The sequence below is a fragment of the Mycobacterium sp. NTMscope_Eco_3 genome (assembly GCF_976985685.1).
In genome coordinates, this window is sequence record NZ_CDRJYZ010000001.1 from 2,977,082 (window position 1) to 3,207,767 (window position 230,686).

The window sequence follows — 230,686 nt, forward strand, 5'->3', positions numbered from 1 at the left end:
GACCTCAGAACGGTTTCGCCGTGAATCCCCATCGCAACAAAGCCGACTCGCGGCGGGCTTGACGGCTCAGCCGGGGATCACGCGTGCCAGTCAGCGCGTTCGGTTCGCCGCGCGCGCCGAACATCCAGTACGCCTGCAGGTAGGGCACCGGTGTCGAATGACCGCAGTGCATGCCTTGCAGACCCGCTGCGGCAAGCTCTTTCGACAGTTCCGCGATGGTGAACGCCGCCGCCTCGCTCGCAATGGCATCTTGGCGCAGGACGGCGGGCGAGGCGGGGTCGGCGATCTCCAGCATCTTGGGGGCGGCCGCCTTGTCCCGGAGGCGCTGAAAATCGGAAATCCATATTGCGGCCCCGCTGCGGCGTTGGATGGCAGCGATCTGCCCAAGGGCGCCGCGCAGCGTGTCGACATCCGGTAGCTGATGCAGTGTCCACATGCACGAGACGGCGTCCCACGGACCGGTTGAAACCCGTTCCGGCAACGCCGTGATGTCCTCCAGGCGCAGTTCGACACGTTCTCCGAGGCCTTCGGCGTCGAACAGCTCCCGCGCCGTGGACAGCATGTTGGGGGCGAGATCGACGGCGGTGGCCCGGATGTCGGGCCGTCGGCGCAGGACGGCACTGAGCGCACGGCCGGAGCCGACGCCGAGATCCAGCAAGTGGCCTCCGGGTGGCAGCAGCGCGTCAAGCGCGCGCGCACACAAGTCGTACACCGCGCACATGCCGGGGTTGGATGCACCACCAGAGTGGAACTGTGCGACGGACTCCGGACCGTCCACCACCATCGGCTCAGGAACGCGCTCCCGCCCCGGCGGATGCGACCGCTCACGCAAAACGATCCCAGGCATTCGCCATAGCGGCCGAATTCTCTTCACCCTCAACCTTTCATGGGTCCGCGTGATCGATTTCTCGTCAGGCTCTGGCGGCAGTCAGATACCCGGCCGAAGTGTCGTAGATGATTATTAACCTGTCTGCGCAGTCTGCACTGGCGTCCCGTTGAATTTCGCTGCGTCGAAACGGACGTCCTGGAATACTTGTCCGGTCAGCGGGGGCCGGAAAGCTTTCGGCCTGCGCGGTCGTTCGACCGGCGTAGGCAACAGCATTATCCGCAGGAGGTAGGCGTGGTTCAGGCCCTTGCACGTGACGGAATCGAATGCTTGCCCCTGCCGCCGGTGAACCCGATGCCTTACCGTCAGCGCCTCGCGGCGGTGCGGGAATTCAGCACGGGGACCGAACGGCTGCGTGACGCCGGCGGGCGGGTGACGTCGTTCAAGTTAGGGCCGCGATGGCTGATGCCCCCGATGGTGTTGGCGACGTCTCCGGAGGCCATCCGCGACATCCTCAGTACCAAAGACGATTCCGTGGACAAGACCACCCCGGTATTCGACCAAGTACGCCGCGTCATCGGCGCCAGCCTCACCGATCTTCCCTTCGAGCAATGGAAGCCACGCCGGCGCACCCTACAGCCGGTGTTCACCAAGCAGCGTGTGAGCGAGTTCGGCGGTCACATGGAGCAGGCGGCGCAATCGGTGAGCGAAGGCTGGCATGAGGACGCCCTGATCGATTTGGACGCCGAATGCCGCACGATCACGTTGCGCGCGCTGGGCCGATCGGTGCTCGGACTCGACCTGGAACAACGGGCCGACGAGGTCGTCGAGCCATTGCGGATCGCGTTGGCCTACGCGGTCAGGCGCGCGACGCGCCCGCTACGCGCGCCGCGCTGGTTGCCCACGCCGGCGCGTCGGCGCGCGCGAGCGGCAAGCGCCAAACTTCACGCCCTGACGCAGGAGATCCTGCGGGACTGCCGCGCCGACCCGACGCGAGTCGCACCCTTGGTCCATGCGCTCCTCGCCGCCGAGGATCCAGAGACCGGAAAACGGTTGTCTGATGAGGAGATTTGCGACGAGCTGGTGATGTTCCTCTTCGCCGGCCACGACACCACGACGACGGCATTGACGTATGCGCTGTGGTCTCTGGGACACCACGCCGATTGCCAGGACCGGGTGGCTGCAGAAGTCACGGCCCTGCCGGATCGGCCGCTGACGTCCGACGACATTCCGCAGCTTGGCTACACGGTGCAGGTGATACGGGAATCGTTGCGCCTGTGCCCCCCGGCGCCCACGGGGACACGCATGGCCTGCCGAGACGTCGAGGTGGGCGGCTACCGGGTGCCAAAGGGCACCATGCTCATTGTCGGGAGAATGGCGGTACAACGCGACCCCCTGCTTTGGGACGATCCGCTTCGCTTCGACCCGGATCGGTTCAGCCCGGAGAGCTTCAAAGCTCTCGATCGGTGGCAGTACGTGCCATTCGGCGGCGGACCGCGCTCGTGCATTGGCGACCATTTCGCCATGCTCGAAGTCACGCTCGCGTTGGCGACACTCATCCGCGGAGTCGAAATTCGCTCACTCGATGACGAATTTCCGCTCGCGTTGCACTTCACCATGATTGCCGGCGGTCCGATCCGTGCTCGCGTTCGTCCGCGCCGCTAACCCAGCTAACAGTCGTGGGTCGTAACTTCCGACGGCTGAGTCAGCAGACCGTCCGGAGGATCCATCCGGCGGCGCCGCGTTCCCTCGTCGAGACGCCTCTCGGTACCGATTCCACGCGACCCTGATCACACTCGGGCGTTAACGTGAGCGAATCATTGCTAGAGGCGCTATGCAATGCCAAACGCCGCGCACCGGATACCGCTACGGTTAGGGCAATGTCGGGCACCCTGGACCACCTGGTCACCGCTGCCGCTGCCGAGTTGATGGCGGCCACCGCGGCTGACTCTGCCGCGATCAGCCAACGCGTGCTCGGCAACCTGGTTCGCGACCTGGGTGTGGACTTCAGCTTTCTGCGACACAACGATCACTCCATCCGCGCGACCGTCCTCATCGCCGAATTCCCGCCGCGTAACGCCGACCCCGACCCGATCGGCCTGGTGTATTTCGCCGATGCCGACTCCATCTTCGCGCGGACCGAACACCTCAAGGTGCCCGAAGTGGTCCGCCCCGAACCGGAGAACGCCGACTATCAGCACCGTATCGAAGAGGGCACTGGAGCTCCCGCCGTCTCCCTGGCTGCCGTTCCGCTGCTGTCCGGCGACGTCACCACCGGCACGATGGCCTTCGGCAAGCTCGGAGACCGTGAATGGTTACCAGAAGAACTCAATGCGCTACAGGCGATCGCCGCGCTTTTCGCGCAGCTGCAGGCCCGCGTCGTCGCCGAGCAGCAGATCCACTACCTCGCTGAGCACGATGAACTCACCGGGCTGCTGAACCGCAGGGCGCTCATCGCGCACCTCGACAACCGGCTGGCGAAAGGACAGCCGGGCCCGGTTTCGGTCATATTCCTCGCCATTGACCGCTTCAAGGTCATCAATAGTCGCCTCGGCCAAGACGCCGGCGATCGATTTATCGAGGCGTTCGCCGCGTTACTTCGTGAGGCCACCCAGGTTCCATCAGTCATCGCCCGCTTCGGCGGCGACGAGTTTGGCGTCGTGCCATCCGCGGCCATGGATGTCGAGGCGGCTGAAACGTTCGCACACTCATTGCACGGTCGGGTTCGCCAACAAATACCCATCGACGGTGAGATGCTCAGTCGCACCGTAAGTATCGGCGTCGCCGCAGGCCTACCGGGGGACGAGACCACGTCAGACCTGCTACGGCGGGTCGACCAGGCCACCCGGTCGGCGAAGGCTTCCGGCGGCAACAACGTCGCAACGTTCCGACCGGAGATGTCTACGACAGACATGATCCGCAACGACATTGAGCTGCATCTGGAAGGGATGATCGAGGGCGGTGGTGGCGCGTTGGTGCTCCATTATCTCCCGGAGTTCGACATGCGTACCGGCGAGATCCTCGGCACTGAGGCGTTAATTCGTTGGCAACACCCAACTCTGGGTTTGTTGATGCCTGATTCGTTTATCCAGGTCGTGGAGTCGATCAACCTTGGTGCCAAACTCGGCCGCCTGGTAATGCGCTCTGCATGTGCGCAATTCGGACTCTGGCGGTCACACGGTGTCGGGGAGGGCACGGTGCTGCGGGTCAACGTATCTCCCGTACAGCTCGTCACGGCCGGCATCGTCGACACCGTCGCGGCCACCCTCGACGAGTTCGGGCTTGATCCCAGCACCGTGTGTCTGGAGATCACCGAAAGCGTTGTGGTCCAAGATATCGATGCAACACGTCAGACGTTGTTCGCGTTGAAGGACGTTGGAGTACAGATCGCCATCGATGACTTCGGCACCGGCTACAGTGTATTGACATATCTGAAGTCTCTTCCCGTCGATTCGCTCAAGATCGACAAGGGTTTTGTCCAGAGCCTCGATACCAACGCCGGCGATCTGGCGATCGTGCGCTCGACGATGGCCCTGGCTGACGCATTCGGGCTCGATGTCGTGGCCGAAGGGGTGGAAACCGTGGCCGCCGCCGAGAGGTTGCTCAGCCTGGGCTGCCATCGCGCACAAGGCTTTCTGCTGTCGCGGCCCCTCGACAGCGCGGCAATGGAGTCGCTGCTGGCCAAACGCGTCATACCGATGAACTTCTCCAGCACGCGGTTTTCCGGAACGGGAAACGCGGTTTAGACCCGCCGAACGCCCAACGCGGGCAGACGGTCGGTCGCTCAGGCGCGACGTTGGAACAGGTAGTAATTCGCCGGGGTTTTCTTATCGTCGAGTTCCTGCTCGTCGCCCGTGAACAACAGCGTCCAGCCGGCGGCGAAGCGCCGTTCGATCTCGGCGTGATCAATGCCCGGCACGCCGAACCGGCCCCCGGGAGGGAATGCGGCAATGAACAGCCGTGCGTCGGGTGCCGCCACTGCGGTGACTTCCCGGACGTACGCCTCACGGTCGCCGCCACTCATGTTGTGGATGCAAGCGTTGTCGACGATCAACTGGAAGCCCGTTCCGATCCCGGACTGACTCAGCTGCGTCACATCGGCACGGGCAAAATTGACCGAGACATCGGCGTTGCGCGCCTTCGCCCGCGCCTTTTCAAGAGGTTTCGCGACGTAATCGACCCCTGTGACCTCCCAGCCCTGCTGGGCGAGGTAGATGGCGCAATCTCCGGTGCCACATCCCACGTCGAGAGCCTGGCCCTTGGGAAGCGCAGGTGTGTCACCGGTTCCCTCGACCAGATCCCGCAGAGGCTGCCCGATCGGATGGCCCTCCCACGGCGTGAAGCCGACCCGGTAGAAGAACCGAAATCGCGTGTGCCGAGAAGCCATAGCCGCAATGATGGCATTCGCGGCAACCGGCCCGTCTCCGACCCCCGATCCGCATCATCGCGCTGGGCGCCGTGCGCGCCGGCGACCTCGACATCGCGCGTCGCGGGCCCGGTTCTCGTCGACCTCGGCGGGCATAGCCGCGGCGGCTCGCGAAGTACCTCGACGTAACGCTCAGTCGCGCAACGTCATCGCGAGCAAATTTGCGGTCTGGATGTTCGTCATCGTGGCCGCTATGCGCGCGGAGCTCATTGTGCGACACCGCCTTCCCGGTTTCACCGTGGACGCGGCGACGTCACGCTTGGGCTCAGCGATGGGCACGACACGACCCTAGAACACTTCGCAGCCAACCGGGACCGCGTTGTCAAGACGTCAGTTCTTCCAATGCCGAAAAGCGGCTGAGGATTTCGGCGTTCTCGGCGCACATCAGCTTGAATTGCCCCGGCTCGGCATGGGTGGAAAGGGTGCGCCGATCCCACCACATCACTTTGGTTCGGTAGTTTTCGTTCGGATAGGCCGCTGCCGGAACGCGCGCGGCCACGACGCCCCCGGAGGATTGCCACTGCTCCAGCACATGGGCCGCCGCGGTAGCCATCACGAATTGAGCACCCAGCAGCGTCATCGTCGGCAGGGCCGTGCGGGCCAAAACTCGGGAAAGCGACTGATTGCCATATTCGCGGGAATTGGCCCAAGCGCTTTTCACCTCCACAACACCAAACGGAAGCCGGTTGGCGATCATATGGCGCAACAGGGAAAGGCCCGGGCTGCCTTTCCACTCCACCAGAGCGTGCGAGTCCTCCGGCGAGCGCAAGGGCCCCACGACGCGCGTGCCCCCGACCACGCGCCCCTGCGGGTCAAGCGCGGCGAAGAACAGCGCCGTGTCCGCACCGTCCTGGATGGCGTCCACGTCGAGCACCCAATCCAGCCCGTGCCTGCGATAGCTGTGCAGCGCGCCTTCCAGGTATTGGTTCCACAGTGCGGGCTCGGCCCTCGGTGTGGAGGCGACGACCCAACATCCCGTCGCGTCATCGCGCCAGCCGGACACACTGTCCGACCGCGGGGCATCAAACACTCTTGCTTCGAGCTGAGCCGCTTCCATGGGTTTGCCTCCACTATTAACCGTGCGATCCGCACTATTTCTTGAACGCGTCTTGAATCGCTTTCTCAATTCGACTCGCGACAAATAACCAAGGAGATTGTGGCATAAGTAGCTAATGGCAGCCGCGCAGCGCGGGTGAAAGTTTCAACGCGCGCTTGCTCAGCGGCGCAGGGGATTTGACGAAAACGTCAGCTACCGTTCAGTAACCGGCGACGGCGGGCCGATTTATGGTTAACGCCGGCGTGCGGCTAGAGCACCCGAAATGCGACGCACAGCGACTCCAAGAACTGACAACGGATGTTGCCTATTTCGACAGCTGCGCGCAGTACGGTGGCGGTATGCCCGACGAACCGACCACTGAAGGCGCCGCCGACGCCGGATACGACGACGCCGGTGTGCCTGCGTTCGAGTCCGTGCGCGACAAGATCGAGGCGAGGTACGCGACGGCACAAGGCTCCGCCGAACTCGATGCGGAGTCACCCGAGGGGCGCTCGGTCGAGGACGAGTACGACGAACGCCGGCGCGCCGCGGCCGAGCGGCTGGCCCAGATCCGCGAGTCGATGCGACGGGACGGCGACGCGTGAGGAACGCCGGGGCCTGCGCGGCCGTTGAGGGATTTGCCAGATGCCTTGCCCGACAACGCTATCGGCCGCTATCGCGAAAGCGGGCTCAGGCGGTGGCTTTGCGGCGCCGGGTCGATCGGCGCGCGGGAGCGCTGGCCGGCGGTGCGCTGCGCCCGATGACCTCGGCGAGGAACTTCCCGGTGTAGCTCTCGGGCACCGCCGCGACGTCCTCCGGAGTGCCTTCCGCGACAACGGTTCCGCCCTCGGCGCCGCCTTCCGGGCCCATGTCGACGATCCAGTCCGAGGTCTTGATGACGTCCAGGTTGTGTTCGATGACGATGACCGTATTGCCCTTGTCGACAAGGCCATTGATGACCTTGAGCAGCTTGCGGATGTCGTCGAAATGCAGTCCCGTGGTGGGCTCGTCGAGGATGTAGATGGTGCGTCCGGTGGAGCGCTTCTGCAGTTCGGCGGCCAGTTTGACGCGCTGCGCCTCGCCGCCGGACAGCGTCGGCGCCGGCTGGCCGAGCCGCACATAACCGAGGCCGACGTCGACCAGGGTGCGCAGATAGCGGTGGATGCCGGTGATCGGCTCGAAGAATTCGGCCGCCTCCTCGATGGACATGTCCAGCACCTCGGAAATGGTCTTGCCCTTGTAATGCACCTCGAGGGTTTCCCGGTTGTACCGGGCGCCATGACACACCTCGCACGGGACGTACACGTCCGGCAAAAAGTTCATCTCGATCTTGATGGTGCCGTCACCGGTGCACGCTTCGCAGCGGCCGCCCTTGACGTTGAACGAGAACCGCCCCGGTTGGTAGCCACGGACTTTGGCCTCGGTGGTGGCGGCGAACAGGGTGCGGATCTTGTCGAACACGCCGGTGTAGGTGGCCGGATTCGACCGCGGCGTGCGCCCGATCGGCGACTGGTCCACCCGCACCAGCTTGTCCAGGTGGTCAAGTCCGGTGACCCGGGTGTGACGCCCGGGAACCTGCCGGGCGCCGTTGAGCCGGTTGGCCAGCACCGCCGCGAGGATGTCGTTGACCAGAGTCGACTTGCCGGACCCGGACACGCCGGTCACCGACGTGAGCACCCCGAGCGGGAACGAGACGTCGATGCCGCGCAGGTTGTGCTCGCGGGCGCCGACGACGGTGAGCTGACGGCGCCGGTCGACGGGACGCCGGATCGCCGGCATCTCGATGCTTTCCTTGCCCGACAGGTAGGCGCCCGTGATCGAGTCCTTGTTGGCCAGCAGCTCGCTGTAGGGGCCGCTGTGCACAATCTGGCCGCCGTGCTCGCCGGCCCGCGGGCCGATGTCCACGATCCAGTCGGCGTGCGCGATGGTGTCCTCGTCGTGCTCGACGACAATCAGAGTGTTGCCCAAACCCCTTAGGCGAGTGAGGGTTTCGATGAGGCGACGGTTGTCGCGCTGATGCAGCCCGATGGACGGCTCATCGAGCACGTAGAGCACGCCCACCAGACCGGACCCGATCTGGGTGGCCAGCCGAATGCGTTGCGCCTCACCGCCGGACAGCGTGGCCGCCGCGCGGGACAGCGACAGATATTCCAGCCCGACGTCGAGCAAAAAGCCCAGCCGCGACTGGATTTCCTTGAGCACCTGCCCGGCGATCGCCTGCTCGCGCGGCCCCAGGGTGAGGGTGTTGAGGAAGTCGGCGCAATCGGAGATCGACAGCTCACAGACCTCGGCGATGGACTTCTTGCCGCGATTCCCCGCGCTCAACGACACGGCCAGGATCTCCGGCTTGAGCCGGGTGCCCTCGCAGACCGGGCACGGCACGTCGCGCATGAAGCCCTCGTAGCGTTCCTTCATCTGCTCGGATTCGGTCTGCGCCATCTTGCGCTGCAAAAACGCCAGCACGCCCTCGAAATCGGCGTAATACGACCGGGTTCGGCCGTACCGGTTGCGGTACCGCACGTGCACCTGATGGTCGGAGCCCTCGAGGATCGCCTTGCGGGCCTTGGCCGGCAGCTTGCGCCACGGGGTGTCGACGTCGAAGCCCAGCTCGTCACCGAGCCCGGCCATCATCCGGGTGAAGTACTCCCCCGTGTGGCCCGTCGACCACGGCGCCACCGCGCCCTCGGCCAGGGTGCGCTCGGGGTCGGGCACCACCAGGTCGGGGTCGACCTCCTTGCGGATGCCCAGGCCGCTGCACTCGGGGCAGGCGCCGTACGGCGAGTTGAACGAGAACGACCGCGGCTCCAGGTCGTCGACGGCCAGCGCGTGGCCGTTGGGGCAGGCCAGCTTCTCGGAGAACCGCTGCTCGCGATTGTGGGCGTCGTGCTCGTGATCGACGAACTCGAGCACCACGATGCCGTCGGCCAGGTTCAGCGCGGTTTCCACCGAGTCGGTGAGCCGCTGCTTCGCGCTGGCCTTCACGGTGAGGCGGTCCACCACCACCTCGATGTCGTGCTTCTCCTGCTTCTTCAGCTTCGGCGGATCGGTCAGCGGATGCACGACGCCGTCGACCCGGACCCGGCTGTAGCCCTGGGCGTTGAGCTTCTCGAAGAGGTCGGCGAACTCGCCCTTGCGGGTGCGCACCACCGGGGCGAGCACCTGGAACCGGGTGCCCTCCGGCATCGCCAGCACCTGGTCCACGATTTGCTGCGGGGTCTGGCGGGCGATCCGCTCACCACACACCGGGCAGTGCGGGGTGCCCGCGCGCGCGTACAGCAACCGCAGGTAGTCGTAGACCTCGGTGATGGTGCCGACCGTCGACCTCGGGTTGCGGTTGGTCGACTTCTGGTCGATGGACACCGCCGGGGACAGGCCCTCGATGAAGTCCACGTCCGGCTTGTCCATCTGCCCGAGGAACTGGCGGGCGTAGGCCGACAGCGACTCCACGTAGCGCCGCTGCCCCTCGGCGAAAATCGTGTCGAAGGCCAGCGACGACTTGCCCGAACCCGACAGCCCGGTGAAGACGATCAGCGCGTCGCGGGGCAGGTCGAGGTCGACGCCGCGCAGGTTGTGCTCGCGGGCGCCCTTGATGATCAGACGGTCAGCCAACGCTGCCCCTCTCAGGAACTATCGGCAACTTTCCGTAGCCGCAAAGCCGATCCGGATCGGAATTGCGCACGGCGCATTCCATGCTATGTGTCCATACCGACAAGCAGCGTGTGACCAGTAACGTGGCCGCTATGACTGCCCAGGACGGCCCCACTGACAAGCTCGTCGACAACTACACGGGACACGTCGACCCTGGTACCGCGGCCCGCCGGACCCTACCCGGCGCCACGATCATAAAGGCGTCGGTGGGCCCCATGGACAACAATGCTTATCTGGTGACGTGTTCCGCCACCGGCGAAACACTGCTCATCGACGCCGCCAACGATGCCGACGACCTGATCGGCCTCATCCGGCAGAACGCGCCGAAGGTGTCGTTGATCGTGACCAGCCATCAGCACTTCGACCACTGGCAGGCGCTGGACGCCGTGGCGAAGGCGACCGGCGCGCCGACCGCCGCCAATGAAATTGACGCCGAGGCGCTGCCGGTCAAGCCGGATCGTTTGCTGGCGGGCGGTGACACGGTGCGGATCGGCCAGCTGAACTTCGACGTCATCCACCTGCGGGGCCACACCCCCGGATCGATCGCGCTGGCCCTCGACGGACCCGCGACCGGCGGGGTCACGCAGTTGTTCACCGGCGACTGCCTGTTCCCGGGCGGTGTCGGCAAGACTTGGCAGCCCGGCGATTTCGAGCAGCTGCTCGACGACGTCACCACCCGGGTGTTCGACGTGTATGACGACTCGACCGTCATCTACCCCGGCCACGGCGACGACACGGTGTTGGGCGCCGAGCGCCCCCACCTGAGCGAATGGCGGGCGCGGGGCTGGTAGCCGCCGGCAGGCCGGGCTGTTACGTCGTGGTGTGCACGATCAGGACGTCGGTCTTGGCCCGCCGCGACACGTTGGCCGGCACCGATCCCAGCAGCCGGCCGGCGATGGTGCTCAGACCGACGTTGCCGACCACGAGCAGGTCGGCGTGCTCTTCCTCGGCGAGGTGCACCAGCGCGTCGACCGGCGCCCCCACGATCGGGCGCTCGTCGATGTTTTGCGCACCGGCCGCCTGGGCGCGGTCCTTGGCGTCGCGCAGAATCGCGTAAATCGGCGCGGTGCCCGAAACCTTGTAGCTTTCGTCCCGGAGGGCGTCGGCGGCCCGGGCGTCCTCATGTTGGGGCAAGTACGCCGAGGCCACGATCAGCTTGGCGTCCGGCCCGGCGATCTGCGCCGCCTTCTCCACTGCGCGCATCGACGAGTCCGAGCCATCGGTTCCTACCACCACAGTCCGATAGGCGCCCATTTACCCTCCCAGTTTCGGTTGGTCAGCCAACCCAAGACAGTATCGCGTTTGCTCGATGCAGAGGAGATAGATGAACGACACGGTGTGGCGTGGCGCACCCGCGATTTGCGGCGTCTGGCTGCGCCAACGGACAATATCGACAATGACGAAACAATCGCATGCTCGGGGCGATAACGGAAAGCATTGCATGACGCCGCTTTTCGTGAATACGGGCGCGAACTGCGATTGCGGCGGGTGCTGTTTGTGACCGGCCCGACCGGCCGCGCCCTACAGTAACAATCATCATGTCCATGCCCACCCTCGAGCCGATTTTCGAGCCGCGCGCCGGGGATGTTGTCGACAAACCCGTCGCCGAGCGCCCCCGCGGCAGGTTGCTCGACCCGTGGGCGATCGCCCTGTTCGCCACCGCCGTCAGCGCCGCCTGGGCCTGCCGGCCGTCGCTGTGGTTCGACGAGGGGGCCACGATCTCGGCCGCGGCGAGCCGGACGCTGCCCGAGCTGTGGCGGCTGCTGGGCCACATCGACGCCGTGCATGGGCTGTATTACCTGGTGATGCACGGTTGGTTCGCGCTGTTTCCGCCCACCGAGTTCTTCTCGCGGCTGCCCAGCGCGCTGGCGGTGGGCGCCGCCGCCGGCGGCGTCACGGTGTTCACCAAGCGGTTCGCGACGCGGTCGACGGCGGTGTGCGCCGGCGTCGTCTTCGCCATCCTGCCCCGCACGACGTGGGCCGGCATGGAGGCGCGTTCGTATGGCTTCGTGGCGGCCGCGTCGGTGTGGCTGACGGTGTTGTTCGTGGCCGCCGTCCGGCGCAACAGGCCGCACCGGTGGATTTGCTACGCGCTGGGATTGATGCTGTCGATCCTGCTGAACGTCAACCTGGTGTTGCTGGTGCCGGTGTACGGCGCGATCCTGCCCCTGCTGCTCCCCGCGGGGGCCCGCAGGTCCCCGGTCTTGTGGTGGGCCGGCAGTTCGGCCGTCGCGGTCGGGGCCATGGTTCCGTTCGCGCTGTTCGCTCATGGCCAGGTGTGGCAGGTCGGCTGGATCTACCCGGTGAGCTGGCATTACGGCTTCGACATCATCCTGCGGCAGTACTTCGACCACAGCGTCGCTGTTGCCGTGCTGAGCGCGGTGCTGATCGTCGCGGCGGCGCTGTCCCGGCTGGCCGGTGCGCCGGCCCCGGCCGGCGACCCGCGCCGCTTGCTGATGCTCTGCGCGGCGTGGATGGTCATTCCGACCGCGCTCATCGTCATCTATTCGGCCGTCAGCGAACCGATCTACTACCCGCGCTATCTGATCTTCACCGCGCCCGCGATGGCCATCGTCCTGGCCGTCTGCATCGCCACGCTGGCGCGCCGGTCCTGGCTCATAATCGCCGCGGTGCTGCTGTTCGCCATCGCCGCGGTGCCGAATTACCTGTTCGTCCAGCGCTGGCCGTACGCCAAGGAGGGCTGGGACTACAGCCAGGTCGCCGACCTGATCGCCTCACACGCCGCCCCCGGCGACTGCCTGATGGTGGACAACACCGTGCCGTGGCGGCCCGGCCCGATCCGGGCGCTGCTGGCCACCCGGCCAGCGGCCTTCCGGTCGCTGATCGACGTCGAGCGCGGTGTGTACGGCCCGAAGGTCGGCTCGCTGTGGGACGGCCACGTCGCCGTATGGCTGACCACGGCCAAAATCAACAAATGCTCGACCATCTGGACCATTACCAACAAAGACGCGTCGCTGCCCGATCACCAATCGGGACATTCGCTGCCGCCCGGAAGCGCATTCGGGCGCGCCCCGGCGTACCGATTCCCGGGCTACCTCGGCTTCCACATTGTCGAGCGCTGGCAATTCCACTACTCGCAGGTGGTCAAGTCCACGCGGTGATCGCCGAGCGGCTCAGCCCACGCTGACGACCGGCCGCGCCTGGCGCGTGGCGCGGGTCGCGGCGTACGACACCGCCACACCGGCGGCGCTCAACGCGGTGAAGACCGTGAACAGCAGGTGGGCCGCCATCGCCTCGCCGCCGGTGGCGGTGTTGACGACGACGCCGGCCAGCCCGGCGCCGATCGCCGCGGAGGTCAGCTGGACGGTGTTGATCGCCGCCGAGGCGGCGCCGCCCTCCGCGGGATCGTCGACGCTGGCCATCGCGCGGGCCGACAGGTGCGGCCAGGCCATCCCGATCCCGACGCCGGCGACCAGCAGGGCCACCGCCCACAGCGCGGCGGTCCAGGCGGACCCGTCGCCGTGCCGGGCCACCGCCCCCAGCGCCAGGCCGGACGCCGCCACCAGCGGCGCCACCATGACCACCCGCCCGATCGTCCGGGGGTTTTCCAGCGAGGCGCTGACGATTTCGCTGACCGTCCACCCGAGGGCGAGCGCGGCGCCCAGGAATCCGGCCGCGATCGGCGTCAGATGGGCCAACCGCTGCCCGAACAGCGGCACGTACGTGTTCACCATCGCCGCGCCCATCAGGACGCCCATGGTCAGATAGATCCACTTCAACGGCCCGGGAGAGAACACGCTGGGCGGCAGGATGGCCGCGTGCATGCGCCAGTCGACGATCACGAACAGGACGACAAGCAGGATGCCGGCCGCGAGCAGCCCGTACGTCGCGACGGTGTTGCGCGGAATCTGCGCGGCGCTGACGGCGAGTGCGGCCACACCGATGATCAGCAGCGACCACACGGGCACCTTCATCCGCGGGATGCCGTTCGTCGGGTCGACGCGGGCCAGCGCGACGGGCACCAGCATCGCCATCAGGACGGTCAGGATGGCCATCGCGACAAAGGCCCACCGCCAGATGCCGAGCTGTGCGAACAGGCCGCCCGTCGTCGGGCCCACCACGGTCGCCACGCCCCACATCGCCGACACCAGCGCGGAGCCCCGGGTCCACAGCCAGCGGGGCAGCGCGGAGTTGATCACCGCATAGCCCAGGCCCGCCAGCAGCCCCCCGGCCACCCCCTGCATCGCCCGCCCAGCAATCAAAACATGCATGGTGGGCGCGGCGGCACAAACCAGGCTGGCGATGCCGAACACGGCGAGTCCGAACAAATACGACGACCGCGCCCCGACGCGCAGCAGCATCGGATTGACCATCGTCGCCGCGACCACCGACCCGACCAGGTACAGCGTCGTCACCCACGCGTAGAGCCGACTTCCGCCGATCTCGGCGATGGTGTTGGGCAACAAGCTGGTGGTCAGGAACTCGTTGGTGGCGTAAAGCGCTACCCCGCCGGCCAACAGGATTGACGTCCTCAGATACCTGGCGCCCAGCAGCTCTCGCCAGCCGCCGGTGATAGTCGCCGCGTCGGTCACCCCTCTACCGTATGGGGTGCGGCGGGGATACCGGCCGGAGATCGGTTGCCAGCAAACTCATTTCAGGCCGGCGGCGTCCATCCCGCGCAGTTCCTTCTTGAGGTCGGCGATCTCGTCCCGGAACCGGGCGGCCAGCTCGAACTGCAGGTCGCGGGCGGCGGCCATCATCTGCGCGGTCAGGTCCTTGATCAGGTCGGCCAGCTCGGCGCGGGGCATGCTCGCGGTGTCGCGCCCCTCGAACACCCCGGCGCTGACCGCGCGGCCCGGCTCGCCCTGTGCGCGCCGACCGCGGGACGCATTGCGCCCTGACCCGCCGATCTCCACCGTTTCGCTGTCATCCGCCTCGCGATAGACCTGGTCGAGGATGTCGGCGATCTTCTTGCGCAGCGGTTGCGGGTCGATCCCGTGGGCCTCGTTGTAGGCGACCTGCTTCGCCCGGCGCCGTTCGGTCTCGTCGATCGCCTCCTTCATCGAGTCGGTGATCGTGTCGGCGTACATGTGCACTTCGCCGGAGACGTTGCGGGCGGCGCGGCCGATGGTTTGGATCAGGCTGCGCGCCGACCGCAGGAACCCCTCTTTGTCGGCATCCAGGATGGCGACGAGCGACACCTCGGGCAGGTCCAGGCCCTCGCGCAGCAGGTTGATACCGACCAGCACGTCGTACTCGCCGAGCCGCAGCTGGCGCAGCAGCTCCACCCGGCGCAGCGTGTCGACCTCCGAGTGCAGATAGCGCACCCGGATCCCCATCTCGAGCAGGTAGTCGGTGAGGTCCTCGGCCATCTTCTTGGTGAGCGTCGTGACCAGCACGCGCTGGTCGGCGTCGGTGCGCTTGCGGATCTCGCCGATCAGGTCGTCGATCTGCCCCTTGGTCGGCTTGACCACCACCTTCGGGTCCACCAGGCCGGTGGGCCGGATGACCTGCTCGACGAACTCGCCACCGGACTGGCTGAGCTCGTAGGGGCCCGGGGTGGCCGACAGATACACCGTCTGCCCGATGCGGTCGGCGAACTCCTCCCACGTCAGCGGGCGGTTATCGCACGCCGACGGCAACCGGAACCCGTATTCGACCAGGTTGCGCTTGCGCGACATGTCGCCCTCGTACATGCCGCCGATCTGCGGCACGGTGACGTGCGACTCGTCGATGACCATCAGGAAATCTTCCGGGAAGTAGTCGAGCAGGGTCGCCGGCGGCGAGCCCGCCCCCCGGCCGTCGATGTGGCGCGAGTAGTTCTCGATGCCCGAGCAGAACCCGACCTGGCGCATCATTTCGATGTCGTAGTTGGTGCGCATCCTCAGGCGCTGCGCCTCGAGCAGCTTGCCCTGGCCCTCCAGCTCGGCCAGCCGGGCGGCCAGTTCCTCCTCGATCGTCGAGATGGCGTGGGCCATCCGCTCGGGACCGGCCACGTAGTGGGTGGCCGGGAAGATGCGCAGCGAGTCGACCTGGCGGATCACGTCGCCCGTCAGCGGGTGCAGGTAATACAGCGCCTCGATCTCGTCGCCGAAGAACTCGATGCGCACCGCCAGCTCTTCGTAGGACGGGATGATCTCCACCGTGTCACCGCGCACCCGGAAAGACCCGCGGGTGAAGGACAGGTCGTTGCGGGTGTACTGGACGTCGACCAGCAGCCGCAGCAGCCCGTCCCGGGGCACCTCGTTGCCGACCCGCAGCTCCACCGAGCGGTCCAGGTACGACTGCGGTGTGCCCAGGCCGTAGATGCACGACACCGACGCCACCACGACCACGTCGCGCCGCGACAGCAGCGACGACGTCGCGGAGTGCCTCAACCGCTCCACGTCGTCGTTGATCGAGCTGTCCTTCTCGATGTAGGTGTCGGTCTGCGCGATGTACGCCTCGGGCTGGTAGTAGTCGTAGTACGACACGAAGTACTCAACGGCGTTGTGCGGCAACATCTCCCGCAACTCATTGGCCAGCTGGGCGGCCAGCGTCTTGTTGGGCGCCATCACCAGGGTCGGCCGCTGCAGCCGCTCGATGAGCCAGGCGGTGGTGGCCGACTTCCCGGTGCCGGTGGCGCCGAGCAGCACCACGTCGCGCTCCCCCGCCCTGATCCGGCGCTCCAGCTCGTCGATGGCCGCCGGCTGGTCCCCCGCAGGATCGTGCGGGCTGACCACTTCGAAGCGGCCGCCGACGCGCACCAACCCCGCCACGGCCTCTTCCGCCGGGCGATATTCCGAATGAGCGACTACTGGATGTTCCGTGGCAAATGCCATGCCACCAGGGTAGAGGCGCTCACCGACAAGTGCGTTGGAGCTGGTCTTTACGAGCCGGCGCGCTCATAGGGGATTCCCGTACAGGCGCGGTTCCGTGACGGGGCGACCTTGATCTTGGCAATGCTCCCCAGACAAGGTTCCTGGTGGTGGCGTGTATCGATACTCGTCGCGGATGTCCGACGGGCGCACAGGTAGATCTTGTTCGAGAGGAAAGCCGTCCCACACGATTCCGTCCGATTCCCCCGGCCGACGGAAAGAACCCCATGGCTGGCCCTCTTCCAGATCCAGGAGATAGTAGTAACGCGCCGCCTCCTCGACATCCGGCCAAGGGCCAGGGTCGATGATCGACTCCCTGGTGTCGCGCACGAGCCCCCAAATTCTGTCCGATGGCGGCGCCGCGTACACGAGGTACATCGTTGGTCCGTCGGTCCACGCATGTGAGACCAGGAACGGCTTGCTTCCTCGTCTGTTCTCATCTTCGATGTGGCGCAATAGGTTCCGCAGCACTCGTGCTGCGAATTCGCTATGCACGTCGGAAGTTTCAGTTGATGGGCACATTGGTGTTCCAGCCCCATCCCTTTTTGGTCTCCGCATCGTAGTAACCGCGTCGGAGAACGACGCGGTTGCCGTCTAAATCGGTGGCCTCGGCGACCACCTCATTGACGGGGTACGTCCCCGGTGGCGGTGGTGCTTGCTTGAACGTGTGGTTGTCGACGGCTTGGATTTTGGGTTTTCGGTCCAGCCCGGGTGGATTCGGTTCCGGCGGGAAGGTGTCGCGGATCCCGGCCATGGCCGCGCTGACTTTGCCGGCGACCTGTTGATCCAGGGCGACCACTTGCGCAGCACGTTGGCGAATATCACCGGCGTATGTTTCCGCCTGAGCTTGCCGGGCGGCGCGCTGCGCAATCGAACCGGCAGTCGAACGATCGGTGACCGACATGTCTTCGCGCACATCGAACCCCGCCCTAAAGGCGTCCTCGACGACATATCGAACTCGCGAGCGTGCCGCGGACAAGTCGGAGGCCCCGCCTCGGGCGGCTTTTGCCGCGAGTTGCAGTTGGTCGACAACCGCGCTTGTTTTCTGCATGTCGGCGTGCGTCGTGGTGTGCAACGCATCAGCGGCGCGACCTTGCCAATCAACGGATAGGCCATCACGCCAGACTTGATTGGCCACCGTGTAATTGCGTGCCCCCACGGCCTCCCAGTAATCGGCTGCGTCGGTCAGGTGTTGGGTCGGCCAGGACAGCACCTGCGAGAGGATGGGAGAGCCCCCGACTGCTGTCATGGGCTACACGACAATCGCCGAATGGGTCACTGCGGTCATCTCGTCAGCCGCGTCAGCTTCGTTGAGGGTGTAGCGGCCGTCGGCTTCGGTGACACGAGTTGCGTGGGTCTGCACCCGACCGGCCAGCGCAGCCGTGAATGCCATGACGTCGGCATGGGCGATGTTGACGGCGGCCGCGCTGGCCTGGCACGACAATCCCGGCGCAACCGGAGCGATCGAAGCCTGTAGTTCGCCCGCCGACGCCTCCCACCGGGAGGCCATCGCCTGCAGCCCGGCCGTGTCCACGCGTACTACCTGCATGGGCGCAAGTTTATTTGGAATGCGTCGCCGCGAAAGTCACTCAGCGCTGCGATGCGCCCGCCCACATCCGTCACATGGGTACCAGGAGGGAACGACGAGGCGGTTCCCGAACCTGCTAGCGCATCCGCTAGCGGATGTGAAAGTCACCTATTGGTCCCTGGAGGCTGACCACTCCGCGCGGCCGTCCCCGGCTATCCCGCGGGACGCGTCCACGTCCGGGTGACCGGATCGCATTGCAACAGGTAGCCGTCGCTGGAGGTGCTCATGGCGAACACCGAGGTGCCCGGCCGGTCGCACGAGCTGCCGGCCGCGTGCACGCCCATCGTGATGGGGGCCTTGGCCCAGCTGCTGCCCTCGCACACGATCTGCTCGTTGTTGGTCGGGTCGTAGGCGACCTTGCCGACGTCGGCGCACAACCCGCCGAGCACGGGCGGCGCCGGGGCGGGCGCGGTGGCCGAGGTGTTGATGACCTGGGTGGGGTCGCCCAACGTCACCCCGGCCGGCGCGGCGCCCGCCCGGGTGGCCACCACGGGCACCCGGACCACGGCCCCCTGAGCACCGCACTCGTTGCTGAGTACGGTCTCGGTCTCCGTGCCGCGCAGCGTGCCGTCGGCCTGCGGCGCCAGTGACCAGGCGACGGTTTCCTGCTGGGTGGCCGGGACGTGCCCGTTCGGCTGGGCGCAGCCCACCCGCAGCTGCTCGGGCGCCCCCTGCCAGTAACCACCCACGTAGCGCAGGGTGTCGGCCTGGCCGCCGCCGGCGGTGTTGGCCAGTTGGTGGGTGGCATCGTCGAGCTGGGTCCCGGTCGCCGCGCATCCGTTGGTCGTACAGGCCGACCGGAACGCCCACCAATCGGTGGTGGCCCCGCCGTGGCGGATGCCGATGCCGTTGGTGGTCCGCTTGGTCTGGTCGTAGTCCAGCCGGTACGTCCCATTCAGCGCCGGTCCCCCGGCGGTAGGTGCGGCACTCGCAACGGGGACCGACGGTTTGGACGCGAGGGTGGGGTGGGGCGGCGGCGCGGCGGGCTCGACGGAGTACAGGATCGACCAGGTCGCCGCGACGGCGACGAGCACCGCGCACACCAGCGCCGCGGCCCACCGGGTTTTCGACGAAAAGCGGTGGTTCAAGGCCGCCAGGGCGCCACCGGGTCCGCGCCGGCGGTGCGGTGTCAACGGAACGGCGCGCGGCGGGCGGCGGCCCGCTTCGGAGAACTGCTCGCTGACGGTGGTGGCGAATTCGCGGCAGCGCGCGAACCTGTCCTCGGGCCGTTTGGCCAGCGCCTTCGAGAACACGTCGTCGAGCCCCGCCAGGTCCGGCCGAAAATCGCTGAGCCGAGGAGGGGCCTCGTGCAGGTGCTGGCTGATCACCGCGATCGGGTTGGAATGCTGGAACGGCGGGGCGCCGGTGAGCAGGTGGAAAGCCGTTGCCGCCAAAGCATATTGGTCGGCCCGCCCGTCGATAGGCGCACCCGCAAGCTGCTCGGGCGCGGCGTAGGCCACCGTTCCCACCGCGACATTGGTCTCGGTGATGCCGCTCACGTCACCCAGGTGACGCGCGACACCGAAGTCCGCCAACAGGATTCGGCGCTCCCCATCCTCAGGATGGGTGAGCAGGATGTTGGCGGGCTTGACGTCGCGGTGCAGCAGGCCACGGTCATGCGCGTAGTCCAGCGCGCCCGCGACCGCGTGCACGATGGCGCCCACCTCGTGAATCGGCATGCCTTCGGGGTGGCTCTCTTTGACCAACCGCGACGCATCGGTGCCCTCGACATAGTCCATAGAAATCCACAGATGCCCGTTGAATGCGCCGCGGTCGTGGACGCCGACGATGTGCGGATGCCACAGCGTCGCCGCGAGATCGGCTTCCCGGTTGAACCTTTCGCGGAACTCGGGATCGGCCGTCACCGCCTCGGCGAGAACCTTGATCACGTCGCGGCGCGGCAGCCGCGGATGCAACGCCAGGTAGACCTCGGCCATGCCGCCGGCGCCCAGCTGCCGCAAGATCGTGTAGCCGGCGAAGGACGCGCCGTTTCCCACCGCAAGGCGCGGCGCACTGGACTCGCTGCGCGGTTGTGCCGCTTCGGGTTCCGCGTTCGGCGCGGAACTTACCGGTGGTATCCGGCGAAACAGCTGCCCGATCGGCATGGCGGGCAGCGAGTGAAAACCCGCGCGCAGGGCCTCACGGGCCTGGCGCGGGTTGCCCAGCAGTCGTCGCCCGGTGCCGATGCGCCGGGTCGTTCGCTTGTGCTCATCCATTAATCGCTTGGCCCCCTCGTTCGAATAATGCCGCACGCCAGTGGGCGATTCGACTCAGCCGACTATGAAAGCGCTATGAATCGCCGAGCCGAAACAAAGGGAAGTCACAGCCGGATCTCATCGAAGCATGGCCGGCGCGGCCCGATACTTGAGTGGTGACTCGACCCGCCCCGCCCCTCCTGACGATTCGGCACGACGGGTCCCAACGATCCTTCGCGGCCGGACACGAAGTGGTCGTCGGACGCGACGTGCAGGCCGACGTGCGGATCGCCGATCCGCGAATCTCGCGCGCGCATCTGATCCTGCGTTTCGACCAAGGCCGCTGGCTGGCAATCGATAACGGCTCCCTGAACGGGACCTATCTCAACGGTTACCGGATGCCGGTCATCGACATCCACGACGGCCAGAGCATCCACGTCGGGAACCCGCGGGGCCCGCACCTGACCTTCGCGATCGGGCCCCGCCAGGGCCACGCCGGCCGCCCGGCCCGCACCCGGCCCCGCCACGATTCCGGCCCGCCGACACTGGCGTGGTCAGCGCCGGGCGCGCAACCGAACGCGCCGCATCGGCCGCCGCCGGGCCGGGGCGGTCCACCCGAGCCGCCGACCGTCGTCCACTCCGTTTCACCCGCAACGGAATTCACGGTGATCGACGCCAAGACTGCCGACGTGTCGAACCTGGCGACGCGTTTTGTGAGATTGCTCTCCCCGCGCGCGTCGTCCGCCGCGGGCACCACCGGCGCAATGACCATCGGGCGTGCCCCCGAAAACGACATCGTCGTCCCCGACGTGTTGGCGTCGCGTCAGCACGCGACCTTGGTCCCCACGCCGCTGGGCACCGAGATCCGGGACAACAGCGTCAACGGCACGTTCGTCAACGGCACCCGGGTCGGGTCGGCGATCCTGTCCGACGACGACGTCGTCACCATCGGCAACGTCGACCTGGTCTTTCGCGCCGGCACGCTCACCCCACACAGCGAGGCCGCGACACGCACCGGCGGCCTCGAGGTGCGCAACGTCAAGTACGTCGTCGACAACGGAAAACAACTGCTCGACGACATCTCGCTGATCGCCCGTCCCGGAACACTGACGGCCGTGATCGGCGGGTCGGGCGCCGGAAAGAGCACCCTGGCCAGGCTCATCGCCGGCTACACCACCCCGAGCTCGGGCTCAGTTACGTTCGAGGGACACAACATTCACGCCGAGTACGCGTCCCTGCGCAGCAGGATCGGCATGGTGCCCCAAGACGACGTGGTGCATCGCCAGCTGACCGTCAACCAGGCGCTGGGCTACGCCGCCGAGCTGCGGCTGCCGCCCGACACGGGCAAAGCGGACCGCGCCAAGGTCGTCGCCCAGGTGCTCGACGAGCTCGACCTGACCAAGCACGCCGACACCCGCGTGGACAAGCTCTCCGGCGGGCAGCGCAAACGCGCGTCGGTGGCGCTCGAGCTGCTGACCGGGCCGTCACTGCTGATCCTCGACGAGCCCACCTCGGGCCTGGACCCCGCGCTCGACCTGCAGGTCATGACGATGCTGCGCCAGTTGGCCGACGCCGGCCGCGTCGTGCTGGTGGTCACGCACTCGCTGTCCTACCTGGACGTCTGCGACCAGGTGTTGCTGATGGCCCCCGGCGGTAAGACGGCCTACCGCGGCTCGCCCGAGCAGATCGGCGACGCGATGGGGACCACCAACTGGGCCAAGATCTTCACCCAGGTCGGTGCGGACCCGGACGAGGCGAACCGTCGCTTTGTGGAACGGAGCGAGGCCCAAAAGCGCGTGCCGGACAAGGCCGATGAGCCCAGCGGCCTCGGCGAGCCGGTGCACACCAGCGTGCGACGCCAGATCTCGACCATCGCCCGACGGCAATTTCGCCTCGTCGTCGCCGACCGCGCCTACTTCGTCTTCCTGGCGCTGCTGCCGTTCATCCTGGGTTCGCTGTCATTGACCGTCCCGGGCAGCAACGGATTTCGTGCGCCCGGGCCGAACGCGGGAACGCCCGACGAGGCCGCGCAGATACTCGCCCTGTTGATGCCGGCCGCGGCATTCATGGGCACCGCGTTGACGATTCGCGACCTGGTCGGCGAGCGGGCCATCTTTCAGCGGGAGCAGGCGGTCGGCCTGTCGACCACCGCCTACCTGCTCGCCAAGAGCGCGGTGTTCTGCGCGTTCGCCATCCTGCAGTCGGCGATCGTCACGGCGATCGTGGTGGCCGGCAAGGGCGCACCCACGCGCGGCGCGGTTCTGTTCGGCCACTCCACGCTCGGGGCCACCGTCGAACTGTTTACCACCGTCGCCGCGACGTGCGTCGCGTCGGCCATCCTGGGACTGGCCATCTCGTCGCTGGTGCGCTCCAGCGAGCAGATCATGCCGCTGTTCGTGGTGACCGTGATGGCGCAGCTGGTGCTGTGCGGCGGCATGGTGCCCGTGACCGGCCGGCTCGGCCTGAACCAGCTGTCCTGGGCGATGCCGGCGCGCTGGGGCTATGCCGCCGCCTCGTCGACGGTGGACCTGCGGCACCTGGTGCCCGATTCGCTGCTGTCGCAGGACAGGTTCTGGCAGCACACGCCGAAGAGCTGGCTGCTCGACATGGGCATGCTGGCCGCGCTGTCGCTGCTGTATGCCGGCTTTGTGCGGTGGAAGATCCGGTTGCGCCGGTAGGGTGACATCATTCAGGAGGAAAAGCGACATTCATCCACCGAAACACGAAACGTTCGACCTGGCGGGCCGCACCAACACCGATCCCAAGGGCATTGTGCGGGCCGTGGACGAGTATGCGGTGCGCCCGTGGGGTCTCTATGTCGCGCGTCCCACCCCCGGCCGCGCCCAGTTCCACTACCTCGAGTCGTGGCTGCTGCCGTCCTTGGGCTTGCGCGCCACGGTCTTTCACTTCAATCCCGGCCATGAACGCGACCACGACTACTACCTGGATGTGGGCGAATACACGCCGGGCCCCGAGGTATGGCGTTCCGAGGATCATTACCTCGACATCGAGGTACGCACCGGTGCCCGCGCGGAACTGGCCGATGTCGACGAGTTGCTCGACGCGGTGCGCCACGGCCTGCTAACCCCCGAGGTCGCGGAGCTGGCGGTGCAACGCGCCGTGGCCGCGGTGGATGGATTGGCCCGCAACGGCTATGACCTGTCGCGGTGGCTGGCCGGCGGCGGCATGGAACTGACCTGGCTCAGCTCAACGGGAGTTTGAGAAACGGTGTGGTCGTGGGTTGGGCGGAGCCCTGCCCCGGTTCGGCCGTCACCGCGAGCACGGTGCTGTGCCCTAGGTTGGGCACGATGGCGGTGGTGGACGGCTTGACGGTGTCGGCACCCATGGTGCCCGCCGGGCGCGGCCCGTTCTGGTCGATCAGCCACATCTCGTAGACGCTGTCGGGCAGGGGCGGCGCGACGTTGTTCAGCACGACCACCGCCGCGTTGCGTTGCCGGGAGAACACCACGGTAGCGGTGCCACCGGCCGGCAGTTCGGCGGTGGCGGTGTGGACGTCCGGCGCGGCGAAGACGGCCTCCGCCGTCGATGTCGTCGGCGTCGGGCGGAGCGCCACGGTGACGCCGGTAGCGATCACCGCGGCGACCACGGCCGCGGCGGCCGCCAATGCCGCTGTGCGCCAACGTATCCGGCCGGAGCGACGGGGTTCGACGGCCGCCAGCACTTTGGCGCGCAGCCTCGGGTGCGGATCCAGTTCGGTGTGCGCCGACACGACCGCCATCGTCTCGCGAACCGCCCGCACTTCGGCGTGAAATTCCTCGGCGACCGACGGCGGCGCGGCCGCGACGCGTCGCTCGATATCCGCGCGTTCGGCGTCGGAGACGGCGTCGAGCGCGTACGCGGCGGCCAGCTCGAGCAGGGTGAAATCGGATGGGTCGGTCATGGCACATCCAAACAACGACGGAGTTTGCGCAAGGCATCCCGCATCCGCGATTTGATCGTCGACGGGTTCTGCGCAAGACGCTCGGAAACCTGAGCGTAGGTCAGGCCCTGGTAGTAGGCCAATTCGACGCATTGACGCTGGGCGTCGGTCAACCCCTGCAGGCATTCGACGACCCGGTCGCGCTCGTCGCGGGCCATCGCGGCGTCGGCGACGACGTCGCGATCGCGCTCGACATCCGCGGCGCCGTAGCGTGATTCGCGATCCGTCGCCGCTTGTTCGGCACGGACCCGGTCGACGGCCCGCCGGTGCGCCAGCGACAGGATCCACGCCACCGCGCTCCCGGCCGCCGGATCGTAGGCCCGGGCGTTGCGCCACAACTGCAGGTAGATCTCCTGGGTCGTCTCCTCGCTGTATCCGGGATCGCGAAGGACCCGGAACACCAGCCCGAAGACCCGGGCGCGCGTCTGGTCGTAGAGTTGCGCGAACGCATCGGTGTCCCGGTCGGCCACCCGGCGCAGCAACGTATCGAGCTCGCCGCTGACGCGCGCCGAACTACCCATGGCGCGATAGCGTAACGAGTCCCGCGGCGCCGCGCGCACTCGCGCCGTTCGAGCGGCTGCGAGGACCTCCATAACTGGTATTCGGGGCCGCCCCGGCCGCGGACGTTGCGAGAAATCGCACCGCGGCCGCCGGGCGGCCCGCACTTGTTGTGCGCCCCAATTTCCGTCCACCGCCCCGTCGTTTCCGAATGACTGCGGTCCGGCCGAAATACGGCGGCACAAGGCCGCCCATGACGAAGGAGTCGAACGCAATGACGAACGCTCGCGCAAGGACGGTCGCGGCCACGGGGCTGGCAGCGACCGCACTGTTAGTCGGCTTGTCAGGATGTTCCAGCAACAAGTCGGCGTCTGGGCCGACAACCAGCAGCATGACCAGCAGCATGACCGCGCCTTCCACAACGTCGGGCGCCGCCGACCCCGCCGCTGACCTGGTCGGCCCGGGTTGCGGGGACTACGCGAAGCAGAACCCCACCGGCCCGGGCTCGGTGGCGGGGATGGCGCAGGACCCGGTCGCCACCGCGGCGTCGAACAATCCGATGCTCACCACGTTGACGTCGGCCCTGTCGGGCAAGCTCAACCCCGACGTGAACCTCGTCGACACCCTCAACAACGGCCAGTACACGGTCTTCGCGCCGACCAACGCCGCCTTCGACAAACTTCCCGCGGCGACGCTGGACAAGCTGAAGACCGACGCGCCGATGCTCAAGAGCATCCTGACCTATCACGTCGTGCAGGGACAGACGAGCCCGAACAAGATCGGCGGCAGTCACGCGACGCTGCAGGGCGCCACCGTGAACGTGACCGGCCAGGGCAATGGCCTCAAGGTCAACGACGCCGGTCTGGTGTGCGGAGGGGTGCACACCGCCAACGCGACGGTGTACATGATCGACACCGTGCTGATGCCGCCGGCCCAGTAGGTCCTTCGGCGCATCGGCCTTCGCGCGCCTGCCGTGGGCGCACGAGACTCGATGCGATCCATGACCGGGCCGGCTGCGAATAGCAGTCATGTTGACTCTCGCGCTGATCGGCTTCGTCGGAGGCTTGATCACCGGCGTGTCACCGTGCATTCTGCCGGTGCTGCCGGTGATCTTCTTCTCGGGCGCGCAAGGCTCCGGCGGCGACGCGACCGAACATTCACGCTCGCAACGGCTACGGCCCTACCGGGTGATCGTCGGCCTCGTGCTCAGCTTCAGCCTGGTCACCCTGATCGGGTCGACGCTGCTCTGGCTGCTGGGCCTGCCGCAGGACGCCATCCGGTGGGCGGCGCTGGCGGCCCTGGTCGCGATCGGGTTGGGCCTGATCTTCCCCAGGTTCGAACAACTCCTGGAGCGCCCCTTCGCGCGCATCCCGCAGAAGCAAATCGGCGGGCGCGGCAACGGTTTCGGTGTCGGCCTGGCATTGGGCGTGCTCTACGTCCCCTGCGCCGGTCCCGTGCTGGCCGCGATCGTGGTCGCCGGGGCGACCGCCTCGATCGGAACGGGCACGGTCGTGCTCACCTGCGCGTTCGCCATCGGTGCCGCGCTGCCGCTGCTGATCTTCGCGCTGGCGGGCCGGCAAGTGGCGCAACGGGTGGCGGCCTTCCGGCGCCGGCAGCGCGGGATCCGCATCGCCGCAGGCATAGTCACGATCGGGCTCTCGGCGGCGCTCGTGTTCAATGTGCCCGCGCTGCTGCAGCAGGCGATCCCCGACTACACCGGCGCGCTGCAGGACAAACTCGCCGGCGATCAGCGGGTCCGGGAAAAGCTCAACCTGGGCGGCATCGTCAACGATCAGAACGCGCAGCTGTCCCGCTGCAGCAATGGCGCCCCGGAGCTCGAAAACTGCGGCCCGGCACCCGATCTCAAAGGCATCGCCGGCTGGCTGAACACCCCCGCCGGCACCCCGATCGAGCTGAAATCGCTGCGCGGCAAGGTCGTGTTGATCGACTTCTGGGCGTACTCGTGCATCAACTGCCAGCGCGCGATCCCGCACGTCGTCGGCTGGTACAACGCCTATCACGGCGACGACTTCGAAGTCATCGGGGTGCACACCCCCGAGTACGCGTTCGAAAAGGTACCCGGCAATGTCGCCAAGGGCGCCGCCGGCCTCGGCATCAAATACCCGATCGCGCTCGACAACGGCTACTCCACCTGGACCAACTACCGCAATCGGTACTGGCCCGCGGAATACCTGATCGACGCGGACGGCACGGTGCGCCACATCAAGTTCGGCGAGGGCGACTACCACGTCACCGAGCGGCTGATCCGGCAATTGATCTCCCTCGCGGACCCCCGGGCCGCGCTGCCCCCGCCAGTGGACGCCGCCGACACCACCCCGCGGCACCAGACGACCCCCGAGACGTACTTCGCCGTCGGCAAGGTCGTCAACTATGGCGGCAGCGGCCAATACGACGAGGGCTCAGCAACATTCGACTATCCCCCGGCCCTCGCGGCCGACAGCTTCGCGCTGCGAGGGCCGTGGACGCTCGACTACCAGGGCGCGACCGCCGACAGCGACCAGTCCAGCATCAAACTCAACTACCACGCCACCAACGTCTACCTGGTCGTCGGCGGAACCGGGACCGTCACGGTGACGCGCGATGGCCGCTCCACCCCGCTGCCGATCAGCGGGCCGCCGACGTCACACCAGATCGTCGCCGGCGACCATCCCGACACCGGCACCCTCGAGGTGCGTCCCGGCAAAGGGCTGCAGGTGTATTCGTTCACCTACGGTTGATCGCCACCAATCGCGCCGCTGGGCAATCCAACAGCGCCGCGGCTCCGAATCCCCGGTAACGACGGCCGAAGGTGGCCGTCGACGAACCGGAGGGACCAACGCGATGAAACTGGACAAAAAAGCAATGGCGGCAACGGGGCTTGCCGCGGTGACCATGATGGGTTTCGCGATCACAACGTCCCCGCTGGCCGCGGCCGCCGACCTGGTCGGACCGGGATGCGGAGACTACGCGAGCGCACACCCCGACGGCCCCGCCTCGGTGCAGGGCATGTCGCAGGTGCCCGTCGCGGTGGCGGCCTCCAACAACCCGATGCTCACGACGCTGACTTCCGCGGTGTCCGGCCAGCTCAACCCGCAGGTCAATCTCGTCGACACCCTCAACAACGGTCAGTACACGGTGTTCGCGCCGACCGACGACGCGTTCAACAAGCTGCCGGCCTCGACGGTCGACCAGCTGAAAACCGACTCCGCGATGCTGAACAAGATTTTGACCTACCACGTCGTGCAGGGCCAGCTGAGCCCCGCGAAGGTGATCGGCAGTCACCGCACCCTGCAGGGTGCCGACCTGGCCGTCAACGGTCAGGGAAACAACTTGACCGTCAACAACGCCGGCGTGGTCTGCGGCGGGGTGCCGACCGCCAACGCGACGGTGTACATGATCGACACCGTTTTGATGCCACCGGCGTAGCGCGGCCGGGGCTACCCTGGCGCCATGATCGCGAGGCCGGCGCGCACTGGGTATGCCCCGAGATGGTGGTTCAGATCGGATTCAGCGAGTGGACGCGCGATGGCAAGCTGCGGCATCCGCGCTACCTCGGTGCGCGCCGACAAGGAACCCGGCGAAGTCGTGCGGGAGACGCACTGATGGCTGCTGAACCCGGTTTCATCCAGCAGGATTTCCGGGCCGACCGGTTGACCATTCGAGATCGCCCCAAACAGCCTGCCGGACAACCGGATTCGTGGGCGAACATGTCGAGGCACGTCCGCTCCCCGGCGGGCCCACTGCGGCGCGTGGCGAAGCTCGGTGCCTGAACTGCCCGACGTGGAAGGGTTCCGGCGGCAACTGGCCGCCGGGTTGCCGCGGCGGCGGATCCGGCACGTGCAGGTGCACGATCCGGGGATCTTGCGTAACACCACCGCAAAAGCGTTCGCGCGCAGGCTGACCGGTCACCGATTCGCCGGTCCACGCCGGCACGGCAAGTGGCTCGTGCTGCCCACGGACGGCCCGGCACTGCTGATCCACAGCGGCATGACCGGCCGCCCCTACTATGCCGCGAGCGGGGCCACCCGCGACCCCTACGAGCGGCTCGTGCTGGAGCTGGACAGCGGCGAACTGCGCTACGCCGACCTCCGCAAGTTGCGCGGGATATGGCTGGCCGACGATGCCGACGACATCACCCACGTCACGGGCCCGCAGGGTCCCGACGCGCTGGGCCTCGGGTTGCGCGAATTCCGCGCGGTGCTGAACTCCCGATCCGCACGCTCGCGCCAGCTCAAACCCACGCTGATGGACCAATCGGTGATCGCCGGCCTCGGCAACCTGCTGGTCGACGAGATCTGCTCGCGGGCCAGGATTCGGCCCACCGTGGCCGTCGCGGAATTGGGTGACGACGACGCGAAGACCTTGCATGCCGCGATGACGCGGGTGCTGCGCACCGCCGTGCGGCATGGCCGGGTGCCGGGTTTGCCACGCTGGCTCACCAGGGTGCGTGACGAACCCGACCCGCGCTGCCCGCGCTGCGGCACGCCGCTCGAGCGTGCCCGGGTGGGCGGCCGGGCGACGCTGTGGTGTCCGCGCTGCCAGCCTTGACGCACTCCAGCGCAAACCATCTGGTTCGCAAATCACGCTGGTTGTAATGTCACCGGCTATGAGCTGCAAAGGCCGCAGGATCCTGCCGATCGCCGCGGTGACGCTGATCGCCGCCGGCGCCCAGCTGAACCCGGCGACGGCGAGGGCGGATCTGCACAACATCACCTATCGCGCCAGGATCGACGGCGTCACGACGGGAAGTCAGGCCACGTTCGTGATCAACGGCGGCCAGACGAACACCGCTGGGCTGAGCTCGATGCCCGGCAACGCGTTCGAAGCCGACACGGTGTTGCCCGACCCGCAGCAGGCCGGCATGCGCATCGTGCTGCACTTCCCGTACTCGGCGAACGTGCACTGCGAGATCGACGTGGACGACAACGTTTTCGTCCAGGCTGACCAAATGGTCAGGCCGGTGGCCGGGAACGCCGATCCCAACAACGGTGCGCTGCAGTGCGGGGCGCCGCTGCCCTAGCTAAGGGCGCCAGCCCGTCGAGTCGGCCCACTCCCAGGCCCGCCGGTAGGCGCCGAGGAACCAGCGCTCCTTGCTGTCGGCGTATATCGCAGTGTCACCGCCGGCGAGCTGTTCGGCCGCGCGCTTGACGCTCAGGTACTCGGCGCGCGCGTCGGGGTCGGCCCTCAGCCAATCGACGAACAGCAGCGCGAACTGCTGATTGGGATGGCCGGCCACCCGGATATGCACGTTGGTAATCCGGCCCGGGTCGGCTGATTTGTGAAAGCGCTTGTGCCACAGCCCTGGAGCATCACTGTGGTCGTACCTCAGGTCGGTGCTGCGGGCGGTGTCCTTGGGAACATCCTCGCCGATGTCCCCGACGCGCGGGTAACCGGCAGATAGCAACGGTTCGACGAGTTCGTCGGCGACATCCAATGATTCGACCGTGATCTGGATGTCGATGACGTCCTTGGCCGGAAAATCCGGCACGGCCGTCGAACCGATGTGGTCGACGCGCAGCGCCCGGTGCCCGCAGGTCGTCTTGAGGCGGTTGAGGATTCGTTGCGCCTGATCCGGCCAGGTCGGGTCGGGCGGCACCAAACGGGCCGGCGCCCGGGCGATCTGGCGCGTGCTCAGGTTGTGGGCGAACGGCACGATGCGGTTGTCCCACACCTCCTGCGCCCGGCGCGCCAAGTCTTCCGGGCTGCCGGAGTTGTCCAACCAGATGTCGGCCACAGCGCGGCGCTGGTCGTCGCCGGCCTGCGCGGCGATCCTGGCGCGGGCATCGTCTTCGGCCATGCCGCGTTGCTCGACCAGCCGCCGCAGCCGCAGCTCGACGTCTGCGTACACGATGACCACGAGCGGGAACAGCGGCGCCATCCCGGACTCGACGAGCAGCGGAATGTCCTCGACGACAACCGAATCCTCGGCCACCGACGCGATGATCTCCGCGCGGCGCATCCCCACCAGGGGGTGGACGATCCCATTCAGCGTCTGGCGCGCCTCGTCGTCACGAAAAGCCTTGGCGGCCAACGCCGGACGATCGAGCGCTCCGTCCGGCAGCAGGATGTCGTCACCGAACGCTTCGACGAGCGCCGCCAGCCCTTCGGTGCCCGGCTGGACCACCTCACGTGCGATGACGTCGCCGTCGACGATGACGGCGCCGCACCGTTCGAACGTGGACGACAGCGCCGACTTGCCGGCGCCGATGCCGCCGGTCAACCCGATACGCAGCATGGCGTCCTCAGGAAGGGGTCACGCGTTGCCGGCGAGTTTCTCCCGCAGCGCGGCCAATTGGGCATCGCTGGCCAGCGATCCGCCCGCCTTCTCCGGGGGCGCACCGTTGCCCGGCGACTGCTCGCCGCCGGCGTGCCCGGCCGCCTCGGCCGCGGCGAACTTCTCCATCTGCGCGGTGTGCATCTTGTGCCGGCGCTCGGCCTCGGCGTAGCGGGCCTCCCACTCGGTGCGCTGCTTGTCGAATCCCTCGAGCCATTCGTTGGTTTCGGAGTCGAAGCCCTCGGGGAAGATGTAGTTGCCCTGCTCGTCGTAGCTGTCGGCCATGCCGTACTTCGCCGGGTCGAACTCGTCGGTGTAGTCCTCGTTGGCCTGCTTGAGCGACAGCGAGATCCGGCGCCGCTCCAGGTCGATGTCGATGACCTTGACCATCGCGTCGTCGCCGACGGCAACCACCTGGTCGGGGACCTCGACGTGGCGCTCGGCCAGCTCGGAGATGTGCACCAGACCTTCGATGCCCTCCTCGACGCGGACGAACGCGCCGAACGGAACCAGCTTGGTGACCTTGCCGGGCACGATCTGGCCGATGGCGTGGGTGCGGGCGAAGTGACGCCACGGGTCTTCCTGAGTCGCCTTGAGCGACAACGAAACCCGCTCGCGGTCCATGTCGACGTCCAGCACCTCGACGGTGACCTCGTCGCCGACCTGGACCACCTCGGACGGGTGGTCGATGTGCTTCCAACTCAGCTCGGAGACGTGCACCAGACCGTCCACACCGCCGAGGTCGACGAACGCGCCGAAGTTGACGATGGAGGAGACGACACCCTTGCGGATGGCGCCCTTCTGCAGCTGGTTGAGGAACTCGCTGCGCACCTCGGACTGCGTCTGCTCGAGCCACGCCCGGCGCGACAGCACCACGTTGTTGCGGTTCTTGTCGAGTTCGATGATCTTGGCCTCGATCTCCTTGCCGATGTACGGCTGCAGATCGCGCACGCGGCGCATCTCGACCAGCGAGGCGGGCAGGAAGCCGCGCAGCCCGATGTCGAGGATCAGGCCACCCTTGACCACCTCGATGACGGTGCCCTTGACGGCCTCGTCCTTCTCCTTGAGCGCCTCGATGGTGCCCCAGGCGCGCTCGTACTGCGCGCGCTTCTTGGACAGGATCAGGCGGCCCTCTTTGTCCTCCTTGGTGAGGACCAGCGCTTCAACCTCGTCTCCCACGGAAACGACCTCGTTGGGGTCGACGTCGTGCTTGATCGAGAGCTCGCGGGCGGGGATGACCCCTTCGGTCTTGTAGCCGATGTCGAGGAGCACCTCGTCCCGGTCCACTTTGACGATCGTGCCTTCGACGATGTCGCCATCGTTGAAGTACTTGATCGTTTTGTCTATTGCGGCGAGAAAGTCCTCGCTGGAGCCAATGTCGTTGACGGCTACTTGCGGCGAGGTGACGGCGGGACTCGGCATATTGTTGGGGTGCTCCGGACAGGTTTGGTCGTAGGGACAATTGGGATTTACCCATCGAGGCTACTCGACTGTGCACACGCTGGCCAAACCCAGTCCCGGCGCTTCACCCGGTTCGGTGGGCCACCCGGTTGGTGAAGGCGCCGTGGTAGCTCATCGGCACGTGGAACGGCAGCCAGGCCTCCGCGATCGGGCCGTCCGCCACGCGGGCCGCGTCGACCACCATTAACCTGCTGCGATGCTGCGATTCGTGGTATCCGACCGTGAGTAACCAGCCGTCGTCCTCGGCCGTTCCGCCGGGGCGCGGCACAAACGTCGGCTCCACCAGCACGTCGCCGGGCGGGCAATAGGTCTGAACCGCGCCGGTGCGTTGATTGATGCGCGCGATCCCCTGGCCCTCGAACTTCGCGGGGTCCTGGACGGTCACGTAGGACACGTCGTGCCGCGTCGTGGAACGCCGCTGGTCGATTTGGGGGAATTCGCACCCGAAATCGGCCAACGGTTCGCCGGACACCCGCCCCGACGGGGTGATCCGGAACCGCGTCAGCACCACGGCGTCGTCGATGGCCCCGTAGTTGTCGAGCTGGGCGATGTCCGACCGGATGTGTGCGGTGTATTTCTTCATGCCGGCATACGTCTGGGGCACGAACCGCGGCAGCTCGACGACGACGTCGTCGCCGTCGTCATAAGCGTTGGTGAAATGCCAGTGATAGAACGGGTCGGTCTCGGCCACCCGGACCCGGCCCCCGTCGCGCGGCGCGAGAACGAAGTACGACGGCGTGTGCGGCTTGAAACGTATGGAGTCCCAATAGGATTGGTGGCCGGCCAGCGCCCACGGGTTGATGCGCAGCGGCGATACGACGAAGATCGCGTAGCGCCGGGTCAACGCCATGTCGTGCACCACGCCCATCCCGGGCAGCGGCACCGCGCGCAGGTAGCGGGTCACGCCGTTGGCGCCGGTCTGATAGAGCCGCAGGCGCATCCGCGGCACCGCCTCGCCCGCCAACTCCCGCAGCCGGCGCCACCGCTCGCGACCGCCGGCCCCGCGCAGCACGTGGCGCAGGTCGATCCGCGGAAAGTACGGGTCGAACCCGAAGTTGATTTTGGTGTTGGTGGCCGGGTCGTAGGTGTAGTGCGCCGAATAGGCCCGGACCGCACCCTTGAGCGCCCCGCCGAGGTTTGACGGCCCGATGGTGTCCAGGGTGTCGAGATCGAGTTCGTGCGGCGGTCCGCCCTCCCAGAGCGCCAGCAGCTGGTTTCGGTTGACCATGACGCTGGTGTTGGCGGTGTTGGCGGGAAGCCGCAGCGCGTTCGCCAACGTGCCGCCGTCGCGCTGGTAGGCGAAGCCGCGGTCCACCAGGCGTCCGGCCGCCGTCGACCTCAGGTAGTGCTTGGTGCGGACGAAGCGGTTGCGGAAACGCACCCCCGATCCGTCGAGGACGAACGCGCTGACCATCCCGTCGGCGTCGAAAATGCTCTCGACCTGCTGCGATCCGAGAGTCCAGCGGCCCGAGCCGTTCCGGTACAGGGTGCCGACCAGGCCGTCGGGGATCGTTCCGGTGATTTCGGTGACGTCGACATCGGTTTCGCCGACGATGTTTTCCCAGTAGCGCGAAGGAGCTTGAACCTCTGCCAGAACCATAAAAGACAGTCTGTCTATTATGATTGGGCGTTGTCAATGGTCTTGATGTCATCCGCGTTGAACGGCAGGGCCGCCCCGCCGTCCCAGCACAGTGCGGTGAGGTGTTCGACGAGCGCCTCCCGCGGCATGGTTCCCGTCCGGCACCACCATTCCGCGGCCGCAACCGCCGACCCGACGATGGCCCGCGACCAAGGCGCCGCCGCCATGCGCGCGTCCTCGGAGCCGGACGACGACGCCAGCATCCATTCGACGGCGCCGGCCAGCTGCTCGAAGACACTGGTCGACGGGTCGCCGGTCAGGGCCCGGTAAAGGTTCGGCTCGGCTTGCATCCACGCGCTGATCACGTCGAAAAACAACGCCATCCGCTCCCGAAGGTCGGTGGAACCGGCTGCGCGAGTGGTGATTTCGGCGAGCAGCCGCTGCGAGGTGCGTTTGCTCAGCTCGGCCAGCAGCGCGTCACGGCCGGGGTACACGGCGTAGACCGCCGACCGGACGAACCCGGCCTCGCCCGCGATGTCGACCAGTCCGGCCGACGGGCCCTTGGCACGGATCACCCGCTCGGCGGCGTCGAGGAGCTCCGAGCGCCGCTCGCCGGGATCCACCCGCGAGCCCGCCGGGCGACCTCGACTGCGCTTTGCCGCGGGCATGGACGGTGGCCTGTCAGTGCGCCGCAGCGTCCCAGCTGCGCCCGTAGCCGACCGAAACCTCGAGTGGGACGTCCAGCGGGTAGGCGCCGCCCATCTTGTCGCGCGCCAGGGCTTCGAGCTGCTCTCGTTCCCCCGGCGCGACCTCGAACAACAGCTCGTCGTGCACCTGCAGCAAGATCCGGGAGGACAGCCCGGCGTCCTTGATCGCCTGGTCGGTCTCGATCATCGCCACCTTGATGATGTCGGCCGCGCTGCCCTGGATGGGCGCGTTGAGCGCCGCCCGCTCGGCGGCCTCGCGCACCTGGCGGTTACTGCTGTCGAGTTCGGGCAGATAGCGGCGGCGGCCGAACACCGTCGAGGTGTAGCCATCCTTGCGGGCCTGTTCCACGACGTCCATCAGGTAGTCGCGGACCCCGCCGAACCGGGCGAAGTACTGCTCCATCTGGTCTTTGGCCTCTTCGGTGGAGATCTTGAGCTGGGCGGACAGCCCGTAGGCGCTCAGTCCGTAAGCCAGCCCGTAGGACATGGCCTTGACCCGGCGGCGCAGTTCGGCGGTGACCTCCTCGATCGGCACGCCGAAGGCGCGTGAGGCGACGAACGAGTGCAGGTCCTCCCCGGTGTTGAAGGCCTCGATGAGCCCCGCGTCCTTGGACAGGTGGGCCATGATCCGCATCTCGATTTGGCTGTAGTCGGCGGTCATCAGCTCGCCGTAGCCGTCGCCGACCACGAACGCGTCGCGGATCCGCCGGCCGGCCTCGGTGCGGATCGGGATGTTCTGCAGGTTCGGCTCGGTCGACGACAACCTGCCCGTCGCGGCGATGGTCTGATTGAACGTGGTGTGGATGCGCCCGTCGGAGGCCACGGAATTCAGCAGCCCGTCGACGGTGACCTTGAGCCTGGTGGCGTCGCGGTGGGCCAGCAGGTGCTGCAGGAACGGGTGACCGGTCTTGTCGAACAGCGATTGCAGCGCGTCCGCGTCGGTGGTGTAGCCAGTCTTGGTGCGCTTGGTCTTCGGCATCTCCAGCTCGTCGAAGAGCACCGCCTGCAACTGTTTTGGCGAGCCCAGGTTGATCTGCTTGCCGATGACCGCGTACGCCGCTTCGGCCGCGTCGCGGATCAGGTGAGCGAAGTCGCTCTGCAGCTCGGTCAGCAACTCCAAATCGACTGCGATGCCGGCGTTTTCCATCCCCGCCAGCACCCGCTGCACCGGCAGCTCCATGCCGCTGAGCAACGAGGTGGAGTTGATGCGGGCCAGCTCCTCGTCGAGCGCGTCGGCCAGATCCAGCACCGCCACGGCACGCAAAAGCAGTGTCTGTACCGCCTGGTCGTCGGTGCCGTCGGTGTCATCCAGTAGCGAAAGCTGTTGCTGTTCAGGGTTTTCGGCCCGCAACTCGCGCCGCAGATAGCGCAGCGACAGGTCGTCGAGGGAAAAGCTGCGCTGCCCGGGGCGCACCAGATAGGCCGCCAGCGCGGTGTCGGAGGTGACGCCGGCCAGCGCCCAGCCCCGCCCGGCCAGGTCGTGCATCGCCAGCTTGGCTTCGTGCAGCGCCTTGGGCGGGCCGGGGTCGGCCAGCCAGGACGCCAGCGCCGCTTCGTCTTCGGGGTCCAGCGTCGCGGTGTCGATGTAGCGGCCCTCGCCGTCGGCGGACACGATGGCCAGCGCGGTAGCGTCGGCGTCGTACGCCAGGTGGGTGCCGACGACGGCCAGCCCGAAGCGCTTCCCCGAGCTGTGCTCGGCCAACCACACCGCCAGCTCACCCGCTTCCAGCGCGCCGCCACGCACGTCGAAGCCCTCGTCGACCTCGGGCTCCACCGCGGCCAGGGTTTCGAACAGCCGGTCCCGCAGCACCCGGAACTCCAGGTCGTCGAAGAGCCGGTGGATCTGGTCGCGGTCCCACGGTTGCAGCCGCAGCGTGTCGGGCGTCTGGGCCAGCGGCACGTCTTTGACCAGATCGGTGAGCTCGCGATTGCGGATCACACTGGCCAGATGTTCGCGCAGCGCGTCGCCCACCTTGCCGCGCACCGAATCGACGTTGTCGACCAGCGCCTGCAGCGACCCGTACTCGCCGATCCATTTGGAGGCGGTCTTCTCCCCCACGCCGGGGACGCCGGGCAGGTTGTCGCTGGGGTCGCCGCGCAGCGCGGCGAAGTCGGGGTACTGGGTGGGCGTCAGCCCGTACTTTTCGACCACGGCATCCGGGGTGAAGCGGGTCAATTCGCTGACCCCCTTGCGGGGATAGAGCACCGTCACGTTCTCGCTGACCAGCTGCAGGGAATCGCGGTCGCCGGTGACCACCAGCACGCGATAGCCCTCGTTTTCGGCCTGGGTGGCCAGCGTGGCGATCAGGTCGTCGGCCTCGAATCCCGGCTCGGCGAGCACCGTGATGCCCAGGGCCGCCAGGACCTCCTTGGTGATGTCGATCTGGCCATGGAACTCGTCGGGCGTCGCCGACCGATTGGCCTTGTACTCCGGGTAGCGCTCGGAGCGGAAGGTCTGCCGCGACACGTCGAAGGCCGCGGCGATGTGGGTGGGGGCTTCGTCGCGCAGCAGGTTGATCAGCATGGCGGTGAAGCCGTAGACCGCGTTGGTGGTCAGCCCGCCGCGGGTCTTGAAGTTCTCGGCGGGCAGCGCATAGAACGCCCGAAACGCCAGGGAATTGCCGTCCAGCAGCATGAGCGTCGGCCTGGTTTGTTCCTCGCTGGCCTTCGTAGCGGTTTTCGTGGCGGGCACGGCTTTCACTTTAGGCACCCGGTGCGACGAGTTACGCGTCCCGACCGTGCCGCCCGCAGAACTGCAACACGTTTCAGTTTTATGCGTGGGCTGGGTACGCTGGCCCGGTGCCAGAAGTCATCCGACAAGAACCGGCGGTGGATGGATGGTTCGCCACCGACTCGACTAGCGAAGAAGCCGGTGTCCCGCATCTGATCGGCAGCAAGTGCCCCGAGTGCGGCACCTACGTCTTCCCGCCGCGGGAGAACAACTGCCCCAATCCGGGTTGCACCGGCGACGCGCTGGAATCGGTCGCGCTGTCGACGCGGGGAAAGCTGTGGAGCTACACCGAGAATCGGTACGCGCCGCCGCCGCCCTACCCGTCGCCGGACCCGTTTGAGCCGTTCGCCGTCGCCGCCGTGGAGCTGGCGAAGGAGGGCCTGATCGTGCTGGGCAAGGTCGTCGAGGGCACGCTGGCCGCCGACTTGAAGGTCGGCATGGAGATGGAACTGACCACCATGCCGCTCTACACCGACGACGACGGCGTGCAGCGCATCGTGCACGCGTGGAAGGTGGCGTGACGATGAGCGCTCCAGAACCGCTGTACATCTTGGGCGCCGGGATGCATCCCTGGGGCAAGTGGGGCAACGACTTCACCGAATACGGGGTGGCCGCGGCCCGGGCCGCGCTGAACGAAGCGGGCCTGGACTGGCGTCAGATCCAGTTGGTGGCGGGCGCGGACACCATCCGCAACGGCTACCCCGGGTTCGTCGCGGGTGCGACGTTCGCGCAGAAGCTCGGGTGGAACGGCGTGCCGGTCAGCTCGAGCTATGCCGCGTGCGCCAGCGGCTCGCAGGCGCTGCAGAGCGCCCGGGCCCAGATCCTGGCCGGCTTTTGCGACGTTGCCCTCGTCATCGGCGCCGACACCACGCCGAAGGGCTTTTTCGCCCCGGTCGGCGGTGAGCGCAAAAACGACCCCGACTGGCAGCGGTTCCACCTGATCGGCGCCACCAACCCGGTGTACTTCGCGCTGCTGGCGCGGCGGCGGATGGACCTCTACGGCGCCACGCTCGAGGATTTCGCCCAGGTCAAGGTCAAGAACTCGCGGCATGGCCTGCAGAACCCGAACGCCCGGTACCGCAAGGAGGTGTCGGTCGAGGACGTGCTGGCCAGCGCGGTGGTGGCCGACCCGTTGCGGCTGCTGGACATCTGCGCCACCTCCGACGGCGCGGCCGCGCTGATCGTGGCCAGCGCGAAGTTCGCCCGCGAACATCTCGGCTCGCTGGCCGGCGTGCCCTCGGTGCGGGCGGTCAGCACGGTCACCCCGAACTATCCGCAGCACCTGCCCGAATTGCCGGACATCGCAACGGATTCCACCGCCGCGGTGCCCGCACCCGATCGCGCGTTCAAGGACCATATCCTCGACGCGGCCTACGCCGAGGCGGGCATCGGGCCCGAGGACGTGAGCCTGGCCGAGGTCTACGACCTGTCCACCGCGCTGGAGCTCGACTGGTACGAACACCTGGGCCTGTGCCCCAAGGGCGAAGCCGAGGCGCTGCTGCGCAGCGGCGCGACCACCATCGGCGGCCGGGTTCCCGTCAACGCGTCCGGCGGGCTGGCGTGCTTCGGCGAGGCCATCCCCGCGCAGGCGATCGCTCAGGTCTGCGAGCTGACGTGGCAACTGCGCGGCCAGGCCACCGGTCGACAGGTGGAAAACGCCACCGTCGGGATCACCGCCAACCAGGGGCTGTTCGGGCACGGTTCGTCGGTGATCGTCGCCCGCTAGGGATTACGGCGGCTTCGGCTGTGAAGCCACGGCTTTCGGTGTGCGGCCACGGCGCCCGCGCTCGGCGTGTCGTCGCCGTGGGTTCCCAGTCAAAGCCGTGGCTTCACACTCGAATCCCTGAGCTCACACTCGACTCCGTGAGCTCACACTCGGCCGCCGAAGTTAGGCATCCTTGGGCGGATCCAGGGTCTCCAGAACCACTTCGGCGACCCGCTTCATCGTCGTCCGCCGGTCCATGGCGGCCCGCTGAATCCACTTGAACGCCTCGGGCTCAGTCATGCCCTGCTCGGTCTGCAGCAGACCCTTGGCGCGTTCCACCAGCTTGCGGGTCTCCAGCCGATCGGACAGCGTCGCCACCTCGCGCTCCAGCTCCGCGATCTCGCCGAACCGGCTGACGGCCAATTCGATGGCCGGGATCAGGTCGCTGATGGTAAACGGCTTCACCAGGTAGGCCATCGCCCCGGCGTCCCGGGCACGCTCGACCAAGTCGCGCTGACTGAACGCGGTCAACACGACGATCGGGGCGATGCGCTTGCTGGCTATCTCCGAGGCAGCGTCGATGCCGTCGCGGCGCGGCATCTTCACGTCCATGATCACCAGGTCCGGCTGATGGCGCTCGGCCAACTCGACGGCCTCCTGGCCGTCGCCGGCCTCCCCGACGATCTCGTAACCCTCCTCTCGGAGCATCTCCGCGAGATCCAGTCGGATGAGCGCTTCGTCTTCAGCGATCAGGACCCGGCGCGGCACAGCGGCGTCGGTGTCGGTCGTGGGGCCTGTCATGACGGACATTGTGTCGCGAACGCCTCAGACCAGCGTGCGCGGGGGCGGTGTGACAGCTGAGGACACCAAATCCTCTATGGTGGGAGGCTGCCTCTAAGGTAAGAGGCCGGCAAGCCCTCGTATCCCAACTGGCAGAGGAAACGGATTCAAAACCCGTCCAGTGTGAGTTCGAATCTCACCGAGGGCACCAGCAGCGCGGTCGGCAGCATCATCGGCGCCGCCCGGCATTCCGGTACTGCAGTGGCGCGTCCGCCGGACGAAACCGGTTCACGGTTTTCAATTCGACCGTAATACCTTCCAAAGGTATGGATTATCCCGTTTTTATAAACCGCGCGAGTTTATGACCTTTTGTGTCGCAGCCGCAATATGCCGCTTAAAAGATCACTTGAATTCATAAATTGGCGCTTCGTCGGCGGGATTCGACACGCGTGGCGACGCCACCCGGCTGATCGCCCGGGACGCCGCGCGAGCGCGAACGGCTCAGTCGCCGAATGACCGCGTGACGCACACCTGGCCCGAAGCCGAAACCTCCGGCCCCGCGGTGTAATTGCCGATGGAATCGCCGGCCACCCGTAGCAGCCAACTCGGATCACTACAGGCCATACTGCAGCCATCCATGAGCACGGCGGCAAGGGCAATGAGCGACGCAAGAACGATTCTTCTGAGAACCGCCATCAGGCACCCCTTAGTCGAGGCGAACACGCGTCACACAGAGCGTCCAACACGTGTTGAATAACCGAACCAAATGACTCGTAAACCCGACAAAAACCCGATAACAAGATGGTTATCAGATCCGGAAACTTACGGGGGCGAAAACGGTGATATTCATTAGACAGCCGACAAATACCCTGCTCAGCGGTTAGGCTTGCTGCGTGGCGGCCAAGGATTGTGGTGGCCCACCGCGATGGCCAGACGGCTCGTCGAAGCGCCCGGACTGTGTAGCCGCGGCGCGGGCCCAGTCGCGCGCCCGCAACCAGCACTACGCCGACAGCGCCGCGCGCCAATACCGGGTGCTCGCGATCGCCGCGTGGCTGGCCGTGCTGGTCTGCGTCGACTTCGTCGCTTTGCAGTTGATCACCGGAGTCTGGACCTGGCAGATCATCTCGATCAACGCCCTCGCCGCGATGATCTTCGCCGCGGTGCCATGGCTGCACCGCTTCGGTGCCCTCGTCGCGCCGCTGACCTTCATCGGCGCCGCCTACATCACCGTCTTCGTCAGCTGCTGGGACGCCGGCACGGGGACGGGCTCGCAGTTTTTCTTCTTGGTGGGCGCGTGCCTGGTGGTGCTGTTGCTGGGCATCGAACACACCGTGCTGGCGGCCGGCCTCACGGCGGTCGGGGCCGGGCTGGTGATCGCGCTGGAGTTCCTGGTCCCCCGCGACACCGGATTACAGCCGGCGTGGGCGCAGTCCATGACCTTCGTCGTCACCATCGTCTCGGCCTGCGTGATGGTGTTCGTGGCGGTGTGGTTCGCCCTGCGCGACACCCAGCGCGCCGAGGCGGTGATGGAGGCCGAGTACGAGCGCTCGGAAGCGCTGCTGGCCAACATGTTGCCGGGCAGCATCGCCGAGCGGCTCAAGAGCTCGTCGCGCAGCGTCATCGCCGACAAGTACGACGAGGTCTCCGTTCTGTTCGCCGACATCGTCGGGTTCACCGAACGCGCCAGCACCACCACCCCGGCCGACCTGGTGCGGTTTTTGAACCGGCTGTACGGCGCCTTCGACGAACTGGTCGACAAACACGGCCTCGAGAAGATCAAAGTCAGCGGCGATTCCTACATGGTGGTCAGCGGGGTCCCGCGGGCCCGGCCGGATCACGCCTTCGCCCTTGCCGATTTCGCACTCGACATGGCCAATGTCGCTGCCGCACTGAAGGATCCGCACGGCGACGCGGTCGCGCTGCGGATGGGCATGGCCTGCGGACCCGTGGTCGCGGGCGTCGTGGGCTCGCGCCGATTCTTTTACGACGTGTGGGGCGACGCGGTCAATGTCGCGTCGCGGATGGAGTCCACCGATTCGGTCGGACGCATCCAGGTGCCCGAGGCGATGTACGAAAGGCTCAAAAACGAGTTCGTCCTGCAGGAGCGGGGCCGCATCGAAGTCAAGGGCAAGGGCGTTATGCGCACCTGGTATCTCATCGGGCGCAAGGCAGCCGAAGAGCCGACCGACCTGCGCATCGGGCGATCGCACACCGCCCACGTCTGATCAAAGTCCCTGTACGGTCCCTGTACCACGGCCCGCGTTTGTGCCAGACTGCGGCCATGACTATCTCCCCTGACTCTCCTGGAACCCACCCCGTTCCAAGCTTGTTGCCGCATTTGTGGAAATCCGCTCTGCTGTCGGGAATTCTGTCGATCGTCCTCGGTGTCCTGGTGCTGGCGTGGCCGGGAATTTCCATCCTGGTCGCCGCCGTCGCCTTCGGCGTGTATCTGCTCATCACCGGTATCGCGCAGGTCATCTTCGCGTTCTCGCTGCACGTCTCGGCGGGGAGCCGGGTCCTGTTGTTCATCAGCGGGGCCGCGTCGCTGATCCTGGCGCTGCTCGCGTTCCGCCACTTCGGTCAGGGATACGCAATTCTGCTGTTGGCCATCTGGATTGGCATCGGGTTCATCTTCCGCGGTGTCGCCACGACGATTTCGGCCGTCAGCGACCCGCACCTGCCCGGCCGGGGCTGGAACATCTTCCTCGGCGTGCTCAGCCTGCTCGCTGGCATCGTGGTCGTGGCGTCACCGTTCGAATCGATTGTCACCCTGGCGATCGTGGTCGGCGCGTGGTTCGTCGTCATCGGGATCTTCGAGGTCATTTCGTCCTTCGGCATCCGCAAGGCGTCCAACACCCTCGGCGGCTGACGCGGGCGCCGGTGGCGCAGGCGCCGACCTATCTACTACACTCTGTCGTAGCCGTTGATCGGGCCTCCGCAGTCGGGAGATGACAGATGAATGTCGTCGATATTTCGCGGTGGCAGTTCGGTATTGTTACCGTCTACCACTTCATCTTTGTGCCGCTCACGATCGGTTTAGCCCCGCTGATCGCCATCATGCAAACGGTGTGGGTGGCCACCGGCAACACCGCGTGGTACCGACTGACCAAGTTCTTCGGCAAGCTGTTTTTGATCAACTTCGCCATCGGTGTGGCGACCGGCATCGTCCAGGAATTTCAGTTCGGGATGAACTGGAGCGAGTACTCGCGGTTCGTCGGCGACATCTTCGGTGCGCCGCTGGCGATGGAAGGGCTGTTCGCCTTCTTCTTCGAATCCACGTTCATCGGCCTGTGGATCTTCGGCTGGAGCCGGTTGCCGAAGCTGCTCCACCTGGCCTGCATCTGGATCGTCGCGATCGGTGTCAACGCCTCGGCGTTCTTCATCATCGCGGCGAACTCGTTCATGCAACACCCGGTCGGCGCGCACTACAACCCGGTGACGCGACGCGCCGAGCTGGACAGCATTTTCGCCCTGCTGTCCAACAACACTGCGCAAGCGGCGTTTTCGCACACCGTGGCCGGAGCGCTGCTGACCGCCGGTACCTTCGTCGCCGCCGTCAGCACATGGTGGATGGTGCGCTCCCGCACGACGGGATCCACCACCGAGGCCGCGGAAACCGAGGCCCGCACCATGTTTCGCCCCGCGGCAATGCTGGGGTGTGGGGTGGTGCTGCTCGCGGCGGTCGGCCTGTTCTTCACCGGTGATCGCCAGGGCAAGCTGATGTTCGTCCAGCAGCCGATGAAGATGGCGTCGGCGGAGGGGTTGTGCCACACCCAAACCGACCCCGACTTCTCGGTGCTGACCATCGGCACCCACAACAACTGCGGCAGCGTCACGGAAGTGATCAAGGTGCATTACGTGCTGCCGTTTTTGGCCGAAGGCAAGCTCAGCGGCGTGACGCTGCAAGGGGTGAACGAGCTGCAGCAGCAGTACCAGCACCGCTTCGGACCCGACGACTACCGGCCGAATCTGTTCGTCACTTACTGGTCCTTCCGATTGATGATCGGATTCCTGGTGTTCCCCGTGGCGTTCGCCCTGGCCGTGCTGTGGCTGACCCGGGCCGGGCGAACCCCCAAGGGCCGCTGGGTTTCCTGTTTCGCACTGCTCACCATTCCCACGCCGTTCCTGGCCAACATCTCGGGATGGGTGTTCACCGAGATGGGTCGCCAGCCATGGGTGGTGGCCCCGAACCCGTCGGGTGACCCGTTGGTCCGGATGACCGTCCGCGAAGGTGTGTCGAACCACGTGCCGGGCATGGTCATCACGTCGCTGGTGACCTTCACCCTCGTCTACGCGGTGCTGGCGGTCCTCTGGTTCTTCCTGCTCAAGCGCTACACCGTCGAAGGGCCACTGGAACACGACGCGGAACCCGCTCCCCCGCACGCGCCCAGCGCTGACGAGGTGGCGCCCCTGTCGTTCGCCTACTAGAGGCGTGCCGGGGCTTATCGACGCCGAAAGGAGCTGATCGCAGTGGGACTGCAAGAAGTGTGGTTCGGCATCATCGGGATGCTGTTCCTGGGGTTCTTCATCCTCGAGGGCTTCGACTTCGGCGTCGGCATGTTGATGGAGCCGTTCGCGCGCGTCGGCATCGGCGAAGCCGAACCGTTGCGTCGCACGGCACTCAACACGATCGGGCCCGTGTGGGACGGCAACGAAGTGTGGCTGATCGTCGGTGGCGCGGCCATGTTCGCCGCCTTTCCCGGTTGGTACGCCACCGTGTTCTCCACGCTGTATCTGCCGCTGCTGGCGATCCTGTTCGGCATGATCGTGCGTGCCGTGGCGATCGAGTGGCGCGGCAAGATCGACGACACAAAGTGGCGCGGCTGGGCCGATTTCGGCATCGCCGCCGGCTCGTGGCTGCCGGCCGTCCTGTGGGGTGTCGCGTTCGCCGTGCTGGTCCGCGGGCTCCCGGTGGACGCCGCGGGCCACATTCACCTTTCGATCGCCGACGTGCTGAACGCCTATACGGTGTTGGGCGGCCTCGCGACGGCCGGTCTGTTCCTGCTGTACGGCGCGGTGTTCGTCGCGCTGAAGACATCCGGCGCGATCCGTGAGGACGCGTACCGGTTCGGGGTGTGGCTCTCGCTGCCGGTGACCGGACTGGTTGCGGGCTTTGGGCTTTGGACGCAGCTGGCGTACGGCAAGGACTGGACCTGGCTGGTGCTGGCCGTCGCCGTGGTCGCGCAACTGGCCGCGGTGCTGCTGGTGTGGCGGCGCGCCTCCGACGGCTGGGCGTTCACCTGCATCGCGCTGGTGGTCGCGGCCGTGGTGATCCTGCTGTTCGGCTCGCTGTATCCGAACCTGGTGCCCTCGACACTGAACAAGCAGTGGAGCCTCACCATCTACAACGCCTCTTCGACCCACTACACGCTCAAGGTCATGACGTGGGTGACGGCGTTCATGGCGCCGCTGACGGTGGTGTACCAAGCGTGGACGTACTGGGTTTTCCGGCAACGGATCTCGGCCGAGCGGATACCGGCGCCCATCGGTCTGGCAAGGCGCCCGTCCTGAGCGGTAACGACCGCGCGAGCCGGGCGCCGCTAGACCCGAGACTGTGGCGGGCATCGACGGCGCTGCGCCGCTACCTGCTCGCCGCGGTGGGCTGTGGGGTGCTGATCTCCGCCTGCGCGATCGGCTCGGCGATCGTGTTGGCGCGCATCGTCGCACGCGTCGTCGACGATCCCCCCGCGCGCGGCCTGCACGCCTGGTGGGGGCCGCTGTCAATCCTGTTGGCGCTGTGGGCAATTCGCGCGGTGACACATTGGTTTCAGGCCCGGCTGGGGCAGCGGGGAGCCAGCGCCGTCATCGCCGACCTGTCCGGCCAGGTGCTCGATGCGGTGACCGCCAGGCAGCCCGGCGCACTCGCGGCGCAACGCGACGCCGCCGCCGTGGTGGTCACCCGCGGCCTGGACGGCCTGCGTCCCTACCTCACCGGATACCTGCCGACGCTGCTGCTCGCCGCGATCCTGACGCCGGCCACCGTCGCCGTCATCGCGGCCTACGACGTGAAATCGACGGCGATCGTGGCGATCACGCTGCCGCTGATACCCATCTTCATGGTGCTGATCGGGCTGGCGACCCGGGACCGGTCGGCGGCGGCGTTGGCCGCCATGACCACCCTGCAGGCCCGACTGCTGGACCTGATCGCCGGCATCCCCACCCTGCGGGCGCTGGGACGCGGCGCGGGCCCCGAACAGCGCATCGCCGAACTCGCTGCCGCGCACCGCCGCTCGGCCATGGCGACGCTGCGGATCGCGTTCCTCTCGGCACTGGTGCTCGAATTGTTGGCCACCCTGGGGGTGGCGCTGATCGCCGTCGGCATCGGCCTTCGCCTGGCATTCGGCGAGATGACGCTGACCACGGGCTTGACGGTGCTGTTGCTGGCACCGGACGTGTACTGGCCACTGCGCCGCATCGGCGTGGAATTCCATGCCGCGCAAGACGGAAGGACCGCCGCCGGCGAGGCGTTCACCCTCATCGGCGAGCAGACCCCGTCCACGGCCGGGACCCAGACGGTCGCCGCGCGCGGCGCGCGGATCCGCCTCGAACATCTCACCGTCGCCGGCCGCGACGGGCAGGCACCGCACGATCTGAACGCGCTGATCGAACCCGGCACCGTGACCGTGCTGACCGGGCGAAACGGCGCCGGCAAAAGCACCACACTGCAGGCGATCGCCGGCATCACCGCGCCCTCGTCGGGCCGGGTCACCGTCGCGGGGATCGATGTCGCCGATCTGGAGCCGGCCCGATGGTGGGGACAGCTGTCCTGGCTGCCGCAACGCCCGATGCTGGTGCCCGGCACCGTCGACGACAACCTGATGCTGCTCGGCGAACTCGAAGACCTCGAAAACGCTTGCGCGGTATCGGGATTCGATGCGGTGTTGGCGGAGCTGCCCGCGGGGCGCGACACCCTGCTGGGGCGCGGCGGCGTCGGGCTGTCCCTAGGGCAGCGGCAGCGGCTGGGACTCGCGCGGGCGCTCGGATCGGCGGCCGCCGTGCTGTTGCTCGACGAGCCGACCGCGCACCTGGACGCACACACCGAGCAACGCGTCTTGCGGGCCATCGTGGAACGGGCCCGCGCCGGTGCGACCGTGATCGTGGTCGGCCACCGAGAGCCGGTGCTTGCCATCGGTGATCAGGTCGTCGAGGTGACCGCCGACCGTGGGGTGCGCTATGCCCCAGTCTGATTCGACGACGAGCCGCGCCGAACCCCTACTGGCCGCGGCGGCACTGTTGCGGCCCCGGCTGCCGCGGGTGCTGGCGGCGATCGCGCTCGGGGTGCTGTCGCTGGGCAGCGCGCTGGCGCTGGCCGGCATCGCGGCGTGGCTGATCACCCGCGCCTGGCAGATGCCGCCGGTGCTCGACCTCTCGATCGCCGCGGTCGCGGTCCGCATGTTCGCCATCTCGCGGGCCGTGCTGCACTACTGCGAGCGCCTGGTCACCCACGACACGGCCCTGCGCGCGGCCGGCACCGCCCGGGTGCAGGTCTATCGACGGCTGGCGCGCGGACCCGCCGCGGCCGCCGTCCGGCTGCACAGCGGTGAGCTGGTGGCCCGGGTGGGCGCCGACGTCGACGAGCTGGCCAACGTGTTGGTGCGCGCCCTGGTGCCGATCGGGGTCGCGGGGGTGCTGGCGCTCGCGGCCACCGCGGTCGTCGCCGCCATCTCGCCGGCGGCCGCCGCCGTCCTCGCCGTCTGCCTGCTGATCGCCGGTTTCGTCGCGCCCCGCCTCGCCGGCCGGGCGGCCGCGACCCAGGAAGACATCGCACGGCACCATCATTCCGAGCGCGACACCGCGGCGATGATCGCTCTCGAACATGCGCCCGAGCTTCGCGTCGCCGGCCTGCTACCCGGCGTCATCGCCGAATCACAACGCCGGCAACGTGCGTCGGGCGATGCCCTGGACGCCGCCGCCAAACCGGCCGCCATTGCCGAGGCGATGCCCACCGCGGCCGTCGGGGCCAGCATGCTGGGCGCGGTGGTGGCCGGGATCGGGCTGGCGCACGCGGTCGCGCCCACCACGCTGGCCGTGCTGATGTTGCTGCCGTTGTCCGCCTTCGAGGCGATGACGCCGCTGCCGGCGGCGGCCGTGCAGCTGACGCGGTCACGGATCGCCGCGCGCCGATTGCTCGAGTTGGCGGCCGAGGCCCCGCGTGAGGCGGTCGAAACCACAAACGCAGCACCGAGGCCAGTCGGCGCCGGCCGGTTGTCCGCCGACGTGCGTTCCGGTCACGGTGCGGCAGGCTCGATCCGCGTCGCTCTGGACTTGCCCCCGGGCGCGCGGCTGGCCGTGACCGGCGCCAGCGGGTCGGGGAAGACGACGCTGCTGATGACGCTCGCCGGGTTGCTGCCGCCGCGCGATGGGCAGGTGCTGCTCGACGGCGTCGCCTTGACTCAGTTCGATGAAGTCGACTTGCGGTGCGCCATCGGCTTTTTCGCCGAGGACGCCCACATTTTCGCCACCACGATCCGGGACAACCTGCTGGTCGCCCGCGGCGACTGCCGAGACGACGAACTCACCGCGGCCCTGGGCGCCGTCGGGCTAGGCGCGTGGCTCGCCGGCCTGCCCGACGGCTTGGCCACGGTGTTGATCGGTGGCGCGCAAGCCCTTTCGGCGGGCCAGCGCAGGCGACTACTGCTGGCCAGGGCGGTCCTCTCGCCCGCGCGGATCGTGTTGCTCGACGAGCCCACCGAGCACCTCGACGTCACCGACGCCGAGCAGGTCCTGCGCGACCTGTTGGCCCCGGATTCCCGGCTGCTGTCCCCCGAGCGCACCGTGGTGGTGGCCACTCACCACCTGGCCAAGGGAATCGGCTGCGACGAACTGCGCGTCGGTCACAAAGCCTGAGCGCCAGGAGCTACCGCGTGTCCGCCCGGGGAGCGGTCAGCTGGCCGGGCGCTGCCGATAGGCGTCCGGGTGCTCCTCATACCAGCGGTTCTCGAGCTTGCGGACCCGCCCGCGTTCGACCTTGAGCCACACCAACCCGACCGTCATCGCCGCGACCGCTATCACGGCGCCGATCACACTGCGGCCTTCGTGACCCGTGCCGAGGGCGACGAGACACCGAAAGACGGCGATCACGCCCACGAGCATGAACAGGTACCCCGGCCAACTCATCACGTCGATCAGCGACTCACCGGCATGCGGCCTCGTCGTCCTCGCATGGTCGATGGGGTCGCGAAACGTGTCACCCATGACAATTCCCTTTCCCCGTAGTTTCACCAGGGGGGCGTCCGGACAGTGCGTCGATCATGCGACCACGCACATGCGGAAGCCGACCATGTCTATGCCTTCAACGGTAGTCACCGTGGGTGAGAATGTTCTGTCTAGTAACTGGACAGCCGCTGCCAATCGGGCTGTCCCCCACCGCCGGCGGCGGGTTAGAGGTGTCGCCGGCGCGGCATGAACTCCAGCGACAACAGCACGAACAGCAGCGGGACGATCTGTGTCAGGGAGATCAGCGCGTACCGGCGCGTGTCGAGCGCGTGCCACTTGCGCACGTACCGGTACAGCGACTCCAGCGCGATCAGCGGGTCGAGGATGTGGGTCAGCCGGTACAAGACGCGCTGGGTCCAGCCGCGGTTCTTGTCGTCGAATATCTCGGGGAATGCGGCGAACGCGAGCGAAACCCGCTGTGCCCCATTGTCTTTACCGGCCATGATCATGTCGACGCTGAGCCGCTCGTCGAGTCCGTTGGGGGCACCGCGGCGCCGCCACGGGACGTCGAGGGTGATGTCGCTACCGCCGCCGGCCGTGGCGTATCGGTGAAATGCCTGCACCTTGCCCGCGGCGTCCCTGGCGATGATCAGCTGTATCCCGGGGAAACGGCCTTCCAACACGCCGTCGAGATTCATGTGGAATCCGCGGTCGGCATGCGCCCCTTTGGACGATTCCCGCACCACCTCGGTCAGCTCGGTCAGCAGCGCGTCGTCGAGCCCCTGCTCCGCCACGATTTCGGTTGTGACGCCGCAGTTATGGGTGCGCTTCACGGCCTGACGCAGGTTGCGGAACTTTCGGCCCACCATGTCGAAGCCCGACACGTCGACCACCACGTCGCGCCCAATCGGTATGGGCCACAACGTTTGTCCCAATGTCGCCGAGTCGCTCCAGAGTTTGAGCCGCCGCTCGCCACACCCCACCACCGCGATCCGCCATCCGTGGGCATGACAGGTGGCGGCGAAATCGGCCACCAGTTCCGGGAAGTGCGTCTCGTCACCGATGGGGTCGCCGCTGACCACGGCGATTCCCATTCGCGTCCGGTAGGCCAGCGCCGCGGAGCCGTCGGCGGTGAAGTGGTAGCTCTTGCCGGTCTGCATGGTGAACGGCGCCAACGCGTCATCGCTGGTCGCGTTGATCAATTCCCACACACGCGGCAGGTCGGCGGGCCGCGGGTGCGAGGTCATCGGCCACATCAACACCATGCCCGAGCTGGCGATCACGACGTCGCCGAGCAGGTCGAAGGACAACACGTGCAGGCCCAGCCCCGCCAGCACGAAAAGCGCGGCCGCGATGGCGTGCATCGTCGTCACCGGGCGGCCCAGGAACACGCCGCGCGCGATCCATGCCACAGCGATCAGCACCGTCACCGACCAGGCCAACCGATCCGCGAACTGCCAGTTGGGTTGGCTGTGGTGGCGAGCGAGTATCTCGATGAGCCAGCACGTCGCGCAGAGCAGGGCCAGGGCACCGATCAGGCGGGCCGCCAGTGAATCGGCCGAAACGACAACGCGTTCGCGCGCGCGAGGTCTTGCCGTGACGTCCACGACCGGCCCGTTCACACTCACCTCCCGATGCGCTGACAACAGCTGGGCGGCGTGTCCGCCGCCTCTGCACCGAATACCCGGCTAGGTCAAAGTTACGCCCGATCAAGGCCCTACCGGGAGAGATTCGGGCGGATATCCTGCGGCTATTGGGTAACGGTTTATCGGCGAGAAGACGGAAAGTACTTCAGCACGCCCTCTTGCACCACGGTGGCGAGTGGCTGCCCGGACCGGTCGAAGAAATGCCCGGCGCCCAGGCCGCGCGAATCCGCCGCCACGGGCGACGACGTCGAGTACAACACCCAGTTGTTGAAGTTGACCTGCCGGTGAAACCAAATGGAATGATTGGCCGACGCGGCGAAAATGCGGTCGAATCCCCAGGAAAGACCGTGCGTGGTGATGACCGAGTCCAACACCGTGGTGTCCGAGGAATACACCATTGTCGCCGTGTGCAATACCGGGTCCTCGGGAACCTCTCCCAGCGCCTTGACCCAGACCCGGTTGTGGGGCAGCCGATCCCCCTTCGACCGCATCACCCAGGCGGGGTCGTTGGTGTAGCGCCATTCGATGGGCTGCAGGGCGTTGACGAAGTGCGGGACGGTGTCTTCGTAACCGCGCAGCAGTTCGCCGATCGTGGGCTGGGTGTGCGGTTCGGCCACCTGGGGTGGATCGATTCCGTGCTCGAGGCCTCGGCCGCCGGACATGAAGGAGATCATCGCCGAGCACAGCAACGTGCCGTCTTGCATCGCGTCGACGCGCCGGTTGGCGAACCGCCGCTCGTCGCGCAGCCGGGTCACGCGGTATTCGATGTCCTTGCCGGTGTCGCCACCGTTGATGAAGTGCACCGATAGCGCGCCCGGGGGCAGGTCGTCGCGAATCAGGCTGCGGCTGGCCGCGACGAACGATTGCGACATGAGCTGACCGCCGAACGTGCGCATCGGGTTCTTGCTGGGGTGCGAGCCGATGAATAGGTCATCGGAGACACGGTGAAGGTCGAGTGTCGCCAGCAGCTCCTGGAAATCAGAATCGGTGCTGATGGCGGCCTCTCCTTCGGTCCGGGCGTTAAACGTCGTCCTCCCCGATCCGGTGCACATGGATCAGGTTGGTGGACCCTACTGTGCCAGGTGGCGCGCCGGCGACGATGACCACCAGGTCGCCGCGCTTGTAGCGGCCGAGTTCGAGCAGCGACTTGTCGACCTGGCGGATCATGCCGTCGGTGGAGGTCATCATCGGGACGATGAACGTCTCGGTGCCCCAGGTCATGGCCAGCTGGCTGCGCACCTCGGGCCAGGCGGTGAAGGCCAACAGCGGCAGCGGGGTGTGCAGGCGCGCGAGCCGCTTGACCGTGTCGCCGGACTGGGTGAAGGCGACCAGGGCCTTGGCGTCGAGCCGCTCGCCGATGTCGCGGGCCGCATAGGAGATCACGCCCCGTTTGGTGCGCGGGACGTGGGTCAGCGGCGGGGCGGCCGTGGAATTGTCCTCGACCGCGCAGATGATGCGCGACATGGTCCGTACGGCCGCCATCGGATACTTGCCCACCGACGTCTCCCCGGACAGCATCACCGCATCCGCGCCGTCGAGGACGGCGTTGGCGACGTCGGACGCCTCCGCGCGGGTCGGCCGTGAGTTCTCGATCATGGAATCGAGCATCTGGGTGGCCACGATGACCGGCTTCGCGTTCTCGCGGGCCATCTGGATGGCCCGCTTCTGCACCAGCGGAACCTCTTCCAAGGGCAGCTCGACGCCGAGGTCGCCGCGGGCCACCATGATGGCGTCGAAGGCCAGCACGATGGCTTCCAGATTGTCGACGGCTTCGGGCTTTTCCAGCTTGGCGATCACCGGAACCCGCCGGCCGACCCGGTCCATCACCTCGTGCACCAACTCGACGTCGGCCGGCGAACGCACGAAGGACAGCGCGACTAGGTCGACACCGAGGTCCAGCGCGAAGGTGAGGTCCTCGATGTCCTTCTCCGACAAGGCCGGTGCGGACACGTTCATGCCCGGCAGCGAGATGCCCTTGTTGTTGCTGACCGGGCCGCCCTCGACGACGGTGCAGATGACGTCGTCGCCCTCGATGCCGTCGACCACCAGGCAGACCTTGCCGTCGTCGACCAGAACCCGGTCACCGACGGCGGCGTCCTCCGCCAGCCTTTTGTACGTGGTCGACACCCGGTCGTGGCTGCCGTCGCAGTCCGCGACGGTGATCCGGACCGTCTCACCGTCGGCCCAGTAGGTGGGGCCGGTGGCGAAGCGTCCCAGCCTGATCTTGGGGCCCTGCAGGTCGGCGAGCACACCGACGGCGCGGCCGGTCGCGTCGGAGGCGACCCGGACCCGTTCGTAGGCGGCTTTGTGATCGGCGTAATCGCCGTGGCTGAAGTTCAACCGGGCGACGTCCATTCCGGCCTCAACCAGCGCCAAGATCAACTCGTCCGAATTGGTCGCAGGCCCAAGGGTGCAGACGATCTTTCCGCGTCTACTCACGCCGACCCAGCATAGTCGCGTGTATCCCCAACGGCCCGCACATAACGGCGCCGCGCAGTGTGCTCTTACCCACCAAGAACGCTCGGAATCAACGGGAAGGCGGGCAAGTTACGCGCAACCGTCCAGACGACCGTCGCGGCCACGACGGTCAGCAACGCCGTCCGCGGCAGCGGCGAAGCGCCGCGTGCGCGGCGAACCAGCAGCCACGCGGCCAGCATCGGGATTCCGGCCAGCACAAAAACGTTGTCGTGGATGGCGGCCGCCAGGTCGCCGTGCACCACGTCATACGTCATGCGCAGCCCGCCGCAAAACGGGCAATTCCAGCCGGTGAGCCACTTGAACGGACACGGCGGATAGATCGAAGCGGGATTGTGCGGGTCGGCCAGCGCGACGTAGCCGAGCGCGCCGCCCAGCGCGAGGCCGGTCGCCGCCCCGGCATAGCCGAGAGGAGCACGCAGGCCGTGCGAGCCGGCATGCGCGGGTGGAAGGGCTGACCTCGCGTTGGTCACAGTGCTTCCAGCATGCCAGATTCGCGGCGCCCCGGCGCTTGGATCCGGCGCGCCGGTAGTGAGCGGGTAGTCAGCGGCCCGACAGTCGGTTCCGCAGTCGCGAGCCCCATCGCCGCCGGGCTTCTGGTTGATCCGAAACCTTTTCGGCGACGGGCTCTTCCGTAGCGGGTTCTGCGCTTTGGGCTTCCGGTTCTTCGGATTCGGAATCCTCTGCGTCGGCTTCGGCTTCCGGTTCTTCGGCTTCCGCCTCGTCAGCTTCCGCCTCGTCGGCCTCTTCGGCTTCCGGTTCCTCGGCTTCCGCGTCGGCTTCCGCCTCGTCGGCCTCTTCGGCTTGCGGCTCTTCGACTTCCGGTTCCTCGGCTTCCGCGTCGGCTTCCGGCTCGTCGAACTCGAGCTCTTCGGCCTCGGATTCCTCCGCCTCGGCCTCGTCGGCTACCGCCTCGGCCTCCGATTCATCCGCGTGCTCTTCGGCTTGCGGCTCTTCGACTTCCGGTTCCTCGGCTTCCGCCTCGTCGGATTCCGCCTCGTCGAGCTCGAGCTCTTCGGCCTCTGATTCCTCCGCCTCGGCCTCGTCGGCTACCGCCTCGGCCTCCGGCTCGTCGGATTCCGCCTCGTCGCCGCCCGTGTCGGCGACTTCCGCGGTCCCCACCACAGATTCGGTCGGCACGTCGTCGTCGGCAGCACCCGCGGCACCAGCCGCACCCCCCGCGGCCGCCGTCGCCGCCACGGTCGCCGGCTCCAGTTCCGGCTCGGCGTATTCCTCGTCAACGTATTGGTTTCCGCCCAGGCTCTCGGGATCTTCGCGGCCCCTGGGCGCCGCCATCAGGTACACCACCGCCCCGATGAACACGAAAGTCGATGTGAACGAATTGATCCGGATGCCGGCGATGTGGGTGGCGGTGTCGTCGCGCAGCAGCTCCACACAGAAGCGTCCCACGCAATAACCGGCCACATACAGCGCGAACAACCGGCCGTGGCCCAGCGTGAATCGTCGATCCGCATAGAGCAGAACGACGAAAATCAGTAGGTTCCAGAGCAATTCGTAGAGGAACGTCGGCTGCACGACCAGTGCCACCTGGCCCGTGGAGATCCCGTCCAGCGAATGCGGGTCGATATAACCCGAGGGGTCCCGGCGATAGAAGATCTCCAGCCCCCACGGCAGTGTGGTCTCGCGGCCGTAGAGTTCCTGGTTGAAGTAGTTACCGAGCCGACCGATGGCCTGCGCCAGGATGATTCCCGGCGCGATCGCGTCGGCGAAGGCCGGCAGCGGAATGCCGTGCCGGCGGCACCCGATCCAAGCGCCCACGGCGCCGAGCGCCACCGCGCCCCAGATGCCCAAGCCGCCGTCCCAGATCCGTACGGCCGCGCCGAGTCCGGCTCCGCCCGGGCCCCAATAGGTGCGCCAGTCGGTGGCCAGATGGTAGAGCCGACCACCGATCAGCCCGAACGGCACCGTCCACAGCGCGATGTCGTAGATCACGCCGCGCTCGCCGCCGCGCGCCTCCCAGCGCCGGTCGCCGATCAGCAGGGCGGCCACAATGCCGGCGATGATGAACAGCGCGTAGGCCCGAATGGGCAGCGGCCCAACGTGCCAGACGCCCTGCGCGGGACTCGGAAAATAGGCGAGCAACGTCGTCACGACGCGACCGCCCTGTGGCGTACACCGGCGGCGAGTTCCTCAGTGAGTGCGCGCAATGCGGTCAAACCCCCGTCTCCGAGCGCCGACACCAGCGCGGAACCGACAATGACACCGTCGGCGTAGCCGCCGATCTGCGCGGCTTGCTCTCGCGACCGCACTCCCAGCCCGACACCGACCGGGATGTCCGATATCTCCTTGACTCTGCCCACCAACTCGGGCGCGGCATTGGATACCACGTCGCGCGCTCCCGTCACACCCATCGTCGATGCCGCGTAGACGAATCCGCGGGACGCCTCGACCGTCATCGCCAAGCGCTGCGGCGTCGAGGAGGGCGCCACCAGAAATATCCGGTCCAGTCGATGCTCCTCGGACGCCGCCAGCCACTGCCCGGCTTCGTCGGGAATCAAATCCGGGGTGATCAGGCCGTAACCGCCGGCCGATGCCAGGTCACGGGCGAAGGCGTCAATTCCGTAGCGCAACACGGGGTTCCAGTAGGTCATCACGACGGCGTGGCCACCGGCGGCGCTGATCGCCTCGACCGCCGCCAGGGTGTCGCGCACGCGCACTCCCCCGTGCAGCGCGGCCTCGGTGGCCTTGGCGATGGTCGGGCCGTCCATGCCGGGATCCGAATAGGGCACCCCGACTTCGACGATGTCGCAACCCGATTCGACCAAGGCGATCATCCCGTCCACCGAGGTCCGCACATCCGGGTACCCGGTGGGCAGATAGCCGATCAGCGCCGCGCGGCCGCCTTCGCGGCACGCCTCGAAGACCGGCCCGAGCCGGCTCGCTTCGCTCTGCTTGACGGTCATCGGTCGCTGGATCCCAACAGCCCGAACCACTGCGCGGCCGTCTCGACGTCCTTGTCCCCGCGCCCCGACAGGTTCACCACGATGATCGCGGCGTTCCCCAATTCGGGCGCCACCTTCAGGGCCCCGGCCACGGCGTGCGCGGATTCGATGGCGGGGATGATCCCTTCGGTGCGGCACAGGGCGCGGAACGCCTCCATCGCCTCGGAATCGGTGATGGGCCGGTACTCGGCGCGTCCACTCTCGCGCAGCCACGCATGTTCTGGGCCCACTCCCGGGTAATCGAGACCCGCTGAGATGGAATGGGATTCGATGGTCTGACCGTCCTCGTCCTGCAGCAGGTAGGAGAACGACCCCTGAAACGCCCCGGGGGAACCGCCGCTGAAGGTTGCGGCGTGCCTTCCGGTTTCGACACCGTCGCCGGCCGCCTCGAATCCGATCAGCCGCACGCCGGGATCGTCGATGAACGGGTGGAAGATGCCGATCGCGTTCGATCCGCCACCGATGCAGGCCACCACCGCGTCGGGCAGCCGGCCCGCCTGCGCCTGAATCTGGGCGCGCGCCTCGAGGCCGATGATGCGCTGGAAATCGCGGACCATGGCGGGAAAGGGATGGGGTCCGGCCGCGGTGCCGAAGCAGTAGAAGGTGTTGTCGGCATTGGTAACCCAATCCCGGAACGCCTCATTGATGGCGTCTTTGAGCGTCCTCGAACCGCTCTGGACCGAGACGACCGTGGCTCCCAGCAGTCGCATCCGTGCCACGTTGAGCGCCTGGCGCTCGGTGTCCACTGCGCCCATGTAGATCACGCATTCCAGGCCGAGCAGGGCGCAGGCGGTGGCCGTCGCCACGCCGTGCTGACCGGCCCCGGTCTCGGCGATCACCCGCTTCTTGCCCATGCGCTGAGCGAGCAGCGCCTGACCGAGCACGTTGTTGATCTTGTGAGAACCGGTGTGGTTCAGGTCTTCTCGCTTGAGGAAGATGCGGGCGCCGGCCTGCTCGGACAGGCGAGGCGCCTCATACAGCGGCGACGGCCGCCCGGCATAGTGCGCCTGCAGGTAATCCAGCGTGTCCAGGAAGTCCTGGTTGACGCGTTCCTTCTCGTAGGCCGCGGTGACCTCTTCGATGACGGCCATCAACGCCTCGGCGACGTAGCGGCCGCCGTACACGCCGAAATGGCCACCCGCATCGGGTTCGTGACGGGTGGGTTCGGCGATGGCTGCGCTCGGAAGCGGAAGGTCCGGGCGGGACAGGTCCACCATCACCAAGGCTCTACGCGGGGATGGCTCATGGGGTTCAACGTTACAGCGCAGGGGCTCTTCAGTGACGCAGCGACTAGCGAGACGGTTTCGGACAGGACGGATGGGTGCCCGCGGTCACCAGGTCGGCGACCGCGGCGCGTGGGTCACCGCTTTTGACCAGACCTTCGCCGACCAACACGGCGTCGGCGCCCGCGCCGGCATACGCCAGCAGGTCTCCGGTGCCGCGCACACCGGATTCGGCGATCCTGATCACGTTGCTGGGCAGCCCGGGAGCGATGCGCGCGAAGCAATCCCGGTCCACCGCCAGCGTGGCCAGATCGCGGGCGTTGACGCCGATTACGTTGGCCCCGGCCTTGAGCGCCCGGTCGGCTTCCTCTTCGGTGTGCACCTCGACGAGCGCCGTCATGCCCAGCGATTCGGTGCGGTCCAGCATCGACACCAGTGCGGACTGCTCCAGCGCGGCGACGATGAGCAACAACATGTCGGCGCCGTGCGCCCGCGCTTCGTGGATCTGATAGGGCTGCACGACAAAGTCTTTGCGCAAAATCGGTATCGAGACCGCCGCCCGAACCGCGTCGAGATCGTCGAGCGAACCGTGGAAGCGGCGCTCCTCGGTCAAGACGCTGATGATGCGCGCGCCGCCGTCTTCGTACGCCCTGGCCAGTTTGGCCGGATCGGCAATGGTCGCCAGGGATCCCGCCGACGGGCTGGCGCGCTTGACTTCTGCGATGACGCCGATTCCGGGCTCGCGCAGGGCGGCCATCACGTCTCGCGGCGGTGGCGCGGCCGCGGCGGCGGCTTTGATCTCGGACAGGCTGATGAGGGCTTCGCGCGCGGCAACGTCGGCCCGGACTCCTTCGAGGATGGAGTCAAGCACGGTTGCCGGACTCATGCCTGTCGTTTCCCTTCGCCCTGTCGCCCCGCTGTCATCGCACGGCCACTCGGTTGTCCCCAGCCGATCGCGACGACGTCAATGAAGGGTAGCGGCCCGCGGCTCGCGGCCCGTCACCGACCCTCGGTGTCAGACCCGCTCGGCCGATCGGTTGGGTCGCGCCCCTCGTCAAGCGCGTCCCAGATCATCCGCTCCGACATTTCCGGCGTCTGTCGCTCCTCCAGCATCGCCCCGTCGGCGTCTTTGCGTCGCGCAATCGAGCGGCGCGTCGCCGGCGTCGTGTACTTCGTCGAGCTGGAGCGGGCGGGCCCGGAGTCCGACGCCGATCGCATCAGCAGGACGGCCGCGATCAGGGCGCACGCCGCGGCGGCCACCGTGACCCCGGCGCCCCAGTACCGCCGCTCGCTTCCGACCAGGGACATCACCGAGACGTGCGCCAGCTCGGCGCCGCGCACCGCCACGTCGGGTAGCGCCCACAGGCTGATTCCCAGGTAGCCGACCGCCAGGCTGGCCAGCGCCAGCAGCCCGGCCAGCGCGCGCAGCAGCCAGCCGCGCACGGCGATGACCGCAACGGCCGCGGCCAGCATCAGCATCGCCAGCGGCAGCAGCGCCGTCGACCACGTCCCGCCGGACAGCGTCACCTCCTTGGGCGGCCCCAGCCCGTCGAACGACCGGATCACGACCCAGGGCAGGCGCGAGGCCACCCACAGCGCGCCCGCGGCCACCACGAGCGTCGCCTGGGAGATCCGGATCATCCACCGGCCGTCCAGCCGGCGCCGCTCGGCGCGGGCCTCAGTCATCGCGGCTCGCACCCGGCTCGGTCAGCGTCTCGGCGGCGGCGATCGCGCTGAGCACCGCGCGCGCCTTGTTGGTCGCCTCGGTGTACTCGTAGGGGCCGTTGGAGTCCGCCACCACCCCGCCCCCGGACTGCACGTAGGCGGTGCCGGCGCGCATCAGGGCGGTGCGGATGGCGATCGCGAAGTCGGCGTTGCCGGCGAAGTCCAGGTAGCCGACCACGCCGCCGTACAGGCCGCGGCGCGTCTTTTCGACCTCTTCGATCAGCTCCATGGCCCGCACCTTCGGCGCGCCCGACAGTGTGCCGGCCGGGAAGCAGGCCGTCACCGCATCCAGGGCGGTCCGGCCCTCGCCGAGCAGGCCGGTCACCGTCGACACCAGGTGCATGACGTGGCTATAGCGTTCGATGTGGCTGTAGTCCTCGACGCGGACGGTGCCCGGCGCGCACACGCGGCCGAGGTCGTTGCGGCCCAGATCGACCAGCATCAAGTGCTCGGCGCGTTCCTTCTCGTCGGCCAACAGCTCCTTCTCCAGCAGCTGATCCTCCTCGTCGGTCTCCCCGCGCCAGCGGGTTCCGGCGATCGGATGGGTGGTCGCGACGCCGTCGGCGACGGTGACGAGCGCCTCCGGGCTGGACCCGACGATCGAAAAGTCCGTTCCCCCAGTGTCATTCGGCACGTGCAGCAAATACATGTACGGGCTCGGGTTGGTCACCCGCAGCATCCGGTACACGTCGATCGGATCGACGTCGGTGTCCATTTCGAACCGCTGCGAGGGCACCACCTGAAAGGCTTCACCCGCGGCGATCTGCTCGACGAGGTAGTCGACGATCTTCCCGTATTCCTCGACGCTGCGCTGCGCGCGGTAGCGCGGTTCCGGCCGGTCGAACGTGGCGACGGTCGACGACAGCGGCTGGCCCAGCGCCGCGGTCATCACGTCCAGCCGGGCGACCGCGTCGTCGTAGGCCTCGTCGACCCGCTCGTCGGTCCCGTTCCAGTTCACCGCGTTGGCGATCAGCGTGATGGTGCCCTCGTGGTGATCGACCGCCGCCACATCGGTGGCCAGCAGCAACAGCATGTCCGGCAGGCCCAGGTCGTCGACCGCCAGCTCGGGCAGCCGCTCCAGGCGCCGCACCAGGTCGTAGGCGAAGAAACCCACCATGCCGCCCGACAGCGGCGGCAGACCCGCGAGCGGCTCGGTGGCCAGCAGTTCGAGGGTGGCCCGCAGGGCCTGCAGCGGGTCGCCCCCGGTCGGCGCGTCCTGCGGCACCACGCCCAGCCAGATGGCCTCGCCGTCGCGCACGGTCAGCGCCGAGGGCGCGCCCGCCCCGATGAACGACCACCGCGACCAGGAACGGCCGTGCTCGGCGGACTCCAGCAGAAACGTGCCCGGGCGGTTGGCGGCGAGTTTGCGGTACGCCGACAGCGGCGTCTCGCTGTCGGCCAACACCTTGCGGGTCACCGGGACCACCCGGTGCTCGGCGGCGAGCTGGCGGAAGTCCTCTCGTGAGGTCGTCGCGGCGAGGTGGGCGTGCACCGCCCCATCCTCCCAGACGGGCTCGGCCGGCTCGCGAGCGTAACGTGGCTGCGATGATCGGCGACTCAAATTGGCAGCAGCGTTACGCTCGCGGAATGAAACCTGGTGAGACGGTCGCCGACTTCGAACTGCCCGACCAGACCGGCACGCCGCGCAAGCTCAGCGAACTGCTGTCGAGCGGGCCCGTCGTCCTGTTCTTCTACCCGGCCGCCATGACGCCCGGCTGCACCAAGGAAGCGTGCCACTTCCGCGACCTGGCCTCCGAATTCGCCGCGGTCGGGGCCAACCGGGTGGGTATCAGCGCCGACCCCGTGCAAAAACAGGCCAAGTTCGCCGACCTGCGGAAGTTCGACTACCCGCTGCTGTCGGACACCGACGGCACCGTCGCCGCGCAGTTCGGCGTCAAGCGCGGCCTGCTGGGCAAGCTGATGCCCGTCAAGCGCACCACGTTCGTCATCGACACCGACCGCACGGTCCTCGAGGTGATCTCCAGCGAGTTCAACATGGACACCCACGCGGACAAGGCACTCGCGACGCTGCGCGCCCGGGCCTAGCCGACCCTCACGGGCTGATCGCCAGGAAGACGTAGGCGGCCAGCAGCACCAGGTGCACCTCGCCCTGCAGCCGGGTGGCCCGCCCGGGCACGACGGTCAGCACGCTGATCACGACGGTCAGCGCGAGCAGCACCAGCTGGATGGGGCCGAGGCCGAGCACCAGCGGCCCCTTGAGCCAGATCGACGCCAGCGCGATCGTCGGGATGGTCAGCCCGATGCTGGCCATCGCCGAGCCGTAAGCCAGGTTCAGGCTGGTCTGGATGCGGCCCTTGCGCGCCGCCCGGGCCGCCGCGAGCGTCTCCGGCAGCAGCACCAGCGCCGCGATGATCACACCCACGAACGACTGCGGCAAGCCCGCCACCGTCACCGCGTGCTCGACGGCCGGCGACTCCTCCTCGGCCAGGCCCACCACCGCCACCAGCGCGCAGAGCAGCAGCGCCAGGCTGCTCAGCGCCTGCCGCCTGCTGGGTGGATCCGCGTGACTCTCGTCCTCGAATACGCGCTTTTGGCCCCTCTGCGCGATCGGCAGGAAGAAGTTGCGGTGCCGCACGGTCTGGGTGAACACGAACAGCAGGTACACCAAGAGCGTGGCGATCGCGGCGAAGGTGAGCTGGCTGGGGGTGAACTCCCTGGCCGGGTTGCTGGTGGTGAAGGCGGGCAGGACGAGGCTCAGCGTGGCCACCGTGGTGACCGTGGCCAGCGCGGCGCCGGCGCCTTCGGCGTTGAACAGCGTCACGCCGTAGCGCCGCGAGCCGAGCAGCAGCGACAAACCGGCGATCCCGTTGGTGGTGATCATCAGCGCGGCGAACGCGGTGTCCCTGGCCAGCGTCGCGGCCTCGTTGCCGCCGGACATCATCAGGGTGACGATGAGGGCCACCTCGATGATGGTGACGGCGGCCGCGAGCACCAGCGACCCGAACGGTTCGCCGACCCGGTGTGCGACGACCTCCGCGTGATGCACCGCGGCGACCACGGCGCCGACGAGAAACAGCGCGGCGACCCCGACCAGTACGGGTCCCAGCGTCTCGCCCCAGATCAAGGCCAGCACGACGACGGCAAGCACCGGAACAACCACGTTCCAGGACAAGACGTCCCGGGACAACCATTTCGACATTGCCTGCCATTCTTGTCGAAGTCATGCGCCGGCGCCCGCCGAAAGTGACTGTGGACACATCGGCGGGTGCGCGTCAGTCGGTTAGCGCTCCGGTTGCAGCAGCGAGTCGGCGTCGAAGCAGCTGTGATCGCCGGTGTGGCAGGCGCCGCCGACCTGGTCGACCGTCAACAGCACGGTGTCCCCGTCACAGTCCAATCGCACCGAATGGACGTATTGGGTGTGGCCGGAGGTCGCGCCCTTCACCCACTGTTCGCGCCGCGACCGCGAATAGTACGTCGCCTCACGGGTTTCCAGGGTGCGGGCCAGGGCCGCGTCGTCCATCCAGGCGACCATCAGCACGTCGCCGCTGCCGCGCTCCTGCACGACGGCGGCGATCAGGCCGTCGGCGTTGCGCTTCAGGCGCGCGGCGATCTGCGGGTCGAGCGTCATCGGACGGTGATCCCCTCTTTGGCCATGGCGGCCTTCACCTGACCGATGGTCAGCTCCCGGAAGTGGAAAACGCTGGCCGCCAACACCGCATCGGCCCCGGCCGCGATCGCGGGCGCGAAGTGTTCGGCCGCCCCGGCGCCGCCGCTGGCGATGACGGGCACGGTCACCGCCGAGCGCACCGCCTGCAGCATCTCCAGGTCGAACCCCGCCTTGGTGCCGTCGGCGTCCATCGAGTTCAACAAAATCTCACCCACCCCCAGATCGGCTCCGCGAGAGGCCCATTCGACGGCGTCGAGCCCGGTGCCGCGCCGCCCGCCGTGGGTGGTGACCTCCCAGCCCGACGGGGTGGGTACCGCACCCGGTGGCACGGTGCGGGCGTCGACGGAGAGCACGATGCATTGGGATCCGAACTGCCGTGCCATCTCGCCCAGCAGTTCGGGCCGGGCGATCGCGGCGGTGTTGATCGAGACCTTGTCCGCCCCGGCACGCAGCAACACGTCGACGTCGGCCACGGTGCGCACCCCGCCGCCGACGGTCAGCGGGATGAAGACCTGTTCGGCCGTGCGCCGCACCACGTCCAGCATCGTGGACCTTCCCGACGACGACGCGGTCACGTCGAGAAAGGTGAGCTCGTCGGCGCCTTCGGCGTCATAGGCGGCCGCGAGTTCCACGGGATCGCCTGCGTCCCGGAGGTTTTCGAAATTGACCCCCTTGACCACCCGTCCGCCGTCGACGTCCAGGCACGGGATCACCCGGACCGCGAGGCCGCTGTGGTTCGCGTGCATGTCAGTAGTCCTCCGGTCGGCCGGTGCTGCGCAACAGGTCGAGGATCTCGGCGTGCGCGGCGGGGCCCGCCGCCACCGCGGAATCCGACGCGGGACTCCACGGCTCGCCGGCCAAGTCGGTGACGACGCCGCCGGCGGCCCGCACCAACGCGACCCCGGCGGCGTGGTCCCACACGTGCCCACCGAAACTGATTGCCGCACCGAGGATTCCGTCGGCGACATACGCGAGGTCGAGCCCGGTGGACCCGTGCATGCGCAACCGCGACGAGACCCGGCTCAGATTCTCCAGCACCGCGATCCGGTAGCGGCCCGGGAACCGGCCGCGGGCGTCCGCGCTGAACGATCCCGCGCCGACAAGGGCGTCGGCCAGGTCGATCGCCGTCAGCGGCGGCTGCGGGGCCCCGTTCTTCCGCAGCGGTCCACCCGACACCGCGGTGTAGCGCTGGTCCATGAACGGCAGCCAGGTCAGTCCGGCGACCGGGTCGCCGTGGTGCAGCAGGCCGAGCAGGATCCCGGCCATCGGCGATCCGGCCGCATAGTTGAAGGTGCCGTCGACGGGATCGAGCACCCACACCCAGGGTGAGTCGACCGCCGAACCGCCGAATTCCTCGCCGTGGACGCCGATCCCGGTGGCCTCGACCAGCGCGGCGACCACCTGACGCTCGATCGCGAGGTCCACGTCGGTGGCGAAGTCGTTGCCCTTCTTGCGCACCGCGGAGTCGGCACGGTGCCCGGCGAGGAAGGGTTCCGCAGCGTCGTCGAGGATTGCCGATGCCGTCTCGACCAACGCGTCCAAGTCCATGCCGTCGTTACTCTCCGACCGAGGCCAGCGCCTGCGGCAGCGTGAATCGCCCGGCGTAGAGGGCCTTACCGACGATGGCGCCCTCGACGCCGCGCCCGGTCAGGGTCGCGATTGCGCGCAGGTCGTCCAGGCTGGACACCCCGCCCGACGCGATCACCGGGACGTCGGTGCGGTCGGCGACGGCCGCCAGCAGCTCCAGGTTGGGCCCGCCCAGCGTCCCGTCCTTGGTGACGTCGGTGACCACGAATCGCGAACAGCCTTCGCGGTCAAGGCGTTCCAGCACCTCCCACAGGTCGCCGCCATCGGTTTCCCAGCCGCGCCCCCGCAGCCGGTGCGACCCGGCCGGATGGCTCTTGTCGATCTGGACGTCGAGCCCCACGGCGACCTTGTCGCCGTGCTCGCTGATCGCCCGGGCGCACCACTGCGGGTTCTCCAGCGCCGCCGTGCCCAGGTTCACCCGGGCGCAGCCGGTGGCCAGGGCCGCCGCCAGCGAGTCGTCGTCGCGGATCCCGCCGGACAACTCCACCTGCACGTCGAGCTTGCCGACCACCTCGGCGAGCAGTTCGCGGTTGGAACCGCGCCCGAAGGCCGCGTCCAGATCGACCAGATGGATCCATTCGGCGCCGTCGCGTTGCCAGGCCAGCGCGGCGTCCAGCGCCGAGCCGTATTCGGTTTCACTGCCCGCCTTGCCCTGCACCAGGCGCACGGCACGGCCGTCGACCACGTCGACCGCGGGCAACAAGATCAACACGCTTTCTCCTTTGCACCGAGACTGCAGTGAGCTACGGGTTCTCTCGGCGTTTGTGTCGTGGAATACAGTTTCGCGGAAGCGATCACAGTGCTTCCACCCAATTGCTCAACACGGCCGCGCCGGCGTCGCCGCTTTTCTCCGGGTGAAACTGGGTGGCCGACAACGGTCCTTCCTCGACCGCGGCCAGGAACGGCCCCTCGTGGGTGGCCCAGGTCAGCACCGCCTCGGGCGACCCCTCCCACTGCTGGGCGGCGTAGGAGTGCACGAAGTAGAACCGGGTCTCGGCGTCGAGCCCCTTGAACAGGACGCTGCCGGGCCCGGTATTCACGACGTTCCAACCCATGTGCGGGATCACCGGCGCCTGCAGCCGCGTCACGTATCCCGGCCACTGCCCGCATCCTTGGGTCTCCACGCTGAATTCGACGCCGCGGGCGAACAGGATCTGCATCCCGACGCACACGCCCAGCACCGGGCGCCCGGCGGCGACCCGATCGGCGATGATGCGGTCCCCGTTGATCGTGCGCAGCCCCGTCATGCAGGCCTCGTAGGCGCCGACGCCGGGCACCACCAGTCCGTCGGCGGCGGCCGCGGCGTCGGCGTCGGCGGTCACCTCGACCGACGCACCGACCCGCTCGAGCGCGCGCTGAGCCGACCGCAGGTTGCCCGATCCGTAATCGAGGACAACGACCGATTTCTTTGTCACAGAACACCTTTGGTGGACGGCACGCCCGACACCCGCGGATCTGGCTCGACCGCCTGGCGCAACGCGCGGGCCACCGCCTTGTACTCCGCCTCGGTGATGTGGTGCGGGTCGCGCCCATACAGGACGCGCACGTGCAGCGCGATGCGCGCGTTGGCGGCCAGCGACTCGAACACGTGCCGGTTGATGACGGTGTGGTAGGGCACCGAGTTGCCGGCAATCGTGGTGTGCTGCAGGTGATCCGGCTCCCCGCTGTGCACACAGTAGGGCCGGCCGGACACGTCGACCGCCGCGTGGGCCAGCGTCTCGTCCATCGGGATGAAGGCGTCCCCGAACCGGCGGATGCCCCGCTTGTCACCCAGGGCCTGGCCGAGCGCCTGGCCCAGGGCGATGGCGGTGTCCTCGATGGTGTGATGACCCTCGATCTCGACGTCGCCCCTGGTGCGCACGGTCAGGTCGAAGCTGGCGTGACTGCCCAGCGCCGTGAGCATGTGGTCGTAGAACGGCACCCCTGTGTCGACGTCGACCTGGCCGGTGCCGTCGAGGTCGAGTTCGATGACGATGTCGGACTCCTTGGTGCGGCGCTCGATGCGCGCACGGCGGGCGGCTTGTCCGGTGTGGACGGTGGTCATGGCGCTCCTACGTTGACGGGGGCCAGTTCGGTGGCGGCGATCTGGGCGCTGGCCCGCAGGAAGGCGTCGTTCTCCTCGGCCAGGCCGGTGGTGGCGCGCAGGTAGCCGGGGATGCCGACGTCGCGGATCAGGACGCCGGCATCCAGATAGCGCTGCCAGGTGGCCGGCGCGTCGGCGAACTCCCCGAACAGCACGAAGTTGGCGTCGCTGGGAATCACCCGAAAACCCAGGCGGGTCAGCTCCGCCCCGACGCGCTCCCGTTCGGCGATCAGCGCCGCGACGCTGCCCAGCGTGTCGTCGGCGTGCCGCAGCGCGGCCCGCGCGGCAGCTTGCGTGACCGACGACAGGTGATACGGTAGCCGCACCAGCAGCATCGCGTCGATCACCGCCGGCGTGGCAACCAGGTAGCCGAGCCGGCCTCCCGCGAAGGCGAACGCCTTGCTCATGGTGCGCGAGACGATGAGCTTGGTCGGATACTCCCCCACCAACGCCACCGCGCTGGGCTCCGACGAGAATTCGCCGTAGGCCTCGTCGACGATCAGGATGCCCGGCACCACGTCGAGCAGCCGCCGCAGATCCGGCAGCGAAACACTCTGCCCGGACGGGTTGTTCGGGCTGGCGACGAACACCACGTCGGGCCGGCGCTCGGTGATGGCGGCCACCGCGGCCTCGACGTCGAGGCCGAAGTCGTCGGCACGGGCGGCCTGCAACCATTCGGTGCGGGTGCCGTCGGCGATGATCGGGTGCATCGAGTAGGAGGGAACGAACCCGATCGCCGTGCGCCCCGGGCCGCCGAACGCCTGCAGCAGTTGCTGCAGAATCTCGTTGGAACCGTTTGCCGCCCAGAGGTTTTCGACGCCGAGCTGAACCCCGGTCTGGGCGCTCAGGTACGCGGCCAGGTCGGTCCGCAGGGCGACCGCGTCGCGGTCGGGATAGCGGTGCAGGTCGGCGGCGGCGTCGGCGACCGAGCGCACCACGTCGTCCACCAGCGCCCTGCTGGGCGGGTGCGGGTTCTCGTTGGTGTTCAACCGCACCGGGACCGCCAATTGCGGTGCGCCATAAGGCGATTTACCGCGCAGGTCGTCGCGCAGCGGCAGGTCGTCCAGCGTGGGTTGCTGCGGCCCGGTCATCGCTCGAACCTCCGCCGTACCGCCTCGCCGTGCGCCGGCAGGTCCTCGGCCTCGGCGAGTGTGATCACGTGCCCGGACACGTCTTTGAGCGCGGCCTCGGTGTAGTCGACGACGTGGATGCCGCGCAGGAAGGTCTGCACGGACAGTCCGCTGGAATGCCGGGCGCAGCCCGCGGTCGGCAGGACGTGATTGGATCCCGCACAGTAGTCGCCGAGGCTCACCGGCGAGTACGGGCCGACGAAAATGGCTCCCGCCGAACGTATTTGCCCGACCACGCCGGCCGCGGCGGCGGTCTGGATCTCCAGGTGTTCGGCGGCGTAGGCGTTGACGACCTTGACGCCGGCGTCTATGTCGTCGACCAGGATGATCGCCGATTGACGCCCGCCCAGCGCGGCGGCCACCCGCTCGCGGTGCACGGTCGTCCGCAACTGGGCGGCCAGTTCCTTGTCGGTGGCGGCGGCCAGGTCTTCGCTGGGGGTCACCAGCACGCTGCCGGCCATTTCGTCGTGTTCGGCCTGGCTGATCATGTCGGCGGCCACATGCGCGGGGTCGGCGGTGTTATCGGCCAGAATCGCGATCTCCGTCGGCCCGGCCTCGGCGTCGATGCCGACCCGCGAACGGCACAGCCGCTTGGCGGCGGTGACGTAGATGTTGCCGGGCCCGGTGATCATGTCGACAGGCGCCAGCTCCGCACCGTCGAGGTCGGTGCCGCCGTAGGCCAGCAGCGCCACCGCCTGGGCGCCGCCGACGGCCCACACCTCGTCGACCCCCAGCAGCCGGGCCGCGGCGAGGATCGTCGGGTGCGGCAGTCCGTCGAACTGGGCCTGCGGCGGGCTGGCCACCACCAGCGAGGCGACGCCGGCGGCCTGCGCCGGCACCACGTTCATCACCACGCTGGACGGGTACACGGCGTTGCCGCCGGGCACGTACAGGCCCACCCGCTCGACCGGTACCCACCGTTCGGTCACGGTCGCGCCGGGGCCGAGTGTCGTCGTGACGTCGGTGCGGCGCTGGTCGGCGTGCACCGCGCGGGTGCGTTCGATCATCACGCGCAGGGCTTCGGCGACCGCCGCGTCCAGTTCGGCGAGGGCCTTGTCGAGCGCCGCCGCGGGCACCCGGACGGCCGGGGGCCGCACCCCGTCGAAGGAGGCCCCGAAATCCAGGGCGGCCTCGGCGCCCCGCTCCGCGACGGCCTGCACGATCGGGCGCACGGTGGGCAGCACCGCCTCCACGTCGGCGCCGCCACGCGGCAGCGCCGACCGCAATCGGGCGGCCGTCAATTCCGCGCCCCGCAGGTCGATACGGGCCATCGGCGACGGCTGGGTGGTGCTCACGGTGTCCATTGTCCCAGAGGAACTCAAATCAATATCCGACCGGTAGTGTGCCGCTACAGAGGCCATACCCCGCGCTGAAAAGAAGAGCCAACCCAGGGAGCCCCCATGTCCGCCAAGGATCACCCCAACCACGCCCCCGGCGTCCCGATGGTCTTCCCGCCCTGGTTCGAGCGCCTTCAGATCAAGTACTTCAACCGGGCGGTCAGGCCGATCGTGCGCTACCTGCCCGGGACCGCGACGATCAAGCATCGTGGTCGCACCTCCGGCACGCCCTACGAGACCATCGTGACCACCTACCGCAAGGGCAACACGCTGGCGATCGCGCTGGGCCATGGCAAGACGAACTGGGTGAAGAACGTGCTGGCCGCCGGCGAGGCGGACGTGCAGTTGAGCCGCAGCCACACGCTGCACCTCATCAACCCGCGGATCCTGCCCGCCGGCTCCGACGGCGCCGGGCTGCCCGCGTTGGCGCGCCTGCAGCTGCGCGTGATCGGCGTTTTCGTCGCCGACATCGCCTGAGATCGGGCGCGCCGACTTTGAGTGTGCGCCGACGGCTTTCAGTGTTAACCCACGGCGGCGACACGCCGACGATTCACGCGCAACACCGCGCTACATATCCAGGCCGATGTCGAGCACCCGCACCGAATGCGTCAGCGCGCCGACGGCGAGGTAGTCCACGCCGGTCCCGGCGTAGGCGGCGGCGTTCTCCAGGCTCAGGCCGCCGGACGACTCGAGCAGCACCGCGGGCGCGCGCGCATCCCGGCGTTGCACCGCCATCTGCGTCTGCCACACCGGGAAATTGTCCAGCAAGACCAGCTCGGGTTTTTCGGGCAGCACCTCGTCGAGCTGCTCCAGTGAATCCACTTCCACCTCGCACGGCAGATCCGGTGCCGCGTCGCGCACCGCGCGCAGCGCGTCGACCACCGAACCCGCGGCCACCACGTGGTTGTCCTTGATCAGCGCGGCGTCGCCGAGCCCGAGGCGGTGGTTGACGCCCCCGCCGACGCGGACCGCATACTTCTGCAACACCCGCAGGCCCGGCAGGGTTTTGCGGGTATCGCGCACCTTGGCCTTGGTGCCGTGCACGGCGGCCACCCAGTGCGCGGTCGTGGTGGCGATCCCCGACAGGTGGCAGATCAGGTTCAGCATCGTCCGCTCCGCGGTCAGCAGCCCGCGGGTTTCCGCCCGCACCGTGAGCACGGGCTGGCCCGCCTGCAGGTGGGCGCCGTCCTCGACGCGGTCGACGACCTCGTAGCCGCGCGTGCCGAGCACCTCGTCGAGCACCAGCAGCGCGATGTCGATGCCGGCGATCACGCCGGGCTGCCGGGGCACCATGGACGCGGTGGCCACGGCCTCGGCGGGCACCGTCGCCAGCGTGGTGACGTCGGGTCCGTAGCGCAGGTCCTCGACCAGGCCGCGCCGGATGGTTTCGCGCGCGGCGGTGAGTTCACAGTCGGACATCGAGGTCATACGACCGCCGCCAACGCCTCCACCAGCACCGAGTGCTGGTCGTCGGCCAGTCGCAGCACGTTGCTGCGCGCCTGCTCGGCCACGGTCTGCGGGTGTTCCTCGCGGTGGTGGCAGCCCCGGCTCTCGGTGCGGGCCAGGGCCGCGGCCGTCACCGCGCGGGCGGCGACGGCCAGCGCCACATCCTCGAAATCCCGACGACCCGCCACGGCGCGCACCTGGGCCCGCGACAGCGTGGTGGACAGCCGGCTCAGCCCGGCGGCGTCGCGCACCACCGACGCGTCGCGGCCCATCGCGCGCTGCAGCTCGGCGCGCTCGGGCGCGGTGTGCACGACGGGCTCGGGTGCGACCGCCCGGACGGGCCCGGCCGCCGCGGCGTGCGCGGCCGCCGCCTTGCCGGCCCGGCCGCCCACCACCAGACCTTCCAACAGGCTGTTGGACGCCAGCCGGTTGGCGCCGTGCAGGCCGGTACGGGCGACCTCGCCCGCGGCGAACAGCCCCGGCAGCTCGGTTTGGCCGCACACGTCGGTGACGATCCCCCCGCAGCTGTAATGCGCCCCGGGCACAACGGGAATGGGTTGACGGACGGGGTCGATGCCGGCGGCCCGGCAGGCGGCCGTCACCGTCGGGAACCGGTTCGCGAAGTCCCCGATGTGGCGGGCGTCGAGGAAAACGCACGGGTCACCGGTGGCCTTCATCCGCGCGTCGATGGCGGCGGCGACGACATCGCGGGGGGCAAGGTCGCCCATCGGATGAACCCCGGCCGTCACCGAATCCCCTTGCCGGTCAATCAGTCTCGCGCCCTCGCCGCGGATGGCCTCGGTGACCAGCGGACGCCGCCCGCCGGCGGCCGTGGGTGCGTAGAGCATCGTGGGGTGGAACTGGATGAACTCGAGATCGCTGACCGCGACGCCGGCCCACAGGCCCAAGGCGATTCCGTCGCCGGTGGATCCCTCCGGGTTGGTGGTCGCGCCGTACAGGTGTCCGAGGCCGCCGCTGGCGATGATCACCGAGGGCGCGCTGACGATTCCGTATCCCTGCGGGTTGCCCACCAGGACGCCGGTCACGGCCGCCCCGTCGTGCAGCACGCGCAGGGCCACGTGCCCGGTGCGGATGTCCAGCGTGCGCGCGGCGTGGTCGAGTGCGCGCTGCACCTCGGCGCCGGTGGCGTCGCCCCCGGCGTGCACGATGCGCCGCCGCGAGTGCCCGCCCTCGCGCGTCAGTGCCCACTGGCCGGGGGCGGATTCATCGAATCGCGCTCCGTCGCCGACCAATTCGGAGACGGCCGCATACCCGTCGGCGACGATCGAGTAGACCGCCTGGGGATCGCACAGGCCCGCCCCGGCGACCACGGTGTCGGCGACGTGCGCCTCGACCGAGTCGTCGTTGTCGGGCAGGACGACCGCGATGCCGCCCTGTGCGTAATGGGTCGCCGTCGCGCCGCGCGCCTGATCGGCCTTGCTCAGCACGACGAAGCTGCGGCCGGCGCGATGGGCGGCCAGCGCGGCGGCCAATCCGGCGACGCCGGTGCCGATTACGACGACGTCGGCGCTATGAGTCCACTGGGGACGGGCGGTCATTCGCCACCGCCCGGCTGCCCGATCTCGATCATTCGCTGCACGCTGCGCCGGCCGGCCGCGGCGATGTCGGGGTCGACGTCGACTTCGTCGGCGCCCTCGACGAGGCAGCGCAGCAGGGCCGCCGGGGTGATCATCTTCATGAACTTGCAGGAGGCGCGGTCGTTGACGGCGCGGAAGTCGACGTGCGGCGCGGCCCGCCGCAGCTGATACAGCATGCCAACCTCGGTGGCGACCAACACTTTTCGCGCGTCGGTCTGATTCGCGGCGTCGAGCATGCCGCCGGTGGATAAGATCTTCACCCGATCCGGGGGGAAGGCGCCCTCGCCGGCGAGGTACAGCGCCGAAGTGGCGCAACCACATTCGGGATGCACGAAGAGTTCGGCGTCGGGGTTCGCGCGGGCCTGGTCGCCCAGTTCGTCGCCGTTGATCCCGGCGTGCACGTGGCATTCGCCGGCCCACACGTGCAGGTTCTTGCGGCCGGTGATCCGGCGCACGTGGGCGCCGAGGAATTGATCCGGGCAGAACAGCACCTCGCGGTCCGGGTCGATGGACTCGACCACCTCGACCGCGTTGGACGACGTGCAGCAGATGTCGGTGAGCGCCTTGACCGCCGCCGTGGTATTGACGTAGGAGACGACGACCGCGCCGGGGTGCTCGTCCTTCCAGGCGCGCAGCTCGTCGGCGGTGATGGAATCGGCCAGCGAGCAGCCGGCGCGCTGATCCGGGATGAGCACCGTTTTGTCGGGGCTGAGCATCTTGGCCGTCTCGGCCATGAAGTGCACACCGCAGAACACGATGGTGTCCTCGGCCGCCTCGGCGGCGATCCGCGACAGCGCCAGCGAGTCGCCCACATGGTCGGCGACGTCCTGGATCTCGGGCAGCTGGTAGTTGTGCGCGAGCACGGTGGCGCCGCGCAATTTCGCCAGTCGGCGAATCTCTGCGGCCCACTGCGCGTCAGCGACCACGCCGGCGTAGCCGGTGGGTGAATCCGTGATGTCGGCAACCATGTCTTCGGCGAGCGTGTCCATGCGATTGATCACCGTCATGGGGGCTCCTTTCAGCCAGGAGGTTTTCGACTTATAATCGAAAACATGGCCCATCGTAGCACCGCCCACGAAGTGCTCGCGGTCGTGTTCCAGGTTCGGGAAGTCACCGAAGAGGTTGCGCGGGGGCGCACAACAGCGAAACCGCAGCTTAACGTGCTGTTATGGCAGCGCGCCAAGGATCCGCAGCGCGGCGCGTGGTCGCTGCCCGGCGGGCAGGTGCGCAACGACGAGGACATGATCACCTCGGTCCGCCGCCAACTCGCCGAGAAGGTCGACCTCAAGGAGCTGGCGCATCTGGAACAGCTCGCGGTGTTCTCCGACCCGCACCGGGTGCCGGGCGCCCGGGTGATCGCGTCCACCTTCCTGGGCCTGGTGCCCTCCCCCGCCAGCCCGGAACTACCGCCGGACACCCGCTGGCACCCGGTGAACCGCCTGCCGCCGATGGCCTTCGACCACGCCCCGATGGTGGACCACGCCCGCACCCGGCTGAACGCCAAACTGTCCTACACCAACATCGGATTCGCCTTGGCGCCAAGGGAATTCGCGCTCTCCACGCTGCGCGACATCTACGGAGCGGCGCTGGGATATCAGGTCGACGCGACGAACCTGCAGCGGGTGCTGGCGCGGCGCGGCGTCATCACCGCGACCGGCACCATCGCGCAATCCGGCCGCAGCGGCGGACGCCCGGCCGCGCTGTACCGGTTCACCGACGCGGCGTTGCGGGTCACCGATGAATTCGCCGCGCTCAGGCCGCCCGGGCTGCCCGGCTAGGCTGACACAAACGCGTCGTTCGGGCGACGCGCATTTCGGTCGGCGCCCCTGACGGGTCTGACCTGCCCGCGGTGACGAGAAGTCGCTCACAACGCGGCGATGACGTTTTGGCCACCTGCTGTTCGTGCGCGAGAATGCCGGGTGGCCACGAAGGGAGCCTCAATGGCTGAGCTCGGCAACCTGGCAGGCACGCATGGCGCGGAATGGATCGCCCGGCCGCCCCACGAGGAACTGCAGCGCAAGGTGCGTCCGCTGCTGCCCTCGGACGACCCGTTCTACCAGCCGCCGCTGGGTTTCCAGCACGCCGAGCCCGGGACGGTGCTGCGCTCGCGCGATGTCGAGCTGGCATTCCTCGGCCTGATCCCGCAGCCCATCAAGGCCGTCCAGCTGCTCTACCGGACCATGGACATGAACGGCGACCCCGAGGCGACCGCGACGACGGTGATCGTCCCGGCCGACCTCGCTCCGGGGCGGCCCTGCCCGGTGCTGTCGTACCAGTGCGCGATCGACGCCGTGTCCTCGCGCTGTTTCCCGTCCTATGCGCTGCGGCGTCGGGCGAAGGCGTTCGGGGCGATCGGCCAGTTCGAGCTTTTCCTGATCGCCGCCGCCGTCGCCGAGGGCTGGGCCGTCTCGGTGCCCGACCACGAGGGCCTGCGCGGCCTGTGGGGGGCGCCGTTTGAGCCCGGCTACCGCGTCCTGGACGGGATCCGGGCCGCGCTGAGCTCGGGGCGTCTCGGGCTGTCCAACTCGGCCCCGATCGGGCTGTGGGGTTATTCCGGGGGCGGCCTGGCCAGCGCGTGGGCCGCCGAAGTGTGCGCTGAATACGCGCCCGAACTCGACATCGTGGGTGCGGTGCTGGGCTCGCCCGTCGGGGACCTGGGCAACACCTTCCGCCGGCTCAACGGCAGCTTCCTGTCGGGCTTGCCCGCGCTGGTGGTGGCCGCGCTCGCGCACATCTATCCCGACCTGGACCGGGTGATCAGGGAGCACACCAACCAGGAGGGGCGCGCCCTGCTCGACTCGCTGGAGAAGATGACGACCGTCGGGGCCGTCGTGCGCATGGCCGGCAAGAACATGGGCGACTACCTCGACGAGCCGCTCGAAAAAATCCTGTCCACCCCGGAAGTCACGTACGTCTTCGACCACATCAAGCTGGGCGCCGCGGTCCCGACGCCCCCGGTGTTGATCGTGCAGGCCGTGCACGACTACCTGATCGACGTGCACGACATCGACGTGCTGGCCGACGCGTATTCGGCGGGCGGCGCGCGGGTCACCTACCACCGCGACGCGTTCAACGAGCACATGATGCTGCACCCGCTGTCGGCGCCGATGACGTTGCGCTGGCTGACGGATCGCTTCGAGGGCCGCCCGCTGACCGAGCACCTGGTGCGGACCACCTGGCCGACGATGTTCAACCCGATGACCTACGTCGGCATGGCCCGGCTGCTCAAGATCGCGGCCAAGGTGGTCACGGGCCGCAGGATTCGCCGCCGCCCGCTATGACACGGTCGCTTCCGCCGCGCCGCCCCCTGCCACCGGCAGCGCATCGGACGGCTTAGCCGCCGGCGGAAGCGCGCCCAGGTCGTCACGGGCGTCCGCGGCCACCCGCACGGCGTACACCAGCGCGGCGACGCCGACCGGCCACAACAGGCTCACCGCGATCTGCAACGGACGGTCGGAGAAGAACACCGGCGGCGCCTGGGTGACGTACGCGACGGACGGGCTCTTGCCCAGCGGTACCGCATCGAAGTCCAGGGCGCCGTAGCCGAGCCGCACCAGCGCGGCCCCGACGGCCGCCGCGACGGCAGCGGCGGTCAGCAAGCCGAGCGACAGGGCGACGACCATGCCCGGGCCGCGGTGCTGTTGCCACTGCCACGCCCACACCGAAGCGACCACCGCCAGCGCGGTCAACAGGCCCAGCATCAGCGCGGGTGCGACGAAGAAATGCTCGGACTCATTGCCCAGATAGTCGTGAACCCGCTCACCCGAGCGGGTGAGTGCCACCACGGCGCGGATCGGCGGCGCGATCCACGCCCACAGCGCACCGATGAGCAGACCGGTCGCCGCCGAGCCCCCGCCGACGAGCAGGAACGCGCGCGCCCGTGCCCGGCGGGGCACCGACGCGGGGTCGGTGGCATCCGGGGCATCCGTCTTGGCGTGCTCGCTCACCGTTGCGTCTCCAGGTCGGCGGAGTCGACCTCACCGTGCCGCGAGCAGCGCGCCCGCCAACCGTCGGGCCGAACCTGCACCACCATCCGGCGCCCGCATGCCGCGCAGAACCGGGGCGGCTCAAGACCCAACTGGGCCGCTGTCGGCACGGCGGTGCCCCCTAATTCCCCGGTGTAGACGTTGTAGACGCCGGCGCTGACCGCAGCGCCCAGATCGCCAACCACAAGTGTCCAACCTAGCCGCGGCGTGTCGGCTTACAAACTGGCGTTGAGGCCCTTGAGGGGCATCTGCAGGTCGCCGAGCAATTCCAGGTCGGCCTCGGCCGGACGGCCCAGCGTGGTCAGGTAGTTGCCGACGATGACGGCGTTGATGCCGCCCAGGATGCCCTGCTTGGCGCCGAGGTCGCCCAGGGTGATCTCGCGGCCGCCGGCGAAGCGCAGCATGACGCGCGGCAGCGCCAGCCGGAATGCGCCGACGGACTTCAACGCCTCGCTGGCCGGCAGCACCTCCAGGTCGCCGAACGGCGTGCCGGGCCGCGGGTTGAAGAAGTTCAGCGGGACCTCGTCGGGTTCGAGTTCGGCGAGTTCGGCGGCGAATTCGGCGCGCTGCTCGAGGGTTTCGCCCATGCCGAGGATTCCGCCGCAGCACACCTCCATGCCGGCGTCGCGCACCATCGACAGCGTCTCCCAGCGCTCCTCCCAGGAGTGGGTGGTCACGACGTTGGTGAAGTACGAGCGCGCGGTCTCGAGGTTGTGGTTGTAGCGGTGCACACCCATGGCCGAGAGCTGTTCCACCTGCTCGGCCGTCAGCATCCCCAGCGAGCAGGCGATGTTGATCTCGACCTCGTTGCGGATCGCCTCGATGCCGGCCGCGACCTGGGCCATCAACCGCTCGTCGGGCCCGCGGACGGCGGCGACGATGCAGAACTCGGTGGCGCCGGACTTGGCGGTCTGCTTGGCCGCCTCCACCAGGCTGGGGATGTCCAGCCGGGCGCTGCGCACCGGCGATTCGAACAGCCCCGACTGGGCGCAGAAGTGACAGTCCTCGGGGCAGCCGCCGGTCTTGAGGCTGATGATGCCCTCGACCTCGACCTCGGGGCCGCACCAGCGCATCCGGACCTCGTGGGCCAGCGCCAGCAGTTCGTCGAGCCGGTCGTCGGGCAGTTGCAGCACCCGCAGGACCTGGTCGCGGCTCAAGCCCTGGCCATCCTCGAGCACCTGTTGGCGGGCCACCGCCAGGATGTCCTCGTCGTTGCCTGTTTCGGCCGTCGGTCGCGTAGCCGCTTGAGTCACCAAGTACTCCCTTGCCTCTTTCTCGTGCCCGCGCGTGGGGACACATCTGCCCCGTGCCGGTGGCAGCCTGAATGAAAAGGTGTTCAAAGTAGGGTAACGGCCGAAGAACTCGGCCTACCCCTGGGTATACGACCATGGTGACCCCGCACGTCGAATACTTGGCGCACCACTATCTGCTGTTGGCCGCGCCGGCGTTTCTGCCTGCGGTGATCGTCGTCGCCGTGGTCTTGTACATCGCGCTGCGCGACCGCCGGGAAGGCCGCGACACCACGGCGGCCACCACAGACGCGGCGAAACACGACACGCCCGATCAAGAACGTGATTGACGGGCGCCGGATCTGGGCATTAAACAATCAATCACGAAACCTACTTGACAGTAATAAGCGGTTGACTTCTATCGGATCCTCCGGGGCGGCCCGGCGCGGTTGGGAGGCACGACGATGCGGTCGGATGAACTGACGATTGTTGCTGAGGCACCGGCGCGCGGTGCGGGGTTGGACCAGGTGATCGGGCTCTCGATCGCCGCCGTGGTGATCACGTTGCTGATGCTGTGGGTCGGCCACGCCCACCGCACGCATCGCATCACATGGCTGGCCCGGGTCGCGGACAAGGTGGGCGAGAAGTTCCACCGGCCGAGTTGGGTCGCCCTGCCGGTGCTGGTGTTCACCACGTCGATCATCTGCGCGTTGTTCGGGTTCATCTGGGACGTCAGCTGGCATATCGGCAACGGCCGCGACCCCGGCCCGCTGGCCAACCCGGCGCACTACTTCATCATCATCGGATTGTTCGGGATCTTCCTGGGCGGGATGACGGCGGTCGTCCTGCCGTTCGACAAGCCCGGCCCGGCGGCCGTGCGCATCACCCGTAACTGGCAGGCCCCGGTCGGCGGGGTGCTGATGGCCGGCTGCGGGCTGTACGCGCTGATCGGGTTCCCGCTGGACGACATCTGGCACCGCATCTTCGGCCAGGACGTAACCCTTTGGGGCCCAACGCATTTGATGATGATCGGCGGCGCCTGCTTTTCGCTGTTCGCGGTGTTGATGCTGGAGCGCGAGGGCGAGGCCCAGCTGGGTGCCGACGTGCTGCACGGCGCGTTCATCACGTTCCTGCGCTACCTGTCGTTCGGCGGCATGTTCATCGGCTTGTCGGTCTATCAGATCGAATACGACTTCGGCGTCGAGCAATTCCGCCTCGTCCTACAGCCCATGATGATCGCCGCCGCGGCGGCGCTGGCGGCGGTCGCCGCCCGCATCACCATGGGGCGGGGGGCGGCCCTGATCGCGGCCGTCTTCGCGATTGCCCTGCGCGGCGGCGTGGCATTGCTGGTCGGGCCGATCCTGGGGGCCCCGATCAACTGGTTCCCCCTGTACCTCGGCCCCGCGCTCGCGGTCGAGTTGATCGCCCTGACCCCGCTGCTCAAGCGCCCCATCGCGTTTGGGGCCGTCGCGGGCCTCGGTGTGGGCACCGTCGGGCTGTGGCTGGAATCGCTGTGGATCGGCGCGGTGTACCACTACCCGTGGCCGGCCAGCATGTGGGGCGAGGCCCTGGCCATGGCGGTGCCGGTCGCGGTGCTGATGGGAATGTGCGGCGCGCTGTTCGGCATGGTGCTCACCGGTCAGCGCCTCCCGGGCCGCGCCGCCGGCATCTCGGTCGTGGTCGTCACGGTGCTGGTGATCGGCGGCGCGGTGGCCAACGGCCTGCATATCGTGGTGCCGCGCCAGAACAACGCCGCCATCACGCTGACCGAGCTGCCCGCCGCCCCCGGGCATCGCATGGTGTCGGCCGACATCCAACTCGCACCGGCCGACATGGTCAGCCAGCATCCGGAGTGGGTGACGATCCTGTCCTGGCAGGGCCGGATGGAGAACAACCGCGGTCTACAGATCGACGAGCTCGAGAAGGTGGGTCCCGGCCATTACCGGTCGACGCAACCGCTTCCGGTGTGGGGCACGTGGAAGACGCTGCTGCGGGTTCAGGACGGCTACACGATGACCGCGGTGCCGATCTACGAACCGGCCGACGAGGCGATCCCGGCGCCCGAGGTTCCGGCGTTGTCGGCGATGAACCGCCCGTTCGTGCAGGAGATCACGATCCTGCAGCGCGAACGCGACCAGAACGCGCCGGTGTGGCTGTTCACCGCCGGCTCGATCGTGGTGCTGTTCATGACGCTGATGGTGATCGCCGGCCTGACGTGGGGCGCCGGGCGGCTCGGCAACGCCGTCACCGAGCCGGAACCCGCCGAGGACAAGCAGCCGGTCCCCCGGGCGGCGTAAGGCGATGACGATTCGCGGCACTCTCCTCGCGGCGTGGGTGGCGGCGCTGGTCTGCGGCCTGGTCGGCTGCGGCGGTTCCACCGACAAGTCGCCGGCGGCGCCCCTGGTCATCGACGTCACGATCGCCAACGGGCAGGTGACCCCGACCAACGCCACGCTGCAGGCCAAGGTGCGCCAGCAGATCACCCTGCACGTGACCAGCGATGCCACCGACGAGCTGCACGTGCATTCGACGCCCGATCACAAGTTCCAGGTCGCGGCGGCGCCCCACCAGACGTTCGAGTTCGCGGTCGACGTGCCCGGCAACGTCGCGGTGGAACTGCACCATCTGGACCGCACTATCGCCACCATCCAAGTGCAGCCGTGACCTCCGCCCCCGCGGCGGTGGTGCTCGCGCATGGTCTCGGCGGCTCGGGTGACCTTCCGGTGCCGTACGCCTACGCAATGGTCGGGGCGGCATGGGCGCTGACGTTCACCTTTGCCCTGGTCGCGTTCGCGTGGCGACAGCCGCGGTTTGACCCACTCAAGCCGGGCCGGGCCTTGCCGGCGGCGCTGACGACGTTCGTCGACGCCCGGGCGAGCCGCGCGACGGCCGCGGCGCTGGCGCTGGCGTTCGCGCTGTGGGCGGTGGCGGCCGGGATATGGGGTCCCGACTCGGAGTCCAACGCCCTGCTCGGCGCGTTCTACGTGCTGCTGTGGGTCGGGTTGGTGACGCTGTCGTTGGCCGTCGGGCCGGTGTGGCGGGTGATTTCGCCCATGCGCACGATCTACCTGCTGCTGCGGCGCGTCACGCCGCAGCGGCTCGGACGTCCGCGGCTGTCCTACCCGGAAGGCTGGGGCTACCGGCCCGCCGCGGTGGGCCTGTTCGCCTTCGTCTGGATGGAGCTGGCCAGCCCGAATTCGGCGTCGCTGCCCTGGATCAGGACATGGATCGGATGCTACGCGGTGCTGATGCTCGTCGGGGCCTGGCTGTGCGGGCAGCGCTGGCTGGCGCGCGCCGACCCCTTCGGCGTGTACAGCATGGCCTTCTCCCGGCTCTCACCGTTTCGCCGCAATCGCGAGACCGGCAGAGTCGTCGTCGGGAACCCGCTCGACCATCTGCCGTCGCTGCCGGTGCGCCCGGGCGTCGTGGTGCTGCTGGCGGTGCTGCTCGGGTCCACGGCGTTCGACAGCTTCTCGTCGTCGCCGACCTGGCGCGGCTTCGCCGATCGGCTCACGCGCGACTTCGGGGTGTCCCCCACGGTGGCATCGTCGGCGCTGCGCACCATCGGACTGATCGTCTTCATTTCCGTTGTGGCGGTGACGTTTTCGCTGGCCGCGCGCGCCACGGGCGGCGTGGACCGCGAGCGGCGCCGCGAATTGCCCGGCCAAATGGCGCATTCGCTGATCCCGATCGTGGTGGGCTACATCTTCGCGCACTACCTGTCGTATTTGGTGGAGCGCGGACAGCAGGCGGTGTTCGCGCTGGCCGACCCGTTCGGCCGAGGCTGGAACCTGTTCGGCCTGGCGCACTTACACGTGGCCTACGTGTTGTCCATGCACCCGCCGGTGCTGGCCGCGATCAAGGTGACCTGCGTGGTCACCGGGCACATCGTCGCGGTGATCGCCGCCCACGACAAAGCCCTGCGGCTGCTGCCCGCCGGCCATCAGCTCACCGGGCAGTTGACCATGATGCTGGTGATGGTCGGCTACACGTTCACCGGTTTGTATCTTCTCTTCGGTGGGTAGGCGTTGCGGCGTGCGCTTCAACGTAACGCGATCCCTGACCGAACTCGTTTGATGTCGCGGCGCTCGACCGAGCCGGTCCCCCCGGACGAGCAGAACCCGGCCCGAAAGACGTGGCGACGCCCGCGAACGCTGTCCCGATTCAGCATTCAGTCCAAAGTGATGCTGATGCTGCTGGTGTCCAGCCTGGCGTCGCTGGGAGTGATCGGAACGGTCGAGTACGTCGCGGCCCGCAACGCGCTGTTGCCCGCGGCTACCGACCGGATGACCCAGATGCGGGCGGCGCAGAAGCGGGCCATCGAGACGCTGTTCTCGGATCTGTCGGATTCGCTGGTCGTCTACAGCCGCGGAACCACCGCACTCGACGCGGTGCACGAGTTCACCGCCGGCTTCGACCAGCTGGCCACCGCCCCCGTGGACCCCGGGCAGCAACGCGCGCTGGTGGACTTCTACAACGAGAGGCTGATCAAACCGATCGAGCGCGACACCGGCAAGAAGCTTGCCCTCGACGCGGTGTTGCCCAGCAACAATTCACAGAGATACCTGCAGGCGCACTACACCGTGGCGGCGAGTCGGTCCTCGAATCAGACGGGCGGCCCACCCGACGACGCCGGCGACGGCAGCGCCTGGTCGGCCGCCAATGCGCGCTTCAACGACTACTTTCGCGAGATCGCGACCCGATTCGAGTACCGCGATGCGCTGCTGCTGGACACCCGCGGCAACGTGGTTTACAGCGTGCGGAAATCCGCGTCCCTCGGTACCAACGTCCGCACCGGCCCGTACCGCCAATCCAACCTGCGTGACGCCTATGAGAAGGCGATGGCCGCCAACTCGGTGAACTTCGTGTGGATCACCGACTTTGCGCCATATCAGCCCCAACTCGGTCAGCCCATCGCATGGTTGACGGCACCGATCGGTCCACCCGGCAGCGCGGCCGGAGTGCTGGCGCTGCCCCTGCCGATCTCCAAGGTGAATCGGATCATGACCGCCGACAAGCAGTGGAAATCCGCCGGCATGGGCGACACCGGCGAAACCTATCTCGCCGGTCCGGACAACCTCATGCGCTCCGATTCACGGTTATTCCTCGAGGACCCTCAGCGCTACAAAACCGAGGCGCTGGCGGCCGGAACCCGGCCCGACACCGTCGACACGGCGATCAGATGGGGCGGCACGACGCTCGTCCAACCCGTGGCCACCGCGGCCGTGCGCGCCGCGGAACGCGGGGAGACCGGAACCCTCACTGACACCAGCTATCTGGGCCGCCGGGAACTCGCGGCCTACGCCCCACTGTCCGTGCCGAATTCCGACCTGCACTGGTCGATCGTCGCGACCAGGGAAACCGCCGAGGCCAACGCCCGGATCATGTCGCTCACCCAGACGCTCGTGATCACCACCACCGCAATGGTTTTCGTGATCTGTGTGGCGGCGCTGCTGGTCGCGCAGATCTTCGTGCGGCCCATCCGCAGGTTGCAGGCCGGCGCCCAGGAGATCGGCGCCGGCAACTACGACGTCGCGATCCCGGTCACCTCCCGCGATGAAATCGGTGAACTCACTGCCGCTTTCAACGAAATGAGCCGCAAACTTCAGATCAAGGAAGGGCTGCTGGGCGAACAGCGCAAGGAAAACGACCGGCTGCTCGGGTCGTTAATGCCCGAGTCGGTTGCGCAGCGTTACCGCGAGGGTGAACAGACGATCGCCCAGGAGCACCAGGACGTCACCGTCATCTTCGCCGACCTCGTCGGCCTCGACGAGATCTCGGGCAAGCTTTCCGGCCGCGAATTGGTGGGCATCGTCGACGAGCTGATCCGGGAACTCGACTCAGCGGCCGAAAACCTTGGTATCGAGCCGATTCGCACACTGCACAACGGCTACCTCGCCAGCTGCGGGCTGAACTTCCCCCGCCTGGACAGCGTGCACCGCACCGTCGAATTCGCCGTCGAGATGAAAGACATCATCGCGCGCTTCAACGCCCGGACGGGCTACCACCTGGCCCTGCGGGCCGGCATCAACACGGGAAACGTCATCAGCGGCCTGGTCGGACGCTCCAGCATCGTCTACGACATGTGGGGTGCGGCCGTCAATCTGGCTTATCAAACACGCAGCAGCACAACGCAAACGGGAATCTACGTCACCTCGAAGGTGTACGAGGTGATGCACGACATCCATCAATTCACGCCGGCGGGCACCGTCACCGTCGGCGGCGTCGAGCAGCAGATCTGGAAGTTGTCGGAAAGATAGGGGCAGGGCCGTGGCATCCATGGACTCGTCGCTGTACTGGGCCGCCGGTGTGGTCGTCGGCCTGCCGCTGCTGCTGATCGCCCTCACCGAATGGCATCAGAGCCTGGTCCGCAAGAACAGCCCCCTGGCCCGGCCCGCATTCCTGTTGCGCAGTTACCTGATCCCGCTGGGCGCCCTGCTGGTGCTGCTGGTCAACGTGGCGGGAATGCCGGCACAGTTCACGTCGGTTCGGGTTCTCGCGACGGCGTTCGGCTTCGTGGTGTTGGTGCTGCTGCTGTCCGGGCTCAACGCGACCGTGTTCGAGGGCGCGCCGCAAGGGACGTGGCGCCAGCGGATCCCGGGCATCTTCCTCGACGTGACCCGATTCCTGCTGATCGGGGTCGGGCTGGCGGTCATTTTCTCCTACGTGTGGGGCGTTCGCGTCGGCGGCCTTTTCACCGCGCTGGGTGTGACCTCGGTGGTCATCGGGCTGATGCTGCAGAATTCCGTCGGCCAGATCGTGTCGGGGCTGTTCATGTTGTTCGAACAGCCCTTCCGGATCGGCGACTGGCTGGACACCCCCGCGGCCCGCGGCCGGATCGTGGAGGCGAACTGGCGATCCGTTCACATCCAGACCGGCCGCGGGTTACAGATCACCCCGAACTCGGTGCTGGCCACCACCTCGTTCACCAACCTCAGCCGCCCACCCGGCGGCCACCAATTGGCAATCACCACAACGTTTTCCGAGGTTGACCCGCCCGACCGGGTATGCGCGCTGCTGGAGCGGGTGGCCAATGCGCTGCCGCAGCGCAGGCCCAACGCGGTGGCGTCTGCGGCGCCCGTCGGGGCCGCCGAGTATCTCCTCACCGTCGGATTGAAATCGCCCGCCGACGATTCCGCCGCGCAGGCGACGTTTCTGCGTTGGCTCTGGTACGCCGCGCGGCGCGAGGGCCTGCGCCTCGATGGCGCCGAAGACGACATCTCGACGGCCGAGCACATCGAGAAGGCCCTGCGGACGGTGGTGGCACCGGCGCTGCGGTTGAGCCAACCGGATCAGCAGGCCTTGGTATCGCACGCCAGGATCGTTCGCTACGGGGCGAACGAGGTCGTCGAGCACGCCGGTCGGGTTCCCGACAGGATGACGTTCTTGCTCGCGGGCGGCGTGCGGTTGACCGCGACCGCCAAGGACGGAACGGCGGTCGCGGTCGGCGGCCTCGACGAGGGTTCGTTCCTGGGGGTGACCGCGCTGACCCGGCAACCCAACCTGGCCGACGCGCAGGCGATCGAAGAGGTCACCGCGCTGGAGATCGATCGCGACCACCTCGTCGAATTGGTGACGGGCAAGCCGTTGCTGCTGCAAGACCTGGGTCGCACCATCGACAAGCGACGCGCCAGGGTGCACGAGGCCATGGCGCAGGAGGGCGTGCTCGCCGTCGGCTAGCCGATCAGGTGCTCGACCTTCTTGTTGCCGTCCCAGCGGCGCAACCCCGCGAAGCTGCCCTCGATCTGGGCGGGCCGGCCCGCGATGCGCAACGCGCGCCCGAGCTGGGCGCCGCCCACCCGGCGGGCCATGGTGACATGCGCGGTCCACTGATCGGGCAGGCTGTTGGGCATCGGGCCGGGCACCAGATGCGGGGCGCACAACCGGTGCACCCGGGCGTGCAGGGCCAACAGCTCGCCGGTCGGCACCACGAGCCGCGCGAAAACGGCGCTGCCGCGGCCGAACAACACCGGCGCGCCGATGAGGCAGCGCAGCGGCAGCTGGTCGCTCACCGGGTGCAGCAACGCGTCGACGTCGACGGCGATGCCCTCAGCGACCGCCAGCGTCACGTGCGGGCGGCTGGCCGGCGCCTGGCTGGGAATTCCCGCCGCCGCCAACGCCTCCCAGATGTTGCGGATCGCGGCCTCGGTGTCGCGGTCGAAGATCAGCTCGATGGAGTGGACCATCAGCCGACCAGTGCGGTGACCCAGTCGCGGTCGAATGCGCCGGCGCACAGCGCCGCGAAGCCGGCGGCGTCCATCGACGCCGCCCCGGCGGGCAGCGCGGCGCGCACCGCGGCCAGCCGGGCCAGCGCGGACCGATTGGACGTCTCCACCACCCCCGGCCGCGCAGGCCAGGCGCCGATCACCAGCCCGGCACACGAAAGCCCCTGCGCAGCAAGTGATTCCAGCGTCAGGGCGGTGTGGTTGAGGGTGCCCAGCGACGGGCTGACCACCACCAGCACCGCGGCACCCAGCGCGACGGCGAGATCGCGTGCGGTGACACCGTTTTCGCCGAGCTCGACCAGCAGTCCCCCGGCGCCCTCGACCAGCGTCAGCCGCCCCGGCCGGTCCAACTCCCCGATGAGCGCCAGTAGCTGCTCGCGGGTGGGTAACGGCGTCCCGGCCTGCTCGGCGGCGGCCACCGGCGCCAGCGGTTGCGGATACCGGGCGAACCCGGCCAGCTCGGTCACCCCGGACAGCCGGCCCACCTCCGCGAGGTCGTCGTCGCCGCAGTCGGTGCCGGTCTGGACCGGCTTGCACACCGCCACGTCGATGCCGGCCTGGCGGGCGTGGCATGCCAGCGCCGCGGTGACGACCGTCTTGCCGACCCCGGTGTCGGTGCCGGTGACGACCAGGACCGTCACCGGTGTGCCCTAGCCAAGTCCGGCGAGCACATCGGTGAGCACCCGGCGCGCGACCTCCAGCTCGTCGGCATCCAGCGACGCGCGCGCGGTCAGCCGTAGCCGCGAGGTGCCGGCGGGCACGGTCGGCGGCCGGAAGCACCCGACGCGCACCCCCGCGTCCAGGCAGGCGGTCGCGGCGGCCACCGCCACGTCCGGGTCGCCCAGGATCACCGACACCACCGCCGATTGCGGTCGCTCGCGCACCCCGCAGACCTCGGCCAGGATGCCGGCGTGGCGCAGCACCGCGTCCGCACGCCACGGTTCGGCCCGCAGCACCCGCAGCGCGGCGCGCGCCGCCCCCGCCGCCGCCGGGGCCAGGCCGGTGTCGAAGATGAACGTGCGCGCCGCGTCGATCAGATGGGCGCGCACCGACGCCGGCCCGAGCACCGCGCCACCCTGGCTGCCCAGCGCCTTGGACAGCGTGGTGGTCATGACCACGTCCGGCGCCCCGGCCAGCCCGACCTCGTGCAGCAGCCCGCGCCCGCCGCCGCGCACCCCGAGGCCGTGCGCCTCGTCGACGATGAGCAGGGCGCGGTGCCGGCGGCAGACCTCATGCAGTTCGCGGAGCGGCGCCAGGGCGCCGTCGGTGCTGAACACCGATTCGGTGAGGACGACCGCGCGTTCCTCGTCGCGCGCGCGCAGCGCGGCCTCCACAGCGCCGACGTCGCGATGCGGCGTCACGGCCACCCGCGCCCGCGACAGCCGGCAGGCGTCGACCAGCGAGGCGTGCGAAAACTCGTCGGACACCAGCAGCGAGCCCCGGCCGGACAGGCCGACGACCGCCCCCAGGTTGGCCGCGTAGCCGGAGGAGAACAGCAAGCCCGCGGCCGCTCCGACGTAGTCGGCGAGCTCGGACTCGAATTCCTCGTGCAGTTCGGTGTCGCCGGTGACCAGGCGGGACCCGGTCGCGCCGGCGCCCCACATGCGCAGCGCGGCGACCCCACCGTCGATCACGTCGGGGTGTTGGGACAGCCCCAGATAGTCGTTGGAGGCCAGGTCCAGCTCGGTGGCCACGGCGGGGCGCGGCCGCAGCGCGCGGCGCAGCCCGGCCGCGCGGCGCTGCTGTTCCACCACCTCCAGCCAGGCCAGCGGGGAGACGTCGATCGGTGCCTGCGGGGAGGCGTTCATAGGGGCTCAGCCTAGTGGCGATCGCCAGCGCGGCGGAGCCGGGCGCAGCGGGTCGCCGCCATCGACGTCAGTGGCGATCGCCAGCGCGGCGGAGCCGGGCGCAGCGGGTCGCCACTGCTAGCCGACGAGTTGTGCGACCTGCACCATCGCCGAGGTGATCCGGGAGATCTCGTCGGGCGTGCAGATGTAGGGCGGCATCGCGTAGACCAGGTTGCGAAACGGGCGCAGCCAGACGCCGTGGTCCAGCGCCGCCGGGGTGGCGACGGCCAGGTCGACGGGCCGCGCGCATTCGATGACGCCGATGGCCCCGCACACCCGGACGTCGGTCACGCCGGGCAGCGCGCGGGCGGCTTCGAGCCCGGCGGCCAGCCCGGCGCCGATCTCGGCGACCCGCGCGCGCCAGTCCTGGCCGAGCAGCACCTCGACGCTGGCCACCGACACCACGCACGCCAGCGCGTTGGCCATGAACGTGGGCCCATGCATCAGCGCGCCGGCCTCGCCGGAGCTGATGGTGTGCGCGATCTCGGTGGTGCACAGCGTGGCCGCCAGGCTCAGGTATCCGCCGGTCAGCGCCTTGCCGACGCACATGATGTCGGGGCTGACGCCGGCGTGGTCGGCGGCGAAGAGCTCGCCGGTGCGGCCGAAGCCGGTGGCGATCTCGTCGAAGATCAGCAGCACGTCGTGGCGGCGGCAGATTTCGCGCAGGTCACGCAGGTACCGGGGGTCGTGGAAGCGCATGCCGCCCGCGCCCTGCACGACGGGCTCGACGATGACCGCGGCCAGTTCGTCGGCGTGCCGGGCCAGTTTCGCCTCGAACGCCGCGCTGTAGGCGGCGTCGTAGTCGCGGGGCACCTGCGGGGCGAACACCTGGGCGGCCAGGATGTCGGTCCACAGCGAATGCATGCCGCCGTCGGGGTCGCAGACGCTCATCGGGGTGAAGGTGTCGCCGTGGTAGCCGCCGCGCCAGGTCATCAGCCGGTGCTTGCCGGGCCGGTGGAGGCTGCGCCAGTACTGCAGCGCCATCTTCACCGCCACCTCCACCGACACGGACCCGGAGTCGCTGAAGAACACCGTGTCCAGGCCGGCGGGGGTGATCTCGACGAGCAGCTGGGCCAGTCGGGCCGCGGGTTCGTGGGTCAGCCCGCCGAACATGACGTGGTTCATCGCGCCGAGCTGGGCGGACAGGGCCGCGTCCAGCACCGGGTGGCCGTGCCCGTGGATCGCGGTCCACCAGGAGCTCATGGCGTCGAGCGCCTCGACGCGCTCGCCGTCGCGGATCAGGGTCAGCCGGGCGCCGCGGGCTCCGACGGCGACGACGGGTGCGACGGATTCGGCGCCGATGGTGCTGTACGGGTGCCACAGGTGCGCGGCGTCGATCGCGCTGATCTGCTCGGGCGTCAGCCCGGCCTTGGCCGCGGGCATAGTGATCGAGGGTAAAGCAGCCGATTCGCGCAAACCCGGGCCGTCGGGAAGCATGAGACATCATGGCCACGCCGCACCAGCCCGACAGCGCAGGGCCCCCACCCGTCCCGGTCGACTACGACGCGGAAGCCCCCGCGGCGCCCCGGGTGATTCGGGTGCGGCTGGCGGCGTGGGACGTCGTCTGCACCGTCACCCTGCTGGTCCTGCTCGCCGTGCTGGCCGCGGCGACGCCGTGGCCGTCGCGCCTTTTCGGCTTCCTGACAAACGTCTGCGCGGACGAGACCTGCGGGCCGGTGCCCTTTGGGCTGGACCTGTACATCCACCCGGTGGTGTGGGGCGGGATCGGCGCGGCCCTCACCGCCGCGGTGATCGGCCCGGTCGTGTCCATCCTGAAGGGCTGGTACATGTCGTTCTGGCCGGTGCTGGCCCTGGCGTTGATCTTGGTCAGCTCGGCGGCCGGAACGTTGCTGACGCTGTTCAGCGAACGCTATTGGCTGTGATCGGGCCGCCGTCGCCACCCCGTGACGGCACCGCCACGCCGTAGCCGGCTGAGACCGAAATCACAACTGCGCATACGAGATTGGGCCGCGCCAGTCACCGTCCGGTCACGGTACGACAAATAATCCCCTGGGGGCCTGGCGGCTAACACCTTCTGTTGTCAAAGTGGCTGTTGTGACTGATGTGAATACGGCGGTCTGACGAGCCGGTTCACTTCGCAAGTGCCATGGACGGCACGGCCCCAGCGTGGGGGCCGTCGCTTGGTTCATGAACCGGGGGCGGACGCGCGAGGTCACCGCGTCGAGGCCCCACGAGCGCCTGAGAGGCCGGGAAAATGAAACGCATCTACGCCTTCGCGATCGGTTTGGCCCTGTTCGGGGCGCCGATGGTGGTTCCCACCGTCGCGACCGCCGACCCGGGCGCCAGATCGATGGACTATCAGCAGGCCACCGACGTGGTGGTCGCCCGCGGCCTGTCGCAACGCGGCGTGCCGTTCTCCTGGGCCGGCGGCGGCATCAACGGCCCCACCCGCGGCACCGGTACCGGCATCAACACCGTCGGATTCGACGCCTCGGGGCTGATGCAGTACGCCTACGCCGGCGCCGGCGTCAAGCTGCCGCGCTCCTCCGGGGCGATCTACCGGGTCGGCCAGAAGATCCTGCCGCAGCAGGCCCGCAAGGGTGACCTGATCTTCTACGGCCCCGAGGGCACGCAGAGCGTCGCGATGTACCTGGGCAACAACCAGATGCTCGAGGTCGGTGACGTCGTGCAGGTCTCGCCGGTGCGCGCCAATGGCATGACCCCCTACATGGTCCGCATCCTCGGGGCCTCCGCGCCGACGCCACAGGCCCCGGCGCAGCAGCTGCCCACCCAGCAGACACCGCTCCAGCAGGCGCCCACCCAACAGGCCCCGCTCCAGCAGGCGCCGACCCAACAGGCCCCCCTGCAGCAGGCGCCGGTACAGCAGTCGCCGTTCACGCAAGCGCCGCAGCAGCAACTGCCGACCCAGCAGGCGCCGCTGCAACAGGTCCCGACGCAACAGGCCCCGCTCCAGCAGGCGCCGACCCAACAGGCCCCGCTGCAGCAGGTCCCGACGCAACAGGCGCCGGCCCAGCAGGTGCCCACCCAGCGCGCCCCGCTGCAGCTCGCACCGGCGCAGCAGGCGCCGCTGCAGCAGGCACCCGTACAGCAGTTGCCCGCCCAGCAGGCCCCGTTGCAGCCGGCCGGCGCCGGTCTGACCCGGTAATTCCCACGGTCGTTCGCTGCCTTCGGGCGCCCGCCACCTGCTCCCCCGCCGCGCGCGGTCGGGAACGGGTGGCGGGTTTTGGGTAAATTAGCGATCGATCATGCAGACCCCGACACGTTCTTCCGCACCGGTCGCCGCCACCGATCCGGGCGCTGAGGGGGCGCGCACGGCGGGATCGTGGGGATCGCAGGGGTTCTATCGCCACGACCTCGACGGCTTGCGCGGCATCGCGATCGCGCTGGTGGCCGTCTTCCACGTCTGGTTCGGCCGGGTCTCCGGCGGCGTCGACGTGTTCCTGGCGCTGTCCGGATTCTTCTTCGGCGGCAAGGTGATTCGCGCCGCATTGAACCCGGCGGTGACCTTGTCGCCGGTGGCCGAGGTGATCCGGCTCGTGCGTCGCCTGGTTCCGGCCCTCGTCGTCGTGCTGGCCGGATGCGCGGTGCTCACCATCCTGGTTCAGCCGGAAACCCGCTGGGAGACCTTCGCCGACCAAAGCCTCGCCAGCCTCGGCTACTACCAGAACTGGGAGTTGGCCAACACCGCGTCCGACTACCTGCGGGCGGGCGAGGCCGTCAGCCCCCTGCAGCACATCTGGTCGATGTCGGTGCAGGGCCAGTTCTACGTCAGCTTCCTGGTACTGATCGCCGGCCTGGCCTACCTGTTCCGGCGCGCGCCCGGCGCCCGGTTGCGGACCCTGTTCCTGGTGGTGCTGAGCGCGCTGACGGTGGCCTCGTTCGTCTACGCGATCGTCGCGCACCAGGAGAACCAGACGGCCGCCTATTACGACAGCTTCGCCCGCGGCTGGGAGTTGCTGCTGGGCGCCCTGGTTGGAGCGCTGGTGACCCGCATCCGCTGGCCCATGTGGTTGCGCACGGTGCTGGCCACGGTCGCGCTGGGCGCGGTGCTGTCGTGCGGGGCGCTGATCGACGGCGTGCGGGAGTTCCCGGGCCCGTGGGCCCTGGTGCCCGTCGGCGCCGCCATGCTGCTGATCCTCGTCGGGGCCGGCGTGACGGGCGAGGGCCGGTTGCCGCTGCCCAACCGGCTGCTGGCGACGCGCCCGCTGGTCGAGCTGGGCGCCATGGCGTATTCGCTCTACCTCTGGCATTGGCCGCTGCTGATCTTCTGGCTGTCCTACAGCGGCCACAAGCACGCCACGTTCCTCGAGGGCGCGGTGTTGCTGCTGGTGTCCGGGGTGCTGGCGTATCTGACCAACCGGCTCGTCGAGGACCCGCTGCGCTACCGCGCGTCCTCGAAACCGGCGCCCCGTCCGGCCGTGACGACGACCCGCTGGCTGGCCCGCGTCCGGCGGCCGACGCTGGTGCTGGGATCGGCGGTCGTGCTGCTGGGCGTGACGCTGACGGCGACGTCGTTCACGTGGCGCCAGCACGTCACGGTGTTGCGGTCGGCGGGCAAGGAGCTCAGCGTCCTCAACCCGCAGGACTATCCCGGCGCGCGGGCCCTGACCGAACACGTGCGCGTGCCGGCGTTGCCGATGCGGCCCACGGTCTTGGAGGTCAAACAGGACCTGCCCGCCTCGACCAAGGACGGGTGCATCAGCGACTTCGTCAACCCGGCGGTGGTCAACTGCACCTACGGCGATGCGACCGCCGAGCGCACGATCGCGCTGGCGGGCGGTTCGCACGCCGAGCACTGGCTGCCCGCGCTGGACATGCTGGGCAAGCTGCATCACTTCAAGGTCGTGACCTACCTCAAGATGGGCTGCCCGCTGTCGACCGAGCAGGTCCCGCTGATCATGGGCAACAACGCCCCCTACCCACAGTGCCGCGAGTGGGTGCAGGAGACGATGACCAAGCTGGTCACCGACCGGCCCGACTACGTGTTCACCACGACGACCCGGCCGTGGAACATCAAGTCCGGCGACGTGATGCCGGCCACCTATGTCGGGATCTGGCAAACGTTGTCCGACAACAACATTCCCATCCTCGGGATGCGCGACACCCCGTGGCTGGTGAAGAACGGCCAGCCGTTCGACCCGGCGGACTGCCTGGCCAAACGGGGCGCCACCGCGCAGTCCTGCGCGATCAAGCGGTCCGATTTGCTCTCCGACCGCAATCAGACCCTCGACTTCGTCACCCAGTTCCCGCTGCTCAAGGTGCTCGACATGTCGGATGCGATCTGCCGCGCCGACGTCTGCCGACCCGTCGAGGGCAACATCCTCGTCTATCACGGCGCCCATCACCTGTCCCCCACGTACATGCGGACCATGGCGCCGGAACTGGGCCGCCAGATCGCCGACAACACCGGGTGGTGGTGAGCCGCCTCGCGGACAGCCGTACGTTCGTGAGCACCCCGCGGCGCGGATAAGGTCGAAACGTGTCCACCAACAATTCCGCTTCAGAACCAGGCGGTCACCAACAACCCAAACTCGCCACCGTCTGGCCGGGAAACCCGTATCCGCTCGGGGCGTCCTACGACGGCGCCGGGACCAACTTCTCCCTGTTCTCCGAAATCGCCGAGAAGGTCGAACTGTGCCTGATCGACCACGGGGGCGGCGAGTCGCGAATTCCCTTGGAGGAGGTGGACGGATACGTCTGGCACGCCTATCTGCCGAACATCAACCCGGGCCAGCGCTACGGGTTTCGCGTCTACGGCCCCTTCGACCCGGCGGCCGGTCACCGCTGCGACCCCAGCAAGTTGTTGCTCGACCCGTACGGCAAGGCCTTTCACGGCGATTTCACGTTCGGCCAGGCGCTGTTCTCCTACGACATGAAGGCCGTCGACGGCGACGACGCCGACGGGGCCGACCCGGGAACTCCCCCCATGGTCGACTCGCTGGGCCACACCATGACCAGCGTGGTCAGCAACCCCTTCTTCGACTGGGGATCCGACCGCGCCCCGCTGACCCCGTACCACGAAACCGTCATCTACGAGGCGCATGTCAAGGGCATGACCCAGAACCACCCCAGCGTCCCCGAGGAGCTGCGGGGCACCTACGCCGGCCTGGCCCACCCGGCGATCATCGACCATCTCAAGTCGCTCAGCGTCACCGCCATCGAGCTGATGCCGGTCCACCAGTTCATGCACGACTCGCGACTGCTGGACCTCGGATTGCGAAACTACTGGGGCTACAACACCTTCGGGTTCTTCGCCCCGCACAACCAATACGCCGCCAACCGCAACTCCAGCGTCGCCGAGTTCAAGTCCATGGTGCGCAGCTTCCACGAGGCGGGCATCGAGGTGATCCTCGACGTGGTCTACAACCACACCGCCGAGGGCAACCACCTGGGCCCGACCATCAACTTCCGCGGCATCGACAACGCCGCGTACTACCGGCTCGTCGACAACGACCTGCGGCTGTACAAGGACTACACCGGCACCGGCAACAGCCTCAACCCGCGCCACCCGCACGTGCTGCAACTGATCATGGACTCGCTGCGCTACTGGGTGTCCGAGATGCACGTCGACGGCTTCCGCTTCGACCTGGCCGCCACCCTGGCCCGCGAACTGCACGACGTCGACCGGTTGAGCGCGTTCTTCGATCTGGTGCAGCAGGATCCGATCGTCAGCCAGGTCAAACTGATCGCCGAGCCGTGGGATGTCGGCGAGGGCGGCTACCAAGTCGGAAACTTCCCGGGTTTGTGGACCGAGTGGAACGGGAAGTATCGCGATACTGTGCGCGATTACTGGCGGGGCGAGCCCGCAACCCTGGGTGAGTTCGCCTCCCGGCTGACCGGGTCGTCGGACCTGTACGAGGCGACCGGCCGGCGCCCCAGCGCCAGCATCAACTTCGTCACCGCACACGACGGCTTCACGCTCAACGACCTGGTGTCCTACAACGAAAAACACAACATGGCCAACGGGGAGGACAACCGGGACGGGGAAAGCCACAACCGCTCGTGGAACTGCGGCGTCGAAGGCCCCACCGACGATCCCGACATCACCGAGCTGCGCTACCGCCAGATGCGCAACTTCTGGGCGACGCTGATGGTCAGCCAGGGCACGCCGATGATCGCCCACGGCGACGAGTTCGGCCGCACCCAGAACGGCAACAACAACGTGTACTGCCAGGATTCCGAAATCTCTTGGATGGACTGGTCTTTGGTCGACAAGAATTCCGACCTGCTAACATTCGCACGCAGGGTGAGCGCCTTGCGCAAGCACCATCCGGTGTTCCGCCGGCGCCGGTTCTTCGAGGGCGAACCGATCCGAAGCGGCGACGAGGTGCGCGACATCGCCTGGCTGAATCCGAGTAGCCGCGAGATGACGCGCGAGGACTGGGGCGAGAGTTTTCACAAGTGCGTGGCCGTCTTTCTCAACGGTGACGCCATCACCGCTCCGAACGCCCGCGGGGAGCGGGTGATCGATGACTCATTCCTGTTGTGCTTCAACGCCGGCGAGGATCCGGTGGAGTTCTCGATGCCCCCCGACGACTACGCGAAAGAGTGGACCGTGGAACTGGACACCAACGAACCGACGGGCCTCAAAGAGGGGGCCGACCACGTGGTGACCGCCCAAGAGAAGGTGTCGCTGCCCTCACGCTCGCTGCTCATCTTGCGTAAGACGCTGTGACGCATGGATTTACCCATCCTTTCCACCTATCGGCTGCAGCTGCGTGGTGAATCGAGCGGGTCCGCGTTCACCTTCGCCGACGCGGAAAACCTGCTGGACTACCTCGACGACCTCGGGGTGACGCACCTGTACCTGTCCCCGATCATGACCGCGACCACCGGGTCGAGCCACGGCTACGACGTCACCGACCCCACGACCGTGTCCCCCGAGCTGGGCGGCCGTGACGGCCTGGCCCGGCTGTCGGCGGCGGCCCGCGCGCGTGGCCTCGGCCTGGTCGTCGACATCGTGCCCAACCACGTCGGAATCGACCAGCCCCGGCAGAACCCGTGGTGGTGGGACGTCCTGCAGAACGGCCGTTCTTCGCCCTACGCAACGTTTTTCGACATCGACTGGGACCTCGACCAGGACGGCCGCATCGTTCTGCCGGTGCTGGGCTCCGACGACGACGCCGCCGACCTGACCGTCGACGGGGACCTGTTGCGGCTCGGCGATCTCGCGCTACCGATCGCGCCCGGCACCGCCGGGGGCACCGGCCCCGAGGTGCACGATCGCCAGCACTACCGGCTGGTGGGCTGGCGCAACGGCGTGTGCGGCTACCGCCGGTTCTTCTCGATCACCTCGCTGGCGGGGCTGCGCCAGGAAGACCGCGCGGTCTTCGACGCCACCCACGCCGAAGTCGGTCGCTGGTTCGCCGAGGGGCTCGTCGACGGGGTGCGCATCGATCACCCCGACGGTCTGTCCGATCCGTGCGGATACCTGGCGTGGTTGCGCGCGTTGGTCGGCCCGCAGGCCTGGATCGTGATCGAAAAGATCCTGGCCGTCGACGAGGCCCTCGAGCCCACGCTGCCGGTCGGCGGCACCACGGGTTACGACGTGCTGCGCGAAATCGGCGGCGTCTTCCTGGATCCGCAGGGCGCCCCGGCGCTGACCGCCCTGGTGGAGTCCTCCGGCGTGGACTATGACGCGTTGCCGGACATGCTCGCCGACCTCAAGATCCGTTCGGCCACCGACACATTGGCCAGCGAACTGGGCCGGCTGCGCCGCAGCATCGTGGCCGCCGCCGGCGTCGATCACCCGCTGCTGCCCCAGGCGGTGGCCGCGCTGCTCACCCACCTCGGGGTCTACCGCAGCGACTACCCCGGACTGGTCGCGCTGCTGCCCACCGCCCTGGCCGAAACCGAAGCGGCTGCACCGGAATTGGGGCCGGCCCTGCAGGTGCTGGCCGCGGCGCTGGCCCGCGGTGGTGAGCCGGCCACCCGGCTGCAGCAGCTGTGCGGGGCCGTCACCGCCAAGTCGGTCGAGGACTGCCTGTTCTACCGCGACGCCCGGCTGGTTTCGCTGAACGAGGTGGGCGGCGAGCCGCACCGCTTCGGGGTCGGCGCGGCGGAGTTTCACCACAGCGCCGCCACCCGCGCGCGGTTGTGGCCGCAGACCATGACGACGCTGACCACCCATGACACCAAACGCGGTGAGGACGTGCGCGCCCGGATCGGGGTGCTGTCCCAGGTGCCGTCGCTGTGGGCCGAGTTCGTCGCCCGGTGGGAGAACCACGCCCCCTCCCCCGACCCCGCGACCGGACAGTTCCTGTGGCAGAACATCTTCGGCGTGTGGCCGGTGGGCGGTCCCGAAAAGGGAAAGGCCACCGAAGAGCTTCGTGGCCGGCTGCACGGCTACGCGGAGAAGGCCATCCGCGAGGCGGCCTGGCACACCTCGTGGAACGACCCGGACACCGCCTTCGAGGACGCGATACACCGCTGGCTGGACACGGTGCTCGACGGCCCCGTGGCCGGCCAGCTGACCGAGCTTGTCGCGCAACTCAATCCGCACGCCGCCAGCGACGCGCTGGGGCAGAAGCTGCTGGCGCTGACCGTGCCCGGGATACCGGACGTCTACCAGGGCACCGAGCTGTGGGACGACAGCCTGGTCGATCCGGACAATCGCCGCCCCGTCGATTACGCGGCCCGGCGCGCCGCCCTGCAGGCGTTGCAGCACCCGAAGATCCGGGTCGTCACCACCGCGCTTCGCGTGCGCCGCGCCCACCCCGACAGCTTCCTGCACGGTGGCTACGAGCCGGTGCTGGCCAACGGCGACGCCGGCGATCACGTGCTGGCCTTCCGCCGGGGCTCAAATGGCGGAGACATCGTGGTCGCGGTGACCCGCTGGACCGTGCGACTGGCCGAAACCGGCTGGGGCAACACCGTGTTGCCGCTGCCGGAGGGCACCTGGAAGGACACGCTCACCGGGGCCGTCGCGGACGGGCCTACCTCGGCGGCCCAACTGTTCGCCGAGCTGCCGGTCGTGCTGCTGGAGCGACACCATGACTGATTTCCAGGTCTGGGCGCCCAAGCCCGAGGTGGTTCGGCTCGACGTCGACGGCCGGGTGCACGCGATGACGCGCTCCGCGGACGGCTGGTGGCATGCGAGCGTGGACGCCGCGCCGGATGCCCGCTACGGATACCTGCTCGACGACGACCCCACCGTGCTGCCCGACCCGCGCTCCCCGCGCCAGCCCGAGGGCGTGCACGCCCGCTCGCAGCTGTGGGATCCGGCCGCCGCGGCGTGGACCGACACCGGGTGGGCCGGCCGGTCGGTCGAAGGCGCGGTGATCTACGAGCTACACCTGGGCACGTTCACCGGGCCGGGGACCCTCGACGCCGCCGTCGAGAAGCTGGACTATCTGGTGGATCTCGGCGTCGACTTCGTCGAGCTGATGCCGGTGAATTCCTTTGCGGGCAGCCATGGTTGGGGTTACGACGGGGTGCTGTGGTACAGCGTGCACGAGCCGTACGGCGGCCCCGACGCCCTGGTGCGCTTCGTCGACGCCTGCCACGCGAAGGGTTTAGGCGTGCTGATCGACGCGGTGTTCAACCACCTGGGCCCCTCGGGCAACTACCTGCCGCGGTTCGGGCCATATCTGTCCTCGGCGAGCAACCCGTGGGGTGAGGGCATCAACATCGCCGACGCCGACTCCGACGAGGTCCGCCGCTACATCATCGGTTGCGCGCTGCGCTGGATGCGAGATTTTCACGCCGACGGCCTGCGGCTGGACGCCGTCCACGCGCTGGTGGACACCACCGCCATCCATATCCTCGAGGAGCTTGCCACCGAAACCGATTGGCTGGCACAGCAGTTGGGGCGTCCCCTGTCGCTGATCGCCGAGAGTGACCTCAACGACCCGCGTCTGATCACCCCGCGCGATCGCGGCGGCTACGGCCTGACGGCGCAATGGGCCGACGACATTCACCACGCGATTCACACCGCGGTGTCCGGCGAGCGCCAGGGCTACTACGGCGACTTCGGCAGCCTGGCCACCCTGGCGCAGACGCTGCGCCACGGTTTCTTTCACGCCGCGACGTATTCGTCGTTCCGGCGTCGCCGCCATGGCCGTCCGCTGGACACGACCCAGAAGTCCGGCATCCCGGCCACCCGGCTGGTCGCCTACACCTGCACCCACGACCAGGTCGGCAACCGCGCCCTGGGGGATCGCCCCTCGCAGAACCTGACCGGCGGCCAGCTGGCCATCAAGGCCGCCCTGGCACTCGGGACCCCGTACACCGCAATGCTTTTTATGGGCGAGGAATACGCGGCCTCCACCCCGTTCCAGTTCTTCAGCTCCCATCCCGAACCGGAGCTGGCCCGGGCGACCGCCGAAGGACGCAAGGCCGAGTTCGCCGAGCACGGCTGGGACGCCGACGAGATCCCCGACCCGCAGGACCCCGAGACGTTCGCGCGCTCCAAGCTGAACTGGGACGAGGTCGACACGGGCGAGCACGCCCGGCTGCGCGGGCTGTATCGCGACCTGATCGCGTTGCGGCGCACCGACCCGGACCTGGCCGACCCCTGGCTGGAGCACCTCACGGTCGACTACGACCAGGACCACGGCTGGATCGCCGTGTCGCGCGGGCGGTTGCGCATCGTGTGCAACCTGGGCGTCGAGTCGGTGCGGGTTCCGGTCGGCGGCGACGTCGTGCTGGCCTGGGAGGAGCCGGCCGTCGAAGCCGACGGCGCTGTGCTGCAAGGCCATTCGTTCGTCATCTTCGCGGTGCCCGACGGGGCTGTGGATAACTGAGTGGCGGCCGCGCGGCGTCGCCCCCGATGATGCGGCCATGAGTCATTCTGAATTCGGTCACAAGCTGCGGCGGATTTGCTCGCACAATCCGGCCCGTCGCGGCACCCACGCTCGGCGCACCGTGCGCCGCGATACGCCGCCCAACCCCACCATCGAGCTGTTGTGGACCGGCCCCGGGCCTGGCGACGACGACTGCGCCTGACCCGGCCGGCTACACGCTTGACCGGCCGGTCGGACGCACGGCCTGGGCGATCGCGTCGGCGAGTGGATCGATCTCCTCGGGCGCCAGGTCCGAGATCGTGAGCCGGATGCCCGCCGGCGACTGCATGCGGAACCGGGCGCCGGGCGCCGCCGCCCAGCCCGCGCCGAGCAGCCGCGAGATCGCGACCGCCTCGTCGGGAACCGGAACCCACACGTTGAGCCCGGAACGTCCGTGCGCGTCCAGACCGCGCTCGGCCAGGGCGTCGCACAGCCGCGACCGGCGGTCGGCGTAGCGCCGCTCCGCGCCCGCGACCAGCTCGGACGCCGCGTCGTCGGACCACAGGCCCACGGCCAGCCGCTGCAAAAGGTGGCTCACCCAGCCCGGCCCGAGCCGCAGGCGGCCATGCACGCGCTCGATGGTCCGGCGGTCACCGGCCAGGACGGCCACGCGCAGGTCGGGGCCGTAGGCCTTGGACGCCGAGCGGACGAACGCCCAGTGGGTGGTGCAGCCGGCCAGGGCATGCAGCGGTACGCCGGCGATGCCCGCGCAGTGATCGTCCTCGACCAGCAGCAGCTCGTCGGCCCGTGGGGCCAACACCTGACGCAGGCTCTCGGCCCGATCCGCCGACAGCGCGGCGCCGGTCGGGTTCTGCGCGCGGACGGTCAGCACCAGCGCGCGCACCCCGCGCCCCAGCGCCCGGGCCAGGTCGGCGGCCAGCGGCCCGTCGTCGTCCACCCGCACCGGCTCGGCCGAAAGCCCCAGGGCGGCAAGGAGATCGAGCAGGTTGGCCCACCCCGGGTCCTCGATGGCGACCCGATCGCCGGGACGCAGATGCGCGGTGAGTGCGCGTTCGATGCCATCCAGCGCGCCGCTGGTCACCGCCAGGTGCTCGGCGGGCACCCCGTCCGCGGACAGCGCGCGGCGGGCGAACTCCTCGAGCGCCGGCGCGATGGCCGGCTCGCCGTAGAGCACCGGCGCCGCGGGCGACGGTGCGGAAGGGGCGGCGCCCGCGATGGGCAACAGGGCTGGGTTCGGGTTGCCGGTCGACAGGTCGCGCACGCCCCTGGGCACGTCGAGCCCGAGCAGCGAACGCGGGGTGGTCGCCGGCCGGTGTCGCACCCGGGTGCCCCGGCGGCCGGCGGTCTCGACCGCCCCACGATCGCGCAGCAGGCGGTAGGCCGCGGCGGCGGTGTTGGCGTTCACGCCGAGCTGCGTGGCCAGCTCGCGGACCGGGGGCAGAGCGTCGCCCGGCGCCAGGGACCCTGCCGAGATCGCCGCTTCGATGCTGGCGGCTATGGCATCCGCGCCGCTTCCGGTTATGCTGTTTTGTACTGGCACGCAATTGATTATGTACTAGAACAAATGTGAGGGCAATTCCGTGGAAACCGCATACTCACCCACGCCACGCACCACCCCGACCCGCTATCGGGAGCGCGCCCGCTACGACCGTCGCACCGTCCACGACATCCTCGACGAGGCGCTGATCTGCCACCTGGGCTACCTGAGCGCCGGCCGCCCGGTGGTCTTGCCGACCACGCATGCCCGACTCGATGAGACGCTCTACCTGCACGGTTCGACCGGCGGCGGCCCGTTGCTCGCGGCGAAGGCGGCCGGGGCATCGGGCGCCGGCCTACCCGTGTGCGTCACCGCCACTTTGGTCGACGGGCTGGTGCTGGCGCGCTCCGCGATGCACCACTCGGTGAACTTCCGCTCGGTGGTGGTGGTGGGCGATGCGCGCGTGGTCGACGACCCGGCGGAGAAGTCGCGGGCGCTCGGCTGCCTGCTCGATCACATCGCGCCCGGGCGCGCCGCCGACTGCCGGGCCCCCGACGCGCGCGAGCTCGCCGCGACCGGGGTGCTCGCGCTCGACCTCGTCGAGGTGTCGGCCAAGGTGCGCAGCGGCCCCCCGGTCGACGATCCGCGGGACCTTCCGCTGCCCCACTGGGCCGGGGTGGTACCGCTGAGCCTGGCTGCCGGGACGCCGGTGCCGGCCGACGACCTCGCTCCCGGCACTCCGGCGCCGTCCTACCTGGGCGGGCGGCGACGCTGACTCACGCCGCCGATTGCCGGTCGCGTGCCCGCCGGGCGTTGTCCCACCAGGTCCCGACGAGCATCACGGCGCCCGCCCAGGCCAGGCCCAGCATCCAGCCCGAGAGCACGTCGCTGACGTAGTGGACACCCAGATACACCCGCGAGAACCCGATCCAAAACACCGACCCGATCGCGATCGCCCACACCGCCACGCGCCCGGTCCACCCGCGGACCAGCCAGCGGGTCAGCAGCCACGCGGAGATGACCATCATCGCGGCGGTGCCGGTCGCGTGTCCGGAGGGAAACGAATACCCGTCCGCGTCGACGAGGGCGAAAGGCAGGGGCGGGCGGTTTCGCCCCACCAACGCCTTGGCTGTGAAGAGCACCAGCGGCACCCCGGCGCCACACACCAGCGCGAGCACCACCGGCCGCCACGACCGACACCGCCACCCGGCGACGAGGGAAATCGGGAGCGCGAGCGCAGCCAGGAAAAGCGGGCCACCCGCGTGAGTGATCACCCGCAGCACGGTGGTCAGCCACAGGTCACGGTGGACCGCGAGCCACCGGGTCACCGGGTGGTCGATCACCGCGATGCCGTCGCCCTCGAGCACGTCGTCGAGCACTTCGGTGAAGCCGACCGCCAGCATCACGACGACGGCCAGCCCGAGCAGCAAGGCGACGCCGGCGATCTCGCTCACGGGCAACCGGCGGGCCAGTGCCCGCCCCCTGTCGCCGATCCGGTCGCGCGCCCACGCCAACGTCTCGCCGATCACGGCGGCGCCCGAGACCCGGTCCCACCACCGTCGCAACAGGCGTCCGCGCCGGGCGACCCAGATGGCCGCCCACAGCAGCAGCACGAGCGAAACGATGGTGGCGGCGCTGACCAGCCCGAAACCGGAGGCACCCGGTCCGTACGGCTCGTGCATCTATCGCGGCCCCGGTTAGAGCAGCAGGTAGCGGTAGGCGGGCGACCCGGGTTTCAGGGTTTCGACGTGCAACTCCGTCGCGCGCATCCGGGACAGCAGGCCGTCCAGGTCGGCCGACGATCCCAGCTGGATGCCAACCAGCGCCTCGCCGGTCTCCCGGTTGTTGCGCTTGACGTACTCGAAGAGCGTGATGTCGTCGTTGGGTCCGAGTACCTCGTCGAGGAACCGGCGCAGCGCGCCGGGCTCCTGGGGGAAGTCGACCAAAAAGTAGTGCTTGAGGCCGAGGTGGACCAGCGAGCGCTCCAGCACTTCGCCGTAGCGCGAGACGTCGTTGTTGCCGCCGGAGATCAGGCACACCACCGTCGACCCGGGCTCGATATCGGCGTCCAGCAATCCCGTCACCGACAGCGCGCCCGCGGGTTCGGCGATGATGCCCTCGTTCTGGTAGAGGTCGAGCATCGCGGTGCACACCGCCCCCTCGTCGACCGCGGTGATCGACACCATGTCGCCGGCGGCCGCCAGCGCGGCGTAGGTCAGGTCTCCGGCCCGCCGCACCGCGGCGCCGTCGACGAACTGGTCGACGTGGTCGAGCGTCACCGGCTCGCCCGCGGACAGGGCGGCCATCATCGCCGCGGCACCGGCCGGCTCGACGCCGAGCACCGACGTGTTCTCGGTCCGCTCGGCGAGGTAGCTGGTGATGCCGGCGATGCAGCCGCCGCCGCCCACCGGGACCACCACCAGATCCGGCTCGGTCTCGAGTTGATCGAGCAGTTCGACGGCGATGGTGCCTTGGCCCGCGATGGTGCGCAGGTCGTCATACGGCGGTACCAAGGTGGCGCCGGTGCTTTCCACGTCGGCCAGCGCGGCTTCGGCGGCAAGGTCGTAGGTCGTGCCGCCGACGATCAGGTCGATGAACTCCCCGCCGTGGTAGCGGATCCGGTCGCGCTTTTGCATGGGCGTCTTGGCGGGCACGTAGACGCGGCCGTGCACCTGCAACATCCGGCACGCGTAGGCGAAGCCCTGGGCGTGGTTGCCCGCCGACGAGCACACCACACCCGCGGCCAGCTCCGTCTCCGACAACTGGACCAGCAGGTTGTAGGCGCCGCGCAGCTTGTAGGACCGGACGATCTGCAGGTCCTCGCGCTTGAGATAGACCTGCGCGCCGGTGATGGCCGACAACCGGTCGCTGAACTGCAACGGGGTCGGCGTCACGACGGCCGCGATCCGCTTGGCCGCGGTGTCGATGTCAGCCCCGGAAACGAGACGCGACGACGCGACGCTCGGGGGACGGCTCAATTCAGCGGACACTGATTAATGGTGCCATGCCAGCTGGCCAACTCCGGAATTCAGCCGACCGGGGTCAGCACGAACACCGGGATCTGGCGGTCGGTCTTGGTCTGATACTCGGCGTAGTCCGGCCAGGCCTCGACGGCCCGCTCCCACCATGTGGCCTTCTCGTCGCCGAAGACCTCCCGGGCGTCGTAGTCGCGGGTGACCGAGCCATCCTGCAACTCCACCCGGGGGTTCTTCTTGATGTTGTGGTACCAGACCGGGTTTTTCGGCGCCCCGCCGAGCGAGGCGACGACGGCGTACTGGCCGTCGTGCTCGACCCGCATCAGGGGTGTCTTGCGGAGTTTGCCGGTCTTGGCGCCGACCGTGGTCAGCAGGATGATCGGCTTGCCCTTCATGTCGGCGGCCTCGGCTCCCCCCGACTCGGCGTACTTGTCGGCTTGCTCGCGGGACCAATCCCAGGGCGACGGCTCGTACTCTCCGGAAAGCGGCATGTGACCAAGTTTAAGCGCGGCGCGCGGGGCGCCTTTGCCACATCGGTCGCGCCGGCGGGAGCGCCGCGCGGTGGTTTCGCGCTAGTGCGGCTGCTCGGGTTGGGGCGCGGCGAACGGACGAAGGCGGCGCCGCGTCTGGTGGTCGTCCGCCCCGGACTCGCCGTCGGCGTGCCTGCCCCGGGTGTAATCGCCCTGCCACGGCACCCGCTCGCCGGCGGGGCCGTCGGCCGCCTCCTGCTCGCGTCCCAGCGCGCCGCGTGAGCCCAGGAAGAACTCGTGCTTGCGGTGCAGTTCTTCGTCGGACTCGATGGGCCTGAGCTCGGGCACGAACTCTTCCAGCTCGGCCCGGCGCTGCGGAACGATCATGCAGATCGGCTCGTCGACCTCGAACCGCACCGGCATGAATTCTCGGGTGAATTTCCAGTTCATGCTGAAACTCGAACTGGACCAGTCGGTTTCGACGATTCCTTCCAACGCGGAGATGGCGTCCTTCGGATGATTCGCGGGCCCGCGCACCAACAGGTTGTAGCCCGGCGGGGTGCGAAACAGCATCGGCAGATGCCAGGTCAAGATGCCGTAGCCGAAGTGGCTGGAGGGCAGGAACTGGCCGCTCTCGCGGGTGTCGGGCGCGATCATCAGGCTGGTGCGGTCGTCCCCGCCCATCCACGTCGCGGTGAACGCGTTGCGGTTGCGCACTTCCCAGCCGCTCTGATTGGCGATGAGCATCGGCAGGCACCGGTGGGGCCAGCCCTGACGCATCTCCGACATCCACGTCCGCCCGATCGGCGCGGGGGTGATCTGCGGCGCGATCTCGTGGGTGATGTACCCGATCAGCGGGCGGGCCTGCCCGGCGGACTTCTCACTCATCAGATCCTCGCTTCACCGATAGGGCCCACGCACTATCGCGACCAAACGTTAACGGTCCGTGAACCGCGGCGCCGCGCGAAAACTTCGACTATCGCGTTCTGGCCAGCTCCGCGATGGTGTTGACGCGCCGGACCGCGGTGGCGATCTCGTCGGCGAACTCGCGCCGGCGTCGGGCGATGTCCGGCTCCGCGACGCCGTCGACCAACTCGCGATGCCGGGCCAAGCGCAGCGCCGTCTTGAACAACTCCATCGACCGCGATTCGGCGCTGGCGATCCTGCGCTGCAGCTCCCACTGCTTGCCGACCTCGAGGCACTCGGCGAGAAACGCGTCCTCGTCGAACGATTCGTCGTCGTAGGCGGCGAGCCGGTCGGCGACGATGTGGTAGGCGTCGAGGAAGGGGCGCAGCACGAGGTGCGCCAGTAGGACGTCGGCCTTTTCCAGCAGGCCGCGCACGTCGGCCGCGCGGGCCGCCTTGCGGGTGTCTTCCACCCGCCCGATCAGGCGCACCTCGTCGGCGAGTTCCTTCTCGAACTGCGCCCGCGCCGAGAACAGAAACTCGAATTTCAGCAGCTCGCGCAGGCGCAGCGCCTCATCGCGCACAGCCGTCGGCTGAACCAGGCCCTCCACCGAGCCCTCGGCGTCTTCGACGGCGGCCAGCAGCGCGGTCTCGGCGATCGCGCGGTCGACGACGATGTGAATGGCCGCGTTGCGGTAGAACGCCGCCACCAGGTGCTGCTCGGCCCCGATACCCCAGACCGGTTCGGTGCCGGCGTCGTACACGCTGACGACGCCGGAGGCGACCAACTGGTGCAGGGTCCAGCGGATGGTCGAGCGATTCGTCAGGTCGGCGGCCCCGGCCACCGTCCAGTTGCGCGCCGCGATATAGCTCGCCAGCGGCCGCACGGTCGCCAGCACCTCACTGATGGACAGTGAGCGGTCGGCGCCCAGCAGCGCGAGGCTCACCACCGCGGTCGGGGTGACCGGCGTGGCGCGGTTGATCCGGTGCTCGACGTCCAGCGCGATGCGTTCGATCTCGGTGCTGGCGCCGGACTCCTCTGCGCGCAGCTCCTCGAGGCGCTTGCGCAGCGGCAGCGGTTCACCGAAGTCGAGGTAGGCGCGGCCGAGCCGCTCACCCTGCTGGCGCGCCAACCGGATCAGGAAGCGAAAATCTTCGGGCCGCTTCGTCGCGCCGTAGGCCTCGGTGGTCATGGCCTCCACCTCGTGCAGCTGGTCGTACACGATCGACGTCGGCACCAAATACACCTCGGGACCGTCGATTTCGTCGACCGCGTCGGCGATGTAGCGCAAAATCCCGAACACCGGCGGCCGCAGCTTGCCCGTCCTGGTCCGGCCGCCCTCGATGGACCACGTCATGTTGGCGTGGTCTTGCACCAGCTGCGCGGCGTACGCGCGCAAGACGAAGCGGTAGACGGGAATGTCTTTCGTCTGGCGCCGGATGAAGATCGTCCCGGTGCGCTTGGCCCAGGCGCCCATCGGGAAGAAGTTCAGGTTGGCGCCGCCGAACGTGAGCGCCGGCGAGAGCCGGTTGGCCTGGATCACCTCGGGCAACAACAGCCCGTCCAGATACGAGCGATGCGAAAAGGCAAACGCCAGAGTGGCTTTGCGGTCCAGCTTGCGCAGCTGGGCGATCTGATCCTCGTCGACCAGCACGTCGTAGGCCCGCATCAGCCAGCAACTGAAGCTGCGCCAGGCGCGCACCGCCCGCTCGTCCAGCGAGGGCGCCATCTCCCGCAGGTAGGACGCGGCCTCGGCGCGCACGGCGGGAAGATCGCGGCCGAGGTCGTCGGCCAGCTTGCTCAGCCGCTCGTCATACCATGGGGCGCCCAGCAATTGGGCGACCTCGGCGGGGTCGGTCGCCAGCGGTGTCGTCGACTCCTCGATGAACCCGGTGCGCTGCAACAACTTTCGCATGCCGACGCGGCCGAGCTCCCGGGCGCTGCCCGCCGGCCCGCCGATCATGCCGGCACCGTTGCGGCGTCGGAGGGCTCGTGCACCTCCGGGTGCGGGTCACGGGCGTAGAGCTGTTCGATCTCGTCGGCGTACTTCGTCATGATGGGCTTGCGCTTGAGCTTCATCGTCAGCGTGATCTCGTCGCCACCGGGCTCCCACAGCGTCGGCAGGATGCGGAACCGCTTGATCTGTTCCACCCGCGACAGTTTCGCGTTGCCCGCCGCCACCCCGGCGGCGATCTGGGCGACGACCTCCGGGTCGGCCGCCAGCGCGGCGGGTGACGCGTCGGGCAGTCCGTGTTGGGCGGCATACGGGCCAACAGAGTCGGCGTCGAAGACCATCAGCGCGGTGTTGTAGGGCCGCCCGTCGCCGATGGTGATCATCACCCCGACCATCGGGCACGCGGCCAGGATGGCGTTCTCGATGTTGGCCGGCGACATGTTCTTTCCGGCCGCGTTGATGATCAATTCCTTCTTCCGGTCCACCACCCGCAGATAGCCCTGCGCGTCGGCCTCGAGAATGTCGCCGGTGTGCAGCCACCCGTCGGCGTCGATGGCCTCGGCCGTCTTCGCCGGTTCCTTGCGGTAGCCCTTCATCACCAGCGGGCCGCGCACCAGAAACTCGCCGTCGTCGGCGATCTTGCCCTCCAGCCCGGGGAGCAGCTTGCCGACGGAGCCCAGCCGCGTGTCCTTCGGATGCGCCACGCTGGCAGCGCAACTCAGCTCCGACATGCCCCAGACCTCGCAGATCGGGATCCCGATCCCGGCAAAAAACGCCAGCGTCTCCCGCGGGATGGGCGCCGCTCCCGATACCGCCCAACGCAGTTCGCCGAAGCCCAGCCGCTCGCGCAGCTTCGACAACACCAGCTCGTCGGCCTTGGCCCATTCGGCGGCCAGCTCGTCCGGCATCGCCGCACCGGCCACCAGGACGTCGGCGCGCCGGGCGGCCACCGACATCGCCCACTGCAGCGCCTGGCGCCTGACGTCGTCCGTCTCGCTGGCGATGGTGAATTCGATTCCCGCCTTGAGCTTTTCCCATATCCGCGGCACCGCCGCCCAGACGGTGGGCCGCACGTCGGCCAGCGCGGCGGCGATGGCGCGCGGGTCGTCGACCACGGTGACCTGGGCCCCGAACACCTCCAGGGAATACAGGGCCATCATCCGGTCCGCGATGTGCGCCGGGGGGAGGTACGACGTGGTCCGATCCCCGAACCGGCTGCCGAGAACGGTGTCCAAGCCGTACGACTCGAACAGCAGGTTGGCGTGGGTCATCTCCACGCCCTTGGGGTTTCCGGTGGTCCCGGAGGTGTAGATGAGGGTGGCGACGTCGCCGAGTTGCACCGCCCGCCAGGTGGATTCGAAGTCGAAGTCCTCCTGCGCGGCGGCATAAAGGTCGTTTACCGAAAGGGTGCCGGGCGGCGAACCGTCGATGCAGACGATGTGCTCGATGGGTGCGCCGCTGGCGCGGATGCGGTCCACGTACTGCGCCTCGCAGATGGCGACCTTGGTACCGGCATTGTCGAACAGATACGTCAGCTGCTCGGCCGGCAACGTGTTGTACACCGAAAACGATGTGGCGCCGAGGTGTTGGGCGCCGATTTCGAATGGGTAGAACTCGATCCGGTTGGCCATCATCAGCGATACCGTGTCGCCCCGCCGCAGCCCCAGACCCGCCAGCCCGGCGGCGACCTGGCGCACCTGCGTCGCGAGGTCTCGCCACGTCAACGTCTGGGTGTCGCCGGGTGTGCGGAGCGCGACGGCATCCGGGTCGATCGCGGCGGTGCGCTGGAACGCCTCGCACAGGGTGGCCGGATGCGCGGCTGTCGTCATTTCCGTAGCGTACGTCGGTGGTCAGCGGGCACGGAATACATTGGCCGAAGTCTTCGGTGCGGCAACGACGCCGCTCAGGCCACCGAGTACGTTGTCGATCATGCCGTCCGATCCGGGTTTTGACGCACACGAGCTTTCCCCACTGGAGCAGACCGCGTTGCTGACCCAGTACGCGCGAGCGCTCGACAGCCGTTGGCCACGGCCCATCCTGGGCGACACGCTCGCCGACGACACCGTCCGCAAGATCGACTACGACTTCGCCGCGCTCGGCATCACCAGGAGCGTGGTGTGCCAGTCGGCCCTGCGCGCCAAGATGCTCGACGAGCGGGTCCGGGTTTTCACTGCCGCCCATCCCGATGCGGTCGTCGTGGACCTCGGCGCCGGTTTGGACACGGGCCTGTTTCGGGTCGCCCCGCCCGCCACGGTGGACTGGTACAGCGTCGACCTGCCGGGTGTCATCGCGTTGCGCGACAAGTTGCTGCCGACGAGCCGGCAGGCTCACTCGATCGTTGCATCGGTGGCCGACGAGAGCTGGCCGCACACGATCCCCGGCGATCGGCCGACCATGGTCATCGCGGACGGGCTGTTCGCGTTCTTGTCCGAGCCGGTGATCGTCGGCGTCTTCCGTCGCATCACCGAGCACTTCAACTCCGGGGAGCTGGCCTTCAACGACTACGGGCACATCGGTTGGTTCAGCCGGCTTGCGATCAAGCTGGCTCCACAGCAGATGTTCAGCCAGGTCGGTGCGCAGTGGGGCTATCCGGGCTTCAAAGACGCGCGGGTGCCGCAGACGTGGAATCCGCGGTTGACGCTGGTCGAAGAATCCAGCCTGGCGCACGCTCCTGAGGTCGAGTTGTTTCCGGGCTGGATTCGGTTGGCTACCAAGGTGTCCGGAAAGTTCAAAGCGTCTGCCCGTAAAGCGCGGATACTCCGTTACCGGTTCTAGCCGGCTCCGGCCGGTCGTGCGGTGTGAATGCCGCAGGTGCAGGCGTCTATTGAGGGGCAGGTGCAGCGCATCCCCCACTCGATGACGGCCCGGGCCCGGGCCAGCGACTCCAGCTGGGCGTCGATCTCGGCGAGTTTCGCCTCGGCGAGGGCGCGGCTGGCCGGCCGGCCCGGCGCGTCGTCGGCGAACAGGAGCTGGATTTCGTCGAGCGAGAAGCCCGCGGACTTGCACAGCGCGATCACCTCGAGCCGGGACAGAATCGAGTCGTCGTAGCGGCGCTGACCTCCCCGCCGCGTCGGCTCGGGCACCAGGCCGATCTGCTCGTAGTAGCGCAGCGTCGTCGCGGCGACCCCGGTTTCGCGGGAGATCTCTCCGATGGTGCGGCCTCCGGCCATCGCGCCTCCCGAGGATCCGATGCTTGACTTAGAGCCAACTCTAAGTCCTTGACTGTGGTTATGGCTATCCCCTCACGCCCCTCACGAGCGGACCTGGACGGTTCCCGCTACGCCCTGCTCCGGTCCTTCCGCCGCGACGGCACCCCCGTCGACACCCCGATCTGGTTCGCGTTCGACGCCGGCGGGTTGCTGTTCCGAACGAAGGTGGGCCCGAAGACGCGGCGGCTGGCCGCGCGCGGCGACGTCGAACTGGCGGCCTGCGATTACCGCGGCCGGGTGCGGGCGGGCGCACCGTCCTGGCTGGCCGGCCGCGCCACCGTCCTGTCCGGCGCCGACGCCGAGCGCGCGAACCGCGTGCTGCACCGGCGCTACGGCTGGCAGTGGAACGTCGTGCCGCTGATCAAGGTCCCGGGCGTGACCAACGTGCACCAGGATCTGTGCGTGCGCGAGAAGCTGCGGCGCGCCCGCGACCGCGCGGTGTGGCCGGACAGCGTCATCGTGCGGGTGGAGCTCACCTGAGCGTTTGCGAGCGTGCGCGTTTGTACGACGACGCGCCGTCGACGCTGTACATCGGCACCCTCATGGGAAAATGGTGAACCCTGGATGGCCCTTCGCCAGGCCACCATGTGCGGCGCGTCAGCGGGGACGAGGCGTGCCGCCGAAAGGCATTGCGCCTCGGTGGTATCGGGGCGCTGGCGTGCCAGTGGGCCCGCGTTATTCCTGCGTCGGGCACATCATCATGTCGAGCCACGTCTCGGCCGGACGTAGTTTGGATGCTCCCGCGGCAAAGATCCCCACCTCACCGCTGGGGTCAAGGAATTTGCCGGAGCTGGGGTCATAGGTGACGCCCATGGGACCCTGAGCCTGTGGCGCCGGCGATGGTGGCGGTCCAGGCACGTTGGTCGGAACCGGGTCCGGACGCTGTCCATAGGGCGGCACAACCCGGTCAGGCGGTGGGCCAAAAGGCAGTGGCGGCGGTGGCGGGCCGCCCACGGGCGGTACTTGCAACGGAAACGGCGCGATCGGCGCCGGCCCCGGCCCCGTAGGCACACCGGGTGGAAGTTGGACGACCGGTGGCCCCGGGTCATAGTCGGCGCCAGGGGGTATGAGCGGGAACTTGTTGGGCGGCAAGGTGTTCCTGGGATTCGGTACGGGCGTGTCAAGGGGTACCGGAGGCCCGCGCCACGCATTACGGCCGATGGGCACGTAGCCCTTCGGGTCGCGACACAGCTGAATCGTCGGTGCACGTTTGCCGGGAAATTCCTGGCACGGGTAATTGCGGGCGCCTCGGACAACAACTGGGTCGCTCTGCGGCACTTTGCAATACATGTCGCCTGGAATGTCCCGGACCGTTTCGTCGGCGGGCGAGCGAATCAGCGGCGCGGGGATGAACCCCACACTGCACGGCGGCGGATCCTGGAGGGCAAGCTTGAAGTCGGCGCGCGCACCTTCGTCGAAGGGAACCTGTTGAGCGATAGTGAGCAAGACGGCTGTCATCGCGGGAAAGATCACCAGCACCTGTTCGAGCGACTTTCTGTAGATGACACCGATGCGGCCGAAGTTTGCGAGATTGGCGGCCAGCATCGGGAAGTCCGGGCGGATGTCTCGCATTGTGTCGCCGACCTGGGGGGCCACCTCGGGCACGATCTGGAGCAGGTTACTGATTTGTGGGGCAGCCCCTCGGACATGTCCGGTGAAGCGGGCCGCGCCGTCGGCAAGTCTTCTGATCGCGTCGCCGCTGCGGATCTGAGTATCAAGGAACGGTCCGACTTGATCAATCAGGCCCGCGATATCGTCACCGTGGGCATTGGCCGCGTCGGCTAATAGCCGCGCTGACTGGATCAGACGTGCTAGCTCGGGTCCCGATCCGTCGAAGGCTTTGAACATGTCGTGCAACAGATCTCGCAATCGGCTTTGGCTGATCGAATCGACCAGCCGCTGCGCCTCGTGCAACAAGCCCGCAACATCCCCGTTGAGCACGGTGTGGTCACGATTGATCCGTGAGCCATCCCGCAGCCACGCCGGCGAGGGCTGATCTGGTGGTACCAGGTCGACGTACTGTTCTCCGATCGCGGAGACACTTTTGACGGTGGCGGTGACGTTGGCTGGAATATGGGCGCCTGAGCCGATGCGCAGTTGCGCATTCACGCCGTTGCGATAGGCCAGCGATACGTCGGTCACGCGGCCGACCGTGGTACCGCGGTACGCCACGTTCGCGTTCTTGTACAACCCGCCGCTGGCCGCGAAATTGGCGGTCACCGTGTACGACCCGAAGCCAAGTGCGGCCGGAATCTGCACGTAGTTGACCGCGATGATGCTTACGGTAATCACGGTGATCACGGCGAAGGTCGAGAGCTGCCACTTCTGAAGCCGGGAAAGCATTAGTGCGGCTCCTTGGCCGCAGCAGGTGAATCGTGTGTCGGCAGGCTGAAGGGATCAGCTGCTTGACCTGACAGATTTGCCAGTGCCCCGAGCAGATAATCGGGCGGGTTGACCACCTCGGCGAGATGCTTCATGTTCGGGTCCAATGCCGACGTTGTGAACAGGGTTTCCCCGAGGCGTCTGATGGTGAGGTCGAAGGTGGCGTCGATGTTCAGGAAGTCACCCCGGACGGCTTGCTTGATTCCCTTCTGCGGCAACGGGTATGTGACCAGGAGCGGCAGCGCATTAACGAGTTCGCGGGCCTTTTCTGAGAGCGCTTTCACGACCGGGTAGGCGGCTTTGACGTCCTCGGTGAAATCGCGTTTGGTTTTCGACAGGACGTTGGCGGCGATGACACCGAGTCGTCGTAGTGCATCGAATGTCGCGACAATCTGGCCACTGTCGGCGTTGAGGACGCGGAGCGCCTCGGGCACCGCCCTTAAGGCGAGATCCAACTTTCCCTTGCCGTCAGCAAGAACTGAGCTGACATGGTTCAATTTGTCGGCTGCTTCGATGATGTGATCGGTTTGGCGATCAAGCCCGGCAGCGAGCGTGGCAAGTTGGGGCAGGAAATCAGCGAACTGCTCGGTGCGTCCCGCCACCGTTTGGTAAAGCTCGTCGGTGATGTCTTGCAGCGCCCCCAAGTTGCCCTTATTGACCACGATGCTCAGTGAGGACAGCACCTCTTCGGTGGTGGGATATCTGTCGTTGCCATTCACCGGTATTACTTGACCGTTGGACAGTCGTCCGACCGCCGGTGCGGCGACGGGTCGCGACAGTTCGATGTGTTGCGAGCCGAGCAGCGAGGTTTGTGCAACCTTGACCACCGCGTTCGTCGGTAGATTCACCTGCGCATCCAACGACAACTGGACGGCAGCGCAGAAGGTTCCGTCGGGTCGTTGTTCAACGCCCATTCCCGAGATGCTGCCGACGGTGACGTCATCGACCATGACCGGGGAATTCTGCGCCAGAGTGGCGATATCGGAAAGTTCTACAGTGATTTTAAAAGAGCCGGGGCCATGCCCTGCGGTTCCAGGCATATCCAACGAATTCAGACCGCCGAACTGGCACCCGCTGAGCAACAAGCCCACCGCCGCGCACGACAGGCCACACCGTATCGCCTGCCGGCCACGCACGCGCCTTGGAGTCACTTGCATCACCGACCTCCGTCATCGATCGGGATCGGCAGGTCGGTCACTGGTCGTGGGGCACCAGGCCGCTCGCCGGCCGTTGGCGGCTGCGCCGGCGCGCCCAGCGCAGGACCCGCGTTGGGAAGCGTTCCACCGGCCGGCGGGCCGGGTTGCGCCAGGGCCGGGCCGGCATTGGCCGGTGGTCCAGATGCCGGCGGTACCAACAGGTCTTTGAGGTCGGTGTCGGGCGAAAATGATGGTGGGATCACGCCCGGCAGTGGCTGCCACTGCAGTTGCGCGATCGGGGTTCTGGCCTTCGCCTCGGTTTCTGGTGTGTCGTAAATGATTTGGCCTTTGTAGGCGTTGATGCTGTTGATCGGATGGAACATGAATGGTGGGTAGTTCACCGCCAGCCGTCTCACCACCGGCGCTATTCGCTCGCGGCAGATCTCGGCGCGCCGAAAGTATTCCGGTGTTGCGGCGGTCTCAAAGGTGCCGCAGATGAACTGCACGGGATTAGCGAAATTCGGTAGCGTGACAAGACCCGACATCGACCCCTGGGCCGGGTCATAGATGTTGTAGAAGTTGGCGAGACCGGTGGGCGCGACGTGCAAGGTCTGTTCGAGATCGTCGCCATGGTCGTTGAGTAGTTTCGTGAAACTCGCCAATTTGCTGATTTGGGCTACCAGCGGGTCATTGGTGTCTTTGAGGAAGCCTCGGACGTCGCCGAGGGCGTGGTTGAGCGCATCGAGCGCGGCGGTCAAGTCCGTTGAGCTGTCGGCTAGTACTTGACTGACGGCAGCGACGTGGTTTGCGAACTGCACAATCTGTTCATTGCTGTGCGACAGCGCATCCACGAGGATGTGCAGGTTTTTGATCGTGCCGACCATGTCGCTGCGTGAATCGCCGAGGCGCCCAGCCGCCTGGGAAAGCTCGCGTACGGCTTGCCGAAATGTGTCGCCTTGGTTGTCGAAGGTATCCGCGGCCTGGTTGACGAGTTTGGTGACGGGGCCCTGCAGAGATCCCGGCTGCGGCGCTAGCTGGGTGCTGAGTTTGGTCAGTTCATTCTTGATCTCGTCCCATTCGACAGGCACCGCTGTGCGGGCCCGGGGAATGGTGCTGTGGTCGGCCAGGATTGGCCCATGGTCATAGGTGGGCGTCAATTCGATGAACCTCGAGGCCACCAGGCTTGGGGAGATGATGATGGCCTGGGCATCCGCGGGTATTGGCACGTCGCCTCTGACACCCATCACGATCGTGGTGTATTCGGGCTCTGGTGAAATGGATTTGATGGTGCCGATCGTTACGCCGGCCACTCTGACATCGTCGCCCACATACAGGCCGACGGCCGACGAAAAATACCCGGTGACCGCGATCGTGGCTGCCCTGGGCCACAGGTGAAAGATCCCACCCCCTAACGCGAGCGCGAGCAGCGCGGCCACCACCGGCCGTGCCCGTCGCAACCTTGATGGTGAGCCCAGCCGCGTCATGGGGTCCTTGGCCTGATGATCATGCGCTCGCTGATGAAACCGCGCAGGAAGTCCGCCAGGCTTTGCGGCAGTTTGCCTGGCTGGAACACCGCATCTAGGACCATGGCTCCCACGGTCGCGGGCGGCACACCGTACGTGTTGACGCTGAAGCCCGGCCCCGACCCGACAACCTCTCCAAGCTCGGTGGAATACACCGGAAGTCGCTTCAGCGATTCGCCAATCTGGGTCTGCCGGGAGTTGAGATTGTCGAGCACAAGGTTGAGCTGTTTTAAGGTGGGCCCCAGCTGTGTGCGGTTGTCAGCGACGAAGCCCGAGATTTGCCGGGCAACCTCACGGATGCCCGAGATGAGAATTCCCAACTGCTGTCGTCGTTCGGCCAGCGCAGCAAACAGGTCGCGGCCGTCACCAATCAGCTGATTGATCTGCCCGGCCCGGTCAGCCAAAAGTTGTGACACCTGCTGCGTATGGGACAAGAGTTGACCGATACGTTCGTCACGGTTACTGATCGTCTTCGATAACGCGGTAACACCCTCAAGCGCGCTTCGTAGCTGCGGAGTGGCCTCGTGCAGGGCGTCGGTGAGCACCCCCATCGCTTGAGCCAATTGCCCGCTGTCCACCCCGCCAGCGGCCTTCGCTAAATCTTGTAACGCATTATTCAGAGTGTATGGAGTAGTGGTGCGCCCCACCGGGATTGAGGTCACCGCCCCATCCCCAGCCGGAGCGATATTGAGGGAGCGCTGGCCTAGTACCGAGTCAGCCTTGATCGACACGACCGACTGATCACCAAGTCGGACTTTACGATCAAGGTTGAAGCCGACCCGGGCCAAGCGGTGTGTTAACTCGACCGAGGTGACATGTCCAACGACGTAGCCCATGATTTGCACGTCGTCGCCTCGCTTGATACCCGCAGCATTAACGAAATACGCCTCACAACTCTTGCCGCGCGGCCATAACGGAAGTTGCCCGTACCCGATCGAGATGAGCAGCACACAGACAATCACCGTGATGCCGATCGTGCCGGTGCGCAACGCATCACGCTGGCCTCGATTTTCACTTGGCAAACGCGCACCTCCCTTTGCTCGGGTCGGGAGGACCGCCGGCGGGAATAATGATGTCGCTGCCCGCGGGCCCGTTGATCTTGATCTTGAGCGAGCAGTAATAGAAGCTGAAAAAGGATCCGTAGGCGCCCAACGAGGTCAATCGCTTGTAGTCCTCCGGCAACGGGTCTAGCACGTCATTGATGTCCTTTTTGCGCCGATCCAATTCGGTTGATAGCGGACCCAATTCATTGATAACAGCCTGCAGCGGCCGCCGAGAGCCGGACAGCATCTCGCTCAGGTCGGTTTCTGCCGATGCCAGGGGCCCAATGGCTCCCGCGATAGGTTCTCGGCCTGCAGCGAGAGTGCTTACCAACTTCTGAAGCTGGTCGACGCTGGCGCCTAACTGGCTGGTCTTGGAGTCCACGGTGCCGAGCACCTGATTCAGATTGTCGATGACCTCACCGACCAATTGATCACGCGCCGCGAGGTTTTGAGTGAATGAGCTGGTACTGGAAAGCAGGTCAGCAAGCGTTCCACCTTGGCCCTGCAGCACCGCGAGAATAGCGTTGCTGATCTCGTTCACCTTGCGCCCGTCGAGTCCTTTGAGGACGGGTTTAAGCCCGCCCAGCAATGCATCGAGATCGAGAGCCGGTTCGGTGTGCTCACGTCGAATGGTCCCCCCGGGAGGTAATTTCCTGAGCTCGCCCGGTCCAGCCGCGATCTCGAGGTAACGATTGCCCACCAAATCTTGGTAACGGACCAAGGCACGGGTCGACGTGAAAAGTTGATAGCGTTTGTCAACATCAAAAGTTACGCTGACATAGTGCTCGTGTAGTTCGATCGCTCTCACGCGGCCGACGACGATCCCCGAAATACGCACATCCTGTCCGCTTGCTAACCGCGATATCGACGTGAAATCGGCGTGATACTCTTCCGTCGAAGAAAATCTGAATTGCCCGAACGTGACTGTGAGAAGGCCGAGAACGAGCAACATCGCTACGACGAAGATCGCCACTTTTGCTTTCAGATGTCGCGTCCTCATCATCAGTAGTCGTCACGCTCTGCGAAGGAACCATGGAAGAGGAACTGCAGGGTTGACGGTGCGTCGATCTGCATTTCGGTGTTGGGCTGATACGGAACGTAGGCGTTATCAGTCACCAGAAACGGTGTCTTGTACCAAGAGCCGCTGCCCTGCTTGGTCGGCAAGTTGGGCAGCCCGCGACAGTTCGGACCGCCGGAAGCATTGACGATCGGCAGGCTTTCAGGATAGGTGTAGCTCGGCGCCCCGGGAAGCACTGCCGCGCTGACAAAAAGGGACGCTTTTGTGACCCCGAGATAGGGTCCAAATCGTCCTATCGCGTCGGACAACGCGGTGAGCAGACAGCCGTACTCCGGTGAGTAGTCGTGGAGAACATTTAGCGGCGCCCGAAAACGTTGTATTGCAGCGATGTAGGAGTCGGCGGCCGGTGCCAATGTCTGCTCGCCCTCGTCGGCCACCCCCGCGGCCGCCAAAAGCGACTCCGTCAGATCTTTCTGCTGGCGCACGATGGTGTTGCTGATCGTGGGAACGTTATCCATCGTCGTGACGAGAGCGGGCGCGGCGTCAGCGTAAACGTTGGCAGTGTAAGCCGCACGATCAAGGTCGGATTGCAGCGCGCCCATTCGCGGATTGACCTTGGCCAAAAGGGAATTCAGGTCAGTGGTCAACGCACCTAAGTTGTTTCCGTTGTCACGTAATCCTTCACCGAGTGCCGCCAGTGTCGCATTCAGTGCCACCGGATCGATCTTGTGGAGAGTGTTGAGCAGCGTCTCGAACAACGAATTGACTTCTACCGCCACCGCAGCCGCCGTGAACCGCGCTCCCGCCGCCACCGCGCCGGCCGCGGGGTGGGCAGGTTCAAGAAACTCCACGGACTTGGCGCCGAATACAGTTGTGCTGGCTATGCGGACCGTCGAATTCGAAGGGATGAACGCTAGCTGGTCACGGCGAACAGCAAGGATGAGCTCGGCGTGTTCGCCGTCATATCGGATGCCCGTCACCTTGCCGACCTGAACACCCAAATACTTGACCTTTGCATCGCGTTCCATGACCAGCCCCGCCCGGGGCGCAGTCACGGTAACCATTGCGACGTCAGTGAATGCGTCACTGTAAGCCAAGTACGTAAACACGCAATAGGCTGACAGTGCCGCAGCGGCAATTACCGCAGCGACCCGGGTCGCACGACGTCGACGCTTTTCTTGCAGCACTGCACCCCCCGTCAATTCCTCATCGCGCGACAGGCCTGGCCGCCATCGGCCGTCTGCGGTTGGGCCCCGATCAAGCACGAATACCGATCGCAGGCCATCGAGCGTTTCACACCTGACGCCTCAGATCAGTTATTGGCCTTTCAGTAATCTCAGTTCGATCGCACCCCTAGGGTGGTCTCGAAAACATCTGTAGCAGACCAAATTTCGTTATGCCATCGACGAAACACAGTATTGATTCGCCCTCCGCGGCCAACAGGAGGAATCGTGCTCCCGCGACCTGTGCGTGGGCGGATCGAGGGCGACAGTGGTGTTAGGTCTGAGCGTGACCACATGATTGCGCCTATCCGTGGGTCGACTGTGTTAGCGTCAACAGATACTTCATATTATGAAGTTAATCTGTGTGTGTCAACGGAGGTGTTGAATGAAGCGAGCACGGGCGACGAAGGATCTCGCCGCGCCGGAGCCAGCCGACTATGTCGTCGTGGGGTCCGGTAGCGCAGGGGCGATCGTCGCCCGGCGCCTCGCCGACACCGGCGCCGAGGTCACCCTGATCGAGTCGGGACGCCAGCGGCGCGGCCCGCTGGTCACGGTCCCGGGCATGTGTGGGGCCATTCACGCGGCTACGGCCTTGCAGCGGTTGGTCACCTGGCCGGCGTATAGCGTCCCGCAACGACATATGAAGGGCCGCAAGCTTCCCCAGTCTCACGGCCGGATACTCGGCGGCGACAGCGTGATCAACGGGATGGCGTTTGTACGCGGAAACCGGCAGAACTACGACGACTGGGCGGCGGACGGGGCAAAGGGCTGGGGGTTCTCCGAAGTGCTGCCCTCCTTCCGGCGAATGGAGAGTTTCGAGGACGGTCCCAGCGATCTGCGCGGCGGATACGGCCCGATTGCGGTGGAACGGGCCACCGGCCTGGCGAGTGTCACCAAAAGCTACATGGTCGCGCTGGCGGCGACCGCCGGCGTCGGGATGAACGACGACTACAACGGTGCGCAGCAGGCCGGAGTGGCGCCGCTTCAGCAGAGCGCGGGCGCCGGCCGAAGAGTGGGCACCGATCGTGGATACCTATGGGACGCTCCGCCGAATCTGCGGGTGCTCACCGGCGCAACCGCGACCCGGGTGATAGTGGAAAACGGTCGGGCGGTGGGAGTGGAGTTAGTCACGGGCCGCAACCGGCGACCGACAGCTCCTGCGCACGCGGGCAGCGAGGTGATCGTCAGTGCCGGATCTTTTGGTTCGCCGCGACTGCTGATGCTCTCCGGCGTCGGCCCTGCAGCCCACTTGCGTGAGCATGGAATCACCGTGATAGCCGACCTGCCGGTCGGTGACAACCTGCACGATCATCTGTTCGTGCCGATGTGCTACCGGGCATCCGGCGGGCGAAGTTCCTCGCCACTGAGTTTCGCCGGAGCGGCGGTCCGCGAATGCGTGCGTCCACGCTCAACGTATCTGGCGCATACCCTGTTTGAGGCCGTGGGCTTCGTCGGCAGCGGAGTGCGGGGCACCGACGTCCCGGACTTGCAGATGTTCATCCTACCGATGGGCTATCCCGAGAATCAGGACAGGCCGGGTCTGCACTTGGCCGCCGATTCGTCACCGGCGTTAACGCTCATGCCGACGATGATCTATCCGGAGAGCCGGGGAACCGTGCGCCTGGCCTCGACAGATCCGTTCACCGCTCCCCTCATCGATCCCAACTACCTGGCCGAACCCCGAGATCTGGCGACCCTGGTGGCCGGTATGGAGCTGGTTCGGGAGACGTTGGCACACAAGGTGATCGCACGCGAGGTCGGTCGTGAGGTGTTGCCCGGTTCCGGCCAGAATGGGGCCGACCTCGCGGAATTCGTGCGACGAAACGCTTCGGGTGTGTATCACCCGGTCGGGACGTGCCGGATGGGCACCGACGAACGCGCGGTTGTCGATCCCGCGCTACGGGTACGGGGCGTGGCGGGACTACGCGTGGCCGACGCATCGATCATGCCGAGCATCGTCGGAGGGAATACGAATGCCGCGGCGATGATGATCGGAGAACGGGCCGCCGAACTGATCATCGGCGCTTGATACTCGTCGGTTGATGGGCGCCGGTCGCGGACCGCCCAGGGGGTAGAACGCATTCGTCAGTGCTCATGCGGTGAGTTCGCCAACACGTCCGAATCCCCGCCAGAATCGAAACCCCTTGCCGCAAAGCCCCTTCGCCGTTTCCCGGCCTCGCGCCACGGGGCTCACTTGGAATTGCAGCGGTCGGACTGCACCACGATGTCTCTTGGTCGACCTTCCGGTTGCGCAATCTGCCACGAACTGGCCTTCCCGGCGGTGAATGGCCCTGGGGCTCCTTGAGATTGGTAGTAGCCGCGCGGATCCCAGGTCTTCGCCTGTGGGTACGGCCACGGGCAGGCGACAGTGGACGCTGCGCCAGTCGCACGGACCAACCAAAACGTTGAGCTGAATGTGATCATCGCAATATTCACGACGATCGCCATCACCAGAAAGGTAGCCAACGTGGGGCGGCTCGCATGCAGGCGCAGTCGCTGTGCAATCTTTTCGGCCTGGGATCTTCCGGTGTCGTCGCGATAGAGCAGAATCGATGCCGGGATCATGACAATCGTGATGAGCGCGCTAGCCATCATCAGGGGGAACTGGCTGTTCTTGCCAGCGTCGATCGAGCCGAACTCGATGACGTGGCTGTATGTGAGGAACTGGGCTTGGGTCAGGAGGATCTCTTGAGCAGCGTCCCAGATGGCGCCGATGACGAACGTCAGCACGGCTATTGAGATCAGCGGATGGCGCCAGACGAGGGCTCCCGGATCGCTGCGGCGTTGCATGGCCCGCAGGATGGGCATGGCCAGGAAGTAGGGAAGGAGGACATAGGGCGCGTAAATGAACGATGTCAGCGGTTCGATGATCGGAGAGATGTTGAGCCACGGCCAATTTCGGGGAAAGTGCCAAAGATTTGGGTTGTAGACCAGGCCGATTGCCCAGTTGTTGATCGGGTCCCACCAAAACAGGGTGCTGGTAGCGAGGGTCATAAGTATGACCGGGTGTCCGGGATGACGCCTCCAGACGAGAACCGACGCGACGATTGTGCCAGCGGCGAGCAGAGCGCCCAATATCTGTCCGCACGCAAGCCAGTCGAAGGGGTGTAACAGTGGCTGTACCGGCGGCGGCTTGCCCACGCCGTCCGGATTCGCGTTGTCGGTCGACACCGGTCCGTGCTTGTCTGCGGTCACCAGAATGACGACCGCCAGCGCGGCCACGATCACCCAACCGAGTAGGACCTGCCAGGACGAAGCGGCACGGGGGCGCTTGGTCCGGCTGGCGGTCGCGGGCTCCTCGACAGGAACTGATGGCTTCATTGCACTCCTCGCCGTATCCGTGCGACCTCGTGACGCGTGAGGCGAACATCGCCTCGGGTGAAGATTAACCCAGATTATTCATATAATGAAATATTATCTTGAGCCGCTGTCAGACGGCGAGGCGGTAGCGTATGGCGTCGTGACCGACGCCATTAGGCCTGCCGACGACGCCGACATCGTCGACTTTCTTGGAGCGGTGATGGACGTCCAACGTATGATTGCGACCCTCACCATGCCGGTGGCCGATGAGTATGGAATCTCTGAACGCGCCCTGGGCATCATCTTTCTGGTCCACGCCGGGCTCGATCGCCCCAGCTCGCTGAGCGAATATCTCAACGTGCTGCCGAGTACCATCACCGCGGACATCGACAAGCTCGCCGCCGCGGATCTGTTGCGACGGACGGCATCGAATGTCGACAAGCGGGTCACCCGCATCCGGGTGACGCCGCGCGGTATGCGCCTGCAAAAGGAGTCGTTGCGCCAGCTGCATGAGTTCTTCCGGGCCAAGGCGGCCAGCGTGACTCTCAGAGAGCTCCAAGCCTGCATCGTTACGCTGCGCAAGCTCAGCGGTGTTTCGGAGTCGCCAGTTCCAAATCCGCTGCGGAAGACCGACGACGCGTAACCGTCAGCCCGCGAGCGCGCGTGTTTGTACACCGACACGCCGTAAACCGCGTACATATGAGCACCTTCGCGGCGGAGCGGGGCGCTGAACCGCGACCCGCTAGCCCCCTAGGCAGCCCGGGCCGAGTAGCTCCTTGAGGTCCCCCATCAACGCCGGCGACGGCGTCACCCGAAGCGACGCATCGAGTTCCAGCGTGGTGATCCGGTCCCCGCTGATCAGCCGCAGGTGTACCTGCGAGGTGCCCGGGTGCCGCGCCAGCACCTGCTTGAGCGCGCTGACCTTGTCGATGGTGCACTGCCGGGTGGGCAGGCTGACGGCGATCGGCCGGTTCACCTGGGCGGTGGAAAAGTCCGGCACCACAAGCTCGTTGGCGATCAGGCTGATGCGGTCGTCGCGGATGGCCACCTTGGCGTTGATCAGCACGACGGTGTCGTCGGCGATGTCGGCGCCGTAGCTCGAGTACGCGTGCGGGAAGAACATCACCTCGATGCCACCGGTGAGGTCCTCCAATTGCGCTGACGCCCAGGGCATCCCGTTCTTGTTGACCCGCCGGTTGACCGACGCGAGGATGCCGCCCACCCGCACCTGGGTCTCGTTGGGCACGTCGCCGTCGAGGATGGCCGGGATCTGGGTGTCGACCTGGGCGGCCAGCAGGTGCGCCACCCCGTTGAGCGGATGCCCGGACACGTAGAGGCCCAGCATCTCCCGCTCCAGCGCGAGCTTGTGCTTGTCCTCCCACTCGTCGTCGGGCACCTTGATGGTGAACACCGCTTCGGTGCACCCGTCGTCGCCGCCGAACAGGTCGAATTGGCCGATCGCCTCGGCCTTCTTGGTGCCCAGCACCGAATCGACCGCGTCGGTGTGCACCAGGAACAGGCCCTTGCGGGCGTGGCCGAGCGAGTCGAAGGCGCCGGCCTTGATCAGCGACTCGGTGACCTTCTTGTTGCAGGCCGCGATGTCGATCTTGTTCAGGTAGTCCGAGAAGTCGGTGAACTTGCCCTTGCCGTTGCGGGTGCCGATCAGCGAACCCACCACGTTGGCGCCGACATTGCGCACCGCGCCCAGCCCGAAGCGGATGTCCGTTCCAACCGAGGCGAAGTTCACCAGCGACTCGTTGACGTCGGGCGGCAATACCGTGATGCCCAGCTTGCGGCAGTCGGCCAGGTAGACGGCGGCCTTGTCCTTGTCGTCGCCCACCGAGGTCAACAGCCCGGCCATGTACTCGGCCGGATAGTTGGCCTTCAGGTAGGCGGTCCAATACGAGACCAGGCCGTAGCCGGCCGCGTGCGATTTGTTGAACGCATACCCGGCGAAGGGAAGGATGGTGTCCCACAACGCCTTCACCGCTTTTTCGGAGAATCCGTTGGCGGTCATGCCCTCGTAGAAGCCCTTGTACTCGGCCTCGAGCACCTCGAGCTTCTTCTTGCCCATCGCCTTGCGCAACGCGTCGGCCTTGCCCATGGTGTAGGAGGCGACCTTTTGGGCGATGAACATGATCTGCTCTTGGTAGACGATCAAACCGTAAGTCTCGGAGAGGATTTCGCGCAGCGGCTCCTCGAGCTCCGGGTGGATCGGCTTGATCGGCTGGCGACCGTTCTTGCGGTCGGCGTAGTCGTTGTGGGCGTTCATGCCCATCGGCCCGGGGCGGTACAGCGCCAGCACCGCGACGATGTCGTTGAACTCGGTGGGCTGCATGCGGCGCAGCAGGTCGCGCATCGGCCCGCCGTCGAGCTGGAACACGCCCAGGGTGTCGCCGCGGCCCAGCAGCTCGTAGGTGGGTTTGTCGTCGAGCGGCACGGATTCCAGGTCGAGGTCAATTCCCCTGTTGGCCTTGATGTTATCCAGGGCGTCGCCGATGATCGTCAGGTTGCGCAGGCCCAGGAAGTCCATCTTCAGCAGGCCGATGGCCTCACACGACGGGTAGTCCCAGCCGGTGATGATGGCCCCGTCCTGCGGGCGCTTCCACAGCGGGATGGCCTCGGTCAGCGGCTCGCTGCTCATGATCACCGCGCACGCGTGCACCCCGGCGTTGCGGATCAGGCCTTCCAGGCCGCGGGCGGTCTGGTAGATGGTGCGGACGTCGGGGTCGGTTTCGATCAGGCCGCGGACCTCGGCGGCCTCCTTGTACCGCTCGTGGGCGGGATCGGTGATCCCCGACAGCGGAATGTCCTTCGCCATGATCGGCGGCGGCAGCGCCTTGGTGATCCGGTCGGCGATGGCGAAGCCGGGCTGGCCGTAATGGATTCGCGCCGAGTCCTTCAGGGCCGCTTTGGTTTTGATGGTGCCGAAGGTGATGACCTGCGCGACGCGGTCGGAGCCCCACTTGTCGGCGGCGTAGCGCACCATTTCGCCGCGACGACGGTCGTCGAAGTCGATGTCGATGTCGGGCGCCGACGGACGTTCCGGGTTGAGGAACCGCTCGAACAGCAGGCCGTGCGGAATGGGGTCGATGTTGGTGATGCCCAGCGCGTAGGCCACCAGCGAGCCGGCCGCCGAACCACGCCCCGGCCCCACCCGGATGTCGACAGACCGGGCGTAGTTGATCAGGTCGGCGACGATCAGGAAGTACGACGGGAAACCCTTGTCGCAGATGACCTTGATCTCGTACTCGGCCCGGTCGATGTAGTCCTGGCCGACGCCGGACGGGAAGCGGCGCGCCAGCCCGGCCATCACCTCGTGGTGCAGCCAGCTCGCCTGGTCGTGCCCCTCGGGCACCGGGAAGATCGGCATCCGGTCGCGCGGCGCCCAGACCTCGTCGTAGGGCTGCACCCGCTCGGCGATGAGCAGGGTGGAGTCGCAGGCGCCGGGGACCTCGTCGTCCCAGATCCGGCGCATCTCGGCGGCCGACTTCAGGTAGTAGCCGTCGCCGTCGAACTTGAATCGGTTGGGGTCCGAGAGGGTCTTGCCGGTCTGCACGCACAACAGCGCCTCGTGGTTGTGGGCGGCGTCGCGGGTGACGTAGTGGCAGTCGTTGGTGGCCAGCGGCGGGATGCCCAGCTTGCGGCCGATCTCGAGCAGCCCTTCGCGGACCCGCTGCTCGATGGACAGCCCGTGGTCCATCAGCTCGAGGAAGTAGTTGTCGGCGCCGAAGATCTCGCGCCACTTGGCGGCCGACTCCAGCGCCTCGCGGTCATGGCCCAGGCGAAGTCGGGTCTGCACCTCCCCCGAGGGGCAGCCGGTGGTGGCGATGATGCCCTCGGCGTGCTCGGCGATGATCTCGGCGTCCATTCGCGACCACTTGCCGAGCTGGCCCTCGAACGACGCCAGCGAGGTCAGCTTGAACAGGTTGCGCAGGCCGGTGGCGTTCTCGGCCACCATGGTCAGGTGCGTGTACGAGCCGCTGCCCGACACGTCGTCGGACTTCTGGCCGGGGTCACCCCACAGGATCCGCCGGGTGTCGAAGCGCGACGCCGGCGCGATGTAGGCCTCGACGCCGATGATCGGCTTGATCCCCGCTTTGGCGGCGGCGTTGTAGAACTCGCTGGCGCCGAACATGTTTCCGTGGTCGGTCATCCCGACCGCGGGCATTTGCAGCCGGTCCACCTCGGCGAGCATCGGCGTGATCTTCGCGGCACCGTCCAACATCGAATACTCGGTGTGGTTATGCAGGTGCACGAAGGACGAGTGGTTCATAGGGACGCCAGTCTATGACCGCCGACCGACACGAGTTGGGCGTGTCGCCGCGTGTGTCACGGATGATTTCGGTGGCGACCCGCCGCGCCCGGCTGCGCCGCGCTGGCGATCGCCACAGGGTTTATCCGTACAACTCGACGAAGTTTTTTAACGACTTCTGCACGTCGCCTTTGACGGCGCGTGCCGCCGCCGCGCCCACCGGACCGAACAGCGGGCGACCGCCCAGCTCCAGGCGCAGGCCCAGCGTCGATCCCTCGCCGGTGGGGCGCACGGTGAGCGAGACGGCGTATTTGGCGCCGCCTTTGCCGGAGCCCGACATCGCGACCTCGTGCGGCGGGTCCCACTTGGTCACCGTCCAGGTCACCCGGTTGCGGAAGCCCTTGGCGCGGGCGACGCCGACGACTTGGGTGCCTTCGCCCAGCTCGTCGGGCAGCTCGCTGCGCCAGCCCTCGTGCATGACCAGCCAGTCGCCCAGGTCCGACAGGTCGGACACCTGGTCCCACATCTGCTGGGGGCTCATCGGTACGTCGGCGGTCATCTCCACGGCAGCCACCGAATGAGCCTAGCGCCCGGCCTCATCCGTCACTGCGGTCTCGCTCGTTGATGCCGAGACGGGCCCCGACCCGGCGACCCGCTCAGTGCTTGGGACCGCCGCGGAATCGGTTGCCGATCCGGATGCCCGGCAGCAGCAGGCTGCGCGGCACGAACCGGCCGCCCGTGCTGACCACCTTGGGAACCACGCCGGGCACCACCGTGCGCCTGCCGGAGACCATGCCGTCGATCGCCGCCTCGGCCACGTCGCGCGGCGAGACCTGCGCGAGCGGAATGCTGAACCGCTCGGCGTTGGCGATCTCCGCCCATTCGGTGGGCACCGGGCCCGGGCACAGGCAGGTGACCGACACCCCGGTGCCGTGCAGCTCCTCGTGGATGGCTTCGGAGAACGTCTGCACGAAGGCCTTGGTGGCCGAATAGACGGCCATGTAGGGAACCGGCTGAAAGCCCGCGATCGACGCGATGTTCATCACCGCGCCGGCGCCGCGCTCGACCATGCCGGGCAAGGCCGCGTGGGTGAGTTCCATCAACGCCAGCGCGTTGAGGGTGACCTCTTCGCTCTCGCGTTCCACCGGCAACTCGTGGAAGACCCCGCTGGTGCCGAAGCCGGCGCTGTTGCACAGCCCGGCGATCGGCTCGCCGCGCAGCCGTTCCGCCAACTTCGCGCGGCCCTCGCCGTCGCCGAGATCCAGCGGCAGCACCTCGACGGCCACGGAATATTCCTGGCCGACCTCGTTGGCCAGCTCGTCGAGGCGCTCGCGGCGCCGCGCCACCAGCAGCAGCGGGAAGCCGCGGCGGGCCAGGCCGCGGGCCAGTTCGGCGCCGATGCCCGAGGAGGCGCCGGTGATGACGACGGTGGTATCGATATCAGGTTTCGGAAGGCTCATGTCTCACCAATGTATCCCTCGGGTCGCCCGCACAAACGTCTCGCTTCGTCGGTCGAATTCCGTTGTGTCGGTGGTCGATTCGTCGCCCTTGGCGGCGCTGGAGTCGCCGAACATGGCGAACGCCCGGTTGCGCACCCGGTCCATCACCGCCGGGTTGACGGCATCGGCGACGGCGGCGAACTGGCCGAACGGTGAGCTGGCCCGGCGGGGCCGGTGCACGATCGCGTCGGCGATCACGCCGGCCGCCTGCTCGGGCGTCAGCGCCGGGAACTTGTCATACAGCGTGGTCGGGCTGATCATCGGCGTGCGCACCAGCGCCATGTGCACGGTGGTGAACTTGACGTCGTCGTTCACGGTCTCGGCCTGCAGCGAGTCGCACAGGCTGTCCAGCGCGGCCTTGCTGGCGATGTAGGCCCCGAAGCGGGGAGCCCGCGTCTGCACACCCACCGAGGAGACGTTGACGATGTGCCCATACCCCCGCTCGCGCATCCCGGGGATGAACTTGAGGATCAGCTGGACCGCGCCGAGGTAGTTCAGCTGCATGGTCCGCTGATAGTCGTGAATGCGGTCGTAGGACAGCTCCAGCGAACGGCGAATCGACCGCCCCGCATTGTTGATCAAAATGTCGACGCCGCCGAGCTCGTCGAGCACCTGATCGGCCATCGCTGCGATGGCATCCATGTCGGTCAGGTCGCAGGGGTAGACGTGGGCGGTCCCGCCGGCGCCGCTGATGTCGTCGGCGACCTTCTCGAGGTTTTCCCGGGTGCGGGCGACCAGCGCCACGGTCCCCCCGGCCTCGGCGATCTTCTTCGCGGCGGCCTCACCGATGCCCGACGATCCCCCGGTGATCAGGATGGTCTTGTCGCGGACGGCTTCCTTGAGCGTGCGGCCCTGCACCGCGTCGAGCAGGTTCCTCAGATAGAACGGCCGATACCGGCCTGCCGAGTTCGGGGTGTTGACGAGGTGAGACACCGTCGCCAGCGGCTTTTCCACCAGGCTCCCCAGCGAGTTCTCCACCAAGTTCGTCAAGTCGCCAAGGTTCATCGGCGTTCGCTCCCGGACAGTGATGTGACGTGCGTCATACCGCCAACCTAGGTCATCAGCCCCCCGCCACGATGCGGATTGCGGTCATGTGACGCGCAGCGCCCTCTCACCGTTTACCCACGACCAACGTCATCGGTGGGCAATCCGCTTGTTACACAAAGCAATCCGGGCGTGATCGCGCACTAACCGGCGGGCAACGCCGGGATGCTCCAATCGGATTCATGAAAATGCTGGCGCGCTTCCGCAAGGCCGGACCGGTCACCATCTATGAGCGGATCGGCGGGCACGAGGCGATCGAGGTCGTGGTCGACGACTTCTACGTCCGGGTGCTTGGCGATGACGAACTGTGCGGGTTCTTCACCGGCACGAACATGAACCGCCTCAAGGGCAAACAGGTCGAGTTCTTCGCCGCCGCGTTGGGCGGCCCGGAGCCCTACACCGGGGCACCGATGAAGCAGGTGCATCAGGGCCGCGGCATCAGCATGCACCACTTCGGTTTGGTGGCCGGGCATTTGGCCGATGCGCTGGCCGCCGCCGGGGTGCCGCCCGAGACGGTGACCGAGATCCTCGGTGCGATCGCGCCGTTGGCGCCCGAGATCGCCACGGGCGACGCCAAGGCGACGGTCTGAGCCGCGGACCTGCCATACGGCGCGAACGGTGCCTAGCATGCTGACATGCGGCGCACATTTGACGACCTGATCGCGGAGGCGGAGGCCGCCCCGGTCGACGGCTGGGATTTCTCGTGGCTGGACGGCCGGGCGACCGAGGAACGCCCGTCGTGGGGCTACCAGCGCCTGCTGAGCCAACGACTCGCGACCGTATCGGCCGCGCTGGACATTCACACCGGCGGCGGGGAGGTGCTGGCCGGCGCCGCCCCCTTCCCGCCCACCATGGCGGCCATCGAGACGTGGCCTCCCAATGCGGCCCTGGCCACGCAACGCCTGCATCCGCTGGGCGTGGTGGTCGTCGCGACTCGCGATGAGCCGCCGCTGCCGTTTGCCGACGACGCGTTCGACCTGGTGACCACGCGTCATCCGACGTCCATCTGGTGGACCGAGATCTTTCGGGTGCTCCGCCCGGGCGGCACGTACTTCGCACAGCACATCGGCCCCGCCTCGATGGCCGAGCTGGTCGAGTACTTCATCGGGCCGCAGCCGGAGAAATGGGCCGAGTTTCACCCCGACGCCGTGCGCGCGCAGGCCGAGGCCTCCGGGCTGCAGATCGTCGATCTGCGCATGGAACGGATGCGCGCCGAGTTCTTCGACATCGGCGCCGTCGTCTACTTCCTGCGCAAGGTGATCTGGACGGTGCCCGACTTCACCGTGCAGCGCTACCGCGACCGGCTGGCCGCCCTGCACGAGCGCATCGAATCCGACGGGCCGTTCGTCACCGACTCCGTGCGGTTGCTCGTCGAGGCCCGCAAGCCCAGCTGAGCGATCGCAAGCGCGGCGAAGCCGGGCGCAGCGGGTCGCGACCATCAGACTGAGTCAGCCCTCGTCGCGCAGCACGTCCAGCGCGTGCTGCAGGTCGGGCGGGTAGGGGCTGACGATCTCCATCCGCCGCCCGTCGGCGGGGTGGGCGAACGACAGCGAGCGCGCGTGCAGCCATTGACGTTCCAGCCCAAGCCTTTTCGCGAGCTTGGGATCGGCGCCATAGACCAGGTCACCGCAGCACGGGTGGTGCAGCGCGGAGAAATGCACCCGGATCTGGTGGGTGCGCCCGGTTTCCAGGTGCACGTCGAGCAGGCTGGCGGCGACGAAGGCCTCGACGGTGTCGTAGTGGGTGAGGCTGTGCCGGCCGTCCTTGGTAACCGCGAACTTCCACTCACCGCCGCGGTGGCGCCCGATCGGCGCGTCGATGGTGCCGCTGGACGGATCCGGATGTCCCTGCACCAGCGCGTGATAGCGCTTGTCGACGGTGCGCTGTTTGAACGCCCGCTTGAGCAGCGTGTAGGCGCGCTCGGACAGCGCCACCACCATCACCCCGGAGGTGCCGACGTCGAGCCGATGCACGATGCCCTGCCGCTCGGGCACACCGGAGGTGGTGATCCGGTATCCGGCGGCGGCCAGGCCGCCGAGCACCGTGGGCCCGCTCCAGCCCACCGACGCGTGCGCGGCCACCGCGGCCGGTTTGTCGACCGCGACGATGTCGTCGTCGGAATACAGGATCGTCATGCCCTCGATGTCGACCGGCGTGTTCTGCAACGGCGCCGGCGGCTCGGGCAGGCGCACCTGCAGCCACGCGCCGCCGGTCAGCCGATCGGACTTGCCGGCCTGCACCCCGTCCAGTTCGACGCCGCCGTCTTCGGCCAGGGCCGCCGCCGCGCTGCGCGAGAGTCCCAGCAGGCGGGCCAGCCCGGCGTCGACGCGCATGCCCGCCAGTCCCTCCGGGACCGGCATCGAGCGGTCACTCACCCGGGCTGTCCCCGGTGTCCCCGTCGGCCTTGCGCCGCCCGACTGAGTCGAAGTCGAAGCCGAAGATCGACAGCACCACGAGCAGGATGGCGCCGCCGACCACCGAGGGGTCGGCGACATTGAACACCGGCCACCAACCGACCGAGAGGAAGTCGACGACGTGGCCACGCAGCGGGCCGGGGGCCCGGAAGAAGCGGTCGACCAGGTTGCCCATCGCGCCGCCGAGGATCAATCCCAGGCCCACCGCCCACCAGGGCGACACCAGCCGCCGGCCCATCCAGAAGATGCCGACCACCACGCCCGTCGCGATCAGGGTCAGCATCCACGTGTACCCGGTCGCCATCGAGAACGCGGCGCCCGAATTGCGCACCAGGGTCCAGGTCACCGTGTCGCCGATGATGGGCACCGGCTGGCCGGGAGGCAGCAGCTTGACGGCGAGCACCTTGGTGACGATGTCGAGGGCCAGGACGATCGCCGCGACCGACAGCAGCAGGCGCAGCCGTCGTGGAGCAGGCTCACGCGGCCGCTGCGGGTCGGTCGCCGCGGCGTCCTCAGGCTTGTCGGCCGAGGTCACCGGCTCAGTCGATCCCGTTGGTTCTTCAGGCACTCTCTCATCATCCCCTACCGCCCCGCGCGGGCGAGCGACGTCCGCGGCGGCGATGCGCAATGATTCGACCATGGCCCGCCTCACCGTGATCGCCACCGGGGGCACGATATCGACCGCCACCGGCGCCGACGGGGTGCATCGCCCGGCCTACGGCGCGGCCGACCTGACGTCCGGATTCGACGTCGACGTCGTCGACCTGTTGGCGCTCGACAGCTCGGAGCTGACGCTGGCCGATTGGGACCGGATCCGCGACGCGGTGACGGCCGCGGTCGACGGCGGCGCCGACGGGGTGGTGGTCCTGCATGGCACCGACACCATGGAGGAAAGCGCCCTGTGGCTCGAGCTCACCTACGGCGGCGACGCGCCGGTCGTGTTGACCGGCGCGATGCGCAGCGCCGACGCGCCCGACGCGGACGGTCCGGCAAACGTGCGTGACGCCCTGGCCGTGGCGGCCAGCCCCGCCGCCCGCGGCCTGGGCGTGGTGATGTGTTTTGCGGGCCGGGTGCTGCAGCCGCTGGGCATGTACAAGGTGGCCGCCGAGGACCTGAGCGGGTTCACCGGTCAGGTCCTCGGCACCGTCGCCGGCGACGTGACGCTCACCGGGCCGAAGACCCGGCCGTACGTGGGCGACCTGCGGGCCGGCTCGGCGCCGCGGGTCGACATCGTCGCCGCCTACCTCGGCGGCGACGCGGTGGCGCTCGACGCCTGCGTGGCTGCCGGGGCGCGGGGCGTGGTGCTCGAGGCGTTGGGCTCGGGTAACGCCGGGCGCGCGGTGGTCGACGCGGTGCGCCGGCACTGCGGCGACGGGATCGTCGTCGCGGTGTCCACCCGGGTCCCCGGCGGGCGGGTCGGCGCGAGCTACGGCCCCGGGCATGACATGGCGGCGGCCGGGGCGGTGATGGTGCCCAGGCTGCGGCCGTCTCAGGCGCGCGTTTTGCTGATCGCCGCGCTGGCCGCCGGCCTACCCGTCGCCGACGTCATCGGCCGGTGGGGCTGACACGGCGTCGGCCTGCAGCTCGCCGACGTAGTCCGGCCAGTCCAGCGAATCGACCGGATTGGCGCGGGACAGCTCGCCGCTGCCAGCGGGAAACGTCCGGGCCGGGCCCGGGCCGGAGGCGCGGGTTTCGAACCGGGCGGTGACCACGCCGTGGCCCGCGCCTTGCACCCACCCGTGCCCAAGCTCGCGGTTTAGGACGTCATCGCCCACCCGCCAGCCGTCCGCCTCTCCTGTTGGGGGCCCCTTGGTGAACATCGCCTCGGTCGCGGTTTCGACCGAAGACGAATCCGGTTGCGGCTGCGGCAGTTCCAAATCGGGGAACAGCGACTCCTGGCGCACGTCGCTCAACCCCGAAAACCCCACGCCGAGAAGGCGAATGGGCCCGATCTCGCGCGGATCGAGCAACAGCCGCCGGGCCACGCCGACCAGCGCGGCGACCTCGGTGGTGGCGTAGGGCAGCGTCGCGGACCGGGTCAGCGTGCTCATGTCGGATTTCTTCAGCTTGACCGTGACGGTGCGCGCGCCGCGGCCGTCGCGCAGCAGCCGGTGATGGGCGTGCTCGGCGATCGGTTCGATCGCCTCCCGCAGCTGTTCCAGGCTGGTCAGGTCGACGGCGAAGGTCGACTCGGAGCTGATCTGTTTGGCTTCGGCGCGCTCGGCTACCGGGCGGTCGTCGACGCCGAGGGCCAGCCGGTGCAGCGCCGGTCCGATGGTGGCGCCCAGGATGTTGGCCGCCTCGGCGTCGGTCAGCGCGGCCAGCTCCCCGATGGTCTCGATGCCGAGGCGGTGCAATTTCTCCTCGGCGACCGGGCCGATCCCCCACAGTCGGCGCACCGGCAATCCGCAAAGCAGCGGCCGTTCTTCGTCGCGGCGGACCACGCGGATCCCGTCGGGCTTGGCCAGGCCGGAGGCGATCTTGGCGATCTGCTTGCCCGAGCCCGCGCCGACCGAGGCGATCAGCCCGGTCTGGTCACGAACCCGTCGGCGCAGGTCCTCGCAGAACGCCTCGACGTCCTCGGCGGACGCCCCGGCCAGCTGCGCGGGTTCGCCGAATCCCTCGTCGAAGGAGAGTTGCTCGACGACGGGCACCACGGCGCGAATGGTGTCGAAGACCCGCCGGCTGGCCACCCCGTACACCACGCCGCGCGGCGGCAACACCACCGCGCTGGCGCCGACCAGCCGGCGGGCCTGATGCATGGGCATGGCCGACCGGGCGCCGAACACGCGGGCCTCGTAGCTGGCGCCGGCCACGACGCCGCGCCCGCCCAAACCGCCGACCAGGACCGGCCGACCGCGCAGGGTCGGCCGGGTGAGCTGCTCGACGGAAGCGAAGAACGCGTCCATGTCCAGGTGCAAGACCCAACGCGACCCCATCCTGCAGATGCTAGGGCCCGCAAGAGGCCGCGAGGCCAAGGCAGAGCGAGCCGCGAGACTGTACTTAGCGACGGGTCTTCTCGAGAAACGCGTCGCCAGCTACAGTCTCGCGGTCACAAGCGGCAGCCGGCGGCAAGCAGGGCGGTCCGGGCCCGGTCCACCACGACGTCGGGCCGGTGGCGTAGCAAGTCGGCGCCGACGCGGACCAGGCGCCATCCCCGTCGCTCCAATTCGGCGGTGCGCTCGATGTCATTGGCGCGGATGCGCGGATCCGTCCAGTGCTGCGGGCCGTCGTATTCCACCCCGACGAGCCACTCCTCCCAACCCATGTCGATCCTGGCCAGCACCGCACCCCAGACGTTGCGCACGATGATCTGCGTCTGCGGCCTCGGCAAGCCCCCGTGCATCAGCACGAGTCTTGTCCTGGTCTCTTGTGGAGATTCGGCACCGGCATCGATGAGCGGCAGTGCTCGGCGCAGCTGCTTCATGCCGCGAGCGCCGCGGTGAGTCTTCAGCAGGGGGTACACGTCCTTGGCGGCAACACCCGTGGCGCGAGCCAGGGCATCCATTCGGATCACCGCGACCGTCAACCCCGCGGATCGACGACCAAGGTCGAACGCGGTACGGGCGGGCGACGTGACGGGCACGCCGTCGACCGCGGTCACCTCCTCTGGCCGCAGCACGTCGTTACGAGTAGTGATCAACAACGGGGGACGCGTGCGATCGCACACCAATTCGGCGGGCGCATGGGCATCGATCCACTCGGCGCCGAGCAGCGCTGCCGCGGAGTTGCCGGCCACGACGGCGTCTTTCCCCGACCATAGCCACGCCGCGATCGCGCGATCGCGGGCGGTCAGTTCGCTGCCGCGGCGTTGGTACACATTGCGGTAGACGCGGGTGCAGGAGCGTCGGAGCTCACGTTCCGTCAACGCGCCCGCGCTCAGCGCCTCTGTGCCCACAAACAGTTGCCCCTCGCCCATGGGCGGAGGCTGCCACGGCCCCCTGACACGCCGCGAGACTGCAACTACCGACACCTCTTCTCGGGCGGTTTCACGCGGTGGATGCAACGGTGGGTGGTTTGGACAATAGTTCGTTGAGGGCTTCGGCGGGTGTATTCCAGTCCAGGGTTTGGCGTGGTCGTCCGTTGAGTTCGGCGGCGACGTAGTCCAGGTAGCCGGCGCCATAGACCGATAGGTCGGTGCCTTTCGGAAAGTATTGGCGCAAAAGCCCATTGGTGTTCTCGTTGCTACCGCGTTGCCACGGCGAGTGTGGATCGCAGAAGTAGATATCCAAGTCAGTGGCGTCAGCGATGGCGAGGTGGTTGGTCAACTCCTTGCCCTGGTCCCAGGTCAACGAGCGGCGTAGATGGTCGGGCAACTCGGCCATTTTGGCCACGATGGCGTTTTGCACCGCCAGGGCGCCGTGGTCATCGGGCAGGTGCAAGAGCATGACAAAACGGGTGGTGCGCTCAACCAGAGTGCCAATCGCGGACCCCGATTTGGTGCTGCCCAGGATCAGGTCGCCTTCCCAGTGACCGGGGACGGCACGGTCGGCGACCTCGGGTGGGCGTTGGCTGATATTGACCATGTCGGGGATACGTCCGTGGCGGCGGGCCCCGGGCTGGTGCTGGGATCGGCGCACCGCGCGTTTGGTCCGCAGGCACCGATGCAGCTCGCGGCGCAACGAGCCGCGGCCCTGAACGTAAATGGCCTGGTAAATGGCCTCGTGGGACACCCGCATCTCCGGATCATCAGGGAAGTCGCGGCGCAGCCGCGCGGCTATCTGAGTTGGGCTATGCAACTGTTTTAACCGAGTCTGCACTTCGGCGTGCAGCCTGTCATTGATCGCGAGCTTGCGGGTCTTGGGGCGCCGCGCCCGATCAGCGGCACGGTCATGCGCCGACACGGCCAGATAGCGCACGCTCGCGGTCTTGCCGCTTTGGCGGGCCCCGAACGCCTCTTTGCGCCGATACCCCGATTTGCAGCCCGTATGGCGGTTACGCAACTCGCAGTTGCTGTCGATCTCACGCTTAATCGTCGATGCTGGCCGGCCCAACCGGCGCCCGATCGAGCGCAAAGATTCCTGGGCATGCACACCGGCCTGGATCTCGATGCGTTCCTGCAAGCTCAACCGCGGCCGGGGACCGCAGATATTCGGTGTCCTGAAACGGGGTTTCACCCCGCCAGCCTCACGGAACCACTGCCGACCCGTGCCTTGCGACACGCCGACGGCCACGCCCGCCGAGCCCGGATCAAGGCCCCGCCGAACACATTCCCAAAACACCGGAACCCGCGACCGCAACGTCCCATTGGCCATCGCAACACTCCTCACTCAGAAGATGTGTTGCATCCATCCCTTGAAATCAAGTCGCGAAACGCGTCGTGGAATACAGTTTCGCGGGCCAAAAGGGTCACGCCTTGGCGATGCTCACCCGCACGCCGTCGCCGATAGCGACGGCGTCCGGTGCCGACTCGGCAAACTCAAAACTCGTGGCGAGTATCTCCCCCGCGATGAGGTCGCGGTGCGCCTGCGCCCAGTCGGCGCGCTCGGCGGGCACCGACATCACCACGCTGATGCGATCGGAGACATCCAAGCCCGTCGACTTGCGCAGTTCCTGCAATTCGCGGATCCGATCCTTGGCCCAGCCCTCGGCTTCGAGTTCCGGTGTGACGGTGCCGTCCAGCACCACCAGGCCCGCGCCGTCGGGCAGGGCCGCGGTGAATTCCGGGTCGGCGGCGACCAGCCGCGAGCTGTATTCGCCGGGCTGCAACACCGAGGGGCCGGCGGTCAGGGTGCCGTCGTCGTTGACGACGCCCTCCCCCGCCTTGACCGCCTTGATCGCGGCCTGCACGTCCTTGCCCAGCCGCGGCCCGGCCACCCGCGCGTTGACGGTGAGCTCGAACCGGCCGTAGGTGTCGATCGCGTCGGTCAGCTCGACGCTCTTGACGTTGAGCTCGTCGGCGATCAGGTCGGCGAACGGCTCCAAACGATGCGGGTTCTCCACGGCCACAGTCAGTTTCGGAAGCGGCAACCGCACCCGCAGCTTCTTGGCCTTGCGCAAGGAGGAGGCGGCCGAGCACACGTCGCGAACCTGATCCATCGCGGCGACCAGGTCCGGGTCGGCGGGCACCTCCCCCGCCTGCGGCCAGTCGGTCAGGTGCACCGACCGCTCAGCAGTCAGGCCGCGCCAGACGACCTCGGTCACCGAGGGTAGCAGCGGCGCGGCCAGCCGCGCCGTCACCTCCAGCACGGTGTGCAGGGTGTCGATGGCGTCAACGTCCTCGGTCCAGAACCGCGAACGCGACCGTCGCACATACCAGTTCGTCAACGCCTCGGTGAATTGGCGCAGCTGCTCGCAGGCCCGCGAGATGTCACAGCGGTCCATCTCGCGGGTCAGGTCGTCGCGCAGTTCGGCGAGCTTGGCCAGGATGTAGCGGTCCAGCACCTGGGTCGAATCGGTGCGCCAGGTACCGACTTTCGGCGCGTAGAGCGCGAGGAAGCTGTAGGCGTTCCACAACGGCAGCAGCACCTGGCGCACGCCCTCGCGGATGGCTTGCTCGGTGACGATGAGGTTGCCGCCGCGCAGGATCGGCGAGGCCATCAGGAACCAGCGCATGGCGTCGGAGCCGTCGCGGTCGAACACCTCGGACACGTCGGGATAGTTGCGCAGCGACTTGCTCATCTTCTGGCCGTCGGAGCCCAGCACGATGCCGTGGGCCACACAGGTTTTGAAGGAGGGCCGGTCGAACAGCGCGGTGGCCAGCACGTGCAACGTGTAGAACCAGCCGCGGGTCTGGCCGATGTACTCGACGATGAAGTCGCCGGGATAGTGGGTGTCGAACCAGTCGGAGTTCTCGAACGGGTAGTGCACCTGGGCGTAGGGCATCGACCCGGAGTCGAACCACACGTCGAGCACGTCCGGGATACGCCGCATCATCGAACGCCCGGTCGGGTCGTCGGGATTGGGCCGGGTCAGCTCGTCGATGAAGGGCCGGTGCAGGTTGGTGGGCCGCACCCCGAAGTCGCGCTCCAGCTCGTCGAGGCTGCCGTACACGTCGATGCGAGGGTAGGCGGGATCGTCGGACTTCCACACCGGAATCGGGGTGCCCCAGTAACGGTTTCGCGAGATCGACCAGTCGCGGGCGCCCTGCAGCCACTTGCCGAACTGGCCGTCCTTGACATGCTCGGGGTACCAGGTGATCTGCTGGTTGAGTTCCACCATGCGGTCGCGGAATTCGGTGACGGCGACGAACCACGACGACACCGCCCGGTAGATCAGCGGATTGCGGCACCGCCAGCAGTGCGGGTAGGGGTGCTCGTAGGTTTCGTGGCGCAGCAGCACCGCCCCGTTGGCCGCGGTGGGACCGCTGCCGTTCTTCAGGTCGCGGATGATGTGCGGGTTGGCGTCAAAGACGTGCTGCCCCTGGTAATCCGGGACGGTGGCGTCGAAACGCCCCTTGGAATCGACCGGGGTGACCGCGGCGATGCCGGCGGCGTCCGCCACGACCATGTCGTCCTCGCCGTAGGCCGGCGCCATGTGCACGATGCCGGTGCCGTCCTCGGTGGTGACGAACTCGCCCGGCAGGACCTGAAATGCGTTGGGGGTGTCAGAGAAATACGGGAACGGCGGCAGGTACCGCGTGCCCAGCAGGTGCGCACCCCGGTAGGTGCCGAGCACCTCGGGCTCTTCGCCGAGCTCCTTCGCGTAGGCGGCCAGCCGCGCCTCGGCCAGCACGAAACGCCTGCCCTCGGAACGCACCTCGACGTAGGTCACGTCGGGATTGACCGCGACGGCGAGGTTGGACGGCAGGGTCCACGGCGTGGTCGTCCAGACCAACAAGAAAGCCCCGTCCAGGTCGCCGCCCACCACCCGGAAGCCGACGGTGAGCGCGGGGTCCTGCCGGCTCTGGTAGACGTCGTCGTCCATCCGCAATTCGTGGTTGGACAGTGGGGTTTCGTCGCGCCAGCAATAGGGCAACACCCGGTAGCCCTCGTAGGCCAGGCCTTTGTCCCAGAGCTGTTTGAACGCCCAGATCACCGACTCCATATACGGCAGGTCCAGCGTCTTGTAGTCGTTGTCGAAATCGACCCAGCGCGCCTGGCGGGTGACGTAGGCCCGCCACTCGTCGGTGTAGCGCAGCACCGAGGCGCGGCAGGCGTCGTTGAAGGCGGCGATGCCCATGTCATCGATCTGGGACTTGTCGGTGATGCCCAACTGGCGCTCGACCTCGAGTTCGGCCGGCAGGCCGTGGGTGTCCCAGCCGAACCGGCGCTCCACCTTGTAGCCGCTCATGGTGCGGTATCGCGGGACGATGTCCTTGACGTAACCGGTGAGCAGGTGCCCGTAATGCGGCAGGCCGTTGGCGAACGGCGGCCCGTCGTAGAACACATATTCTTCGGCGCCGTCGCGGCGGGCGATGCTGGCGCGGAAGGTGTCGTCGCGGGCCCAGTAGTCCAGCACCTCGAGCTCGAGGGCCGGGAAGTCGGGCGCCCCGCCGGCCGGCTTCGGGTATGTGTGCTCGGTCAAACGTCGTCTCCTGTGCCAGTCTCCAGGCCTGGGGACGACGACGCGCTGGCTGCGCGAGCGCCGCGGTACCACCCCGCTTGCCGCGCTTTCGCGCGGCCGCTCATTGAAAAGGCTGTGACGGGCCTGCCCGTTCGGTTCTACTGAGCCGGTCGGCTGTTCTTCCGAAGGCTCCCCGGTGATGGCCGGATCGACGCCAGTAAATCTTATCGCGAGACTGCAACTGCCGACGCAAACGCCGAGTGAACCCGTCGGCAATTACAGTCTCGCGGTCGGACTGTCAGGCCCGAACCTCGAGCACACCCACCCGCCACAGCGCCGCGTACACGTGCCGCAGCGGAATGCTCAGCAACCGGCAGGCCCCGTTGACCAGCGGGTCGCCGCCCGGGCCGAAGAGCGGGTAATCGCTGCGGCGCGGCTCTTCCACGGGCTCGGGAACCTGGATTTCGGTGACGTCGGGAACCACCGTCAGGGTGCGGGCGGGCGCGACGGTGACGACTTCGTCGTAGAGAGCTGCGGTCATGATCGACTCCTAGAGGAGAATGCCAACGGGGACCAAAAAGGACTGACGTGTCCCGTCCCGGGTCGGTTCCGATCTCAGAACGCTTGGCGGATAAGCACTTAGCGTGTGCGACGACTCAGCCGAGAAGGTCGCGCCGGAGAACGGATCGGGACGAAACAGGGTTCGGACTTCGATCCGGACTATCGCTAGAACTCATGTGTCCCTCACCTCCTCGCGGTCGCGACGCATGCGGGGTCGCATGCGATCTAGGCGCAGCAAAAGGAGCAGAATCCGACGACCGCCGGAGATCCGCACCCCTCTCGTCAGAGCTTCGGCACCACACGACGTGTCCTGGCTGGAAAACAATCCAAACCGGAAGCCACCTGGGCTCAACCCTTAAGCCGGGAGGAGCTGTCCTGACCCGGGGCGTCTTTCGACGTTCGGGGTCAGTGGCCTGTATTCGTGTAGACGCCTCACCTAACGAGGTGCTTACCCGACCGATAATGCACGAGCGGTCTGACGCGGTCAAATCCCTGGATAGCGTGTCCGCGATTCGTTACCGACCGGCCGGGTCACTTCTCGACCAGGCCGTCGAGCCGGCCGATCGTGTCGATGAACTCGTCGACCATGTCGAGTACCACCGAGCGCGTCGGGCGGACCCGATCGAGCGAGCCCACCACCTGCCCGACGAAGTAAGTCGCCAGCTCACGCGCCTTGGCGCCGTCGTGGGCGGCCGCGGAGTTGATGCGCACCTGCGGCTCGGTGATCAGCGCGGTCTGCAACGGCATGCCCAGCGGGTCCGGGTTCTCCGGGCGGTCCCACTCCTCGGTCCAGGCGGTGCGCAGCATCCGCGCCGGCTTGCCGGTCATCGAGCGCGACCGCACCGTGTCCGAGGACGTGGCGGCCAGGAACTTCTCCTTGACCACGGGCACCGTCTCGGCCTCCTCGGTGGTCAGCCAGACCGACCCGCACCACACGCCCTCGGCGCCCAAAGCCAGCGCCGCCGCAATCTGGCGGCCGCGGGCGATCCCGCCGGCGGCGAGCACGGGCACCGGCGCGACGGCGTCGACGACCTCCGGCACCAGCACCATGGTCGCCACCTCGCCGGTGTGGCCGCCGGCCTCGGTGCCCTGCGCGACGATCAGGTCGACGCCGGCGGCGGCGTGCCGCTGCGCGTGGCGGGTGGTGCCGGCCAACGCGGCCACCAGCACGTCCTGGTCGTGGGCGCGTTCGACGAGGTCCGCCGGGGGCGGGCCGAGCGCGCTGGCGATCAGCCGGATGTTGTGCGCGAAGGCCACGTCGAGCAGCGGCTGGTAGCTCTTGGGCGAGATGTTCAAACCGCCCGCGGACGCGCGGGCTTCCCCGGCGGGCGCCGTCACGCCGTAGCGGGCCAGCAGGTCGTCGACGAACGCGCGGTGCTCGTCGGGCAGGAGGGTCCGGGTCTGGGCGGCGTCGATCCCGCCCTGCTCGGCGCCGACGTACTTTGGTGGCAGCAGCAGGTCGACCCCGTAGGGCTTGCCGCCGGTCTGCTCCTCGATCCACGTCAGCTCGCTGCGCAGCCGCGCCGGGCTGTGCGCGGTGGCACCCAGGACGCCGAACCCTCCCGCATTGGTCACCGCGGCCACCACGTCGCGGCAATGGCTGAAGGCGCAGATCGGGAATTCGACACCGAGCATCTCGGCGACCCTGGTTCTCATTGCCCGACGCTAAGAGTTCTCCCTTGATAAGTCAATCGCTTACGGCCCTGAGCAATTCACGCCGGGACTGCGGCCCTACGACCCGGGCGGGCGGCCGTCCGGAGGCCAGCTCGACACACCCTCCTCCAGCGGCACCTCGAGGCTCTGCAGGATGGACGAGACCATGCGCCACGCGCCGATGACCGTGACCAGTTCGACGAGAACCGTTGTGTCGCCGTTGAATTCGCGCTCGCATGCCGCCCAGCTCGCGGCGCTGACCGCGCCGTCGCGCACCACGTCGTCGGTGGCCGCCAGCACGGCCCGCTCGGTGGGCCCAAACCCCGAGTGGTTCCGCCACTCTCGCACGCCGAGCAGGTCGTCGCCCGGGACGCCGAGCCGGGACGCGACGCGCCAGTGCTGCGTCCATTCGTAGTCGCAGGCGGTCAGCCAGCCGATCCTCATGATCACCAGCTCGCGCAGCCGCGCGTCGAGGGCGCCGTGCCAGAGCATGGTGGCGAGGAGGTCGTTGATGGCGCGCGCCAGCGGCGGATGGTTGAGCAGCACTTGGAAGATGCTCAGTTCGGCCATGTAATTGGGGACGGCCGCTTCGTCGGCGGCGGCTTTGGCTTCGTCCAGTGGCAGTTTGGGCAGGCGCGCTGTTGTCATCGGATGAGCACTCCTCTCCTGCGGCGGGACCGTCGCGGTCTACCGGTCATGGTAGCCAGCGGGACGGGCGGCGACGACGGCTTCGGGCCGCGGCAGCGAAACACGCTACCGGCCAAGGTGTTTCAGAGCAGACCGAGCAGCTGCAGGTCGGTCACGTATTTGACGATCACCGCCGCGCTGATGTGCGGGATGTCGTTGTCGGGGCCGATTTTGGCTTCCTGCACCGCGGCCCGAAAGCGCTCGGTCGGCCCCAGGCAGCCGCGCGCCGGGTCGGCCGGCGGCACGTGCTGCGCGTTGCGCAACTGCAACAGCTGCAGCACCGACTGGTGGCACTGGCGCTCCGGCAGGGCGCGCAGCGCGGTTTCCATCCGGTGCAGCCACTCCCCGAAGTCGTCGACCCGCTCGATCGGGTAGCCGGCCTCGATCACCCAGTCGACGTACTCGTCGAGCCCGATGCCGTCGTCGTGCGGGTTCATCACGTGGTAGGTCTCGAACCCCGCAGCTGATTCGCGGCCCACCTGGGCGCCCAGCGTGGTGATCGACTCGGCGACGAACTCGACGGGCAGGGCGTCGAAGTGCGCGCGTTGCCGGTTGCCGCGGGAGTCGAGCTTGTAGAACGAGGCCGGCGCGACGCCGCTGGCGACGACGCTGAACAGCAGCCGGGTGAACATGTCCGACAGGTTGAGCTGGCCCGCGTAGGTGGTGTCGGCCAGGATCATGTCGCAGCGAAACACCCCGACGGGCAGCGCGCACAGGTCGTGGGCCTCGCGCAGCAGCACCTCGCCGGCCCACTTGCTGTTGCCGTAGCCGTTGCCGTAGCTGCCGTCGATCGTGCGGATCGGGCCGGCGACGCGGACGTCGGCGTCCTCGGTGAACGCCGACGGCTCGATCTGGTCGCCCACGTTGGCCGTCGAGACATACGTGTACGGCTTGAGTTTGGTGGTGAGCGCCAGCCGGATCAGCTCGGCGGTGCCCGCGACGTTGGGGGCGAACAGCTCGCTGTAGGGCAGCACGCCGTTGACCACGGCCGCGGAGTCGACGATCAGGTCGACGGTGTCGGCCAGCCGCTGCCACGTCTGTTCGTCCAGGCCGAGGTTGGCCTGGCCCTTGTCGCCGGCGATGACCTCGAGGTGGTCGGCGGCGAGTTCGTCGAAATAGCGCCGCAGGGCGGGGTCGCCCGCACAACCCGGGGGGTCGAAGGTCCTCTCGAGCCGGCGCCGCGCGTCCTCGTCGGAGGTGGCCCGCACCAGGCAGATCAGCTTGCCGTCGGCCAGTTCCAGCCGTTCGAGCCATTGCAGCACCAGGTAACGACCGAGGAAGCCGGTGGCCCCGGTCAACAGGACCGTGCGCACCTCGGAGCTCGGGCCCGGCAGCGCCGGCGCGGCGGCCAGCGTCGGGGCGTCGATGAACTTGTCCAGCGTGAGGTCGCAGGCGTACACCTCGGTGGCGTCGCGGCCGTGCACCGAGGCGAAGTCGGCCCGATGGCCTTCCGCCGCACCGGGATCGCGGTTGAGCTGCTGGCTCAGGCTGCGCACCGACGGCGCCTCGAAGACGGCGCGGACGGGCAGGTGGATGTCGAGGGCGTTGTAGATCGCGGCGACCAGGCGCATGGCCGACAGGGAATCCCCGCCCAGGTCGAAGAACGACTCCTGCACCCCTACCCGCTCCAGACCCAGCACCTGGGCGTAGAGCCAGGCCAGGATCTCCTCGACCGCGGTGGCCGGCGCGAGGTAGTCGTCGCCGCCCTGGTAGTCGGGGGCGGGCAGGGCGCGGGTGTCGAGTTTGCCGCCGGGCGTCAGCGGCAGCGCGTCGAGCACGACCACCGCGGCCGGCACCATGTAGGCGGGCAGGCGCTCGGCCAGCTGGGTGCGCAGCTCGGGGGGGTTGGCGGTGCCGGTGATGTAGCCGACCAGCCGTTTGTCGCCGGGGCGGTCCTCGCGGGCGATCACCAGCGCCTGCTCGACCCCGTCCAGTGCGGCCAGCGCGGCCTGGATTTCGCCGAGTTCGATGCGATACCCGCGGATCTTGACCTGCTCGTCGGCGCGACCGACGTAGCGCAGCTGCCCGTCGGAGCCCCACCACGCCAGGTCCCCGGTGCGATACATGCGCGCCCCGTCCCCACCGAACGGACACGCGACAAACCGCGACGCGGTCAAACCGGGCCGGCCCAGGTAGCCGGCCGACACGCCGCCACCGGCCACGTACAGCTCGCCGACCACGCCCGCGGGCACCGGCTGCAGGCATCCGTCGAGCACGAACAGCGCGGCCCCGGACACCGGCGAACCGATCGGCGGCGCGTCGGGTCCCGGGGTGAGCGGGGCGCTGACGGCCGCGACGATCGTGATCTCGGTGGGGCCGTAGACGTTGACCATCACCCGCCCGGACGCCCACCGCTGCACCACCTCGACCGGGCAGGCCTCACCCGCGACCGCCAGCACCGCCGAGTCCAGGCCCTGCGGTGAGAGCATCGCCACCTCGGACGGCGTCTGGGTCAGCATGTCGACGCCTTCGGCAACGAGCAAGGCGTGCAGGTCTTTCGGGGAGCGCACGACGTCGTCGGGTACGACGAGCACCCGCCCGCCGTGCAGCAGCGCGCCGAAGATCTCCCACACCGAGAAGTCGAAGGCCAGGGAATGGCAGTGGCTCCACACCCGCCCGGGCCCCGCGGGCAGACCGGACGCGCCCAGGGAGGCGAACAGTTGCGTGGCGTTGCGATGGGTGACGGCCACGCCCTTGGGGACTCCGGTGGTGCCCGAGGTGTAGATCGTGTAGGCGAGGTGGTGCGGCGCCGGCGCCGGCAACGGCGTGGTGGGCCGGTGCTGGATCGCCGGGTCATCGAGGTCGATGACGAGCACGGCGAAATCGTCGAGGCGCGACCGGTATTCGGCGGTGGTGATCACCGCCGCCGGTGCGGCGTCGGCGAGCATGAAGTCGATCCGGGCGGCGGGCAGGCCCGGATCGATCGGGACGTACGCGGCCCCGGTTTTGAGCACCGCCAGGATCGCGACGACGGCCCGCGCCGAGCGCTCGGCGAGCAGCGCCACGCACTGACCCGGCCCCGCTCCGTGGTCAAGCAACAAGTGCGCCAACTGGTTTGCGGCCTCGTCGAGTTCGCGGTAGGTCCACGAATCCGCACCGTGGGTGATGGCCACCGCTTCGGGGGTGCGCGCGACGTGCTCGGCGAACACCGCCGGGATCGACACCGCCGGGCGCGACGGGCCATCCAGCGCCGCCCGGTTGCCGATCGCAGCGAGGCGGGCGTGCTCGTCGGCGCCGAGCACGTCGATCGACGACAACCGCCGGGTGGGGTCGTCCGTGATGGCCGTCAGCACGCGATGCAGGCGGGTGATCAGCGCTTCGATGGTCTCGGTGTCGAACACGTCGGTGCGGAATTCCACGGCGCCGCCGATCCCCTCGGGCCGGCCGTCGGCGCTCCACCGCTCGGCCAGCGACCACGCGAGATCCATGCGGGCGGTGCGGGTGTCGACGGGCAGCGGGGTGACGCGCACGTCGCCGAGGCTCAGGTCGGCGGAGTCGGTGTTCTGCCAGGCCAGCATGACCTGCACCAGCGGATGGTGCGCGAGGCTGCGGGTGGGGTTGAGCCGTTCGACGAGGACCTCGAACGGCACGTCCTGGTGCTCGTAGGCGGCCAGGCTGCGTTGGCGCACTCGGGCCAGCAGTTCGGCCGTCGTGGGGTCGCCGGCCAGGTCGACGCGCAGCACCAGGGTGTTGACGAAGAAGCCCACGACGTCATCGAGGGCCGGGTCGCGCCGACCGGCGATCGGGAAGCCCACGGCCACATCGGAACTCGCGCTGATCTTGGCGAGCAGCACCGCCAGCGCGGCCTGCACCACCATGAAGCTCGTCGCGTTGTGCGCGCCCGCCACCGCGCGCACGCGCTGCTGCAACTCCGCGGGCCAATCCACGGCCACGCTGGCGCCGCGGAAATCGGCCACCAACGGATAGGGCCGGTCCGTGGGCAATTCGAGCCGCTCGGGCATACCCGCCAGGGTGTGTTCCCAATACCGCACCTGCCCGGCGATCAGGCTGTGCGGATCCTGCAGTTCGCCGAACTGGGCGCGCTGCCACAGCGTGTAGTCGACGTACTGCACCGGCAGCGGCGCCCAGTCCGGGGCGCACCCGGCCGAGCGGCTGGCGTAGGCCTCTCCCAGGTCGCGGACCAACGGGGTCAGCGACCACCCGTCGGCGGCGATGTGGTGCACCACGGCCACCAGCACGTGCTCCTCGTCGCCCACCCGGAAAAGCATTGCCCGCAACGGAATTTCGGTGGCCAGGTCGAACCGGTGACCCACCAGGGTCTCGACGGCGTTGCCCAGCCGGGTGGTCGACCACCCGCGCGCGTCGCTGATCTGCCAGCCGCAATCGGCTTCGTCCACGCCGACGACCAGCTGCCGCGGTATTCCCTCGCGCGCCGGGAACATCGTCCGCAGGCTCTCGTGGCGGGCCATCACGTCGGCCAGCGCCGCGCCGAACGCCTCGGCGTCGAGGCGCCCGTCGAGCTGCAAGGCGATCGCCATGTTGTGCACCGGTGAGGGCCCGTGCAATTGGCCGATGAACCACAACCGTGACTGGGCGAACGACAGCGGCACCATCTCCGGCCGCTCGCCGGCCACCAGCGGTGCGCGTCCGCCGCCGTCGGTACCCAGGCGCGCCGCCAATCGGCGAATGGTGGGCGCTTCGAACAACGCTCGCACGCCGAGGTGGACGTCGAGGCCGGCGTTGACCTCCGCGACCAGCCGCATGGCCGACAGCGAATCCCCACCGAGGTCGAAGAAGGAGTCGTCGATCCCGACACCCTCGACGCCCAGGACGTGGGCGTAGATGGCGGCCAGCGCCTGCTCGACGGCGGTGGTCGGGGCGCGGTACTGATCGGAGCCCTGGGACCAGCGCGAGTAGTCGGGCGCGGGCAGCGCGCGGGTGTCGAGTTTTCCGTTGGGAGTCAACGGCATTGCGTCGACGGCGAGCACCGTGGCCGGGACCATGTAGGCCGGCAGCCGCTCGGTCAGCCGGGCGCGGATGTCGACCGGGTCGGCGGTGCCGGTGACGTAGCCGACGAGCCGCCGGTCGCCGGGCCGGTCCTCGCGGGCGACGACCGCCGCCTGCTTGACGCCGTCCAATTCGGTGAGCGCCGACTGGATCTCGCCGAGCTCGATGCGGTAGCCCCGGATCTTGACCTGTTCGTCGGCGCGACCGAGATAGTGCAGCTGCCCGCCCGGGCTCCAACGCACCAGGTCCCCGGTGCGATACATGCGCGCGCCGGCCGCGCCGAACGGGCAGGCCACGAACCGCGACGCCGTAAGACCGGCCTGGCCGAGGTATCCCGCGGCCACGCCGGAGCCGGCGATGTACAGCTCGCCCGTCACGCCGGCGGGCACCGGCCGCAGCCACGCGTCCAGCACGAAAAATCCCAGATGCGCCAACGGCATTCCGATGGGGCTCGCGGTCGCGTCGACGTCGCTGTCGACGATTTCCCGGTAGGAGGCGTGCACCGTCGTCTCGGTGATGCCGTACATGTTGATCACGCGCGGGCGTCCGGGATGGTTGTCGAGCCATTTCGCCAGCCGCTGCGGACTCAGCGCTTCGCCACCGAACACGAGGCTCTGCACGCTGAGCCGGGGGCCCGACCGCGCGCCGTCCACGCTCTGCAGCGCCGAGAACGCCGACGGGGTTTGGCTCAGCACGCCGATGCTCTCGGCAATCAGCACGGCGTGCAGGTCTTCCGGCGAGCGCACCACCTCATCGGGCACGACCAGCAGCCGCCCACCGCCCAGCAGCGCGCCGAAAATCTCCCACACCGAGAAGTCGAAGGCCAGCGAATGGCACTGGCTCCATGTCGCCGACGGCAGCCGGTCGTGCAGCGAGGCGAGCATCTGGGTGACGTTGTGGTGGGTGACCGCGACGCCCTTGGGGGTGCCGGTCGTGCCGGAGGTGTAGATGACGTAGGCGACGTTGTCGGGGGCCGGCGCCGGCAAGGCGGTGGCGGGCCGGGTGTGCACGGCGGGGTCGTCGACGTCGATGACCGCTCCGTTGAACCCGTCGAGCCGGTCTCGCAGGTCCGTGGTGGTGATGGCGGCGGTCGGTGCGGAGTCGGTCAGCATGAATGCGACCCGGGTGTGCGGCATCGCCGGGTCGATCGGCAGGTAGGCGGCCCCCGTCTTCAGGACCGCCACGATCGCGGTGACCGCGAGGGCCGAGCGTTCCATCAGCACCGCCACGCACTGCCCCGGCCCAGCACCCCGCTCAATGAGCAAGTGCGCCAGTCGGTTTGCGGAGACGTCGAGTTCGCGGTAGGTCATCGAGCGGTCCGCGGCGGTCAGCGCCACCGCCTGGGGGCTACGCGCGACTTGGGCGGCGAAGAGCGCGGGGATGGACACCGGCGGGCGCGGCGGGCCATCCAGCGCCGCGCGGTTGCCGATCGTGTCGAGGCGGGCGTGCTCGTCGGCGCCGAGCACGTCGATCGACGACAGCCGCCGGGCGGGGTCGGCGGTCATGGCCGTCAGGACCCGATGCAGGCGGGTGATCAGCGCTTCGACGGTGGCGGTGTCGAAGACGTCGGTGCGGAATTCCACGGCGCCGCCGATGCCGGCCGGCCGGCCGTCGGCGGTCCACCGTTCGGCCAGCGACCAGGCCAAGTCGGTACGGGCGGTGCGGGTGTCGACCGGCAGTGCGGTGACGCGCACATCGCCGAGGCTCAGGTCGGTGGGTTCGTCGTTCTGCCAGGCGAGCATGACCTGCACCAGCGGGTGGTGAGCGAGGTTGCGGGTGGGGTTGAGCCGTTCGACGAGGACCTCGAACGGCACGTCCTGATGCTCGTAGGCGGCCAGGCTGCGCGCGCGGACGTGGGCCAGCACCTCGGCGATGGTGGGGTCACCGCCGAGGTCGACGCGCAGCACCAGGGTGTTGACGAAGAAGCCGACGACATCGTCGAGGGCGGGGTCGCGCCGCCCGGCGATCGGGAAGCCCACGGCCACATCGGAACTCGCGCTGATCTTGGCCAGCAGGACGGCGAGGGCGGCCTGCACCACCATGAAGCTCGTCGCGTTGTGTGCGCTCGCCACCGCCCGGACCCCCTGCTGCAACTCCGCGGGCCAATCCACGGCCACGCTGGCGCCGCGGTAGTCGGCCACCACGGGGTACGGGCGGTCGGTGGGCAGCTCCAGCCGTTCGGGCAGTCCGGCCAGCGCCTCCTCCCAGTACGCCAGCTGGGCGGCGATCGGGCTGTCCGGGTCTTCCAGGTCGCCGAACTGGGCGCGCTGCCAGAGCGTGTAGTCGACGTACTGCACCGGCAACGGCGCCCAGTCCGGGGGGTCCCCGGCCGTCCGGCTGGCATAGGCGAGGGCCAGGTCGCGGACCAGCGGGGTCAGCGACCAGCCGTCGGCGGCGATGTGGTGTACCACGGCCACCAGCACGTGCTCCTCGTCGCCCACCCGGAAAAGCATTGCCCGCAAGGGGATTTCGGTCGCAAGCTCGAAGGTGTGCCGGGCCGCGTCGCCGATGGCGCCCTCCAGCCGGGCCGGTGACCAGTCGGTGGCGTCGATGGTCTGCCATGTGACGTCGGCCCGGTCGGGCGGCAGCACCACCTGCTGCGGTATGCCCTCGGTGGCGGCGAACACCGTCCGCAGAGTCTCGTGCCGCGCTACCACGTCGCGCAGCGCGGCGCCCAGCGCGCCGACGTCCAGGCGTCCGGTGAGGCGCAACGCCGCCGCCATGTTGTACACCGGTGACGGCCCGTGCAGCTGATCGATGAACCACAGCCGCGATTGAGCGAACGACAGCGGCACCACCGCCGGCCGGGCGGCTGCCACCACGCCGGCGCGGCGGGCGCCGCCCGCGCTGACGCGCGCGGCCAGCTGACCAATCGTGCGCGCTTCGAACAGCGTTCGGACGCCGAGGCGCGCGTCGAGCCCGGTGTTGATCGCCGCGATCACCCGCATCGCCGACAGCGAATCCCCGCCCAGGTCGAAGAAGGAGTCGTCCACGCCGACCCGTTCGAGGCCCAGCACCTGGGCATAGATGTCCGCCAAGATCTCCTCGGTGGGCGTGGACGGGGCCCGATACCGACCGGCGGTGTATTCGGGTGCCGGCAGGGCGCCGGTGTCGAGCTTGCCGTTGGGTGTCAGCGGCAATGCCTCGATCGCCACCACCGCGGCCGGCACCATGTGGCCGGGTAGCCGTTCGGCCAGCAGGGTGCGGAGCCCGGCGGGGTCGGCGGTGCCGGTGATGTAGCCGACGAGCCGCTTATCGCCGGGCTGGTCCTCGCGGGCGATCACGGCGACCTGCCCGGCCCCGTCCAATTCGGCCAGCGCCGTGTGGATTTCGCCCAGTTCGATGCGGTGGCCACGAATTTTGACCTGGTGGTCGGCGCGGGTGACGTAGTGCAGCTTGCCGTTGGGTCCCCAGCGCACCAGGTCGCCGGTGCGGTACATGCGCGCACCGGCCGCACCGAACGGGCAGGCCACGAACCGCGATGCCGTCAAACCGGCGCGGCGCGCATACCCGACCGCGACGCCGCGCCCCGCCACGTACAGCTCGCCGATCGCGCCGGCGGGTACCGGCCGCAGCCAGTCGTCCAGCACGAACAGCGCGGCCCCGGCGACCGGCGACCCCAGTGGCGGCCGCCCGGCGCCCGCGGACAGCGGCGCGCTGAGCACCGCGTCCACGGTGGTTTCCGTCGGGCCGTAGGCGTTGATCATCACCCGGCCCGGGGCCCATTGGTCCGCGAGCGCGGCCGGGCAGGGCTCGCCGCCGATGATCAACGCCGAGTGCAGCTTTCGCGGTGACAGCGCGGTCAGCGCCGACGGGGTGTGGCTCAGCACGCTGACCCGCTCGGCGGCCAGCAGGGCGTGCAGCTCGTCCGGCGAGCGTGTCACCGACTCGGGCACCACCACCAACCGGCCACCCCCGCCCAGCGCGCCCCAGATCTCCTGCACCGAGACGTCGAAGCCGTACGAGTGGCATTGCGACCACACCCCCGCCCCGGGCAGCGGCGCGTGCAGGGATTCCAGCAGCTGGGTGACGTTATGGTGGGTGACCGCAACGCCTTTGGGGACGCCGGTCGTCCCCGAGGTGTAGATGAGGTAGGCGATGTTCTCGGGCGCGGGCGTCGGCAACGGGGCGGTGGAGCGGGTGCGGGCGGCGTCGCCGGCGTCGATGACCGGTAGGTCGAATCCGTCCAGCCGGGCCCGCAGGTCGGCGGTCGTGACCGCGGCCACCGGGGCGGCGTCGCCGAGCACGAACTCGATGCGCGTCGCGGGCAGGGCCGGGTCGATCGGCAGGTAGGCCGCCCCCGTCTTGAGCACCGCGAGGATCGCCACGATGGCCTCGGCCGAGCGGGGGAACAGCAGCGCCACGCACTCCCCCGGCGCGGCCCCGCGCTCGATCAGCGTGTGCGCCAGTCGATTCGATGCCTCGTCGAGTTCGCGGTATGTCATCGAGCGGCCCTCGAAGGTGACCGCTCCCGCCTCGGGAACGCGGGCCACCTGCGCGGCGAACACGGCCGGCAGCGATAGCGGGGCGCGCGGTCGCTCGGTCAACACCGCCCGGTTGCCCCACAGGTGTAGCCGGGCATGCGCCGGCGCGTCGAGCAGATCCAGTGCCAGCAACCGGCGGGCCGGATCGGTGGGCATGGCCGCAAGGAGCCGATGCAACCGCTCGAGCAGGGCGTCGGCGGCGGCCGGGTCGAACACGTCGGTGTCGAACTCGATGCGCAGGCGCAATTCGTCGCCCGGCATGGCTTGCAGCGACAGCGGGTAGTGATTGTAGTCGTGGCTGGTGAATTCGGTGGCGGTCAAGTCCTCGGCCGCCGAGAGCGCCGCGGCGTTGATCGGATAGTTCTCGTACACCAGCAACGTGTCGAAAAGCTGGTCGTGTCCGGTGCTGCGGTGGATGTCGTTCAGCGCCAGGTGCTGATGCTCCACGGTGTCGTTGTGGGCGCGCTGCAGCCGGTCCAGAAATTCGGCGACGGTCGTCGCGGCGGTGGCGTGGGCGCGCACCGGCACGGTGTTGATCAGCAGGCCCACCATGGATTCGGCGCCGGCCAGGTCGGCCGGCCGGCCGGACACCGCGGTGCCGAAGGCGACGTCGCGCCGGCCGGTGAGCGACATCAGCAGCTGCGCCCAGGCGGCCTGCAGCACGGTGTTCAGCGTGGTGCGACGGGAGCGGGCGAGTTCGCCGAGCGCACCGGTGGTTTCGGCGGAGAGCTGCACGACGGCGACTCCCCGCGGCCCGAGTTCTGCGCGGCCCGGCGGCGCCACCAGGGTGGGGGTGTCGAAACCGTCGAGCAGTGCGCGCCATGCCGCGCGGGCGGCCGCGACGTCCCGCTGCGCGAGCCAGGTGACGAAGCGGCGGTAGGGCGCCGCCGCCGGTAACCGCGACCCGTGATAGCCGGCGAAGATTTCTTGCAGCAGGATCGGGAGCGACCAGCCGTCCATCACGATGTGGTGGACGGTGAGCACGAACCGGAACTCGTCGTCCGCGGTGCGCACCAGCGTGGCCCGCAAGGGCGGTTGGCCGGCGAGGTCTCGCACCGCGGCGCGTTCCGAAGCGGAGATCCGCCTTACGTGGTCGTCGATGTCATCGATGTCAGGGCCGTCGAGTTCGACGTTCCGGTAGGCGATTTCGGGGTCCGCCGGGATGATCTGCACCGGGTCGCCGAAGTCGGAACAGAACCGGGCCGCGAGGTTGGGGTGGCGGGCGACGACGGTCTGCACGGTGCGGTGCAGCCGCTGCGGGTCGAGCGCGCCGCGCAGCGTGATGTTCAGCTGGACGGCGTACACGTCACCGTCGGGTTGCGTCGTCGAATGAAAGAGCAGTCCCTGCTGCAGCGGGGTCAGCGGCAAGACATCGGCGACGTCGTAGCGCCGTTCGAGGTCGTCGATCTGCTGCTGGGTGAGGCGTGCCGGGGCGATGTCCGACGGGGTCAACCCGCCGCCGCCACGGCGCACGTGCGCGCAGATTCCGGCCAGCGCGTCAAACCACAACTGGCTCAACAGGTTTACCTGTTCGTGAGTCAGCGCCGAGGACGCCCACGTCCAGTTGGCGTGCAGGTGCGGGCCAGCCTCGGTGTCCATGGTGCCGGCGTTGAGTTCCAGCGTGTGCGGCAGCGGCAGGGCCACCGCCGCGGTCGCGGCGCTCAGCGCGAGACTGTTCGGGCTGAGTCGCCATAGCTCGTCGGACAGTTCGGTGGACGCCGCGCCGAGGCGGCCCAGGTAGTTGAACCCGATGGCCGGGTCCGGAACGCCCAGGCCCACTTCGGGATTCAGGTAACGCAACAGCCCGTAGGTGAGGCCGTCGGGCTGGGCGCGCAGTTGCTCCTTGGCGGCCTTGATCGCCGCGCCCAGCGCGGCCTCACCCGCGACCACGCGGGCCCAGTCCAGCCCGTGGACGTTCAGGACGACGGGGTACTTCGCTGTGAACCAACCCACGGTGCGCGACAGGTCCGCGTGCGGGGCCAGGTCCTCGCTGCGGCCGTGACCCTCGACGTCGATGCCGACCGGCGTCACGGTCCCCACGGACCCCAGGAACTCGGTGAACGCCAGGCCGAAGGCGATCAGCAGGATGTCTTGTACCCCGGCGTGAAACGCGGCGGGCGCCTCTCCCAGCAGCTGGCGGGTCGTCTCTGCGTCCAGCGACGCCGACAACTGCCCGGCCGACTCGTACGTGTCCCACGGCTGCGTCGGCGGCAGCGCGGGCGGCGTCTCGGCGATCCGTCGCCACGCGTCCGCCTGCTCGGTCACCGCCGGGTCCTTCGCGTGCTCGGCCAGCAGCGACGACCAGCGGGCGAACGAGGTGCCCGGCGCGGGCAGCTCGATGGGCTGGCCGCGGCGATGTTGGGCCCAGGCTATGTTGAGGTCCTCGATCAGGGTCCGCCACGACACGCCGTCGACGGCCAGGTGGTGGACGATCAACGCCAATTGGTTTGTCGCGCTTGCCCATACCGCGCACAGCATCACGCCGGCGCCCGGGTTCAGCCGCGACCGGGCCCGCATCAGCGCCGCCTCCGAGAGCACGTCGACGGTGCGCAGGCAGGCCCGGGCATCCACCGCACCCGGCTCAGGGACGTGCAAGTCCCAGCCGCCGGCACCGTCGTCGTCGACGCAGAGCCGCAGCATCGGATGGCGATCCAGCAACGCCTGCAGCACCGCCACGACGTCGGCCTGGCTCACCCCGGCGGGCGCGGCCAGCACCATGGTCTGGTTGAACTGCTCGACCGGCCCGTCGATGTCCTGCAGCCACCGCATGATCGGGGTGGCCACCACCGGCCCGATCCCCTCGTCGACTACGTCGTCCTCGCCCGTGGCCAGCATGACGACCCGCGCCAGCCCCGCCACCGTCTGCTCGACGAAAACATCCCGGGGACGGCACATTACACCGGCCGCCCGCGCCCGGGACACCACCTGCATCGACAGGATGCTGTCCCCACCCAGGTCGAAGAACGAATCATCCACACCGACGCGCTCCACGCCCAGCACCTGCGCGTAGATGCCGGCCAGGATCTCCTCGATCGCGTCGGACGGCGCCCGGTACCGGCTCACCGGGTATTCCGGTTCCGGCAGGGCGCGAGTGTCGAGCTTGCCGTTGGCCGTCAACGGCAACGCGTCCAGCGCCACCACCGCCGACGGGACCATGTAGGACGGCAGCCGCTCGGCGAGCCGCGCCCGTAGCCCGGACGGGTCGACCGCCCCGGTCACATAGCCCACCAGCCGCGCCGCGGGGTGGACTCCACGGGCGACCACCACGGCCTGCTCGACGCCGTCCAATTCGGCCAGCGCGGAACGGATTTCGCCCAGCTCGATGCGGTGCCCGCGAATCTTGACCTGCTCGTCCGCGCGCCCGAGGTACTCCAGCTGACCATCGTCGCCCCACCGCACCACGTCCCCGGTGCGGTACATCCGCGTCCCGTTCCCGCCAAACGGACACGCCACGAACCGCGACGCCGTCAACGCCGCCCGGCCCAGATAACCCGCGGCGACGCCGCGGCCGGCGATGTAGAGCTCACCGACCACGCCGGGCGGCACCGCGCGCAACCACGGATCCAACACGAACAGGGCGGCCCCGGGCACCGGCGAACCGATCGGCACCGGAGCGCGGCCCGCCGTCAGCGGCGCCGTCATGGCCGCATACATCGTGGTCTCGGTGGGTCCGTATTGATTGACCATCACCCGCCCGGGGGCCCACCGATCCATCACCTCGACCGGGCACGGCTCACCGCCGACGACCAGCGCCACCGATTCCAGTCCGTGCGGCGAGAGCGCCGCCACCGCCGAGGGGGTCTGGCTCAACACGGTGACGCGTTCGGCAATCAGCAAGGCGTGCAGGTCTTCCGGCGAGCGGACGATGTCGTCGGGTACGACGACCAGGCGCCCGCCGCGCAGCAGTGCGCCGAAGATTTCCCAGACCGAGAAGTCGAAGGCCAGGGAGTGACAGTGGCTCCACACCTGCCCCAGGCCCAGTTGGGCGTCGACCGACCGCAACAGTTGGGTGACGTTGTGGTGCGTGACCGCCACCCCCTTGGGCGCACCGGTGGTTCCGGAGGTGTACATGACGTACGCGATGTCGTCGGGCGACGGGTCCGGTAATCCGGTGGCGGGTTGGACGGCCACGGTGGGGTCGTCGACATCGATGACGAGTTCGGGATCACCCAGGCGGGGGCGGAGTTCGGTCGTGCTGATCGCCGCGATCGGCGCGGCGTCGGTGAGCATGAAGTCGATGCGGGCGGCCGGCAGCGCGGGGTCGATCGGTACATAAGCCGCCCCGGTCTTGAGCACCGCCAGGATCGCCACGATCGCCTCGGCCGACCGTGGGAGCACCACCGCCACCCGCTGGCCCGGGCCCGCGCCACGGCCAATCAGCTTGTGCGCCAACCGGTTAGTGGTTTCGTACAGTTCGCGGTAGGGCCACGACCGCGCGCCGCAGGTGATGGCGACCGCGTCGGGCGCCCGCGCGACCTGCGCGGCGAACAACGCCGGAATCGACGCGCGTCCGGTGGCGGGACGGCTCAGCACGGCGCGGTTGCCCATCGCGTCGAGACGCGCGTGCTCGTCGGCGCCCAGCAGGTCGATCGATGACAGCGGTCGGGCGGGGTCGGCGGTCATGGCGGCCAACACCTGCCGCAGCCGCGCGACGAGCGTCTCGATGCTGGCCGCGTCGAAGACGTCGGTGCGGAATTCCACCGTTCCGCCGATGCCGGCGGGCTCGCCGTCCTCGTCCCATTGTTCGGCCAGCGACCACACCAAATCCATGCGGGCGACCTGGGTTTCCAGCGGCAGCGGCGTCACCCGCACGTCGCCGAGGCTCATGTCGACGGGATCATTGTTCTGCCAGGCCAGCATGACCTGCACGAGCGGATGATGCGCCATTGTGCGGGTGGGGTTGAGCCGTTCCACCAGCACCTCGAACGGCACGTCCTGGTGTTCGTAGGCCGCCAGGCTGCGCCGGCGCACCCGGGCCAGCAGCTCGGCGACGCTGGGGTCACCGCTGAGGTCGACCCGCAGAACCAGGGTGTTGACGAAGAACCCGACCACCTCGTCCAGGGCCGGGTCGCGCCGCCCGGCGATCGGGAATCCCACGGCCACATCGGAACTCGCGCTCAAGGCGGACAACAGCACCGCCAGGGCCGCCTGCACGACCATGAAACTCGTTGCGTTGTGTGCCCGCGCGAGCTGGGCGACCTGGTGCTGCAGGGCGGCCGGCCACTGCACGTCGACACTGGACCCGCGATAGTCGGCCACCAGCGGATAGGGCCGATCCGTGGGCAGCTCAACGCGTTCCGGAAGCCCGGCCAGGGCCCGCTCCCAGTCGTTCAGTTGCGCCGCGATCGGGCTGTCGGGGTCGTCGAGGTCGCCGAATTGGGCGCGTTGCCACAGCGTGTAATCGACGTACTGCACCGGCAGCGGCGACCACTCCGGGGCCCGCCCCGCACACCGGCTGGCGTAGGCCGCCCCCAGGTCGCGCACCAGCGGGGTCAGCGACCATCCGTCCGCGGCGATGTGATGGACCACGGCCACCAACACGTGTTCGTCCTCGCCGGTGTGGAAAAGCCATGCCCGCACCGGGATTTCGGTGGCCAGGTCGAAGGTGTAGCGCGCCGCGTCCTGGGTGGCCTCCGCCAGCCAGGACGCGGGCCACCGCGTCGCGTCGACGACCTGCCAGTTGACGTCGGCCCGCTCGGCGGGCACCACCACCTGGTGGGGGGCGCCCTCGGGCGCGGGGAAGAGCGTCCGCAGGCTTTCGTGGCGGGCCACCACGTCGTCCAGCGCGGCCCCCATCGCGTCGGTGTCCAGGCGCCCGCACAGCCGCAGGGCGACCGCCATGTTGTACACCGGCGACGGCCCCTGCAGCTGTTCGATGAACCACAGGCGGGACTGGGCGAACGACAACGGCACCAGCGCCGGCCGCTCGCCGGCCACCAACCCTCCGGCCCGACGGGCGCCCGCCTCGACCCGCGTCGCCAGCTGCGCGACGGTGGGGGCCTCGAAGACGGATCGGACCGTCAGCCCGACGTCCAGGTCGGCGTTGATCGCGGTGATCAGACGCATCGCGGACAGCGAGTCGCCGCCGAGGTCGAAGAAGGAGTCGTCGACCCCGACGCGTTCGACGCCGAGCACCCGGGCGTAGATGCCGGCCAGGGCCTCCTCGAGCGCGTTGTCCGGCGCGCGGTACCGGTCGACGTCCCGGTACTCCGGCACGGGCAGGGCGCGGGTGTCGAGCTTGCCGTTGACCGTCAACGGCATTGCGTCGAGCACCACCACCGCCGACGGCACCATGTAGGTGGGGAGCCGCTGACCCAACCGGGCCCGAATATCGGCGGGGTCAGCGGCTCCGGTCACATAGCCGACGAGGCGCGTCTCGCCGGCACGATCCTCGCGGGCAATCACCGCGGCTTGCTCAATGCCCTCCAATTCGGCTAGCGCAGAGCGGATTTCGCCGAGCTCGATGCGATAGCCCCGAACCTTGACCTGCTCGTCGGCGCGGCCCACGTAGTGCAACTGCCCGTCGCCGAAACTAGAGCCGCCCCACCGGACCATGTCGCCGGTGCGATACATGCGCGTCCCGCGCCCGCCGAACGGGCACGCCACAAAACGTGACGCGGTCAGGCCCGCCCGGCCCAGATAGCCGGCGCCCACCCCGGCGCCGGCCACGTACAACTCCCCCACCACCCCGGCGGGTACCGGACGCAAGTACGAGTCCAGCACGAAAAGCGCCGCCCCGGCCACCGGCGACCCGATCGCCGGTGGCCCGGACCGCGCCGGCCCCGCCGTCAGGGGCGTGCTGTGCGACACCCACATGGTGGTCTCCGTCGGGCCGTACACGTTGACCATCACCCGGCCGGGCGCCCAGCGATCCACCAGTTCACCCGGACACGGCTCGGCGCCCACCACCAGCGTGACCGCCTCCAGGCCCTGCGGCGACAGCATCCCCAGCGCCGACGGCGTCTGCGTCAACACCGTGACGCGCTCGCCGATCAGCGTGGCGTGCAACTCTTCCGGCGAACGGGCCACCGAATCGGGCACCACCACCAGGCGGCCGCCGTGCAGCAGCGCCCCCCAGATCTCCCACACCGAGAAGTCGAACGCCAGCGAATGGCACTGGCTCCATACTTGTTCCGGCTCCAGTTCCACTCCGGCGTCCAGTGAGCCGAACAGCTGCGTCACGTTCGCGTGACTGACCGCCACCCCCTTGGGCGTGCCCGTGGTGCCCGAGGTGTAGATGACGTGCGCGATGTCGTCGGCCGCCGGGCCCACGCCGGTCACCGCCGTCGCCGGATGGGCCACCAGGGCCGGGTCGTCGACCTCGACGACAACGCCGCCGAATTCGCCTAGCCGCGAACGCAACTCGGCGCTGGTCACCACGACGCGCATGCCGGCGTCGGCGACCATGAAGCCGATCCGCGCCGTCGGCACCACCGGGTCCATCGGCACGTAGGCCGCGCCCGTCTTCAGCACCCCCAGGATCGCGATCACGGCCTCGGGCGAGCGCTCCAGCAACACGCCCACGCGGTGGCCCCGGCGCACGCCCCGCCCAATCAGCAGGTGCGCCAGTCGGTTCGCGTCCGATTCCACGTGCTCATAGGTCCACGAGCGTCCGCCGCAACTGATCGCCACCGCGTGCGGCACCCGTTCCACCCACGCGCCGAAGAGCGCCGGAATCGACGCTCCCGGCGCCGCCCGGCCCGACGCCGAACGGTTGCCCCACTCGTCGAGCCGGGCGCGCTCGTCGTCGTCAAGCACGTCGATCGAGGAGAGTCTGCGGCCCGGGTCGGCGGTCACGGCGACCAACACCCGCCGCAACCGTTCGGTCAGCGTGTGAACGGTTGCGACGTCGAACAGGTCGGTGCGGAACTCGACGGTGCCGCCGATCCCCTCGGGGCGGCCGTCTCCGCTCCAGCGCTCGAACAGGGAGAACGTCAAATCCGTACGCGCGGTACGGGTCTGGACCGGGACGGCGGTGATCTGCAGCTCACCCAGGTTCAGCTCGGCGGGATCGTTGCCCTGCCAGGCCAACATCACCTGCGTCAGCGGATGATGCGTCAGGGAGCGAGTGGGGTTGAGCCGCTCCACCAGCACCTCGAACGGCACGTCCTGATTTTCGTAGGCCTCCAGGCTGCGCCGTCGCACCCGGGCCAAGACGTCGGCAACGCTGGGATCGCCGGCCAGATCGACCCGCAGCACCAACGTGTTGACGAAGAAGCCCACCAGCTCGTCCAAAGCGGGATCGCGCCGCCCGGCGATCGGAAAGCCCACCGCCACATCGGAAGTCGCGGTGACCTTGCTTAGCAGCACCGCCAGGGCCGCCTGCACCACCATGAAATCGGTGGCGTGGTGCGCCCGCGCCATCGCGCGAATGTGTTGCTGCAACTCGGCCGGCCAGTCGATGTCCACGCTGGCGCCGCGGTAATCGGCCACCGACGGGTACGGCCGGTCCGTCGGCAACTCGACCCGCTCGGGCAGCCCCGCCAGGGTCCGCTCCCAATACGCGAGCTGCCCGACGATGGGGCTGCCCGGGTCGTCGAGGTCACCGAATTGGGCTCGCTGCCACAGCGTGTAGTCCACGTACTGCACCGCCAGCGGCGACCATTGCGGTGCCCGTCCGGCGCAGCGGGCGGCGTAGGCGACGCCGAGGTCGTGTACCAGAGGATTCAGCGACCAACCATCCGCAGCAATATGATGGACCACCGCCACCAGCACATGCTCGTCTTCGGCGAGTTGGAAAAGTTGTGCCTGAAAGGGTATTTCGGCTGACAGATCAAATGCATAACCGGCTGCGGCATCAACGGCCTCCTTTACCTGTGCCGGCGAACAGCCGGCGGCATCTATTACGTCCCACCCGATATCGACCCCCTCGGCGGGTATCACCACCTGCTGTGGCGTCCCGTCGGACACGGCAAACACCGTGCGCAAACTCTCGTGGCGGGCCACCACGTCGATGAGCGCGGCACGCAGCGCGCCGGTGTCCAGCGGCCCGCGCAGCCGCAGCGCGGCCGCCATGTTGTACATCGGCGAGGGCCCCTGCAGCTGATCGATGAACCACAACCGCGACTGCGCAAACGACAACGGCACCACCGCCGGCCGCTCGCCCGCCACCACCCGCGAAAGCCGCTGCGCGCCGCCGTCGAGGCGCGGAGCCAACTGCGCCACCGTGGGCGCCTCGAACAACGCCCGCACCGAAACCCCGCCATTCAGACCGGTATTCACGGCCGCGATCAGACGCATCGCCGACAGCGAGTCGCCGCCGAGGTCGAAGAAGGAGTCGTCAACCCCGACGCGCTCGACGCCCAGGACCTGGGCGTAAATGCCGGCCAGGATCTCCTCGATGGCGCTCGCCGGCGCCCGGTAGCGGTCGACGTCGGAGTATTCCGGCGCCGGCAGGGCGCGGGTGTCGAGCTTGCCGTTGACCGTCAACGGCAGCGCGTCAAGCACCACCACCGCCGACGGCACCATGTACGTGGGGAGCCGCTGACCCAACCGGGCCCGAATCTCGGAAGGGTCAGCGACTCCGGTCACATAGCCGACGAGGCGCTTCTCGCCGGCACGATCCTCGCGGGCGATCACCGCCGCCTGCTCGACGCCCTCGACGTCGGCCAGCGCGGCGCGGATCTCGCCCAACTCGATGCGATAGCCGCGGATCTTGACCTGCTCGTCCGCGCGGCCGCGGTATTCCAATTGCCCGTCACCGAAACTAGAGCTGCTCCACCGCACCACATCCCCGGTGCGATACATCCGCGCGCCGTACCCACCGAACGGGCAGGCCACGAATCGTGTTGCCGACAGCCCGGGGCTGCCCACGTAGCCGGTGGCCAATCCGCCGCCGGCGACGTACAACTCGCCCACCACCCCGACGGGCACCGGCCGCAGCCAGCCGTCGAGCACGAAGAAACCGAGGTTGGCCAGCGGCACCCCGATCGGGCTGACGTTGCTGCCGACGTCGCCGCCGAGGATCTCGCGGAACGAGGCGTGCACCGTGGTCTCGGTGATGCCGTACATGTTGATCATCCGCGGCAGCCCGGGATGACGATGCAGCCACGTCGACAACCGGCGCGGCTCAAGGGCTTCCCCACCGAACACCACCGTCTGCAACTTCAACTGCTCACCGAGCTCCGGCGCCAACGCGTCGGCGCTCTGCAGCGCATAAAACGCCGACGGGGTCTGGCTCAACACGTTGACGTTCTCGGCAACCAGCAAGGCGTGCAAGTCTTCTGGTGATCGAACGACGTCATCGGGTACGACGACCAGGCGCCCGCCATGCAGGAGGGCGCCGAAGATCTCCCACACCGAGAAGTCGAAAGCCAGGGAATGGCACTGGGTCCAGACCTGCCCGACATCGAGTTGGGCATCGATGAACTCCAGCAGCTGGGTGACATTGCGGTGGGTGACCGCCACCCCCTTGGGAACGCCCGTCGAGCCCGAGGTGTAGATGATGTAGGCGGTGCTGTCCGCCTCCGGCACCGGCAGGCCGGTGGCCGGTTGGGTGCGCACGGCGGGGTCGTCGATCTCAATGATCCGCCCGGCGAACCCGTCCAGCTGCGGGCGCACCTCGGCGGTGGTCACCGCCGCGACGGGGTCGGCATCGCCGAGCACGAACTGCAGCCGCGCCGCCGGCACGCTCGGGTCGATCGGCACATAGGCCGCCCCGGTCTTGAGCACCGCCAGGATCGCCACGATCGCCTCGGCCGACCGCGGCATCGCCACCGCCACCCGCCGGCCCGGGCCGGCGCCGTGCCCAACGAGCAAGTGCGCCAACCGATTTGTGGCCTCGTACACGTCGCGGTAGCTGAACGACCGCCCGCCGCAGGTGATCGCCACCGCCCCCGGGGCGCGGGCGACCTGCGCGGCGAACAACGCCGGGATCGACACCAGGGACATCGACGGCACGGCCAACACCGCCCGGTTGCCGATGTCGTCGAGCCGTTCGTGCTCGGCGGCGTCGAGCAGATCGATCGACGAAAGCCGGCGGCCGGGGTCGGCGGTCATGGCCGCCAGCACCCTGCGCAGCCGCTCGATCAACGTCTCGATGCTGTCCGCGTCGAAGACGTCGGTGCGGAACTCCACCATGCCGCCGATGCCTGCGGGCCGGCCCTTTTCGTCCCACCGTTCGGCCAGGGAGAACACCAGGTCCATGCGGGCGACCTGGGTGTCGACCGGTAGCGGGGTGACCCGCACATCGCCGAGCTCCAGGCCGGCGGCGGGGCCGTCGTGCTGCCAGGGCAGGTTCTGCCAGGCCAACACCACCTGGACCAGCGGATGATGGGTCAGGTTGCGGGTGGGATGGAGGCGGTCGACCAGGACTTCGAAGGGCACGTCCTGGTGTTCGTAGGCCGCCAGGCTGCGTTGGCGAACCCGGGCCAGCAGGTCGGCGACGCTGGGGTTGCCGCCCAGGTCGACCCGCAAAACGAGGGTGTTGACGAAAAAGCCGACGACGTCGTCGAGCGCGGGATCGCCGCGGCCGGCGATCGGGAACCCCACCGCCACATCGGAACTCGCGCTGACCTTCGACAGCAGCACCGCCAGCGCCGCCTGCACGACCATGAAGGTGGTCGCGTTGTGGGCCCGCGCCACCTGCGCAACCTGCTGCTGCAATTCGGCCGGCCACTCGACGTCGATGCGCGCTCCGCGGTGATCGGCGACCAGCGGGTAGGGGCGATCCGTCGGCAATTCGAGGCGTTCGGGCATCCCGGCCAGCGCGTCCCGCCAATACCTCAGCTGCGCGGCGATGGGGCTGCCCGGATCGTCGAGGTCACCGAATTGGGCGCGTTGCCACAGCGTGTAATCGACGTATTGCACCGGCAGCGGCGCCCAATCCGGGGTCTGTCCGCTGGACCTGCGCACGTAGGCCGCGCCGAGGTCGCGCACCAGCGGGGTCAGCGACCATCCGTCCGCGGCGATGTGGTGGGCCACCGCCACCAACACGTGGTCGTCGTCGGCGAGCCGGAAAAGCTTTGCCCGCAAAGGGATCTCGTTGGACAGATCGAATCGGTGACACGCCTCGGTCTCGATGGCCTGGCTCAGCCGGCCGACCGGCCACCCGCCGGCGTCGATGACCTGCCAGCCGACCCGGGCGCCGTCGACCGGAACCACCACCTGCCGGGGCGTCCCCTCGGACGCGACGAACACCGTGCGCAAGCTTTCGTGGCGGGCCACCACGTCGCCCAGGGCGGTGCCCATGGCGTCGGTGTCCAGGCGCCCGTGCAGCCGCAGGGCGACCGCCATGTTGTGCACCGGCGACGGCCCGTGCAGCTGGTCGAGAAACCAGAGCCGGGATTGCGCGAACGACAACGGCACCACGGCCGGCCGCTCGGCCGCCACCACCCGCGCGAGCTTGCTTCCCCCGCCGCACACCTGCGGCGCCAGCTCGGCGACCGTGGGCGACTCGAACAGCGCCCGCACCCCGAGGTGGGCGTCGAGGCCGGTGTTGACCGCGGAGACCAACCGCATCGCCGACAGCGAGTCACCGCCGAGGTGGAAGAAGGAGTCGTCGATCCCGACGCGATCGACACCCAGCACCTGGGCGAAGATGCCGGCCAGGATTTCTTCGATGGCGTTTTCCGGAGCGCGATATCCGTTGCCGCCCTGGTAGTCCGGCGCGGGCAGGGCCCGGACGTCGAGCTTGCCGCTGACCGTCAGCGGCAACGCGTCGAGCGCGACGACCGCCGACGGGACCATGTAGGTGGGGAGCCGCCGACCCAACCGGGCCCGAATATCGGTCGGGTCAGCGGCTCCTGTCACATAGCCGACGAGACGCCTGTCGCCGGCACGATCTTCACGGACGAGCACCGCCGCGCGTTCGACGCCCTGCACATCGAGCAGCGCGGCGCGGATCTCGCCCAATTCGATGCGATACCCACGCACCTTAACCTGTTCGTCGGCGCGCCCCAGATACCGCAGTTGGCCCTCCCCGGATCCGGAGCGGCCCCAGCGCACGAGGTCGCCGGTGCGGTACATGCGGGTTCCGGGTTCGCCGAAGGGGCAGGCCATGAACCGCGCCGCGGTCAGCCCCGGGCGGCGCCAATAGCCGACGCCCACGCCCTGGCCGGCCAGGTACAGCTCGCCCACCACCCCGGCCGGCACCGGGCGCAACCACTCGTCGAGCACGAAAAACGCCGCCCGCGTGACCGGGGAGCCGATCGGCGGGGACGCCGACCCCGCCTGCAGCGGGGCGCTCTTGCACGCCCACATCGTGGTCTCGGTCGGGCCGTAAACGTTGACCATCACCCGATCCGGCGCCCAGCGATCCACCAACTCGGGGGGGCAGGGCTCGGCGCCGATCACCAACGCCGTCCCGTCTAACCCCTGCGCCGAGAGCATCCCCACCGCCGACGGCGTCTGGGTCAAAACCGTGACGCCCTCATCAACCAACAGCGCGTGGAACTCCTCCGGGGAGCGGGCCACCGCATCCGGCACCACCACCAGGCGGCCGCCGTGCAGCAGCGCACCCCAGATCTCCCACACCGAGAAGTCGAACGAATAGGAATGGAACTGCGTCCATACCTGCTCGCCCGACAACGCGAACCCGATCCGCAGGTCATCGAACAACTGCGCGACGTTATGTTGAGTCGCCGCAACACCTTTGGGCACGCCCGTGGTCCCCGAGGTGTAGATCAGATGCGCCACATCGCTCGGGGACGGCAAGGCGGGCGCCGTAGAGGGCGCGCTCGCCACCGCCGGATCGGCGACGTCGATGACCATCAGGTCGAACCCGTCGAGCGTGCCGGCCAGGTCCGCGGTGGTCAGCGCGGCCCTCGGCGCGGCGTCGGTGAGCATGAACTCGACCCGCGCCGCCGGCAGCGCGGGATCGATCGGCAGATACGCCGCCCCGGACTTGAGCACCGCCAAGATCGCCACGATCGCCTCGGCCGAGCGCGAAAACACCAGCGCCACAAACGCACCCGGACCCACCCCACGACCGGTTAGCACGTGCGCCAACCGATTGGCCGCCTCGTCGAGCTCGCGGTACGTCATGGACCGGTCCTCGAACGTCAGCGCCACCGCGTCCGGGGACCGCGCCGCCTGCGCGGCGAACAGCTCGACGACCGACACCGGCGCCGCCGGCCGGCCCAACGCGGACGCGTTGCCCCATTCGCCGAGCCGGGCGCGCTCGTCGGCGTCGACGGCGTCCAGGGACAGCAGCCGCCGGGTCGGATCGGCCGTCATCGCCACCAAGAGCTGTTGCAGCCGTTGCGCCAGGTCGGCGGCGTCGAGGTGGGCCCACGGTTCCCACATGCCCGCCGTGCTGAGGACGAGGTCGTCGCCGTCGCCGGAGAAGATGAGCCCGAAGCCGTCGGCCTGACCGGAGTTCGTGTACGACGCCGACGCCATGACACCGCCGAAGGGCAGCGTGAACGCCGACGGGATGAAGTTGACGCTGACCCGTTCGGACGGTTGCGTCAGGCCGCGGACCTTGCGCTCCAGCGCGTGCACCGGGAAGCGCTGGTGCTGGATCGCTTCGTCGATTCGTGTCTCGACGTGTTTGCAGAACGCGGCGACCGTGGACTGCGGCGAGGCGCTCAACACCAGCGGCACCACGCCGGCGACCATCCCGGGAAGCGTCTTCTGCTCCGGACGCACGCGCCGGCTGACCGGGAAATCGAGCACGACGTCGGGGCCCCCGGCGGACCAGCCGCGCACCAGCAGGGCGCAGGCGGCGGTGATGACCGAGGTCACCGACACCCCCCACACCTCGCAGAACCGGTGCACCCGGCGCAGTACCGCGGGGTCCAGGGCCGTCGGGGCGGACGGCCACGGGTCGCGCTCCGCGGCTCCCCCGGGCAGCCGATGGTGCCCGTGGCTGTCCGGGGGAAGGTTCGCCGTCCAATACGCCTCGTCGTCCCGGTAGTCGCCGGAGCGTTCGTACTGCGCTTCGCAGTCGATCAGCTCCTGCAAGGAGCCGAAGACGGCCGTGGGGATGGGCCCGGCGGACACGATCGCGGAGTAGATCGAGGCGATGCGATGGCCGACCAGCGCGACGCCGGTCCCGTCGATGACGATGTGGTGGCAGCAGGCGAGCAAGAAGAACTCGGTGCGCCCGGTCTGGAACAGGACGAACCGGAACAGCGGCCCGGTGAGCGGCATGGGCGTGCGCTGGATCGCCAACGCTCGCCGGCGCGCTTCCTGCACGGGATCGGCCTCGTCGCGCAGGTCATCAAAGGCCAGCTCGACGTTCGGGTAGTCGACCGCCCGCTGGAAAACCTGGCCGTCCACCTGGAAGAAGGCGGCCCTGGCCGGCTCGGCTTCCCGCATAGCCTGCCGGATCGCCCACTGCAGGGCGTCGCGCTGGACCATGCCGTCGATCCGCACGAACAGCCCCAGCTGCCACTCGGTGTCGGAGTGACCGGTTTCGCGCGCCAGCCAGATGTCCAGCTGTCCGCGCGTCAGCGGAAGTGCTTGAGGATCAAGCTGCATCCCACGCCCCAACCACAGGGTCTTCCTTTCAACCCCCCGGTTGTCTGGTACCGCTCGCGCGGAAGCCCGGTCCGCTTCCGCTCGTTGTCCCCGGCGCCGGCGCGACCTGCTTCCCGGCGCCCCACCGAGCAATCGGGTGGAGCGTCGGCAAAGACCGACCGCGACCGTCGTTGCAGTTCGTCGTCGACCCGAGACGACGAAGCCGGCGGGTGTCGCTATCGAACGCCGACGCTCACCGACCCCGAAATTCTCGTAGTCAACATGAGTGCAACAGTTGGGAAGGCTAGTAGACGAGAACCCCGGTAGTCCAGGTTTATCCAAACTTAATGTCCTGTGAATTACCCAAAATCGTAGACTAGACCTGTCAATCGCCTCGCTTAAGATACCTCTAGTACTGATCGAGGGTAGTCCGGCTACATACAGTATTGATTGGTTCGTGGTGTTCAGCCGTTCTAATGGCGCCCATCGCGGCGGCGACCGTTATCGGCGCGTGATAGGCGGCGCGCCGTCGGACCACAACAGGCATTGCGCATACAGCAGCGCGGCGCGGTCCGAAGGGACCGCGCCGCGCTGGAATTCCTCGACGGGTTAGAGCAGACCGAGCAGTTGCAGATCGGTGACGTACTTGACGATCACCGGCGCGCTCACGTGCGGGATGTCGTTGTCCGGACCGACTTTCGCTTCCTGCACGGCGGCGCGGAACCGCTCGGTCGGCGCGAACGCGCCGCCGGCCGGCTCGGCGGGCTGCAGGTTCTTCGGATCGCGCAGCAGCAACAGCAGCATCTGCAGGACCGAGTTCTGCCGCTGCCGTTCCGGCAGGCCGCGCAGGCCGGTCTCGAAGCGCTGCAGCCACTCCCCGAAGTCGCCGACGCGCTCGATCGGGTAGCCGGCGTCGATGAGCCAGTCGACGTATTCGTCGAGCCCGATGCCGTCGTCGTGCGGGTTCATCACGTGGTAGGTCTCGAACCCCTCCATCACCTGGGCGCCCAGCTTGGCGATCGCCTCGGCGACGAACTCGACGGGCAGCCCGTCGAAGTGCGCGCACTGCCGCTTGCCGTCGGCGTCGAGCTGATAGAACGACTTGGGCGCGCAGCCGGTGGCCACGATGCTCAGGATCATCCGGGTGAAGATGTCCGCCACGTTGAGCTGGCCGGCGTAGCTGGTGTCGGCCAGGATCATGTCGGAGCGGAACACCGAGACCGGCAGGCCGCACAGGTCGTGGGCCTCGCGCAGCAGCACCTCGCCCGCCCATTTGCTGTTGCCGTAGCCGTTGGCGTAGCTGCCGTCGATGACGCGGGTGGCGCTGATGACCCGGATGTCGGCGTCCTCGGTGAACGCCGACGGCTCGATCTGGCGCCCCACGTCCGATGTCGACACGTACGCGTACGGCTTCATCTTCGTGGTGAGCGCCAACCGGATCAGCTCGGCCGTGCCCCCGACGTTGGGCGTGAACAGCTCGTTGTAGGGCAGCACACCGTTGACGACGGCCGCGGAGTCGACGATCAGGTCGACGGTGTCGGCCAGCTGCTGCCAGGTCTGTTCGTCCAGGCCCAGGTTGGCCTGGCCCTTGTCGCCGGCGACCACCTGCAGGTGGTCTTCGGCCAGTTCCCGGAAATGCCGCAGCAATTCGGGGTCACCGCTGTCGAAGGTCTTCTCGAGGCGAGTCCTCGCCTCTTCATCCGTGCGGGCCCGCACCAGGCAGATCAGCTTGCCCTCAACCTGTTCCAGCTGCTCGAGCCATTCCAGAGCGAGGTAGCGACCCAGGAAACCGGTGGCGCCGGTCAGCAGGACCGTCCGCACCTCGGAGCTCGGTGCGCGCAGCGACGGCACGGTGGCCAGCGTCGTCGCGTCGATGAACTTGTCCAACGTGAGGTCGCGGGCGTACACCTCGGTGGCGTCGGCGCCGTGCACCGCCGCGAAGCCGGGGCCCGCCGCGTTCTCGGTGTCGGAGCCGCTGGTGATCCGCTGGGCCAGGCCCCGGATGGACTGCGAGTCGAACAGCGTGCGGACCGACAGGGCGCCGTCCACGGCGGTGTTGATCTCGGCGATCACCCGCATCGCCGACAGCGAGTCGCCGCCGAGCTCGAAGAAGGAGTCCTCGACCGAGACGCGCTCCATCCCGAGGACCCGGGCGAAGATGCCGGCGACGGTCTCCTCGGTGGGGTTGGACGGGGCGATGTACTCGCCGCCGCGCTTCTGGTATTCCGGTGCGGGCAGGGCGCGCTTGTCGAGCTTGCCGTTGACCGTCAGCGGCAGCGCCTCGAGCACGACGACCGCGGCCGGCACCATGTAGGCCGGCAGCCGGTCGGCCAGCTGGATGCGGATGCCGACCGGGTCGGCGGTGCCGGTGATGTAACCCACCAGCCGCTTGTCGCCGGGACGGTCCTCGCGGGCGATGACGGCCGCCTGCTCGACGCCGTCCAGCCCGGCCAGGGCCGCCTGCACCTCGCCGAGTTCGATGCGGTAGCCGCGGATCTTGACCTGTTCGTCGGCGCGGCCGAGGTACTCGAGCTGGCCGTCGTGGCCCCACCGGACCAGGTCGCCGGTGCGGTACATCCGCGCGCCCGGGCCGCCGAACGGGCAGGCCACGAACCGCGACGCCGTCAGGCCGGACCGCCGCGAATATCCCGTCGCCACACCGTGACCGGCGATGTACAGCTCGCCGACGACGCCCTCGGGCGCCGGGCGCAGCCACCGGTCCAGCACGAACAGCGCGGCCCGCGGCACCGGCGAACCGATCGGCGCGGACCCCGCCCCGGCCTGCAGCGGCGCGCTCATCGCCGCGTACACCGTGGCCTCGGTCGGGCCGTAGGCGTTGATCATCACGCGGCCCGTCGCCCACCGGTCGACGACCTCGACCGGGCAGGCCTCACCGGCCACCACCAACGCCGTCGAGTCCAGGCCCTCCGGCGAGAGCATGCCGACCGCCGACGGGGTCTGGCTCAGCACGGTGACGCCTTCGGAGACCAGCAGCGCGTGCAGCTCGTCCGGGGAGGCCGCGACCGATTCGGGCACCACGACCAGCCGGCCGCCGTGCAGCAGCGCGCCCCAGATCTCGTGCACCGACACGTCGAACACCAGGGAGTGCCACTGCGCCCACACCCCCGCCTCCGGCAGGTCGGCGTGCAGCGACTCCACCAGCTGGGTGGCGTTGTCATGGGTGACGGCCACGCCCTTGGGGACGCCGGTGGTGCCCGACGTGTAGATGAGGTAGGCGATGTTGTCCGACGACGGGATCGGCAGCGCCGCGCTGGGCTGGGTGTCCAGCGCCGGGTCGTCGACGTCGATGACCGTCGGGCGGCAGCCCTCCAGCCGCGACCGCAGGCCCGTCGTGGTGATCACGGCGACCGGCTCGGCGTCGGTGAGCAGGAACTCGATCCGCGCGGAGGGCAGCGCCGGGTCGATGGGCAGGTACGCCGCCCCCGTCTTGAGGACCGCGAGGATCGAGACGATCGCGTCGGCCGACCGGGAGAACAGCAGCGCGACGCGCTCGCCGGGGCCCGCGCCCTCTTCGATCAGCAAGTGCGCCAACCGGTTTGCGGCCTCGTCGAGCTCCCGATAGGTCATCGAGCGGCCCTCGAAGGTCAGCGCCGCCGCGTCCGGGGTGCGGGCCACCTGCGCGGCGAACAACCCCGGGATCGACTTGCCGGTCGCCGGCTGGCTCAGCACGGGCCGGTTGCCCCACGCGTCGAGCAGCTCGTGCTCGGCCTCGTCGACCACGTCGAGCGCCATCAGCCGTCGGGTGGGATCGACGGTCATCTCCGAGAGCACCCGCTGGAACCTCTCGGTCATCTTCTCGATGCCGGCCGCGTCGAACACGTCGGTGTCGTATTCGACGCGCAGGCCCAGTTCGCGGCCCGGGAGCGCCATCACCGACAGCGGGTAGTGGTTGTACTCGCGGTTGGTGACATCGGTGATGGCCAACTCGTGGAAGCCCAGCGGCACGCTGGTGTCGATCGGGTAGTTCTCGTACAGGAACAGGGTGTCGAACAGCGCGTCGTGACCGGTCACGCGGTGGATCTCGCTCAGCGCCAGATGCTCGTGTTCGAGGGTGTCGTTGTGGTGCTGCTGCAGCTGCTCCAACACGTCGGCGACGGTCGTCTCCGCGTCGATGTTGGCGCGCACCGGGACGGTGTTGATTAGCAGGCCCACCATCGATTCGGCGCCGGCCAGGTCGGCGGGCCGGCCCGAGACGGCGGTGCCGAACGCCACGTCATGCTGGCCGGTGAGCCGCATCAGCAGTTGCGCCCAACCCGCCTGCAGCACGGTGTTGACGGTGGTGTGGCAGGAGCGGGCCAGCTCGCCCAGGGCGCGGGTGGTCTCCGCGGAGAGCCGGTAGGACTCCACGGCCCGCCGGCCGAGGCGCATCCGGCCCGCCGGGCCCACCAGGGTGGGCGCCTCGAAGCCGTCGAGCACCTCGCGCCACGCGGCCTGCGCGGCGGTGCGGTCCTGGCCGGCCAGCCAGGTGAGGTAGCTGCGGTAGGTCGCGGGCGCGGGCAGCTGGTCGCCGTAGTAGTTGGCCAGGATCTCGCGCAGCAGGATGGGCAGCGACCAGCCGTCCATCACGATGTGGTGGTTGGTGAGCACGAACCGGTAGCGGTTGTCCGCGGTGCGGATCAGCGCGGCCCGGAACGCCGGCCGGTTGGCCAGGTCGCTCACCGCGGCGCGCTCGGCGGCGCACAGCTCCTCGACCCGTTTTTCGGGGTCGAGGTCTTCGGGGCCCAGCTGGATGTAGCGCCACGCCATGACCGGGTCGGCCGGGATCACCTGCACGGGCTCGCCGAACTGCGGGCAGAATCGGGCCGCCAGGTTGGGGTGGCGGTTCACGACCGTGTGCACCGCCTCGTGCAGCCGGTGTGAATCCAGGGCGCCGGTCACGGTGATGCCGAGCTGCACCGCGTAGACGTCGTCGCCCGGGTCTTGGGCGAAGCTGGCGTGGAAGAGCAGGCCCTGCTGCAGCGGGGTCAGCGGCAGGATGTCGGCGATCTGGTGCTGCTTGCTCAGCTCGTCGATCTGTTTCTGGTTCAGGCGCGCCGGCGCGATGTCAGACGGGGTCAGCCCGCCGCCACCGCCTTGCACGTGGGCGCAGATTCCGGCCAGGGCCTCGAACCACAGCTGGCTGAGCCGGCTGATCTGCTCGCGGTCCATCGCCGAGGCCGCCCACGTCCAGTTGGCGTGCAGGTGCGGGCCGTCCTCGGTGTCCATGGTGCCGGCGTTGAGGTCCACGGTGTGCATGAGCGGCATCGCCACCGCCGCGGCGGCGCCACTCAGCGACAGGCTGTCGGGGCTGAGCCGCCACAGCTCGCCGGGGAGGTCCGCGGCCGCGCCGAGCCGTCCCAGGTAGTTGAAGCCGATCACCGGGTCGGATCCACCCAGCTCGATGTCGGGGTTCAGGTAGCGCAGCAGGCCGTAGGTCAGCCCGTCGGGCAGCGCGCGCAGCTGCTCCTTGGCGGCCTTGACGATCGCGCCCAGCGCGTCGTCACCGCCCGCGACGCTCGCCCAGTCCAGGCCGTCGATGGTCAGGGCCACCGGGTACTTGGTGGTGAACCAGCCGACGGTGCGCGACAGGTCGACGTGCGGTCCGAGCTCTTCCTGGCGCCCGTGGCCCTCGACGTCGATGCCGATCGGGGTGCCAGCAGCCTTGGAACCGAGGAATTCCGTCCAGGCCATCCCGAACGCGATCAACAGGATGTCCTGCACCCCGGCGTGGAACGCCGCAGGCACCTCACCCAGCATCAGCCGGGTGGTCTCGACGTCCAGCGACACCGACAACTGCTCGGCCGTCTGGTAGGTGTCCTCCTCGGGACGCACCGCGGGCAGCACGGCCGGGGTAGCCACCACCTCGCGCCAGGCGTCGGCCTGCTCGACGACCGCCGGGCTCTGCGCGTGCTCGGCGAGCAGCGACGACCACCGGGCGAACGAGGTGCCGCCCACGGGCAGCGCCACCGGCTGGCCGCTGTGGTGCTGCGCCCAGGCGATGTTGAGGTCCTCGATCAGGGTTCGCCACGACACCCCGTCGACGGCCACGTGGTGGATGATCAACGCCAATTGACTTGTCTCGCTTGCCCATACGGCGCTCACCATCACACCGGCGCCCGGGTTCAGCCGCGACCGGGCCTCGACGAGCGTCGCGTCGGTCAGCGCGTCGACCGACTGCAGGCAGTCGCCGGCCTGCACCGAGCCCGGGTCGGGCGCCTGCAGGTTCCAGCCGCCGGAGCCGTCGTCCTCGACGCGCAGCCGCAGCATGGGGTGGCGGTCCAGCAGGGCCTGCAGCACCACGGCCACGTCGGCGGCGGTGACGCCCGCGGGCGCCGCCAGCACCATGGTCTGGTTGAAGTCGTCGATCGGGCCGTCAACGGTTTGCAGCCACCGCATGATGGGGGTGGCCACCACGGGGCCGATCCCCTCGTCGACCACGTCCTCCTCGTCGTCGCGGTCGGTGGCCACGCGGGCCAGCCGGGCCACGGTCTGCTCGACGAACACGTCGCGGGGCCGGCACATCACGCCGGCGGCGCGGGCTCGGGCCACCACCTGCATCGACAGGATGCTGTCGCCGCCGAGGTCGAAGAAGGAGTCGTCGACGCCGACGCGTTCCACGCCCAGCACCTGGGCGTAGATGCCGGCCAGGATCTCCTCGGTGTGGTTGGACGGGGCGCGATACTCACCGGCGCGCTTGTGGTACTCCGGCGCGGGCAGGGCGCGCTTGTCGAGCTTGCCGTTGACCGTCAGCGGCAGCGCCTCGAGCACCACCACCGCGGCGGGGACCATGTAGGCGGGCAGCCGCTTGCCCAGCTGGGTGCGCAGCTCCGCCGGGTCGGCGGTGCCGGTGATGTAGCCGACGAGGCGCTTGTCGCCGGGACGGTCCTCACGGGCGATCACCGCGGCCTGGTCCACCCCGTCCAGCGCGGCCAGGGCCGACTGGATCTCGCCGAGTTCGATGCGGTAGCCGCGGATCTTGACCTGCTCGTCGGCGCGGCCCAGGTATTGCAGCTGCCCGTCGGCGCCCCAGCGCACCAGGTCACCGGTGCGGTACATCCGCGCCCCGGGGCCGCCGAAGGGGCAGGCCACGAAGCGCGACGCCGTCAGGCCGGAGCGGCGCGCGTAGCCGGTGGCCACGCCGCGGCCGGCCACGTACAACTCGCCGACCACGCCCTCGGGCGCGGGCCGCAGCCACTTGTCCAGGACGAACAGCGCCGCGCCGGGCACCGGCGATCCGATCGGCGGCGCGCCCGAATCCCCCGCCAGCGGCGCGCTCATCGCGGCGTAGACGGTGGCCTCGGTCGGGCCGTAGGCGTTGATCATCACGCGTCCGGGCGCCCACCGGTCGACGACCTCGGCGGGGCAGGCCTCGCCGGCCACCACCAGCGCCGTCGAGTCCAGGCCCTCGGGCGAGAGCATCCCCACCGCGGAGGGGGTCTGGCTCAGCACGGTGACCTTCTCGGCGACCAGCAGGTCGTGCAGGTCGTCGGGCGAGGCCGCGACCGATTCGGGGACGACGACCAGGCGCCCGCCGTGCAGCAGGGCGCCCCAGATCTCCCACACCGAGACGTCGAACACCAGCGAGTGCCACTGCGACCACACCTGGCCCGAGCCGGACGGCAGCTTGGCGTGCAGGGTCTTCAGGAATTCGGTCACGTTGCGGTGCGTGACGGCCACCCCCTTGGGGACGCCCGTGGTCCCCGAGGTGTAGATCATGTAGGCGATGTCCTCGGGCTCCGGCCCCGGCAGCGCGCTGCTGGGCTGGCTGTCCGCCGCGGCCTCGTCGACGTCGATGACCGGCAGGTCGAAGCCCTCCAGCCGGGTGCGGAGGCTGGCGGTGGTGACCGCGGCGATCGGCGTGGCGTCGCCGAGCATGAATTCCATGCGGGCCGCCGGCAGGGCGGGGTCGATCGGCAGGTATGCGGCGCCGGTCTTCAGCACCGCCAGGATCGAGATGATGGCCTCGGCCGAGCGGGAGAACAGCAGCGCCACGCACTCGCCCGGGCCCGCGCCCTGCTCGGCCAGCAGGTGCGCCAGCCGGTTGGCGGCCTCATCGAGTTCCAGGTACGTCATCGAGCGACCCTCGAAACTCAGCGCCGTCGCCTGGGGGGTGCGCGTCACCTGGGTCGCAAACATTTCGGAAATGGACGCCGGCGCCTTGACCGGCTTGGTCAATATCGCCCGGTTACCCCACTCGTCGAGTCGGTCGTGCTCGCCGCCATCCAGTAGATCAATCGACAACAATCGCCGTCCCGCACCGACGGTCATGACTGCTCCTCCAAGTCCACGGTCATGGCTTCCAGCACCCGCTTGAAACGCTCGACCAGCTTCTCGATCCTCGCCTCGCCGAAGACGTCGGTATCGAACTCGACGCGAAGACCAATTTCATGGCCCGGCACGGCTTGCACCGAAAGCGGGTAATGGTTGTATTCCCGATTCGTGAATCCCCTAATAGTTAACTCGTCCACGGCCGATAGCGCGGCAGTATCGAGGGGATAGTTCTCGTACACGAACATTGTGTCGAATATTTGGTCGTGTCCCGTTACACGATGGATTTCATTGAGCGCCAGATGCTGGTGGTCGAGGGTGCTGGTATAGGTGCGTTGTAGCTGGTCAAGCAGGTCGGCGATGGTGGTTTCGGCGCCGATGGTCGCCCGCACCGGCACGGTGTTGATCAGCAGGCCGACCATGGACTCCGCACCGGCCAATTCGGTCGGCCGACCCGAAACCGCCGTGCCGAACACCACATCGTGCTGGCCGGTCAGCCACATCAGCAGCTGCGCCCAGGCCGCCTGCAGCACGGTGCTGACGGTCGTGCGGCACGAGCGGGCCAGTTCGCCGAGCAGGCGGCTGGTCTCCGCGGACACCTGGAACTCGGCGACGCCGCGCGGGCCGAGGCCCATCCGGCCCGACGGACCCACCAGCGTGGGGGTGTCGAACCCGGCCAGCACCTCGCGCCAGGCCGCCTGGGCGGCGGCGCGGTCCTGCTCGGACAGCCAGGTGATGAAGCTGCGGTAGGGCACCGGCGCGGGCAGCCGCACCCCGAAGTAGCTGGCGAAGATCTCCTGAAGCAGGACGGGCTTGGACCAGCCGTCGAGCACGATGTGGTGGTTGGTGAGCACGAACCGGTAGCTGTCGTCGCCGGTGCGGATCAGCGCGGCCCGGAACGGCGCCTTGCCCGCCAGGTCGCAGACGGCGACGCGTTCGGCGGCCGAGAGCGCCTCGATCTGCTCGTCGATGTCGGTGCCGGAGTCCAGCTCGACGTATTGCCAGGCCAGATCCGGGGCGGCCGCCATGATCTGCACCGGCTCGCCGAAGTCCTCGCTGAACCGGGCCACCACGTTGGGGTGGCGGGTGATGACGGTCCGCACGGCCTCGCGCAGCCGCTCGGGGTTGATGGCGCCGCTCACCGAGATGTCGAGCTGCACGGCGTAGAGGTCTTCGGAGTCTTGGCCGCCCTGGGCGGTGCCGGTGTGGAACAGCAGTCCCTGCTGCAGCGGGGTCAGCGGCAGCACGTCGGCGACGCGGTGCTGCTGCTGCAGTTCGTCGATGTCCCGCTGGGTCAACCGGGCGGGGGCGAGGTCCGACGGGGTCAACCCGCCGCCACCGTCGCGGACGTGCGCGCAGATGCCGGCCAGCGCGTCGAACCACAGCTCGCTGAGCTTGCCGATCTGCTTTTCGTCCAGCGCCGAGGTCGCCCACGTCCAGTTGGCCTGCAGGTGTGGGCCGTCGGCGGTGTCCATGGTGCCGGCGTTGAGCTCCACGGTGTGCGGCAACGGCAGGGCAACCGCCCCGGCCGCGCCGGCCAACGCGAAGCTGTCCTCGCTCAGCTGCCACAGTTCGGGCGACAGGTCGGCGGCGCCGCCGCCCAGGCGGCCCAGGTAGTTGAAGCTGATGGCGGGATCCGAATCACCAAGGTCCACATCGGGATTCAGGTAGCGCAGCAACCCGTAGGTGAGGCCGTCGGGCAGGGCGCGCAGTTGCTCCTTGGCGTCCTTGATCACCGGGCCCAGCGCCGCGTCACCGCCGATCACCTGGCCCCACGACAGGCCACCGACCCGCAAGGACACGGGGTACTTGGCGGTGAACCACCCCACCGTGCGCGAAAGGTCCACCTGCGGGCCGAGCTCCTCGCTGCGCCCGTGGCCCTCGACGTCGATGGCGATCGGCGCGCCGGTGCCCACGAACTGCGTCCACGCCAACCCGAACGCGATCAGCAAAATGTCTTGCACCCCAGCGTGAAACGCCGCGGGCACCTCCCCCAGCAGCAGGCGGGTCGTCTCGACGTCCAGCGACGCCGACAGCTGCCCGGCGTTCGCGTAGGTGTCCTCGGGCTGCGCGGCCGGCACCACCGCCGGGGTCGCGGCCACCTGCCGCCACTCCTCGGCCCGCTCGACCACCTCGGGGCGGCGCGCGTGCTCGTCCAGCAGCGACGACCACCGGGCGAACGAGGTGCCGCCCACCGGCAGGGCCACCGGCTGGCCGCTGTGGTGCTGCGCCCAAGCGATGTTGAGGTCCTCGATCAGGGTCCGCCACGACACGCCGTCGACGGCAAGGTGGTGGATGATCAACGCCAATTGGTTTGTCGCACTTGCCCATACCGCGCTGATCAGCAGGCCGTCGGCCAGGTTCAGCCGCGACCGGGCGTCGACCAGCTCCGCCTCGGACAACTCGTCGACGGTCTCCAGGCAGTCGCCGGCCTGCACGGAGCCGGGCTCGGGCACCTCGAACGACCAGCCGCCCACGCCGTCGTCCTCGACGCGCACCCGCAGCATCGCGTGCCGGTCCAGCAACGCCTGCAGCACCACGGCCACGTCGTCGGCGGTGACGTCGGCGGGGACCGCCAGCACCATCGTCTGGTTGAACTGCTCGACGGGGCCGTCCATGTTCTGCAGCCAGCGCATGATCGGGGTGGCCACCACCGGCCCGATCCCCTCGTCGACGACGTCGTCCTCGGGGCTCGCGATCGTGGCGACCCTCGCCAGGCGCGCGACGGTCTGCTCGGTGAAGACGTCCCGCGGGCGGCACACCACGCCGGCGGCGCGGGCGCGGGCCACCACCTGCATCGACAGGATGCTGTCGCCGCCGAGGTCGAAGAAGGAGTCGTCAACCCCGACGCGCTCGACGCCCAGCACCTGGGCGTAGATGCCGGCCAGGATCTCCTCGATGGCGCTCGCCGGCGCCCGGTAGCGGTCGACGTCGGAGTATTCCGGCGCCGGCAGGGCGCGGGTGTCGAGCTTGCCGTTGACGGTCAAAGGCAGCGCGTCGAGCACGACTACCGCCGAGGGCACCATGTAGCCGGGCAGCCGCTCGCTGAGTTGGGCCCGCGCGTCGGCCGGGTCGGCGGTGCCGGTGACGTAGGCGACGAGGCGCTTGTCGCCGGGGCGGTCCTCGCGGGCGATCACGGCGGCGTGCTCGACGCCGCTCAGCGAGGCGAGCGCGGCCTGGATTTCGCCGAGTTCGATGCGGTAGCCGCGGATCTTGACCTGTTCGTCGGCGCGGCCGATGTACTGCAACTGGCCGTCGGCGCTCCAGCGGACGAGGTCGCCGGTGCGATACATGCGCGCGCCGGGGGCCCCGTACGGGCAGGCCACGAATCTTGTTGCCGACAGCCCGGGGCGGCCCACGTAGCCGCTCGCCAATCCGCCGCCGGCGACGTACAACTCGCCCACCACCCCGACGGGCACCGGCCGCAGCCAGCCGTCGAGCACGAAGAAACCGAGGTTGGCCAGCGGCACCCCGATCGGGCTGACGTTGCTGCCGACGTCGCCGCCGAGGATCTCGCGGAACGACGCGTGCACCGTGGTCTCGGTGATGCCGTACATGTTGATCATCCGCGGCAGCCCGGGATGACGATGCAGCCACGTCGACAACCGGCGCGGCTCCAAGGCTTCCCCACCGAACACCACCGTCTGCAACTTCAACTGCTCACCGAGCTCCGGCGCCAACGCATCGGCGCTCTGCAGGGCGTAGAACGCCGACGGGGTCTGGCTTAGCACGCTGACCTGCTCGCGAACCAGCAAGGCGTGCAAGTCTTCCGCCGAGCGCACCACCGCGTCGGGCACCACCACGAGGCGCCCGCCGTACAGCAGTGACCCGAAGACCTCCCACACCGAGAAGTCAAACGCCAGCGAGTGACATTGGGTCCACACCTGGCCCAACCCCAGCTGAGCATCGAGTGTCTCGAGCAGCAACGTCACGTTGCGGTGCGGGATCGCCACGCCCTTGGGCGTTCCGGTCGTGCCCGACGTGTAGATGATGTAGGCGATGTTCTCGGCCGCCGGCGCCGGCAGGCCGGTCGTCGGCTGGTCGGCCACGGCGGGGTCGTCGAGGTCGATGATCTGCCCGGCGAACCCGTCCAGCTGTGGCCGCACCTCGGCGGTGGTCACCGCCGCGATCGGGGCGGAATCGCCAAGCACGAACTCCAGCCGCGCCGCGGGCACGCTCGGGTCGATCGGCACATAGGCCGCCCCGGTCTTGAGCACCGCGAAGATCGCGATCACCGCTTCGGCCGACCGCGGGATCACCACCGCGACCCGCTGGCCCGGGCCGGCGCCCTGCCCAACGAGCAAGTGCGCCAACCGGTTTGCCGACTCTTCGACCTCGCGGTAGGTGAACGAGCGCTCGCCGCAGGTGATCGCGACCGCGTCGGCGGCGCGGGCGACCTGCGCGGCGAACAGCGCCGGAATCGACTCCTGCCCGGTGGGGCGCTGCGCCAGCACGGCCCGGTTGCCCCACTCGTCGAGCCGTTCGTGCTCGGCGGGGTCGAGCAGATCGATCGACGAAAGCCGTTGCGCGGGATCGGCGGTCATGGCCGCCATCACGTGGCGCAGTCGCTCGATCAGCGTTTCGATGGCGGTCGCCTCGAAGACCTCCGTGTCGTACTCGACGCGCAGGCTCAGTTCGTGGCCCGGCGTCGCGACGACGGACAGCGGGTAGTGGTTGAATTCGCGGCTGCTGAACTCGGTGACGGCCAGCTCTTGGACACCCAGCAGCGCGCCCGCGTCGATCGGGTAGTTCTCGTAGAGGAACAGCGTGTCGAACAGCTGGTCGTGCCCGGTGACGCGGTGAATCTCGTTGAGCGCCAAGTGTTCATGCTCGAGGGTCTCGGCGTGGGCGCGTTGCAACTGCTCGAGCAGGTCGACGACGGTGGTCGCGGCGGCGACGTTCGCCCGGACCGGCACGGTGTTGATCAGCAACCCGACCATGGCATCCGCGCCGGCCAACTCGGTGGGCCGGCCCGACACCGCGGTGCCGAAGGCGACGTCGTGCTGTCCGGTCATCCAGGTCAGCAGCTGCGCCCACGCGCCCTGCAGGACGGTGCTGATGGTGGTGCGGCTGGAGCGGGCCAGCTCCCCGAGGGCGCGCGTGGTGTCGGCCGAAACTGTATAGGTGGCAACGGCGCGCCGCCCGATCTTGCCCGGCGGGGCCACCAGGGTGGGCGCCTCGAATCCGGCCAGCGCCTCGCGCCACGCGGCTTGCGCGGCGCCGTGATCCTGGGCGGCCAACCACATCAGGTAGCTGCGGTACGACGGCGGCGCGGGCAGCCGCTGCCCGTAGTAGCCGGCGAACACCTCGCGCAGCAGGACCGGCAGCGACCAGCCGTCGATCACGATGTGGTGGATGGTGAACAGCAGCCGGTGCCGGTCGTCGGCGATGCGGATCAACGCGGCCCGGAAGGCGGGTTGGCCGGCCAGGTCGCACACGGCGGTGCGTTCCTCGGCGGCCAACTCCTCGAGCTGCTGGTCGACTCGGTCGGTGCCGCCGTCCAATTCTACGTAGCGCCAAGCCATTTCGGGCTCGGCCGGGATGATCTGCACCGGCTCGCCGAATTCGTCGAAGAAGCGGGCCACCAGGTTGGGGTGGCGGTTGACGGCGGTCTGCACGGCCTCGCGCAGCCGCTTCGCGTCCAGGCTGCCGCTCACGGTGATGCCGAGCTGCACCGCGTAGAGGTCTTCGAGCTCGGCCGCGAAGCTGGTGTGGAACAACAACCCCTGCTGCACGGGGCTCAGCGGCAGCACGTCGGCGACCTGGTGCTGGCGGCACAGCTCGTCGATCTGCTTCTGGTCCAGCCGGGCGGGCGCGATGTCGGACGGGGTCAAGCCGCCGCCGCCGGCCCGCACGTGCGCGCAGATGCCGTTCAGGGCCTCAAACCACAACTGGCTCAACCGATTTACTTGCTCGTCGGTCAGCGCCGAGGTCGCCCACCTCCAGTTGGCGTGCAGGAGCGGGCCGGCCTCGGTGTCCATGGTGCCGGCGTTGAGTTCCACCGTGTGCGCCAACGGCATCGCCACCGCCGTTGCCACGGCGGCCGACGACAGGCTGTCCTCGCTGACGCGCCACAGGTCCTCGGAGAGGTCTGCCCCCGCGGCCAATCGGCCCAGGTAGTTGAACCCGATCACGGGGTCGGAGCCCTGCAGGCCGACCTCGCTGTTCAGGTAGCGCAACAGCCCGTAGGTGAGGCCGTCGGGCAGGGAGCGCAGTTGTTCCTTGGCGTCCTTGATCACCGCGCCCAGCGCGGCGTCCCCCGCCGCCACCTTCGACCAGTTCAGCCGGCCGGTAATCGACAGTGCCGCAGGGTATTTGGTGGTGAACCAGCCGACGGTGCGGGATAGATCCACGCGGGAGGCTATCTCTTCGTTGCGCCCGTGGCCTTCGATGTCGATGCCGATCGGCGTCACGGTCCCCACGGACCCCAGGAACTCCGTGAACGCCAGGCCGAACGCGATCAACAGGATGTCCTGCACACCCGCGTGGAACGCCGCGGGCACCTCCCCCAGCAGCAGGCGGGTCGTTTCGACGTCGAGCGACGCCGACAATTGTCCGGCGTTCGCGTAGGTGTCCTCCGCCCCGGGGGCCGGCAACGCCGCCGGGGTGGCGGCGACCTCCCGCCACGCGTCGGCCTGCTCGAGGACCGCCGGATCCTTCGCGTGCTCGGCCAGCAGCGACGACCACCGGGCGAACGAGGTTCCGGGCGCCTGCAACGCCACCGGTTGGGCGTTGTGATGCTGGACCCAGGCGATGTTGAGGTCCTCGATCAAGGTCCGCCACGACACACCGTCGACGGCCAGGTGGTGGATGATCAACGCCAATTGGTTTGTCGCACTTGCCCATACCGCGCTCAGCATGATCCCGTCGGCCACGTTGAGCCGGGAGCGGGCCTCGACGAGCTCCGCGTCGGAGAGCGCGTCGACCGTGCGCAGGCAGTCGCCGGCCTGCACCGAGCCGGCCTCGGGCGCCTCGAGCGACCAGCCGCCGGAGCCGTCGTCCTGCACGCGCAGCCGCAGCATGGGATGGCGATCCAGCAAGGCCTGCAGCACCACCGCCACGTCGTCGGCGTTCACCCCCGCGGGCGCCGCCAACACCATGGCCTGGTTGAACTCGTCGATCGGGCCGTCGATGGTCTGCAGCCACCGCATGATCGGGGTGGCCACCACCGGGCCGATCCCCTCGTCGGCCGCGCCGAGCTCGCCGTCGACGGCCACCTCGGACACCCGCGCCAGCCGGGCCACCGTCTGCTCGACGAACACATCCCGGGGGCGGCAGATCACGCCGGCCGCCCGGGCCCGGGACACCACCTGCATCGACAGGATGCTGTCCCCACCCAGGTCGAAGAACGAGTCGTCCACACCGACGCGCTCCACCCCGAGCACCTGGGCGTAGATGTCGGCCAGGATCTCCTCGATCGCGTCGGCCGGAGCGCGGTACTCGCTCGCGATGTATTCCGGCGACGGCAGGGCGCGCTTGTCGAGTTTCCCGTTGCCGGTCAACGGCAGGGCGTCGAGCACCATCACCGCGGTCGGCACCATGTAGGGCGGAAGCTTTTCGGCCAGCTGGGCGCGCAGCGCCGCGGGGTCGGCGGTGCCGGTGATGTAGCCGACGAGGCGCTTGTCGCCGGGGCGGTCCTCGCGGGCGACCACGGCGGCCTGGTCCACTCCGTCGAGGCCGGCCAAAACCGCTTGGATCTCGCCGAGTTCGATGCGGTAGCCGCGGATCTTGACCTGCTCGTCGACGCGGCCCAGGTACTGCAGCTGCCCGTCGGGACCCCAGCACACCAGGTCACCGGTGCGGTACATGCGTGCCCCCGGCCCGCCGAAGGGGTTGGCCACAAACCGCGAGGCCGTCAGGCCGGCCCGGCGCACGTAGCCGTGCCCGACGCCCCGACCCGCCAGGTACAACTCGCCGACCACGCCGGCGGGCACGGGCTGCAGCCACTTGTCGAGCACGAACATCGCCGCCCCGGCTATCGGGGAGCCGATCGGCACCACCGGGGAGCCCGGCGTCAGCGGTGTGCTGATCGACGCGCAGACCGTGGTTTCGGTCGGGCCGTAGGCATCGATCATCACCCGCCCGGGCGCCGCCCACCGGTCGACGACGTCGGTCGGGCAGGCCTCGCCTGCCACCACCAACGCCGTGGACTCCAGGTCCTCGGCCGGCAGCATCGCCACCGCCGACGGGGTCTGGGTCAGGACGCTGACTTTCTCCGCGACCAGCAGGTCGTGGAAGTCCTGCGGGGAGGACGCCACCGATTCGGGCACCACCAGCAGCCGCCTGCCCCGCAGCAGCGCGCCGAAGATCTCCCACACCGAGAAGTCGAAGGACGAGGAATGGCTTTGCGTCCAGACATTTCCGGGCGGCAGGGCGGCGTCGAGCGACTCGGTCAGCCACGTGACGTTGAGATGCGGGATCGCCACGCCCTTGGGGGTTCCGGTGGTTCCGGACGTGTAGATGATGTAGGCGACGTTCTCGGGGGCCGGGTTCGGCAGCGCGGTGTCGGGTTGGGCGTCTATCTCGGGATCGTGCACATCGACGACGAAAACGTCATGGCCGTCCAGTCGCGGGCGCAGGTCCGCCGTGGTGATCACCGCGCTGGGTGCAGCGTCGGTGAGGACGAAGTCCATCCGCGACGACGCATGCGCGGGGTCGATCGGCACGTAGGCCGCCCCGGTCTTGAGCACCGCGAGCATCGAGACGATGGCGTCCGCGCAGCGGGGGAACATCACCGCCACGCAGTCGCCGGGGCCCACGCCGTGGCCGGCGAGCAAGTGCCCCAACCGGTTCGACGCCTCGTCGAGCTCCGCGTAGGTCAGCGAGTGGTCGCCGAAGGTCACGGCTAGCGCGTCGGGCGCGGCCTGCACGTGTTCGGCGAACGCGGCCGGGATCGACACCGGGGCGGGCGCGGGCTCGGCCAACGCCGGCCGGTTGCTCCACTGGTCGATGAGCGCAGGCTCGTCGGGGGTCAGCAGGTCGATCGACGACAGCGGCCGCTCCGGGTCGGCGGTCATGGCCGCCAGGATCTGCTGCAGCCGGCCCGCCAGGTCGGCGACGCCGAAGCTTGCGAACGGTTGACCGGGGCCCGCGGTGCTGAGGAAGAGCTGGTCTCCGGCGCCGAGGAAGAACAGGCCGAAGTGCCCGACCGGGCCGTGGTTCGTGTACGACGCCGTCGCCGGGGAGCCGGCCAGGTCCAGGGTCAGCCGGGACGGGATGAAGTTGATGCCGACGCGGTTCGGCGCCTGGCGCAGCCCGTCGCCCTCGAGGGTGTGCACCGGGAAGCGCTGGTGCTGCAGCAGTTCGCGGATCCGCTTGTCCACGTGCTTGCAGAAGTCGGCGACCGTCGTTGTCGGCTCCGTCGCCAGCACCAGCGGCACGACACCGGCCAGCATCGCGGGAAGCGTCTTCGACTCCGGGCGCACGCGCCGGCTGACCGGGAAGTCGAGCGCCACCTCCGAGCCGCTGCCCGACCATCCGCGCACCAGCAGGGCGCAGGCGGCGGTGGTGACCGAAAACCGGCGGATGGCCAGCTTTTTGGACAGCTCTTTGATCCGGTTGGCGACGGACGGGTCCAACTGGACCGACGCGGACGGCGAGTAGTGGTCCTGCTCGCCCGCGGTGTCGGGCAGCCGATCGACGGGTCCGCTCTCCGGCGGAAGGCGCTCGCTCCAGTAGGCCTTGTCTTGGAGGTAGTCCTCGGAAGCCTCGTACTCGGACTCGAGGTCGACCAGGTCCTGCGCCGAACCGAAGTAGGCGTCGGGAATTGGTTTTCCCGCCACCATCGCGGAATAGATAGTCGCCACCCGGCGGCACACCAAGGCCATGCCCAGACCGTCGATGGCAATGTGGTGGCAGCAACCAAACAAATAGAATTCCTCGTGCCCAGTTTGAAATAGCACGAATTTGAACATTTGGCCGTTCAACGGCATCGGCGTGCGCTGGATGGAGGAAGACATTTCGCGGGCTTCCTGCACCGGATCCGCCGCGCTCGTCAGGTCGTGAAACTCGAGTTCGACGTGGGGGTAGTCGATCGGCTTCTGGACGACTTGGCCGTCGACCTCGAAGAACGAGACCCTGCCCGGTTCGGCCTCGCTGACGGCTTGGGTGAGTGCCTGCTGGAAGGCGTCCCGATGGACGGGGCCGTCGATTTTGACCAGGAGACCGAGCTGCCACTGGGTGCCGGCGAAGCCTGCTTCTTGGGATAGCCAGATATCAAGCTGCCCGCGTGTTAATGGCAGCGTCCGATCATCCCTCGCCATCGACTCCCCCAAGTCTCCACCACCCGCCCCATACCCCGGCTGGTTACTGGTCAAAACCCCGACCCGTTGCGAGCTTGTCCCGCAGGCTCTTCGGCCTGATGTCGGGCCAATGCTGCTCGATGTATTCCAAACACGCAGCTCGATCGGCTTCCCCGTGTACCACTCGCCAGCCCGCTGGAACATCGGCGAAGGCCGGCCACAAGCTGTGTTGCTCTTCGTCGTTCACCAGGACGAAAAAGCTGCCGTTGTCGTCGTCGAATGGATTGATGCTCACAATTCTCCAGATACATAGTGGACATGAGTGGAACAGCTCCAAACCATAGTGGAGGGCAACACTGCCCGTCGGCGGTTTGGGGAAAGTTCCTGGTGTGACCTGGAAGGCTCTTGGCGCCATCGAATGATTGGTGTGCGGAGGGCCCCGATGCCCCTGAATTCGCAGCAGTGACCTGCATCAATGGCGTTGATTGCGAAATATCGCTATTGGGGCAGGCACGTCCTTCAGGCCGATGAAGTTATTGTGCTTGTCGTCTCACATCCTAGCCGAACGCGTGAGGGGGCGAAAATCACCCGGAGGCGAACCCGCCGGCTCCCGGCGGGGCGCGTTTGAACCCTCCCGGCCGGTGACACGTGATGACTGCTGTGCTTAGGTGGGTGCGCGGCGTTGCCGACCGCTGTGCGGGACGGATAGGTCAGCAAAATGCCGTTTACGCAGGTGGTATCCATTACGATCCCGTATCGCGTTGGCAAAGCACTGATACGGAAGCGACAGGCGTGGTTTACTCATCAAGACCTGGTCGCGCTCCCCGGGGGCGGGGCTCGCATGAGGTGACAGAGGCACGACTGGTCGGCGACGTGCACCGCATTCGAGGCGCCGCAGTCTGGCGTGTTGCTACCGGTCTGTAGTTGCATGTTCGGGGGCGAAGCCCGCACGGACATGAAGACGGCTGAAGGGGGTGCAGTGGTCGACTCCGATGTGCGGGCCCGGCCCGACAACACCATCGCGGAAGGACGAGAAATTAGCCAACCGTCTGGCCGGCGACGCGGTTTCTTGGGCTTTGCTCGCCGATCTTCGCCCGAACCCACGCAGCAAACTGGCCGCCTACCGAATCGTCCCCAAAAGGGCGCCGCGATATTCGGTTTTCTGAAGCGGCTGTGGATTCCGCTGGTGATCGTGGCCGTCGTCATTGCCGGGGGCATGACCGTTTCGCGGCTGCACGGCGTTTTCGGTTCCGAGCGCCGCCCCTCGTACGCCGAATCACGGCAACAGGACACCAAACCCTTCAACCCCAAGCACGTGAAATACGAAGTCTTCGGGCCGGCGGGGACGACGGCCGACATCAGCTACTTTGACGCCAACGGCGAGCCGAACCACATCACCGGCATCGCGCTGCCGTGGACGTTCGACATCTCGACGACGTTGCCGTCAATCGTGGGAAACGTAGTGGCGCAGGGCAATAGCGACACTCTTGGCTGCCGCATCGTGGTAGACGGCGTTGTCAAGACCGAGAGGATCTCGCACCAATTGAACGCGTTCACCTACTGCGTGCTGACGGCGACATGAGTACCGAGCAATTGGAGACCCAGCGGCCTGCCGCGCGATCACGGGTGGCGCGGATCATCCACCGCTTGTCGGTGCCCATCATCTTGGGTTGGCTCGGCATCGCCGTCCTCATCAGCGTCGCCGTCCCCTCGCTGGAAAAGGTTTCGGCCGAGCATGCGGTGTCGCTAAGTCCTTTGGGCGCACCGTCGTTCAAGGCGATGGAACGCCTGGGCGAGGATTTCAAGGAAACCAACACCGGCGCCATGGCCATGGTCCTGCTGGAGGGCCAACAGCAACTGGGCGACGACGCGCACAAGTATTACGACCGCTTGGTTCGCCAGTTGGAGGCCGACCGCACGCACGTGCAGCATGTCCAGGACTTCTGGGGCGATCCGCTTACCCGCGGCGCCGCGCAAAGCCAGGACGGCAAAGCCGCATACGTTCAGGTGAACCTGAACGGAAACGCGGGCGCGGCCGCGGGCGACGAATCTGTGGCCGCAGTGAGAAAGATCGTGCAGGAGGCTTCTCCCCCGCCCGGGCTCAAGGTCTATGTCACCGGACCCGCGGCCATCGTCGCGGACATGAACAGCGCCGGCGCGAAGACGGTCATGCTGGTGACTTTGGCCAGCCTTTGCGTGATTTTCCTGACGTTGCTGATCGTTTATCGATCGATTGTCACCGTCATCCTTCTGTTGCTCATCGTCGGTCTGGAATTGCAGATCGCGCGCGGAATGGTCGCGCTTCTCGGCCATCTCGGGCTGGTCGGCCTTACCACTTTTGCCGTCAACTTGCTGGTCGCCGCCGTCATCGCGACGGGAACCGACTACGGCATTTTCTTCGTCGGCCGATATCAAGAGGCTCGGCAGGCCGGTGAAAGTCGCGAAGACGCCTTTTACACCACTTTCGCTGGGGTCGCGAAGGTTGTGTTGGCCTCCGGCTTGACCATTGCCGGCGCGGTGCTCTGCCTCAGCTTCACCCGTCTCCCGTTTTTCCAACCGCTCGGTATCCCGTGCGCGGTCGGCATAGCGGTTGCGGTGCTGATTGCGCTGACGCTGGGGCCGGCGCTGCTGGCCGCCGGAGCCCGGTTCGGCCTGTTCGAGCCTCGGCGGGCGATCTCGGCCCGCCGGTGGCGACGGATCGGTACGGCCATCGTCCGGTGGCCGGCGCCCATTCTGGTTGCCTCGTTGGCCATTGCACTGATCGGCCTGTTGGCCCTACCGAATTACCACCCCAGTTATGACGACCAGAAATTCATTCCGCAAAGCATTCCCGCCAATGTGGGGTACGCGGCGGCGGCGCGGCACTTTCCGGGCCAGCGGATGCAAATGCCCGAGATTCTGTTGGTCGAGACCGATCATGATTTGCGTAATCCGACCGATATGTTGGTGATCAACAAAGTTGCCAAGGCCGTGCTCGGGGTTCCGGGGATTGCCACGGTGCAGACCGTCACCCGTCCCGAAGGTGTTCCCCTGCAACACACCACGATTCCGTGGATCATCAGCATGGGTCAGGCCAGCCAGATGCAGAACATGGCCTTCCAAAAAGACCGCATGAACGACATGCTCGTCCAGGCCGAAGAGCTCGGGAAAATGATCGGCATCATGCAGCACATGCTGGGCCTGATGAAGGAACTCGTCGCCACGACCCACCACATGGTCCAGACGACGCATGAAATGCAGGACATCACGTCGGAGCTGCGGGATCGTGTTTCGGATTTCGAGGATTTCTTCCGGCCGATTCGCAGCTATTTCTACTGGGAAAAACACTGCTACGACATTCCGATTTGTTACTCCCTGAGGTCCATCTTCGATGCGCTCGACGGCGTTGACGAGATCAGCGACAAATTGGGCGAGATGGTGAAAAACCTCGACCAGCTGGACATGATCCTTCCGCAACTGGTCATGCAGATCCCGCCCATGATCGAAACCATGTCGGGCATGCGCAACATGATGCTGACCATGCACAGCACCATGTCCGGGGTGATGGGCCAGATGGATTCGAGCGCCAAGGATCCGAGTGTCATGGGACAGGCGTTCGATGCCTCCAGAAACGACGATTCCTTCTACCTGCCGCCGGGGATCATCAACGGCTCCGACGCCTTCAAGCGGGTCGAGAAGGTGTTCATGTCGCCGGACGGGAAGGACTTCCGCCTGCTCATCTCGCAGCGGGGTGACCCGGCGACACCCGAGGGCCTCTCGCGGGTGGAGCAGATCAAGACGGCGGCCGAAGAATCGCTCAAGGGAACGCCCCTCGAAAACGCCAAGATCTATCTCACCGGCACGGCGGCGATCACCAAAGATTTGGTGGACGGATCCAAGTTCGACCTCCTGATCGCCGGCGTCTCCGCGATCTGCCTCATCTTCATCATCATGCTGATCATGACGCGAAGTTTTATTGCCGCCATGGTGATCGTCGGCACGGTTTTGCTATCCCTCGGGGCATCCTTCGGGCTGTCCGTGTTGGTCTGGCAGTACCTGCTTGGCATGCAGCTGCACTGGACGGTGCTGTCCACCTCGGTGATCGTGCTGTTGGCGGTCGGCTCCGACTACAACCTGCTACTGGTCTCCCGCATGAAGGAGGAATTGGCCGCCGGAATCCACACCGGAATCATTCGCGCCATGGGCGGCACCGGCAAGGTCGTGACGAACGCCGGCCTGGTGTTCGCATTCACCATGGCCTCGATGGTGGTCAGCGACCTGCGCAGCATCGCCCAATTGGGGACCACCATCGGTTTGGGACTGTTGTTTGACACCTTGGTGGTGCGCGCATTCATGACGCCCTCTGTGGCTGCATTGCTGGGGCGCTGGTTCTGGTGGCCACAGCTGGTACGCCCCCGCCCCGCCAGCACGATGCTGCGTCCCACGGGGCCTCGTCCGTTGGTGCGTTCGTTGCTGCTCAAGCAGTCGCAATAAGTGGCGGCTTTCCACTTCAGGATGGGAACAGCAACCGTGGGGAACATCGTGACGCAGGGCGATAGCGCCGCAGACACGCTGGGGGCCGCATGACGACCCAAGGGACTCGGCCTCCCCGCATCGCCCGGAACATCCGTCGCTTTGCGGCGCTCATCATCATCGGGTGGGTGGCGCTGACCCTGCTGGTGACCTTCGGCGTCCCGCGGCTCGAGATCGTCGGCCAACAGCATTCGGTGCCGCTGGCCCCTCAGGACGCCCCGGCGGTCCAGGCCATGCAGCGCATGGGCAGGGACTTCAAGGAGTCCGATTCCGACAGCTTCGCGATGCTGGTGATCGAGGGGCAGCAGCAGCTCGGAGACTCTGCGCACGCCTACTACGCCAGATTGGTTCGTGAGCTCAAAAGCGACACCAAGCACATCGAGCACGTGCAGGATTTGTGGGGGGACCGCCTCACCGCGGCGGGCGCCCAAAGTCCCGACGGCAAGGCCGTCTATGTGCAGTTGAATCTGGCGGGCAACCAGGGCACCACCCAGGGTCAGGAATCTGTCGCGGCGATCCGCGACATCATCGAGCGGACGCCGCCGCCTCCCGGAATTCAGGCCTATGTGACCGGCCCGGCGGCGCTGTTTTCCGATATGCAGCTCGCCGGCGACCGATCCATTCTGAAGATGACGATGATCGGCGCCTTGATCATTTTCATCGTGCTGCTTTTCGTGTACCGCTCGGTGATCACCGTGATCCTGTTGCTGCTCACGGTGGGCATCGAAGTCTTTGCCGCGCGCGGTGTCATCGCCTTTATCGCCGACCACAACCTCATCGCACTCTCAACCTTTGCCGTCAACCTGCTGGTGGCACTGGCAATGGCCGCCGGAACCGACTACGCGATCTTCTTCTTCGGCCGCTATCAAGAGGCACGCCAAGCCGGCGAGGACCGGGAAAGCGCGTTCTTCACCACCTATCGCAGCGTCTCCCCCGTGGTTTTGGGCTCCGGTCTGACGATCGCCGGGGCCATGTTGTGCCTGAGCTTCACCCGCATGCCCATCTTCCAAACCATGGGCCTGCCTTGCTCGTTGGGCATGCTGATTTCCGTCCTGATCGCTCTGACGTTGGTTCCGGCGGTGCTGACCGTCGGTGGTGGCGTCGGATTATTCGACCCGACGCGCACGATCGGGTTCGGCCGGTGGCGCCGGATCGGCACGGCAATCGTCCGCTGGCCCGCACCCATTCTGTGCGCGACGATAGCGATCGCCATCGTCGGCCTGGCAACGTTGCCCGGATACAAGACGAGCTACAACAACCGGCTGTATATGCCCAACAGCGTTCCCGCCAACGTCGGGTACGCGGCCGCCGATCGTCACTTCAATCAATCGCGGATGATGCCCGAAATCGTGATGATCGAGGCCGATCACGACTTGCGAAACTCGGCGGACTTCCTAGTGCTGCACAGGCTTGCCAAGGCAATCTTCGGGGTTCACGGGATTTCTCGGGTGCAGGGCATCACGCGGCCGGAGGGAACACCGATCCAGCACACGTCGATCCCGTTCCTGCTCAGCATGCAGCAGGCGATGATGAGTCAAGACATCAAATACATGCAGCTGCGTATGGACGACATGCTCGTCCAGGCGGACATGATGGCCAAGCAAATCGAGATCATGAAGCGCATCTATTCATTGCAGAAGCGCATGACGGATATCACGCACGACACGATCGTCAAGACCAAGGAAATGGCCGAAGTCATTTATGAGCTACGCGGCCACATGTCCGACTTCGAGGATTTCTTCCGGCCCTTGCGCAGCTATTTCTACTGGGAAAAGCACTGCTATGACATCCCGATATGCTGGTCGTTGCGACAAATTTTCGAAATTCTCGACGGCGTCGATACGCTCAGCGACAAACTGACGGATCTTCTCAAAGATCTCGACAATATGGACAAGCTGATGCCGCAGCTGCTCGAGCAGTACCCGCCGATGATCGCGATGTCCGAGGATATGCGACAGATGATGCTAACCAATCACAGCACCATGTCCGGGATCATCGGCCAGATGGACAGCAACAACAAGGACGCCGTTGCCATGGGCGAGGCTTTCGACGCCTCCAAAAATGACGACTCGTTCTATCTGCCGCCGGACATCTTCGACAATGCGGACTTCAAGAAAGCGATGAGCCAATTCTTGTCGCCGGACGGAAAGGCCGCCCGCTTCATCATTTCCCACCGCGGTGACCCGGCAACGTCGGAAAGCGTGGCCCGTATCGACAAGATCAGGCAGGCGGCCGAAGAAGCGCTCAAGAACACGCCCCTCGAAAACGCCAAGATCAACATCGCGGGTACCGCGTCGACGTTCAAGGACTTCCGGGACGGTTCGACCTACGACCTCTTGATCGCCGGCGTTGGCGCGCTGTGTCTGATCTTCATCATCATGCTGATCATCACCCGAAGTTTTATCGCCGCCCTTGTCATCGTCGGCACGGTGACCCTGTCATTGGGCGCGTCGTTCGGGTTGTCGGTGCTGATCTGGCAATACATTTTCGGCATCGAGTTGTACTGGATGGTGCTGCCGATGTCCGTCATCGTCCTGCTGGCGGTCGGATCGGACTACAACCTGCTGCTGGTGTCCCGCATGAAAGAGGAAATAGCCGCCGGCATCAATACCGGCATCATTCGCGCGATGGGCGGCACCGGCAAGGTCGTGACGAACGCGGGCCTGGTGTTCGCATTCACCATGGCATCGATGGTGGTCAGCGATTTGCGCATCATCGGTCAGGTCGGTACCACGATCGGCCTGGGCCTGATGTTCGACACCTTGATCGTGCGCTCGTTCATGACGCCCACCATCGCGGCCCTGCTCGGGCGTTGGTTCTGGTGGCCGCTCTTGGTTCGGCCGCGGCCGGCCAGCCTGCTGCTTCGCTCCGTGGGCACGCGGCCGTCGGTGCGCACCCTGCTGCGCGAGGATGATGACGCGGACGCCCCCACCGCCGAGATCCCGATCCCCCGGTCGACCGTCTAGGTGGTTCTCGCGTTTCTCATTGCCCGGGCAACGGGGCACACAACGCCCTTCGCGAAGAACGTGGTGAGAAAGGTTGGACGGCAATGATTTTGCCCCGCACATTCGGAACTCCCCCGCAAACGGATACGGGCCACGTCAGCGGACCCATCCACCTATACCGACACCACGCCGGTTTGCACCGTGAAATACTCCTACCGTGAGCCCATTGGCGATCGAGGTTGTCGGCCTCACAAAGACATTCGGGCGAAACACGCTCGCGCTCAATGGCGTGGACTTTTCGGTTCCGGCCGGGACAGTGTGTGGGCTGCTCGGCCATAATGGCGCCGGCAAGACCACCACGATCAACATTTTGTCCACGTTGATCCGTCCCAGCTCGGGCCGCGCCAGCGTTGCCGGGCATGACATCGCCCGCCAGCCCGCCGAGGTACGGGCCAGCATCGGGATGGCCGGACAGTTCACCGGCATGGATCCCATGCTGACGGGCCGGGAGAACTTGGTGTTGTTCGGCAGGCTGCGCGGGCTGAATCGCCGACAGGCGAAGGCGCGCGCCGACGAACTGCTCGAACAGTTTGACCTCGTCGCCGCCGCCGACCGCCGGATGTCGACTTACTCCGGAGGCATGTTCCGCCGCGTCGACCTGGCCAGTGCCCTGGTGGTGCCGCCACAAGTGCTGTTCCTCGACGAGCCGACCACTGGGCTGGACCCGCGCAGCCGCCGCGACGTGTGGGCCCTGGTGAGTTCGCTGACCGAGCAGGGCATCACCGTGCTGCTCACCACGCAGTATCTGGAAGAGGCCGACGTACTGAGCGACTCGATCGTCGTCATCGACCACGGGCAGGTGATCGCCAGCGGCACCGCCGAGGAGCTCAAGCGCGCCGTCGGCACCAGCTACTGCCAGGTGACCCCGGCCAATCCCGCCGACTTGCCCCAGGTGGCCGAAGCGCTGGCCGGACTCGACGGGGTCGATATCGACACCGATACGAGTTCGGTGTCGGTGTTCGCCCCTGACGGGGTGGCCACGCTGGTCGACGTATTTCGCCGGGTCGACGCGCTCGGCCTCGAACTGGCCGACATCTCGCTGCGCAAGCCGTCGCTCGATGAAGCGTTCCTGCACCTCACCGAGCGGACCGTCGCCCGGTCATGAGCGCCCTGGCCGCCCTCACCGAGCGTTCGCTGATGTCGGCAGCACGCGACGGCGAGATGATCTTCGAGATCATCTCCCCCGCAGCGTATTTGGCGGGGTTCAGTGTGGCGCTGCACGGCCTGATCGACACAGGGCCCGTCAGTTACACCCAGTATTTTCTGCCCGCGGTGGTGGCCCAATCGATGATTTTCGTCGGGCTGCTCACCGCGGACCGCGCGGCGCGCGACCACCTGTTTGGGATCGGTGAGCGGATGCGGACGCTGCCCGTCGCTGCGGTGGCCACCGTAACAGCCCGCACCGTGGCCACCTTGATGCGCGGCGTCCTCTCCCTGCTGGTGGCGTTGATCACCGGCTATGCCTTCGGTTTTCGGATAACCGGGGGATTGGGATACGCGGCGGCCTTCCTCGTCATCTCGTTGCTGCTGTGCCTGGCCGTCACGCTGGGCGCCGACGCGCTCGGTTCGAGCGCCAATACCGTCCAGGGCGCCAGCCACCTCTTGTTCGTCCCTCAACTGTTGCTTTTCATGCTGTCCACCGGAATCGCCCCGGAGAAGACCTTTCCGGAGTGGCTGCGTCCATATGTTCGCAACCAACCGATTTCGGAGTTCGCCGAAGCCCTGCGCGGACTGGCCTCCGGGCACGTAGCGCTCAGTAACCTGGCGGCCACCCTGGCCTGGTGCCTGGGCATGGTGCTGGTCTTCGGCGCGATCACGTTGCGCATGCAGAGGCGCGGCTAGTGACGCATCGCCTCGCGCCACACGGTTCTATGCTGATCCAAAGCTGGGTGCAGGCAGGCCGACTCTTGCTTCGATGGCGGCGCGACCAAGCGGTGCTCATGGGGTCTCTGCTCCTTCCCGTCTTTCTGCTGTTCATCTATAAAATTGTGCTCGGAGAGCAGGTGCAGAAGGTCACCGGCGTCGACAGCGTTTATGGCGTAGTCCCCATGTGCGCGGTGATATCCGGTCTGTTCGGATCACTGGGCAATTCGGTTGGAATCACGATGGACCGTCAGTCGCGCCTCCTCAGCCGGATGTGGGTGCTGCCGATCCACCGGGCGAGCGGGATCAGCGGCTGGGTGATCGCCGAAGTCGTGCGCGCGTTCATCGGCACGATCTTGATCACCGTAATCGGGGTGGCGATGGGGTTGCGTTTCACGCAGGGCTGGCCCTCGGCCCTACTTTTCCTTCTGATCCCGTCGTTCGTGGTGACCGGGTTCACCGCTTTGGTGATGGCGATGGCTATCCGCAAGAATGGCCGCACCGCGATGACCTGGCTGCTGAGCGCCACTTTCGCGCTAGCGTTTGTCAATCCCGGCGCCACTCCCATCAAGCTGTTTCCGGACTGGGCTCAACCGTTGATCCGCATGCAACCAATCTCGCCACCCATCGAGACGATGCGAGCCTTGGCTTACGGGGGGCCGCTCGCGTTGCCGCTCGCGATAACCCTTGCCTGGGCAGTCGTGCTGCTCGCGGTGTTCATTCCGGTAGCCGTGCGCGGCTATCGGCTCGCCGCCGAAGCCAGCGCTTAAACGTCCGGGACACACGATCGCCGCCCGACGAACGGGCATGGCAACAAGTGTGCGCTACTTCTGTGCCCGCGCCTTCGATGCGGCTCTGGACCTGATCAGCAAGGCGCGCAACGCCAGTCGACGATTCTCTTTTTTTCGGAAGAACGCCAGCATCCGGCCGCAAGTCTCCCAGGCGGCCACCCAGAAGTACATCGGCAGCCGCTTTCTGAACTCCCTGTCGGTGCTCTGCCTCATGCTGAGCCCCGTCATGTCGTTGTATTCCGCGATGACGATGTCCATGTACCGGGTCACCAGCGCCGGGTTGGAGAAGCAGCGGATGTTGAAATCCCAATCAGCCCAGACCGGATAGCGCAAGTTATAGGGACCGATGCCGTCAAAAAGCTTGCGGCGGTAAAAGATTGACTGATGGCACAGGTTCGTTTCAAACAGCAGACGATCGAGATCGAAGGCGCCGGCATGGCGGGCCCCGGTTGAGCGCATGACGACATCGCCGTAGACCAGGTCGCTGGGCTCATGGCTGGAGATGAAGGCGGCCACGAGCTCCAGAGTGGCCGGCTCAAGCAGAGTGTCGTCGGATCCCAGGAAGAGCACCCACGCCCCGGTCGCCATGCCGACGCCGCGGTTCATGGCGTCGTATGGACCCTGGTCCGGGCCACTGTGGATGACCAGGCGCTCACCGAGGCCGGCGCCAAAACTGTTCGCGATGTCGAGGGTTCCGTCTGTCGAAGCGCCGTCTACGAGTACCAGCTCGTAGTCGGTGTACGTCTGGCGGGTAATGCTTTCAATGCAGGCCTGCAGGGTTGCGGCTGAGTTGAACGTGGGTACGATGATCGAAAACGTTGGCGCAGTCATGACGCTACTTCACGGCTTTCCACTTGGGCGTCGGTCCGGGCGTTAGGCACATCATCTGAATTCGATTCAGCCGGCAAAAACAAGTGCATTGTCAGGTCAACTCGTCTCACGTAAGAATACGCCGTCAGCTTGCAGCATCCGGCCGTCCCGGGGATCGATAAAACACGGGAGCAATCCGGTTAGCTTAAAGCCCATGGAATATGCCCACTCGAGCGCTTCCGGGATAAGCATGCTCCCTTCGTACAGGGGCAGGAACGAAAGTTCGAGTTGCATGCCCACACAACTGTTGGCGAGCGTCGATTCGCTACCGGCAAGCACTTGCTTTTCGAAACCTTGGACGTCGATCTTGAGGAAAGTCACATCGGTTGGCCGCAAAATTTCTGGCGCCACGGAGTCAAGCCGGTACACGGCCACGTCTTCGACGCCGACGTAATTCGCTGGGGGGAAGGCATCTTGGTGGCTTTTAAGCATCGGCAACACGGAACTGCTCTGAGCCGCGTTGCCTGCAATATTCACCGACACCGTACCGTCGGAGTCACCCAGCGCGTGCCTTCGGCACTCCCACAGTGGATCCTTTGACGCCCTTTTTTCCAACGTCGCAAACGGCTGTGAGAGGGGCTCGAACGAGACCATACGACCCTGGTAACCCGCTTTGCGGAGGCTGGCAGCGTATTGCCCCGTGTTTGAACCGATGTCGAAAACTACGTTCACATTAAGTGATTCGAGTTGTTTGACGAACTTACGTCTCCAATTGCGCTCTGAGAAGTAACGTAAGAACTCGGACGGTGCGGCGCGTGCGATCATACGAACCTGATCCAGCAATTGCATCGCATAACACTAACATGCGAATGTTCGCGAAGAATGCCCTTGGAGGCACTGACGACCCAGATATACGTCTCGTACCCGTTCTATTGCCGCGCCGCCGCTGCGTTCGCCCGATACCACGCTACCGTTGCCTCAATGCCCTCGCGCAGTGGGGTTTTGGGCTGCCAGCCGACGCCCCGCAACGTTGAGATGTCCAGCAGCTTACGTGGTGTCCCGTCCGGTTTCGTTGGGTCCCAGTCCGTTTCGCCGGTATAGCCGACCGCGGCGGCGACCATCTCGGCGATCTCACCGATGCTGTGGTCGACACCGGTGCCCACATTGACGTGATCCGGGCCGTCAAAATGTTCGAGAAGGTGCAGGCACGCACTGGCTAAGTCATCGACGTGCAGCAGCTCTCGCCGTGGGGTCCCGGTGCCCCAGTTCGTCACGCTTGGGGCTCCGCTCGCCTTCGCCTCCTCGTATCTGCGGATAAGCGCCGGCAGCAGGTGCGAACCCGAAGGAGAGAAATTGTCGCCGGGTCCGTAGAGATTGGTTGGCATCGCCGAAATCCACGACAAGCCATATTGACGCCGAACCGCTTGCACCTGAAGGATTCCCGCGATCTTTGCAATCGCATAGGCGTCGTTCGTCGGTTCCAGCGGGCCGGTGAGCAGCGCGCTCTCCTGGATCGGCTGAGGAGCGAATTTCGGGTAGATGCAGGAGGAGCCGAGGAACAGCAACCGTGGCACCCTCGCCGCCACCGCGGCATCGAGCAGATTGACCTGGATCTGCAGGTTTTCGGACAGGAAATCGGCGGGATAGGTGTCATTGGCCATGATGCCACCGACCCTGGCCGCGGCATCGATGACGATCTGCGGCCTTGACTCGAGAACGAAGTCAAATGTTGCGGCCCGGTCCATCAAGTCGAGCTCGCTGTGCGGCCGCACAAGAAGATTCGTGAACCCTTCGGACTGAAACCTGCGGACCAGGGCGGAGCCGACCAAGCCGCGGTGCCCTGCGATGTATACCGGCGAAGTGCGGTCAAGGACTCCAACTGCAGAGTTCATACTCGGGTCATTTCCAGCCGGCGAGGACCGGCTTGTCGATCCATGGCTTTCCGTCGCATTCCAAAGCGGCGATGTCCGCCTCGACCATGATCCGCGCCAATTCGCCGGTGTGCACGGAAGCCTTCCATCCGAGCGACTGGGCGGCTTTGGTGGCATCGCCGATCAGTGAATCGACTTCGGTGGGACGCAGATAGCGGTCGTCAAATTTCACATACTTTTGCCAGTCGAGTCCGGCATGGTCGAAAGCGGTCTGGGCAAACTCGCGCACGCTGTAACCGCGGCCTGTCGCCAGGACGAAGTCGTGGGGCTCAGGAGCCTGCAGCATCCGCCACATACCCTCGACATATTCAGGCGCGTACCCCCAGTCACGAACGGCATCGAGGTTGCCTAGATAGACATCTGCCTGGTCGCCGGCTTTGATGCGCGCAACTGCTCGCGTGATCTTTCGGGTCACGAATGTTTCGCCGCGCCTGGGCGATTCGTGATTGAACAATATGCCGTTCACCGCGAACAAACCGTACGCTTCTCGGTAGTTGCGTGTCGCCCAGTAAGAGAAGACTTTTGCCGCGCCGTATGGTGAGCGCGGATAAAACGGTGTCTGCTCGTTCTGCGGTGGCGGCGACGCACCGAACATCTCCGACGAGGATGCCTGGTAAAAGCGGCAGTCGATTCGAGAGAGGCGAACGGCCTCGAGCAGTCGGATCGATCCCATGCCCGTGGTATCGCCGGTGTGCACCGGTTCGTCAAAGCTGACACGCACGTGCGACTGCGCAGCAAGGTTGTAAACCTCGTCGGGATCGATGGTGCTGAGCAAGGTGACCAATCGGGTGCCGTCGGTGAGGTCGCCGTAGTGCAAGAGCAGTCGCGCACCCGGTTCATGTGGATCGATATAGAGATGATCGATCCGGGAGGTATTGAACGTCGAAGCTCGACGGATGAGCCCGTGGACCTCGTATCCCTTACGTAGCAGCAGCTCGGCAAGATACGAGCCGTCCTGTCCGGTGATTCCGGTTATGAGCGCTCGCTTCATCAGATCCTTACTTCTGTCGGTGCATGCTCGTCACCCAAACGTCTGGCATCCCATCATCGAAGTCGTCCTTGCTACGTCAAGAGGTCATGGTACGAGCCCCAGCTTGAATACACGATTCTCTTAGTTGGGTCACGTCCCTGCCTGCGTCGCTTAGGCTCCCTTCACACTTCTGTTCCAGGCTGTTTACCGGTTGCGCAGGTAGAACCTTCTCGGTCGTAATTGCCCAGCACAGTCACTGAGTCTGTCGCTCAATATGGGTGTGCTTTCAGCATCTACTATGAAGCGACGGCGACGCGCGCAGTTGTAACACGGCGAGGGGTCGATCAACACTCAGAGCTCCTCTTCGGCGCCCGTCCGGGTATTGACCACGGGCAATCCCTTTAGGGAAGCCAGTCGCCGCTCGCCGCGCAGATAAGTCAGCCGGCCCTTGCTGTCCCTGGACTCGGCGAACTTGGATGTCACGTAGCCCTCCGCAGCGGTCAGGACCTTAAGTCCGTGCTGCAGGTCGGAGCGGACAAAATAAGCGTTGTTCCCTGCACTGTTGCTGCCGACAAAATCATATCCCTTGGAAGTAGCAAGGTCGCACATAGCCGGCAGCGAGGCGCCGAAGTACAGATTGTTGATGCGTGCTCTACTGAAATTCGGGTCGTAGGGGATCGTGATCGCGCGTTCGGCGCCGAACACGCTGTTGTACTCCATGATCGCGATCGCGGGCCGTACGGCCGTGAGGCCGCGCCAGACCCAGTAGTCGTTGCCGTCAATGTCGATATGAAGAAGCCCGATCTCGCCTTCGAACCCATGATCCAGCATCAATTGGTTGATATTTTCTACCGTCACGAAGGTGCATGCGCTCTGGAGATCATGGCGCCACGAAATCTCGTCGCGCTTGATGACGGCGACGTTGCGATCGGAGCTATCCATCACCAGTCCGCGCCAATTGTCATTCAGCAGCAGGAATCGGGTGTTGGACTCTCGATAGTCCCCGACGCCGAATTCTACGAAGGTCTCGCTCAATCCCGAAAGCCGATGGATGAGCCACTGAATGATGCCGTCGTCGCCGAATTGACTGAACACCGAGAATTCCACATCGGCTAGGCCGTTGATCACTTCCCGTCCACGCACCTGCCACGTGAGCCCGCGGCCAATCAGAGTGCGCTGCCTCTCTTCACCCGCCGTCAGGGCTTGCGCGAGGAGGGCCAGCGGATTGAGATTGATTTGCACGTGAGTCCTGCTCCCGCTGCCCACACCCGTCGCGGCCCGATCCACGATCTCTGGGTCAGCAACTTTATTCTTAGCAAAGCGTCGGCCCAAGGGGGCGCGCGCCGCGCCCGCACACCGGATCTAGGTAGTCAGTCAGATGCCTCGTGGCACAGTAGGGCTAGTGCGGCGCGTTAGATCCGGAAGTAGCCGACGGAGCTGTCGAAAGGGATACCAATGAAAGCCGTATTGTTGGCCGGCGGGTTTGGTACTCGTCTGAGCGAAGAAACCACGATCCGCCCCAAACCCATGGTGGAGATCGGCGGACGACCAATCCTATGGCACATCATGAAGCTCTACTCCCACCACGGTATCCACGATTTTGTGGTGTGTTGCGGTTACAAGGGGTACGTGATCAAGGAATATTTCGCCAATTATTTCCTCCACATGTCGGACGTCACTTTTGATATGTCCGCTAACAAGATGGAAGTCCACCGACACCATGCGGAACCCTGGCGAGTGACGCTGGTGGATACGGGTGAGAACACCCTTACGGGCGGGCGCCTCAAGCGAGTGGAAGCCTACATCCGGGATGACGAAGCGTTTTGCTTTACCTATGGTGACGGGCTGACCGACGCGAACATCGGCGCGAGCATCGAATTCCACCGCCAACACGGCCGCCACGTCACGGTTACCGCGGTGCTCCCGCCGGGACGCTATGGGGCCCTGGAGTGCGCCGGTAAACAAGTAACGGGCTTTGTCGAGAAGCCGCGAGGTGATGGCGGGCTTATCAACGGCGGATTTTTCGTCTTGTCACCCTCGGTACTCGATTACATTGAGGGCGACCAGACGTCGTGGGAAGGCCCGCCCTTGGCTCGTCTCGCTGCCGATGGCGAAGTGATGGCCTTCGAGCATTCCGGCTTTTGGCATCCCATGGACACGCTGCGGGACAAGAACATGCTCGAAGAACTCTGGAGTGGCGGCAAAGCGCCGTGGAAATGCTGGAATTGAACGCTTTCGGATCGGCGTATCGAGGTCGCCGGGTGTTGGTCACCGGCCATACCGGCTTCAAAGGCAGCTGGTTGTGTCTGTGGCTGCAATCGCTGGGCGCCGAAGTCACCGGTATCGCACTGGATCCGACGTCTGAGCCCAGTCATTGGAACCTACTGCAACTAGCGATCCAGGATCACCGCATCGACATCCGCGACGAAGCGGAAGTCCGTCGAGTATTCGACACCGCAATGCCTGAGATCGTATTCCATTTGGCGGCACAGCCTTTGGTTCGTCGCTCCTACCGCGAGCCGATCACCACGTGGGCGACCAACGTGATGGGCACTGCGCATGTGCTCGAGGCCGCCCGCCGCACACCGGACGTGCGTGCCATCGTCGTCGTGACGACCGACAAGTGCTACGAAAATCGCGAATGGCCCTGGGCATACCGAGAACGAGACCGCCTGGGAGGCCACGATCCCTACAGCGCGTCCAAGGCCGGCGCCGAATTGGTGGCTGCGAGCTTTCGAACCGCGTTTCTGCAACAGCCGTCGGCTCCGTTGCTCGCAACGGCGAGGGGGGGCAACGTTATTGGCGGCGGTGACTGGTCAGAGGACCGACTGATACCAGACCTGGTGCGTTCGGTCGCCGCCGGCGAGCCGCTCGTTATTCGCTCGCCGCACGCCACCCGACCGTGGCAGCACGTATTGGATTGCCTCAGCGGCTATCTGTTGCTGGGTCAGCGTCTACTGGCAGGCGACGCGGCCTGCGCCGACGCGTGGAACTTTGGGCCGGACGGCGAAGGAAACCGGACCGTCGAGGAGGTGCTCAACGATCTTGCGCACACCTGGCCGCAGCTGCGCTGGCAAGTGACATCTGATCCCCAGCCGCACGAGGCGGGCCTACTGCAATTGGACAGCGCCAAGGCGCGGATGCAGTTGGGATGGCGCCCAGTATGGAAGCTGGACCAGGCAATCCACCGCACGGCAAACTGGTATCGGCTTCTGATGGAATCGGGTGCACTGCCGAGCGCTGAAGAACTGGCCGTCTATGTTGCCGATGCGGCCAGCGCGGGATTGGGTTGGGCGACAACATGAAGATCCTCGACACGCCGCTGGCCGGCCTCAAGGTTGCGCAGTCGGTGCCGCATCGGGATGCCCGAGGCGCGTTCACCCGCCTCTTCTGCACCGCGGAACTAGAGCCGGTTCTGGGCGAGCGTCAGATCGTGCAGATCAATCACTCCCGGACCAGCAGCGTCGGCGCCGTGCGCGGCATGCATTTCCAGCACCCACCGCACGCGGAGATGAAGATGATCCGCTGCCTTCGCGGGCGGGTCATGGACGTCGCCGTCGACGTGCGCGCCGGATCCGCAACGTTCTTGCAGTGGCATGCCCAGGCGCTAGCCCAAGATGACGCGCAAATGCTAGTCATCCCTGAGGGTTTCGCCCACGGATTCCAGGTTTTGGAGCCCGACAGCGAGTTGCTGTACCTGCACACCGCGTTCTATAACCCATCATCCGAGGGCGGGCTACGGCACGACGACCCACGCCTCGCCATTACCTGGCCATTGCCGCCACAAGACCTTTCACCCCGTGACCTTTCCCACCCGCTATTGGGTGCCGATTTCACCGGAGTTGCGTTATGAAATGCCGACACTGCGGCATGGCGTTGGAACACAGCTTTGTGGACCTGGGCTTTGCACCCCCCTCGAACGCCTATGTCTACGCCGAGGAGCTGTCCAACCCGGAGGTGCACTACCCGCTGCGGGTTAAGGTGTGTCACCGGTGCTGGTTGGTACAAACCGAGGACTACGCCCAGGCCGAGGAATTGTTCAGCGCCGACTACGCCTACTTCTCCAGCACGTCGAGCAGTTGGCTCGATCACGCAGCCGGTTATGCGCGCATGATCACCGACCGGCTGCAGCTTGGGCCCGAGAGTTTCGTCATCGAGGTCGCCTCTAACGACGGCTATCTTCTGAAAAACTTTGTGGCAGCGGGGATTCCCTGCCTGGGAATCGAGCCGACGGCAAGCACGGCCGCGGCAGCTGAGGCGCTGGGCATCCCAGTCATGCGGGAATTCTTCGGCGAAGCCCTAGGCCGCCGGCTGGCGGATGAAGGACGGTCGGCGGATCTGATCGCGGGGAATAATGTGTACGCACACGTGCCCGATATCAACGACTTCACCCGGGGATTGGCTGCAGCGCTCAAACCGGAAGGCACTGTCACACTTGAATTTCCGCACCTTGTCCCATTGATCAAGCAGACCCAGTTCGACACGATCTACCACGAGCATTTCTCCTACCTGTCACTCACCGCGGTGGCCAGCATCTTCGCCAAAGCCGGCCTGCGCGTGTGGGATGTCGAGGAGCTGCCAACTCACGGCAGTAGCCTACGAGTATATGGCTGCCACACCGACGCAGCGATCGTCACAACGGAGCGCGTCGCGGCGCTGCTCGCGCGCGAGGCCGAGTTCGGGGTGACTCGGCTGGAGACCTACACCGAATTCCAGAAGCGAACCGACCGGGTGAAGGACGATCTGGTGGCCTTTCTGATCGAACAGAAGCGTGCCGGCCGACGAGTGGCCGCCTACGGAGCGGCCGCCAAAGGTAACACCTTGCTGAACTACGCCGGTATCAGGCCCGACCTGTTGCCCTACGTCTGTGACGCCGCACCATCCAAGCAAGGGAAATTCCTGCCGGGAAGCCACATTCCAATCCGCGCGCCGCAGGCGCTGTGGGAAAATTCGCCAGACTACGTGGTGATCCTGCCCAGGAACATCGCTCAAGAAGTGCGGACGCAGCTGAAAGATCTTGCCGAGGCAGGTGCGATTTTCGTGACGGCGGTTCCTGAATTGAGCTTCCTGTGAAGCCCCGTATCGCGTACACCAAGCCGTCGATCACCGACCTCGAGGTGCGCTACGCCACCGATGCCGCCGCCAACGGCTGGGGCGAGCAGTGCTATGCCTACATCGGGAGGTTCGAGAACTCGTATAAGGAGCACCTCGGCGTCAAGCACGCGATCGCCACGTCGAGTTGCACGGGCGCACTGCACATGGGCATGGCTGCGCTCGGAATCGGGCCCGGCGACGAGGTCATCATGGCCGACACCAACTGGATCGCCTCGGCGGCGCCGATCGTCCACCTCGGGGCCAAGCCCGTCTTCGTTGACATCCTGCCCGAGAGTTGGTGCGTCGACCCGGAATTGGCCGAAGCCGCCATCACGCCGCGCACCAAAGCCATTCTCGCGGTGCATTTGTACGGAAACCTCTGCGAGATGGATCGCCTCTTGGCTATCGCAAAGAAGCACGGTATCCCGGTCATCGAGGATGCCGCCGAAGCCATCGGTTCGATCTACTACGGCAAGCGCGCCGGTTCGATGGGCTGCTTTGGAACCTTTTCGTTTCATGGCACCAAGACGGTCACCACCGGTGAGGGCGGCATGTTCGTCACCAACGACGACGATCTGTATGAGAAAGTGCTCACCTTGAGCAACCACGGACGCGCACGCAGCCAGACCAAGCAGTTCTGGCCGGACATGGTGGGCTTCAAGTACAAAATGTCCAATATCCAGGCAGCGATCGGATGCGCACAAATGGAACGCATCGATGAGCTGACTTCACAAAAGCGGAAGATATTTCAGGTCTATTCCGATGACTTGGCCGATGTGGCCGGGATATCGATGAACCCTGAGCCGGCGGGCACACAGAACGGGTACTGGATGCCAACAGTCGTGTTCGAGAAGTCGACAGGAGTAACGTCCGAGCGCCTTCGGGCGGCATTCGCGGCCGAGAATATCGATGCCCGGGTCTTCTTCCATCCCCTGTCTGCCATCCCGCCCTTCGCGGGATCGTCCGGAGGTCGATGGGCCAGCGATATCCCCACCCGTGCGATCAACGTGCCCAGCTTTCATGACATCACCGAGATCGAGCAGCGCCGCGTCGCGCAAGTTGTCCGGGAGATTTGCGTTGGCTGATAAGAGCTACGTCCTCTGGGGCAGTTCAGGGCACGCCAAAGTACTGTTAGGCATCATCGAGCGACTGCGTGGACGGGTGCTGGCGACGTTCGACAACGATCCGGCCGCTACGCGGATACCTGGAATCCCGCTATATATCGGGGACGCCGGGTTTGAGCAATGGCTAGCCGAACATGGCGACGTTCATGATGTCCACGCACTGGTAGCTATCGGGGGAAGCCGTGGTCGCGAGCGGATCGACATCCTGGGTCGGATGGTCGCCTCGGGCTTACGCACCGAACCTTTGATTGACCCTCGCGCAAGCGTCGATGCCACAGCCAAGCTTGGCGGAGGGTGTCAAATCCTGCCCGGCGCGGTGGTTTCTGCCGATGCAGTACTCGGAGAGGCGTGCATCATGAACCATAAGGCTTCCGTAGATCATGAGTGCCAAGTCGGTTCGGGGGTGCACCTAGCCCCCGCCGCCACTCTTTGCGGCCTCGTATCGGTCGGCGATGCCGCGATGGTAGGAACAAATGCCACCGTGCTTCCGCGAGTGAAGATCGGACAGTGTGCCACAGTCGGAGCCGGTGCCGTGGTTACCAAAGACGTACCCGACCACGCAGTCGTTGTGGGAAATCCGGCTCGTGTCATCCGGATCGAATCACCTTAGGAGGCATGCCCGTGGCCGAACGACCTCAGACAGACCATCAACGAAGCGTAACCGAGAATGTGCGAGCTCTCGCGGAAGATCGAGAGCTCGCTCGCCTGTCTTCGGAATGGCTCAATCGGAGTGCTCTAAGCCGGTACTCCTACAACTTCGAGTGGCTCGGCCGACCGATCATCCAGTACCCGCAGGACATCGTTTGTCTGCAAGAGTTGATTTGGGCGGTTAAGCCCGACGTAATCGTCGAGACAGGAATCGCCCATGGGGGTTCCCTGATCCTCACCGCGTCCATGCTCGCGCTGCTCGACATGTGTGACGCAATCACCAACGACACGTCCCTCGACCTGCGAACTCCCAGTCGGCAGGTCATCGGTGTCGATATCGAGATACGTCCGCACAATCGTGCCGCGATCGAAGCCCATCCACTGTCGCGGTACATTTCGATGATTGAAGCGTCGAGCATTGAGCCGGCAACGATTCAACAGGTTCACAAACTGGCGCGCGGCCGTGGGGCTACGCTCGTCTGCCTCGACAGCAATCACACCCATGAGCATGTCCTTGCTGAATTGGCCGCCTATGCACCCCTGGTGACGCCGAATAGCTATTGCGTGGTATTCGACACCGTCGTCGAGGACATGGGCGCGGATGCTTTCCCCGACCGGCCGTGGGGCCGAGGCAACAACCCAAAGACGGCGGTGTGGGAGTTTGTGGAATCGCATCCCGAGTTCGAGATTGACCGCGACATCCAGCACAAGTTGCAGATAACCGTGGCGCCTGATGGATTCCTGCGCCGCGTGCGCTGAAGCCGCGATCCAGTCATAGGCCACCGAGGCTGTGCCAAGGCTTGCCGGGTTGTCTTGTACAGACCATTGATCGTCTCGGCCAGCGCATTGTCATAGGAGCTGCCGACCGCTCCGACCGAGGGTTGGATGCCTGCCTCGGCGAGCCGCTCGTTGACCGGATGGACGTATACTGAGAACCCCGATCTGTATGGTGGACAACATCGTTCAGATCGAGCACACCTTCTTGGTACTGCGCGACATTCAGTTGCCCCTCGACATTGGGCGCAGACCGGCCTTGTACCGCTGATACAACGCGGTGAATACTCTCCCATAGGCCACGCGCCAGTTGAGTAGCACGAGCCGAGACAATAGTGACACCCTGTCGGTCAGGGGGAAAGACTTAGCCAATTTGAGCGCATAGGCCGAGAAAGTGAAGAACGGCAGTACAGCTTCGATGCGGCGGCCTCGGAGAACACGGTATGCGTCCGCGCGGCTACTGGCTCCCGACACGCCGAGTTCCATCCAGCCGTCATCGGTTCGATTTATGTTTCCCCGCGAGGCAAGGAACAGATCGATCGCCCAATCTGCCGCCCAGAATGACTGACCGATGACATCACATTGGCGCAGGATCGCGGTCCGAACCACAGAGTAGTACACAGCTTGAGATTGCCAGCAGTGATCCATAAAGCCCGCAAAGCGTTCGCCCGGAGTGCCGACAAGCGAGAAGGTGACATTGTCCGCTTCAGCCTGCCCCATGAACCTGTTCGGGCAGGTTGACGCTACATAGTCGGCATTTTCCTCCAGGAAGTTGATATTCAATTCCAAGAAATTGTCTGACCGCGTATCGTCTGCGGCAAGCCAATGAAAATATTCACCGACTGCTTCATCCAAAACGAACTTGAAATTGGCAGCGGCGCCAATATTGTTTTCTTGGCGAAGGTATTTTATTCGGGGATTGATTGCAACCATTTCTCGACAGATTTGAGCAGTATTATCTGTGGACGCATTGTCGGAGATGATTACCTCGTAGTCACGGAACGACTGAGAACATATAGATTTGAGAGCCTGCTCAAGAGACGCCCCGCCATTGTAGACGGGAATGCCGATGCTTATTCGAACTTGGCCATTCACGTTCACTTCTTCCTGCACAGGAACCCGCGATCCTGCGCGCGGTCAAGCGCGGCGAAATGGTATGAGTATCGAGCACTAGTGGACGCGGAAATCCATTGAGAAGAAAGGAGCGTAAGCTCTTGGGTTTTGCCCTGTTCGGCGACTTCCTCGGCACATTCAGCGCCAAGTTTTTCGCGCTCGTTCACAGGCGCTTTCCCATCTCAATTCGCACTTCCTACTCTTCTGCCTATGCCGAAACCGACATCCTCGAACGGCGCAGCATAACTTCGCCGCACAAACGCCTGCGCCGCCATGTGGATCACCAGAGCCGGGTTGTGCGATGCGCAATGACTCCACGAGTTTAACGGCTCTTCCGAAATGAGAGTGCGTGGTTGGTTGATCACGGTGGTTGCGTGTCGCTGAGTTGAGGTGGGGCCTCGGTGGGTGACGATTCGGGTTCCTATATTCGACCACCACACCGCCGAGGTTGCCCGTGTTTGAGGCCAGTGCCCGCCCGCTCAACGTTGTTGCCGACACGATCATGCGCACGATTGAGTTTGGAGGTGACGATCGCTGGTGCGGCGATCGCCGAGGAGCTGACCTGGATCGACTGCCGCCCGGTCCAACGCGATCCGGTCTGTCCGACGTGCGGTGAGCCCGGCCAACTGCGTGATCATGTCGAACGAATGCCAATCTGCCGGTGGTGGGCCATCGACCCGGTTGCGGGTGCGCCTGCCCAGCTTCACCTGCGGCAACGACAGGTGCACGATGACGATCTTTCGCCAGCGCACCGAAGGGGGTTGGATTGCTCATCGGTCCAAACGTGGCGTACGTTCGGACTGTTCTCTCCTTCGGTACTTTTGGTGGTGCGGACGATCCCCAGGAGGGTTTATTGCGAGCGCTTGTCTGCGGCATTTCAGGCCAAGATGGCGCTTATCTGGCGCGCCTGCTGCTCGACAAAGGTTACGAGGTAATCGGCACCTCGCGAGACGCTCAGATCGGTGGCTTCCCCAACCTGGTGCGGCTCGGAGTCCGGGATCGTGTTCGCCTGGAATCCATGGCGGCCAATGACTTCCGCAGCGTGCTCAACGTACTGCGGGAAACCGAACCCCAAGAGATCTACAACCTAGCCGGCCAAAGCTCAGTCGGGCTATCGTTTGAACAGCCGGTGGAAACCCTGGACAGCATGGCCGTCGGCACGATCAACCTGCTCGAAGCGATACGTTTTCTAGATAAGCCCGTCCGCTTTTACAGCGCCGGCTCCAGTGAATGCTTCGGAGACACCGAAGGCCAACCGGCAAATGAGCAGACACCCTTTCGCCCCCGCAGCCCTTACGCCGTAGCGAAAAGCACAGCACACTGGCTGGTCGCCAACTACCGGGAGGCATACGGGCTGCACGCCAGCACCGGCATATTGTTCAACCATGAATCCCCTTTGCGCCCCGAGCGTTTCGTGACCAAGAAGATTGTGGCCGCCGCGGTCCGCATCGCCGAAGGCGAGCGCTCACGTTTGACGCTGGGGAACATTGCCATCAAACGAGACTGGGGATGGGCACCTGAATATGTCGAGGCGATGTGGCGCATGTTGCAACAACCCAGCGGCTCAGACTTCGTGATCGCCACCGGACAATGCCACACCCTCGAAGAATTCGCACAGACCGCCTTTAATCACCTCGGCCTTGACTGGCGAGAACATACCGATCTTTCCGAGGCGCTTAGGCGCCCTTCTGATCTCGCCGGAGGGCTCGGCGATGCGTCCCGAGCCCGAGACGTTCTCGGTTGGTCGCCGACCTACCGAATGCAGGACGTCGTCAAAGCCATGGTTGAGGCCGAGCACACGGGAGTGAAGCCCCTATGAAAGTCGCATTCGACCATCACATCTTCGCTTACCAGCGATACGGTGGGGTTTCACGCTATTTCGTCGAACTGGCAAGCCGCCTTCCCGCCCACGGCGTGGAGGCATCGGTCATCGCCCCACTGCACATCAACAACTACCTGGCGAACGACTCCCGTGGCCTCACGCGGGGCAAGTACGTGCGCTCCCAATTCGCGGGCGTCCCCCTTGCGCTCGGACTGACAAACCGGTTGGCCGCACCCCTAGCATGGCGGGGAGCCAATCCCGACATCGTGCACGAAACCTATTTCTCCGCCAAACCATTTGGTAAGGCACGGCGCCGCGTCCTCACGGTCTACGACATGATCCACGAGCTCTTCATGCCTAACGCCAAACTTGCGATTGCCGCCAAGCGCGCGGCGGTGAAACGCGCCGACCACATCATCTGCATCTCCGAGAACACCAGGCAAGACCTGGTGCGCCTTCACGATATCGACCCGGCGCGCACCAGTGTCGTGCACCTTGGCTATTCGCTGACTGCCGAAGCTGACCCGGCCGAGGACGGTTTACGCGGACAAAGACCGACGCTCTTGTACGTCGGACTGCGAGGGGGCTATAAGAATTTCAGCACGTTGTTGCAGGCGTATAGCAGCTCGCCGGTACTGCGGGAATTCGATTTGATAGCCTTCGGCGGCCCCCCGTTGCGCCGCGACGAGCAGGAAGAAATCAATCGGCTGGGGATCGGCGACCAGGTGCGTTTCGAGTCAGGCTCCGACCGCGAACTCGCGGCACATTACCAGGCGGCCGCCGCGTTCATCTGCCCCTCAAAATACGAAGGATTCGGGATTCCACCCCTCGAAGCCATGAGCCACGGGTGCCCGGTTGTGTGCAGCAACGCAGGATCGATCCCCGAAGTAGTCGCAGACGCCGGCGTCTATTTCGATCCCAATAGCCCCGAGGAATTACGCACTACTCTTGAGCGCGTCGCAACCGACGAGGCGCTGCAAGCAGACCTGCGAGCGCGTGGATATGAACGCATCGCCGCCTTCTCCTGGGACAAGTGCGCCGCAGACACCGCACGAATCTATCGCGAAATCGTCTGATTGAAGGACCGTGCGCAACCCGCTGCCTGGGCACCTTGTTGACTTGGCCCATTCTCCGCGGTCAACCACTGCCGAGCACCATCAGTAATCGGCGCCGCCGTCGCCGACAGTGCCGACGACGCAGGGGCGACATCGCTCACGCGGTAGGCTGCCCGCTGGTTTCACAGTCTTCTTCACACTGGAGATGCGCCGATTAGCTAGTCTCAGCACAACGACCAGACCCATTCGAAGTCAAGGAACGCAAGGCTGGGACCAACAATGAGATTTGCCCTGGCGAGTTACGGAACTCGCGGCGACATCGAGCCGTCCGCCGCTGTGGGCCGCGAACTGCTGCGCCGCGGGCATGACGTTCGCCTGGCCGTCCCCCCCGAACTCGTTGGCTTTGTCGAGTCGATCGGGCTGGCGGCGGTCCCCTACGGCCCCACGGTGCAGGAGTTCCTCGACGAGGAATTTCTGCGGAACATGTGGTCGGATTCCTTCCGCCATCCGATCAGGTCGATACTCAAGATTTGGGAACCGCTCATCAAGTTCTGGGGCGATACCAGCACGACGCTGAAGTCGCTGGCGGAAGACGCCGACCTACTCACCACCGGCCTGAATTTCGAGCAGGCCGCCGCCAATGTGGCTGAGTACTACGACATTCCGTTGGCCTCGTTCCATCACTTCCCCATGCGCGCCAACGGCCAGCTGGTGCCGAGCATGCCGTCGCCGCTGGTCCGCTCGACGATGACGACGCTCGAGTGGCTGTTTTGGCGCGCGACAAAAAAGATCGACAACGCGCAGCGCCGAGAACTCGGGCTGCCCAAGGCGACACGCCGTTCCCAGCGACGGATCGCCGACCGCGGTTGGCTGGAAATCCAAACCTACGACGACGTGTTCTTCCCCGGCTTGGCCGCCGAATGGGCGAAATGGGGCAGCCGCCGTCCGTTCGTCGGCGCCCTGACGATGGAGTTGACGACCGACGCCGACGACGACGTCGCCTCGTGGATCGCCTCGGGGACACCCCCCATCTGCTTCGGGTCGGGGAGCATACCGGTCGAATCCCCCACCGCCACCGTCGAAATGATCGGCGCGGCGTGCGCACAGCTGGGCGAGCGGGCTCTGATTTGCTTCGGCGGAACGGAATTCAGCGACGTGCCGCATTTCGACCACGTCAAAGTCGTCGGACCGGTGAACTACGCGTCCATCTTTCCCGCCTGCCGTGCCGTCGTTCATCACGGCGGTTCGGGCACCACCGCCGCGAGCCTGCGAGCGGGCACCCCGACCCTGGCCCTGTGGAGTTCGGCCGATCAGCCGTATTGGGCGGCCCAGATCAAACGCTTGAAAGTAGGTGCCGCCCGGCGCTTTTCGGCCACCACCCGAGAATCTCTGGTGTCGGATTTGCACACCATCCTCGCCCCAGACTACGCGACCAGAGCCCGGGAACTCTCCGCCCGGATGAGCAAGCCCGCCGAGAGCATCGGGACCACCGCCGACCTCTTGGAGGAAGCCGTCCGCCGGAAAGTGGTTGGCTGAGGCCGCTTCATCGCCGCCCGGCGGGCGTGGAATTCATCCGGCTGGCGACCGCCTTGAGCGAATCGGGCAGGAAGCGCAGGGCCACACCCACGGTTTTGGTGGTCAACGAGCCACCGACGACCCTGCGGTCGCCCCGCATCATCGCCTCGAAGCCCTGCCTGGCGACCTCGGCCGGGTCGTCCTTCGGCTTTTGCCCCGCGCGTGTCTCGTCCATACCCGCGCGGTTGAAGAAGTTGGTCTCGATGGTGCCGGGTAGCAGGGAGGTGATAGTGATTCCGGTATCACGCAATTCGTCCTGCAACGCCCCGGCGAAGGACTGAACGAACGACTTGGAGGCATGATAAACGGCCTCGAAAGGTCCGGGCGCCATCGACGCCAGCGACGAGGTGAGCAGCACCTTCCCCGCGTCGCGCCGCGTCATGTTACGCAGCACGAGCTTGGCCAGGTGCACGGTCGACTTCACGTTGAGGTCGATGATGGATATGTCGTGTGCCAGGTCGCCCTCGACGAAACTCCCGCCGCCGCCGATGCCGGCGTTCAGCGCGGCCGCGTCGAGCGGCCGATCACCTTCTGCGACCTGCTGATAGAGCTGTTCGACGCCTTCCGGGGTACGTAGGTCAACCTGTACAGGCCGCACATCAACGCCCCACCGGGACAACGTGGTGGACGCCGGGTAGATGCCGTCGTTTTCGGCGGCCACCACCAGGTCATATCCCCGCTGGGCGAAAAGCTCCGCTAGCTCGAGACCGATTCCACTGGACGCGCCCGTGATCAATGCTAATGCCATAACAGAGGCCTACCCGTGTGAAAGACCATGAAACCCGATCGGGCAACAACGGGCGATCCAGCGAGCTAAAAACGTTGGGAGAAGGCCTGTTTCGCCTAGCGAGCCGGCTTGATGAGCAGGCCCTGGCCGGTGGGCAGTGTACAGATCTTCACACCCAGTTCGCCGGCGACCTGGTCCATGGCGGCGCGCTGCTCGTCGCGTCCCCGGTTCGCGTAGTCATCCAGCAGCACGAAGGCGCCGGGAGTGAGCCGCGGCCAAAAGAACCGCAGCGCAGCGACTTCGGGGCGAGCGCAGTTCATGTCGATGTGCAGGTACGCCACCGACGGCGCATCGACCTGCTCGAGTGTCTCCGGAACCGCGCCGACGATGATGCGCTGGTTTTTCCATTCCGCGAAATTGGCGCGGACGCTGTCCACCCCGTTGACGTACATCCCGTTGCGCAGGTGTCCTTTGCTGGTCTCCAGCGCCCCGGCCTGGCGTTCGTTCTCGGTGACGAACCGCGGGTCGAGACCGGCGAAGGTGTCGAGCAGGTAGAACGTCTTGCCCAGCCGATCCCAGTCGAGGTACTCCATGATCGCGCTGCTCAAAAACCCGTAACTGACGCCGCACTCGACGAAGTCGCCCTCGAGCTGGCTGGCGCTGGCCGCCGCCCACAGCCCCACGTGCACGCGCCACTGCCACTGGTACCAATCCTCGTTGCCGAGGGAGCGGGCACCACGCTGGTAGGCACGCCGGAATTCGGGATCATCGAGGAACGCATGAAAGTTGTTGAACGTGATCAACGCATCGTTGGCGTAGACGTCAGGCAACAGCGTGCGCGCGAGCCAGTATTCGGTGCGCACCCACCACATCCGCAGGCGGGTGCCGGTTGTCAGCCCAGTTGCCACGGCGGCAACCATAGCATCGGCGCGTGCCGTCCCCGGGGGGAACGGAAGCGGTTCATCATGATCGTGTTTCGCCTACCCTGCACCAAAGGGCAAACCATCTCGTACACCTAATGTTTCAGCGTTCTCTTCAGGACTTACGCCACAGCACGCCGGTGCCGTCGATCTCGACGATCTCGTCGGTTATCCCATGCTTGGCGCGGTAGTCCGTCACGGCCTGCGCGCACGCCTTGATCGCGTGGTAGTCGTCGACGATACAAAAGCCTCCGGGCGCCAGCCGCGGGTAGAGCGCGTCGAGCGCCTGAATCGTCGACTCGTAAAGGTCGCCGTCGAGCCGGAGCACGGAAATGCGGTCGATCGGGGCGTCCTGCAGGGTGTCCTTGAACCAACCCGGAAGAAAACGCACCTGGTCATCCAGCAACCCGTAGCGCTCGAAATTCGCCTTGACGTGCTCTTGGGGCACCCCCAGGATGCGCGCGTGGCGATGCAGCCTGATCCCTTTATCCGCTTTGTAATTGACGGTGTCGGGGGGCGGGACTCCGGCAAACGAATCGCACAACCATACGGTGCGCTTCTCGTCGCCGTATGCCGCCAACACGGCACGCATCAAGATGGAAGCGCCGCCGCGCCACACGCCGCACTCGACCAGATCGCCGGGCACGTCCTCTTGCAGGACCGTCTCCACGCAGTGCTGCAGACTGGTGAGCCGCTGCATCCCGATCATCGTCAAGGCATCGGCCGGCCAGTCCAGGCCCAAGTCGCGCGCCTGTTTGTTGAACGGCCGTTTGCGCACCAGCAGCAGGTTGCGCGTACTGAACAGGGGGCGCCCCAGGCGGTACAGCCCCACCGGCACCAGCTCGTCGCTGCCGTATCTGGTGAGGTCGCGCCGGAGCAGATCGAGGTATGCGAACCGCGTGTCGTGATCAGTCACGGCCAAAACTACCCCCAACTCCGCGTGCCAGTAATACCGGTAGAGAGCCTAGACGTCCCTCGATGCCATCAATGCGTTTCGCAGTGTATCCGTCACCGTCTGCTCAGCGACTTCGCTCTGTCGATACCCCGGGAACACAGCGCCCCGAACGAGCGAATTCTTCCAGCAGATCGACGGCGCGCCCTGCGCTCTCGGCGGGTTTGGTCATCCGGGTCGCCAGTTCACGGGCGCGGGTGGCGTACTCCGGGGCAAGGATCGTCCGCAGATCGGCAATCAGAGTTTCGGGGGTGGAGCTCGAGAACCGTCGGGATGTGCCGACCTTCAGGTGTTTGACGCGCGACCCCCACATCGGCTGGTCGCCTGCCGTCCAGAGGATCAGCGAGGGGATCCCCGCGCGCAGGCCGGCGGCCGTGGTGCCCGAGCCACCGTGATGAACGACCGCGCGACAGGCGGGAAAGATTTTCGTGTAGTTGACCACGCCGACGACCTTGACGTGATCCAGGTGGGGAACGTCGCTGAAGTCGCTCCAGCCGGAGCAGATCAACGCCCGCTCCCCCAGCTCCGCGCAGGCGGCGCCGATCATTCTCACCGTGTCGGCGGGCGACTCGGCGACCGGCATGCTGCCGAAGCCGAAGCAGATCGGAGGGGTGCCCTGGGCGATCCACCCCAACACCTCGTCGTCGCATTCGGTCGTCAGTTCCATGGTCAGCGAGCCCACAAACGGCCGCTGACCACCCCACTTCGCCCATTCGTGGGCCAGTCGGGGGAAGCAAACGTCGTCGTAGGCCTGGATTTCCAGCGACCCCCGCTCGGCGATCCGCCGCGGCGAGGCCACCGTTGCGGTGGGGAGGCCGAACTCGCGCCGCTGACGATCCTCGGCCTTCTTGTTCATCCGCCAGCACATCCAGTCGTACACGGCCATTCCGGTGCGGACCATGGGCCCGGGCACCCCCGGAACAACCTGGCCGTTGGGCCGCATCGGGATGTAGTGCAATGTGGCCATCGGGATGCCGTAATAGTCGGCGACGTTGATCGCCAAATCCTGGTAGAGCTGCCCGGTGAACAGCAAATCGGCTCCGGCGCCCACCGACATCAGCGCCGAGCTCATTTCCTGCCAGTTCTTCAGTACCGGTTCCCAGGCTTCCCGTATCAACTTGACCGGGCCCCGGAGGAAATTCTTGAAGAAGTCGCGGATGAACTCGTCGCTCCAAAAGTCATGCATATCCGGCCCGTACGGGATCGCCGGGACACCGGCCTCCTCGGCCAGATCGACAAGATTGGGCGGCACGGCCATGCGTACCGAGTGGCCTCTGCGTATCAGCTCACGACCGATGGTGAGGCAAGGCTCGATATCGCCACGCGTCCCATAGCTTGCCACAGCAAATTTCATCGCGACTGTTACCTTAATCAATCTCCGACGGCACGGGCAACTTTGACTGCGGCGTTTCCGCTCGGTAATCTGCGGCCCGCCATTGGTCCCGTGGTTTCGTCAGAGGCATTTGGTTGTCGTTGTTTCGCAATGGATTTGAGGGCCCGCGCCCGAGCGGGATAGTACGCGCACCGGCGAGCCGAGTGCGACGAAGCCAACCTCATCGCCCTAGCCCCCCGGTAGTCGAGATATGACGACCCTTGGGCAGGTATGGCCGACCCCCGGGCGTCGTCGCCTGTTCTCACGTCAGTGTGCCAGACGATCCACATCGTGTCTTGAAAAGCGAGAAGTCGTACCGGTTGCCTGCGTACGCCGAAAGGCCACCGGATTTGGCCGTTTCCCCAGTACAACTGCCATGAGCCGGCCGGACGATCAGGCGCGACTCCGCGAGCTGACGAACTGCTCCACGACGTCGGCGGCCTTGATTACACTGTCCGCCGGCTTGGTCATCCGGGCGGCGATCTCGCGAGCGCGCCGGGCGTAATCCGGGGCGAGGATCCGGCTCAGATCCCCCACTAGTGATTTGCGATCGGTGGCCGAAAATCGCCGTGTGGTACCAACTTTCAGCCGTTTGAGCTGAGCGCCCCAGATGGTCTGGTTGGCGTCCATCGACAGGATCAGCGTGGGGACCCCGGCGCGCAGGCTGGCCGCGGTGGTTCCCGAGCCGCCGTGATGAACGACCGCGCGGCAGGCGGGAAAGATCGTCGCATAGTTCACCGGGCCCACCACCTTGACGTGATCGGGAAGGGGGACGCCGCTGAAGTCGCTCCTGCCGGCGCAGAGCAACGCCCGCTCGCCCAGCTGCGTGCAGGCGGAGCTGATCATGTCGACGGTGTCGGCCGGAGATTCGACCGGCATGCTGCCGAATCCGAAGCAGATCGGCGGTGTCCCCGCGTGGATCCAGGACATCACGTCGTCGTCGGCCTCGGTGGTCAGCTCCATCGTCAGCGTGCCGACAAAGGGTCGCAGGCCGTCCCATTTCGCCCATTCGTCGGCCAGCCCGGGAAAACAGGCCTCGTCGTAGGCCTGGATTTCCAGCGATCCGCGGTCGGCGATCCGCCGCGGTGACGGCGCTGTCGCCTTCGGCAGCCCGAGTTCCCGGCGCTGGGTGTCCTCGACCTTTTTGTTCAGGCGCCAGCAGTACCAGTCGAACGCCGTCATTGCCGAGCGGGCCAGCGGCGGCGGCAGCATCGAAACGACCTGGCCGTTGGGCCGCATGGGGACGTGATGCAGCGTGGCCAGCGGAAGGTCGTAATACTCCGCGACGTTGGCGGCGGTCTCCTGGTAACTCTGCCCGGCGAACAGCAGGTCGGCGCCGTCCGCCAGCGACATCAGCGTGGTGTTCATCTGCGCCCAGCACTGGTCACTGAGATCCCACATCTCGCGCCACATGCCGCGCATCTCCTGGATCTTCCAGAATCCGCGGAAGAACGAGGTCCAGAAGTTGCGGTAGACGTCCAGCCAGGCCTGCGATTCCAGCCCGTAAGGGACCGCGGTCAGACCCGCCGCTTCGGTGAAGCTCACCGAGTCGGGCGGGACGGCCATGACCATGTCATGCCCTCTGCGCTGCAGTTCACGGGCGACAACCACGGAAGGCTCGATATCGCCGCGCGTTCCATAGCTGGCGAGCACACATTTCATCGCGGATCAAAGCCCTTCGGTTGCGCCATCACGGTGATGCACCGATCACTTTAAATAGCGCCGAATCCCCACTGCACCGGTTTGCGCGATCGTCACGGCTTGCGCCACAGCACGCCGGTGCCGTCGATTTCCTCGATCTCTGCGGTGACGCCGTGAGCCGTGCGGTAATCCGCTACGGCCTGCCGACATGCGTCGATGGCGTGGTAATCGTCGATGATGCAATACCCGCCCGACGAGAGTCGCGGGTAGAGGGCATCGAGGGCCTGGATCGTCGACTCATAAAGGTCACCATCGAGCCGCAGGACGGAAATGCGATCGATCGGCGCATCCTGCAGCGTGTCTTTGAACCACCCCGGAACAAAACGAACGCGGTCATCGAGCAGCCCGTAGTGTTCGAAATTCGCCCTGACTTGCGCTTCGGATACCGCGAGCACCCCGGCGGCGCGATGCAAGTTGATGCCTTTGTCCGCTTCGTAGTGCGCGGTGTCCGGTGGCGGCACCCCTTCGAATGAATCGCATAGCCACACGGATCGCTTCTCGTCCCCGTAGGCGGACAACACGGCGCGCATCAGAATCGACGCCCCACCACGCCACACCCCGCACTCGACCAGGTCACCGGGGACGTCTTCCGTCAGAACCGTTTCCACGCAGCGCTGCAGGCTGGTCAACCGCTGCATGCCGATCATCGTCAGTGCGTCGGCCGGCCAATCCAGGCCCAACTTCCGGGCGTGCTCGTTGAACGGACGCTTGCGGACCAGCATCAGGCTGCGGGTGCTGAAGAGACGGCGCCCCAGACGGTCCCAGCCCACCGGCACCAACTCGTCGCTGCCGTACCGGGTGAGGTTACGTCGCAGCAGGTCAAGATACGCGGATCGGGTATCGAGGAACGGAGACCGCATGTCACGATCGGTCACGGTCAAGGCTGCCCCCTGGTTCAAATGAAAGACTGGCGGTGAGTGATCCGTCCCTGCCCCTACCGGGGAGTAGCAACCATCATAGGCGTAAAAAAGCACTGCTTCGGCTACCGCCAGCCGCTCCAGGCCGGACCTCTTAGCGCTGTCCCGCCTGTTCCACGACGCGACGGCCGGATTCGTTCGACGCGGCCTCGGGCCGTTCGGCGATCCAGTCGAGCAGCGCGCGCAAACCGTCATCGAGCGACCCCGCGGGGCGCCAGCCGAGCTCGTTGATCGCCGGCTCGATGTCGCAGCTCGCGGCGCGTACGTCGCCGTCGCGGAATTTCGCGACGACGGTCGGTTCGGGCGCGCCGCACATGGCGGCGATCTTGTTGGCCAACTCGTGGATGGTGGTGGCCTGGCCGGACCCGATGTCGAGGCAGCGCGGCTGGGTTGCCGGGCGCTGGACCGCCGCGAAGAGGGCATCGACGACGGCGTCGATGTAGACGAAATCGCGCACGATGCGGCCGTCTTCGTATACCTCCAACGCAAGCCCCTGGCGCGCCAGCCGCGCGAAGAGGGCGACGATCCCGGTGTACGAATTGGTCAGCGACTGGCCGGGACCGTAGACGTTCTGCAAACGCAGCACGCTGAGGTTGGTGTCGTGCGCGGACGTCCACGCGGCCAACAGGTGCTCTTGGGCGAGTTTGGTCGCGGCGTAGACGTTGGTGGGCCGGGGTTCGGTTCGGTCGGCGCGGCTCGGCAGCGGCACCGCCTCTTCACCCGCGGGGCCTTGCGGATCCCAGAGACCCGCGACGAGTTGCGCGTGGCTGCGGGGTCGCGGGTAGAAGATCTGCGAGCCGGACTGCCATGAGCCCTCGCCGTACACCGCCCTCGATGACGCCAGGACGAGTTGTTCGGGCACGTGTCCCGAGCGGCTCAAGGCGTCGAGAAGCTGGGTGGTTCCCACGACGTTCACCGAGCCGTGCCGCGTCGCCTCGGACAGCGATTGCGCGGTGCCCGTCTCGGCGGCCAGGTGGACGACCTGGGACGGACGGAACAACCGCAGCACCGCGTCGAAGTCGGGCGCGTGCGTGACGTCCCCGGTGAACAACCGCACCGACTCCGGCAGCTCGATCGGCCGATCTCCCCCGTGCACCTGTGGATGCAGCACGTCCATCACGGCGACGTCGTATCCGGCCTCGATGAGACGACGGGCGAGCGCCGACCCGATGAATCCCGCCCCACCGGTGATGAGCACGGACGCTGACACGAATCGACGCCTTCCGTTCGGATGCTGAGGAAAATATGCGATCGGCACACTCGCCGAGATCGCCATCCGGTCGATCATATCGGGCACTTACCGCCGCATCCGACGATTCTGCCAAGCAGATCGCCGGCGCATCGGGGCGCGCCACATGCACGAAAAGGCGCTACGCCCAAGTCCCCCTGTGCCGGTGGGCCAGTGCGACGACCTCCATCACCGGCCTCGCGATGGCCGGCCGCAAAACCCGGAACAGCATGCTGTTGGACAAGCCGTGAAAATCCTCGTACGCCTTACGGAAATCACGCTCGCTCGCCCGGTAGGACTCGAAAACGCGGTCCAACGTTGACGTGTCGATGGGGTCGTCCTGCGCGGCCTCGCGAAGCGCTTCGTAGATCGTGGAAATCCAATCGGCGCCGAAAAGATCCGTCACCGGGCCGCAGTGCCGCTGCCGATGCAGACCAGGGGTGAGGAATCGCTCAACGGCGTCCTCGTCCTGGGCATGCAGTTCGACCGGCAGTTCCGCGGAGATGCGCTTCATTTCCCGGCGCCAGTCGTCGAGGAGGTTCGCGTAGTCGACGAAAACCCGCGGTACGCCGCGTGAATTTCGTTCGGCCAGGATGTTGCATTTCAACCACAAGGCGCTCGCGAGCGCGGGAGAGACGTGCCAGGCCTTCGCGATCGACGAAATGACCTCTTGCGGATGACGTACCGCGATCACCGAGGCGACGTCGAACCCCGCCATGCGCGCCGCCTCGAACCACAGGTTGGACAGTGTCGTGATCCTCGGTTCTTTGATCACCACGAGCGGCGCCGCCGGCAGCGTGGACAGATATTCGGCGACTTTGGCGATGCAGGCCTTGCTCTCCTTGTCGGGCGAACCTCGATCGAGAAAGCGAAGTGAGGGGTCGTACCAATTGGTCCCGAGACGGCGCAGGATCGTTTCGTTGAGCGAGATGGCCGCTCGCGGTTCCCAATACCCGAGCGGATTGTTGGCGTCGGCGCCCAGCATCGCGGCCGGCAGCGTGCCACCGCACAGCGAGAGCACCCGGGTGAGCGCCGATGTTCCCGACCGTTGCGGTCCCAGCACGAAGAGGGCGACCGGGCGGTTCCCGGAGCCGACCTGGTTGGGGGAAGTCAAGGCGTTTTCGACGGGCTTGGTGATGCGGGCCAATCTCATCGCGAATCCAAACCTTTCACTGGTCGCGCACGTGGGCGACTTTCGGAGTTCGGTTGATATCCAGGGGTTTCCGAGGTGGTGTACGCGCGATCAACGCGCAGCAACCGTTCGAAATTGACACCGTCGCGCGTGCCACGATGTCAGAGACCAAATCACAGCCTGCTCAACGACTTTGGCAAAGAGAAGGCGATACCGCACTCCTCTTGCGGAGTCAGGCTTGACTTGTGACCGGCAACTTCTGCCCCCCGGTGAGAACCATCAATCATTGCGCCCGCTAAGGACTATAACCCGACCACACGATCCAGGCGGCGCTTTTACGAAACTGTTTTGCGTACTTAATCTTTGGAGTCTTTTGTCTACGCCCAGGCTCCCCGGCGCCGGTGCACCATCGCGGCGACCTCGAGGATCCGCTTCACGATGAACGGCCTGAACACCCGGCGAACCAAGCTGTTGGTGCGGGCGTGGAATTCCGTGAACGCCATGCGGAAATCACGCTCGCCCGCCTGATACGACTCGAAAACCCGGTCCAGGGTCGCTACGTGCAGGGGGAAGTCCTGCGCGGCCCCGCGCAGTGCCTCATAGACGGCGGAGATCCAGTCCGCGCCGAAATGGTCCGCCACCGGGCCGCCGTATCGCTGGCGTCGAAGTTCGGGGGTGAGAAACTCCTCGACGGCGCTTTCGTCGACGGCGTCCAAATCGATTTCCAGCGTGGCGGCAATGCGCTTCACCTCTCGTTTCCAGTCGTCGAGGAGGTTGCCGTAGTCGACGAACACGCGCGGCATACCGCGGGTGTGCCGCTCGGCGAGCAGGTTGTATTTGAGCCACAAGGCGCTCGACAGCTCCGGCGAGGTGTCCACGTATTTCGCCGCCGAGGCGACAACCTCTTGCGGGTGGCGCACCGCAATCACGGCGGCGATGTCGAAGCCGACCTGGCGCGCCGCCTCGAACCAGAGGCCGGACAGCGCCGTGATCCTCGGCTCCTTGATGACCACCAGCGGCGCCGTCGGCAGTGTGCCCAGATACGCCGCGATCTCCGCGATGCAGGCCGCCTTCTCTTCGGCGCCGAACGCGCACTCCTCCTGCAGGCGAAGCGTCGGGTCGTACCAGTTGCTGCCGTGGCGGCGCATGATCGTTTCGTTGAGCATGATCGCGGCGCGTGGCTCCCAATAACCGCGCGGGTTGTTGCCGTCGGCGCCGCACATTCCGGCCGGCAGCGTGCTGCCGCACAGCGACAAGACCCGGGTCAGCGCCGACGTCCCGGACCTCGCCATTCCCAGCACGAACAGCGCAACCGGACGGACGGCGGTTGCTTGGCCGGCGGATGACTCTGGGAGATCGGCGGGTTGGCTGGTCCGGGGAGCTGTCATCGGTGGCCCACACTTTCAGTTGCGCGTCATGCGGCCCCCGGGATCACGGGTCATTATGCATGAATTTGCAATTTGCGGGGCAAAGTTCAAATACGCGCTTCCGGCAACGCCGTCGCCGACCAAGAGGTGCCTACAGCAACGCGCATTAATCGTTTGGTCTGGACGACTTTATCTCACGGTAAAGGTGAGATTGAGTGTCGTGCGGCGCGGAATCCGCGACTCAGTCGCCGGTGACGGTGTGCGCGGACGGTTGTGCGTCAGCGACCACGCCGTCCCATTCACGCGCTTTGCGCTTGAAGCGGGACTTGAGCGCAAGCGCGCGCTTTTCCACCAGGAACCAGCTCAGTGCGGCCAGTGGCAGGGTCGCGACGGCGGCGACCACGGCGAACGCGACGGGAGGCAGGAAGCCCAGCCCGCAGATCACCAACAGCTGCTGCATGGGCCACGCGTAGATGTACACGCCGTAGGACAGGTCCGTACGTAAACGCATGCGCTGGTTGTGGATCAGCGCCCCCGAAACGACGACGGCGTAGGCCAGCGGGAGGGCGGCGAGGACTCGATAGTTCGGCACCAGCAAGCCGGCCACCACCACGATGGCCGCGCTCACGGCAACAAGTGACCATCGGGCGGGAATCAAATCCTGGAATTGATGTAGGACCGCGCCGGCGGCGAAGACGAGGGCGAACCGCGTGATCATCTGCGGGAGCGTCTCCACCGCGCCCACCGGGTACGAAACGAGCGCCGCGGCCACCAAGAACAGTGCGAACACCACCGGAGCGGGCCAGCGGCGTTTGAGGAGTCCGGCCACGCCGGCAATAGCGATGGCGATGTAGCAGAGGAATTCGAAAACGAGGGTCCACAGCACGCCGTCCCACACGCCCGGGAAGGGGACGTTTCGGGGCGTTCCGTCGATACCGGTGTGATACACGTTCAACACGGCGTTGTTCAGCACGTACTCGATCGGCGCGGTAGACAACAGCAGCTTGGCGGCCGAGCCCCCCTGGATCGCCACGCCCAGCGGGGCAATGACGAAAGCCACCACGGCCACGCAGACCCACAGGCCCGGAAAAATCCGAAGAACGCGGGCGACGAAGTATTCGCGAAGCCGCGGATTGCGCACCCAGCTCGCCGTGATGAGGAACCCCGATATCGCGAAGAATCCGTCCACCCAGAACTGCGTGAGCAGCTGTTCCACCGGTGGGTAGATCTTGCGGCCGGTGAGGAACCAGGAGTGTTGCAGGATGACGCCGGACGCCAGCACCAGTCGCCAAACGTTCAGTGCGTTGTTTCGGGTGTCGAACACCTGGGCGAGCGTCGAGCGCCCCGGTCCTCGCCGCTTTGGGTTGACGGTTGCGTCGGGGCCAGAGACTGCCGGGTTCGCGCTCATCCGACCGATTCTCGCTGCCCGGCGCCCGGGCACCAAAATCGCAGTCCGGTCATCAACACACCCGCGAAGCCAGGATTACCGGCGGGCATTGTTTTCGGGAAACGCCGCGGCAATTCGCAGGAATGAGCTGAGCAAACATCCAGCAAACACTACATCGCACGTAAACAACTGCACATGGGGCTTTCGACCACCGTCATTCGAATCGGCCAGTCGATTTAAGCGCCCCCGTTAATTACGCGGTCGTTTGCATTGCGGGAACGCACCGTCCGGGGGCTCGTGCGCGTTTCGGCGTTAGCCGGCGACGGCCCCAGGCTCGCAGAACGGCGCCCCGAACTCGGTGACCGGGCGGAATCCGCGTTTGCGTGCCTTGTCCGCGGCCCTGCGGATCAGCGCATAAATCCCGACGAATGCCGCATGGTCGGACATCACCAGCGGCGTCAGCAGGCGGTTGTGCACCAACGCGAACGCCACCCCCGAGGCGGGATCGGCCCATCCGACCGAACCGCCCATCCCGACGTGACCGAAGCCGGGCATCACACCGCCGATCGGCAGACTGTGATAACCGAGGCGGAAAGCCAACGGCACGTAGATATTTCGGTCCGGCCGCAGGCTGCGCTCCCCCGTCAGGCTTGCCGTCAGGTCGCGGGAGAGGAATCGGATGCCGTCCACCTCGCCACCGTTGGCGATGGCGCCGTACATCCGCGCCAGGCCGCGCGCCGTGGCGACCCCGTTGGCCGCCGGGATCTCGGCGTCCAGCAGCGGGGTATCGCCCTGAACCGCGGCGACCATGCCCGGGAAATAGATCGACCGGAATCCGCCGGAGAGCTCGTTGGCGACCTTGCGGGAGACGTAGTTGACGAGCGAACTGCCCAAAAGGTTCTGCGGCGCGACGATCTCGGCGACCCGCGTCGGGCACCCGGCCGGCGGCCGGCCCAGGTACAGGCCGTCGACGCCCAGCGGCTCGGCGAGTTCCTCGCGAATCAGCGTGCGCATCCCCTTACCGGTCACCGCCCGACCCAGGCCGGACATTAGCCAGCCGAAGGTCAGCGCGTGGTACGCGGATTTGCCCAGCAGCCGCCCGGGAGCCGCCGCGGCCAGCCGCTCCTCCATCACCACGTGATCGAGGAGGTCTTCCTTGGTGGCGCCGCGCAGACCCGACAGGCCGGCCTGGTGCCGCATCACCTGGCGCACGGTCATCTCGGCCTTGCCGTTGGCCGCGAACTCGCGCCAGTATTCGGCGACGGGGGCGTCGTAGTCGATCAGCCCCCGGTCAGCGAGCCGGTGGATGACGGTGGCGGCCATTCCCTTGGTCGCGGAGAACACCATCGGGGCGGTGTTCTCCGACCACGGCCGCTGGCCACCCCGGTCGGCAAAACCCGTCCAGACGTCCACGACGGGCCGGCCGTCGACATAGACGGCCAACGCCCCGCCACCGAACCGGCGGGCGGGAAACATGCTGGAAAAGCTACGAACGACGCACCCGAAGTGTGAGTCCGCCGCGCCGGACACACGGTGACCTGCGTCAAGGTCATCGTGGACACGGACCGCGCGGCGATTGACTCGGCTATCCACCGTCACACTTTGAATTTACTTGGATTACACACCCGGCAGGAGCGAAACCCCCCGAATATTTACCTATCCGTTAGCCGGACGCGGCCGTCAAGATTTGCTGGGCCGCCAGGGCCGGAGTTAGCTCCCCCGCCTTGACCTTTCGCTCGACGTCGGCCCGGATCTTGCGCACCGCCGGGTTGGAGGCCAGCCGGTCCAACACCGTGTCGCGCACCATCTGCCAGGTCCAGTCGACCAGCTGGCCGCGGCGGCGCGCCTCGAACTCCCCCGCGTCGCTGAGCACCGTGCGATGACGTTCGACGGTGTCCCACAGTTCGTCGAGGCCGGTTCCCTCCGCGGCGCTCATCGTGAGAACGGGCGGCCGCCATAGCGTTTCGCGCGGATAGATCAACCTGATCGCCCCGGACAGCTCGCGCGCGGCCGACCGCGCCTCGGGCAGGTGCTTCCCGTCGGCCTTGTTCACCACGACGATGTCGGCCAGCTCCAGCACGCCCTTCTTGATGCCCTGCAGCTGGTCGCCGCCGCGCGCCAGGGTCAGCAACACGAAGGTGTCGACCATGTTGGCCACGGTCACCTCGGACTGACCGACGCCGACGGTCTCGATCAGGATCACGTCGAAACCGGCGGCCTCCAGCAGCACCGACGCTTCGCGGGTGGCCTTGGCCACCCCGCCCAGGGTGCCCGACGTGGGCGACGGCCGAATGTATGCATCCGGGTGCATGGCAAGGCGCGACATCCGGGTTTTGTCACCGAGGATCGAGCCGCCGGTGCGCGTCGACGACGGATCGACGGCCAACACCGCCACGCGATGGCCCATTTCGATCAGGTGCATGCCGAGGGCCTCGATGGTGGTGGACTTCCCCACCCCGGGAATCCCGGTGATGCCCACCCGATGCGCGTTGCCCGAGTCCGGCGTCAGCTCCAACAGCAGCCGCTGCGCCTTCTCCTGGTGATCCCTGCGGGTGGACTCCAGCAGGGTGATGGCGCGCGGCAGCGCCGCGCGGTCGCCACTGCGGATGGCCTTGGCCAGCTGCTCTGGGTTCATTTCCACACCGCGAGACTGCAACTGGCGGCGCATTTCCCGAGTAACCCCGTCGGTAGTTGCAGTCTCGCGCGCATCATTAGAGGTCGTAACCCAGCCGCTCGGCGAGCTTGTGCAGCAAGCCGATTGCGGCGTCGGCGATCACCGTGCCGGGCGGGAAGATGGCGGCGGCCCCGGCCTCGTACAGCTCGTCGAAGTCCCCGGGCGGGATGACGCCGCCCACCACGATCATGATGTCGGGGCGCCCCACCTCGGCCATCGCCTCGCGCAGCGCCGGCACCAGCGTCAGGTGACCCGCCGCCAGCGAGGACACCCCGACCACGTGCACGTCGTTGTCGGCCGCCTGGCGGGCCACCTCCTCGGGCGTGGAGAACAGCGATCCGACGTCGACGTCGAAGCCGATATCGGCGAACGCCGTCGCGATCACCTTCTGCCCGCGGTCGTGGCCGTCCTGCCCCATCTTGGCCACCAGAATCCTGGGGCGGCGGCCGTCGGCCTCGGCGAACTTCTCGACGAGTTCGGTTGCGCTGGCCATGTTTCCGGCCTTTCCAGCTTCGTCGCGGTAGACGCCGGCGATGGTGCGGATCTCCGCCTGGTGACGGCCATACACCTTCTCCAGCGCGTCGGAGATCTCGCCGACGGTGGCCTTGGCGCGGGCCGCGTCGATGGCCAGCGCCAGCAGGTTGTTGCCCAGCCCGTCCTCACCCGCACGGCCGTGCGCCGCCGCGGCGCGCGACAACTCGGCGAGCGCCGCGTCGACGGCCTGCTGGTCGCGGCTTTCCCGCAGCTCCTTGAGCTTGGCCAGCTGCTCGGCGCGCACGCGGCTGTTCTCGACCTTGAGGACCTCGACCTCCTGGTCCTCTTCGACCTGGTACTTGTTGATCCCGATCACCGGCTGGATCCCGGAGTCGATGCGGGCCTGGGTGCGCGCGGCCGCCTCCTCGATGCGCAGCTTGGGGATCCCGTCGCTGATGGCCTGGGCCATGCCGCCGTGCTCGGTGACCTCGGCGATGTGGGCGCGGGCCTTCCGCGCGAGCTGATGGGTCAGCCATTCCACGTAATACGAGCCCGCCCACGGGTCGATGGGCCGCGTGGTCCCCGACTCCTGCTGCAGCACCAGCTGGGTGTTGCGGGCGATGCGCGCCGAGAAGTCGGTGGGCAACGCCAGCGCCTCGTCCAGCGCGTTGGTGTGCAGCGACTGGGTGTGCCCCTGGGTGGCGGCCATGGCCTCGATGCAGGTGCGGGCGACGTTGTTGAAGGCGTCCTGCGCGGTCAGCGACCAGCCCGAGGTCTGCGAATGTGTGCGCAGCGACAGCGATTTGGCGCTCTTCGGATCGAACTGGCTGACCAGCTCGCTCCACAACAGCCGGCCGGCCCGCAGCTTGGCGACCTCCATGAAGAAGTTCATCCCGATGCCCCAGAAAAAGGACAGCCGCGGCGCGAACTTGTCGATGTCCAGCTCGGCGTCCAGGCCGGCCTTGATGTAGTCGACCCCGTCGGCCAGCGTGTACGCCAGCTCCAAATCCGCTGTGGCACCGGCCTCCTGGATGTGGTAACCGGAGATCGAGATGGAGTTGAACTTGGGCATCTTGGCGCTGGTGTAGGCGAAGATGTCGGAGATGATGCGCATCGACGGCTTGGGTGGATAGATGTAGGTGTTGCGCACCATGAACTCTTTGAGGATGTCGTTCTGGATGGTGCCGGCCAGCTTCTCCGGCGGAACACCCTGCTCCTCGGCGGCCACCACGTACAGCGCCAGGATCGGCAGCACCGCGCCGTTCATGGTCATCGACACCGACACCGTCGACAGGTCGATGCCGTCGAACAGCTGCCGCATGTCGAGGATGGAATCGATTGCCACACCGGCCATTCCGACGTCACCCTGCACGCGCGGGTGGTCGGAGTCATACCCGCGGTGGGTGGCCAGGTCGAAGGCCACCGACAGACCCTTCTGGCCCGCCGCCAGGTTGCGGCGGTAGAAGGCGTTGGACTCGGCGGCGGTGGAGAAACCGGCGTACTGCCGAATCGTCCACGGCTGGTTGACATACATCGTCGGGTAGGGGCCGCGCACGAACGGCGGTTCACCGGGGAAGCTGTGCAGCGGATAGCCGTCGGCCTCGACGGCGGCGCGGTCGGCGGCGATGTAGACCGGTTTGACGTCGATGTCTTCCGGCGTATGCCATTGCAGCTGATCGGGTGTGTACCAGTGCGCGGCCGCGGCCGCGGCCACGTGTTCGTCGACGGCGGCTTCGGTCGCCGGCGCGATGGTCCGCTCGCTGTGCAGCGGAACCTCGGCGAAGCTGCCGACAGCAGGTGCAGTGGTCGTCATGCTAGCTACGCCCCCAACCTTGTGAGCAGATCCGACAGTGCTTCGACCGCATTGATTTTCGCAGTCAGGAATTGGTCCGGTTGGTGCTCGGCGTCGGCCACCGCCTTTTCGGGCCCGGCCAGATACACCCGGGAGATTCCGGCGTCCCGGGCGGCCTGCACGACGCCGGACGCCTCGTCCCCGTAGCGCTTGTCGGTGCCGCAGATGACCGCCACCGTCGGCGACCCCGCCTCGGCCACCGCCGCCGCGACGCCGGCCGCGTCGACGGTTCCGGGGTTGACCGCCTCGATGCCCCCGGAGGCCAACAGGTTCGAGGCGAACGTCGCGCGAATGTTGTTCTCGGCCAAGGGGCCCAGGGGCAGCAACAACGCTTGGGGGCGCGAGCCGGTGCGGGCCACGAAGGCGTCGGAGCGATCGCGCAGGGCTTCGAACTCCGCGGCGTAACGCACCAGCTTGCCGGCGGCGAGCGGCGAATACGACGAGTCGCTTTGCGGCAGCGGCGGTTCGGTGAGGTTCGGGAATTCGTTGACGCCCGTGATCGCGGTGCGGCGGTGCGCGATGTCGTCGCTGCGGCGGGCCGCGATCTCGGCGATCTGGCCGGCGATGAAGTCGGCAGCCTCGGTGAATCCGCCGTGCGCCTCGATGGCCTGGAAATGCTGCCAGGCCTGCTCGGCCAGCCGGGCGGTGAGGTCCTCCACGAACCACGACCCGCCGGCCGGGTCCAGCACGCGACCCACGTGTGACTCCTCGAGCAGCAGCAGCTGGGTGTTGCGTGCGATGCGGCGCGCGAAACTTGTTGCTATGTCTGGGAATCCGCCGTCGATCGCCACGTCGAACGGGAAGACCAGCAGGGAGTCTGCGCCGCCCACCCCGGCGCCGAAGGCGGCGAGGGTGCAGCGCAGCATGTTCACCCAGGGGTCGCGCTGGGTCATCATCGGCAGCGAGGTCTCGGCGTGGATGACGGCCGCGCCGGAATCGGGCTCGCCGACGACCTCGGCGACCCGCGCCCACAGGTTGCGCGCCGCGCGGAACTTGGCGATCGTCATGAACTGGTCGTCGTCGGCGGCGAACCGGAAGCTGATCTGCCGCAACGCCTGGCCGATCGGCATCCCCGCCTCGGTGAGCACCCGCAGGTAACTCACCGCGGCCGCGACACCGGCGGCCAGCTCCCACGTC

At 67.4% G+C, this 230,686-nt stretch carries 159 protein-coding genes, 1 tRNA gene, 5 pseudogenes and 1 riboswitch (1 of these 166 only partly in view); of the genes and pseudogenes, 64 read left to right on the top strand and 101 right to left on the bottom strand.

The window, feature by feature from the left end; translation table 11 throughout:
- Positions 1 to 4: 4 nt before the first annotated feature.
- Positions 5 to 847 (bottom strand): class I SAM-dependent methyltransferase, encoded by an 843-nt coding sequence (locus AC0KTM_RS13635; protein WP_472415820.1) that lies wholly within the window; start codon positions 845 to 847, stop codon positions 5 to 7.
- A 273-nt stretch (positions 848 to 1,120) separates the two neighbouring features.
- Here AC0KTM_RS13635 and AC0KTM_RS13640 point away from each other — a divergent pair, with 273 nt between their 5' ends.
- Positions 1,121 to 2,491 (top strand): cytochrome P450, encoded by a 1,371-nt coding sequence (locus AC0KTM_RS13640; protein ID WP_238956135.1) that lies wholly within the window; start codon positions 1,121 to 1,123, stop codon positions 2,489 to 2,491.
- A 215-nt stretch (positions 2,492 to 2,706) separates the two neighbouring features.
- Positions 2,707 to 4,572, top strand: coding sequence for a putative bifunctional diguanylate cyclase/phosphodiesterase (locus AC0KTM_RS13645; RefSeq protein WP_238956136.1), 1,866 nt, complete (start codon positions 2,707 to 2,709; stop codon positions 4,570 to 4,572).
- Positions 4,573 to 4,610: 38 nt separating this feature from the next.
- Here AC0KTM_RS13645 and AC0KTM_RS13650 read toward each other — a convergent pair whose 3' ends face one another.
- Complete coding sequence (locus tag AC0KTM_RS13650; protein ID WP_225327504.1) at positions 4,611 to 5,213, bottom strand: class I SAM-dependent methyltransferase; 603 nt, start codon at positions 5,211 to 5,213, stop codon at positions 4,611 to 4,613.
- Positions 5,214 to 5,574: 361 nt separating this feature from the next.
- A complete protein-coding gene (locus AC0KTM_RS13655; protein WP_472415822.1) occupies positions 5,575 to 6,309 on the bottom strand; it encodes a hypothetical protein in 735 nt (244 codons plus the stop codon).
- Positions 6,310 to 6,647: 338 nt separating this feature from the next.
- On the opposite strand from AC0KTM_RS13655, the gene AC0KTM_RS13660 reads away from it, so the two are divergent.
- A complete protein-coding gene (locus tag AC0KTM_RS13660; RefSeq protein ID WP_472415824.1) occupies positions 6,648 to 6,893 on the top strand; it encodes a hypothetical protein in 246 nt (81 codons plus the stop codon).
- 85 nt (positions 6,894 to 6,978) lie between these two features.
- Here the strand turns inward: AC0KTM_RS13660 and uvrA are convergent, their stop codons facing one another.
- Positions 6,979 to 9,897 carry an excinuclease ABC subunit UvrA gene (gene uvrA, locus AC0KTM_RS13665; protein ID WP_472415826.1) on the bottom strand — a complete coding sequence of 973 codons (2,919 nt, stop codon included), beginning with the start codon at positions 9,895 to 9,897 and terminating at the stop codon, positions 6,979 to 6,981.
- A 131-nt stretch (positions 9,898 to 10,028) separates the two neighbouring features.
- On the opposite strand from uvrA, the gene AC0KTM_RS13670 reads away from it, so the two are divergent.
- Positions 10,029 to 10,727 (top strand): MBL fold metallo-hydrolase, encoded by a 699-nt coding sequence (locus AC0KTM_RS13670; protein ID WP_472415828.1) that lies wholly within the window; start codon positions 10,029 to 10,031, stop codon positions 10,725 to 10,727.
- A 19-nt stretch (positions 10,728 to 10,746) separates the two neighbouring features.
- Here the strand turns inward: AC0KTM_RS13670 and AC0KTM_RS13675 are convergent, their stop codons facing one another.
- A complete protein-coding gene (locus AC0KTM_RS13675) occupies positions 10,747 to 11,190 on the bottom strand; it encodes a universal stress protein (RefSeq protein WP_225327499.1) in 444 nt (147 codons plus the stop codon).
- Between the two features lie 284 nt (positions 11,191 to 11,474).
- Here AC0KTM_RS13675 and AC0KTM_RS13680 point away from each other — a divergent pair, with 284 nt between their 5' ends.
- Positions 11,475 to 13,058: a mannosyltransferase gene (locus AC0KTM_RS13680; protein WP_472415830.1), complete on the top strand. Its 1,584-nt coding sequence runs from the start codon at positions 11,475 to 11,477 to the stop codon at positions 13,056 to 13,058.
- A 12-nt stretch (positions 13,059 to 13,070) separates the two neighbouring features.
- Here AC0KTM_RS13680 and AC0KTM_RS13685 read toward each other — a convergent pair whose 3' ends face one another.
- The 5 genes and pseudogenes from AC0KTM_RS13685 to AC0KTM_RS13705 all read right to left on the bottom strand — a co-directional run bounded on the left by AC0KTM_RS13685 (position 13,071) and on the right by AC0KTM_RS13705 (position 20,558).
- Positions 13,071 to 14,489, bottom strand: coding sequence for an MFS transporter (locus tag AC0KTM_RS13685; RefSeq protein WP_472415832.1), 1,419 nt, complete (start codon positions 14,487 to 14,489; stop codon positions 13,071 to 13,073).
- 57 nt (positions 14,490 to 14,546) lie between these two features.
- Positions 14,547 to 16,718, bottom strand: a complete 2,172-nt coding sequence (uvrB, locus tag AC0KTM_RS13690; protein WP_225327496.1) for an excinuclease ABC subunit UvrB — start codon at positions 16,716 to 16,718, stop codon at positions 14,547 to 14,549.
- 562 nt (positions 16,719 to 17,280) lie between these two features.
- Positions 17,281 to 18,003, bottom strand: a pseudogene (locus tag AC0KTM_RS13695) (hypothetical protein); the annotation flags it as partial.
- Positions 18,004 to 18,006: 3 nt separating this feature from the next.
- Positions 18,007 to 18,303 (bottom strand): hypothetical protein, encoded by a 297-nt coding sequence (locus tag AC0KTM_RS13700; protein ID WP_238956141.1) that lies wholly within the window; start codon positions 18,301 to 18,303, stop codon positions 18,007 to 18,009.
- Positions 18,304 to 18,494: 191 nt separating this feature from the next.
- Positions 18,495 to 20,558: a serine/threonine-protein kinase gene (locus tag AC0KTM_RS13705; protein WP_238956142.1), complete on the bottom strand. Its 2,064-nt coding sequence runs from the start codon at positions 20,556 to 20,558 to the stop codon at positions 18,495 to 18,497.
- Between the two features lie 152 nt (positions 20,559 to 20,710).
- Between AC0KTM_RS13705 and AC0KTM_RS13710 the strand changes: the two genes are divergently transcribed.
- Together AC0KTM_RS13710 and AC0KTM_RS13715 are read left to right on the top strand one after the other, a co-directional pair.
- Positions 20,711 to 23,215 (top strand): FHA domain-containing protein, encoded by a 2,505-nt coding sequence (locus tag AC0KTM_RS13710; protein WP_425326354.1) that lies wholly within the window; start codon positions 20,711 to 20,713, stop codon positions 23,213 to 23,215.
- A 94-nt stretch (positions 23,216 to 23,309) separates the two neighbouring features.
- The gene (locus AC0KTM_RS13715; protein ID WP_043955770.1) at positions 23,310 to 23,759 is read left to right on the top strand and encodes a ribonuclease FAU-1 family protein; all 450 of its coding nucleotides are present in this window, start codon (positions 23,310 to 23,312) and stop codon (positions 23,757 to 23,759) included.
- On the opposite strand, the gene AC0KTM_RS13720 is transcribed toward AC0KTM_RS13715, so the two are convergent.
- Both AC0KTM_RS13720 and sigK read right to left on the bottom strand, forming a co-directional pair.
- Complete coding sequence (locus AC0KTM_RS13720) at positions 23,740 to 24,438, bottom strand: anti-sigma factor (protein ID WP_225327493.1); 699 nt, start codon at positions 24,436 to 24,438, stop codon at positions 23,740 to 23,742. The two genes, AC0KTM_RS13715 and AC0KTM_RS13720, sit on opposite strands and share 20 nt — an antisense overlap.
- Complete coding sequence (gene sigK / locus AC0KTM_RS13725; RefSeq protein ID WP_014942324.1) at positions 24,435 to 24,998, bottom strand: ECF RNA polymerase sigma factor SigK; 564 nt, start codon at positions 24,996 to 24,998, stop codon at positions 24,435 to 24,437. Before sigK ends, AC0KTM_RS13720 begins: the two co-directional genes overlap by 4 nt.
- Before the next feature lie 368 nt (positions 24,999 to 25,366).
- On the opposite strand from sigK, the gene AC0KTM_RS13730 reads away from it, so the two are divergent.
- The 6 genes and pseudogenes from AC0KTM_RS13730 (at position 25,367) to AC0KTM_RS13755 (ending at position 29,995) form a co-directional block, all read left to right on the top strand.
- A complete protein-coding gene (locus AC0KTM_RS13730) occupies positions 25,367 to 25,915 on the top strand; it encodes a fasciclin domain-containing protein (RefSeq protein ID WP_472415834.1) in 549 nt (182 codons plus the stop codon).
- A gap of 88 nt (positions 25,916 to 26,003) precedes the next feature.
- On the top strand, positions 26,004 to 27,713 hold the full coding sequence (locus tag AC0KTM_RS13735) for a cytochrome c biogenesis protein CcdA (RefSeq protein WP_472415836.1): 1,710 nt from the start codon (positions 26,004 to 26,006) through the stop codon (positions 27,711 to 27,713).
- A 103-nt stretch (positions 27,714 to 27,816) separates the two neighbouring features.
- Positions 27,817 to 28,401 carry a fasciclin domain-containing protein gene (locus tag AC0KTM_RS13740; protein ID WP_275254156.1) on the top strand — a complete coding sequence of 195 codons (585 nt, stop codon included), beginning with the start codon at positions 27,817 to 27,819 and terminating at the stop codon, positions 28,399 to 28,401.
- 32 nt (positions 28,402 to 28,433) lie between these two features.
- A pseudogene (locus AC0KTM_RS13745) lies at positions 28,434 to 28,578 on the top strand (ATP dependent DNA ligase); the annotation flags it as partial.
- Between the two features lie 159 nt (positions 28,579 to 28,737).
- Positions 28,738 to 29,523 (top strand): Fpg/Nei family DNA glycosylase, encoded by a 786-nt coding sequence (locus AC0KTM_RS13750; protein WP_472415838.1) that lies wholly within the window; start codon positions 28,738 to 28,740, stop codon positions 29,521 to 29,523.
- A 58-nt stretch (positions 29,524 to 29,581) separates the two neighbouring features.
- Positions 29,582 to 29,995 (top strand): hypothetical protein, encoded by a 414-nt coding sequence (locus AC0KTM_RS13755; RefSeq protein ID WP_014942330.1) that lies wholly within the window; start codon positions 29,582 to 29,584, stop codon positions 29,993 to 29,995.
- Here AC0KTM_RS13755 and coaE read toward each other — a convergent pair whose 3' ends face one another.
- From coaE to polA, 5 genes are all read right to left on the bottom strand, one after another.
- Entirely contained in the window at positions 29,996 to 31,210 is a 1,215-nt protein-coding gene (coaE, locus tag AC0KTM_RS13760; protein WP_238956147.1) for a dephospho-CoA kinase, read from the bottom strand.
- Between the two features lie 18 nt (positions 31,211 to 31,228).
- Complete coding sequence (gene rpsA / locus AC0KTM_RS13765; protein ID WP_014942332.1) at positions 31,229 to 32,671, bottom strand: 30S ribosomal protein S1; 1,443 nt, start codon at positions 32,669 to 32,671, stop codon at positions 31,229 to 31,231.
- A 103-nt stretch (positions 32,672 to 32,774) separates the two neighbouring features.
- Positions 32,775 to 34,310 carry a carotenoid oxygenase family protein gene (locus AC0KTM_RS13770; protein WP_472415840.1) on the bottom strand — a complete coding sequence of 512 codons (1,536 nt, stop codon included), beginning with the start codon at positions 34,308 to 34,310 and terminating at the stop codon, positions 32,775 to 32,777.
- A 17-nt stretch (positions 34,311 to 34,327) separates the two neighbouring features.
- Positions 34,328 to 34,957, bottom strand: coding sequence for a TetR family transcriptional regulator (locus AC0KTM_RS13775; protein ID WP_472415842.1), 630 nt, complete (start codon positions 34,955 to 34,957; stop codon positions 34,328 to 34,330).
- A 13-nt stretch (positions 34,958 to 34,970) separates the two neighbouring features.
- Positions 34,971 to 37,631 carry a DNA polymerase I gene (gene polA / locus AC0KTM_RS13780; RefSeq protein ID WP_472417478.1) on the bottom strand — a complete coding sequence of 887 codons (2,661 nt, stop codon included), beginning with the start codon at positions 37,629 to 37,631 and terminating at the stop codon, positions 34,971 to 34,973.
- Between the two features lie 164 nt (positions 37,632 to 37,795).
- Between polA and AC0KTM_RS13785 the strand changes: the two genes are divergently transcribed.
- Positions 37,796 to 38,248, top strand: coding sequence for a Zn-ribbon domain-containing OB-fold protein (locus AC0KTM_RS13785; RefSeq protein ID WP_238956150.1), 453 nt, complete (start codon positions 37,796 to 37,798; stop codon positions 38,246 to 38,248).
- Positions 38,245 to 39,453, top strand: a complete 1,209-nt coding sequence (locus tag AC0KTM_RS13790; protein ID WP_196773205.1) for a lipid-transfer protein — start codon at positions 38,245 to 38,247, stop codon at positions 39,451 to 39,453. The genes AC0KTM_RS13785 and AC0KTM_RS13790 overlap by 4 nt, the downstream gene beginning before the upstream one ends.
- A 162-nt stretch (positions 39,454 to 39,615) precedes the next feature.
- Here AC0KTM_RS13790 and AC0KTM_RS13795 read toward each other — a convergent pair whose 3' ends face one another.
- On the bottom strand, positions 39,616 to 40,233 hold the full coding sequence (locus tag AC0KTM_RS13795) for an ANTAR domain-containing response regulator (RefSeq protein ID WP_225327483.1): 618 nt from the start codon (positions 40,231 to 40,233) through the stop codon (positions 39,616 to 39,618).
- Between the two features lie 113 nt (positions 40,234 to 40,346).
- On the opposite strand from AC0KTM_RS13795, the gene AC0KTM_RS13800 reads away from it, so the two are divergent.
- From AC0KTM_RS13800 to cydC, 7 genes are all read left to right on the top strand, one after another.
- Positions 40,347 to 40,423: transfer RNA gene (locus AC0KTM_RS13800), tRNA-Leu, on the top strand.
- Between the two features lie 682 nt (positions 40,424 to 41,105).
- Entirely contained in the window at positions 41,106 to 42,437 is a 1,332-nt protein-coding gene (locus AC0KTM_RS13805) for an adenylate/guanylate cyclase domain-containing protein (RefSeq protein ID WP_472415844.1), read from the top strand.
- Positions 42,438 to 42,475: 38 nt separating this feature from the next.
- Entirely contained in the window at positions 42,476 to 43,081 is a 606-nt protein-coding gene (locus AC0KTM_RS13810; RefSeq protein ID WP_425326355.1) for an HdeD family acid-resistance protein, read from the top strand.
- A gap of 86 nt (positions 43,082 to 43,167) precedes the next feature.
- The gene (locus AC0KTM_RS13815) at positions 43,168 to 44,640 is read left to right on the top strand and encodes a cytochrome ubiquinol oxidase subunit I (RefSeq protein WP_472415846.1); all 1,473 of its coding nucleotides are present in this window, start codon (positions 43,168 to 43,170) and stop codon (positions 44,638 to 44,640) included.
- Positions 44,641 to 44,682: 42 nt separating this feature from the next.
- A complete protein-coding gene (gene cydB, locus AC0KTM_RS13820) occupies positions 44,683 to 45,723 on the top strand; it encodes a cytochrome d ubiquinol oxidase subunit II (RefSeq protein WP_472415848.1) in 1,041 nt (346 codons plus the stop codon).
- Between the two features lie 62 nt (positions 45,724 to 45,785).
- Positions 45,786 to 47,399, top strand: coding sequence for a thiol reductant ABC exporter subunit CydD (gene cydD / locus AC0KTM_RS13825; protein WP_472417480.1), 1,614 nt, complete (start codon positions 45,786 to 45,788; stop codon positions 47,397 to 47,399).
- Entirely contained in the window at positions 47,386 to 49,059 is a 1,674-nt protein-coding gene (gene cydC / locus AC0KTM_RS13830; RefSeq protein WP_472415850.1) for a thiol reductant ABC exporter subunit CydC, read from the top strand. The genes cydD and cydC overlap by 14 nt, the downstream gene beginning before the upstream one ends.
- A gap of 36 nt (positions 49,060 to 49,095) precedes the next feature.
- On the opposite strand, the gene usfY is transcribed toward cydC, so the two are convergent.
- The 11 genes from usfY to AC0KTM_RS13885 form a co-directional block, all read right to left on the bottom strand.
- A complete protein-coding gene (usfY, locus tag AC0KTM_RS13835; protein ID WP_225327476.1) occupies positions 49,096 to 49,407 on the bottom strand; it encodes a protein UsfY in 312 nt (103 codons plus the stop codon).
- A 185-nt stretch (positions 49,408 to 49,592) separates the two neighbouring features.
- Positions 49,593 to 50,990 (bottom strand): bifunctional lysylphosphatidylglycerol flippase/synthetase MprF, encoded by a 1,398-nt coding sequence (locus AC0KTM_RS13840; protein WP_225327475.1) that lies wholly within the window; start codon positions 50,988 to 50,990, stop codon positions 49,593 to 49,595.
- A 143-nt stretch (positions 50,991 to 51,133) separates the two neighbouring features.
- Complete coding sequence (locus AC0KTM_RS13845) at positions 51,134 to 52,066, bottom strand: acyl-CoA thioesterase II (protein ID WP_238956157.1); 933 nt, start codon at positions 52,064 to 52,066, stop codon at positions 51,134 to 51,136.
- Positions 52,035 to 53,453, bottom strand: a complete 1,419-nt coding sequence (gene pyk, locus AC0KTM_RS13850; protein ID WP_238956158.1) for a pyruvate kinase — start codon at positions 53,451 to 53,453, stop codon at positions 52,035 to 52,037. The genes AC0KTM_RS13845 and pyk overlap by 32 nt, the downstream gene beginning before the upstream one ends.
- A 65-nt stretch (positions 53,454 to 53,518) precedes the next feature.
- Positions 53,519 to 53,962, bottom strand: a complete 444-nt coding sequence (locus AC0KTM_RS13855) for a DUF2752 domain-containing protein (RefSeq protein ID WP_238956159.1) — start codon at positions 53,960 to 53,962, stop codon at positions 53,519 to 53,521.
- 70 nt (positions 53,963 to 54,032) lie between these two features.
- Positions 54,033 to 55,601 (bottom strand): prolipoprotein diacylglyceryl transferase, encoded by a 1,569-nt coding sequence (locus AC0KTM_RS13860; RefSeq protein ID WP_472415852.1) that lies wholly within the window; start codon positions 55,599 to 55,601, stop codon positions 54,033 to 54,035.
- Positions 55,598 to 56,413 carry a tryptophan synthase subunit alpha gene (gene trpA / locus AC0KTM_RS13865; RefSeq protein ID WP_225327470.1) on the bottom strand — a complete coding sequence of 272 codons (816 nt, stop codon included), beginning with the start codon at positions 56,411 to 56,413 and terminating at the stop codon, positions 55,598 to 55,600. The genes AC0KTM_RS13860 and trpA overlap by 4 nt, the downstream gene beginning before the upstream one ends.
- A complete protein-coding gene (gene trpB / locus AC0KTM_RS13870; RefSeq protein ID WP_225327469.1) occupies positions 56,410 to 57,672 on the bottom strand; it encodes a tryptophan synthase subunit beta in 1,263 nt (420 codons plus the stop codon). Before trpB ends, trpA begins: the two co-directional genes overlap by 4 nt.
- A 70-nt stretch (positions 57,673 to 57,742) precedes the next feature.
- Positions 57,743 to 58,561 (bottom strand): indole-3-glycerol phosphate synthase TrpC, encoded by an 819-nt coding sequence (trpC, locus tag AC0KTM_RS13875; RefSeq protein ID WP_225327468.1) that lies wholly within the window; start codon positions 58,559 to 58,561, stop codon positions 57,743 to 57,745.
- A 113-nt stretch (positions 58,562 to 58,674) separates the two neighbouring features.
- A complete protein-coding gene (locus tag AC0KTM_RS13880; RefSeq protein ID WP_238956162.1) occupies positions 58,675 to 59,361 on the bottom strand; it encodes a TIGR02234 family membrane protein in 687 nt (228 codons plus the stop codon).
- The gene (locus tag AC0KTM_RS13885; RefSeq protein WP_225327466.1) at positions 59,354 to 60,892 is read right to left on the bottom strand and encodes an anthranilate synthase component I; all 1,539 of its coding nucleotides are present in this window, start codon (positions 60,890 to 60,892) and stop codon (positions 59,354 to 59,356) included. The genes AC0KTM_RS13880 and AC0KTM_RS13885 overlap by 8 nt, the downstream gene beginning before the upstream one ends.
- Before the next feature lie 95 nt (positions 60,893 to 60,987).
- Between AC0KTM_RS13885 and AC0KTM_RS13890 the strand changes: the two genes are divergently transcribed.
- On the top strand, positions 60,988 to 61,446 hold the full coding sequence (locus tag AC0KTM_RS13890; protein WP_472415855.1) for a peroxiredoxin: 459 nt from the start codon (positions 60,988 to 60,990) through the stop codon (positions 61,444 to 61,446).
- A 7-nt stretch (positions 61,447 to 61,453) separates the two neighbouring features.
- Here the strand turns inward: AC0KTM_RS13890 and AC0KTM_RS13895 are convergent, their stop codons facing one another.
- The 9 genes from AC0KTM_RS13895 to hisD all read right to left on the bottom strand — a co-directional run bounded on the left by AC0KTM_RS13895 (position 61,454) and on the right by hisD (position 69,132).
- Positions 61,454 to 62,560, bottom strand: a complete 1,107-nt coding sequence (locus AC0KTM_RS13895; protein WP_225327464.1) for a calcium:cation antiporter — start codon at positions 62,558 to 62,560, stop codon at positions 61,454 to 61,456.
- A gap of 81 nt (positions 62,561 to 62,641) precedes the next feature.
- The gene (gene hisI / locus AC0KTM_RS13900) at positions 62,642 to 62,989 is read right to left on the bottom strand and encodes a phosphoribosyl-AMP cyclohydrolase (protein WP_238956165.1); all 348 of its coding nucleotides are present in this window, start codon (positions 62,987 to 62,989) and stop codon (positions 62,642 to 62,644) included.
- The gene (hisF, locus tag AC0KTM_RS13905) at positions 62,986 to 63,774 is read right to left on the bottom strand and encodes an imidazole glycerol phosphate synthase subunit HisF (RefSeq protein WP_225327462.1); all 789 of its coding nucleotides are present in this window, start codon (positions 63,772 to 63,774) and stop codon (positions 62,986 to 62,988) included. Before hisF ends, hisI begins: the two co-directional genes overlap by 4 nt.
- A gap of 1 nt (position 63,775) precedes the next feature.
- Positions 63,776 to 64,576 (bottom strand): inositol monophosphatase family protein, encoded by an 801-nt coding sequence (locus AC0KTM_RS13910; RefSeq protein ID WP_225327461.1) that lies wholly within the window; start codon positions 64,574 to 64,576, stop codon positions 63,776 to 63,778.
- 7 nt (positions 64,577 to 64,583) lie between these two features.
- Entirely contained in the window at positions 64,584 to 65,327 is a 744-nt protein-coding gene (gene priA, locus AC0KTM_RS13915; protein ID WP_225327460.1) for a bifunctional 1-(5-phosphoribosyl)-5-((5-phosphoribosylamino)methylideneamino)imidazole-4-carboxamide isomerase/phosphoribosylanthranilate isomerase PriA, read from the bottom strand.
- Positions 65,328 to 65,409: 82 nt separating this feature from the next.
- Positions 65,410 to 66,030 carry an imidazole glycerol phosphate synthase subunit HisH gene (gene hisH, locus AC0KTM_RS13920; RefSeq protein WP_472415857.1) on the bottom strand — a complete coding sequence of 207 codons (621 nt, stop codon included), beginning with the start codon at positions 66,028 to 66,030 and terminating at the stop codon, positions 65,410 to 65,412.
- The gene (gene hisB / locus AC0KTM_RS13925) at positions 66,027 to 66,659 is read right to left on the bottom strand and encodes an imidazoleglycerol-phosphate dehydratase HisB (RefSeq protein ID WP_225327458.1); all 633 of its coding nucleotides are present in this window, start codon (positions 66,657 to 66,659) and stop codon (positions 66,027 to 66,029) included. The genes hisH and hisB overlap by 4 nt, the downstream gene beginning before the upstream one ends.
- A complete protein-coding gene (locus tag AC0KTM_RS13930; protein ID WP_225327457.1) occupies positions 66,656 to 67,789 on the bottom strand; it encodes a histidinol-phosphate transaminase in 1,134 nt (377 codons plus the stop codon). The genes hisB and AC0KTM_RS13930 overlap by 4 nt, the downstream gene beginning before the upstream one ends.
- Positions 67,786 to 69,132: a histidinol dehydrogenase gene (hisD, locus tag AC0KTM_RS13935; RefSeq protein ID WP_472415859.1), complete on the bottom strand. Its 1,347-nt coding sequence runs from the start codon at positions 69,130 to 69,132 to the stop codon at positions 67,786 to 67,788. Before hisD ends, AC0KTM_RS13930 begins: the two co-directional genes overlap by 4 nt.
- Positions 69,133 to 69,228: 96 nt before the next feature.
- On the opposite strand from hisD, the gene AC0KTM_RS13940 reads away from it, so the two are divergent.
- Positions 69,229 to 69,642 carry a nitroreductase family deazaflavin-dependent oxidoreductase gene (locus tag AC0KTM_RS13940; RefSeq protein WP_472415861.1) on the top strand — a complete coding sequence of 138 codons (414 nt, stop codon included), beginning with the start codon at positions 69,229 to 69,231 and terminating at the stop codon, positions 69,640 to 69,642.
- A 90-nt stretch (positions 69,643 to 69,732) separates the two neighbouring features.
- Here AC0KTM_RS13940 and nadC read toward each other — a convergent pair whose 3' ends face one another.
- The 3 genes from nadC to nadA are packed head-to-tail and all read right to left on the bottom strand — an operon-like array spanning position 69,733 to position 73,216.
- On the bottom strand, positions 69,733 to 70,593 hold the full coding sequence (gene nadC / locus AC0KTM_RS13945) for a carboxylating nicotinate-nucleotide diphosphorylase (protein ID WP_472415863.1): 861 nt from the start codon (positions 70,591 to 70,593) through the stop codon (positions 69,733 to 69,735).
- Positions 70,590 to 72,170 carry an L-aspartate oxidase gene (locus tag AC0KTM_RS13950; RefSeq protein ID WP_472415865.1) on the bottom strand — a complete coding sequence of 527 codons (1,581 nt, stop codon included), beginning with the start codon at positions 72,168 to 72,170 and terminating at the stop codon, positions 70,590 to 70,592. Before AC0KTM_RS13950 ends, nadC begins: the two co-directional genes overlap by 4 nt.
- Positions 72,167 to 73,216 carry a quinolinate synthase NadA gene (gene nadA, locus AC0KTM_RS13955; protein ID WP_225330647.1) on the bottom strand — a complete coding sequence of 350 codons (1,050 nt, stop codon included), beginning with the start codon at positions 73,214 to 73,216 and terminating at the stop codon, positions 72,167 to 72,169. Before nadA ends, AC0KTM_RS13950 begins: the two co-directional genes overlap by 4 nt.
- A gap of 45 nt (positions 73,217 to 73,261) precedes the next feature.
- Between nadA and AC0KTM_RS13960 the strand changes: the two genes are divergently transcribed.
- Together AC0KTM_RS13960 and AC0KTM_RS13965 are read left to right on the top strand one after the other, a co-directional pair.
- Complete coding sequence (locus AC0KTM_RS13960) at positions 73,262 to 73,987, top strand: NUDIX hydrolase (protein ID WP_225330648.1); 726 nt, start codon at positions 73,262 to 73,264, stop codon at positions 73,985 to 73,987.
- Positions 73,988 to 74,149: 162 nt separating this feature from the next.
- On the top strand, positions 74,150 to 75,490 hold the full coding sequence (locus AC0KTM_RS13965) for a lipase family protein (protein WP_472415867.1): 1,341 nt from the start codon (positions 74,150 to 74,152) through the stop codon (positions 75,488 to 75,490).
- On the opposite strand, the gene AC0KTM_RS13970 is transcribed toward AC0KTM_RS13965, so the two are convergent.
- Genes AC0KTM_RS13970 through bioB form a run of 3 tightly spaced genes read right to left on the bottom strand, consistent with a single transcriptional unit; the run spans position 75,485 to position 77,448 of the window.
- Complete coding sequence (locus AC0KTM_RS13970; RefSeq protein WP_472415869.1) at positions 75,485 to 76,156, bottom strand: DUF2567 domain-containing protein; 672 nt, start codon at positions 76,154 to 76,156, stop codon at positions 75,485 to 75,487. The two genes, AC0KTM_RS13965 and AC0KTM_RS13970, sit on opposite strands and share 6 nt — an antisense overlap.
- Complete coding sequence (gene bsaP, locus AC0KTM_RS13975; protein WP_225329680.1) at positions 76,153 to 76,380, bottom strand: biotin synthase auxiliary protein BsaP; 228 nt, start codon at positions 76,378 to 76,380, stop codon at positions 76,153 to 76,155. The genes AC0KTM_RS13970 and bsaP overlap by 4 nt, the downstream gene beginning before the upstream one ends.
- Positions 76,381 to 76,410: 30 nt before the next feature.
- Positions 76,411 to 77,448, bottom strand: a complete 1,038-nt coding sequence (bioB, locus tag AC0KTM_RS13980) for a biotin synthase BioB (protein ID WP_225329681.1) — start codon at positions 77,446 to 77,448, stop codon at positions 76,411 to 76,413.
- A gap of 134 nt (positions 77,449 to 77,582) precedes the next feature.
- On the opposite strand from bioB, the gene AC0KTM_RS13985 reads away from it, so the two are divergent.
- From AC0KTM_RS13985 to AC0KTM_RS14010, 6 genes are all read left to right on the top strand, one after another.
- On the top strand, positions 77,583 to 77,774 hold the full coding sequence (locus AC0KTM_RS13985; RefSeq protein WP_472415871.1) for a hypothetical protein: 192 nt from the start codon (positions 77,583 to 77,585) through the stop codon (positions 77,772 to 77,774).
- Positions 77,775 to 77,888: 114 nt separating this feature from the next.
- On the top strand, positions 77,889 to 79,721 hold the full coding sequence (locus tag AC0KTM_RS13990; protein WP_472415873.1) for a hypothetical protein: 1,833 nt from the start codon (positions 77,889 to 77,891) through the stop codon (positions 79,719 to 79,721).
- Positions 79,722 to 79,725: 4 nt separating this feature from the next.
- On the top strand, positions 79,726 to 80,088 hold the full coding sequence (locus AC0KTM_RS13995) for a hypothetical protein (RefSeq protein ID WP_225329684.1): 363 nt from the start codon (positions 79,726 to 79,728) through the stop codon (positions 80,086 to 80,088).
- Positions 80,085 to 81,449, top strand: coding sequence for a hypothetical protein (locus AC0KTM_RS14000; protein WP_238956174.1), 1,365 nt, complete (start codon positions 80,085 to 80,087; stop codon positions 81,447 to 81,449). The genes AC0KTM_RS13995 and AC0KTM_RS14000 overlap by 4 nt, the downstream gene beginning before the upstream one ends.
- A 51-nt stretch (positions 81,450 to 81,500) precedes the next feature.
- A complete protein-coding gene (locus tag AC0KTM_RS14005) occupies positions 81,501 to 83,684 on the top strand; it encodes an adenylate/guanylate cyclase domain-containing protein (protein ID WP_238956175.1) in 2,184 nt (727 codons plus the stop codon).
- Between the two features lie 19 nt (positions 83,685 to 83,703).
- Positions 83,704 to 85,104 carry a mechanosensitive ion channel domain-containing protein gene (locus tag AC0KTM_RS14010; protein WP_238957310.1) on the top strand — a complete coding sequence of 467 codons (1,401 nt, stop codon included), beginning with the start codon at positions 83,704 to 83,706 and terminating at the stop codon, positions 85,102 to 85,104.
- Here AC0KTM_RS14010 and AC0KTM_RS14015 read toward each other — a convergent pair.
- From AC0KTM_RS14015 to AC0KTM_RS14030, 4 genes are all read right to left on the bottom strand, one after another.
- Positions 85,101 to 85,610: a 2'-5' RNA ligase family protein gene (locus AC0KTM_RS14015; RefSeq protein ID WP_238956176.1), complete on the bottom strand. Its 510-nt coding sequence runs from the start codon at positions 85,608 to 85,610 to the stop codon at positions 85,101 to 85,103. The genes AC0KTM_RS14010 and AC0KTM_RS14015 overlap by 4 nt on opposite strands.
- The gene (bioD, locus tag AC0KTM_RS14020; protein WP_238956177.1) at positions 85,610 to 86,290 is read right to left on the bottom strand and encodes a dethiobiotin synthase; all 681 of its coding nucleotides are present in this window, start codon (positions 86,288 to 86,290) and stop codon (positions 85,610 to 85,612) included. Before bioD ends, AC0KTM_RS14015 begins: the two co-directional genes overlap by 1 nt.
- A 9-nt stretch (positions 86,291 to 86,299) precedes the next feature.
- Positions 86,300 to 87,457, bottom strand: a complete 1,158-nt coding sequence (locus AC0KTM_RS14025; protein ID WP_238956178.1) for an 8-amino-7-oxononanoate synthase — start codon at positions 87,455 to 87,457, stop codon at positions 86,300 to 86,302.
- Between the two features lie 117 nt (positions 87,458 to 87,574).
- Positions 87,575 to 88,879: an adenosylmethionine--8-amino-7-oxononanoate transaminase gene (locus AC0KTM_RS14030; RefSeq protein WP_472415874.1), complete on the bottom strand. Its 1,305-nt coding sequence runs from the start codon at positions 88,877 to 88,879 to the stop codon at positions 87,575 to 87,577.
- 62 nt (positions 88,880 to 88,941) lie between these two features.
- Between AC0KTM_RS14030 and AC0KTM_RS14035 the strand changes: the two genes are divergently transcribed.
- From AC0KTM_RS14035 to AC0KTM_RS14065, 7 genes and pseudogenes are all read left to right on the top strand, one after another.
- Positions 88,942 to 89,379: a hypothetical protein gene (locus AC0KTM_RS14035; protein WP_225329692.1), complete on the top strand. Its 438-nt coding sequence runs from the start codon at positions 88,942 to 88,944 to the stop codon at positions 89,377 to 89,379.
- Between the two features lie 332 nt (positions 89,380 to 89,711).
- Positions 89,712 to 90,365: pseudogene (gene ripD / locus AC0KTM_RS14040) on the top strand (NlpC/P60 family peptidoglycan-binding protein RipD); the annotation flags it as partial.
- Between the two features lie 358 nt (positions 90,366 to 90,723).
- Positions 90,724 to 92,898 carry an acyltransferase family protein gene (locus AC0KTM_RS14045; RefSeq protein WP_225329693.1) on the top strand — a complete coding sequence of 725 codons (2,175 nt, stop codon included), beginning with the start codon at positions 90,724 to 90,726 and terminating at the stop codon, positions 92,896 to 92,898.
- Between the two features lie 59 nt (positions 92,899 to 92,957).
- On the top strand, positions 92,958 to 95,153 hold the full coding sequence (gene glgX, locus AC0KTM_RS14050) for a glycogen debranching protein GlgX (RefSeq protein WP_472415875.1): 2,196 nt from the start codon (positions 92,958 to 92,960) through the stop codon (positions 95,151 to 95,153).
- Between the two features lie 3 nt (positions 95,154 to 95,156).
- A complete protein-coding gene (gene treY, locus AC0KTM_RS14055) occupies positions 95,157 to 97,478 on the top strand; it encodes a malto-oligosyltrehalose synthase (protein WP_472415877.1) in 2,322 nt (773 codons plus the stop codon).
- Entirely contained in the window at positions 97,471 to 99,222 is a 1,752-nt protein-coding gene (gene treZ, locus AC0KTM_RS14060) for a malto-oligosyltrehalose trehalohydrolase (RefSeq protein WP_472415879.1), read from the top strand. Before treY ends, treZ begins: the two co-directional genes overlap by 8 nt.
- 37 nt (positions 99,223 to 99,259) lie before the next feature.
- The gene (locus AC0KTM_RS14065) at positions 99,260 to 99,424 is read left to right on the top strand and encodes a hypothetical protein (protein WP_472415881.1); all 165 of its coding nucleotides are present in this window, start codon (positions 99,260 to 99,262) and stop codon (positions 99,422 to 99,424) included.
- A gap of 9 nt (positions 99,425 to 99,433) precedes the next feature.
- Here AC0KTM_RS14065 and AC0KTM_RS14070 read toward each other — a convergent pair whose 3' ends face one another.
- Positions 99,434 to 100,762 (bottom strand): aminotransferase class I/II-fold pyridoxal phosphate-dependent enzyme, encoded by a 1,329-nt coding sequence (locus AC0KTM_RS14070; protein ID WP_472415883.1) that lies wholly within the window; start codon positions 100,760 to 100,762, stop codon positions 99,434 to 99,436.
- Between the two features lie 40 nt (positions 100,763 to 100,802).
- Here AC0KTM_RS14070 and AC0KTM_RS14075 point away from each other — a divergent pair, with 40 nt between their 5' ends.
- The gene (locus tag AC0KTM_RS14075; RefSeq protein WP_472415885.1) at positions 100,803 to 101,474 is read left to right on the top strand and encodes a pyridoxamine 5'-phosphate oxidase family protein; all 672 of its coding nucleotides are present in this window, start codon (positions 100,803 to 100,805) and stop codon (positions 101,472 to 101,474) included.
- A 1-nt stretch (position 101,475) separates the two neighbouring features.
- Here AC0KTM_RS14075 and AC0KTM_RS14080 read toward each other — a convergent pair whose 3' ends face one another.
- The 6 genes from AC0KTM_RS14080 to fadD11 all read right to left on the bottom strand — a co-directional run bounded on the left by AC0KTM_RS14080 (position 101,476) and on the right by fadD11 (position 108,833).
- Positions 101,476 to 102,381, bottom strand: a complete 906-nt coding sequence (locus tag AC0KTM_RS14080; protein WP_472415887.1) for a phosphatase PAP2 family protein — start codon at positions 102,379 to 102,381, stop codon at positions 101,476 to 101,478.
- A 15-nt stretch (positions 102,382 to 102,396) separates the two neighbouring features.
- Positions 102,397 to 103,689 (bottom strand): threonine ammonia-lyase, encoded by a 1,293-nt coding sequence (ilvA, locus tag AC0KTM_RS14085; protein WP_238956187.1) that lies wholly within the window; start codon positions 103,687 to 103,689, stop codon positions 102,397 to 102,399.
- A 38-nt stretch (positions 103,690 to 103,727) separates the two neighbouring features.
- Positions 103,728 to 104,165: a nitroreductase family deazaflavin-dependent oxidoreductase gene (locus AC0KTM_RS14090; RefSeq protein ID WP_472415888.1), complete on the bottom strand. Its 438-nt coding sequence runs from the start codon at positions 104,163 to 104,165 to the stop codon at positions 103,728 to 103,730.
- An 81-nt stretch (positions 104,166 to 104,246) separates the two neighbouring features.
- Positions 104,247 to 105,032 (bottom strand): DUF6065 family protein, encoded by a 786-nt coding sequence (locus AC0KTM_RS14095; protein WP_472415890.1) that lies wholly within the window; start codon positions 105,030 to 105,032, stop codon positions 104,247 to 104,249.
- A gap of 88 nt (positions 105,033 to 105,120) precedes the next feature.
- Positions 105,121 to 107,013, bottom strand: a complete 1,893-nt coding sequence (locus tag AC0KTM_RS14100) for a lysophospholipid acyltransferase (RefSeq protein WP_225329704.1) — start codon at positions 107,011 to 107,013, stop codon at positions 105,121 to 105,123.
- Complete coding sequence (fadD11, locus tag AC0KTM_RS14105; protein ID WP_225329705.1) at positions 107,010 to 108,833, bottom strand: fatty acid--CoA ligase FadD11; 1,824 nt, start codon at positions 108,831 to 108,833, stop codon at positions 107,010 to 107,012. The genes AC0KTM_RS14100 and fadD11 overlap by 4 nt, the downstream gene beginning before the upstream one ends.
- Before the next feature lie 100 nt (positions 108,834 to 108,933).
- On the opposite strand from fadD11, the gene AC0KTM_RS14110 reads away from it, so the two are divergent.
- Entirely contained in the window at positions 108,934 to 109,779 is an 846-nt protein-coding gene (locus tag AC0KTM_RS14110) for a class I SAM-dependent methyltransferase (protein WP_225329706.1), read from the top strand.
- On the opposite strand, the gene AC0KTM_RS14115 is transcribed toward AC0KTM_RS14110, so the two are convergent.
- A complete protein-coding gene (locus AC0KTM_RS14115; protein WP_225329707.1) occupies positions 109,776 to 110,174 on the bottom strand; it encodes a helix-turn-helix domain-containing protein in 399 nt (132 codons plus the stop codon). The genes AC0KTM_RS14110 and AC0KTM_RS14115 overlap by 4 nt on opposite strands.
- A 60-nt stretch (positions 110,175 to 110,234) precedes the next feature.
- On the opposite strand from AC0KTM_RS14115, the gene AC0KTM_RS14120 reads away from it, so the two are divergent.
- A complete protein-coding gene (locus tag AC0KTM_RS14120; protein WP_225329708.1) occupies positions 110,235 to 110,693 on the top strand; it encodes a PPOX class F420-dependent oxidoreductase in 459 nt (152 codons plus the stop codon).
- Positions 110,694 to 110,888: 195 nt separating this feature from the next.
- Here AC0KTM_RS14120 and AC0KTM_RS14125 read toward each other — a convergent pair whose 3' ends face one another.
- The 6 genes from AC0KTM_RS14125 to AC0KTM_RS14150 are packed head-to-tail and all read right to left on the bottom strand — an operon-like array spanning position 110,889 to position 118,502.
- Positions 110,889 to 112,556 carry an MCE family protein gene (locus AC0KTM_RS14125; RefSeq protein ID WP_238956189.1) on the bottom strand — a complete coding sequence of 556 codons (1,668 nt, stop codon included), beginning with the start codon at positions 112,554 to 112,556 and terminating at the stop codon, positions 110,889 to 110,891.
- The gene (locus AC0KTM_RS14130; RefSeq protein ID WP_238956190.1) at positions 112,556 to 113,752 is read right to left on the bottom strand and encodes an MCE family protein; all 1,197 of its coding nucleotides are present in this window, start codon (positions 113,750 to 113,752) and stop codon (positions 112,556 to 112,558) included. Before AC0KTM_RS14130 ends, AC0KTM_RS14125 begins: the two co-directional genes overlap by 1 nt.
- Positions 113,752 to 115,215 carry an MCE family protein gene (locus AC0KTM_RS14135; RefSeq protein WP_238956191.1) on the bottom strand — a complete coding sequence of 488 codons (1,464 nt, stop codon included), beginning with the start codon at positions 115,213 to 115,215 and terminating at the stop codon, positions 113,752 to 113,754. The genes AC0KTM_RS14130 and AC0KTM_RS14135 overlap by 1 nt, the downstream gene beginning before the upstream one ends.
- Positions 115,212 to 116,243, bottom strand: coding sequence for an MCE family protein (locus tag AC0KTM_RS14140; RefSeq protein WP_472415892.1), 1,032 nt, complete (start codon positions 116,241 to 116,243; stop codon positions 115,212 to 115,214). Before AC0KTM_RS14140 ends, AC0KTM_RS14135 begins: the two co-directional genes overlap by 4 nt.
- Before the next feature lie 22 nt (positions 116,244 to 116,265).
- Positions 116,266 to 117,297, bottom strand: coding sequence for an MCE family protein (locus AC0KTM_RS14145; RefSeq protein ID WP_374109798.1), 1,032 nt, complete (start codon positions 117,295 to 117,297; stop codon positions 116,266 to 116,268).
- A 2-nt stretch (positions 117,298 to 117,299) separates the two neighbouring features.
- Entirely contained in the window at positions 117,300 to 118,502 is a 1,203-nt protein-coding gene (locus AC0KTM_RS14150; protein ID WP_225330618.1) for an MCE family protein, read from the bottom strand.
- A 421-nt stretch (positions 118,503 to 118,923) separates the two neighbouring features.
- On the opposite strand from AC0KTM_RS14150, the gene AC0KTM_RS14155 reads away from it, so the two are divergent.
- On the top strand, positions 118,924 to 120,567 hold the full coding sequence (locus tag AC0KTM_RS14155) for a GMC family oxidoreductase (protein ID WP_238956193.1): 1,644 nt from the start codon (positions 118,924 to 118,926) through the stop codon (positions 120,565 to 120,567).
- Between the two features lie 161 nt (positions 120,568 to 120,728).
- Here the strand turns inward: AC0KTM_RS14155 and AC0KTM_RS14160 are convergent, their stop codons facing one another.
- A complete protein-coding gene (locus AC0KTM_RS14160) occupies positions 120,729 to 121,859 on the bottom strand; it encodes a spirocyclase AveC family protein (protein WP_238956194.1) in 1,131 nt (376 codons plus the stop codon).
- Positions 121,860 to 121,944: 85 nt separating this feature from the next.
- Here AC0KTM_RS14160 and AC0KTM_RS14165 point away from each other — a divergent pair, with 85 nt between their 5' ends.
- Entirely contained in the window at positions 121,945 to 122,481 is a 537-nt protein-coding gene (locus tag AC0KTM_RS14165) for a MarR family winged helix-turn-helix transcriptional regulator (RefSeq protein WP_238956195.1), read from the top strand.
- Between the two features lie 99 nt (positions 122,482 to 122,580).
- Here the strand turns inward: AC0KTM_RS14165 and dnaE are convergent, their stop codons facing one another.
- The 4 genes from dnaE to AC0KTM_RS14185 all read right to left on the bottom strand — a co-directional run bounded on the left by dnaE (position 122,581) and on the right by AC0KTM_RS14185 (position 128,597).
- Complete coding sequence (gene dnaE / locus AC0KTM_RS14170) at positions 122,581 to 126,114, bottom strand: DNA polymerase III subunit alpha (RefSeq protein WP_238956196.1); 3,534 nt, start codon at positions 126,112 to 126,114, stop codon at positions 122,581 to 122,583.
- A 121-nt stretch (positions 126,115 to 126,235) separates the two neighbouring features.
- The gene (locus AC0KTM_RS14175) at positions 126,236 to 126,667 is read right to left on the bottom strand and encodes a type II toxin-antitoxin system Rv0910 family toxin (RefSeq protein WP_225327595.1); all 432 of its coding nucleotides are present in this window, start codon (positions 126,665 to 126,667) and stop codon (positions 126,236 to 126,238) included.
- 82 nt (positions 126,668 to 126,749) lie between these two features.
- Complete coding sequence (locus AC0KTM_RS14180) at positions 126,750 to 127,553, bottom strand: SDR family NAD(P)-dependent oxidoreductase (protein WP_472415894.1); 804 nt, start codon at positions 127,551 to 127,553, stop codon at positions 126,750 to 126,752.
- Positions 127,554 to 127,556: 3 nt separating this feature from the next.
- The gene (locus tag AC0KTM_RS14185; RefSeq protein ID WP_225327593.1) at positions 127,557 to 128,597 is read right to left on the bottom strand and encodes an SDR family NAD(P)-dependent oxidoreductase; all 1,041 of its coding nucleotides are present in this window, start codon (positions 128,595 to 128,597) and stop codon (positions 127,557 to 127,559) included.
- 221 nt (positions 128,598 to 128,818) lie between these two features.
- Between AC0KTM_RS14185 and AC0KTM_RS14190 the strand changes: the two genes are divergently transcribed.
- Both AC0KTM_RS14190 and AC0KTM_RS14195 read left to right on the top strand, forming a co-directional pair.
- A complete protein-coding gene (locus AC0KTM_RS14190; RefSeq protein WP_225327592.1) occupies positions 128,819 to 129,226 on the top strand; it encodes a group I truncated hemoglobin in 408 nt (135 codons plus the stop codon).
- Positions 129,227 to 129,271: 45 nt separating this feature from the next.
- Complete coding sequence (locus AC0KTM_RS14195) at positions 129,272 to 130,030, top strand: class I SAM-dependent methyltransferase (RefSeq protein WP_238956199.1); 759 nt, start codon at positions 129,272 to 129,274, stop codon at positions 130,028 to 130,030.
- A gap of 54 nt (positions 130,031 to 130,084) precedes the next feature.
- Here AC0KTM_RS14195 and AC0KTM_RS14200 read toward each other — a convergent pair whose 3' ends face one another.
- Together AC0KTM_RS14200 and lspA are read right to left on the bottom strand one after the other, a co-directional pair.
- The gene (locus AC0KTM_RS14200; RefSeq protein WP_225327590.1) at positions 130,085 to 131,011 is read right to left on the bottom strand and encodes an RluA family pseudouridine synthase; all 927 of its coding nucleotides are present in this window, start codon (positions 131,009 to 131,011) and stop codon (positions 130,085 to 130,087) included.
- A complete protein-coding gene (gene lspA / locus AC0KTM_RS14205; RefSeq protein ID WP_472415897.1) occupies positions 131,004 to 131,618 on the bottom strand; it encodes a signal peptidase II in 615 nt (204 codons plus the stop codon). Before lspA ends, AC0KTM_RS14200 begins: the two co-directional genes overlap by 8 nt.
- 52 nt (positions 131,619 to 131,670) lie before the next feature.
- Here lspA and AC0KTM_RS14210 point away from each other — a divergent pair, with 52 nt between their 5' ends.
- Complete coding sequence (locus AC0KTM_RS14210; RefSeq protein ID WP_472415899.1) at positions 131,671 to 132,615, top strand: asparaginase; 945 nt, start codon at positions 131,671 to 131,673, stop codon at positions 132,613 to 132,615.
- Here the strand turns inward: AC0KTM_RS14210 and AC0KTM_RS14215 are convergent.
- The 11 genes from AC0KTM_RS14215 to AC0KTM_RS14265 all read right to left on the bottom strand — a co-directional run bounded on the left by AC0KTM_RS14215 (position 132,580) and on the right by AC0KTM_RS14265 (position 186,054).
- Positions 132,580 to 133,989, bottom strand: coding sequence for a DNA polymerase IV (locus AC0KTM_RS14215; protein ID WP_472415901.1), 1,410 nt, complete (start codon positions 133,987 to 133,989; stop codon positions 132,580 to 132,582). The two genes, AC0KTM_RS14210 and AC0KTM_RS14215, sit on opposite strands and share 36 nt — an antisense overlap.
- Before the next feature lie 113 nt (positions 133,990 to 134,102).
- Positions 134,103 to 134,969: a DUF559 domain-containing protein gene (locus AC0KTM_RS14220; protein WP_472415903.1), complete on the bottom strand. Its 867-nt coding sequence runs from the start codon at positions 134,967 to 134,969 to the stop codon at positions 134,103 to 134,105.
- A 70-nt stretch (positions 134,970 to 135,039) separates the two neighbouring features.
- On the bottom strand, positions 135,040 to 136,305 hold the full coding sequence (locus tag AC0KTM_RS14225) for an IS30 family transposase (RefSeq protein WP_238956496.1): 1,266 nt from the start codon (positions 136,303 to 136,305) through the stop codon (positions 135,040 to 135,042).
- A 94-nt stretch (positions 136,306 to 136,399) separates the two neighbouring features.
- Entirely contained in the window at positions 136,400 to 139,516 is a 3,117-nt protein-coding gene (ileS, locus tag AC0KTM_RS14230) for an isoleucine--tRNA ligase (RefSeq protein ID WP_472415905.1), read from the bottom strand.
- 277 nt (positions 139,517 to 139,793) lie between these two features.
- On the bottom strand, positions 139,794 to 140,036 hold the full coding sequence (locus tag AC0KTM_RS14235; protein ID WP_225327584.1) for an Rv1535 family protein: 243 nt from the start codon (positions 140,034 to 140,036) through the stop codon (positions 139,794 to 139,796).
- Positions 140,037 to 140,323: 287 nt separating this feature from the next.
- Positions 140,324 to 140,507: riboswitch (M-box (ykoK) riboswitch) on the bottom strand.
- Between the two features lie 80 nt (positions 140,508 to 140,587).
- The gene (locus AC0KTM_RS14240; RefSeq protein WP_472415907.1) at positions 140,588 to 141,712 is read right to left on the bottom strand and encodes an NAD(P)H-dependent flavin oxidoreductase; all 1,125 of its coding nucleotides are present in this window, start codon (positions 141,710 to 141,712) and stop codon (positions 140,588 to 140,590) included.
- 75 nt (positions 141,713 to 141,787) lie between these two features.
- On the bottom strand, positions 141,788 to 142,357 hold the full coding sequence (locus AC0KTM_RS14245) for a carboxymuconolactone decarboxylase family protein (protein ID WP_225327582.1): 570 nt from the start codon (positions 142,355 to 142,357) through the stop codon (positions 141,788 to 141,790).
- 122 nt (positions 142,358 to 142,479) lie between these two features.
- Positions 142,480 to 167,271, bottom strand: coding sequence for a non-ribosomal peptide synthetase (locus AC0KTM_RS14250; RefSeq protein WP_472415909.1), 24,792 nt, complete (start codon positions 167,269 to 167,271; stop codon positions 142,480 to 142,482).
- 588 nt (positions 167,272 to 167,859) lie between these two features.
- On the bottom strand, positions 167,860 to 175,518 hold the full coding sequence (locus tag AC0KTM_RS14255) for a non-ribosomal peptide synthetase (RefSeq protein WP_472415911.1): 7,659 nt from the start codon (positions 175,516 to 175,518) through the stop codon (positions 167,860 to 167,862).
- The gene (locus AC0KTM_RS14260; RefSeq protein ID WP_472415913.1) at positions 175,515 to 185,780 is read right to left on the bottom strand and encodes an amino acid adenylation domain-containing protein; all 10,266 of its coding nucleotides are present in this window, start codon (positions 185,778 to 185,780) and stop codon (positions 175,515 to 175,517) included. The genes AC0KTM_RS14255 and AC0KTM_RS14260 overlap by 4 nt, the downstream gene beginning before the upstream one ends.
- A 43-nt stretch (positions 185,781 to 185,823) precedes the next feature.
- A complete protein-coding gene (locus AC0KTM_RS14265) occupies positions 185,824 to 186,054 on the bottom strand; it encodes an MbtH family protein (protein ID WP_003877688.1) in 231 nt (76 codons plus the stop codon).
- A gap of 867 nt (positions 186,055 to 186,921) precedes the next feature.
- Here AC0KTM_RS14265 and AC0KTM_RS14270 point away from each other — a divergent pair.
- The 6 genes from AC0KTM_RS14270 to AC0KTM_RS14295 all read left to right on the top strand — a co-directional run bounded on the left by AC0KTM_RS14270 (position 186,922) and on the right by AC0KTM_RS14295 (position 195,909).
- The gene (locus AC0KTM_RS14270) at positions 186,922 to 187,341 is read left to right on the top strand and encodes an MmpS family transport accessory protein (RefSeq protein ID WP_225327603.1); all 420 of its coding nucleotides are present in this window, start codon (positions 186,922 to 186,924) and stop codon (positions 187,339 to 187,341) included.
- Positions 187,338 to 190,232: an MMPL/RND family transporter gene (locus AC0KTM_RS14275; RefSeq protein ID WP_225327578.1), complete on the top strand. Its 2,895-nt coding sequence runs from the start codon at positions 187,338 to 187,340 to the stop codon at positions 190,230 to 190,232. The genes AC0KTM_RS14270 and AC0KTM_RS14275 overlap by 4 nt, the downstream gene beginning before the upstream one ends.
- Before the next feature lie 89 nt (positions 190,233 to 190,321).
- The gene (locus AC0KTM_RS14280; protein ID WP_472415915.1) at positions 190,322 to 193,237 is read left to right on the top strand and encodes an MMPL/RND family transporter; all 2,916 of its coding nucleotides are present in this window, start codon (positions 190,322 to 190,324) and stop codon (positions 193,235 to 193,237) included.
- Positions 193,238 to 193,433: 196 nt separating this feature from the next.
- Positions 193,434 to 194,381 (top strand): ATP-binding cassette domain-containing protein, encoded by a 948-nt coding sequence (locus AC0KTM_RS14285; protein ID WP_472415917.1) that lies wholly within the window; start codon positions 193,434 to 193,436, stop codon positions 194,379 to 194,381.
- The gene (locus AC0KTM_RS14290) at positions 194,378 to 195,118 is read left to right on the top strand and encodes an ABC transporter permease (RefSeq protein WP_472415919.1); all 741 of its coding nucleotides are present in this window, start codon (positions 194,378 to 194,380) and stop codon (positions 195,116 to 195,118) included. Before AC0KTM_RS14285 ends, AC0KTM_RS14290 begins: the two co-directional genes overlap by 4 nt.
- On the top strand, positions 195,118 to 195,909 hold the full coding sequence (locus AC0KTM_RS14295; RefSeq protein WP_472415921.1) for an ABC transporter permease: 792 nt from the start codon (positions 195,118 to 195,120) through the stop codon (positions 195,907 to 195,909). The genes AC0KTM_RS14290 and AC0KTM_RS14295 overlap by 1 nt, the downstream gene beginning before the upstream one ends.
- Positions 195,910 to 195,963: 54 nt before the next feature.
- Here AC0KTM_RS14295 and AC0KTM_RS14300 read toward each other — a convergent pair whose 3' ends face one another.
- The 5 genes from AC0KTM_RS14300 to AC0KTM_RS14320 all read right to left on the bottom strand — a co-directional run bounded on the left by AC0KTM_RS14300 (position 195,964) and on the right by AC0KTM_RS14320 (position 200,883).
- The gene (locus AC0KTM_RS14300; RefSeq protein WP_472415923.1) at positions 195,964 to 196,761 is read right to left on the bottom strand and encodes a glycosyltransferase family 2 protein; all 798 of its coding nucleotides are present in this window, start codon (positions 196,759 to 196,761) and stop codon (positions 195,964 to 195,966) included.
- A 96-nt stretch (positions 196,762 to 196,857) separates the two neighbouring features.
- A complete protein-coding gene (locus tag AC0KTM_RS14305) occupies positions 196,858 to 197,589 on the bottom strand; it encodes an FkbM family methyltransferase (RefSeq protein WP_472415925.1) in 732 nt (243 codons plus the stop codon).
- Positions 197,590 to 197,669: 80 nt separating this feature from the next.
- Positions 197,670 to 198,632 carry a GDP-L-fucose synthase family protein gene (locus AC0KTM_RS14310; RefSeq protein WP_472415927.1) on the bottom strand — a complete coding sequence of 321 codons (963 nt, stop codon included), beginning with the start codon at positions 198,630 to 198,632 and terminating at the stop codon, positions 197,670 to 197,672.
- A 7-nt stretch (positions 198,633 to 198,639) separates the two neighbouring features.
- Entirely contained in the window at positions 198,640 to 199,662 is a 1,023-nt protein-coding gene (gene gmd, locus AC0KTM_RS14315) for a GDP-mannose 4,6-dehydratase (protein ID WP_472415929.1), read from the bottom strand.
- 330 nt (positions 199,663 to 199,992) lie between these two features.
- Positions 199,993 to 200,883 carry a hypothetical protein gene (locus AC0KTM_RS14320; protein ID WP_472415931.1) on the bottom strand — a complete coding sequence of 297 codons (891 nt, stop codon included), beginning with the start codon at positions 200,881 to 200,883 and terminating at the stop codon, positions 199,993 to 199,995.
- 213 nt (positions 200,884 to 201,096) lie between these two features.
- Between AC0KTM_RS14320 and rfbF the strand changes: the two genes are divergently transcribed.
- The 7 genes from rfbF to AC0KTM_RS14355 are packed head-to-tail and all read left to right on the top strand — an operon-like array spanning position 201,097 to position 207,266.
- The gene (gene rfbF / locus AC0KTM_RS14325) at positions 201,097 to 201,870 is read left to right on the top strand and encodes a glucose-1-phosphate cytidylyltransferase (RefSeq protein WP_472415933.1); all 774 of its coding nucleotides are present in this window, start codon (positions 201,097 to 201,099) and stop codon (positions 201,868 to 201,870) included.
- Positions 201,858 to 202,946 (top strand): CDP-glucose 4,6-dehydratase, encoded by a 1,089-nt coding sequence (rfbG, locus tag AC0KTM_RS14330; RefSeq protein WP_472415935.1) that lies wholly within the window; start codon positions 201,858 to 201,860, stop codon positions 202,944 to 202,946. The genes rfbF and rfbG overlap by 13 nt, the downstream gene beginning before the upstream one ends.
- Entirely contained in the window at positions 202,943 to 203,494 is a 552-nt protein-coding gene (locus tag AC0KTM_RS14335) for a dTDP-4-dehydrorhamnose 3,5-epimerase family protein (RefSeq protein ID WP_472415937.1), read from the top strand. Before rfbG ends, AC0KTM_RS14335 begins: the two co-directional genes overlap by 4 nt.
- Positions 203,491 to 204,714, top strand: a complete 1,224-nt coding sequence (locus AC0KTM_RS14340) for a class I SAM-dependent methyltransferase (RefSeq protein WP_472415938.1) — start codon at positions 203,491 to 203,493, stop codon at positions 204,712 to 204,714. Before AC0KTM_RS14335 ends, AC0KTM_RS14340 begins: the two co-directional genes overlap by 4 nt.
- Entirely contained in the window at positions 204,711 to 205,820 is a 1,110-nt protein-coding gene (locus tag AC0KTM_RS14345; RefSeq protein ID WP_472415940.1) for a DegT/DnrJ/EryC1/StrS family aminotransferase, read from the top strand. Before AC0KTM_RS14340 ends, AC0KTM_RS14345 begins: the two co-directional genes overlap by 4 nt.
- A complete protein-coding gene (locus tag AC0KTM_RS14350) occupies positions 205,813 to 206,469 on the top strand; it encodes an acetyltransferase (protein ID WP_472415942.1) in 657 nt (218 codons plus the stop codon). Before AC0KTM_RS14345 ends, AC0KTM_RS14350 begins: the two co-directional genes overlap by 8 nt.
- 5 nt (positions 206,470 to 206,474) lie before the next feature.
- Positions 206,475 to 207,266 (top strand): cephalosporin hydroxylase family protein, encoded by a 792-nt coding sequence (locus tag AC0KTM_RS14355; protein WP_472415944.1) that lies wholly within the window; start codon positions 206,475 to 206,477, stop codon positions 207,264 to 207,266.
- Between the two features lie 53 nt (positions 207,267 to 207,319).
- Here AC0KTM_RS14355 and AC0KTM_RS14360 read toward each other — a convergent pair.
- Positions 207,320 to 207,465: pseudogene (locus AC0KTM_RS14360) on the bottom strand (IS3-like element IS987 family transposase); the annotation flags it as partial.
- A gap of 41 nt (positions 207,466 to 207,506) precedes the next feature.
- Complete coding sequence (locus tag AC0KTM_RS14365) at positions 207,507 to 208,394, bottom strand: glycosyltransferase family 2 protein (protein ID WP_472415946.1); 888 nt, start codon at positions 208,392 to 208,394, stop codon at positions 207,507 to 207,509.
- A gap of 101 nt (positions 208,395 to 208,495) precedes the next feature.
- Here AC0KTM_RS14365 and AC0KTM_RS14370 point away from each other — a divergent pair, with 101 nt between their 5' ends.
- The 4 genes from AC0KTM_RS14370 to AC0KTM_RS14385 all read left to right on the top strand — a co-directional run bounded on the left by AC0KTM_RS14370 (position 208,496) and on the right by AC0KTM_RS14385 (position 212,807).
- Positions 208,496 to 208,720 carry a hypothetical protein gene (locus AC0KTM_RS14370; protein ID WP_472415947.1) on the top strand — a complete coding sequence of 75 codons (225 nt, stop codon included), beginning with the start codon at positions 208,496 to 208,498 and terminating at the stop codon, positions 208,718 to 208,720.
- Between the two features lie 440 nt (positions 208,721 to 209,160).
- Positions 209,161 to 210,213 (top strand): GDP-mannose 4,6-dehydratase, encoded by a 1,053-nt coding sequence (locus AC0KTM_RS14375; protein ID WP_472415948.1) that lies wholly within the window; start codon positions 209,161 to 209,163, stop codon positions 210,211 to 210,213.
- On the top strand, positions 210,210 to 211,292 hold the full coding sequence (locus tag AC0KTM_RS14380) for a glycosyltransferase family 4 protein (protein ID WP_368834479.1): 1,083 nt from the start codon (positions 210,210 to 210,212) through the stop codon (positions 211,290 to 211,292). The genes AC0KTM_RS14375 and AC0KTM_RS14380 overlap by 4 nt, the downstream gene beginning before the upstream one ends.
- Positions 211,293 to 211,550: 258 nt before the next feature.
- Entirely contained in the window at positions 211,551 to 212,807 is a 1,257-nt protein-coding gene (locus tag AC0KTM_RS14385) for a glycosyltransferase (RefSeq protein WP_238956220.1), read from the top strand.
- Between the two features lie 7 nt (positions 212,808 to 212,814).
- Here the strand turns inward: AC0KTM_RS14385 and AC0KTM_RS14390 are convergent, their stop codons facing one another.
- The 14 genes and pseudogenes from AC0KTM_RS14390 to mutA form a co-directional block, all read right to left on the bottom strand.
- On the bottom strand, positions 212,815 to 213,594 hold the full coding sequence (locus AC0KTM_RS14390) for an SDR family NAD(P)-dependent oxidoreductase (RefSeq protein WP_238956221.1): 780 nt from the start codon (positions 213,592 to 213,594) through the stop codon (positions 212,815 to 212,817).
- Positions 213,595 to 213,689: 95 nt separating this feature from the next.
- Positions 213,690 to 214,493 carry a class I SAM-dependent methyltransferase gene (locus AC0KTM_RS14395; protein ID WP_472415950.1) on the bottom strand — a complete coding sequence of 268 codons (804 nt, stop codon included), beginning with the start codon at positions 214,491 to 214,493 and terminating at the stop codon, positions 213,690 to 213,692.
- 115 nt (positions 214,494 to 214,608) lie between these two features.
- The gene (locus AC0KTM_RS14400) at positions 214,609 to 215,415 is read right to left on the bottom strand and encodes a TylF/MycF/NovP-related O-methyltransferase (RefSeq protein ID WP_225327565.1); all 807 of its coding nucleotides are present in this window, start codon (positions 215,413 to 215,415) and stop codon (positions 214,609 to 214,611) included.
- 97 nt (positions 215,416 to 215,512) lie between these two features.
- The gene (locus tag AC0KTM_RS14405; protein ID WP_472415951.1) at positions 215,513 to 216,799 is read right to left on the bottom strand and encodes a glycosyltransferase; all 1,287 of its coding nucleotides are present in this window, start codon (positions 216,797 to 216,799) and stop codon (positions 215,513 to 215,515) included.
- Between the two features lie 411 nt (positions 216,800 to 217,210).
- Positions 217,211 to 218,479, bottom strand: coding sequence for a glycosyltransferase (locus AC0KTM_RS14410; RefSeq protein WP_225327563.1), 1,269 nt, complete (start codon positions 218,477 to 218,479; stop codon positions 217,211 to 217,213).
- A gap of 92 nt (positions 218,480 to 218,571) precedes the next feature.
- Positions 218,572 to 219,378, bottom strand: coding sequence for a TylF/MycF/NovP-related O-methyltransferase (locus tag AC0KTM_RS14415; RefSeq protein WP_472417482.1), 807 nt, complete (start codon positions 219,376 to 219,378; stop codon positions 218,572 to 218,574).
- A 151-nt stretch (positions 219,379 to 219,529) separates the two neighbouring features.
- Positions 219,530 to 220,633 carry an NAD-dependent epimerase/dehydratase family protein gene (locus tag AC0KTM_RS14420; RefSeq protein ID WP_225327600.1) on the bottom strand — a complete coding sequence of 368 codons (1,104 nt, stop codon included), beginning with the start codon at positions 220,631 to 220,633 and terminating at the stop codon, positions 219,530 to 219,532.
- A gap of 172 nt (positions 220,634 to 220,805) precedes the next feature.
- Complete coding sequence (locus AC0KTM_RS14425) at positions 220,806 to 221,816, bottom strand: sulfotransferase family protein (RefSeq protein WP_238956223.1); 1,011 nt, start codon at positions 221,814 to 221,816, stop codon at positions 220,806 to 220,808.
- A gap of 356 nt (positions 221,817 to 222,172) precedes the next feature.
- Positions 222,173 to 223,087, bottom strand: coding sequence for a sulfotransferase family protein (locus AC0KTM_RS14430; protein WP_225327599.1), 915 nt, complete (start codon positions 223,085 to 223,087; stop codon positions 222,173 to 222,175).
- 316 nt (positions 223,088 to 223,403) lie between these two features.
- On the bottom strand, positions 223,404 to 224,570 hold the full coding sequence (locus AC0KTM_RS14435) for an acyltransferase family protein (RefSeq protein ID WP_472415953.1): 1,167 nt from the start codon (positions 224,568 to 224,570) through the stop codon (positions 223,404 to 223,406).
- Positions 224,571 to 224,861: 291 nt separating this feature from the next.
- Positions 224,862 to 226,148 carry an esterase/beta-lactamase LipL gene (lipL, locus tag AC0KTM_RS14440; RefSeq protein ID WP_472415955.1) on the bottom strand — a complete coding sequence of 429 codons (1,287 nt, stop codon included), beginning with the start codon at positions 226,146 to 226,148 and terminating at the stop codon, positions 224,862 to 224,864.
- A gap of 53 nt (positions 226,149 to 226,201) precedes the next feature.
- A pseudogene (meaB, locus tag AC0KTM_RS14445) lies at positions 226,202 to 227,184 on the bottom strand (methylmalonyl Co-A mutase-associated GTPase MeaB).
- A gap of 76 nt (positions 227,185 to 227,260) precedes the next feature.
- Positions 227,261 to 229,510 carry a methylmalonyl-CoA mutase gene (gene scpA, locus AC0KTM_RS14450; RefSeq protein WP_472415957.1) on the bottom strand — a complete coding sequence of 750 codons (2,250 nt, stop codon included), beginning with the start codon at positions 229,508 to 229,510 and terminating at the stop codon, positions 227,261 to 227,263.
- A 5-nt stretch (positions 229,511 to 229,515) separates the two neighbouring features.
- Positions 229,516 to 230,686, bottom strand: the 3' portion of a protein-coding gene (mutA, locus tag AC0KTM_RS14455; protein WP_472415959.1) for a methylmalonyl-CoA mutase small subunit. It continues 707 nt past the right edge of the window; only the last 1,171 of its 1,878 coding nucleotides appear in the window; its start codon lies off the right edge, out of view — the gene reads right to left on this strand; it ends in the stop codon at positions 229,516 to 229,518.

Bases quoted from the DNA above. Each gene is read 5' to 3' on its own strand.
- AC0KTM_RS13635 (WP_472415820.1), bottom strand. From the start codon at position 847: ATGCCTGGGATCGTTTTGCGTGAGCGGTCGCATCCGCCGGGGCGGGAG.
- AC0KTM_RS13645 (WP_238956136.1), top strand. From the start codon at position 2,707: ATGTCGGGCACCCTGGACCACCTGGTCACCGCTGCCGCTGCCGAGTTG.
- AC0KTM_RS13650 (WP_225327504.1), bottom strand. From the start codon at position 5,213: ATGGCTTCTCGGCACACGCGATTTCGGTTCTTCTACCGGGTCGGCTTC.
- AC0KTM_RS13655 (WP_472415822.1), bottom strand. From the start codon at position 6,309: ATGGAAGCGGCTCAGCTCGAAGCAAGAGTGTTTGATGCCCCGCGGTCG.
- AC0KTM_RS13660 (WP_472415824.1), top strand. From the start codon at position 6,648: ATGCCCGACGAACCGACCACTGAAGGCGCCGCCGACGCCGGATACGAC.
- AC0KTM_RS13670 (WP_472415828.1), top strand. From the start codon at position 10,029: ATGACTGCCCAGGACGGCCCCACTGACAAGCTCGTCGACAACTACACG.
- AC0KTM_RS13675 (WP_225327499.1), bottom strand. From the start codon at position 11,190: ATGGGCGCCTATCGGACTGTGGTGGTAGGAACCGATGGCTCGGACTCG.
- AC0KTM_RS13680 (WP_472415830.1), top strand. From the start codon at position 11,475: ATGTCCATGCCCACCCTCGAGCCGATTTTCGAGCCGCGCGCCGGGGAT.
- uvrB (WP_225327496.1), bottom strand. From the start codon at position 16,718: ATGGCATTTGCCACGGAACATCCAGTAGTCGCTCATTCGGAATATCGC.
- AC0KTM_RS13700 (WP_238956141.1), bottom strand. From the start codon at position 18,303: ATGCAGGTAGTACGCGTGGACACGGCCGGGCTGCAGGCGATGGCCTCC.
- AC0KTM_RS13705 (WP_238956142.1), bottom strand. From the start codon at position 20,558: ATGGATGAGCACAAGCGAACGACCCGGCGCATCGGCACCGGGCGACGA.
- AC0KTM_RS13720 (WP_225327493.1), bottom strand. From the start codon at position 24,438: ATGACCGACCCATCCGATTTCACCCTGCTCGAGCTGGCCGCCGCGTAC.
- sigK (WP_014942324.1), bottom strand. From the start codon at position 24,998: ATGGGTAGTTCGGCGCGCGTCAGCGGCGAGCTCGATACGTTGCTGCGC.
- AC0KTM_RS13730 (WP_472415834.1), top strand. From the start codon at position 25,367: ATGACCAGCAGCATGACCGCGCCTTCCACAACGTCGGGCGCCGCCGAC.
- AC0KTM_RS13735 (WP_472415836.1), top strand. From the start codon at position 26,004: ATGTTGACTCTCGCGCTGATCGGCTTCGTCGGAGGCTTGATCACCGGC.
- AC0KTM_RS13740 (WP_275254156.1), top strand. From the start codon at position 27,817: ATGAAACTGGACAAAAAAGCAATGGCGGCAACGGGGCTTGCCGCGGTG.
- AC0KTM_RS13755 (WP_014942330.1), top strand. From the start codon at position 29,582: ATGAGCTGCAAAGGCCGCAGGATCCTGCCGATCGCCGCGGTGACGCTG.
- coaE (WP_238956147.1), bottom strand. From the start codon at position 31,210: ATGCTGCGTATCGGGTTGACCGGCGGCATCGGCGCCGGCAAGTCGGCG.
- rpsA (WP_014942332.1), bottom strand. From the start codon at position 32,671: ATGCCGAGTCCCGCCGTCACCTCGCCGCAAGTAGCCGTCAACGACATT.
- AC0KTM_RS13770 (WP_472415840.1), bottom strand. From the start codon at position 34,310: ATGGTTCTGGCAGAGGTTCAAGCTCCTTCGCGCTACTGGGAAAACATC.
- AC0KTM_RS13775 (WP_472415842.1), bottom strand. From the start codon at position 34,957: ATGCCCGCGGCAAAGCGCAGTCGAGGTCGCCCGGCGGGCTCGCGGGTG.
- polA (WP_472417478.1), bottom strand. From the start codon at position 37,631: ATGCTGCTGGACGGCAATTCCCTGGCGTTTCGGGCGTTCTATGCGCTG.
- AC0KTM_RS13795 (WP_225327483.1), bottom strand. From the start codon at position 40,233: ATGACAGGCCCCACGACCGACACCGACGCCGCTGTGCCGCGCCGGGTC.
- AC0KTM_RS13815 (WP_472415846.1), top strand. From the start codon at position 43,168: ATGAATGTCGTCGATATTTCGCGGTGGCAGTTCGGTATTGTTACCGTC.
- cydC (WP_472415850.1), top strand. From the start codon at position 47,386: ATGCCCCAGTCTGATTCGACGACGAGCCGCGCCGAACCCCTACTGGCC.
- usfY (WP_225327476.1), bottom strand. From the start codon at position 49,407: ATGGGTGACACGTTTCGCGACCCCATCGACCATGCGAGGACGACGAGG.
- AC0KTM_RS13845 (WP_238956157.1), bottom strand. From the start codon at position 52,066: ATGTGCACCGGATCGGGGAGGACGACGTTTAACGCCCGGACCGAAGGA.
- trpA (WP_225327470.1), bottom strand. From the start codon at position 56,413: ATGACCGTCAAGCAGAGCGAAGCGAGCCGGCTCGGGCCGGTCTTCGAG.
- trpC (WP_225327468.1), bottom strand. From the start codon at position 58,561: ATGAGTCCGGCAACCGTGCTTGACTCCATCCTCGAAGGAGTCCGGGCC.
- AC0KTM_RS13880 (WP_238956162.1), bottom strand. From the start codon at position 59,361: ATGACTGAGGCCCGCGCCGAGCGGCGCCGGCTGGACGGCCGGTGGATG.
- AC0KTM_RS13890 (WP_472415855.1), top strand. From the start codon at position 60,988: ATGAAACCTGGTGAGACGGTCGCCGACTTCGAACTGCCCGACCAGACC.
- AC0KTM_RS13895 (WP_225327464.1), bottom strand. From the start codon at position 62,560: ATGTCGAAATGGTTGTCCCGGGACGTCTTGTCCTGGAACGTGGTTGTT.
- hisI (WP_238956165.1), bottom strand. From the start codon at position 62,989: ATGACGCTCGACCCGCAGATCGCCGCGCGCCTGAAGCGCAACGCCGAC.
- hisF (WP_225327462.1), bottom strand. From the start codon at position 63,774: ATGCACGCGAACCACAGCGGCCTCGCGGTCCGGGTGATCCCGTGCCTG.
- AC0KTM_RS13910 (WP_225327461.1), bottom strand. From the start codon at position 64,576: ATGGACTTGGACGCGTTGGTCGAGACGGCATCGGCAATCCTCGACGAC.
- hisB (WP_225327458.1), bottom strand. From the start codon at position 66,659: ATGACCACCGTCCACACCGGACAAGCCGCCCGCCGTGCGCGCATCGAG.
- AC0KTM_RS13930 (WP_225327457.1), bottom strand. From the start codon at position 67,789: ATGACCGGGCCGCAGCAACCCACGCTGGACGACCTGCCGCTGCGCGAC.
- hisD (WP_472415859.1), bottom strand. From the start codon at position 69,132: ATGGACACCGTGAGCACCACCCAGCCGTCGCCGATGGCCCGTATCGAC.
- AC0KTM_RS13940 (WP_472415861.1), top strand. From the start codon at position 69,229: ATGTCCGCCAAGGATCACCCCAACCACGCCCCCGGCGTCCCGATGGTC.
- nadC (WP_472415863.1), bottom strand. From the start codon at position 70,593: ATGACCTCGATGTCCGACTGTGAACTCACCGCCGCGCGCGAAACCATC.
- AC0KTM_RS13950 (WP_472415865.1), bottom strand. From the start codon at position 72,170: ATGACCGCCCGTCCCCAGTGGACTCATAGCGCCGACGTCGTCGTAATC.
- nadA (WP_225330647.1), bottom strand. From the start codon at position 73,216: ATGACGGTGATCAATCGCATGGACACGCTCGCCGAAGACATGGTTGCC.
- AC0KTM_RS13960 (WP_225330648.1), top strand. From the start codon at position 73,262: ATGGCCCATCGTAGCACCGCCCACGAAGTGCTCGCGGTCGTGTTCCAG.
- AC0KTM_RS13965 (WP_472415867.1), top strand. From the start codon at position 74,150: ATGGCTGAGCTCGGCAACCTGGCAGGCACGCATGGCGCGGAATGGATC.
- AC0KTM_RS13985 (WP_472415871.1), top strand. From the start codon at position 77,583: ATGGTGACCCCGCACGTCGAATACTTGGCGCACCACTATCTGCTGTTG.
- AC0KTM_RS13990 (WP_472415873.1), top strand. From the start codon at position 77,889: ATGCGGTCGGATGAACTGACGATTGTTGCTGAGGCACCGGCGCGCGGT.
- AC0KTM_RS13995 (WP_225329684.1), top strand. From the start codon at position 79,726: ATGACGATTCGCGGCACTCTCCTCGCGGCGTGGGTGGCGGCGCTGGTC.
- AC0KTM_RS14005 (WP_238956175.1), top strand. From the start codon at position 81,501: ATGTCGCGGCGCTCGACCGAGCCGGTCCCCCCGGACGAGCAGAACCCG.
- AC0KTM_RS14010 (WP_238957310.1), top strand. From the start codon at position 83,704: ATGGACTCGTCGCTGTACTGGGCCGCCGGTGTGGTCGTCGGCCTGCCG.
- AC0KTM_RS14015 (WP_238956176.1), bottom strand. From the start codon at position 85,610: ATGGTCCACTCCATCGAGCTGATCTTCGACCGCGACACCGAGGCCGCG.
- AC0KTM_RS14025 (WP_238956178.1), bottom strand. From the start codon at position 87,457: ATGAACGCCTCCCCGCAGGCACCGATCGACGTCTCCCCGCTGGCCTGG.
- AC0KTM_RS14030 (WP_472415874.1), bottom strand. From the start codon at position 88,879: ATGCCCGCGGCCAAGGCCGGGCTGACGCCCGAGCAGATCAGCGCGATC.
- AC0KTM_RS14035 (WP_225329692.1), top strand. From the start codon at position 88,942: ATGGCCACGCCGCACCAGCCCGACAGCGCAGGGCCCCCACCCGTCCCG.
- AC0KTM_RS14045 (WP_225329693.1), top strand. From the start codon at position 90,724: ATGCAGACCCCGACACGTTCTTCCGCACCGGTCGCCGCCACCGATCCG.
- treY (WP_472415877.1), top strand. From the start codon at position 95,157: ATGGATTTACCCATCCTTTCCACCTATCGGCTGCAGCTGCGTGGTGAA.
- treZ (WP_472415879.1), top strand. From the start codon at position 97,471: ATGACTGATTTCCAGGTCTGGGCGCCCAAGCCCGAGGTGGTTCGGCTC.
- AC0KTM_RS14065 (WP_472415881.1), top strand. From the start codon at position 99,260: ATGAGTCATTCTGAATTCGGTCACAAGCTGCGGCGGATTTGCTCGCAC.
- AC0KTM_RS14080 (WP_472415887.1), bottom strand. From the start codon at position 102,381: ATGCACGAGCCGTACGGACCGGGTGCCTCCGGTTTCGGGCTGGTCAGC.
- AC0KTM_RS14090 (WP_472415888.1), bottom strand. From the start codon at position 104,165: ATGCCGCTTTCCGGAGAGTACGAGCCGTCGCCCTGGGATTGGTCCCGC.
- AC0KTM_RS14095 (WP_472415890.1), bottom strand. From the start codon at position 105,032: ATGAGTGAGAAGTCCGCCGGGCAGGCCCGCCCGCTGATCGGGTACATC.
- AC0KTM_RS14100 (WP_225329704.1), bottom strand. From the start codon at position 107,013: ATGATCGGCGGGCCGGCGGGCAGCGCCCGGGAGCTCGGCCGCGTCGGC.
- fadD11 (WP_225329705.1), bottom strand. From the start codon at position 108,833: ATGACGACAGCCGCGCATCCGGCCACCCTGTGCGAGGCGTTCCAGCGC.
- AC0KTM_RS14110 (WP_225329706.1), top strand. From the start codon at position 108,934: ATGCCGTCCGATCCGGGTTTTGACGCACACGAGCTTTCCCCACTGGAG.
- AC0KTM_RS14115 (WP_225329707.1), bottom strand. From the start codon at position 110,174: ATGGCCGGAGGCCGCACCATCGGAGAGATCTCCCGCGAAACCGGGGTC.
- AC0KTM_RS14120 (WP_225329708.1), top strand. From the start codon at position 110,235: ATGGCTATCCCCTCACGCCCCTCACGAGCGGACCTGGACGGTTCCCGC.
- AC0KTM_RS14125 (WP_238956189.1), bottom strand. From the start codon at position 112,556: ATGCTTTCCCGGCTTCAGAAGTGGCAGCTCTCGACCTTCGCCGTGATC.
- AC0KTM_RS14130 (WP_238956190.1), bottom strand. From the start codon at position 113,752: ATGCAAGTGACTCCAAGGCGCGTGCGTGGCCGGCAGGCGATACGGTGT.
- AC0KTM_RS14135 (WP_238956191.1), bottom strand. From the start codon at position 115,215: ATGACGCGGCTGGGCTCACCATCAAGGTTGCGACGGGCACGGCCGGTG.
- AC0KTM_RS14145 (WP_374109798.1), bottom strand. From the start codon at position 117,297: ATGAGGACGCGACATCTGAAAGCAAAAGTGGCGATCTTCGTCGTAGCG.
- AC0KTM_RS14155 (WP_238956193.1), top strand. From the start codon at position 118,924: ATGAAGCGAGCACGGGCGACGAAGGATCTCGCCGCGCCGGAGCCAGCC.
- AC0KTM_RS14160 (WP_238956194.1), bottom strand. From the start codon at position 121,859: ATGAAGCCATCAGTTCCTGTCGAGGAGCCCGCGACCGCCAGCCGGACC.
- AC0KTM_RS14165 (WP_238956195.1), top strand. From the start codon at position 121,945: ATGAAATATTATCTTGAGCCGCTGTCAGACGGCGAGGCGGTAGCGTAT.
- dnaE (WP_238956196.1), bottom strand. From the start codon at position 126,114: ATGAACCACTCGTCCTTCGTGCACCTGCATAACCACACCGAGTATTCG.
- AC0KTM_RS14180 (WP_472415894.1), bottom strand. From the start codon at position 127,553: ATGAGCCTTCCGAAACCTGATATCGATACCACCGTCGTCATCACCGGC.
- AC0KTM_RS14185 (WP_225327593.1), bottom strand. From the start codon at position 128,597: ATGAACCTTGGCGACTTGACGAACTTGGTGGAGAACTCGCTGGGGAGC.
- AC0KTM_RS14190 (WP_225327592.1), top strand. From the start codon at position 128,819: ATGAAAATGCTGGCGCGCTTCCGCAAGGCCGGACCGGTCACCATCTAT.
- AC0KTM_RS14195 (WP_238956199.1), top strand. From the start codon at position 129,272: ATGCGGCGCACATTTGACGACCTGATCGCGGAGGCGGAGGCCGCCCCG.
- AC0KTM_RS14210 (WP_472415899.1), top strand. From the start codon at position 131,671: ATGCGCAATGATTCGACCATGGCCCGCCTCACCGTGATCGCCACCGGG.
- AC0KTM_RS14215 (WP_472415901.1), bottom strand. From the start codon at position 133,989: ATGGGGTCGCGTTGGGTCTTGCACCTGGACATGGACGCGTTCTTCGCT.
- AC0KTM_RS14220 (WP_472415903.1), bottom strand. From the start codon at position 134,969: ATGGGCGAGGGGCAACTGTTTGTGGGCACAGAGGCGCTGAGCGCGGGC.
- AC0KTM_RS14225 (WP_238956496.1), bottom strand. From the start codon at position 136,305: ATGGCCAATGGGACGTTGCGGTCGCGGGTTCCGGTGTTTTGGGAATGT.
- AC0KTM_RS14235 (WP_225327584.1), bottom strand. From the start codon at position 140,036: ATGACCGCAGCTCTCTACGACGAAGTCGTCACCGTCGCGCCCGCCCGC.
- AC0KTM_RS14240 (WP_472415907.1), bottom strand. From the start codon at position 141,712: ATGAGAACCAGGGTCGCCGAGATGCTCGGTGTCGAATTCCCGATCTGC.
- AC0KTM_RS14245 (WP_225327582.1), bottom strand. From the start codon at position 142,357: ATGACAACAGCGCGCCTGCCCAAACTGCCACTGGACGAAGCCAAAGCC.
- AC0KTM_RS14250 (WP_472415909.1), bottom strand. From the start codon at position 167,271: ATGCAGCTTGATCCTCAAGCACTTCCGCTGACGCGCGGACAGCTGGAC.
- AC0KTM_RS14255 (WP_472415911.1), bottom strand. From the start codon at position 175,518: ATGACCGTCGGTGCGGGACGGCGATTGTTGTCGATTGATCTACTGGAT.
- AC0KTM_RS14260 (WP_472415913.1), bottom strand. From the start codon at position 185,780: ATGGCGAGGGATGATCGGACGCTGCCATTAACACGCGGGCAGCTTGAT.
- AC0KTM_RS14275 (WP_225327578.1), top strand. From the start codon at position 187,338: ATGAGTACCGAGCAATTGGAGACCCAGCGGCCTGCCGCGCGATCACGG.
- AC0KTM_RS14280 (WP_472415915.1), top strand. From the start codon at position 190,322: ATGACGACCCAAGGGACTCGGCCTCCCCGCATCGCCCGGAACATCCGT.
- AC0KTM_RS14290 (WP_472415919.1), top strand. From the start codon at position 194,378: ATGAGCGCCCTGGCCGCCCTCACCGAGCGTTCGCTGATGTCGGCAGCA.
- AC0KTM_RS14300 (WP_472415923.1), bottom strand. From the start codon at position 196,761: ATGACTGCGCCAACGTTTTCGATCATCGTACCCACGTTCAACTCAGCC.
- AC0KTM_RS14305 (WP_472415925.1), bottom strand. From the start codon at position 197,589: ATGCAATTGCTGGATCAGGTTCGTATGATCGCACGCGCCGCACCGTCC.
- AC0KTM_RS14310 (WP_472415927.1), bottom strand. From the start codon at position 198,632: ATGAACTCTGCAGTTGGAGTCCTTGACCGCACTTCGCCGGTATACATC.
- gmd (WP_472415929.1), bottom strand. From the start codon at position 199,662: ATGAAGCGAGCGCTCATAACCGGAATCACCGGACAGGACGGCTCGTAT.
- rfbF (WP_472415933.1), top strand. From the start codon at position 201,097: ATGAAAGCCGTATTGTTGGCCGGCGGGTTTGGTACTCGTCTGAGCGAA.
- rfbG (WP_472415935.1), top strand. From the start codon at position 201,858: ATGCTGGAATTGAACGCTTTCGGATCGGCGTATCGAGGTCGCCGGGTG.
- AC0KTM_RS14335 (WP_472415937.1), top strand. From the start codon at position 202,943: ATGAAGATCCTCGACACGCCGCTGGCCGGCCTCAAGGTTGCGCAGTCG.
- AC0KTM_RS14340 (WP_472415938.1), top strand. From the start codon at position 203,491: ATGAAATGCCGACACTGCGGCATGGCGTTGGAACACAGCTTTGTGGAC.
- AC0KTM_RS14355 (WP_472415944.1), top strand. From the start codon at position 206,475: ATGCCCGTGGCCGAACGACCTCAGACAGACCATCAACGAAGCGTAACC.
- AC0KTM_RS14380 (WP_368834479.1), top strand. From the start codon at position 210,210: ATGAAAGTCGCATTCGACCATCACATCTTCGCTTACCAGCGATACGGT.
- AC0KTM_RS14385 (WP_238956220.1), top strand. From the start codon at position 211,551: ATGAGATTTGCCCTGGCGAGTTACGGAACTCGCGGCGACATCGAGCCG.
- AC0KTM_RS14390 (WP_238956221.1), bottom strand. From the start codon at position 213,594: ATGGCATTAGCATTGATCACGGGCGCGTCCAGTGGAATCGGTCTCGAG.
- AC0KTM_RS14395 (WP_472415950.1), bottom strand. From the start codon at position 214,493: ATGGTTGCCGCCGTGGCAACTGGGCTGACAACCGGCACCCGCCTGCGG.
- AC0KTM_RS14405 (WP_472415951.1), bottom strand. From the start codon at position 216,799: ATGAAATTTGCTGTGGCAAGCTATGGGACGCGTGGCGATATCGAGCCT.
- AC0KTM_RS14410 (WP_225327563.1), bottom strand. From the start codon at position 218,479: ATGAAATGTGTGCTCGCCAGCTATGGAACGCGCGGCGATATCGAGCCT.
- AC0KTM_RS14415 (WP_472417482.1), bottom strand. From the start codon at position 219,378: ATGCGGTCTCCGTTCCTCGATACCCGATCCGCGTATCTTGACCTGCTG.
- AC0KTM_RS14425 (WP_238956223.1), bottom strand. From the start codon at position 221,816: ATGAGATTGGCCCGCATCACCAAGCCCGTCGAAAACGCCTTGACTTCC.
- AC0KTM_RS14430 (WP_225327599.1), bottom strand. From the start codon at position 223,087: ATGGCGAGGTCCGGGACGTCGGCGCTGACCCGGGTCTTGTCGCTGTGC.
- AC0KTM_RS14435 (WP_472415953.1), bottom strand. From the start codon at position 224,570: ATGAGCGCGAACCCGGCAGTCTCTGGCCCCGACGCAACCGTCAACCCA.
- scpA (WP_472415957.1), bottom strand. From the start codon at position 229,510: ATGACGACCACTGCACCTGCTGTCGGCAGCTTCGCCGAGGTTCCGCTG.